At 66.4% G+C, this 230,686-nt stretch carries 208 protein-coding genes, 3 tRNA genes and 2 pseudogenes (2 of these 213 running past the window's edge); 110 read left to right on the top strand and 103 right to left on the bottom strand.

The window, feature by feature from the left end:
• Positions 1-239 carry the 5' portion of a MarR family winged helix-turn-helix transcriptional regulator gene (locus G6N57_RS08460; RefSeq protein WP_077740058.1) on the bottom strand. Its footprint begins 268 nt before the window's first position, so the window shows 239 of its 507 coding nt (coding positions 1-239); the start codon lies at positions 237-239; its stop codon lies off the left edge, out of view.
• A 156-nt stretch (positions 240-395) separates the two neighbouring features.
• Here G6N57_RS08460 and G6N57_RS08455 point away from each other — a divergent pair, with 156 nt between their 5' ends.
• Together G6N57_RS08455 and G6N57_RS08450 are read left to right on the top strand one after the other, a co-directional pair.
• A complete protein-coding gene (locus tag G6N57_RS08455) occupies positions 396-2,285 on the top strand; it encodes an acyl-CoA dehydrogenase family protein (RefSeq protein WP_077740057.1) in 1,890 nt (629 codons plus the stop codon).
• A gap of 175 nt (positions 2,286-2,460) precedes the next feature.
• Positions 2,461-2,742 (top strand): hypothetical protein, encoded by a 282-nt coding sequence (locus G6N57_RS08450; RefSeq protein WP_234815618.1) that lies wholly within the window; start codon positions 2,461-2,463, stop codon positions 2,740-2,742.
• A gap of 9 nt (positions 2,743-2,751) precedes the next feature.
• Here the strand turns inward: G6N57_RS08450 and G6N57_RS08445 are convergent, their stop codons facing one another.
• The gene (locus G6N57_RS08445) at positions 2,752-3,432 is read right to left on the bottom strand and encodes an aldehyde dehydrogenase family protein (RefSeq protein ID WP_235680586.1); all 681 of its coding nucleotides are present in this window, start codon (positions 3,430-3,432) and stop codon (positions 2,752-2,754) included.
• 313 nt (positions 3,433-3,745) lie between these two features.
• Positions 3,746-5,092, bottom strand: a complete 1,347-nt coding sequence (gabT, locus tag G6N57_RS08440; protein WP_077740054.1) for a 4-aminobutyrate--2-oxoglutarate transaminase — start codon at positions 5,090-5,092, stop codon at positions 3,746-3,748.
• Between the two features lie 111 nt (positions 5,093-5,203).
• Here gabT and G6N57_RS08435 point away from each other — a divergent pair, with 111 nt between their 5' ends.
• Positions 5,204-6,688 carry a PucR family transcriptional regulator gene (locus G6N57_RS08435; protein ID WP_077740053.1) on the top strand — a complete coding sequence of 495 codons (1,485 nt, stop codon included), beginning with the start codon at positions 5,204-5,206 and terminating at the stop codon, positions 6,686-6,688.
• On the opposite strand, the gene G6N57_RS08430 is transcribed toward G6N57_RS08435, so the two are convergent.
• The 3 genes from G6N57_RS08430 to G6N57_RS08420 all read right to left on the bottom strand — a co-directional run bounded on the left by G6N57_RS08430 (position 6,673) and on the right by G6N57_RS08420 (position 9,927).
• A complete protein-coding gene (locus G6N57_RS08430; protein ID WP_077740052.1) occupies positions 6,673-7,470 on the bottom strand; it encodes an acyl-CoA thioesterase in 798 nt (265 codons plus the stop codon). The two genes, G6N57_RS08435 and G6N57_RS08430, sit on opposite strands and share 16 nt — an antisense overlap.
• A 27-nt stretch (positions 7,471-7,497) precedes the next feature.
• Entirely contained in the window at positions 7,498-8,649 is a 1,152-nt protein-coding gene (locus G6N57_RS08425; RefSeq protein ID WP_077741844.1) for an acyl-CoA dehydrogenase family protein, read from the bottom strand.
• A 63-nt stretch (positions 8,650-8,712) separates the two neighbouring features.
• A complete protein-coding gene (locus tag G6N57_RS08420; RefSeq protein ID WP_077740051.1) occupies positions 8,713-9,927 on the bottom strand; it encodes a cytochrome P450 in 1,215 nt (404 codons plus the stop codon).
• 105 nt (positions 9,928-10,032) lie between these two features.
• Between G6N57_RS08420 and G6N57_RS08415 the strand changes: the two genes are divergently transcribed.
• From G6N57_RS08415 to G6N57_RS08395, 5 genes are read left to right on the top strand one after another with little or no spacing between them, the layout of a single operon-like run.
• A complete protein-coding gene (locus tag G6N57_RS08415; protein WP_077740050.1) occupies positions 10,033-10,668 on the top strand; it encodes a TetR/AcrR family transcriptional regulator in 636 nt (211 codons plus the stop codon).
• A 24-nt stretch (positions 10,669-10,692) separates the two neighbouring features.
• Positions 10,693-11,223 (top strand): RNA polymerase sigma factor, encoded by a 531-nt coding sequence (locus G6N57_RS08410; RefSeq protein WP_077740049.1) that lies wholly within the window; start codon positions 10,693-10,695, stop codon positions 11,221-11,223.
• Positions 11,216-11,827, top strand: a complete 612-nt coding sequence (locus G6N57_RS08405; protein ID WP_077740048.1) for a methylated-DNA--[protein]-cysteine S-methyltransferase — start codon at positions 11,216-11,218, stop codon at positions 11,825-11,827. The genes G6N57_RS08410 and G6N57_RS08405 overlap by 8 nt, the downstream gene beginning before the upstream one ends.
• Entirely contained in the window at positions 11,824-12,543 is a 720-nt protein-coding gene (locus G6N57_RS08400; protein WP_077740047.1) for a 2OG-Fe(II) oxygenase, read from the top strand. Before G6N57_RS08405 ends, G6N57_RS08400 begins: the two co-directional genes overlap by 4 nt.
• Entirely contained in the window at positions 12,540-12,794 is a 255-nt protein-coding gene (locus tag G6N57_RS08395; protein WP_097925834.1) for an Ada metal-binding domain-containing protein, read from the top strand. Before G6N57_RS08400 ends, G6N57_RS08395 begins: the two co-directional genes overlap by 4 nt.
• A gap of 130 nt (positions 12,795-12,924) precedes the next feature.
• Here G6N57_RS08395 and G6N57_RS08390 read toward each other — a convergent pair whose 3' ends face one another.
• The 3 genes from G6N57_RS08390 to G6N57_RS08380 form a co-directional block, all read right to left on the bottom strand.
• A complete protein-coding gene (locus tag G6N57_RS08390) occupies positions 12,925-15,837 on the bottom strand; it encodes an MMPL/RND family transporter (RefSeq protein WP_077740046.1) in 2,913 nt (970 codons plus the stop codon).
• Positions 15,834-16,262 carry an MmpS family transport accessory protein gene (locus G6N57_RS08385; protein WP_077740045.1) on the bottom strand — a complete coding sequence of 143 codons (429 nt, stop codon included), beginning with the start codon at positions 16,260-16,262 and terminating at the stop codon, positions 15,834-15,836. The genes G6N57_RS08390 and G6N57_RS08385 overlap by 4 nt, the downstream gene beginning before the upstream one ends.
• 221 nt (positions 16,263-16,483) lie before the next feature.
• Complete coding sequence (locus G6N57_RS08380) at positions 16,484-17,083, bottom strand: sigma-70 family RNA polymerase sigma factor (protein WP_174814548.1); 600 nt, start codon at positions 17,081-17,083, stop codon at positions 16,484-16,486.
• A 321-nt stretch (positions 17,084-17,404) separates the two neighbouring features.
• Here G6N57_RS08380 and G6N57_RS08375 point away from each other — a divergent pair, with 321 nt between their 5' ends.
• The 3 genes from G6N57_RS08375 (at position 17,405) to G6N57_RS08365 (ending at position 20,276) form a co-directional block, all read left to right on the top strand.
• Entirely contained in the window at positions 17,405-18,817 is a 1,413-nt protein-coding gene (locus G6N57_RS08375) for an NCS2 family permease (protein WP_077740044.1), read from the top strand.
• A gap of 68 nt (positions 18,818-18,885) precedes the next feature.
• Complete coding sequence (locus G6N57_RS08370; protein WP_077740043.1) at positions 18,886-19,848, top strand: DUF808 domain-containing protein; 963 nt, start codon at positions 18,886-18,888, stop codon at positions 19,846-19,848.
• A gap of 224 nt (positions 19,849-20,072) precedes the next feature.
• A complete protein-coding gene (locus G6N57_RS08365) occupies positions 20,073-20,276 on the top strand; it encodes a cold-shock protein (RefSeq protein ID WP_029106149.1) in 204 nt (67 codons plus the stop codon).
• 63 nt (positions 20,277-20,339) lie between these two features.
• On the opposite strand, the gene G6N57_RS08360 is transcribed toward G6N57_RS08365, so the two are convergent.
• The 5 genes from G6N57_RS08360 to G6N57_RS08340 all read right to left on the bottom strand — a co-directional run bounded on the left by G6N57_RS08360 (position 20,340) and on the right by G6N57_RS08340 (position 25,854).
• Entirely contained in the window at positions 20,340-20,840 is a 501-nt protein-coding gene (locus tag G6N57_RS08360; protein ID WP_077740042.1) for a DUF5994 family protein, read from the bottom strand.
• A gap of 298 nt (positions 20,841-21,138) precedes the next feature.
• A complete protein-coding gene (locus G6N57_RS08355; RefSeq protein WP_077740041.1) occupies positions 21,139-21,774 on the bottom strand; it encodes a TetR/AcrR family transcriptional regulator in 636 nt (211 codons plus the stop codon).
• Positions 21,771-24,650 carry an MMPL/RND family transporter gene (locus tag G6N57_RS08350; protein ID WP_077740040.1) on the bottom strand — a complete coding sequence of 960 codons (2,880 nt, stop codon included), beginning with the start codon at positions 24,648-24,650 and terminating at the stop codon, positions 21,771-21,773. Before G6N57_RS08350 ends, G6N57_RS08355 begins: the two co-directional genes overlap by 4 nt.
• Positions 24,647-25,075, bottom strand: coding sequence for an MmpS family transport accessory protein (locus tag G6N57_RS08345; protein ID WP_077740039.1), 429 nt, complete (start codon positions 25,073-25,075; stop codon positions 24,647-24,649). Before G6N57_RS08345 ends, G6N57_RS08350 begins: the two co-directional genes overlap by 4 nt.
• Positions 25,076-25,185: 110 nt before the next feature.
• A complete protein-coding gene (locus G6N57_RS08340) occupies positions 25,186-25,854 on the bottom strand; it encodes a TetR/AcrR family transcriptional regulator C-terminal domain-containing protein (protein ID WP_077740038.1) in 669 nt (222 codons plus the stop codon).
• A 101-nt stretch (positions 25,855-25,955) separates the two neighbouring features.
• Here G6N57_RS08340 and G6N57_RS08335 point away from each other — a divergent pair, with 101 nt between their 5' ends.
• From G6N57_RS08335 to G6N57_RS08325, 3 genes are all read left to right on the top strand, one after another.
• Positions 25,956-27,020: an NAD(P)H-dependent amine dehydrogenase family protein gene (locus tag G6N57_RS08335; protein ID WP_077741841.1), complete on the top strand. Its 1,065-nt coding sequence runs from the start codon at positions 25,956-25,958 to the stop codon at positions 27,018-27,020.
• Between the two features lie 10 nt (positions 27,021-27,030).
• On the top strand, positions 27,031-27,729 hold the full coding sequence (locus G6N57_RS08330; RefSeq protein ID WP_077740037.1) for an alpha/beta hydrolase family protein: 699 nt from the start codon (positions 27,031-27,033) through the stop codon (positions 27,727-27,729).
• 223 nt (positions 27,730-27,952) lie between these two features.
• Entirely contained in the window at positions 27,953-31,228 is a 3,276-nt protein-coding gene (locus G6N57_RS08325; protein WP_407665978.1) for an NAD-glutamate dehydrogenase domain-containing protein, read from the top strand.
• Between the two features lie 6 nt (positions 31,229-31,234).
• On the opposite strand, the gene G6N57_RS08320 is transcribed toward G6N57_RS08325, so the two are convergent.
• Positions 31,235-31,717, bottom strand: a complete 483-nt coding sequence (locus G6N57_RS08320) for an OsmC family protein (RefSeq protein ID WP_077740036.1) — start codon at positions 31,715-31,717, stop codon at positions 31,235-31,237.
• An 80-nt stretch (positions 31,718-31,797) separates the two neighbouring features.
• On the opposite strand from G6N57_RS08320, the gene G6N57_RS08315 reads away from it, so the two are divergent.
• Together G6N57_RS08315 and G6N57_RS08310 are read left to right on the top strand one after the other, a co-directional pair.
• A complete protein-coding gene (locus G6N57_RS08315) occupies positions 31,798-32,742 on the top strand; it encodes an oxygenase MpaB family protein (protein ID WP_077740035.1) in 945 nt (314 codons plus the stop codon).
• Positions 32,743-32,755: 13 nt separating this feature from the next.
• Positions 32,756-33,337, top strand: a complete 582-nt coding sequence (locus tag G6N57_RS08310; RefSeq protein ID WP_077740034.1) for a TetR/AcrR family transcriptional regulator — start codon at positions 32,756-32,758, stop codon at positions 33,335-33,337.
• A 7-nt stretch (positions 33,338-33,344) separates the two neighbouring features.
• Here the strand turns inward: G6N57_RS08310 and G6N57_RS08305 are convergent, their stop codons facing one another.
• Complete coding sequence (locus tag G6N57_RS08305) at positions 33,345-34,214, bottom strand: LysR family transcriptional regulator ArgP (protein WP_077740033.1); 870 nt, start codon at positions 34,212-34,214, stop codon at positions 33,345-33,347.
• Positions 34,215-34,223: 9 nt separating this feature from the next.
• Positions 34,224-34,910 carry a TetR/AcrR family transcriptional regulator gene (locus G6N57_RS08300; RefSeq protein ID WP_133118305.1) on the bottom strand — a complete coding sequence of 229 codons (687 nt, stop codon included), beginning with the start codon at positions 34,908-34,910 and terminating at the stop codon, positions 34,224-34,226.
• A 204-nt stretch (positions 34,911-35,114) separates the two neighbouring features.
• On the opposite strand from G6N57_RS08300, the gene G6N57_RS08295 reads away from it, so the two are divergent.
• The 3 genes from G6N57_RS08295 to G6N57_RS08285 all read left to right on the top strand — a co-directional run bounded on the left by G6N57_RS08295 (position 35,115) and on the right by G6N57_RS08285 (position 37,252).
• Entirely contained in the window at positions 35,115-35,285 is a 171-nt protein-coding gene (locus tag G6N57_RS08295; protein ID WP_162563935.1) for a hypothetical protein, read from the top strand.
• Positions 35,286-35,375: 90 nt separating this feature from the next.
• Positions 35,376-36,593, top strand: a complete 1,218-nt coding sequence (locus tag G6N57_RS08290; protein ID WP_077740031.1) for a sensor histidine kinase — start codon at positions 35,376-35,378, stop codon at positions 36,591-36,593.
• Entirely contained in the window at positions 36,590-37,252 is a 663-nt protein-coding gene (locus tag G6N57_RS08285; protein WP_077740030.1) for a response regulator transcription factor, read from the top strand. The genes G6N57_RS08290 and G6N57_RS08285 overlap by 4 nt, the downstream gene beginning before the upstream one ends.
• 68 nt (positions 37,253-37,320) lie before the next feature.
• On the opposite strand, the gene ctaD is transcribed toward G6N57_RS08285, so the two are convergent.
• On the bottom strand, positions 37,321-39,054 hold the full coding sequence (ctaD, locus tag G6N57_RS08280; RefSeq protein ID WP_077740029.1) for an aa3-type cytochrome oxidase subunit I: 1,734 nt from the start codon (positions 39,052-39,054) through the stop codon (positions 37,321-37,323).
• Positions 39,055-39,325: 271 nt separating this feature from the next.
• On the opposite strand from ctaD, the gene G6N57_RS08275 reads away from it, so the two are divergent.
• From G6N57_RS08275 to G6N57_RS08235, 9 genes are all read left to right on the top strand, one after another.
• Positions 39,326-40,783, top strand: a complete 1,458-nt coding sequence (locus G6N57_RS08275; protein WP_077740028.1) for a bifunctional aminoglycoside phosphotransferase/ATP-binding protein — start codon at positions 39,326-39,328, stop codon at positions 40,781-40,783.
• A 161-nt stretch (positions 40,784-40,944) separates the two neighbouring features.
• Positions 40,945-41,619 carry a cAMP-activated global transcriptional regulator CRP gene (crp, locus tag G6N57_RS08270; protein ID WP_077740027.1) on the top strand — a complete coding sequence of 225 codons (675 nt, stop codon included), beginning with the start codon at positions 40,945-40,947 and terminating at the stop codon, positions 41,617-41,619.
• Between the two features lie 61 nt (positions 41,620-41,680).
• The gene (locus G6N57_RS08265; RefSeq protein ID WP_077740026.1) at positions 41,681-42,181 is read left to right on the top strand and encodes a MarR family winged helix-turn-helix transcriptional regulator; all 501 of its coding nucleotides are present in this window, start codon (positions 41,681-41,683) and stop codon (positions 42,179-42,181) included.
• Between the two features lie 14 nt (positions 42,182-42,195).
• Positions 42,196-42,624, top strand: a complete 429-nt coding sequence (locus G6N57_RS08260; protein WP_075919764.1) for a DUF5313 domain-containing protein — start codon at positions 42,196-42,198, stop codon at positions 42,622-42,624.
• 62 nt (positions 42,625-42,686) lie between these two features.
• Positions 42,687-43,334, top strand: a complete 648-nt coding sequence (locus tag G6N57_RS08255; protein WP_234815616.1) for a GntR family transcriptional regulator — start codon at positions 42,687-42,689, stop codon at positions 43,332-43,334.
• Entirely contained in the window at positions 43,331-44,596 is a 1,266-nt protein-coding gene (locus G6N57_RS08250; RefSeq protein WP_077740024.1) for an MFS transporter, read from the top strand. Before G6N57_RS08255 ends, G6N57_RS08250 begins: the two co-directional genes overlap by 4 nt.
• A gap of 128 nt (positions 44,597-44,724) precedes the next feature.
• A complete protein-coding gene (locus G6N57_RS08245) occupies positions 44,725-45,309 on the top strand; it encodes a hypothetical protein (protein WP_162563934.1) in 585 nt (194 codons plus the stop codon).
• A gap of 136 nt (positions 45,310-45,445) precedes the next feature.
• Positions 45,446-46,969 (top strand): serine hydrolase domain-containing protein, encoded by a 1,524-nt coding sequence (locus G6N57_RS08240; protein ID WP_174814465.1) that lies wholly within the window; start codon positions 45,446-45,448, stop codon positions 46,967-46,969.
• Between the two features lie 101 nt (positions 46,970-47,070).
• A complete protein-coding gene (locus tag G6N57_RS08235) occupies positions 47,071-48,093 on the top strand; it encodes a coiled-coil domain-containing protein (protein WP_077740022.1) in 1,023 nt (340 codons plus the stop codon).
• A gap of 10 nt (positions 48,094-48,103) precedes the next feature.
• On the opposite strand, the gene G6N57_RS08230 is transcribed toward G6N57_RS08235, so the two are convergent.
• The gene (locus G6N57_RS08230; RefSeq protein ID WP_234815615.1) at positions 48,104-48,466 is read right to left on the bottom strand and encodes a DUF2834 domain-containing protein; all 363 of its coding nucleotides are present in this window, start codon (positions 48,464-48,466) and stop codon (positions 48,104-48,106) included.
• A gap of 112 nt (positions 48,467-48,578) precedes the next feature.
• Here G6N57_RS08230 and G6N57_RS08225 point away from each other — a divergent pair, with 112 nt between their 5' ends.
• Complete coding sequence (locus G6N57_RS08225) at positions 48,579-49,184, top strand: TetR/AcrR family transcriptional regulator (RefSeq protein ID WP_077741838.1); 606 nt, start codon at positions 48,579-48,581, stop codon at positions 49,182-49,184.
• A 26-nt stretch (positions 49,185-49,210) separates the two neighbouring features.
• A complete protein-coding gene (locus tag G6N57_RS08220) occupies positions 49,211-50,422 on the top strand; it encodes an acyl-CoA dehydrogenase family protein (protein ID WP_077740021.1) in 1,212 nt (403 codons plus the stop codon).
• A gap of 12 nt (positions 50,423-50,434) precedes the next feature.
• Here G6N57_RS08220 and G6N57_RS08215 read toward each other — a convergent pair whose 3' ends face one another.
• On the bottom strand, positions 50,435-50,701 hold the full coding sequence (locus G6N57_RS08215) for a YdeI/OmpD-associated family protein (protein ID WP_077740020.1): 267 nt from the start codon (positions 50,699-50,701) through the stop codon (positions 50,435-50,437).
• A 153-nt stretch (positions 50,702-50,854) separates the two neighbouring features.
• Between G6N57_RS08215 and G6N57_RS08210 the strand changes: the two genes are divergently transcribed.
• Complete coding sequence (locus G6N57_RS08210; protein WP_077740019.1) at positions 50,855-51,523, top strand: SDR family oxidoreductase; 669 nt, start codon at positions 50,855-50,857, stop codon at positions 51,521-51,523.
• Between the two features lie 12 nt (positions 51,524-51,535).
• Here the strand turns inward: G6N57_RS08210 and G6N57_RS08205 are convergent, their stop codons facing one another.
• Positions 51,536-52,630 carry a tartrate dehydrogenase gene (locus tag G6N57_RS08205; RefSeq protein ID WP_077740018.1) on the bottom strand — a complete coding sequence of 365 codons (1,095 nt, stop codon included), beginning with the start codon at positions 52,628-52,630 and terminating at the stop codon, positions 51,536-51,538.
• A gap of 83 nt (positions 52,631-52,713) precedes the next feature.
• Complete coding sequence (locus G6N57_RS31640) at positions 52,714-52,881, bottom strand: hypothetical protein (RefSeq protein ID WP_097925833.1); 168 nt, start codon at positions 52,879-52,881, stop codon at positions 52,714-52,716.
• A 208-nt stretch (positions 52,882-53,089) separates the two neighbouring features.
• On the opposite strand from G6N57_RS31640, the gene G6N57_RS08200 reads away from it, so the two are divergent.
• The gene (locus G6N57_RS08200; protein ID WP_077740017.1) at positions 53,090-54,253 is read left to right on the top strand and encodes an LLM class flavin-dependent oxidoreductase; all 1,164 of its coding nucleotides are present in this window, start codon (positions 53,090-53,092) and stop codon (positions 54,251-54,253) included.
• Between the two features lie 124 nt (positions 54,254-54,377).
• Here G6N57_RS08200 and G6N57_RS08195 read toward each other — a convergent pair whose 3' ends face one another.
• From G6N57_RS08195 to G6N57_RS08185, 3 genes are all read right to left on the bottom strand, one after another.
• The gene (locus G6N57_RS08195) at positions 54,378-55,154 is read right to left on the bottom strand and encodes a hypothetical protein (protein WP_077740016.1); all 777 of its coding nucleotides are present in this window, start codon (positions 55,152-55,154) and stop codon (positions 54,378-54,380) included.
• A complete protein-coding gene (locus tag G6N57_RS08190; RefSeq protein ID WP_197908789.1) occupies positions 55,151-55,711 on the bottom strand; it encodes a TetR/AcrR family transcriptional regulator in 561 nt (186 codons plus the stop codon). Before G6N57_RS08190 ends, G6N57_RS08195 begins: the two co-directional genes overlap by 4 nt.
• 150 nt (positions 55,712-55,861) lie before the next feature.
• Positions 55,862-57,025, bottom strand: coding sequence for an aromatic ring-hydroxylating oxygenase subunit alpha (locus G6N57_RS08185; RefSeq protein WP_077740014.1), 1,164 nt, complete (start codon positions 57,023-57,025; stop codon positions 55,862-55,864).
• Between the two features lie 69 nt (positions 57,026-57,094).
• On the opposite strand from G6N57_RS08185, the gene G6N57_RS08180 reads away from it, so the two are divergent.
• On the top strand, positions 57,095-57,694 hold the full coding sequence (locus G6N57_RS08180; protein WP_077740013.1) for a TetR/AcrR family transcriptional regulator: 600 nt from the start codon (positions 57,095-57,097) through the stop codon (positions 57,692-57,694).
• On the opposite strand, the gene G6N57_RS08175 is transcribed toward G6N57_RS08180, so the two are convergent.
• Positions 57,691-58,533: a PhzF family protein gene (locus G6N57_RS08175; protein WP_077740012.1), complete on the bottom strand. Its 843-nt coding sequence runs from the start codon at positions 58,531-58,533 to the stop codon at positions 57,691-57,693. The two genes, G6N57_RS08180 and G6N57_RS08175, sit on opposite strands and share 4 nt — an antisense overlap.
• A 91-nt stretch (positions 58,534-58,624) precedes the next feature.
• On the opposite strand from G6N57_RS08175, the gene thiD reads away from it, so the two are divergent.
• Positions 58,625-59,422, top strand: coding sequence for a bifunctional hydroxymethylpyrimidine kinase/phosphomethylpyrimidine kinase (gene thiD, locus G6N57_RS08170; protein WP_077740011.1), 798 nt, complete (start codon positions 58,625-58,627; stop codon positions 59,420-59,422).
• A gap of 12 nt (positions 59,423-59,434) precedes the next feature.
• Here the strand turns inward: thiD and G6N57_RS08165 are convergent, their stop codons facing one another.
• Positions 59,435-61,480 carry a DNA/RNA non-specific endonuclease gene (locus G6N57_RS08165; protein WP_162563933.1) on the bottom strand — a complete coding sequence of 682 codons (2,046 nt, stop codon included), beginning with the start codon at positions 61,478-61,480 and terminating at the stop codon, positions 59,435-59,437.
• A gap of 153 nt (positions 61,481-61,633) precedes the next feature.
• On the opposite strand from G6N57_RS08165, the gene G6N57_RS08160 reads away from it, so the two are divergent.
• Positions 61,634-62,233 (top strand): helix-turn-helix domain-containing protein, encoded by a 600-nt coding sequence (locus G6N57_RS08160; protein ID WP_077740009.1) that lies wholly within the window; start codon positions 61,634-61,636, stop codon positions 62,231-62,233.
• 1 nt (position 62,234) lies between these two features.
• Positions 62,235-62,906, top strand: coding sequence for an FMN-binding negative transcriptional regulator (locus tag G6N57_RS08155; protein WP_077740008.1), 672 nt, complete (start codon positions 62,235-62,237; stop codon positions 62,904-62,906).
• On the opposite strand, the gene G6N57_RS08150 is transcribed toward G6N57_RS08155, so the two are convergent.
• Both G6N57_RS08150 and G6N57_RS08145 read right to left on the bottom strand, forming a co-directional pair.
• The gene (locus G6N57_RS08150; protein WP_133118302.1) at positions 62,881-63,165 is read right to left on the bottom strand and encodes a hypothetical protein; all 285 of its coding nucleotides are present in this window, start codon (positions 63,163-63,165) and stop codon (positions 62,881-62,883) included. The genes G6N57_RS08155 and G6N57_RS08150 overlap by 26 nt on opposite strands.
• Before the next feature lie 96 nt (positions 63,166-63,261).
• Positions 63,262-63,876: a TetR/AcrR family transcriptional regulator gene (locus tag G6N57_RS08145; RefSeq protein ID WP_234815614.1), complete on the bottom strand. Its 615-nt coding sequence runs from the start codon at positions 63,874-63,876 to the stop codon at positions 63,262-63,264.
• 75 nt (positions 63,877-63,951) lie between these two features.
• Between G6N57_RS08145 and G6N57_RS08140 the strand changes: the two genes are divergently transcribed.
• From G6N57_RS08140 to G6N57_RS08130, 3 genes are all read left to right on the top strand, one after another.
• Positions 63,952-64,890, top strand: coding sequence for an SMP-30/gluconolactonase/LRE family protein (locus G6N57_RS08140; RefSeq protein WP_077740006.1), 939 nt, complete (start codon positions 63,952-63,954; stop codon positions 64,888-64,890).
• Positions 64,891-65,069: 179 nt separating this feature from the next.
• Positions 65,070-65,849 carry an SDR family NAD(P)-dependent oxidoreductase gene (locus G6N57_RS08135; protein ID WP_077740005.1) on the top strand — a complete coding sequence of 260 codons (780 nt, stop codon included), beginning with the start codon at positions 65,070-65,072 and terminating at the stop codon, positions 65,847-65,849.
• Between the two features lie 85 nt (positions 65,850-65,934).
• Positions 65,935-66,570: a hypothetical protein gene (locus G6N57_RS08130; protein WP_077740004.1), complete on the top strand. Its 636-nt coding sequence runs from the start codon at positions 65,935-65,937 to the stop codon at positions 66,568-66,570.
• Between the two features lie 12 nt (positions 66,571-66,582).
• On the opposite strand, the gene G6N57_RS08125 is transcribed toward G6N57_RS08130, so the two are convergent.
• Genes G6N57_RS08125 through G6N57_RS08115 form a run of 3 tightly spaced genes read right to left on the bottom strand, consistent with a single transcriptional unit; the run spans position 66,583 to position 69,939 of the window.
• Entirely contained in the window at positions 66,583-67,560 is a 978-nt protein-coding gene (locus G6N57_RS08125) for a glycoside hydrolase family 6 protein (protein ID WP_077741836.1), read from the bottom strand.
• A gap of 40 nt (positions 67,561-67,600) precedes the next feature.
• Complete coding sequence (locus G6N57_RS08120) at positions 67,601-68,842, bottom strand: sulfotransferase family protein (RefSeq protein WP_077740003.1); 1,242 nt, start codon at positions 68,840-68,842, stop codon at positions 67,601-67,603.
• Complete coding sequence (locus G6N57_RS08115; RefSeq protein ID WP_234815613.1) at positions 68,839-69,939, bottom strand: DUF1214 domain-containing protein; 1,101 nt, start codon at positions 69,937-69,939, stop codon at positions 68,839-68,841. Before G6N57_RS08115 ends, G6N57_RS08120 begins: the two co-directional genes overlap by 4 nt.
• A gap of 68 nt (positions 69,940-70,007) precedes the next feature.
• On the opposite strand from G6N57_RS08115, the gene G6N57_RS08110 reads away from it, so the two are divergent.
• Positions 70,008-70,634: a TetR/AcrR family transcriptional regulator gene (locus G6N57_RS08110; RefSeq protein WP_162563932.1), complete on the top strand. Its 627-nt coding sequence runs from the start codon at positions 70,008-70,010 to the stop codon at positions 70,632-70,634.
• Here G6N57_RS08110 and G6N57_RS08105 read toward each other — a convergent pair.
• Positions 70,626-72,230 (bottom strand): FAD-binding protein, encoded by a 1,605-nt coding sequence (locus G6N57_RS08105; protein ID WP_077740000.1) that lies wholly within the window; start codon positions 72,228-72,230, stop codon positions 70,626-70,628. The genes G6N57_RS08110 and G6N57_RS08105 overlap by 9 nt on opposite strands.
• A gap of 86 nt (positions 72,231-72,316) precedes the next feature.
• Between G6N57_RS08105 and G6N57_RS08100 the strand changes: the two genes are divergently transcribed.
• Positions 72,317-72,916: a TetR/AcrR family transcriptional regulator gene (locus G6N57_RS08100; RefSeq protein ID WP_234815612.1), complete on the top strand. Its 600-nt coding sequence runs from the start codon at positions 72,317-72,319 to the stop codon at positions 72,914-72,916.
• A 23-nt stretch (positions 72,917-72,939) separates the two neighbouring features.
• A complete protein-coding gene (locus tag G6N57_RS08095; RefSeq protein ID WP_407665966.1) occupies positions 72,940-73,626 on the top strand; it encodes a DsbA family protein in 687 nt (228 codons plus the stop codon).
• Here the strand turns inward: G6N57_RS08095 and G6N57_RS08090 are convergent, their stop codons facing one another.
• Positions 73,627-74,004 (bottom strand): ArsR/SmtB family transcription factor, encoded by a 378-nt coding sequence (locus tag G6N57_RS08090; RefSeq protein ID WP_075919923.1) that lies wholly within the window; start codon positions 74,002-74,004, stop codon positions 73,627-73,629.
• A 67-nt stretch (positions 74,005-74,071) separates the two neighbouring features.
• Between G6N57_RS08090 and G6N57_RS08085 the strand changes: the two genes are divergently transcribed.
• Positions 74,072-74,491: a DUF5313 domain-containing protein gene (locus G6N57_RS08085; protein ID WP_077739997.1), complete on the top strand. Its 420-nt coding sequence runs from the start codon at positions 74,072-74,074 to the stop codon at positions 74,489-74,491.
• 11 nt (positions 74,492-74,502) lie between these two features.
• Here G6N57_RS08085 and G6N57_RS08080 read toward each other — a convergent pair whose 3' ends face one another.
• The 4 genes from G6N57_RS08080 to G6N57_RS08065 all read right to left on the bottom strand — a co-directional run bounded on the left by G6N57_RS08080 (position 74,503) and on the right by G6N57_RS08065 (position 77,534).
• Positions 74,503-75,441, bottom strand: a complete 939-nt coding sequence (locus G6N57_RS08080; protein WP_077739996.1) for a M56 family metallopeptidase — start codon at positions 75,439-75,441, stop codon at positions 74,503-74,505.
• The gene (locus tag G6N57_RS08075; RefSeq protein WP_234815611.1) at positions 75,438-75,773 is read right to left on the bottom strand and encodes a BlaI/MecI/CopY family transcriptional regulator; all 336 of its coding nucleotides are present in this window, start codon (positions 75,771-75,773) and stop codon (positions 75,438-75,440) included. The genes G6N57_RS08080 and G6N57_RS08075 overlap by 4 nt, the downstream gene beginning before the upstream one ends.
• A 124-nt stretch (positions 75,774-75,897) precedes the next feature.
• Entirely contained in the window at positions 75,898-76,794 is an 897-nt protein-coding gene (locus G6N57_RS08070) for a cytochrome c biogenesis CcdA family protein (RefSeq protein WP_077739995.1), read from the bottom strand.
• A complete protein-coding gene (locus tag G6N57_RS08065; RefSeq protein WP_077739994.1) occupies positions 76,791-77,534 on the bottom strand; it encodes a DsbA family protein in 744 nt (247 codons plus the stop codon). Before G6N57_RS08065 ends, G6N57_RS08070 begins: the two co-directional genes overlap by 4 nt.
• 107 nt (positions 77,535-77,641) lie before the next feature.
• Here G6N57_RS08065 and G6N57_RS08060 point away from each other — a divergent pair, with 107 nt between their 5' ends.
• Entirely contained in the window at positions 77,642-78,580 is a 939-nt protein-coding gene (locus tag G6N57_RS08060) for a L,D-transpeptidase (protein ID WP_077741835.1), read from the top strand.
• A gap of 34 nt (positions 78,581-78,614) precedes the next feature.
• Here the strand turns inward: G6N57_RS08060 and G6N57_RS08055 are convergent, their stop codons facing one another.
• The gene (locus G6N57_RS08055) at positions 78,615-79,802 is read right to left on the bottom strand and encodes a phage tail sheath family protein (RefSeq protein WP_077739993.1); all 1,188 of its coding nucleotides are present in this window, start codon (positions 79,800-79,802) and stop codon (positions 78,615-78,617) included.
• Between the two features lie 218 nt (positions 79,803-80,020).
• On the opposite strand from G6N57_RS08055, the gene G6N57_RS08050 reads away from it, so the two are divergent.
• Positions 80,021-81,436 carry a glyceraldehyde-3-phosphate dehydrogenase gene (locus G6N57_RS08050; RefSeq protein WP_407665977.1) on the top strand — a complete coding sequence of 472 codons (1,416 nt, stop codon included), beginning with the start codon at positions 80,021-80,023 and terminating at the stop codon, positions 81,434-81,436.
• Here the strand turns inward: G6N57_RS08050 and G6N57_RS32000 are convergent.
• The 9 genes and pseudogenes from G6N57_RS32000 to G6N57_RS08010 all read right to left on the bottom strand — a co-directional run.
• Positions 81,418-81,522 (bottom strand): annotated as a pseudogene (locus G6N57_RS32000) (MspA family porin); the annotation flags it as partial. The gene G6N57_RS08050 and the pseudogene G6N57_RS32000 overlap by 19 nt on opposite strands.
• A gap of 104 nt (positions 81,523-81,626) precedes the next feature.
• Positions 81,627-83,105, bottom strand: coding sequence for an amino acid permease (locus tag G6N57_RS08045; protein WP_234815610.1), 1,479 nt, complete (start codon positions 83,103-83,105; stop codon positions 81,627-81,629).
• Positions 83,106-83,599: 494 nt separating this feature from the next.
• A complete protein-coding gene (locus G6N57_RS08040) occupies positions 83,600-84,139 on the bottom strand; it encodes a lipoprotein LppJ family protein (protein ID WP_234815609.1) in 540 nt (179 codons plus the stop codon).
• Positions 84,136-85,887 carry an alpha/beta fold hydrolase gene (locus G6N57_RS08035; protein WP_234815608.1) on the bottom strand — a complete coding sequence of 584 codons (1,752 nt, stop codon included), beginning with the start codon at positions 85,885-85,887 and terminating at the stop codon, positions 84,136-84,138. The genes G6N57_RS08040 and G6N57_RS08035 overlap by 4 nt, the downstream gene beginning before the upstream one ends.
• Positions 85,880-86,179 carry a DUF6317 family protein gene (locus tag G6N57_RS08030; RefSeq protein ID WP_077739990.1) on the bottom strand — a complete coding sequence of 100 codons (300 nt, stop codon included), beginning with the start codon at positions 86,177-86,179 and terminating at the stop codon, positions 85,880-85,882. Before G6N57_RS08030 ends, G6N57_RS08035 begins: the two co-directional genes overlap by 8 nt.
• Positions 86,180-86,236: 57 nt before the next feature.
• A tRNA-Arg gene (locus tag G6N57_RS08025) sits at positions 86,237-86,310 on the bottom strand.
• Positions 86,311-86,321: 11 nt separating this feature from the next.
• Positions 86,322-86,395 (bottom strand) — tRNA-Arg (locus G6N57_RS08020).
• Positions 86,396-86,461: 66 nt separating this feature from the next.
• Positions 86,462-86,545 (bottom strand) — tRNA-Leu (locus G6N57_RS08015).
• A 464-nt stretch (positions 86,546-87,009) separates the two neighbouring features.
• Positions 87,010-87,534, bottom strand: a complete 525-nt coding sequence (locus tag G6N57_RS08010) for a hypothetical protein (RefSeq protein ID WP_077739989.1) — start codon at positions 87,532-87,534, stop codon at positions 87,010-87,012.
• A gap of 88 nt (positions 87,535-87,622) precedes the next feature.
• Between G6N57_RS08010 and G6N57_RS08005 the strand changes: the two genes are divergently transcribed.
• Together G6N57_RS08005 and G6N57_RS08000 are read left to right on the top strand one after the other, a co-directional pair.
• A complete protein-coding gene (locus tag G6N57_RS08005; protein ID WP_077741831.1) occupies positions 87,623-88,318 on the top strand; it encodes a response regulator transcription factor in 696 nt (231 codons plus the stop codon).
• Between the two features lie 10 nt (positions 88,319-88,328).
• Positions 88,329-89,414 (top strand): sensor histidine kinase, encoded by a 1,086-nt coding sequence (locus tag G6N57_RS08000; RefSeq protein WP_272936932.1) that lies wholly within the window; start codon positions 88,329-88,331, stop codon positions 89,412-89,414.
• Between the two features lie 22 nt (positions 89,415-89,436).
• Here G6N57_RS08000 and G6N57_RS07995 read toward each other — a convergent pair whose 3' ends face one another.
• Positions 89,437-91,362, bottom strand: a complete 1,926-nt coding sequence (locus G6N57_RS07995; protein WP_077739987.1) for an amidohydrolase family protein — start codon at positions 91,360-91,362, stop codon at positions 89,437-89,439.
• A 965-nt stretch (positions 91,363-92,327) separates the two neighbouring features.
• Here G6N57_RS07995 and lysE point away from each other — a divergent pair.
• A complete protein-coding gene (gene lysE / locus G6N57_RS07990; RefSeq protein ID WP_077739986.1) occupies positions 92,328-92,927 on the top strand; it encodes an L-lysine exporter in 600 nt (199 codons plus the stop codon).
• A gap of 93 nt (positions 92,928-93,020) precedes the next feature.
• Positions 93,021-93,938 (top strand): alpha/beta fold hydrolase, encoded by a 918-nt coding sequence (locus G6N57_RS07985; protein WP_077741830.1) that lies wholly within the window; start codon positions 93,021-93,023, stop codon positions 93,936-93,938.
• Here G6N57_RS07985 and G6N57_RS07980 read toward each other — a convergent pair.
• Positions 93,931-94,359, bottom strand: coding sequence for a hypothetical protein (locus G6N57_RS07980; RefSeq protein WP_077739985.1), 429 nt, complete (start codon positions 94,357-94,359; stop codon positions 93,931-93,933). The genes G6N57_RS07985 and G6N57_RS07980 overlap by 8 nt on opposite strands.
• Positions 94,360-94,722: 363 nt before the next feature.
• Between G6N57_RS07980 and G6N57_RS07975 the strand changes: the two genes are divergently transcribed.
• Complete coding sequence (locus G6N57_RS07975; protein WP_077739984.1) at positions 94,723-95,049, top strand: MmcQ/YjbR family DNA-binding protein; 327 nt, start codon at positions 94,723-94,725, stop codon at positions 95,047-95,049.
• Between the two features lie 47 nt (positions 95,050-95,096).
• Here the strand turns inward: G6N57_RS07975 and G6N57_RS07970 are convergent, their stop codons facing one another.
• A complete protein-coding gene (locus tag G6N57_RS07970; RefSeq protein WP_077739983.1) occupies positions 95,097-96,566 on the bottom strand; it encodes an amidase in 1,470 nt (489 codons plus the stop codon).
• 128 nt (positions 96,567-96,694) lie between these two features.
• Between G6N57_RS07970 and G6N57_RS07965 the strand changes: the two genes are divergently transcribed.
• Entirely contained in the window at positions 96,695-97,585 is an 891-nt protein-coding gene (locus G6N57_RS07965) for a crotonase/enoyl-CoA hydratase family protein (RefSeq protein WP_077739982.1), read from the top strand.
• Here the strand turns inward: G6N57_RS07965 and G6N57_RS07960 are convergent.
• Positions 97,579-98,097 carry an FBP domain-containing protein gene (locus tag G6N57_RS07960; RefSeq protein WP_077739981.1) on the bottom strand — a complete coding sequence of 173 codons (519 nt, stop codon included), beginning with the start codon at positions 98,095-98,097 and terminating at the stop codon, positions 97,579-97,581. The genes G6N57_RS07965 and G6N57_RS07960 overlap by 7 nt on opposite strands.
• Positions 98,098-98,482: 385 nt before the next feature.
• Between G6N57_RS07960 and G6N57_RS07955 the strand changes: the two genes are divergently transcribed.
• From G6N57_RS07955 to G6N57_RS07945, 3 genes are all read left to right on the top strand, one after another.
• Positions 98,483-100,399: a flavin-containing monooxygenase gene (locus G6N57_RS07955; RefSeq protein ID WP_077739980.1), complete on the top strand. Its 1,917-nt coding sequence runs from the start codon at positions 98,483-98,485 to the stop codon at positions 100,397-100,399.
• A 2-nt stretch (positions 100,400-100,401) separates the two neighbouring features.
• On the top strand, positions 100,402-101,427 hold the full coding sequence (locus tag G6N57_RS07950) for an alcohol dehydrogenase catalytic domain-containing protein (protein ID WP_077739979.1): 1,026 nt from the start codon (positions 100,402-100,404) through the stop codon (positions 101,425-101,427).
• A 209-nt stretch (positions 101,428-101,636) separates the two neighbouring features.
• Positions 101,637-103,619 (top strand): universal stress protein, encoded by a 1,983-nt coding sequence (locus tag G6N57_RS07945; RefSeq protein ID WP_097925830.1) that lies wholly within the window; start codon positions 101,637-101,639, stop codon positions 103,617-103,619.
• On the opposite strand, the gene G6N57_RS07940 is transcribed toward G6N57_RS07945, so the two are convergent.
• Entirely contained in the window at positions 103,598-104,041 is a 444-nt protein-coding gene (locus G6N57_RS07940) for a MarR family winged helix-turn-helix transcriptional regulator (RefSeq protein ID WP_077739978.1), read from the bottom strand. The two genes, G6N57_RS07945 and G6N57_RS07940, sit on opposite strands and share 22 nt — an antisense overlap.
• Before the next feature lie 110 nt (positions 104,042-104,151).
• Between G6N57_RS07940 and G6N57_RS07935 the strand changes: the two genes are divergently transcribed.
• On the top strand, positions 104,152-104,574 hold the full coding sequence (locus G6N57_RS07935) for an organic hydroperoxide resistance protein (RefSeq protein WP_077739977.1): 423 nt from the start codon (positions 104,152-104,154) through the stop codon (positions 104,572-104,574).
• Positions 104,575-104,665: 91 nt separating this feature from the next.
• Here G6N57_RS07935 and G6N57_RS07930 read toward each other — a convergent pair whose 3' ends face one another.
• Together G6N57_RS07930 and G6N57_RS07925 are read right to left on the bottom strand one after the other, a co-directional pair.
• Positions 104,666-106,009: an APC family permease gene (locus G6N57_RS07930; protein WP_077739976.1), complete on the bottom strand. Its 1,344-nt coding sequence runs from the start codon at positions 106,007-106,009 to the stop codon at positions 104,666-104,668.
• An 11-nt stretch (positions 106,010-106,020) separates the two neighbouring features.
• Positions 106,021-107,622, bottom strand: coding sequence for an amidohydrolase (locus tag G6N57_RS07925; RefSeq protein ID WP_077739975.1), 1,602 nt, complete (start codon positions 107,620-107,622; stop codon positions 106,021-106,023).
• A 90-nt stretch (positions 107,623-107,712) separates the two neighbouring features.
• On the opposite strand from G6N57_RS07925, the gene G6N57_RS07920 reads away from it, so the two are divergent.
• A complete protein-coding gene (locus G6N57_RS07920) occupies positions 107,713-108,315 on the top strand; it encodes a TetR/AcrR family transcriptional regulator (RefSeq protein ID WP_077739974.1) in 603 nt (200 codons plus the stop codon).
• Between the two features lie 23 nt (positions 108,316-108,338).
• Here G6N57_RS07920 and G6N57_RS07915 read toward each other — a convergent pair whose 3' ends face one another.
• Both G6N57_RS07915 and G6N57_RS07910 read right to left on the bottom strand, forming a co-directional pair.
• A complete protein-coding gene (locus G6N57_RS07915; RefSeq protein ID WP_077739973.1) occupies positions 108,339-108,656 on the bottom strand; it encodes a heme-binding protein in 318 nt (105 codons plus the stop codon).
• A gap of 38 nt (positions 108,657-108,694) precedes the next feature.
• Complete coding sequence (locus tag G6N57_RS07910) at positions 108,695-108,985, bottom strand: hypothetical protein (protein WP_097925848.1); 291 nt, start codon at positions 108,983-108,985, stop codon at positions 108,695-108,697.
• Between the two features lie 266 nt (positions 108,986-109,251).
• Between G6N57_RS07910 and G6N57_RS07905 the strand changes: the two genes are divergently transcribed.
• The 10 genes from G6N57_RS07905 (at position 109,252) to G6N57_RS07860 (ending at position 118,811) form a co-directional block, all read left to right on the top strand.
• Positions 109,252-110,385 carry a YeiH family protein gene (locus tag G6N57_RS07905; RefSeq protein ID WP_077739972.1) on the top strand — a complete coding sequence of 378 codons (1,134 nt, stop codon included), beginning with the start codon at positions 109,252-109,254 and terminating at the stop codon, positions 110,383-110,385.
• A 16-nt stretch (positions 110,386-110,401) separates the two neighbouring features.
• Positions 110,402-111,352 (top strand): ABC transporter substrate-binding protein, encoded by a 951-nt coding sequence (locus tag G6N57_RS07900; protein WP_077739971.1) that lies wholly within the window; start codon positions 110,402-110,404, stop codon positions 111,350-111,352.
• A 12-nt stretch (positions 111,353-111,364) separates the two neighbouring features.
• Positions 111,365-112,069, top strand: a complete 705-nt coding sequence (locus G6N57_RS07895; RefSeq protein WP_077739970.1) for a queuosine precursor transporter — start codon at positions 111,365-111,367, stop codon at positions 112,067-112,069.
• Positions 112,070-112,143: 74 nt separating this feature from the next.
• A complete protein-coding gene (locus G6N57_RS07890; RefSeq protein ID WP_077739969.1) occupies positions 112,144-112,812 on the top strand; it encodes a 5-oxoprolinase subunit B family protein in 669 nt (222 codons plus the stop codon).
• A 17-nt stretch (positions 112,813-112,829) separates the two neighbouring features.
• Positions 112,830-113,714, top strand: a complete 885-nt coding sequence (locus G6N57_RS07885; protein WP_077739968.1) for a 5-oxoprolinase/urea amidolyase family protein — start codon at positions 112,830-112,832, stop codon at positions 113,712-113,714.
• A 183-nt stretch (positions 113,715-113,897) separates the two neighbouring features.
• Positions 113,898-114,485, top strand: a complete 588-nt coding sequence (aac(2')-Ib, locus tag G6N57_RS07880) for an aminoglycoside N-acetyltransferase AAC(2')-Ib (RefSeq protein WP_077739967.1) — start codon at positions 113,898-113,900, stop codon at positions 114,483-114,485.
• Positions 114,486-114,594: 109 nt separating this feature from the next.
• Entirely contained in the window at positions 114,595-116,010 is a 1,416-nt protein-coding gene (locus tag G6N57_RS07875) for a nitrate/nitrite transporter (RefSeq protein ID WP_077739966.1), read from the top strand.
• A 34-nt stretch (positions 116,011-116,044) separates the two neighbouring features.
• On the top strand, positions 116,045-117,196 hold the full coding sequence (locus tag G6N57_RS07870; protein ID WP_077739965.1) for a uroporphyrinogen-III synthase: 1,152 nt from the start codon (positions 116,045-116,047) through the stop codon (positions 117,194-117,196).
• On the top strand, positions 117,193-117,888 hold the full coding sequence (locus tag G6N57_RS07865; protein ID WP_077739964.1) for a sirohydrochlorin chelatase: 696 nt from the start codon (positions 117,193-117,195) through the stop codon (positions 117,886-117,888). The genes G6N57_RS07870 and G6N57_RS07865 overlap by 4 nt, the downstream gene beginning before the upstream one ends.
• A gap of 749 nt (positions 117,889-118,637) precedes the next feature.
• Entirely contained in the window at positions 118,638-118,811 is a 174-nt protein-coding gene (locus G6N57_RS07860) for a hypothetical protein (protein ID WP_234815607.1), read from the top strand.
• On the opposite strand, the gene nirD is transcribed toward G6N57_RS07860, so the two are convergent.
• The 3 genes from nirD to G6N57_RS07845 all read right to left on the bottom strand — a co-directional run bounded on the left by nirD (position 118,796) and on the right by G6N57_RS07845 (position 123,265).
• Complete coding sequence (gene nirD / locus G6N57_RS07855; RefSeq protein WP_077739962.1) at positions 118,796-119,167, bottom strand: nitrite reductase small subunit NirD; 372 nt, start codon at positions 119,165-119,167, stop codon at positions 118,796-118,798. The two genes, G6N57_RS07860 and nirD, sit on opposite strands and share 16 nt — an antisense overlap.
• Positions 119,164-121,737, bottom strand: coding sequence for a nitrite reductase large subunit NirB (gene nirB, locus G6N57_RS07850; RefSeq protein WP_077739961.1), 2,574 nt, complete (start codon positions 121,735-121,737; stop codon positions 119,164-119,166). The genes nirD and nirB overlap by 4 nt, the downstream gene beginning before the upstream one ends.
• A 115-nt stretch (positions 121,738-121,852) precedes the next feature.
• Positions 121,853-123,265 (bottom strand): aminotransferase-like domain-containing protein, encoded by a 1,413-nt coding sequence (locus tag G6N57_RS07845; protein ID WP_077739960.1) that lies wholly within the window; start codon positions 123,263-123,265, stop codon positions 121,853-121,855.
• Here G6N57_RS07845 and G6N57_RS07840 point away from each other — a divergent pair.
• A complete protein-coding gene (locus G6N57_RS07840; protein ID WP_077739959.1) occupies positions 123,264-124,172 on the top strand; it encodes a DMT family transporter in 909 nt (302 codons plus the stop codon). The genes G6N57_RS07845 and G6N57_RS07840 overlap by 2 nt on opposite strands.
• Before the next feature lie 56 nt (positions 124,173-124,228).
• Here G6N57_RS07840 and G6N57_RS07835 read toward each other — a convergent pair whose 3' ends face one another.
• Positions 124,229-124,705 (bottom strand): hypothetical protein, encoded by a 477-nt coding sequence (locus tag G6N57_RS07835; protein WP_234815606.1) that lies wholly within the window; start codon positions 124,703-124,705, stop codon positions 124,229-124,231.
• 102 nt (positions 124,706-124,807) lie between these two features.
• Positions 124,808-125,566 carry an isocitrate lyase/PEP mutase family protein gene (locus G6N57_RS07830; RefSeq protein ID WP_077739958.1) on the bottom strand — a complete coding sequence of 253 codons (759 nt, stop codon included), beginning with the start codon at positions 125,564-125,566 and terminating at the stop codon, positions 124,808-124,810.
• A 211-nt stretch (positions 125,567-125,777) separates the two neighbouring features.
• Between G6N57_RS07830 and G6N57_RS07825 the strand changes: the two genes are divergently transcribed.
• The 5 genes from G6N57_RS07825 (at position 125,778) to G6N57_RS07805 (ending at position 129,988) form a co-directional block, all read left to right on the top strand.
• Positions 125,778-126,074, top strand: a complete 297-nt coding sequence (locus tag G6N57_RS07825; RefSeq protein ID WP_077739957.1) for an Rv0250c family protein — start codon at positions 125,778-125,780, stop codon at positions 126,072-126,074.
• 51 nt (positions 126,075-126,125) lie between these two features.
• Positions 126,126-126,947, top strand: coding sequence for a succinate dehydrogenase subunit SdhC (locus G6N57_RS07820; protein WP_077739956.1), 822 nt, complete (start codon positions 126,126-126,128; stop codon positions 126,945-126,947).
• A 63-nt stretch (positions 126,948-127,010) separates the two neighbouring features.
• The gene (locus tag G6N57_RS07815; RefSeq protein WP_077739955.1) at positions 127,011-128,918 is read left to right on the top strand and encodes a fumarate reductase/succinate dehydrogenase flavoprotein subunit; all 1,908 of its coding nucleotides are present in this window, start codon (positions 127,011-127,013) and stop codon (positions 128,916-128,918) included.
• A gap of 2 nt (positions 128,919-128,920) precedes the next feature.
• Positions 128,921-129,670, top strand: a complete 750-nt coding sequence (locus G6N57_RS07810; RefSeq protein ID WP_036446517.1) for a succinate dehydrogenase/fumarate reductase iron-sulfur subunit — start codon at positions 128,921-128,923, stop codon at positions 129,668-129,670.
• Positions 129,671-129,832: 162 nt separating this feature from the next.
• A complete protein-coding gene (locus G6N57_RS07805) occupies positions 129,833-129,988 on the top strand; it encodes a hypothetical protein (protein WP_162563886.1) in 156 nt (51 codons plus the stop codon).
• Between the two features lie 31 nt (positions 129,989-130,019).
• Here G6N57_RS07805 and G6N57_RS07800 read toward each other — a convergent pair whose 3' ends face one another.
• A complete protein-coding gene (locus tag G6N57_RS07800; protein WP_036446516.1) occupies positions 130,020-130,505 on the bottom strand; it encodes a flavin reductase family protein in 486 nt (161 codons plus the stop codon).
• A gap of 132 nt (positions 130,506-130,637) precedes the next feature.
• Between G6N57_RS07800 and G6N57_RS07795 the strand changes: the two genes are divergently transcribed.
• Positions 130,638-131,300 (top strand): GAP family protein, encoded by a 663-nt coding sequence (locus G6N57_RS07795; RefSeq protein ID WP_077739954.1) that lies wholly within the window; start codon positions 130,638-130,640, stop codon positions 131,298-131,300.
• Positions 131,301-131,304: 4 nt separating this feature from the next.
• On the opposite strand, the gene G6N57_RS07790 is transcribed toward G6N57_RS07795, so the two are convergent.
• From G6N57_RS07790 to G6N57_RS07765, 6 genes are all read right to left on the bottom strand, one after another.
• Positions 131,305-132,624, bottom strand: a complete 1,320-nt coding sequence (locus G6N57_RS07790) for an acyltransferase (protein ID WP_077739953.1) — start codon at positions 132,622-132,624, stop codon at positions 131,305-131,307.
• A complete protein-coding gene (locus G6N57_RS07785) occupies positions 132,624-133,964 on the bottom strand; it encodes a cytochrome P450 (protein ID WP_077739952.1) in 1,341 nt (446 codons plus the stop codon). The genes G6N57_RS07790 and G6N57_RS07785 overlap by 1 nt, the downstream gene beginning before the upstream one ends.
• A 122-nt stretch (positions 133,965-134,086) precedes the next feature.
• Positions 134,087-135,838: an AMP-binding protein gene (locus G6N57_RS07780; protein ID WP_077739951.1), complete on the bottom strand. Its 1,752-nt coding sequence runs from the start codon at positions 135,836-135,838 to the stop codon at positions 134,087-134,089.
• A gap of 46 nt (positions 135,839-135,884) precedes the next feature.
• Positions 135,885-137,024 carry an acyltransferase PE gene (gene pe, locus G6N57_RS07775; protein ID WP_077741828.1) on the bottom strand — a complete coding sequence of 380 codons (1,140 nt, stop codon included), beginning with the start codon at positions 137,022-137,024 and terminating at the stop codon, positions 135,885-135,887.
• Positions 137,025-137,147: 123 nt separating this feature from the next.
• Positions 137,148-140,123 carry an MMPL/RND family transporter gene (locus G6N57_RS07770; protein ID WP_077739950.1) on the bottom strand — a complete coding sequence of 992 codons (2,976 nt, stop codon included), beginning with the start codon at positions 140,121-140,123 and terminating at the stop codon, positions 137,148-137,150.
• 51 nt (positions 140,124-140,174) lie between these two features.
• Positions 140,175-141,596 (bottom strand): condensation domain-containing protein, encoded by a 1,422-nt coding sequence (locus tag G6N57_RS07765; protein WP_077739949.1) that lies wholly within the window; start codon positions 141,594-141,596, stop codon positions 140,175-140,177.
• Between the two features lie 230 nt (positions 141,597-141,826).
• Here G6N57_RS07765 and G6N57_RS07760 point away from each other — a divergent pair, with 230 nt between their 5' ends.
• Positions 141,827-152,923: a type I polyketide synthase gene (locus G6N57_RS07760; RefSeq protein ID WP_077739948.1), complete on the top strand. Its 11,097-nt coding sequence runs from the start codon at positions 141,827-141,829 to the stop codon at positions 152,921-152,923.
• A gap of 83 nt (positions 152,924-153,006) precedes the next feature.
• Here G6N57_RS07760 and G6N57_RS07755 read toward each other — a convergent pair whose 3' ends face one another.
• Positions 153,007-154,086 carry an NAD(P)H-dependent amine dehydrogenase family protein gene (locus tag G6N57_RS07755; RefSeq protein ID WP_077741827.1) on the bottom strand — a complete coding sequence of 360 codons (1,080 nt, stop codon included), beginning with the start codon at positions 154,084-154,086 and terminating at the stop codon, positions 153,007-153,009.
• A 235-nt stretch (positions 154,087-154,321) separates the two neighbouring features.
• Between G6N57_RS07755 and G6N57_RS07750 the strand changes: the two genes are divergently transcribed.
• Both G6N57_RS07750 and G6N57_RS07745 read left to right on the top strand, forming a co-directional pair.
• Entirely contained in the window at positions 154,322-156,157 is a 1,836-nt protein-coding gene (locus G6N57_RS07750) for an acyl-CoA dehydrogenase (RefSeq protein WP_036446511.1), read from the top strand.
• Between the two features lie 99 nt (positions 156,158-156,256).
• Positions 156,257-156,889: a DUF1361 domain-containing protein gene (locus G6N57_RS07745; protein WP_077739947.1), complete on the top strand. Its 633-nt coding sequence runs from the start codon at positions 156,257-156,259 to the stop codon at positions 156,887-156,889.
• 43 nt (positions 156,890-156,932) lie between these two features.
• Here the strand turns inward: G6N57_RS07745 and G6N57_RS07740 are convergent, their stop codons facing one another.
• On the bottom strand, positions 156,933-157,205 hold the full coding sequence (locus G6N57_RS07740; RefSeq protein WP_174814463.1) for a DUF4235 domain-containing protein: 273 nt from the start codon (positions 157,203-157,205) through the stop codon (positions 156,933-156,935).
• Positions 157,206-157,372: 167 nt separating this feature from the next.
• Between G6N57_RS07740 and G6N57_RS07735 the strand changes: the two genes are divergently transcribed.
• Complete coding sequence (locus tag G6N57_RS07735) at positions 157,373-157,783, top strand: phage holin family protein (RefSeq protein ID WP_064882151.1); 411 nt, start codon at positions 157,373-157,375, stop codon at positions 157,781-157,783.
• Positions 157,770-158,063, top strand: coding sequence for a DUF3618 domain-containing protein (locus tag G6N57_RS07730; RefSeq protein ID WP_077739946.1), 294 nt, complete (start codon positions 157,770-157,772; stop codon positions 158,061-158,063). Before G6N57_RS07735 ends, G6N57_RS07730 begins: the two co-directional genes overlap by 14 nt.
• A 15-nt stretch (positions 158,064-158,078) precedes the next feature.
• Here the strand turns inward: G6N57_RS07730 and G6N57_RS07725 are convergent, their stop codons facing one another.
• The gene (locus G6N57_RS07725) at positions 158,079-158,681 is read right to left on the bottom strand and encodes a TetR/AcrR family transcriptional regulator (RefSeq protein WP_077739945.1); all 603 of its coding nucleotides are present in this window, start codon (positions 158,679-158,681) and stop codon (positions 158,079-158,081) included.
• Positions 158,682-158,830: 149 nt separating this feature from the next.
• On the opposite strand from G6N57_RS07725, the gene G6N57_RS07720 reads away from it, so the two are divergent.
• Complete coding sequence (locus G6N57_RS07720; protein ID WP_077739944.1) at positions 158,831-159,277, top strand: MmpS family transport accessory protein; 447 nt, start codon at positions 158,831-158,833, stop codon at positions 159,275-159,277.
• Positions 159,274-162,171, top strand: coding sequence for an MMPL/RND family transporter (locus tag G6N57_RS07715; RefSeq protein ID WP_077739943.1), 2,898 nt, complete (start codon positions 159,274-159,276; stop codon positions 162,169-162,171). The genes G6N57_RS07720 and G6N57_RS07715 overlap by 4 nt, the downstream gene beginning before the upstream one ends.
• 19 nt (positions 162,172-162,190) lie before the next feature.
• Here G6N57_RS07715 and G6N57_RS07710 read toward each other — a convergent pair whose 3' ends face one another.
• From G6N57_RS07710 to G6N57_RS07690, 5 genes are all read right to left on the bottom strand, one after another.
• Positions 162,191-163,129, bottom strand: a complete 939-nt coding sequence (locus G6N57_RS07710; RefSeq protein ID WP_077739942.1) for an aromatic alcohol reductase — start codon at positions 163,127-163,129, stop codon at positions 162,191-162,193.
• A gap of 69 nt (positions 163,130-163,198) precedes the next feature.
• Positions 163,199-163,846 (bottom strand): LuxR C-terminal-related transcriptional regulator, encoded by a 648-nt coding sequence (locus G6N57_RS07705; protein ID WP_077739941.1) that lies wholly within the window; start codon positions 163,844-163,846, stop codon positions 163,199-163,201.
• Positions 163,843-165,135: a sensor histidine kinase gene (locus G6N57_RS07700; RefSeq protein ID WP_234815626.1), complete on the bottom strand. Its 1,293-nt coding sequence runs from the start codon at positions 165,133-165,135 to the stop codon at positions 163,843-163,845. Before G6N57_RS07700 ends, G6N57_RS07705 begins: the two co-directional genes overlap by 4 nt.
• 71 nt (positions 165,136-165,206) lie before the next feature.
• Entirely contained in the window at positions 165,207-166,118 is a 912-nt protein-coding gene (locus G6N57_RS07695) for a TIGR03564 family F420-dependent LLM class oxidoreductase (RefSeq protein WP_077739939.1), read from the bottom strand.
• A gap of 414 nt (positions 166,119-166,532) precedes the next feature.
• Complete coding sequence (locus G6N57_RS07690; RefSeq protein ID WP_077741825.1) at positions 166,533-167,834, bottom strand: acetyl-CoA C-acetyltransferase; 1,302 nt, start codon at positions 167,832-167,834, stop codon at positions 166,533-166,535.
• Between the two features lie 109 nt (positions 167,835-167,943).
• Here G6N57_RS07690 and G6N57_RS07685 point away from each other — a divergent pair, with 109 nt between their 5' ends.
• Together G6N57_RS07685 and G6N57_RS07680 are read left to right on the top strand one after the other, a co-directional pair.
• Positions 167,944-169,296 (top strand): 3-oxoacyl-ACP reductase, encoded by a 1,353-nt coding sequence (locus tag G6N57_RS07685; RefSeq protein WP_077739938.1) that lies wholly within the window; start codon positions 167,944-167,946, stop codon positions 169,294-169,296.
• A gap of 13 nt (positions 169,297-169,309) precedes the next feature.
• The gene (locus tag G6N57_RS07680) at positions 169,310-170,125 is read left to right on the top strand and encodes a MaoC/PaaZ C-terminal domain-containing protein (RefSeq protein ID WP_077741824.1); all 816 of its coding nucleotides are present in this window, start codon (positions 169,310-169,312) and stop codon (positions 170,123-170,125) included.
• Positions 170,126-170,194: 69 nt separating this feature from the next.
• On the opposite strand, the gene G6N57_RS07675 is transcribed toward G6N57_RS07680, so the two are convergent.
• From G6N57_RS07675 to G6N57_RS07660, 4 genes are all read right to left on the bottom strand, one after another.
• Positions 170,195-173,557: an ATP-binding protein gene (locus tag G6N57_RS07675; protein ID WP_077739937.1), complete on the bottom strand. Its 3,363-nt coding sequence runs from the start codon at positions 173,555-173,557 to the stop codon at positions 170,195-170,197.
• A complete protein-coding gene (locus G6N57_RS07670; RefSeq protein ID WP_077739936.1) occupies positions 173,550-174,299 on the bottom strand; it encodes a DUF4194 domain-containing protein in 750 nt (249 codons plus the stop codon). The genes G6N57_RS07675 and G6N57_RS07670 overlap by 8 nt, the downstream gene beginning before the upstream one ends.
• Complete coding sequence (locus G6N57_RS07665; protein WP_077739935.1) at positions 174,296-175,762, bottom strand: DUF3375 domain-containing protein; 1,467 nt, start codon at positions 175,760-175,762, stop codon at positions 174,296-174,298. The genes G6N57_RS07670 and G6N57_RS07665 overlap by 4 nt, the downstream gene beginning before the upstream one ends.
• A 166-nt stretch (positions 175,763-175,928) precedes the next feature.
• On the bottom strand, positions 175,929-177,287 hold the full coding sequence (locus G6N57_RS07660) for a CoA transferase (RefSeq protein ID WP_077739934.1): 1,359 nt from the start codon (positions 177,285-177,287) through the stop codon (positions 175,929-175,931).
• 140 nt (positions 177,288-177,427) lie between these two features.
• Between G6N57_RS07660 and G6N57_RS07655 the strand changes: the two genes are divergently transcribed.
• Entirely contained in the window at positions 177,428-178,516 is a 1,089-nt protein-coding gene (locus tag G6N57_RS07655; RefSeq protein ID WP_162563931.1) for a methyltransferase, read from the top strand.
• Here the strand turns inward: G6N57_RS07655 and G6N57_RS07650 are convergent.
• Genes G6N57_RS07650 through G6N57_RS07640 form a run of 3 tightly spaced genes read right to left on the bottom strand, consistent with a single transcriptional unit; the run spans position 178,513 to position 180,858 of the window.
• Positions 178,513-179,136: a TetR/AcrR family transcriptional regulator gene (locus G6N57_RS07650; RefSeq protein WP_064933861.1), complete on the bottom strand. Its 624-nt coding sequence runs from the start codon at positions 179,134-179,136 to the stop codon at positions 178,513-178,515. The two genes, G6N57_RS07655 and G6N57_RS07650, sit on opposite strands and share 4 nt — an antisense overlap.
• A 28-nt stretch (positions 179,137-179,164) precedes the next feature.
• Positions 179,165-180,055, bottom strand: a complete 891-nt coding sequence (locus tag G6N57_RS07645; protein WP_077741822.1) for a MurR/RpiR family transcriptional regulator — start codon at positions 180,053-180,055, stop codon at positions 179,165-179,167.
• 5 nt (positions 180,056-180,060) lie between these two features.
• Complete coding sequence (locus G6N57_RS07640; RefSeq protein WP_077739933.1) at positions 180,061-180,858, bottom strand: class II glutamine amidotransferase; 798 nt, start codon at positions 180,856-180,858, stop codon at positions 180,061-180,063.
• A gap of 128 nt (positions 180,859-180,986) precedes the next feature.
• On the opposite strand from G6N57_RS07640, the gene G6N57_RS07635 reads away from it, so the two are divergent.
• The 5 genes from G6N57_RS07635 to G6N57_RS07615 are packed head-to-tail and all read left to right on the top strand — an operon-like array spanning position 180,987 to position 187,739.
• A complete protein-coding gene (locus G6N57_RS07635; RefSeq protein ID WP_077739932.1) occupies positions 180,987-182,306 on the top strand; it encodes a type I glutamate--ammonia ligase in 1,320 nt (439 codons plus the stop codon).
• A 25-nt stretch (positions 182,307-182,331) separates the two neighbouring features.
• Complete coding sequence (locus tag G6N57_RS07630; RefSeq protein WP_077739931.1) at positions 182,332-183,825, top strand: APC family permease; 1,494 nt, start codon at positions 182,332-182,334, stop codon at positions 183,823-183,825.
• A complete protein-coding gene (locus G6N57_RS07625) occupies positions 183,822-185,117 on the top strand; it encodes an aspartate aminotransferase family protein (RefSeq protein ID WP_077739930.1) in 1,296 nt (431 codons plus the stop codon). The genes G6N57_RS07630 and G6N57_RS07625 overlap by 4 nt, the downstream gene beginning before the upstream one ends.
• Positions 185,104-186,288: an amidohydrolase family protein gene (locus G6N57_RS07620; protein WP_077739929.1), complete on the top strand. Its 1,185-nt coding sequence runs from the start codon at positions 185,104-185,106 to the stop codon at positions 186,286-186,288. The genes G6N57_RS07625 and G6N57_RS07620 overlap by 14 nt, the downstream gene beginning before the upstream one ends.
• The gene (locus G6N57_RS07615) at positions 186,285-187,739 is read left to right on the top strand and encodes an aminotransferase class I/II-fold pyridoxal phosphate-dependent enzyme (RefSeq protein WP_077739928.1); all 1,455 of its coding nucleotides are present in this window, start codon (positions 186,285-186,287) and stop codon (positions 187,737-187,739) included. Before G6N57_RS07620 ends, G6N57_RS07615 begins: the two co-directional genes overlap by 4 nt.
• Positions 187,740-187,754: 15 nt before the next feature.
• Here G6N57_RS07615 and G6N57_RS07610 read toward each other — a convergent pair whose 3' ends face one another.
• Positions 187,755-188,894: a glycoside hydrolase family 3 N-terminal domain-containing protein gene (locus G6N57_RS07610; protein ID WP_077739927.1), complete on the bottom strand. Its 1,140-nt coding sequence runs from the start codon at positions 188,892-188,894 to the stop codon at positions 187,755-187,757.
• A gap of 103 nt (positions 188,895-188,997) precedes the next feature.
• On the opposite strand from G6N57_RS07610, the gene G6N57_RS07605 reads away from it, so the two are divergent.
• A complete protein-coding gene (locus G6N57_RS07605; protein WP_003881739.1) occupies positions 188,998-189,171 on the top strand; it encodes a DUF2613 domain-containing protein in 174 nt (57 codons plus the stop codon).
• A gap of 1 nt (position 189,172) precedes the next feature.
• Entirely contained in the window at positions 189,173-193,399 is a 4,227-nt protein-coding gene (locus G6N57_RS07600; RefSeq protein ID WP_179968388.1) for an alpha-(1->3)-arabinofuranosyltransferase, read from the top strand.
• A 245-nt stretch (positions 193,400-193,644) separates the two neighbouring features.
• Here G6N57_RS07600 and G6N57_RS07595 read toward each other — a convergent pair whose 3' ends face one another.
• The 3 genes and pseudogenes from G6N57_RS07595 to G6N57_RS07585 form a co-directional block, all read right to left on the bottom strand.
• Positions 193,645-194,586 carry a R2-like ligand-binding oxidase gene (locus tag G6N57_RS07595; protein WP_077739926.1) on the bottom strand — a complete coding sequence of 314 codons (942 nt, stop codon included), beginning with the start codon at positions 194,584-194,586 and terminating at the stop codon, positions 193,645-193,647.
• Positions 194,587-194,590: 4 nt separating this feature from the next.
• Positions 194,591-195,281: pseudogene (locus G6N57_RS07590) on the bottom strand (TetR/AcrR family transcriptional regulator); the annotation flags it as partial.
• 54 nt (positions 195,282-195,335) lie between these two features.
• On the bottom strand, positions 195,336-196,922 hold the full coding sequence (locus G6N57_RS07585; RefSeq protein ID WP_077739924.1) for an MFS transporter: 1,587 nt from the start codon (positions 196,920-196,922) through the stop codon (positions 195,336-195,338).
• 40 nt (positions 196,923-196,962) lie between these two features.
• On the opposite strand from G6N57_RS07585, the gene G6N57_RS07580 reads away from it, so the two are divergent.
• The gene (locus G6N57_RS07580; protein WP_077739923.1) at positions 196,963-197,280 is read left to right on the top strand and encodes a GNAT family N-acetyltransferase; all 318 of its coding nucleotides are present in this window, start codon (positions 196,963-196,965) and stop codon (positions 197,278-197,280) included.
• Here the strand turns inward: G6N57_RS07580 and G6N57_RS07575 are convergent.
• A complete protein-coding gene (locus tag G6N57_RS07575) occupies positions 197,277-197,891 on the bottom strand; it encodes a class I SAM-dependent methyltransferase (protein ID WP_077741820.1) in 615 nt (204 codons plus the stop codon). The genes G6N57_RS07580 and G6N57_RS07575 overlap by 4 nt on opposite strands.
• 121 nt (positions 197,892-198,012) lie before the next feature.
• Here G6N57_RS07575 and G6N57_RS07570 point away from each other — a divergent pair, with 121 nt between their 5' ends.
• Genes G6N57_RS07570 through G6N57_RS07555 form a run of 4 tightly spaced genes read left to right on the top strand, consistent with a single transcriptional unit; the run spans position 198,013 to position 201,388 of the window.
• Positions 198,013-198,498, top strand: a complete 486-nt coding sequence (locus G6N57_RS07570; protein WP_077739922.1) for a MarR family winged helix-turn-helix transcriptional regulator — start codon at positions 198,013-198,015, stop codon at positions 198,496-198,498.
• Positions 198,495-198,911: a PPOX class F420-dependent oxidoreductase gene (locus G6N57_RS07565; RefSeq protein WP_077739921.1), complete on the top strand. Its 417-nt coding sequence runs from the start codon at positions 198,495-198,497 to the stop codon at positions 198,909-198,911. The genes G6N57_RS07570 and G6N57_RS07565 overlap by 4 nt, the downstream gene beginning before the upstream one ends.
• A gap of 19 nt (positions 198,912-198,930) precedes the next feature.
• Positions 198,931-199,902: a phosphotriesterase family protein gene (locus tag G6N57_RS07560; RefSeq protein ID WP_077739920.1), complete on the top strand. Its 972-nt coding sequence runs from the start codon at positions 198,931-198,933 to the stop codon at positions 199,900-199,902.
• A gap of 1 nt (position 199,903) precedes the next feature.
• Complete coding sequence (locus tag G6N57_RS07555; RefSeq protein WP_077739919.1) at positions 199,904-201,388, top strand: AMP-binding protein; 1,485 nt, start codon at positions 199,904-199,906, stop codon at positions 201,386-201,388.
• Here G6N57_RS07555 and G6N57_RS07550 read toward each other — a convergent pair.
• Entirely contained in the window at positions 201,351-202,469 is a 1,119-nt protein-coding gene (locus G6N57_RS07550) for an acyltransferase family protein (RefSeq protein ID WP_077741819.1), read from the bottom strand. The two genes, G6N57_RS07555 and G6N57_RS07550, sit on opposite strands and share 38 nt — an antisense overlap.
• A 235-nt stretch (positions 202,470-202,704) precedes the next feature.
• On the opposite strand from G6N57_RS07550, the gene G6N57_RS07545 reads away from it, so the two are divergent.
• Together G6N57_RS07545 and G6N57_RS07540 are read left to right on the top strand one after the other, a co-directional pair.
• Positions 202,705-203,895: a cell envelope lipid trafficking protein PgfA gene (locus G6N57_RS07545; protein WP_077739918.1), complete on the top strand. Its 1,191-nt coding sequence runs from the start codon at positions 202,705-202,707 to the stop codon at positions 203,893-203,895.
• Between the two features lie 20 nt (positions 203,896-203,915).
• Entirely contained in the window at positions 203,916-205,577 is a 1,662-nt protein-coding gene (locus G6N57_RS07540; RefSeq protein ID WP_234815625.1) for an MmpA family trehalose lipid delivery protein, read from the top strand.
• Positions 205,578-205,683: 106 nt separating this feature from the next.
• Here G6N57_RS07540 and G6N57_RS07535 read toward each other — a convergent pair whose 3' ends face one another.
• Complete coding sequence (locus G6N57_RS07535) at positions 205,684-206,853, bottom strand: glycosyltransferase family 4 protein (protein WP_077739917.1); 1,170 nt, start codon at positions 206,851-206,853, stop codon at positions 205,684-205,686.
• A 48-nt stretch (positions 206,854-206,901) separates the two neighbouring features.
• Between G6N57_RS07535 and G6N57_RS07530 the strand changes: the two genes are divergently transcribed.
• Both G6N57_RS07530 and G6N57_RS07525 read left to right on the top strand, forming a co-directional pair.
• Entirely contained in the window at positions 206,902-207,660 is a 759-nt protein-coding gene (locus G6N57_RS07530; RefSeq protein WP_407665976.1) for a class I SAM-dependent methyltransferase, read from the top strand.
• 56 nt (positions 207,661-207,716) lie between these two features.
• A complete protein-coding gene (locus G6N57_RS07525) occupies positions 207,717-209,192 on the top strand; it encodes an aldehyde dehydrogenase (RefSeq protein WP_077739915.1) in 1,476 nt (491 codons plus the stop codon).
• A gap of 88 nt (positions 209,193-209,280) precedes the next feature.
• On the opposite strand, the gene G6N57_RS31995 is transcribed toward G6N57_RS07525, so the two are convergent.
• Together G6N57_RS31995 and G6N57_RS31990 are read right to left on the bottom strand one after the other, a co-directional pair.
• Positions 209,281-210,135 (bottom strand): IS3 family transposase, encoded by an 855-nt coding sequence (locus G6N57_RS31995; protein ID WP_077739914.1) that lies wholly within the window; start codon positions 210,133-210,135, stop codon positions 209,281-209,283.
• Positions 210,132-210,461, bottom strand: a complete 330-nt coding sequence (locus G6N57_RS31990; protein WP_235652663.1) for a helix-turn-helix domain-containing protein — start codon at positions 210,459-210,461, stop codon at positions 210,132-210,134. Before G6N57_RS31990 ends, G6N57_RS31995 begins: the two co-directional genes overlap by 4 nt.
• 325 nt (positions 210,462-210,786) lie before the next feature.
• Here G6N57_RS31990 and G6N57_RS07515 point away from each other — a divergent pair, with 325 nt between their 5' ends.
• On the top strand, positions 210,787-211,008 hold the full coding sequence (locus G6N57_RS07515; protein ID WP_036446466.1) for a hypothetical protein: 222 nt from the start codon (positions 210,787-210,789) through the stop codon (positions 211,006-211,008).
• Positions 211,009-211,010: 2 nt separating this feature from the next.
• Here the strand turns inward: G6N57_RS07515 and G6N57_RS07510 are convergent, their stop codons facing one another.
• The gene (locus tag G6N57_RS07510) at positions 211,011-211,808 is read right to left on the bottom strand and encodes a crotonase/enoyl-CoA hydratase family protein (protein ID WP_077739913.1); all 798 of its coding nucleotides are present in this window, start codon (positions 211,806-211,808) and stop codon (positions 211,011-211,013) included.
• 318 nt (positions 211,809-212,126) lie between these two features.
• Here G6N57_RS07510 and G6N57_RS07505 point away from each other — a divergent pair, with 318 nt between their 5' ends.
• Positions 212,127-212,774 carry a TetR/AcrR family transcriptional regulator gene (locus G6N57_RS07505; protein ID WP_077739912.1) on the top strand — a complete coding sequence of 216 codons (648 nt, stop codon included), beginning with the start codon at positions 212,127-212,129 and terminating at the stop codon, positions 212,772-212,774.
• Here G6N57_RS07505 and G6N57_RS07500 read toward each other — a convergent pair.
• The 3 genes from G6N57_RS07500 to G6N57_RS07490 all read right to left on the bottom strand — a co-directional run bounded on the left by G6N57_RS07500 (position 212,755) and on the right by G6N57_RS07490 (position 215,136).
• On the bottom strand, positions 212,755-213,285 hold the full coding sequence (locus G6N57_RS07500; protein ID WP_077739911.1) for a dihydrofolate reductase family protein: 531 nt from the start codon (positions 213,283-213,285) through the stop codon (positions 212,755-212,757). The genes G6N57_RS07505 and G6N57_RS07500 overlap by 20 nt on opposite strands.
• 3 nt (positions 213,286-213,288) lie before the next feature.
• Complete coding sequence (locus tag G6N57_RS07495; RefSeq protein ID WP_077739910.1) at positions 213,289-214,212, bottom strand: helix-turn-helix domain-containing protein; 924 nt, start codon at positions 214,210-214,212, stop codon at positions 213,289-213,291.
• A gap of 63 nt (positions 214,213-214,275) precedes the next feature.
• On the bottom strand, positions 214,276-215,136 hold the full coding sequence (locus G6N57_RS07490; RefSeq protein WP_077739909.1) for an arylamine N-acetyltransferase family protein: 861 nt from the start codon (positions 215,134-215,136) through the stop codon (positions 214,276-214,278).
• A gap of 217 nt (positions 215,137-215,353) precedes the next feature.
• Between G6N57_RS07490 and G6N57_RS07485 the strand changes: the two genes are divergently transcribed.
• The 4 genes from G6N57_RS07485 to G6N57_RS07470 all read left to right on the top strand — a co-directional run bounded on the left by G6N57_RS07485 (position 215,354) and on the right by G6N57_RS07470 (position 220,440).
• Positions 215,354-216,163 (top strand): 1-acyl-sn-glycerol-3-phosphate acyltransferase, encoded by an 810-nt coding sequence (locus G6N57_RS07485; protein WP_077739908.1) that lies wholly within the window; start codon positions 215,354-215,356, stop codon positions 216,161-216,163.
• A gap of 75 nt (positions 216,164-216,238) precedes the next feature.
• A complete protein-coding gene (gene fadD12, locus G6N57_RS07480) occupies positions 216,239-217,807 on the top strand; it encodes an acyl-CoA ligase FadD12 (RefSeq protein ID WP_234815890.1) in 1,569 nt (522 codons plus the stop codon).
• Positions 217,800-219,056 (top strand): alpha/beta hydrolase, encoded by a 1,257-nt coding sequence (locus G6N57_RS07475; RefSeq protein ID WP_077739906.1) that lies wholly within the window; start codon positions 217,800-217,802, stop codon positions 219,054-219,056. The genes fadD12 and G6N57_RS07475 overlap by 8 nt, the downstream gene beginning before the upstream one ends.
• A gap of 10 nt (positions 219,057-219,066) precedes the next feature.
• On the top strand, positions 219,067-220,440 hold the full coding sequence (locus G6N57_RS07470; RefSeq protein ID WP_077739905.1) for an FAD-binding oxidoreductase: 1,374 nt from the start codon (positions 219,067-219,069) through the stop codon (positions 220,438-220,440).
• An 83-nt stretch (positions 220,441-220,523) separates the two neighbouring features.
• Here G6N57_RS07470 and G6N57_RS07465 read toward each other — a convergent pair whose 3' ends face one another.
• The gene (locus G6N57_RS07465) at positions 220,524-221,135 is read right to left on the bottom strand and encodes a hypothetical protein (protein ID WP_077739904.1); all 612 of its coding nucleotides are present in this window, start codon (positions 221,133-221,135) and stop codon (positions 220,524-220,526) included.
• A 189-nt stretch (positions 221,136-221,324) separates the two neighbouring features.
• On the opposite strand from G6N57_RS07465, the gene G6N57_RS07460 reads away from it, so the two are divergent.
• Positions 221,325-221,771 carry a MarR family winged helix-turn-helix transcriptional regulator gene (locus G6N57_RS07460; protein WP_077739903.1) on the top strand — a complete coding sequence of 149 codons (447 nt, stop codon included), beginning with the start codon at positions 221,325-221,327 and terminating at the stop codon, positions 221,769-221,771.
• A gap of 6 nt (positions 221,772-221,777) precedes the next feature.
• On the opposite strand, the gene G6N57_RS07455 is transcribed toward G6N57_RS07460, so the two are convergent.
• The 3 genes from G6N57_RS07455 to G6N57_RS07445 are packed head-to-tail and all read right to left on the bottom strand — an operon-like array spanning position 221,778 to position 225,447.
• Complete coding sequence (locus G6N57_RS07455) at positions 221,778-223,463, bottom strand: nitric oxide reductase activation protein NorD (protein ID WP_077739902.1); 1,686 nt, start codon at positions 223,461-223,463, stop codon at positions 221,778-221,780.
• A complete protein-coding gene (locus tag G6N57_RS07450) occupies positions 223,460-224,281 on the bottom strand; it encodes a CbbQ/NirQ/NorQ/GpvN family protein (protein ID WP_077739901.1) in 822 nt (273 codons plus the stop codon). Before G6N57_RS07450 ends, G6N57_RS07455 begins: the two co-directional genes overlap by 4 nt.
• The gene (locus G6N57_RS07445) at positions 224,278-225,447 is read right to left on the bottom strand and encodes a spirocyclase AveC family protein (RefSeq protein WP_077739900.1); all 1,170 of its coding nucleotides are present in this window, start codon (positions 225,445-225,447) and stop codon (positions 224,278-224,280) included. The genes G6N57_RS07450 and G6N57_RS07445 overlap by 4 nt, the downstream gene beginning before the upstream one ends.
• 125 nt (positions 225,448-225,572) lie before the next feature.
• Here G6N57_RS07445 and G6N57_RS07440 point away from each other — a divergent pair, with 125 nt between their 5' ends.
• A complete protein-coding gene (locus G6N57_RS07440) occupies positions 225,573-226,175 on the top strand; it encodes a TetR/AcrR family transcriptional regulator (protein ID WP_077739899.1) in 603 nt (200 codons plus the stop codon).
• Between the two features lie 98 nt (positions 226,176-226,273).
• Here G6N57_RS07440 and G6N57_RS07435 read toward each other — a convergent pair whose 3' ends face one another.
• Together G6N57_RS07435 and G6N57_RS07430 are read right to left on the bottom strand one after the other, a co-directional pair.
• Positions 226,274-227,416: an amidohydrolase family protein gene (locus G6N57_RS07435; RefSeq protein WP_077739898.1), complete on the bottom strand. Its 1,143-nt coding sequence runs from the start codon at positions 227,414-227,416 to the stop codon at positions 226,274-226,276.
• A 10-nt stretch (positions 227,417-227,426) separates the two neighbouring features.
• Entirely contained in the window at positions 227,427-228,887 is a 1,461-nt protein-coding gene (locus tag G6N57_RS07430; RefSeq protein WP_097926504.1) for an aldehyde dehydrogenase, read from the bottom strand.
• A gap of 144 nt (positions 228,888-229,031) precedes the next feature.
• On the opposite strand from G6N57_RS07430, the gene G6N57_RS07425 reads away from it, so the two are divergent.
• The 3 genes in view from G6N57_RS07425 to G6N57_RS07415 are tightly spaced (at most 4 nt apart) and all read left to right on the top strand, a layout consistent with a single transcriptional unit that may run on beyond the window.
• Positions 229,032-230,297 carry an aromatic ring-hydroxylating oxygenase subunit alpha gene (locus G6N57_RS07425; RefSeq protein WP_077739896.1) on the top strand — a complete coding sequence of 422 codons (1,266 nt, stop codon included), beginning with the start codon at positions 229,032-229,034 and terminating at the stop codon, positions 230,295-230,297.
• Between the two features lie 4 nt (positions 230,298-230,301).
• Positions 230,302-230,631: a hypothetical protein gene (locus G6N57_RS07420; protein ID WP_077739895.1), complete on the top strand. Its 330-nt coding sequence runs from the start codon at positions 230,302-230,304 to the stop codon at positions 230,629-230,631.
• Positions 230,628-230,686, top strand: the start of a protein-coding gene (locus G6N57_RS07415) for a metal-dependent hydrolase family protein (protein ID WP_077739894.1). The gene runs 1,207 nt beyond the window's last position; only the first 59 of its 1,266 coding nucleotides appear in the window; its start codon is at positions 230,628-230,630; the stop codon falls past the right edge of the window. Before G6N57_RS07420 ends, G6N57_RS07415 begins: the two co-directional genes overlap by 4 nt.

The raw sequence follows: 230,686 nt of genomic DNA, 5'->3' as shown, positions 1-230,686 counted from the left end.
CTGCGCTCCCAGCCGATGTGCGCGGCGAGATCGCCGACACGCATGCCCTCATCACGCGCACTCAACGCCACCAGCACGTCATAGTCGGCTAGCGACAATCCCGAGTCGGCCTGCAGTTGGCGGTTCATCTCGTAGTTCATCCGCAGTTGCACACGCATATAGGCGATCCAGGCGCGTTGCTGCTTCGGCGTCAGCCATCCCTGCTTCGGTGATGTGTCCCGCACTTTTCTCGGCGCCATTTCGCCAGTATGACGGTCCGTGCCGCGGTCGAACCCTGCGAAGGGGCGGTTCACCGCGTCGTCGCCTCCACCCCACGCGTGACCTGACCGAATGCCGGGTACCCCAGCCCCGAATGGAGTTACCGTCGGGTAGGGCCCAATCCATGGAGGCCGGCTATGACCGCTACCGGAGAAGTCAACGAACGACAGGCCAGGCAGGTCGCCGAGCAGGCGCGGGAAGCGCAGTGGCACCAGCCCAGCTTCGGCAAAGAACTGTTCCTCGGCAGATTGCGGTTGGATCTGGTCCATCCGCACCCGCGAGGTCCGGCCGAGTCGACAGAGCGGGGCGAGGCATTCCTATCCAGGCTTCGGGAGTTCTGCGAGACGCAGATCGACGCCGCAGTCATCGAACGTGACGCCCAGATCCCGGACAAGGTGATCCAGGGATTGAAGGAACTCGGTGCGTTCGGCATGAAGATCTCCACCGAATACGACGGGCTCGGGCTGTCGCAGGTCTCCTACAACAAGGCGCTCGCCCTGGTCGGCTCCGTGCACCCAGCGCTCGGGGCATTGCTGTCCGCTCACCAGTCGATCGGCGTACCGCAGCCGGTATCGATGTTCGGGACCGCCGAGCAGAAGCGCACCTGGTTGCCGCGGTGCACCCGGGAGATCAGCGCGTTCCTGCTCACCGAGCCGGATGTCGGCAGCGACCCGGCCCGCCTGCACGCAACCGCCACCCCCGACGGCGACGACTACCTGCTCAACGGCGTCAAACTGTGGACCACCAACGGCGTCATCGCCGACCTGCTGGTGGTGATGGCCCAGGTCCCCGCGAGCGAAGGACACAAGGGCGGCATCACCGCATTCGTCGTCGAGGCGGATACGCCCGGCATCGTCGTCACCAACCGCAACGCGTTCATGGGACTCCGCGGAATCGAGAACGGCCTGACCAAGCTGACCGACGTGCGAGTGCCCGCCGCGAACCGGATCGGCCGGGAAGGAGAAGGCCTGAAGATCGCGCTGACCACACTCAACGTGGGACGCCTCTCGCTTCCGGCCGTGTGCACCGGAACGTCGAAGTGGTGCTTGAAGATCGCCCGGGAGTGGTCCCGGGAACGCGTGCAATGGGGCCGGCCGGTCGGTGAGCACGATGCGGTGGCCGGCAAGGTGGCGTTCATCGCCGCCACCGCTTACGGCATCGAGTCGATGGTCGAGCTGGCCGGCGAGCTCGCTGACGCGGGCCGCACCGACATCCGGATCGAGGCCGCCCTGGCCAAGCTCTACGGCTCGGAGATGACGTGGCTGATCGCCGACGAGCTGGTGCAGATTCGTGGCGGCCGTGGCTTCGAGACCGCACAGTCACTGGCCGCCCGCGGGGAACGCGGGGTACCCGTCGAGCAGATCCTGCGCGACATGCGGATCAACCGGATCTTCGAAGGCTCCACCGAGATCATGCATCTGATGCTGGCCCGCGAGGCGGTGGACGCTCATCTCTCGGTGGCAGGAGACATCATCGACCCCGACACCGACCTCAAACACAAGGCCAAGGCGGCCGCCCAGGCCGGCAAGTTCTATGCGCGATGGCTGCCCACCCTGGTCACCGGAAAAGGCCAGTTGCCAACGTCCTTCACCGAATTCGGCCCGCTGGCCGAACACCTGCGTTATGTCGAACGGGCCAGCCGCAAGCTTGCCCGCAGCACCTTCTACGCGATGTCGCGCTGGCAGGGCAGGTTGGAGTACAAGCAACGTTTCCTCGGCCGGATCGTCGACATCGGGGCGGAGTTGTTCGCGATGACGGCGGCCTGCGTCCGGGCCCGCAGCGACGCACCCGACTCCGCCGTGGGCCTCGCCGACGCGTTCTGCCGTCAGGCCCGAGTGCGGGCCGAGGAGTTGTTCACCCAACTCTGGGACAACAGCGATGACTCCGACCGCACCCTGGCACACGACGTTCTCGCCGGCCGCTACACATGGCTGGAGGACGGGATCATCGATCCCTCCATCGAAGGACCGTGGATCGCCCAGGAGGGCGGTGACGTGACACGCGACGTGCACCGCGTCATTCGGTGAGCAATGTTGCTTGCGCACGTGAACAATCCACTGGCACAGGCTTCCTCAGGACCGGGCACGCCCGTAAACTGAATGGGTTATGACGACCCCGTCGAACGCTCATAGCGGATGGGGACAGTGGCCGCATTCGATGGATGCGTTCGATCACCGTCTCACCCGCAGACAGGCGCGTAACATGAGCCGGCGGTTCGCCGGGGTCGGGGTGGGCATCGCCGCGGCGCGCCTTCGTGAAATCTCTTCCGGCGCACCTGCCGACGATGCTGAACTGGCCCGTGTCGAGTTCGCCTTCGTCGCAGACGAACTCATGCACGACGAGCGACTCGCGAAACTTGCCCGGGGTAAGCAGCGCTGCACAATGTGGCTCGTGGTCACCGTGATGGGCCTGATCATGTTCAGTTCGTTGCTGTGCATGATCGTGCTGATGTTGAGCCTGATGCAGCACTCGGCACCGTTCTGAGCGCGCAGCTCAGTCGAATGCCACGCTGAAGTACTGCGTCTCCTGGAACTCGTGCAAGCCTTCCCGGGCGCCTTCGCGACCGAGCCCGCTCTGCTTCATCCCACCGAACGGGGTCGACGGGTCCGACACGATGCCCCGGTTGATACCGACCATGCCCGCGTCGAACGACTCTGCGAGCCGCACCGCATCCTGCAGGCGACCGGCGTAAACGTAAGCCGCCAAACCGTACTCGGTGTCGTTGACCCAACGCAGGAGATCGTCCTCGTCCTCCCACACCACGACCGGCGCGACGGGCCCGAAGATTTCGTCGGCAAGGATCGCAGCGTCGGGGGCGACCCCGGTGAGCAGGGTCGGGGCGACGAACCAACCCTCGGCCGGCGCCTGCGCCTGCGCGGCGATCACCGCACCGTCGGCCACCGCGGCATCGATCGCGGCCGCCACTCGCTGTGCCGCGCGCTCGCTGACCAGGGGGCCGACCTGTGAGGCAGGATCCGATGCCGGGCCCACCCGCAGAGCCGCCACCTCGGCGGCGAAACCTGCGACGAACTCGTCGGCGACCGACGCATGGACGTAGAACCGGTTGGCCGCGGTGCAGGCCTGACCGCCACCCGGAACGTTGGCGATGCTCGCCGATCGGCGCCGCCACGACGCCGGTGGGCCGCTTCGACGGTCGAGCAGTCGGCCGTGCACCAGCCATCGAACACGGGGCGATTGCCGCCGAGGTTCCCGATCGCCTCGCGGCCGTTGACGACGGTCCGGGTCCGGGGCCGTGCCGTCGGTGCGAGCAGGATGTCGGCGACGCCGGTGGCCAATCCAGATGGCGCAGATGTCGTGTGCGGACGGCGTGGGCCGGTGGCGTCGGCGACACCGGGTCGTACACCTCGAACGTCGAGGCGGCACCGCGGGGTTGTCCGCCGATCAGGATGCCGTGCTTGGCGTCGAGTTCGGCGATCGCATTCTGCGTGTTCACTCAGGTCTCCCAGGGATGGAACCGGACGAGCGGTCAGCGGGTCTCGGCGAAGATGGCGGCCAAGATGTCCAGCCCCTCCTCGAGGAGGTGATCCGGCATCGACAGCGGCGGCAGGAACCGCAGCACGTTGCCGTAGGTGCCACAGGTCAGGACCAGCAGGCCCTGGGCGTGGGCGGCGGCCGAGACCTGCTTGGCCAGGTCGGCGTCGGGCTCGGTGGTGCCCGCCTTGACGAGTTCGAGGGCGATCATCGCGCCGCGGCCGCGGACCTCGCCGATCCGGGAGTCCTCGGCGGCGATCGCCTTGAGGCGGCCGATCATGGTCTTCTCGATCTCCACCGCCCGGGCGAGCAGTCCCTCACGCTCGATGGTGTCGATCACCGCGAGTGCGGCGGCGCAGGCGATCGGGTTGCCGCCGTAGGTGCCGCCGAGCCCACCGGCATGCGGCGCGTCCATGATCTCGGCGCGGCCGGTGACCGCCGACAGCGGCAGGCCACCCGCGATGCCCTTGGCGGTGACGATGAGATCCGGCACGACGCCGTCATGCTCGACGGCGAACATGGCGCCGGTGCGGGCGAAGCCCGACTGCACCTCGTCGGCGACGAAGACCGCACCGTTGTCGGTGCACCAGTTCTGCAGCGCGCGCAGGAATCCCGGTGCGGGGACGATGAATCCGCCCTCGCCCTGAATGGGCTCGATCACCACGGCGGCGACGTTGTCGGCGCCGACCTGCTTGTCGATCAGGTCGAGGGCGCGGGCGGCCGCGGCCGCGCCGTCGGTCTCGCCGTCACGGAACGGGAACGAGGTGGGCACCCGGTAGACCTCACCGGCGAACGGTCCGAACCCGTTCTTGTACGGCTGATTCTTGGCGGTCATCGCCATGGTGAGGTTGGTGCGACCGTGATAGGCGTGGTCGAACACCACGACGGCCTGCCTACGGGTGTGGGCGCGGGCGATCTTGACGGCGTTCTCGACGGCCTCGGCGCCGGAGTTGAACAGCACGCTGCGCTTCTCGTGGTCGCCGGGGGTGAGCCGGTTGAGCTCCTCGGCGACCCGCACATAACCCTCGTAGGGCGTGACCATGAAACACGTGTGGGTGAACGCGGCGACCTGCTGGCTGACCGCCTCGACAACGGCGGGCGCGCTGTTGCCGACCGTGGTCACGGCGATGCCGGAGCCGAAGTCGATGAGCTGGTTTCCGTCGGCGTCGACGAGGATTCCGCCGCCCGCCGCGACCACGTAGACGGGCAGGGTGGTCCCGACACCGCCGGCCACGGCCGCGGTCTTACGTGCCTGCATCTCCTGCGAGATCGGGCCCGGAATGGCGGTGACGAGCCGGCGTTCCTGGGTGACGGCCGCACCCGCGATCTCAGCGATGGTCACGTGTTCCTCCTGATGCTGGCGGTTGATTGTCCTCACGCTAGGCATCCGCAGGCACCGCCGTCAGGTCTTAACTGCACAAATCGGCAGACCAGATTGTGCGAAACTGTCACTATGGTTCTGGTCGGCGATGTCCTGGATGTGAGCGCCCTCGGGTTGCACGCCGTCGAGGTGTCCCACCGCGACACACCGGTCCGCTGGGTCGCGACGAGCGAACTCGCGGATCCTGGGCCATTCCTCGAAGGCGGCGAGATCCTGCTGACCACCGGCCTGGAAACGGGCCAGTGGCACGACCAGTGGGACGGGTACGTGCGCAGGCTGGCCGACGCCGGTGTGGCCGCGGTCGGCTTCGGCGTCGGCCTCACCCACGCCGAGACGCCGACCCCGCTCGCCGATGCGTGCCAGAGGCACCAGGTGAACCTGTTCGAGGTGCCGCGCCGCACCACCTTCGTGGCGATCAGCCGACACGTCGCGCATCTGCTCGAGGAACAGGAATCCACCGCGACGCGCGAATCGCTGCAGACGCAGCGCAAGCTCATCTCGGCCGCGGCCAAACCCGATCCTGCCGTTGCGGTGATCAGCGCACTGGCCACAGCGATCGACGGCGCGACCTGCCTGATGAATCCCGACGGCCGGGTGGTGACGGGTCCGGTCGGCGCCCGCCGCAGGGAGTTCCCGTTGGACGAGGTCGCCGATGACGTCAAGCGGTTGCAGGCGCACGGATTGCGTTCGGCTGCAGGGCAGTCCAATCCGACGCACTCGGTATCGGTACACCCGATCGGACTGCGCGGCCGGGCATCGGCCTACCTCGCGGCGCTGGTGCCGGCCCGGGCATCGGAAGCACAGCGCCAGGCGGTGACGACCGCGGTCGCCCTGCTGGGGCTCATCGACGAGCAGGACCGCAGCCGCGCCACGACCCGCCAGCACCTGCGCAGCCGTGCCTTGGAACTGCTCGCCGAAAGCGATGACCGCACAGCACAATTGGTTCTGGAGGTGGACCAGCCGACGGCCGAACTGCCGAAGCACGTCCGCTTCCTGCGGGCCACCGGAGACGAATCCGCCATCGAGAATGCGGCGGCATCCCTGGACCGGCGCGGAATCCTTGCCGGGGTGTACGCCGGCGAGTTGTGCGCGGTCATCGAACCCGCACAGGCCGAGCCGACCGGGGCCGGACTGGCCGACCACGGATTACAGGTCGGAGTCGGCAACGCGGTGGCGCCCAGCGAGGGCGCAGCCGGCTACCGCACGGCCGGCCTGGCGCTTGCCCAGGCCACCGATGTGTCCGGGGTGGTGGTCTGGGACCGGGTGATCGACAACGGCCCGCTCGGTCTGATCGATCCCGAGAAAGCCGGCGCCTTCGCCGAATCCTGGCTGCGCGGGCTCGATTCCGAGCAGCTGGAGATTCTGCGTTGCTTCCTGCGCCACCACGGATCCCGGCTCAAGGTCGCCGAGGAGCTCGGGCTGCACCGCAACACCGTGCGCAACCGCCTCGCGGCCATCGAGGCAGTGCTGCCCGGCAAGCTCGACGATCCACAGACCCGGGTCAGCGCGTGGATCGCCCTGCAGTCGGCCCCCGAAAACCCTCAGCCTTTGAAGTAGACGATCTGGTGGCTGGTGGCGAGCAGGGCGGAGTCGCGGCCCCACAGGTGCGCGGTCTGATCGAAGTAGCCACGCGAAAACCGTTGTGCCCGCGCGGTGGCGAGCACGAAGTCGTCCCCCTGGGCCGCAAGTTGCTCGTCATCGGCATGGAAGTACGTCGTGATCGACACCGTCCCGGCGGGCACGAATTGTCCCCTGCGCAGGAACACCCGCGGGTAGAAGATGTCGCTCACCGAGGCCAGCGCCGCGAAGTCCATTGCTCGGGAAGGAGTGTTGCGCACCCACAGCGTGGTGGTCGACGAGCCGGATTCCTCGCCGCCGTCAGGCATGGCACCGTCGACGAAACGCATCTCGTAGTTGTCGAACCACACCACGCCGAACGGCGGTGCCGAAGCCACGATGTCGTCGGGAGCCGGAACCCGCGGTGGCGCCACCTCGGTGTCGGCCCAGGTGTCGCGACGCAGCCCGAAGATGGCCGTAGCGGTGGTCTTCACGTCGCCGTCCTGGCCGAGTTCGACGATCCAGTGCTGATTCGACCGGTTGGTCTTGACGGCCCGCGTCACGATCTCGAACTCACCATCGGCGATCGGCGCCAGGTAATTCACGGTCAGGGCGATGGGCTGGCCGTGCCGTTGCGGATGCAACTCGATCGCGCGCACCAGGGTCGCGGCGGTGATGCCGCCGAACGGACCCACCATGTTGGCCCATTCGGGGATCGTGCGACCACGCCACCGGTTGTCACCGGCAGGCTCGAGCTCAAGGGCCTTGTCGAAGGGATGCACCCGGCCAGCGTACTGACGCAGTAACGCTCACTTTGCCGGTGAGTAGTTCGGCCGGCCCAAACCGAGCGCCTGCTGCGCGATCATGTTGCGGAACACCTCTAGGGTGCCGCCATAGATGCCGGTGGGCCCGGCCAGCCGGAAGATGTACTCGGCGGCGCCGTCACCGGCCGCACCCGGCGCCCCGACGGGCAATGCCCCCGCCGATCCGACGATGTCCATGAGATCCGGGGATACCTCGCGCATGGTCTGGGCGATCGCCACGCGACCGTACATGTCGGGACTGCTCATCGCGGCTTCCAGCCGCGCGATGCCCCGGCCCAGCCGATAGCGCGACGCGGCGTCGTCGGGGGCAACGGCCGCCACACGGTCGACCGCTTCGGCCATCAGGTTGATGTGCTCGGTCATGGTGGCGAGCTTCTGCAGACCGCGCGTCTCGCGTTCGAACGTGCCGTGCTCCAGTTCGAGGGCACCGCGCAACACCGTCCAGCCGCCGTTGACCTCACCGATCCGGTACCGATCGCTGACCCGGACGTCGCTGTAGTAGGTGATGTTGGTGCGATCGCCGTCGACGGTGCGGATCGGCTGGATCTCGACGCCATCGGAGTCCAGCGGCACCAGGAACATGGTGAGGCTCTTGTGCTTCGGGGCGGCCGGATCGGTGTTGGTCAACAGGAACACGTACTGGGCGTTGTGCGCATTCGAGGTGAACATCTTGGAGCCATTGATGACCCAGCTGTCGCCGTCCCGTACCGCACGGGTCTTACAGGTCGCGACGTCGGACCCACCTTCGGGTTCGGTGTACCCCAGGCACAGCCGCAGGCTTCCGTCCAGAACACCCGGCAGCACCTCGTCGAGAAGCTCGGCCGAGGCGAACTTCTCCACTGTGTGGGCGACCATCGCGGTGGTACCCCAGTGGAACCACGGAGTATGGGCACGGGCAATCTCCAGCTCCCAGATCCTGCGCCGCACCGCGCTGAATCCCCCGTCGGCCTCGGCCCGGTAGTCGCCGGCCAGGTACCCGGCCTTACCCAGGGCCAGATGCACTGTCTCGTCGAAGTTCTCGCCGGTCTGGCGGTCGCGCTCGATCACCTCGTCGGTGACGACCCGGGCCAGGAACGCCCGCAACTCATCGCGGAAGGCCCGGTCTTCCTCGGAGAGTTCGACGTGGGAGAAGTCCATCAGCACACCGTGACAGTTTGTAGCCTGTTTGTAAAGTTGATGTCGCGCCTGCGGTGACGCCGCTCACCAGGTGACCGGCAGCTCCGCCACACCGTAGATCTCCTTGTCGTTCAGGAATCTCAATTCGTCCGGCTCGACCGCCAATCGCAAGCCCGGCAGTCTGCGCACCAACGCGGTCAAGGCGATCTGCAGTTCGGCCCGGGCCAGGTTCTGACCGAGGCACTGATGCACGCCGTAACCGAAGCCGAGGTGCCCTCGGCTGTTGCGATTCACGTCGAAGGCATCGCGCTGATCGGTGAAGCCAGGGTCGAAGTTGCCCGCAGGCAGGTTCATCAGAACCGTCTCGCCGGCCCGGACGAGCTGCCCGCCGATGACGACGTCCTCCAGGGCGACGCGGTCGACGAGGCTGTGCACTATCGACAGATAACGCATCAACTCCTCGACGATGCCGGCCACCACGGCCGGGTCATCGGTCTCCCGCAGGCGCGCGGCGGCGTCGGGATCCTGCAACAGGGCCAGCGCACCCAGAGCGATCATGCTCGCGGTGGTTTCGTGGCCGGCGGCCAACAACATCTGGCCGTTCATGGCGGCGGTTTCGCGGTTGAGTTCACCCGCGGCGACGTGGTCGGCGATCAGCCGACTCATCACGTCGTCACCCGGTTCCCGCTCCTTGCGGGCGACCAGGTCGAACATGTAGCTGAACAACGACACCTGGGCTTGGAGGCACTCCTCCTCGGATGCGTTCGAGTCGAGCCCGGCCGCACTCTGCTTCTGGAAGAACTCGTGATCCTCGTACGGCACCCCCAGCAGCAGGCAGATGACCATCGACGGCACCGGCAGCGCGAACTTGCTCACGAGGTCTGCCGGCGGACCGGACGCGATCATCTCGTCGAGGAAGCCGTCGACCAATTCCTGAATCTGCGGACGCATCGCCTCGGCCCGGCGAAAAGTGAAGTCCCTGGTCAACATTCGACGCAGCCGCTGATGCTCGGGATCATCCAGGCGCGGGAAGATCATGGCAATCTCGCCGCTCTCGGTCGGCACGCCGTACAGCCCCGTGTTGGCACTGAGCCGTTCGTCGACAAGGGCCGCCCGGATGTCCTGGTAGCGGCTGATCATCCAGACCGGTTTCCCTTTCCAGACCGCCGCCTGAAGCCCTTCGGCCTCCCGCCATCGGGCGAACACAGGGGCCGGCGCCAACGGGCATCCGCGGGCGCGTGGCGCAGGGATCGCGGGAAGGTCAGTACCAACCGAAACGTCGTCAAGTGGCGTGGTCATCGGCGATCCTCGCAGACTCGGGGGTAGCTACTGGCAGTCAGCTGCCAGTTTCTGCGAGATTAGAACGAGCAGATCTGACAGTCAACTGTCAGTTACTCTGATGTCATGTCCGATACCGCGTCGATGGCCGAACGCCCGCTGCGCACCGATGCGGCACGCAATGCCGACCGCATCCTGCGGGCCGCCCGCGAGGTGTTCGCCGAAGTCGGCCCCGATGCGCAGATCGACACGATCGCCCAACGCGCGGGCGTGGGTGAACGAACCCTGTACCGCAGGTTCCCGACGAAGGCCGATCTCCTGCGGGCTGCGGTCGATCAAAGCATCGATGAAAACCTCTCGCCCGCAATCGAAAAGGCGCTCGTTCAAAAGGATCCGCTACGCGGGCTGACCGATCTGATCGAGGCGGCCACCGCGCTCGGCGCCGCAGAGCACAACATTCTCGCTGCGGCCAGACGTGCCGACGCGCTGGCCAACATCGCGGATCGCCTCGAAGCCGCCATGCAGGAACTGACGAGCCGAGCCCAGAAGGGCGGCCTGGTTCGCACCGACCTGGTTGCCGAGGATCTGCCGAGGATCATCGCGATGCTCAACAGCGTCCTCTGGACGATGCAGGTGGGCAGCGACGGCTGGCGTCGTTACGTCGCCCTGGTCCTGGATGCCATCACCACCGAATCCCCACGGCCGCTTCCCGCTGCTGTCCCGCTCAATCACCCACGTTCCCTGGATAATTGGCCGATGTGACGCGGACGGCGGAAATCACCGACGATGGACACCTCACAAAACTCGATCGGGGAGCGTCTACAGGGTGTGAATGCCAAACCGCCGTTCGAGACCGTGGTCCGCGACCACGGCCCCACCGTCTTTCGGGTCTGCCGTGCCATCGTCGGCGCACACGACGCCGATGACGCCTGGTCGGAAACATTCCTGGCGGCGCTGAAGGCCTACCCCGACCTGCCCGCCGATGCCAATTTCGAGGCCTGGCTGGTCACCGTCGCGCACCGCAAAGCCATCGACATCACCCGGACCCGGACGCGCCAACCCATTCCGACCGACGTCGTCCCGGAGCCGCCGGGCACCCACGTCACCGAGAACTTCGCCGACCTGGCCACCGCGGTGGACCAGCTTCCGCACAAACAGAAACACGCCGTCGCCTACCACTACCTGGCCGGCCTGCCCTACGACGAAATCGCCGAAATCCTCGGCGGCAGCGCTGCGGCCGCACGCCGCGCCTCCAGCGACGGCATCGCCACGCTTCGACGCACATACGCGTCCAGGAAGGAAGAGAACCATGAGTAACCACGGCATCGTCGGCGACCTCGCGCTCGCCACCCAACCCGGCCCCGGCAAGCTGGCCGAACTGCACGACCGACTCGCGGCCGCGGCCCAGCGGGATGGTCTCCTCGACATCGCGTACCGCGTCGTCGACAGCCCGGTCGGACCGCTGCTGCTGGCGGCCACCGAGCAGGGCCTGGTTCGCGTCGCCTATGCCCGCGAAGACCACGACACCGTTCTGCAGCACCTCGCCGATCAGGTCAGCCCGCGCATCCTGCACGCCCCCGCCCGCCTCGACTCGGCGGCCCGGGAGCTCGCCGAGTACTTCGCCGGGACGCGACGCAGTTTCGACCTGCCGCTGGACTGGCGACTCTCTGCCGGGTTCCGCAGCACGGTGCTGCATCACCTGCCCGAGATCGACTATGGACAGACCGCCAGCTACGCGACGGTCGCGGCCCTGGCCGGCAGCCCCAAGGCAGTCCGAGCCGTGGGGACCGCCTGCGCGAAAAACCCTCTACCCGTTGTCATTCCCTGCCATCGCGTGGTCCGCAGCGACGGGGCGATGGGTGGCTACCTCGGCGGCGCGGAAGCGAAGCGGCTGTTGCTCGACCTGGAGGCCGCGGCATGAGCGGCACGAATCCCTGGCGGCGTCGGGTGGACGCCACCGACTGGAGTGGTGTCGGCGACGAACTCGACAACACGGGATGCGCGTTGACCGGGCCGCTCGTGACTCCCGAGGAAGCCGCCGGCATCGTCGCGCTCTACCCCGACGTGGCCCGCTTCCGGTCGACCATCGACATGAGCCGCTACCGGTTCGGCGAAGGTGAATATCGCTACTTCCGGCAGCCCTACCCGCCGGCCGTGACCGCACTGAAGCAGGCGCTGTACCCGCACCTGCTGCCGATCGCCCGCACGTGGTGGGACCGACTCGGCCGGGAGGCCCCGTGGCCCGACGAATTCGACGACTGGCTGCAGATGTGCCACGCGGCGGGGCAGACCAAGACGACGGCGATCCTGCTGAAATATGGTGCCGGGGACTGGAATGCGCTGCACCGCGACCTCTACGGCGAGCTGATCTTCCCGCTGCAGGTGGTGGTCAACCTGACCCAGCCCAACGTGGACTACACCGGCGGCGAGTTCCTGCTCTACGAACAACGGCCCCGCGCGCAATCACGCGGCACCGCCACCGTGATCCCCCACGGGCACGGATTGGTGTTCACCACCCGCGACCGCCCGACCAAGTCCGTACGCGGTTGGTCGGCGGCCCCCATCCGGCACGGCGTCTCCACCGTCCGTTCCGGGACCAGATTCACGCTGGGCCTGGTGTTCCACGACGCGGCATGAAGCGCTACCTCCTGATCGGCGCCGACGGTCGCCCCTACCCCAGCAGCACCCCGGGAACCGTTGGGGGACATCGGGCGAGCAAGATCTACGGTCGCCTCGACTGCCCATCGGCGCTGCGCGCCATCGCCGCCGGCGGCTACGTCCGCCACCGGGTCTTCTTCCCCGACGTGCCGACCGCCATAGCAGCGGGCTACCGCCCGTGCGCCGCCTGTCTACCCGACGCTTACCGGCAGTGGAAGGCGCGCCGGTAGCGCATGCCCGCTATTACGGCCTGCCACAACATCTTCCCATTGACCAGCCATGCTCTATAGCTAGGATTCCAGCCACATATTGGCAGTAATCCTCGGCGTAAGTGGCTCCAGGGTCGCAGACCTGCCGGATCTAGCTCGTCGGCACCGGGATGGCCGCTGTGTCGTCGTCGTCATCCTCGCGAGGTGTCCGCCGCGGCGCCGGTTTGCGGAAGTGGTTGTCCCCGCGGGGATAAACCACCTGCGGCCACCAGAACCACCGTCCCAGCAGCGTGGCGATGGACGGCATCAGCAATGACCGCACGATGAAGGTGTCGATCAGCAGGCCGATCGCGATGGTCGAGCCCATCTGGGCCAGCACGATCAAGTTGCTCGCCATCATGCCGGCCATCGTGGCCGCGAACACCAGCCCGGCCGAGGTGACCACGCCACCGGTGCCGGCCATGGACCGGATGATGCCGGTTTTGAGGCCCGCGTGGATCTCGTCCTGGAATCGGGATACCAGCAGCAGGTTGTAGTCGGATCCGACGGCCAGCAGGATGATCACCGACATCAGCATCACCAGCCAGTGCACGGGCATCCCGAACAGGTCCTGCCAGAGCAACACCGAGATACCGAACGACGCGGCGATCGAACTGCCGGCCGTGAGCACGATGGTCAACGCGGCCACCGCACTGCGCGTCAGAATCAGCATGATCATGAAAATCAGCGTCAGCGCCGATACCACCGCGATCATCAGGTCGTAGCGGGCGCCGTCGGACATGTCCTTGTATGTCGCCGCCACACCGCCGAGATAGATCTTGGCGTCCGACAGGGACGACATCTTCAGGGCCTCCTGCGCGGCCTTGCGCTCGGACTCGACTCGTGCGATCCCGTCCACCGTCGCCGGGTCGGTCTGGTGCGTGATGAACATGCGGGCGGACTTACCGTCCGGCGAGAGGAACATCTTGAGGCCACGTTCGAAGTCGGGGTTCGTGAAGGCTTCCGGGGGCAGATAGAACAGGTCGTCGTTCTTCGCGTCGTCGAAGGCAGCACCCATGGACAGTGCAGTGTCGTTCATCGCCTGCATCTGGTCGATCAGTGCTTTCTGCGAGTTGTACGACGCCAGCGAGAGGTCCCGGCTGGTTTCCATCGACGCGATCGTCTGCGGCAGGAGCGCAGTCAATTTCGGTGCGAGGTCAGCCAGTTCGTCGGTGTTGACCTGAACCGCCGAGGTCTTGTCGGTCAGCTCATCGATACCGTCGAGAGCATCGAAGACCGAACGTGCCGCGGAGCACATCGGGATGTCGAAGCAGTGCGGTTCCCAGTAGAAGTAGTTACGCATGGGCCGGAACTGATCGTCGAAGTTCGCGATGTTGTCGCGCATCTTCTTGGTGACCTCGAGCAGTTCCTGCGACTTGGCCGCGGAGTCCTGGGTGAGCTGGGTCTGTTCTAGCGAGAGCTGATATTGCCTCTTCATGATGTCGATCGAGGTGTTGGTCGCGTCGATCATCCGAAGCTGGTCTTCGAGTTGCTTGCGCTGGAAGGGCAGGTTCATATTGCTGGTCTGCCCCGAGATACTGGTCTGGAACGGAATCGAGCTGTGCTGGATGGGGATTCCGAGCGGCCGGGTGATGCTCTGCACCATCGCGATGCCTTCGGCGTGCATCACATTGCTCGAGATCTTGTTCAGCACAAGCATGTCGGCAGGATTGCGCATGTCATGGGTGGACTCGACCATCAGGATGTCGGGGTTCATCCTGGCCTGGGAGAAGTGCCGGTCGGCAGCGGCGAAGCCGACGTTCACCGGGGCATCCTCGGGCAGGTAGTACCGGTCGTTGTAGGCCGGCTTGTACCCCGGGATGGCCACCACCCCGATCAGCACGACGAACAGGCTGGTTACGAAAATCGGTGCGGGCCAACGCACCACCGCGGTGCCGACTTTGCGCCAGAACTTGCTCTGCGGGGGCCGCTTGGATTCGTACAGCCCGACACGGCTGCCGAGGTACAGCACCGCCGGGCCGAGCGTGACCGAGATGACCACGACCACGACCATGCCGATCGCGACGGGGGCACCCATGGTGGAGAAGTAGGGCAGTCGCGCGAAGCTGAGGCAATAGGTCGCTCCGGCGATGGTCAGACCGGAACCCACGATGACGGGCGCAACTGATTTGAAGGTTGCGTAGTAGGAGTCATCCCGGTCCAGGCCCATGCCGCGGTCTTCGCGATACCGGCCGAAGATGAAGATGCCGTAGTCGGTGGCAGCGGCGATCGCCAGCATGGTCAGGATGTTGCCCGCGAAGGTGGTCAACCCGAACACGTCGTGCATTGCCAGCACGGACACCACGCCGCGGGCAGTCAGCAGCGCCAGGAACGTGAGGAACAACTGGATCAGCGTGGTCCTGATCGAGCGATAGACCACCAGCAGCATGGCCGCGATGGCGATCAAGGTGATCAGGGTGATCTCGGCCAGGCTCGCGTTGCCGATGACGTGCATGTCGTTGGTCAGTGCGGCAGGCCCGGCCACGTAGGCCTGCACTCCCGGGGGAGCCTTCGTCTCCTCGATGACCTTGCGGACGGCTTCGACGCCCTCGTTGGCGAGCGTCATGCCTTGCTCGCCGGCGAGGTTGATCATCACGTACGACGCTTTCCCGTCGGCGCTCTGCGCACCGGCCGCGGTCAGCGTGTCACCCCAGAAGTCCTGGATGTGCTGGATGTGCTCGGGATCCTGCTGCAGTTTGTGGATGATCTCGTCGTAGTACCGGTGCGCGTCCGGGCCCAACGGCTCCTGGCCCTCGACAACGACCATGATCGTGCTGTTGGAGTTGAACTCCTTGAAGTTGGCGCCCATCAACTTCATCGCCTGCATCGACGGCGCATCCTCGGGCGCCATCGGCGCGGCGTGCAATTCGCCGACGACCTCCAGTTGCGGCGAGATCACGTTCACCACAACCGCGATCGCGACCCAGATCAGGATGATCGGCCACGCCAGGATGCGGAGCAGGTGCGGGAAGACAGGACGCTTCGGCCTGCCGGTGGACTGGGGCGGGGTGGCGGATGCGGTCATGCGGACTTCACCAAGCAGTAGGTCTGGGCGTTGACGCCATCGGCGGATTGCTCCTCGCGGACAGTCCCGTTGACGGTGACGCGACAGCCGATGTGGCCGCCGCTACCTTCACTGTCGCTGCGCGCCATCAGGTTCGCGCTGACTGTGGGCAACGTGGTGGACAAGGTGACGGACCAGGGCAGCGGGGCGTTGACCGAGTGCACATTGGCGTCCGGATCGAAATAGCTGATCTCGGCGGAAGTTCCGGGCGGTCCGTACACCTCGTACAAGACCACCTTCGGATTGAACTGGACGATCTCGATACCGGCACCGGCATTCGCGTTGAGGTCTTCCGAGCCGAACATCCGGTGCAGACGCGAGACCACCAGGCCCGACACCGCGAGTACGACCACCAGAACCACTGGAATCCACGCGTGTTTCAACACACGACGAGCACCCCGACCAGGACTCACCGGAACCTCCCGACGATTACCCGAACCCGCCTCAAGCGATGACGCCCTGGCGATCGGCGAATTAGTTCGAATAACTATGTACAGCGGGGAGGAACATTACACCGCTGTGACCAGGAACGCAGCCGCGGCTCCCTTTCTGGGAGCTTGCTGTCCGATCCCTGTCAACCCTCGGCTTCCGCGGCGGGGTTCAGCAACTAGGCCGCAGTGCCGTCGTGCGACGGACGGTCCAGATAGCCTCGGGCGACCGCCATTTCGACGAGCCGCGAACGCAACGCGCGGCGGCCCCGGTGCAGCCGGGACATCACCGTCCCCACCGGAATCTGCAGGATCTCGGCAATCTCCTTGTACCGGAATCCCGCAACGTCGGCGTAGTACACGACGACGCCCTGTGATTCCGGCAATGCCCGCATGGCATCCCGCACGTCGTCATCACCCATCGATTCCAGCGCCGCCAGTTCGGCGGAAACCACACCGAGCGGGAACCGCAGCGCCACCTCGGCCAGTTGCGCATCCGAGAGTTCGTCGGCGAAGACCTCCTGCGGGCGGCGCTGTGCAGTGCGGTACGAGTTGATCCACGTATTGGTCAGGATCCGGAACAACCAGGCGCGAATGTTGGTTCCGTCTCGGTACGTGTGAAAACTGCTGTACGCCTTGACCATTGTCTCCTGGACCAGGTCTTCGGCGTCGGCCACATTGCGCGTGTAGCGGCGCGCCGCTGCGAAGAGTTGGTCTACCAGCGGCAACGCGTCACGCTCGAACCGTTCCGCGCGACAATCGTCACTACTCACGTGCATACCCGTGCTCATCGGCATGGCCCCCGCTCCTGCCACTGCTCATATCGCTTGCCTCAGACGCTCGCCATTCGAAGCTATCCGGCGACGCACCGGCCCCCCAGGGGGATTACCCCCAGGATCGAGGCGGTTTTCCACACCGCACCGGTCGCGTCGAACTGTCATGCACGCAGCATGACACCTCAACCCAAGTTGAGGTCAAACCATTTTCCGGCAGCCAATCCCCTTGCGGCTGTTGCCGTTCGACAACCGGATATTGACTCCGCGGCAAACATCGCCGATACGCCGGGAAACTGGGCCAATCCCGCCTTAGGCTCATCGGTTATGAATCGACTCGATCGCTTCTTCGAGATCTCGACCCGTGGTTCGACGGTCCTCTCCGAGATCCGCGGAGGCGTGGTCACCTTCATCGCGATGGCCTACATCATCGTGCTGAACCCCGTCGTCCTGTCCGGGTCCGCCGACGTCGCGGGCAACAAGCTGCAGTTCGCACAAGTCTCGGCCACCACATGCCTGGCGGCCGGCGTGATGACCATCCTGTTCGGGATCATCGCCCGGTTGCCGTTCGCGTTCGCCGCGGGCCTGGGCATCAACTCGTTTCTGGCCACCACCGTGGTGGGCACGGTCACCTGGCCCGAGGCCATGGGTCTGGTGGTCATCGACGGCCTCATCATCGTGGCGCTGGCGGCCAGCGGATTCCGCCGCCTGGTGTTCGACGCCGTCCCCATGCAACTCAAACTGGCGATCACCGCGGGCATCGGGCTGTTCATTCTCTTCATCGGACTGGTCGACGCCGGATTCGTCGGCTCGACCGGCCTGCCCTCCCCACCGGTCGGGCTCGGCACTGGCGGCGTCGGCTCGATCAATACCGTGCCCACCGTCGTGTTCGTGTTCACCCTGCTGGTCACCGGCATCCTGGTGGCCCGCAAGGTCCGCGGCGGCATCCTGATAGGCCTCGTCACCGGCACCGTGGTGGCCGTGATCGTCGAGGCGATCTGGCACCTCGGCTCAGCACAGGAGAAGCACGGCGGTTGGGGTCTGTCGGTGCCGACCCTGTCCGGCTCACCGTTCGCACTGCCGGACCTTTCGCTCGTCGGCGACGTCAGCCTGGGCGCCTTCAGCCGGATCGGCGCACTGGCCGCGATCATGCTCGTGTTCACGTTGGTGTTCGCCAATTTCTTCGACGCCATGGGCACCATGACCGGGCTGTCCCGGGAGGCCGGGCTGTCCGACTCCCAAGGCAACTTCCCGCGCCTGAAATCGGCTCTGATCGTCGAAGGCGCCGGCGCCGTCGTCGGTGGATCCTCGTCGGCATCGTCGAACACCGTGTTCATCGAGTCCGGGGCAGGCATCGAGGAAGGCTCCCGTACCGGGTTCGCCAACCTCATCACCGGCGCGCTGTTCCTGGCGGCCATGTTCGTCGCCCCGCTCGCCTCGATCGTGCCCACCGAGGTCGCCGCCGCAGCCCTGGTGATCGTCGGCGCCATGATGGTCTCGCAGCTGCGTCACATCGACCTGTCGGAGTTCTCGGTGGCGCTGCCCGTGGTGCTCACCGTGGCCACGATGGCGTTCAGCTATTCGATTGCCAACGGCATCGGCGTCGGGTTCGTGGCCTGGGCCGTGCTGCGGTCGGCCGCGGGCAAGGCCCGCGAGGTCAGCCCGCTGCTGTGGATCGTGGCCGCCGGCTTCATCCTCTACTTCGCCCGCGGCTGGATCGAGTCACTCATCGGCATGTGAGGGCCGGTAGCCTTCTCGCTCATGGGGATGACTACTCCGATGAGCTGCTTGGGTGAAGAGGGACAGCCGTGAGCGCTGGCCTGTTCGGTTTGCTCGACGACATTGCCGCGCTGGCACGGCTCGCGGCGGCGTCGATCGATGACATCGGTGCCGCGACCGGCAAGGCGACCGCCAAGGCCGCCGGTGTGGTGATCGACGACACCGCGGTAACGCCGCAGTACGTCCACGGCATCACCGCGGATCGTGAGCTACCGGTGATCAAGCGCATCGCGATCGGCTCGCTGCGCAACAAGATCCTGTTCATCCTGCCCGCGGCGTTGCTGCTCAGCCAGTTCGCGCCGTTCCTGCTGACGCCGATCCTGATGCTGGGCGCCACCTATCTCTGCTTCGAAGGCGCCGAGAAGGTCTGGGGACGGTTCATGGGCCACGGTGGACATGACGCCGACGATCAGCCCACCACTGCGACCGGCGGCGAGGCCGAGAAGTACATGATCACCGGCGCGATCCGGACGGACTTCATCCTGTCCGCCGAGATCATGGTGATCGCGCTCAACGAAGTGGCCGATCAGTCTTTCTGGCCGCGGCTCATCATTCTGGTGATCGTCGCGCTGGTGATCACCGCCGCTGTCTACGGCGTGGTCGCCGGCATCGTGAAGATGGACGACATCGGTCTGCTGCTGGCCCAGCGCTCGTCCAAGCTGGCGCAGAAGATCGGCCGCGGCCTGGTCGCCGGAATGCCGAAGCTGCTCGCCGCACTGTCGACGATCGGCACCGTGGCCATGCTGTGGGTCGGTGGACACATCCTCCTGGTCGGCACCGACACGCTCGGCTGGCACACGCTCTACGGCCTGGTCCACCACGCCGAGGAGGCCGTCCGTCACGCCGTGGGCAGCACATTCGGTGGTGTGCTGGCCTGGCTGACCAACACCGCCGCCTCAGCGGTTATCGGTCTGGTCGTCGGCACCGTGGTCGTGGGGATCATGCACGTGCTGCCGTTCGGCAAGAAGGACAAGCACGACGCCGCTGCATGACAGTTGGCCGCGCGCCGATTTCCCCTGCGGGGCTGCAATTCTCAGGAGACCAGCAGCCCTCGAGTCGAAAGTGCCTGCGCGCAGATTCTGCCGCCGAAATGATTCGGCGGACCCTCCAGAAAATTCGCCGGCGCAAATATTTTTTAGGTCAACGCGTTTCGGCGTGCCATACTGTTCGTGGACGTGTTTCGTACGTCCGGTTTGAACAATGAGAGAAGCAAAATATGGCACAGGGAACTGTGAAATGGTTCAACGGCGAAAAGGGCTTCGGCTTCATCGCCCCTGACGGTGGCGCTCCTGACGTCTTCGTCCACTATTCCGAGATCACCGGCGGCGGTTTTCGTTCACTCGAAGAGAACCAGCGCGTCGAGTTCGAGATCACCCAGGGAGCCAAGGGCCCCCAGGCAGTAGGAGTTACTGCGGTCTAAACCGCTCTAAAACCTGATCATGGGCTGGTACGGATAATTTCCGTACCAGCCCATTTGTGCAATTCAGACCCGTATTCCCGTCGGGTCCGGCAGATGCCCCAACCACCGCGCGGATTCGAGTTGGGCCACGCGCAGCACGCGATCAGCCGTCTCGTATGCCGGTGTGCGGCGCTCCATTTCCTCCACAGGCATCGCCGCAGCGCAGCGCATCACCAGGGCGCCGAGTGATTGCGACGTCTTGCACGGGACGACAAGGAGTTTCACGCAGGTGTCGCGCCCCGCGACCATCATCAAGCGGGGCCGGCTCAGCTTCATCCCGGTTGGCCCCCGGGTCCCGGTCACGATCGAATCCAGGTCGAGCTGGCCCTCGGCAGACGACCAATTGACCCGAATATCAACAACTTCCCCGAGTGATCGATGCAGAACGCCGACCAGCTCGGGTAGTTCGTTGGCCACCGATCCGGTGTGCGGCCACCACGCTCCGTCGATATCCGTGCCCAGCTGCCGCGCGAGGGCCAGCCGAACCGGGCTGGCCAGCCGCCGGGTGCCGTTGAGGCCATTCACGACGGGTGCGCTTTTGCACGAGGGTGAGGTCGATCCGAAGGCCGATCCGAGAAAACCGGCGCGGCGGCCGGTTCGAACGAACGCTCGGCCTCCTGCGCGGGTTCTTGCTGCTCGCAGTGTGAAAACAGTTCGGACGATTCCATGAAGAGTGTCCTTGAGAGGTGCGGGACTACCGCACTGGCATTGGATGGCAGGCGATCGTTAATCGCCGACTGACGGTTCAACGTCAGGCCTAACCACAAACCTACACCGATCAACGGTGTCGCGACCACTGACGGTCAGGTTCTCGGCACCACCGTCACCGGTCGCGCACCGCAGGCAGGATCAACGTGTCGATGACGTCGCGGATGAACTTCGCGTCAATGCTCTGCCCGCTGATCACCCGCATCAGACACATCCCGGTCATCACGTCGGCAACCAGTGACCAGTCCCGGTCGGCTGCCACCTCACCCCGGGCAGCGGCCCGCTCCAGGATCGCGGTCACCACGCGCCTGCCCTTGAGGAGCATGAGATCGTCGAGGGCCGAAGCGAGATGCGGATCGTGAGTGGCCTCGACCGCGGCCCTCAGCACCAGGTCGTAGGAGAAGTGCTCCTCGTCGTTGCGCACCGCCCGACGCACGATTTCGTCGAAATCGCCTTCCAGGCTGCCGGTGTCAGGCGCATCGTCGTCCAGCAGGTCAGGCCGCCAGTACACGAGTGCATCGGTGATCAGCGCGGCCTTCGACGACCAGCGGCGGTAGATCGCCGCCTTGCCGACACCGGCTCGCGCGGCGATGTCGTTCATGTTGGTGTTGACGTAACCGTTCTCCGCCAAGGCTGCCAATGCCGCGTTGAGGATGGCCGCGTCACGCGACCGGTCGAGTCGACCGTCGGTGCGCCTGCGCAGCTTCGACTCTGCGTCCGGCGGATCGTCGCGGCCCGTCATCACGGTCATGCCGTCGTCGTCGGAATGGGAGCGGTTGCGTCGTCGAGCTTCTTCCGTTCCCGATCGAGGCGGCCCTGCCTGGTGATCTCAAAGGTGTTGAGCGGCCACCAGAACCAGCGGCCCAGCGCCGCGGCGATCGACGGCGTCATGAACGAACGCACGATCAGCGTGTCGACGATCAGGCCGATACCGATGGTGGTGCCCAGCTGGCCGATCACCCGCAGGTCACTGACGATCATCGACGCCATCGTGAACGCGAACACCAGCCCGGCCGCGGTGACGACGCGTCCGGTGGCACCCACGGCGCGGATGATGCCCGTGTTGAGTCCGGCATGGATCTCCTCCCGAAGACGGGAGACCACCAGCAGGTTGTAGTCCGAGCCCACCGCGAGCAGGATCACCATCGACAACGGGATCACGATCCATTGCACGCCGAGCCCGAGAATGTCCTGCCACAACAGCACCGACAAACCGCATGCGGTGCCCAGTGACGCGGCCACGGTGCCGACGATCACCAAGGCGGCCACCACACTTCGGGTGATGATCAACATGATCGCGAAGATCAGGATCATCGACGCGATGATCGCGATCATCAGATCGGTCTTGACTCCGTCCTGCATATCGGCATACATCGATGCGGTACCGGCCAGGGACACCTTCGCGTTGGCCAGCGGTGTGCCTTTGACCGCGTCGGCGACAACGTCTTTGAGGTCACGCACGTGGGCGATGCCCTCGACCGAGGCCGGGTCGCCCTGGTGGGTGATGATGTAGCGAACCGCGTGACCGTCCGGTGAGACGAACATCTTCAGGCCCCGTTCGAAGTCGGGGTTCTGGAACACATCCGGTGGTAGGTAGAAGAAGTCGTCGTTCTTGGCCTGATCGAAGTACAGGCCGATCTCGGTGGCGCCCTTGGCTAGTTCCTGTTGCTGAGCCTGGGTGCCGGCCATGACGCTGTGGGTCGAGATCATGAAGTCCTTCATGCGCGACATCGAGTCAATCGTCGAGCGCAGCACCGGCAGCATCTGCGGCATCAGCTGATCCATACGGTCCATATCGATTGTCAGCCCCTGCATTTCGTCAGTGAGCTTGTCGATGCCGTCCAACGTGTCGAAGATCGACCGCATCGACTGACAGATCGGGATGTCGAAGCAGTGCGGCTCCCAGTACAGGTAGTTGCGCAGCGGCCGGAAGAAATCGTCGAAGTCGGCCAGGTTGTCGCGCATCTCCTTGGTGGCTTCGACCATGTCGTGCGTGCGGCCCACCATGCTGTGCGTGGTGGCCGTCAGCTCGGTCATCAGCGTGTACATACGTTCCATGCTCGCGACGGTGCGGGCCATCTCGTCGGCCTGCTCCAGCATCTGCGCCGAGTTGTCGTTGTTGAACTTCGCGCCCTGCAGCGTGCCGGCGTTCTGCGCGCCGAGCAGGAACGGGATGGAGCTGTGCTCGATGGGCGAGCCCAGCGGACGAGTGATGGTCTGTACCCGTTCGATACCGCGCATATGCACCACGCCCTTGGCGACGCGATCGATGACCAGCATGTCGGCAGGATTGCGCAGATCGTGGTCGGCCTCGAGCATCAACAGTTCGGGGTTCATGCGTGCCTGGGAGAAGTGCCGGTCGGCCACCCCCATGGCCAGGTTGGCCGGCATGTCGGCGGGGGTGAACTTCTGGTCGTTGTACTGCGGCACATACGTCAGCAGGCTGACGAAGCCGATGATGGCGATCAGGCTGGTCACAAAAATGATCGGAATCGGCCAGCGCACCACGGACGTGCCGACCTTGCGCCAGCCCCTGGTGGAGAGCTCCCGTTTGGGATCGAGCAGGCCGAACTTCGAGGCGACGGTCAGCACTGCCGGGGCCAGCGTCAAGGCGGCGGCGATGATCACCAGGATCGCGATCGCGCACGGCAGACCCATGGTCTGGAAGTACGGCAGCGTCGTCATCGTCAAGCACATGCACGCACCCGCGATGGTCAAGCCGGAGCCCAGGATGACATGGGAGACACCGTGATACGCGACGTAGAACGCGTCCTCTTTCTCCAGGCCCTTCGATCTCTCCTCGTGATACCGGCCGAGGAGGAAGATCACGTAATCGGTTCCCGCGGCCAGGGAGAGCATGGTCACCATGCTGACCGCGTACGGGGTGAGGCCGATGATGTTCACATAGCCCGCTGCTGCCGTGACACCTTGTGCGGCAAACAGTTCCAGGCCGATGATGACCATCGACACCAGCATCGTCACGATGGACCGGTAGATGAACAGCAGCATCACGATGATGACGGCGACCGACACCAACTCCATCGTCGCCATGCTTTGATGCCCGGCGACCTGGGTGTCGGCGTTGAGCACGGTGTTGCCGGCGACATGGGCCTTGATGCCCGGCGGCGCGGGCACTGAGGCCACGATGTCGCGCACCGCGGCCACCGATTCGTGGCTGGCACTGGTGCCCTGCGAGCCGTTGAGGAAGATCTGCACATACGCGGACTTGCCGTCCACGCTCTGCGAACCGGCCGCGGTCAGCGGATCGCTCCAGAAGTCCTGAACGTTCTGTACGTGCTCGCGGTCGGCCTCGAGCTTGTCGACGATCTGGTCGTAGAACTTGTGGGCTTCATCGCCGAGTTTGTCGTCACCCTCCAGCACCACCATTGCCGACGAGTCCGAGTCGTACTGCTGAAACACCTTGCCGATGTTCAGCATCCCCTGGTACGAAGCCGAATTCGTCGGGCTGAGCGGGACTTGCCGGGCCTCGGCGACTTTGTCGAGCGAGGGCACCAGGGTGCCCAGGGCAACCACCACGAGCACCCAGAACACGATGATCGGCAGCGAGAAGATCCGGACCATGTGGCCGATGAACGGCCGGTGGGGCTTCGAATGCGCGTTGCTCATACGGATTTCACCAAGCAGTAGATGAACGGTTTGACGGTGTCGGTACTCGCCCGGTCGTCGCGGACCTCGCCGTCGACGGTCACCCGGCACCGGAGGTCGCTGACGTCACGATCGCCCTGGGCCATGATGTTCGCCGACATCGAGGGCAGCGTGGTCACGATCGTGAACGACCAAGGCAACGGGGTGTTTTCGATGAGATGGGGTTGACCGTTCTCGTCGAGATAGTTCAGATTCGCGGTTCCGCCGGACCCGCTGACCTCGTACGTGATGTGCTTCGGATTGAAATTCGCGGTAATTCCGGAGCCGTCCGCGGCCCTCGGTACGTGATGGTTGGACTCACGAATTCGAAGGATCGCGTACGCGCCCAAAGCGACGACCACCACCAGCACCAGCGGTATCCACGCTTTTTTGAGCAACCGGACCACAGTTGCGCCTCCCCGACCTGCTATTCACAATTTACCCAGACGGAACTCGAGTTCCGCCTAAGAGGATGCTGAGCACTGTACTCGAGACACGCCCCGACCACGACCCGGCCCTATTCGGCCAGGAATCGCTCCAGGCCGGCAATCACGATGTCGAGGTTGAATTCGAAGTCCTGGGCGGCGGTCGCGTCGACACCCCGACCGGCCACCACGCCGCTCAGCAGCGGGAAGTCACCGGACGGCAGGTCTTTGAGGGCGCGCACCACCTCGGGCGTCTGATGATGCAACCGAGACTCCGCCGAGCCGAGCACATCGTGCGCCGCTGACATGGCGAGCCCGGACACCAGGGTGAGGACCCGCCCCGCGTCTTCGGACCGGAATCCACCGTTGGTCAAGGCGCGCAACACCTGCTCGGCCAACGCAAGGCTGGCGGCTCCGCTGGTCCCGCGCAACCGGAAGCTCGTGGCCGTCACGCCGAGTTTGAGCACGCCCTGGCGGATGGCGTTGCCATAGGCCCGCAGGATCTCCTGCCAGCTCGCACCCTCGGGCAGCTTGATCGAACGCAACTCGGTCTCGAACAGGTCGGCCACCACCAGTTCGAGCAGACCGTCACGGTCACCCACGTAGTAGTGCAGCGTGGTGCGGTCCACCCCGAGCGCATCGGCCACCGCCTGCATCGTCAGCGCACCCGGCGCAAGGGCGCGGGCCGCGGCGACGATCTTGTCCTGATCGATACGCGGCGGACGTCCCCGCCCGCGTCGCGGCGCGTTTTCGGTGGTCACACCACAAATCCTAGTTGCTCCGGCAGTTCCGGTCGGTCCACTCTTCCTTTTTTCTCACGGTCGTGGAAAACTGCCCGAAACCGAGCAAGGGAGCCGCCGCGATGTCACAAACTTCTCCGTACCGGGTTGTCCAGTGGACGACGGGAAACGTCGGCAAGAGTTCGGTGGCAGCCATAGCCCGCAACCCGAATCTGGAGCTGATCGGCTGTTACGCATGGTCTCCGGACAAGGCCGGTAAGGACGTCGGTGAGCTCGTCGGCATCGAGCATCTCGGGGTCACCGCCACCAACGACGTGCAGGCACTGCTGGCCCTGAAGCCGGATGCTGTTGTCTACAACCCGATGTGGATCAACGTCGATGAGCTCGTCGAAATTCTTTCCGCCGGAGTCAATGTCGTCGCGACCGCCTCATTCATCACCGGACACAACCAGGGTGAGGGCCGCGACCGGATCACCGAGGCCTGCCGCAAGGGCGGAGCGACCATGTTCGGATCGGGCATCAGCCCGGGCTACGTCAACCAACTGGCGATCGTGGCGGCAGGCATCTGCGACCGCGTCGACAAGGTCACCGTCAACGAGGCCGCCGACACCACGTTCTACGATTCGCCGGAAACCGAGAAGCCGGTCGGGTTCGGCCAGCCCATCGATCACCCCGACCTGCAGGCCATGACGGCCCACGGCACCGGAGTGTTCGGCGAGGCGGTACGGATGATCGGCGACGCGCTGGGCATCGAGTTCGACGAGGTCCGCTGCGACGCCGAGTATGCCCAGACCACGGAGGATCTCGACCTCGGCTCGTGGACCATCCCGGCGGGTGGAGTCGCGGGCGTGTTCGTCAGCTGGAAGGGGATCGTGGGCGACAAGACCCGCGTCGAACTCACCCTGCGGTGGCGCAAAGGCCAGACCCTGCAACCGGATTGGCAGATAGACCAGGATGGCTGGGTGATCGAGGTGGCCGGCCGGCCGACCGTGACGATGAAGGTCGGCTTCTTGCCGCCGCCGGACTTCGAGGCCACCACCCTGGAGGAGTTCATGGTGTTGGGGCACATCATGACCGCGACTCCCCCGATCAACGCGATCCCCGCGGTGGTAAACGCCGCGCCCGGCATCGTCACCTACAACGATCTCCCGTTGGTCCTGCCGCGGGGAGTCGTGCCGATGAGCTAGAACCGACTGCATGAGACATGCGTACGGCTCCCACCCCGAGCAATACGTCGATCGATGGGCGCCCTCGTCGCCATGCATCGGCCTCGCAGTGCTGATCCATGGCGGCTACTGGCGCGGGACCTTCGGCGCCGATCTGATGGATCCGCTCGCCGCCGACCTGGCGGCGCGCGGATGGGACGTCGCCAACATCGAGTACCGGCGTGTCGGCCGGGACGGCGGATACCCGGAGACCCTCGAAGATGCCACAGCCGCAGTCTCATTCGCAGTGCGCGAGACGTCCGCAAGGAAGCGCATCGTGCTGATCGGTCATTCCGTGGGTGGGGAGCTGGCATTGCTCAACGCCCGGCAGGCCCACCTCGTCTTGGCTCTGTCGCCGGTGACGGACGTGCGACGCACCTTCGACGAAGGCCTCGGTGAGGACGCCGCGATCGAGTTCATCGGCGCCACGCCCGAGGAGAACCCCGATGCTTACTGCATGGCATCCCCGCGATACCAGCTTCCCGTCGGCCGCCCCGTCCTCATCACCCACGGGCTCGACGACGTCCGGGTGCCCGCCGCACATTCCCGCGACTATCGCGATGCCGCGCTCCGCGACGGTGACAGCGTCGAGTTACGCGAGTACCACAGGCTGCCTCACGGCGAGCAGATCAACCCCGCGGCCGAACACTGGGCGGCCGCGGTCGAATGGCTTACCAGTCAGCCGATCTGACCGGCCTCTCGCCAGGCAGGTCGGTTGCCTCGACGCTGCTGCCGGCTTCGGCCGACACAATGTAACGACCAGCACCATTTCGCTGACACTTTGCAACCCTCGAACGCGTGCTCCACACCACAGGATTGGTCCAACCGTCGAACGCAACCGACGGCATCGATCAACGACGATTGAGGAGATTGCAACCGTGGACTCGTTGCGCGCCAACCCCATTGCGCCCGTCATGCAGGATCAGCAGGCCGGGGTTGTGGTACCCAGCCGGCTGCTCGCGGCCGCTGCGCTCAACGATCTGATGGGCGATGCCGTCGAGGTGAACCTCGACTGGACCGGCAGCGCTGACGGACGGCTGAACTTCGCGCTCGCCGCGCTCGATCCGGTTCCGTTGCGCCGGATGCTGCCCGCACTGCAAAGCATGGACCTGGAGGTCCTCGAGGAACAGGCGGGTACCTGGACCAGGCCGGACGGGCGGGTCTGCCACGTCTACCACCTGCTCTTGCAGCCCGGTTCCGACGTCGTCGACGCGGTCGCTCAGCCGCAGGACGACACCGTCGATCGCATCCGCGAGACCTTCCGGGCGATGTGGGCCGGCCGGGTCGAATCGGACGGATTCAACGCGCTGCTCCTGCGAGCCGCCCTGAGCTGGCGGCAGGTCACCGTGCTGCGCAGCTACAGCCGATACCTCCGGCAGCTGCCGTTGCCCTACGGCCAGACCCGCATTCAACGAGTCCTGCTGGACAACCCGGCGGCCACGCGTGCACTGCTCGACCTGTTCGAGGCCCGGTTCGACCGCACCGAGCAGCCCGCCGACAGCCCCCACCGCATCGCCCGCATCGCCGAGGCCGAGCAGCGGGTGGCCACCGAGATCGATCACGTGCTGCACATCGATGCCGACCGGATCCTGCGCACGTACCACAACCTGATCAACGCCACCGTACGCACCAACGCATTCGCGCCTGACGCACTCACGGTCTGGGCGCCCTATCTGGTTCACAAATTCGACGCTCAGTCCATCGACGAGCTGCCACAGCCTCGACCTCTTTCCGAAATCTTCGTCTATTCACCGGAATTCGAAGGTCTGCACCTTCGCTTCGGACTGGTGGCCCGCGGCGGGCTGCGCTGGTCGGACCGCCACGACGACTACCGCACCGAGGTCCTCGGACTGGTGAAGGCGCAGGCGGTCAAGAACGCGATGATCGTGCCGGTCGGCGCCAAGGGTGTCTTCGTCGTCAAAGCCCGGCCGAAAGCGGACCAATCACCCCGCGTGCAGGGGTTACGGAGCTACCGGCAGTTCATCGCCGCACTGCTCGACGTGGTCGACAAGACCGCCCCGTCAGATTCCGAAGATCGGCCCCGCTTCGGCGGAGTGGTGTGCCACGACGGACCCGACCCCTACCTCGTGGTGGCCGCGGACAAGGGCACCGCCACATTCTCCGATTCCGCCAATGCGGTGGCGCTCAACCGCGGTTACTGGATGGGCGATGCCTTCGCCTCCGGCGGCTCGGCCGGCTACGACCACAAGGCGATGGGCATCACCGCTCGCGGCGCCTGGGTCAGCGGCGACACCCACCTGGCCGAACTCGGTATCGATTCGGCGACCGACGAGTTCACTGCTGTCGGCGTCGGCGATATGAGCGGGGACGTCTTCGGCAACGGCATGCTGTTGCGTCCCGGCCTGCAGCTGGTGGCCGCATTCGATCACCGGCACATCTTCGTCGACCCGCAGCCCGACACCATGCTCGCCCGCAAGGAACGCCAACGGCTGTTCGAGCTGCCTCAGTCTTGCTGGGACGACTATGACCGTTCGGTGATCAGCGCGGGTGGCGGGGTATGGCCGCGAACCGCGAAGACCATTGCCACCACACCGGAGATGCGCGCCGCCCTCGGCCTCGACGACGACCAGACCCGGCTCACTCCCACCGAACTGATCAGCCACATCCTGCGTGCGCCGGTGGACCTGTTGTTCAACGGCGGAATCGGCACCTACATCAAGGCCGGCGACGAACAGCACTCCGACATCGCCGACAAGGTCAACGATCCGGTGCGAGTGGACGCCGAGGAGGTCCGGGCGCGGGTGATCGTCGAGGGCGGCAACCTCGGGCTGTCCCAACGCGCCCGCATCCAATACGCCCGGCGCGGCGGCCTCGTCAATACCGATGCCATCGACAACGCCGCCGGAGTGGACTGCTCCGACCACGAGGTCAACATCAAGATCTTGCTGGACTCCGCCGCACGGTCCGGCCTGCTCACCGGCAACGCCCGCAACCGGCTCTTGGCCGAGATGACAGGCGAAGTGGCGCAGCTCGTCGTGGCCAACAACCAGGCACACAATCGTCTGCTCAGCGATGCCCGGTCCAACTCCGCCCAGATGGTCGATGTGCACGCCCGGATGACGGCTGACCTGGAAGCTCGCCGCGGGCTGCACCGCTCCCGCGAGAACATGCCCACCCCAGCCGAATTCGCCGATCTCGCCAAGGACGGCCGTGGCCTTACCTCTCCGCAACTGGCCACATTGTTGGCGCACGTGAAGCTCGACCTCAAGGAACAATTGCTTCGCGACGAGACGTTCGACGACCCATATTTCGTCTCGCTGCTGACCCGGTACTTCCCGCCGACGCTACGGCGTCAGCTCGGCGAGCCGCTCCCGGAGCATCCGCTGCGCCGGGAGATCACCGCCACCTCGGTCGTCAACGGCGTGCTGGCCACCTCGGGGCTGACCTTCGCATTCCGGCTCTCCGAGGAAACCGGTGCTGCCCCAGCCGATATCGTTCGGGCGCACGCAGTGGTGTCAGAGGTCTTCGATCTCGACACGCTCTGGTCGGATATCTATGCCGCCGACCTTTCGCCCGCGCTGACAAACGCGATGATCATCGAAGGCCGGCGCCTACTCGACCGGGCTGCCCGATGGTTTGTGCTCAACCGACCGCAACCGCTCGAAATCGACAGCGAGATCACGCGATTCAGCAACCAGGTGGCGAGGCTGCGCGGGCAGTTGGGATCGATGCTGCGGGGCCAAGAGCGAGACACCGTCTTGGCGGCGCACGACGATCTGGTGACTCGCGGCGTGCCGGACAACATCGCCCACCGGATCAGCGAATCGCTCTATGCGTTCAGCCTTCTGGACATCATCGAGGTGGCTCATGTCCACAAGGAGGACTCGGCTCCACTGGCCAGGATCTACTTCGAGCTGTCGGACCGGCTGGGGGTGGATCGGCTGCTACTGGCCGTGTCCTCGCTTCCCCGAGGTGGCCGCTGGCACGCCCAGGCCCGACTTGCCCTTCGAGAGGACCTGTACCGCTCATTGCGTGATCTCACGATCGACGTCACCAGGCACGGGATCGACGGCGCCCACGCCACAAGCACCATCCGTGACTTCGAGGCCTACAACCGGCCACGCCTAGACCGGGCCAAGCGCACACTCGACGAGTTCCTCGATTCCGCCGAACCTGATTTGGCGGTGCTGTCGGTGGCCTCAGCCCAGCTGCGCCGTCTCCATCGGTGAGCCGGCTCAGCTCACCTTGATGGTGGGCTCGGCAGTCACCGGGAAGTTGACCGAATTGGCGATGAAGCACATGCGGTGGGCTTCGTGATGTAACCCGGTGGCCTCACCGACCCGCTCCGGGTCGGTGATGGCCACCTGCGGTCGGAGCGTGACATTGGTGAAAACTCCAGTGCCCTCGGCATTCTCGCTCATCGTGCCATCCGGCCGATCGCTATAGGCAGTGACCACGATGCCCGCTTTGGCGCACAACGCCAGGTACCACAGCATGTGGCACTGCGACAGGCTGACCACGAGCAGCTCCTCGGGGTTCCAGCGCTGGGGGTCCCCTCGGAAAGCCGGATCGGCGCTACCCGGGATCGGCGGCTTCCCCGACATGTCGACGCCGGTCACGTCATGGTCGCGGGCGTAGTCGCGGTAGCCGCTGGTCCCCGAACCGGTATTGCCGGTCCAGGTCACCTCGACCTCGTATCGATGTGTCCGGTTGGCCATGCGCGTGACGGTACCAATCACGTTGGGTCAGGAGCAGATCGACTATTGACACATTGGCACACATTGCTAGCCTTTGTGTCATGTCGATTGGCAGTGTGGCCGAAGCAGACGTAGTACGACCGGAAGTGCTCGCGGATTTCCGCAGGCACTCGGGCAGCATCCTGGGAGGTGCGTTCGGGGCTGCCGCCTTCGACGAGGTGGCATTGGTTCCCGTGGCCGCTGCTGTCGACCGCAGCGGCCGGTTCGAACGCAATTTCCTCGATCGCGGGGTGCGCAGCGGATTCTCCGCGTTGCTGGCGATCTGGGGTGACGCCGAGGACCGGGAGGCCGAGGGCCGCCGCCTGCAAACGATGCACCGAGACGTCCGTGGACACGGCAAGGACGACTTCGCCGAGGTCCGCTACAGCGCTCTGAACCCACAGCTGTGGAACTGGATCGCCATCAGCGGGATCTTCGTGGTCCTGCACTCGTTCACTCCGGCGACCGGTATCACGATGAACGCGGCCGAGCAGGAGGCGGCCTACGCCCAGCTACTCAAGGCTTTTCGTTCGATCGAGCTACCGGGCGCGTCGGCGAAACTGCCGGAAACCTATGCCGAGGCGGCCGGCTACTACGACGAGGTGGTGGAAAAACACCTGCGGGGCAACGAATTTCTGAGCCGAGTGACCGACGGGCTGACCCGGTTGCCGCTGCCCACGCTGCTGCTGCCCGGCCCGGTCCGGTTGGCGCTGACCCCGCCGTGGCTGGCGGTTCGGCCGATCGCGGGCCGGGTGATCAAGGTGTGCTCGTTCGGCATCATGCATCCGGGGGTCCGGGAGCTGACCGGGTTCCGCTGGCAGTCCCGGCACGACCGTGAGTTCGCGGTGTACACCCGGTTGCTGCAGGTGGCGTGGCGGGTGCTGCCGGACCGGCTGCTGCTGATCCCCCTGGCCTACAACCGGCTGCAGTACGAGAAGTTGGTGCGCCTGCACCGGTCGGTGGCACTGGATTCGTTCGCCCCAGTGGGCTGTCCGGCGGCAGGCTGACACACTGGTATCGATGCCGCGCAGCAACGCCAGCCAATCCGAGCAGGAAGACGCCATCCTCAAGGCCGCCGCCGAGGAGGTGGCGCTCGTCGGGCTGGGTCGGGCCAGCCTGGACGTCATCGCCAAGCAGGCCGGTGTCAGCCGCCGGACGCTGTACCGCCGCTTCCCCACCCGCGACGCGTTGATCACCGAACTAGGCCGGCGCACCTTCGATCTCGCCATGCACCGATTACGCACCGTCGCAATCGATTCGGGGCCCGACGAGGCCGCGGTGGCGGCGTTCCGCGAAGGGCTGCGATTGCTGACGACCGAACCGGTGATGCGCCGGTTCCTGCGACTGGACACCGACTTCACCGCGGTGGCCGGCGCCTACGACCAGGCCCCGGCCTTTCTCCACCACGCCTCGTCGGCCATGGCGAAGGCACTGCGCGCGGCCGGCGCCACCATGCCCGAAGCCGACCTGCTGGCGGTGTCGGAACTGCACATCCGGCTCGCGGTATCGCTGGCCCAGATGCCCACGCCGATACTGGACGTCAACGACGACGACGCGATCCGCGATTACGCCCGCAAGCACCTGGCGCCGCTGGTGCGCTAGCGGAATCTCAGTCCCGCGCCGACCCGCGCAAACTCCCCGCCGCGTTGCGGACCGCCGCCGTGATGGCCTCGACGGTGGAACTGTCGAGCTTCCAGCATTGCCAGTACAGCGGCACGTCCAGGTACTGCTCGGTGATTCGGACGAAGTCGTCGTCCACCAACTCTTCGGGGTACATTCCCCAACCCAACCCGGCGCGCACCGCGGCACCGAACCCTTCGGCGGTCGGGATGTAGTGAATCGGCCTGACAATGTCTTTACGGAATGCTTTACGCACCAATTGATCCTGCAACGCATCGTCGCGGTTCCAGGCCAGGGACGGAGCCGCCTGCGCCGCGTCGCGCGTGAATCCGTCTGGCAGGTAGCGCTGCACATATTCAGCGCCGGCCACCGGCACGTAGCGCATCGCCCCCAGCGGGTGCACCCGGCAGCCTGGGACCGGGCGGCGTTCGGTGGTCACCGCGCCCATCACCACCCCCTCACGCAGCAGCCGCGCCGAGAGGTCCTGGTCCTCGATCCTGATGTCGAACAAGAACTCGGACGCCTGGGCGAATACACCGGTGAACCACGTCGCCATCGAATCGGCATTCACCGCCAGCGCGATCCTGGTGCGGTGCGCCGCGCCACCACCCATCTCCGCCAGGGTCTCGGATTCCAGCAGCGCCGTCTGCGCCGCCAGCCGCAGCAGCGGAACGCCGGCAGATGTTGCAGTGCAGGGCTTTTCGCGAACGACGAGAACCTGACCGACGCGTTGTTCAAGCGATTTGATGCGCTGACTGACCGCCGACGGGGTCACATGCAGGCGCTGCGCGGCGGCGTCGAAGCTTCCCAGCTCGACCACCGCGGCGAAGGCAGCTAGCTGCTGGCCGTCGATCTGCACGCAACGATCCTAGTCGGGCGGGTTCTCGGCGCCGCGTAATCCGCTGCCGGTGAATCGGACGAGCTGGTCGACCCACCCGCGGTCCAGGCCTTCAGGCCCCAGCGGCCGACCATAGAGCGACAAGTCGGAACTGGCCAGCGCGCCGATCATCCCGAGGATCGCAATTGTGCTGCGCTGCTGGCCTTCTCTGGTCTGAATGTCCGGCACCGCACGCCCTGCCGCGGCGAAGAACAACTCCGACAGGCTCGGTGTGCCTGCCAGCTGGTCGAGCCAGATCTCGTCTTCGTCCAGCGCCAGCTGATTCATCACCTTGAGCCAGCGCAATCCACCAACCGGATCTTCATCGAGCAACCGCACGTAGGGCGCGATCAAGGCCTCCACGACGTCGAAAACACCAATCTCGTTTCCCGACTGCGCCACCCGCACGAGTTCGGAGACGACAGCCGCGAATACGGTCGGGGCGCGCCGCCGGGCCACCTCCAGCACCAGGTCCCGCTTGGCCGGGAAATGGTAGGCCACTGCGCGGCTGGCCACACCGGCCTCGCGGGCCACCGCGCGCGAGGCCACCGCACCGATCGATGTCTCGGCGAACATTCGCTCGGCGGTGTCGACGATGAGGGCTCGGGTGTCGACATCCCGCCGGGGACCACGTCTGCGGGTCGAACTCTGGACCACAGCACGAGCGTAATCACTCACGTCCGGATCGTCCTGTGGTCGGTGCAGATCTCCTACCACGGTCGTAGGTCAAGATCGGACAGCAGCGCGATGTGGGCTGACCTGCATTCTTCGTAGCGTCGAGCCATGACACGAGCACAGCGTTCCCCAGCTATCTCGATAGCGAATTCAGTGACAGGCGTCGCCCGTGGATGGACGGCGAAAGACGCCGTTTTCACCCCTGAGGTGACAACTCCAGCGATCCCCAGGGATGGTTTCTGGCGGCGCACCCTGGCCGCGGTGCGGGCGGGCTTGGCCGCCCTACCCCGACCCGATCTGAAGCAGCCCTACTATCCGCCGCTGCGTGAGGGCTTCGTCGAAGACGCCGCGATGGCGCGCGAAATGTGGCGACTCTGAGGTGCTGAGATCCGACCCCAGAAAATCTGGCCCCAAAAATCCGACCGCAGTAGGAGGCCCGACCACGACCTCGCCTTCTACCATCAGAACATGCTCGGTGGCATCGCGCGCGGCATACGGGCGCACGTGCGCCGGCGGGGCTACGCCCTCCCGGTGGGTTACAACTGGGCCATCGTGCTGGCGTTCGACACCACGGTGATCGGTGCCGGCGTGGTCGCCATGTGGCAACGCCCGACGACGGACCTGCCGGCGAGCCTGCTGGCAGTCGTCGTCTGCATCGCCCCGTTCGCGTTGTTCTACCTTTCCGGCATCGATTTCAAGGCACCGATCGTCTGGGCCACCTGGACCACCGCCACCGCCGTGTTGCTGTTCGCAACAGCAACACCGGTCTCCAACGATTTCGCTCCGCTGATCGCGGTGCTGATGGTCGGCGAGGTCGCCTCACTCGCCGGGGTGTGGGGCGGATTCCTGGCCTCGCTGACCGCGGCCACTCTGCTGCTGACGGCGGCTTCGCAACACCGCCTCGACGCCCTGCCGCTCTATATGGGGATCCTCGGAATGGGCTGGCTGGTCGGGTATCTCGTGCATACCCAGCAGCAACTCATGCGGCAGCAACAGGAGGCACAAGCCGCACAGGCCCGGCACGCCGCAGCCGATGAACGGCGCCGGATCGCCCGCGAGGTCCATGACGTGATCGCCCATTCGCTGAGCGTCACCCTGTTGCACGTGACCGGAGCGCGTCGCGGGCTGCAGCAGGACCGCGACGTCGACGACGCCGTCGAGGCATTGGAGCAGGCCGAACGCCTGGGCCGGCAGGCCATGGCAGATATTCGCCGCACGGTCGGACTACTCGACGGCGCCCCGATGAGCATGGCACCTGAACCCGGTGTCGACGACATCAGTTGCCTGGTGGACGATTTCGTCCGGGCCGGGCTCAATGTACGTTTCGACGCGACCGGCCGGACCGATGTGGTCTCCGGCGCGGTGGGCTTGGCGCTGTATCGCATCGCCCAGGAGTCCCTGGCCAACATCGCCAAACACGCACCTGACGCTGAAGCGACAGTGCTGCTGAGGATCTCGCGCACTTCGGCGACGCTGACGGTCGCCAACAGACTGCCCGTCCCCGCATTGGCCGTGAGGAACGGCCACGACGTGGAGGGGCGCGGTGTGCGCGGCATGCGCCAACGCGTCGAGCAGCTCGGCGGGATCATCAGCGTGGGCCCTGCCGACGACGGATGGTCGGTGCGCACGAACATTCCGTTGGACGACACCGGCCGGGCGCCGCGCTGGTGCCCCGTGGTGTCATGACGGACCCCGTGACCGAGGTGGCGGTCCTCCTGGTCGACGATCAGGATCTGGTGCGCTCCGGCCTGCGACGCATCCTGCGACGCAAGGACGGTTTCGTGATCGTCGCCGAGTGCGCCGACGGCGATGAGGTGCCCGACGCTGTCACCCAGTACCGCCCCGACGTCGTGGTGATGGACCTGCGGATGAAGCGCGTCGACGGCATCGAAGCCACCCGGCAGGTGACCTCGGCCGACGGACCGCCGGTGCTGGCGCTGACCACGTTCAACGACGACGAATTGCTCTCCGGCGCGCTGCGCGCCGGAGCCAGCGGATTCGTGCTCAAGGACTCCTCGGCCGAGGAACTGATCCGGGCCGTGCGCGCAGTGGCGCAGGGCGACAGCTATCTGGACCCGGCGGTGACCTCACGGGTGCTCACCACATACCGCAAGTCCGCCGAGCCGCGTCGCGCCGCTGCCGTCGGCGACCTCACGGCCCGCGAACTCGATGTGCTGACGCTGATCGCCAAAGGGCATTCCAACGCCGAGATCGCCGACGAGCTCAGCATCTCCGGCCTCACCGTCAAGAGCCACATCGGCCACATCTTCATCAAGCTCGACCTGCGTGACCGTGCCGCCGCGATCATCCACGCCTACGACACGGGGCTGGTCAGTCCTCAGTAATTCCCTCAAGCGTGCCCCGCCTCAGGGGGATGGGAGGAGACGGGGCACGCAGCTTTGCGGTCAACGGTTCACCCGCCGTGAGTCGCCGCATGACTCTCCGGATCTGGATGCCGGCTGCGACCCACGTGGGCCTCGGCACGCATCCGCTCGACCATGTGCGGATAGTGCAGCTCGAACGCCGGGCGCTCCGAACGGATCCGGGGCAGCTCGGTGAAGTTGTGCCGCGGCGGCGGGCACGAGGTCGCCCACTCCAGCGAGTTGCCGTAACCCCACGGGTCATCGACGGTGACGGGCTCGCCGTAACGCCAGCTCTTGAACACGTTCCACACGAACGGCAGCGTCGAGATGCCCAGAATGAACGATCCGATCGTGGAGACCACGTTGAGCGTGGTGAAGCCGTCGCTGGGCAGATAGTCGGCGTAGCGACGAGGCATGCCCTCGTCACCCACCCAGTGCTGCACCAGGAAGGTGAGGTGGAAGCCGATGAAGGTCAGCCAGAAGTGCACCTTGCCCAGGCGCTCGTCGAGCAGACGTCCGGTCATCTTCGGGAACCAGAAGTACACACCGGCATAGGTGGCGAACACGATGGTGCCGAACAACGTGTAGTGGAAATGTGCGACCACGAAATAGCTTTCGGTGACGTGGAAGTCGATCGGCGGGCTGGCCAGCAGCACGCCGGACAGACCACCCAGCAGGAACGTCACCAGGAAGCCGACCGAGAACAGCATCGGCGTCTCGAAGGTCAACTGGCCCTTCCACATCGTTCCGATCCAGTTGAAGAACTTGATGCCCGTCGGGACGGCGATCAGGAACGTCATGAAGGAGAAGAACGGCAGCAGCACCGCGCCGGTGGCATACATGTGGTGCGCCCACACCGCGACCGACAGGGCCGCGATGCTGATGGTCGCGTAGACCAGCGTGGTGTAACCGAAGATCGGCTTGCGGCTGAACACCGGAATGATCTCGGACACCACACCGAAGAACGGCAGCGCGAGCACATATACCTCGGGGTGACCGAAGAACCAGAACAGGTGCTGAAAGAGCAACACACCACCGTTGGCCGGATCATAGATGTGCGCGCCGAGTCGCCGGTCGGCGGCCAGACCGAACATGGCCGCGGTGAGCAGCGGGAACACGATCACCACCAACATCGAGGTCACCAGGATGTTCCAGGTGAAGATCGGCATCCGGAACATCGTCATGCCCGGCGCACGCATGCACACGACCGTGGTGATCATGTTGACCGCGCCGAGGATCGTGCCCAGACCGCCCACGGCGATGCCCAAGATCCACAGGTCCGCTCCCACTCCCGGCGAGTGGATGGCATCGCTGAGCGGCGTATAGGCCGTCCAGCCGAAATCAGCTGCGCCGCCGGGGGTGATGAAGCCGCCAAGGGCGATCAGCGCGCCGAACAGGAACAGCCAATAGGAGAGGGCATTGAGCCGTGGGAAGGCGACGTCGGGCGCGCCGATCTGCAGCGGGAGCACCAGGTTGGCGAACCCGAACACGATCGGGGTGGCGTAGAACAGCAGCATCACCGTCCCGTGCATGGTGAACAGCTGGTTGAACTGCTCGTTGGAGACGAACTGCATCCCGGGTTCGGCCAGTTCGGTACGCATGAACAGCGCCATCACGCCGCCGATACCGAAGAACGTGAAACACGTGACGCAGTACATGATGCCGATCAGCTTGTGATCGGTCGTCGTGATGAGCTGGTAAATCAGGTTGCCTTTGGGGCCCACCCGTTCCGGAAACGGACGGCCTGCCTCGAGTTCGTCGATTGGCGGGGCTTCGGCAGTCACGACAGAACTCCTCTTCTATCCCCCTGGGTAAACACGATCAAGATCACCAGGAAAAGACTCGTGGGCGCACGCTCAGAGAAGAAGGGTCTTTGGTCCTCAATATCGGATCTGGCATGTCGGTGGAGCCCATCCGAAATTGACTGCGCTGCAATATAAAACACACAGCTGCCGCATTCCCCGGCACACCAGCGCCAAGAAAGGTGACCGTCGGACCCGAGAAAGGGACCAATGGCCACTGCCGCCACGCGCCCGCGGGCAGCCATCATGAGGTATGGACGCTTCAGCTTCGCCGGCCGCAGAGATCCATGAGACGCACACCGGGATCGTCGCGTTGGTTGGCGAGAAGGCGTACAAGGTGAAGAAGGCGATCACCACGGACTTTCTCGATTTCAGCTCCGTCGAGCTCCGCGAACAGGTGTGCATACGCGAGGTTCGCTTGAATCAGCGACTGGCACCCGACAGCTACCTCGGGGTCGCCCATTTCGCCGATCCGCAAGGTGGTCCGCCCGAGCCGGTGATCGTGATGCGCAGGTACCCCGATTCGCGCCGGTTGACGTCGATCGTCGTCAGCGGTGAACCTGTGGCCGAGCAGCTGTCGGCGATCGCCGAGGTGATCGCACGGTTTCACGCCGGCGCCGAACGATCGGAAGACATCGACCGCGCAGCGACGGTGCCCGCGATTGCCGGCCGCTGGCGGGACAACCTCGCCGAATTGCGCCGGTTTGCGGGAACAGTCGTGCCCGCGGAATGGCTGGCCGAGGTCGATCGACTGTACGACCAGTTCATGGCGGGTCGGACCGCACTGTTCAGCGACCGCATCGCCGGCCGCCGCATCGTCGACGGCCACGCCGACCTGTTGACCGGCGACATCTTCTGCATGCCGGAAGGTCCGGCCATCCTCGACTGTCTCGAGTTCGACGACGGCCTGCGCCATGTCGACTGCATCGACGACGCGGCGTTCCTGGCCATGGACCTGGAGTTCCTCGGCCGCAAAGACCTGGCCGACTACTTCATCGCCGAGTACCAGCGGATCTCCGGGGACACGCCACCACCAGCGCTGCTGGACTTCTACATCGCATACCGTGCCGTGGTCCGCGCCAAGGTGGACTGCATCCGGGTTCAGCAGGGCAACCCAAGTGCCGCCGACGATGCGAAACGCCATCTCGACATCGCTCTCGATCACCTCCGCCGAGGCACCGTGCGACTGGTCATCGTCGGCGGTGGCCCCGGCACCGGCAAGACCACGCTCGCGCACGCGCTCGCCGAACAGGTGGCTGCGCGGGTCGTCTCCACCGACGATGTGCGTCGCGAGTTGCAGGAGCGTGGAGTCGTCGACGGCGCGGCGGGGATATTGAACGAGGGGCTGTACAGCAGCGAGAACGTGTCCGCCGTTTATGAGGCCGTGCTCGAGAAGGCCCGGCAGACATTGGGCATGGGGCAGTCGGTGATCCTCGACGGCACCTGGCGAGATCCGGGCCTTCGGCAACGAGCCCGGGATATCGCCGCTGAGCAGCATTGCCCAACAGTGGAATTGGCGTGCACGATGCCTCTCGACGAAGCCAAGCAGCGCATCGTCCAGCGACAGGGCACCAACTCGGATGCCACCCCGCAGATCGCAGAGGGCTTGGCGACCGACGCCGAATGGCCGGACGCCCATCCCATCAACACGCGCCGCCCGCTCGCGGACTCCGTCGCCGAAGCCCAACGGATCTGTTGCTCGGCGATCTGAATCCGACTGTCATTGCCATTACGAAATACGGCTCCGGTGTAAACCCGAAGCCGAAAGCCGCCTGACAGCCCTAGTAAAGTAAAACGGCGGCCTTCCTTCCGGCCGCGACCTGTACAAACATTCCGAGCAGCCGGTTCGGCGCACCCATCCAAGGGGGAAATATGAATGAAGTGCTGGCCCGCGCCGGCATCTTCCAGGGTGTGTCACCAGACGCCGTGGCTGCACTGGTTCGGCAGCTGGAGCCCGTGACCTTCCGTCGGACCGAGGTCGTGTTCTCCGAAGGCGAGCCCGGCGACACGCTCTACATCATCACCGCAGGCAAGGTGAAGATCGGCCGCAAGTCAGTGGACGGCCGCGACAGCCTGATCACACTGATGGGCCCGTCGGACATGTTCGGCGAGCTCGCCATCTTCGATCCAGGGCCGCGGACTTCAACCGTGACCGCCCTGACCGAGGTGAAGGCCGTCGTGATGAGCCGCAGCGTGCTGCGCGGCTGGATCGCCGATCGGCCCGAGATCGCCGAGCAACTCCTACGCGTGCTGGCCCGCCGGTTGCGCCGCACCAACGACAACCTGTCCGACTTGATCTTCACCGATGTGCCGGGCCGGGTCGCCAAACAACTGCTCTACCTGGCACAACGTTTCGGCAGCCGCGACGGCAGCGCACTGCGCGTCGACCACGAGCTGACCCAGGAAGAGATCGCCCAGCTGGTCGGGTCCTCGCGGGAGACGGTCAACAAGGCGTTGTCGGACTTCGCGCAACGCGGCTGGATCCGGGTTCAGGGCCGCAGCATCCTGATCGACAACGCCGAACGGCTGGCCAAGCGCGCGCATTGATCCCGGTCATGTGACCACCGAGACATTGTTAGTACCCTAACTATTAGGGTACGTTCAGTTTGTGTCCGCAGTATCGGAAGCGCCGGAGCTCAGCTCCGATCCATTGGCCCTCGAACGGCAGGTCTGTTTCGCGCTGGCCGTCAGCAACCGCGCCGTGCTCGCGGTGTACCGCCCGCTGCTGGAGCCGCTGGGCTTGACCCATCCGCAGTACCTCGTGATGCTGGTGCTATGGGACCACCAACGGTCCAACTCGGGCGGCACACCCCCGCTGTCGGTCAAGGAGATCGCCGCAGCGCTGCAACTCGACTCGGCGACCCTCTCGCCGATGCTCAAGCGACTGGAAGCACTCGGCCTGCTGACCCGTACCCGCCGGGCCGGCGACGAACGTGCGACCGACGTGGAGCTCACCGATGCCGGGATCGCCCTGCGTGAGCGGGCACTCGCCATCCCACCCGCCGTGGTGGAACGCCTGGGCGTCGACATCGCCGAACTCGAAGAGCTGCATCGGGTGTTGACCCGCATCAACGTGGCTGCGCTGGCGGCCAATTCACTCACCGATTGACACCAGGAGCCCTCATGGCCGGCCAGAAAACCAAAGACCGTCCCAACTTCTTTCAGTACGTCGCCTACTGCTACGGCAAGCGGTTGCCCGATTCCATGCGCGACTGGGTGGCCCATGACCTGGCCGACCACGGGGCCGTCCGCCGGCATCTGATCCGGATGGCGATCCCACCGCTGTTCGTACTGGCACCACTCTGGCTGCTACCCGCGTCGCTGTATGTGCACATCGAGATGACGGTGCCGATCTACATCTGGGCCATCCTGATGGCGCTTGCGCTGAACAAGATCTGGCGCCGGCACCGGTTGGCGCAGCACGGGCTCGATCCCAACCTGGTCGACGAGATCCAGTACAAGAAGGACCAGCGCAAGCACGAGGAGTACATCCGGCGGTTCGGACCGCGTCCGGAATCCTCCAAGTACCAGGCCAACAGCAGCCCGTTCTGAGCATTTCCCCTGGATAGCCCCCTTGCATGCAAGCTTGCATGCAAGGGGTACCCTGGTTTCCCGTGGAGACCGACGAGAAGTCGAGCAACAGCCAACGCGTCTACCGGATGACCAAGGACCAGATCCTCTCCGGTGAGTTTCGAGGCGGGCAGCTGCTCAGCGAGGTAGAGGTGGCGACGCAGCTCGGCGTCAGCCGCACACCTGTGCACGAGGCGTTTCTGCGTCTGGCCGCCGAGGATTTCCTGGACCTGGTGCCCCGGCGCGGCGCCGTCGTCGTCCCGGTCTCTGCGCAGGAGGCCACCGATCTGCTCGAGATGCGCCTGGCCCTCGAGACCGCGGCGGTGCGCCGACTGTGCCGGTCAGCGGACTCCATCGACACCTTGTTCGGCGAGCTGACCGAGTTGGTCGAGCGACAGCGCCACGGCGCGGCGATCGGCGATGCCGATCAGTTCGCGGCCGCCGACGACGCCTTTCACCGGCGGATCGTCGAGGTCGCCGGGAACACGATCGCCGGCCGTTTCTACGGGTCGCTCAGCGACCGCCAGCGCCGCATGATGGCCGACGCCGCCCGCTCGGACTCCGCCCGGTTGACCGAATTGATCGGTGAGCATGCGGCATTGGCCGATGCCATCGGCCGGCGCGATGTGCCCGGTTTCGAAGGCGCGTTGCTGGCGCACCTGGAGGCGACGTACCGGGTGGTGCTGGCATGACCGCTGTCGCCATCGAGTCCTCTGAGGCGCCTGAGCAGGTTCGGCACCGTCTCCAGCCGTGGCTGGCGGTGGCCATCGCGGTGTTCTGCATCGGTTGGGGCGGAAACCAATTCACCCCGCTGCTGATCGCCTACGCCCAGCACTCCGGATACACCCGGGTGGACGTGGACATCCTGCTGGGCGCCTACGTGCTCGGCCTGATCCCTGGCCTCCTGATCGCCTCGACGCTGTCGGACCGCCACGGTCGACGCAATGTCATGGCCGCCGGTGTCATCAGTGCGGCGCTGGGCAGCCTCATCCTGGCCGTCGGTGACTACTGGGGTTTTCCGGCCCTGTTCGTCGGTCGGGTGTTCAGCGGGGTCGCCGTCGGGATCGCCATGGCGGTCGGCTCGGCATGGATCACCGAGCTGTCTCGGCCGCCGTTCGACGACGCCTCCGCCGGCGCCGGTGCGCGCCGCGCTTCGATCTGCTTGTCGTTGGGCTTCGGCGTCGGACCGCTGTCCGCCGGGCTGCTGACCGTGTACGCACCGCTGCCGCTGGTGTTGACCTACCTGGTTCACGCGGCGCTCTGCGTGCCGGTGTTGTGGGCGGTGTGGACTCGGACCGTCGAGACCCGCTCCCGCACAACGTCTCGGCCCTTCCTGGACGGATTGAAGGTGCCCGCGGCCGGACACCGCCGATTCCTGCATGTCGTTGTTCCGATGGCGCCGTGGATCTTTGGTTCGGCAGCCATCGCCTACGCGGTGGTGCCCGCACTCGTCGCCGACCAGCTCGGCTCCTGGGCCCTGCTCTATACGGTCGGGCTGACCGTGCTGACGCTGGGCTGCGGTGTGGCGATCCAACCCGTGGCGCGGCGCCTCGATGACGTGTCCAGCTCACGTGCCGTCGTGGTGTCGATGGCACTGATGGCGTTGGGCATCTTCGCCGCCGTGGCCACCGCCGTGACCCGCTCGGCGCTGGTCGCCCCGCTGGTCGCGATGCTGCTCGGCAGCGCGTACGGGATCGCGATCGTGTCGGGTCTGCTTGAGATCCAGCGCATCGCGCCGCCCGACGAGCTCGCCGGCATCTCCGGGGTCTACTACTCGCTGGCCTACCTGGGATTCCTGCTGCCTGCCGTGCTGGCCGCGCTGGCGCACTGGTTCAGCTATCCGGTGATGCTGACTTTTGTCGGTGTACTGGCGATTGTCTGCACCGTGGTGTGTGCGTCAGGGTGGGCGAAGCACCTGGAGCCGCGGACGCCTGTTCCTCTGCGAGAGAACTAGCCTCGCGGCCATCGCCGGTGTGATGAAGGCCCCCAACCTTCCACAGGTTTTGCCGGGAACATGCGAAGCAGCTTCAGTACGCCGATTGGCGCCCCTCGCATGTCAGAGCCCAATGGGACGGTATGTCTATGAACCTTGCCGCAGTAGGCGTAATTACGGGCGCGCTTTCGGTTGTCGTCTCAGGATGGTCTCTGTTCTACAGTGCGAGCGAACGTCGTTGGATTCGTGTCGACCGGCTATTAACCCTGGCGGACAGACTTGACGATGAGGATCTCAAGACGGAGTTACGAAAGGATGCAGTGCATTTGGCGCGCTGCCTCTACCTGCGCGAGCGCAGAGTGGAAGTACGAATGATGCGCACTTTTACCCACAGATCCCACATGTTGAATCTCGGCGCGCCGTCATTGATACGGATGATCCCTGGCCGACGCTCGCACCGAGAAACAGCGGCGATCTGGACGGGGTTCGTGGCCATTGGCCTGGTCCTCGTCGTAGCCGCCGCGTGGCCCGGAAGTTCAAACCCGCACCTCGCACCGTGGTTCGGCGTGGCAACGCTTACCGTCGCAGGTCTGCAGTTCTATTTCACTGTGGCTAGAGGATTCCGCTTTCCACGACGAGTTGTACAACCAGAGGCACTCTTCGGCATGGAAGCAAGTATCCGTAGCGAGGCTGCCAAGGCATGGCCACCGCATTACATCGAGGCCACCGACTAACAACGAGCAGCATCCGCCCCCGGAGCCCCAACTTTTCGGGGGAACCGCTCCTGAATCAACAGGAGTGCACATCGAGAGTGCAGTTGACCCCACATCCATCGCTCCGTGCAGTGCACGGTCCCGTACCGTCGATTTCGTGACGGTGTCGCGATCACGTCTGACCCGGCTCTGCGCCGTAGGAACTGTCCTGTTCACGGTTGCCGCGACCACCTCATGCGGACAGCCGGCGCCCCCGCCGGCGGCCAGTTCCACGCCCACAACGACCGCGCCGGCACCGGCCGTCCCGATGCCCACCCTGGCTGCCGTCGTTCCCGCGGGTGACTTCACTGCGGTCTCGAAGCTCGTCGACGACTCCATCGCGGCACATCGCCTGCCGGGTGCGGTGGTCCAGGTCGGCCACGGCGGCAACGTCGTCTTCCGCCAGGCTTACGGTTCGCGCAAGCTCGACGGTGAGCCCGGACTCGACGGGGTGCCCGCGCCCGCCGAGCCGATGACCGAGGACACGATCTTCGATCTGGCCTCGCTGTCGAAGAGCATCGCGACGACGACGGCGTTCATGCAGCTCTACGAACAGGGCAAGGTCGAGTTCGACGATCCGGTGCAGAAATATCTGCCGGACTTCAACCCCACCAATGACCCACGGCGCGCGCAGGTGACGGTCCGCATGCTGCTCACCCACACGTCGGGCATCGCGGGGGATCTGAGCCTGGACGGTCCGTGGGGGCTCGACAAAGCCGACACGGCCGAAGGCATTCACCGCGCGCTCGGCGCGTGGGTGGTGTACGGGCCCGGCGAGCTGTTCCACTACTCCGACATCAACTTCATTCTGGTCGGCACGATCATCGAGCGGATCACCGGCCAGCCCCTGGATCGATATGTGCAGGACAATGTCTTTGCGCCGCTTGGGTTGTCAGAGACCCACTACCTCCCGGCAGCCAAAGCGTGTGGTCCGCACCAGATCCGGGGAACAGCGGTTGCCCTCGACCCGAGTGCGGCCAAGGTGACCGACTGTCCGGAAGGAACGTGGAGCACCGACCTCTTGCCCCGCATCGCACCGACGGCGCTCGACGAAGACACCCCTGGCCTCAACCCCGACTACGGCCACCCGCTGCGCGGCACCGTGCACGACCCGACCGCACGCCGCATGGGCGGGGTGGCCGGGAGCGCCGGGGTGTTCTCGACAGTCAACGACGTCGGCCGATTCGCACAAGCCCTGCTCGATCGCCTCGCGGGCCGGCCGAGCACGTTTCCACTGAAGCAATCGACCGTGGAGTTGATGGCGACTCCGCAGCAGCCCGGGAACAGTGCCGAACAAGTCGAGGCGGCCAACAACGCCGTCCGCAGCGCCGTCGCAAACACCCCGAACACAACCGATCCCCTTCTCGCCCCGCAGTATCCGGCCATCGACGGACAAGACCTTCGCGGGTTCGGCTGGGATATCGACACCGCCCACTCCAGGCCGCGCGGGCTGGTCTTTCCCGTCGGCAGCTTCGGCCACACCGGATTCACGGGCGTGACGCTGTGGATGGATCCCGGGTCAAACACCTACGTCGCCGTCCTGGCGAACGTGATCCATCAACGCGGCGGACCGCCGATCGCCAAGCTGAGCGGGGACGTGGCCACCGAAACCGCCCGGGCGCTGCATCTCTACGGGAACTAACCAGCACGGGTGGACATCGTCTGGACCAGTTCGTAGCCTGTCCGGGAGATATACAGCCGGGCCAGGATCGGTCCTTGCAGCGAAGGATCGTGACTATCCGAATGACCGGGGTGCGCCATCTGGTTCGGCGAACGGTGTGCGCTGCGGCCGCGGTCCTGGTTCTGACGCCGATCGGCGCCGCGACGGCTGACCCTGCAGCCGACGGGGTGGCCAAGCTCAACGAGTTGTCCCGCCAGGCCGTTGAGAGTCGCAAGGCCGTCACCGCTGCTCAACGCGATGTCGATGCCACGCAGGCCGAAGAGGCGGCGGCCGCCGACCGCCACCGCGCCGACCTGGAGGCCCTCGAGGTCGCGAACGCCCAGTTGCAGCCCTTTCAGGCGGCAGTCGACCGGGTGGCGGCGATGACGTACATGAGTAGAAGCACCGGCCGGGTAGCGGCAGTGCTCACCGCGGGCTCCCCGCAGGAGCTGATCGATCAATTGACCGTGCAGCGGGCAGTCGTCGATGGGGCGGCCGACAAGATGGAAGCCTATCGATCAGCGCGTGAACGCGCGGCCGAGGCCGCCGGCGCATCGGAGAGATCGGCCGCTGATGCGCGCACCGCTGCCGAGCGGGCGTCCGCGGTACGCGAAGACCTGCAGACCAAGTTGCGTGCACTGCTGCGTCAGATTGCCGAAGCGGAGGCGCAGTACGGGGCATTGACCCCGCAGCAGCAGGCCGTGGTGAACAACGCGGCGGCGGTGATGCCCGGCGCCACTGCGGACATCCCGGAGTCGTTGCCCGTCGGCGTCGCCAACGAGGTCGGGCTACAGCCGAACACCATCCTGGCTGCCCGAGCCGTCAGCGCACAGTTTCCGCAGATCGCCGAGATCGGTGGGGTCCGGCCCGACTCTTTGCCGTGGCATCCCAGCGGTCTGGCCATCGACATCATGATCCCGAATTCCGGGAGCGCCGAGGGCATCGCGCTCGGCAACGAGATCATGGCGTTCGCGCTGAGCAACGCAGCCCGATTTGGGCTGCAGGACGTCATCTGGCGGGGCACCTATTACACGCCGTCCGGACCGCAGGGGTCCGGCTACGGCCACTTCGACCACGTGCACATCACCACGACCCCCCGTCACTGAGGGCCTGCGGCTACGTTGCCGGCGCCCCGGACACTCGCCCGTCCGCCAGCACCAGCTGCCGCCGGATCAGGAACAGCGGAAACGCCACACTCACCGCGACGAGGAAACTGAGCACGAGGTAGATCCACACCGTCGGGATGCCGATCCGGCGCGCCTCGACAACCATGAACACGAACGCCGCCAACCCGAGCAGCAGCAGATCGTTGGTGAGTGAGGACGACGCATAGTTGGCGTAGCCGCTCTGGACGAAGTCGATCAGGCTGGTGCTCTCGGTGGTGATGTAGCGGATGTTGTTCCACCAGGTGCCGACGAGCGCTACCAGTGCGATCACCGCATAGGTGCCGCACAAAATCTTGTCGTTTCGTGTCAGCATTGCCATCGTCCTGCCTCCCCGTCAGACCGACACAGTCCAGGTCAACCTATCGATCCGAGGTCCACGAGGGGGCCGATTGCACACCAATTTGGTGAGTGAGTACTCTCTCACCATGTCATCCGGACGGGACCGACTTCTGGCCACAGCTCTCAAGCTGTTCTCGGCCAAGGGGTACGCCGCGACGTCGGTGGCCCATATCCAGCAGGCCGCCGGCCTGGCGCCGGGTTCGGGTGCGCTATACAAGCACTTCGGCTCGAAACGCGAACTGCTGGAGGCCGCGGTCTCGCACCGCATCGATGCCATCGTGAGCGCCCGTGAGCAGTACGACGCCGGCAATCCCAAGTCCGTCGAAGAGGCGGTACGCAGCGCCGGACAGTTGATCTGGACCAACCTGACCCAGAGCGAGGAGCTGCTGCGGGTCATGCTGCGCGAGCCGGATGAGCTCGGCGAACTCGACGAGAAGACCTGGCAGGTCATCACCGACAATGCCTATCAACGGTTCGCCGACGAGCTGGCTGCCTCCAACCGCTCGGGGCGGACCCAGATCCCCGACCCCGAGGCCACCGCGGCGGTCGCGATCGCCGGGCTGTCCTATGCCGCGACGCTGCAGGCGCTGACCGGACGGTTGCCGGGCAACGTCGACCACGAACGCTTCTTCGAGGCCTGGGTCGTCCAGACCGTCAGCATGATCAAGCAGCACCGCTCTCAAACCAACTGATCCCCAACCTATTTCAGGAGTAGTCCGTGACGTTCTCAATGCAACTGAGCGACGACGTGATCGAAGTCCGCGACTGGGTCCACCAGTTCGCCGCCGAGGTGGTGCGTCCCGCCGCCGCGGAATGGGACGAGCGCGAGGAAACCCCCTGGCCCGTCATCCAGGAAGCGGCCAAGGTCGGGCTGTACTCCCCCGAGTTGTTCGCCCAACAGGCCGCCGAACCCACCGGGCTCGGCATGCTGACCGTGTTCGAGGAACTGTTCTGGGGCGACGCGGGCATCGCGCTGTCGATCCTGGGCACCGGCCTGGCCGCAGCGGCGTTGGCGGGCAACGGAACTCCCGAGCAGATCGGCCAGTGGCTGCCCGCCATGTTCGGCACGCCCGGCGAGCCGCACCTGGGTGCGTTCTGCTCCTCCGAACCCGACGCCGGATCGGACGTCGGCGCCATCCGCACCCGCGCCCGCTTCGACGAGGCAACCCGCGAATGGGTACTCAACGGCACCAAGACCTGGGCCACGAACGGCGGTATCGCCAACGTCCACATCGTCGTCGCCTCGGTCTACCCCGAACTCGGCTCACGCGGCCAGGCCACGTTCATCATCCCGCCCGACACCCACGGCTTCACCCAGGGCCAGAAGTTCAAGAAGCACGGCATCCGCGCCTCGCACACCGCCGAGGTGGTGCTCGACAACGTCCGACTGCCCGAGGATCTGATCCTGGGCGGGCGAGAGAAGTTCGAGGAGCGCATCGCACGGGTCAAGTCCGGCGCCTCGGCCGGCGGTCAGGCCGCGATGAAGACCTTCGAGCGCACCCGGCCCACCGTGGGCGCGATGGCGGTCGGCGTGGCCCGCGCCGCCTATGAGTACGCGCTCGACTACGCCTGCCAACGTGAGCAGTTCGGACGCAAGATCGGCGAGTTCCAGGCCGTCGCGTTCAAGCTCGCCGACATGAAGAGCCGGATCGACGCCGCCCGCTTGCTCGTGTGGCGGGCCGGTTGGATGGCGCGCAACAACCAGGCGTTCGACAACGCCGAGGGCTCGATGGCCAAGCTCGTGGCCAGTGAGACCGCGGTGTACGTGACCGATGAGGCGATCCAGATCCTCGGTGGCAACGGCTACACCCGCGACTACCCGGTCGAGCGGATGCATCGCGACGCCAAGATCTTCACCATCTTCGAGGGCACCAGCGAGATTCAGCGGCTGGTGATCTCGCGGGCGATCACCGGTCTGTCCATTCGATAGCGGACGGGGCGGCTACTTGCCGGTGCGTTCGCGGTGCTTGCACCCGGGCCAGCAGCATGGCCGCCGCTGACCTTCCTCCAGCTCTTCCTGAGTCCGGCGGATCCGCCGCTCGCGTGTCACCTGCTGCTTGGCGTCCTCGACCCAGCAGATGAACTCGTTGCGCGCGAGCGGCGTGATGTCGCGCCAGGCGGACAGCGCCGTGTCATTGCCGATCAGGGCTTCGCGCAGGTCCGCCGGCAACTTGTGCACCACTCCTCCGGGCACCCGTTGGCCAGTCATGAAGCCAGGTTAAAGGCGGCAGCGCAGCAACACACTTGCGACACGACATTGCCCTTACCGTGACCTTAAAAGAGTCTTATTTTTCTTAGAGTTGGTGTACGGTGAGTGCTTAGGGACGGTTATCCGCCTCAGCAGTGACGGAAGGAACCCGACATGCAGCCTGCAGCAGCCACCCGGATCGCTCTCGTTACCGGCGCATCGCGGGGTATCGGCGCCGACGTCGCCCAGCAGCTCGCCGGTCCGGACACCCACGTCGTCGTGAACTACCGCGAGAAGGCCAAACGCGCCAACACGGTCGTCGACGCCATCCGCCGTGCGGGTGGCCGCGCCTCCAGCCTCGGTGCCGACATTTCCGATGAAGCCGCTGCTGCCGCCATGATCGAGCGGATCGGCAGGGAGTTTGGCCGACTCGATGTCCTGGTGCTCAACGCATCCACCGGGCTGGAGCTCGGCACTGATCCGGGCTATGCGATGCGGCTGAACCGCGATGCCCAGCGCCGCCTGGCCAAGCTGGCCCTGCCGTTGATGCCGGTGGGCGGTCAGATCGTGTTCGTCACCAGCCACCAGGCGCACTTCTTCCCCAACAAGGCCGTGCCGAAGGGTTACGCGGCGATCGCCGCGAGCAAGCGCGCCGGTGAGACCGCGCTCTATGCCATGCGTTCCGAATTCGACCGGCGTGGCATCGATTTCACTGTGGTTTCCGGAGAGGTGATGTCCGACCGGGAGTTGGCGACGACGATCGCCCGCGCCGCGTCTGCACCGTACCCGTCTGGGATCGTCTACGCCGGCGGGCCTGACTTTCTCTGCCAGATGTCGGCCTGAACTGCAATAGAACTACTGCGCCCCAGCAAGATTCGCCTGTAGCTGGTCGCGGACCGCGGTCCCGAGCACACTCGTCGTCGCGGAACCGCCCATGTCGGGGGTCAGGACATCCCCTCCGCGAGCGAGCACATCCTCGACGGCCGTCAGGATCGCAGCGGCCGCGGCGTGCTCACCAAGGTGGTCGAGCATCAACGACGCGCTCCAAATCTGCCCGATGGGATTGGCTATTCCACGTCCGGCGATGTCGGGCGCAGACCCGTGAACCGGCTCGAACAGACTCGGAAATCGCCGCTCCGGGTTGATGTTTCCGCTCGGGGCGATACCGATGGTGCCGGTGCACGCGGGACCCAGGTCCGACAGGATGTCACCGAAGAGGTTGCTCGCGACAACGACGTCGAACCAGTCCGGGTGCAGCACGAAATTCGCCGCGAGGATATCGATGTGGAACTTGTCCACCTCGATATCCGGGAACCGCGCGCTCATCTGCTCGACACGTTCGTCCCAGTACGGCATCGTGATGGAGATACCGTTACTTTTCGTCGCCGAGGTCAGATGCTTGTCAGGCCGACGTTGGGCAAGTTCGAACGCGTACTTCAGAATCCGGTCGACACCGACCCGCGTCATCACAGTCTCTTGCAGCACCGTCTCGCGGTCGGTGCCCTCGAACATCCTGCCGCCGATACTCGAGTACTCGCCTTCGGTGTTCTCCCGGACGACGACGAAGTCCACCTCGCCGGGCTCACGGCCGGCGAGCGGACTTCTCACTCCGGGCATCAGTTTGACGGGGCGCAGGTTGACGTACTGATCGAAGTGCCTGCGGAACTGCAGGAGACTTCCCCACAGCGAAATGTGGTCGGGCACAACGTCCGGCCAGCCGACCGCACCGAAGAACACCGCGTCGAACCGGTTCAACTCGTCGAACCACCCGTCGGGCAGCATGGCGCCGGTGTCGGTGTAGTACTCCGCGCACGCGTAATCGAACTGCTCATAGTCGATGGCGAAACCGAAGGCGGCCGCCGCCGACTCCAACACCTTGAGACCTTCGGGCACCACTTCCTTGCCGATGCCGTCGCCCGGGATCACTGCGAGCCGATGGGTGGTGGTCATGCCGCCACCCTACGTTCCGGCGATTCGGCGCCAACGAAAAGCGAGGGGCACCCGGTATGGGCGCCCCTCGCTGGTGTCGTACGTCAGCGGCCGTTGCCGAACACCGGTGTGACGGCGCCGGTGCTGGCATGCTGCTGGATGTCGTGCACCCACTGGTGGTGAGAGATGTCGGCTTGCGCCGGGGCGGCCAGGCCGACGATAGCGGCGGCGAACCCGGTGACGATCATTCCGGCAAAACCAAACTTCTTCATTTCGAAGCCCTTCGTTCTGGGCGTTCGAGCCGTGGCGTGTGTGTCGCGGTTCGGACGTCTTGTCCTCCGGTTCGGGGGATTCCTACCCGGTCTGACTTCCACAACATGCAGGTCAGCGCAGTTAATTCCGATGGCAGAAATTGAGCGGCGGCTGGCAGGAACGGACTAGTTTTTGTGACAAGCACACACTTCGCGGCAAGGAGGCCTCGTGTCCCGACTCCGGTTCGGCTACTTCATCGCCCCGTTCCACCGCCCGGGCACCAACCCGACGTTGGCGCTGCACCGGGACCTGGAGTTCGTCGAGCACCTCGACGCCCTCGGGTACGACGAAGTCTGGATCGGTGAGCACCACTCGGCGGGCAGCGAGATCATCAGCTCGCCCGAGGTGTTCATCGCCGCGGCGGCCGCCCGGGCCAAGCGGATCAAGTTCGGCACCGGGGTGATCTCGCTGTCGTACCACAACCCGCTGTGGGCGGCCGACCGGTTGATGCTGCTCGACCACCTCACCCACGGCCGCATCATCGGCGGCGTCGGGCCCGGCTCGCTGCCCACCGACTCGGCCATGATCGGGCTGACCCCGACCGATACCCGGGAACTGCTCGAAACCAACCTCGACATCATGGTGCGGCTGCTCGCAGGCGAAACGGTGAGCGCCAAGACCGCCACGCACGAGTTGTTCGACGCGAAACTGCAATTGGCGCCGTACTCCGAAGGAGGGATCCCGTTGTCGGTCGCCGCCGTCGCCTCCCCGACCGGTGCCCGGTTGGCCGGTAAGCACGGCATCGGGTTGCTGTCGATCGGCGCCACACTGAGCGAGGCCGGATTCGATGCGCTGGCCCATCACTGGAACATCGCCGAGGAGCGGGCGGCGGCGTTCGGCACCACGATCGACCGGAGCAACTGGTCACTGGTCGGACCGTTCCACATCGCCGAGACCGATGCCCAGGCGCGCGCCGAGGTCCGGTACGGCATCGAGGCCTGGTTCAACTACTTCCAGAAGGTCGCGGCATTCCCGCAGATGACCATGCCGGGAGACACCATCGAGGCAATGATCGACGCGGTCAACGATCGCGGCGCCGGCGTGATCGGAACGCCGGAACGGGCACGTGCCCAGGTGCAGCGACTGTGGGATCAGTCCGGCGGTTTCGGATCGATGCTGCAGATGGCCGCGGACTGGGCCAATCCCGCTGCCACCCGACGCTCGGCAGAACTGTTCGCCGAAGAGGTCATGCCGCATTTTCAGGGTCAGGCCCAGCCGACCCTGGACGCCGCGGCGCGCGCCGGGCAGGTACGCGACGGGCTGGCCCAGTCTCAGATCGACGCGATCGCCCACATGTCGCAGAAGTACGAGGCCGAAAAGGCCGACTCGTAACAGGATTTGGTGGCTGTGGCGCCGCTTTCTACACCTGGGCTGCTCTGCCGCGCCGTTTTCTACACCTGGGCGGCTCTTCGGCAAGGACCACGACCCAGCGGTAGAAATCGGCGCACGTCGAAGGCTAGGCGGCCGTTGAAGCGATGATCCAGTTGCTGAATTCGACGGCGAGGTGCCAGCAGTGCGCGGCGACCATGCGGGCGGGGAACAACCCGGGGAACTCGACGGTCAGGAGTGCCTCCATAGCACCGTCAAGGTCTCGGAACTGGTGGCGGACCCCGCCGATGACCAGGCCGTCGTCAAGGACCGCCCGCCCGGCGATCTGCACCGGGTATTCGGGCTTCACCGGTACGGAAACCGACTCGCCCGCAGCGTAATCGACCAGGAACCGCGTCGGGGTCGGTGATCCTCCCGTGGTCTCGACGACTTCCTGCCGCCCATCGGGCAGTCCCCGCAGCAGGTAATGGTCGGGGCAGGCCCGGACCATCGCACTCTCGTCGTTCGTCGCGGTGAGCCCGTCGAACCAGGCGCCGAACTCCTCGGCGGATACTCCGCCGGCAACGAGTCTGGTTGTGCTGTAGACATTTCTGCCGCGACTGCCGGCCACCGCCAGGCGTGCGACACGTTCGGACATCGCCAGTTCACGACGCAGCATTGCGTAGATGCCGGCATGACCGAGCCCCGACTTCAATGCGCACAGCACTTCCCGCTGCGCGTCCAGGCCCCGGCCGGTCACGATGTTGAGGTCGACGCCGGGAAGGATTTCGCCGACCGCGCGCCGCCCCAGTCGTGAACCCAGCTTGGCCAGAACCGCCTTGGCACGCCGCGCTTCCCAGTGCTCGACATCGGCGCGGCTGACAGCCCGCCCGTCGATGAACGTCTGGATCGCAATCTCGGTCATTGTTTCCCACCTGCTGCGCTGGCAATCGGGTCGCGCGGCAGGATGCCGGCGAGCACGAGCTCGACGAGACGTGTGCACAGACCGTCGTCGATCGGCTGGCGCGTGACGAGGGTTCTGAAACTCAGTGGGGCGACGAGGGTTTCCAGGACCAGACGCGGATCGGTGCCGGCCGGCAACTCCCCGCGATCGACGGCCCGGTCGATGATGGCTCTGACCAACTCCAACCGTCCGCTCCAGAACTCCCGCCGCACCGCAGCCCAGCGCGACTCCTCACCGCTGAACGCCAATGCTTGCGCCAGCGCTCGCCCGACGGGGCCGCTCAGATACGTCGCGATCCCCTCGAGCAATCCGCGCAGGTCGGTGTCGAGCGCCCCGGTGTCGGGCACCGGAATCACCTGCTCGCTGTATCCGAGCAGGGTCTCGGTGATCAGATTCTCGCGATTGCCCCACCGCCGGTAGATCGACGTTTCGTGGACGCCGGATCGTGCCGCGACGTCGCTGACCGTGAAGTCGGCGATGCCCTTCTCGGCGATGACCCCGAGTGTCGCTTCAGCCACAGCTCGACGGACCCGCTCGGAACGGCCACCGGGCCTCCGTCGAATGTCGTCAATCATCGCCAAACCCCTAACGCCAGTACCGCATGCGTTAAGGATGACAGCTGATGGCTCTTAACGCAAGAAGTACTTGCATTAAGAGTGCCGGCCCAGTCAAGCCAGCGCGACCCCCAACTCCTGGGCGAACACCTTGATCATGTGCTGAACGGCAATCTCGTTGCGGCCGATGATCATATGGTCGTGCTGACCGTGGCGAACGCCCTCACCGCATTGCGGGAGCATGGCGAAGTCCTCGTCGCGCACTGCGGCATGAACGCCTTCATAGACCGCGTCGTAAGCCGCCCGCATCTCGTCTGTCGTCGCCGGGATACGACCCATCCAGCTGTGCCGCACCGTGCAGCGGGTGGGTTCGCCCTCGGGGAGCATGTCGATGATCTCCACGCCGACCGGGCTGTTGGCCAGGATCAGATTCGGGTAGACCCAGTAGATGACACCCATGTTGGCCGACGGGTCGAATGAGGCGCTCGGGTCATCGGCGAGATTCTTGATCCAGTTGAACGGGAAGCCGATGCGGTGATGCCGGCCGAATTCGTCGTAGATCGCGGTGTTGGGCAGGGTGTTCTGCCCAATCAGGCTCTCGCCGTGGACGAAGGGGAAGTGGTAGCCCTCGGCAAACGCCTCGAGCGCACCCTTCCACGACACGTCTGAGGAGAACTCGCGGTCGGTGTGGTAGCCGTAGCTCTCGTAATTCCATTGCGCCAGTTCGTTTCCGAGCGGCCCCAGGTGGGTGCCAAGGTCGATGGTCGCGCCCGCGGTCAGCACGGCCCAGACGAAGCCGTAGCGTTCCTCGGACGGCAACTCCACCAGGCCGTACTCCGCGGGGTCCATCGTGTCGAAGCCCGCTTTGCCCGGGACCATGAACAGCTCACCTGTGTTGCGGTAGGTCCACGCGTGGTACGGACAGACGAAACGGGACGCATTTCCGGAGCCGCAGGCCGGCATCGCCCCGCGGTGGCGGCAGTAGTTGAGGAAGACGTGGCTGGCGCCGGTGCGGTCCCGGGTCACCAGCAGCGAGTCCCCGAGCACCGAACGGACGACGAAGTCGTTCTTCTCCGCGATCTGAGCCGACGGCACGATCGCCAGCGGAACCCGGCGCAGGATCTGGGATTCCTCGATCTCGGTGATCTTCGGGTCGCGGTAGTAGTGCAGCGGCACCTTCAGCACCGCCTCGGCCATATCCGTCGTCCCCTCGACGGCATGCCGCAGCGCACGGCGGGTCAGTTGTTCATCGGTGCTGCTGACTGGGCTGACGGTCATGACCTGACCATACAATGACTATCAACTGTATTGTCAAGATCGGACCGTCGTTCATGCGACGATCAACGGATGCGCAGGCACGGCTGGTCGGGCGACATTCCCGCCGACGACGACGAAGCCGTCGGACGCATCATCGGCGCGGCCCGGCAGGCGATCGACGCGCGCGGCACGGTGAGCGTGTCGGAGGTAGCGCAGGCCCTGGGAGTGACCCGCCAGACCGTGTACCGCTATTTCCCGACCCTCGAGAGCCTCATGGTCGCCACCGCCGTCTCCTCGGTGGACGGCTTTCTCGATCGATTGGCAGCAGAGCTCGGTTCGATCACCGACCCCAGTGAAGCCGTCGTGGAGGGCATCGCCTACACCGCCGAACAGATCCCACACGACCGGTACCTCAGCCTGGTCCTGCAGCCCGGCAAGGCCAGCGCCTTCACCGCCGGCGTAACGTCGGACCTGGCCATCGAGTTCGGCAAGTCGATCCTGCAGCGATTCGACATCGACTGGGCCGCAGTCGGATTCGAAGGTGAAGTGTTCGACCAGCTGGTCGAGTTCATGCTGCGGACGCTGCAGTCGTTCATCGTCGATCCGGGAGGGCCGTCCCGCCACAACACCGGACTGCGGACCTACCTGCGGGATTGGGTGGCGCCGGCGGTGGCCGCGCACGCGCGTTAGAGCGTGGCGACACCTTCGAGGCAGGTGGTGGTGGCACCACCGACCCAGACCGACCCATCGGATTCAGCCACCACGCTGATCTCGCCGGACCGGCCGAGCCGCGCCCCCTGGGACACCCGATACTGAGCCGGAGCCGTGCCGGTACTCGTCAACCATTGCCCCACTGAGGCATTCATGCTGCCGCACACCGGATCTTCGGGAACACCTACACCGGGCGCGAAAGTACGCATCTCGTAGTCGTGCGCCGACCCGGCCGGATACGGCCCGACGACGCCGACCATGGCCGTGGGAATGCGGGCCAAATCGGGTTCCAGTTCGAGCACTCGTTGCGCACTACCCAGCAGCAGGACAGCCCAACCAGGACCGTTGTCCGCCCACTGGTGCGCGACGACGTCGGTGTGTGCCAGTCCGAGGCCGTCGACGATCTGATCCAGATACTCCTCGGCGAGCGGTCCGGACCGCAGCGTCGGCGGAGCCTGGAAGTACAGTTCGCCGTCGCGTTGCCGGATCTCCACGAGTCCGGCAACGCATTCCTGCACGACGCGGCCCCCCCGGCGGGGTTGGCCGCCGTGTCCCAGCCAGGCGTGGGCGGAGCCGAGGGTGGGATGCCCGGCAAACGGAAGTTCGCTGCCCGGGGTGAAGATGCGCAGCCGGTAGTCGGCCTCGGGGTGCGTCGGGGGCAGCACGAAGGTCGTCTCCGACAGATTGGTCCAGCGTGCAAGTCGTTGCATGGCAACGTCATCGAGGCCTTCACTGTCGAGCACGACCGCGACGGGGTTGCCGAGGTACGGGGTGCGCGAGAACACGTCGACCTGGGCGAATGCACGATGACGGGCCATGGTCCTCCCAATTCTGCAGAGCGTGGCTACGTGGGCCAGTATCCGCCGAGTTCACTTTGGGCGCTCGTAGCTCAGGCGTACGCTCACCCACGTGGTCGACCTCTCGTATGTCATCGCCGGATCCGAAGCCACCGGCGGCGCCGGTCTGCAAGCTGATCTGCGCACCTTCCAGGAGTTCGGGACCTACGGCGTGGGTACGGTGACGTGCATCGTGTCGTTCGACCCCAAGGCCAACTGGGGCCACCGGTTCGTGCCCGTCGACCCACAAGTCATCGCCGATCAGATCGAGGCGGCGACGTCGGCCTACGACCTCGACGTCGTCAAGATCGGCATGCTCGGCACCCCGGCGACCATCGACGTCGTCGCGGAGGCCCTCGCCGGCCAAACCTGGCGGCACATCGTCGTCGACCCAGTGCTGATCTGCAAAGGACAGGAGCCCGGCGCCGCGCTCGACACCGACACCGCACTGCGCCGCCAGATCCTGCAGCTGGCCACCGTCGTCACTCCGAACCTGTTCGAGGCCCGCACGCTCGCAGGGATGGATGCCCTCTCTTCGATCGACGACCTGGTCGAAGCGGCCCGACGCATTGCCGATCTGGGACCGGGCTACGTCGTGGTGAAGGGCGGGGTGGAGTTTCCCGGTGACGACGCGGTCGACGTCCTCTTCGACGGCAAGGACGCCGAGATCCTGCGCGCACCGAAGGTCGGGCATGCGCGCGTCGCCGGAGCGGGATGCACTCTGGCGGCAGCGATCACCGCCGCCCTGGCCAAGGGATCCAGTGTCCCGGAGGCCGTGCGTCAGGCCAAGGACTTCACCACCGCCGGCATCGTCGACCGGATCAATGGCAATGCGCCGTTCGACACCGTATGGCAGGGCGCGACGCGCTGAGTGGGGTCTGCTCTACCAGCCGGCGTCATCCAGCGAATCCAGCACGGGGGCAATGCCCTCAAGCCCCACCGTCATCGTGTCGTGGTCACGAAGCGCTCCGAATGAGAGCCCGGCGAGGCGTTCGATGTCGGAAACGGATTTCTGGAACATCACCACTTTGTCTGTGTCGGTGAAGGATTCGTTATCGGAGCCGAAAGCCGCGTCCAGCGCCGCGTTCTGATCGGCCAAGAATGCGGTGGCACGCAGATCGCCGTCCTCGGGGCTGACCCGTACGACGATCTTCCAGAACTGCCGTGGCACATTGACACCCCGGTACAGCGGATCATTCTCACCGAATACCGGCCCGGTGATGACGGTGATCTGGCGTTTCTCGGCACCGGCGTTGTCGAGGGCATAGTTCTCGATGCCCGCCCACAGGTGTTGGTTGAATGCCGAGATCTGCGGGCAGCAGTTGGCGAAGTGGAAGGTGTCGTCGGCGGCCTGTTTCGCGGCGACCGGACTGCCCCATGCCGGATCGAGGCGGCGCACCATGTGTCCGCGGTCGAACAGTCGTGGTTTCTGCCGTTCGAACACATCCTGGTCGAGCTGCTGTTCGGGTCGTAGGCGCGGATCCGTGTACCAGGTTTCGACCGCTTCGACCTCCCCCGTCTCGCGGTTGATCTTGCGCAGTCGGCGGCCGTCGATGTTGACGATGGTGAACAGCGGCATGCGCCGATCGGCGCGGATGACCAGGCTGAAGTGGTGGTAGCGCAGCACCACGTTGGCCGACGACCGTTTGAGGCCCTTCGGCACCGCGCACCGCGCCAGCAGTTTCGCCGGGATCGACGGAACCGCAACAGCTTTGGGCAGGAAGTCCGGGTCGTAGCCGGAACGGTTGCTGTAATCCGGGTTGGGTGCGTCATTTCGCTCGAGGACCGCTGGCTGTACGGCGCTCGCGTCGTCGGTGGTGATGGCGATGGCCGGTGGCGCCGAGTTGAGATCGGCCACGTTGCCGGTAATGGTCAGCCGGGGCAACGACAAGTCGGCGGTCACCACCGCCGGGGCCGTCCTGACGACCGGGGCCCCGTTCGACGCATTGACAACGACGGCGGTCCCCTCCAGCGCAGTGGCGGCGGCCGGTGGGTTGAGCGCTTCGGCGAGCAGATCCCTTAACCCAGCCGGCAATTGGTCGTGGCGGGCGCGGAGGGCGTCGACGATCGCGCTGATCCTGATGCCCTCATTGCAGTCGTCGGGCACGGGCTGGCCGTCTTCGAGCTCGGTGTCGTTGTGGCCACCGCCGGCGTGGTGCAAGGCGACGAGATTGAACTGGTCGTTGAACACCGGGCTGCCGCTTGAGCCGTGCAGGGTGTCGGCGGCGTAGTAGAGCGTGACCCCCTTCTTGCCGCGGCCGATCACCCGGTTCTCCCGCAAGGCGATCTGTTTGTAGTCGGCGTCGGGATGTTCGATGATCGTGACGTGGTCACCTTCGGCGTGTTTGTCCTGCGCCGATGACATTGCACTCCAACCGAAGTCGGGCAATTTGCCGTCGCCCGCGGTGCGCGGTCCGACGGCGATCAGCGACACGTCGAGTTCGTTCTCGTCGCTGGTCCAGAAGAAGGTGGCCGGGTCGAGCCGAAACTCCGTGACCGCTGCGGGCACGTCGTCGAGGTCGAGTTGGTAGTTGAACTGGATCGAGGTCGAGGCGGCGCTCTGCGCGTCGGCGATGACGTGATTGTTGGTCATGAACAACCGCGGCGACACCATCACCCCGGTGCCGAGCGGCCGCCGCTTTCCGTCGATGACGCGCGCCACCGCCTGCGCGGACACCCTCGCCATCTCGACGTAATAGATCGGCACGAAATCGGTCGTCGGACCGATGATCTTCTCCAGCTCTCCCCGCATCTGCGGCTTGACCAGAGCGGCCACCTTGTCCTTACCCGACTGCGGGAGGGCCTTGAGCAGGTCCAGGTCGCCGTCCACGACCTTGCTGATCTGCGTCGAGGTCAGGTCGCCTGCGGTGATCGCGGCGACGCGGCGAACCAACCGGCAGTGGTCCGGATCCATGAAGACGTTCGACATGACGGCTACCTCGTGTGCGTCGGGATATCGCTGCATCAAGTCTTTTCCCCGCACCTGGTCCGCACACGCGTAGGCGACTACTCGTTTCCGCTGGATAGAGGTAGCCGATAGCCCATCACCATGAATGCACTCATAGTGCGTTATATTGCACCAATGGATGAGGCCGCCGCCAAACTGGCCATCGCGATCGGCGCCCGCGTGAAACAGGAGCGCGCGGCCCGAGGCTGGACGCTGGATCAGCTTGCGGCCGCGGCATCGGTCAGCCGGCGAATGGTGATCAGTGTCGAACACGGCGAGGTGAACCCCAGTGTCGGGACGCTGCTGCGACTCAGCGATGCGCTGGGCGTCGGGCTGCCCGCCCTGGTCGAGCCGCCAGAGGCACGTCCGGTCAAGGTCGTCCGCGCCGGGGACGGCGCACAGCTGTGGACCGGCGGGGCCGGGGGCCGCGGCGTCCTGGTTGCCGGCACCACCCCGCCGGATGTCGTCGAACTGTGGGACTGGTGGCTCGGCCCCGGTGATCGCCACGCCAGCGAGGCTCACGCCGCCGGGACCGAGGAGCTGATCCACGTGCTTGAGGGGACGATCGCCGTCGAGGTCGACGGCCAGGTCATCACCTTGGAAGCCGGGGACGCGGTGTCCTTCCCGGGCGACGTCGACCACGCATACGCCAATCCACGTGACATTCGCGCCCGGTTCGCGCTGACGGTGTTCGAGCCCGGCGTCGGCACCGCCCAGCGACGGCAAGGAGAGTGACATGTTGATCCACCCGTGGGATGCCGCCCTCGACGAGGCCGAATGGCGGAACTGGCTGGCCGGCACCGAGCGATTCGGCATCCTCGCGGTCAACAACGTCGACCCGGCCGCCGCACCGCTGATGGTGCCGACCCACTTCACCCACGCCGGAGCCCACCTGTTGCTGCATCTGGCCCGGCCCAACCCGATCTGGCCGCACCTGGAAGCAGCAGCCGAAGTGCGTCTGACGGTGATCGGTGACTATGCCTACATCCCCACCTACTGGCGCGCCAAGGCCGGCGGTCCCGATGAGGACGGCGTCCCGACGAGCTACTACTCGTCGGTTCAGTTTGTCTGCCGCCCAACGATTCTGGACGATCCGGAGGAGAAGGCCCGCATCCTGGCCGCTCAACTCGCAGACTGCCAGCCCGAAGGGCGTCACGCCGCTGTTTCCGACGGCGAAGACCCGTACGGACGCATGCTGCCCGGCATCCGCGGCATACGCCTCGAGGTACTGCGAGTGGAGGCCAAATTCAAATACGACGACGCGAATCCGGTCGAGCACCGCGAGCGGGTGATCGACCACCTTGAACAGCGGGGCCACCGCCTGGACTCCGCGGCCGCAGCCCAGCAGCGCCGCCGCCTGGCGGCGATCGGCGACTGGAAGCTCAGGCGGAAGGAAAGCGGAAGATGAGGGCGTCGAGGAGGCGCCGGACCTCAAGGACTCGCGTACGCACCGCGCTCTGGTGATGATGCGCTCCCGGGCGCCCGGCTCTGACACGATCGTCGATCCGCGCCAACTGCGACTGGAGGTCGGCCATTTCAGCCTCGAGGAGGGCGATGAACGCCTGCGCCTGACGCACATCTGCGCTGGCCCGTGGGGCCAGGTTCACCACCGGCGCAGGCACGGCCACCGGCCGAAGCCAGAGTGGATCAACAGGGTCTGCCGTCATCGTCACACGGTCGCAGCGCCGCTCGGCGATCCAGTTTCCCGGCCGTATCCGTCCGGTAAGGAGCTGTTCACACTGATGCCCACCGGAGTGTGAGTTCTACCGGAACAGCGCGCTGGCGATGTCCGCGAAGTGCTTGCGCACCGCCTGTTCGTCCATGTCGAGGATCAGCTGCGAGATGGCACCGTCGTAGACGGTGACCAGTGCCCGGGCCATATCGTCCGGCGTCGGCAGCGACTGTGGGAGCTCCGCCACCCGATCACCGATGTGGCCGGCCAGCATGCGAGCGAAATCCTCGCGCATCTGCGAACGCTCTGCCGCAAGCTCCAGCTGAACATCGGGTCGGCGAGCCGCATACAGGACGAAGTCGGTGTTGATCAGCAACCAATCCCGATCGATGGGCAGATCCTGCGCCCAGGCCTCGATCGTGGCCTCGACCGAGTCGAACGGTTCGGCAGCCAGGAATCTCACCGTGTGCTCGGCGAATTCACGTGATTGTTCGCGATACAGCGCCAAGAACAGTTCATCGAGAGTGCCGAAGTTCGAGTAGAACGCACCCTTGGTGTACCCCGAAGCCTGGCAGATGTCATCAATCCTGGTGCGCCCGAATCCTTTTGCGGCGAAGACCGAAAAGGCCGCGTCAAGTAGCCGCTGCCGGGTCTCGACCCGTCGCCGCGTCATCGGCCGCGCCGGTTGGCCCTCGTCCTTGGTCACCGATCCATGATACCTTTTGGCATTCGATACTAAAAGGTATCAAATTGGGACAGGGGACGACCGAGGGGTGAGTTGATGCGGCAGAAGACAATTGGGGCTGTGGCGTGCGCCATCGCGACACTGTTCGTGACGGCGACGCCGGCCGCACGCGCAACGCCTGGCGCCGACGCACGGACGGGCGCGTGCCGACCCTGGGAGATGACCACGGTGGCCGGCGGTCTGGGCGCCCTGGAGAACCTCGAACCCGACGGCCGCGGAGGTTTCTATCTGAGCGCGATCAATGACGGCCGGTTACTCCATGTCGACGACGGCGGATCCAGCACCACGGTGCTGTCGGGCCTCGATCATCCTGCGGGCCTGCGACTTTCGGGAGACAGCCTGTACTTCCTCACCGGCAACAGCCCCGGCACCTCGCGCGGCACACTGCAGCGCCTGGACCTGACCACCGGACAGGCCACGACATTGCTCAGCGGGCTGCCCTCACCGAATGGACTGCTGTTCCTACCGGACGGCGATCTGATCTTCTCGCAACTCACCGTCCCGCCGCGAGGGATCGGCCGGTACAACCCCAGCACCGGGCAGCACACGAAAACCTGGTCATCCACGCCGCTGCCCAACGGTCTCGCACTGACTCCCGACGGCAGCGCACTCTTCACCGAGAACTCGGCCCTGTCAACGGTTATACGCCTCCCGCTCGACAAGCCGAACGCAACCTCGACCGTGGCACGGCTGCCCGGGCTGATCGCCGGCTCCGACGATATGCAAGCCACCCGCGACGGGACGTTGTACGTGGCCGGGGATACCTCCGGCGAGGTCTACGCAGTCAACACCGACACCGGTCGGGTGTGCGCGATCGCCACAGGACTCAGCCAGCTCGCCTTGCCACCCAACGGGCCGACGTCGGTGCGGGTAGCCCCCGGACCTGACGGCAACGCCCTGTATGTCACGGCCATCGACGGCAAGCTGCGGCGCCTCCAGCCCCCGGCCGGCACCGACCTGGTGCCGGTCACTTGAGCGGCGCTACCGCGATCGCGGCGTACGCATAGGGCACTCCTGCCTTCTCGATCCAGGCGGGGACGACGTGGCGAGGCTGAGCAGTTCGAGTGACGCCGCCCGTTTCTCGACTTCCTCGCCAGCGCTTGAGCTTATGGGCTAGCGTGCCAAATCTGGTCGACTCCAGAAAGGCAACTGCCATGTCCTCCTACAGCCATCCGCACTCGCTGGACGGCCACGCCGTGATCGTCACCGGGGCCGCGCGAGGTGTCGGCAAAGGCATCGCCACCGCATTGCTGTCCCGCGGGGCCCGCGTACTGGTAACCGACATCCTCGGTGACGTATTGGCAAACACCACAGCCGAATTCACCGAGTCCGGATTCGAGGTCGCATCCGTGGTGGCGGACCTGCGTGACGCCGACAGTGCGCAACGCATCGTCGACGCCGCCCTCGACGCATTCGGAACGGTGGACGGACTGGTCAACAACGCCGTCGCCAGCGCCGGGCCCATCCCCTTCGTCGACATCCCCGCCGAGGAGTACGAGCGGGTCCACGACACCGGACCGGGCGCCAGCTTCCGTCTCATGCAGGCGATTCACCCCGTCATGGTCAAGGCCGGGGGCGGATCCATCGTCAACCTCGGCTCGGCAGCGGGCACGGTGGGCACCCACTCATTCGGCGCGTATGCCGGCGCCAAGGAAGCCATTCGCGGCATGTCCAAGGTGGCCGCACTGGAATGGGGCGTCGACCGGATCCGCGTCAACGTGGTCTGCCCGCTCGCCGAAACCGACGGGCTGAAAGTGTTGCGGGACATGGCACCAAAACAGTACGAAGCGGTGGTCAGAAGCACCTCGCTCAAGCGAATCGGCGATCCCACCAACGACATCGGCGCCGTCGTGGCCTTCCTGATCGGCGACGATTCCACCTATCTCACCGGGCAGACGCTCCTCGTCGACGGCGGTGCCGGTTCGTTCCGCTAGTCGCCAATCCCCGCCAAATCGCTGGTCACCCTTGTAGCTTCGAAGTGGAGGCAAACAGAACACGAGCGAACAAGGAGGAAGACCAATGACGAATCGTTCAGGAAGTGCGTTCTCCCGACGCACGTTCATCCGCGGCGCTGCCGTCACCGTGCCGGTCATCGGAGCCGCCGTGGTGGCACCCGCTGCGCTGGCGGCACCTCAAGAGTGTGGTGACCCAGCAGGCAAGGTCGGCAATTGCGCGGCACAACTGCCGCAGGAGTTCACCTCGACGAGTTTCAGCACGACAGCGATCGTCGGCGGCACGAACTACTCAATCCTGTTCAGCACGAACATCAGACGCGGCCCGCTCATCCCATCGGGCACCACCGGTTATCGCATCCGAAGTGTCAGCGTGTCCGGCACGAAGCTCGACGGTGCCCCGTTCTATCTGACACCGGGGATCGGCGAGGCCGGCCCGCGGCTGCTCAACGCCCTGTCCGCATCGTCATTGGGCTTCGCCCTCGACGTGCCGTGGGACGCCAACCAGCTGGTGCGTTCGTTCCTCTACACCTACGACGTCGAGTTCCTCACCGGCCTGACGGTCAACCAGACCTGCCGCTACACGACCACGATGACGCTGCGCGACAACGGCATGACGCTCGGTGGCGTCGGATCGGTCGATTTCTCCACACCGATGCTCGCCGAATGCGAGACGGCGCCTCCCCCTCCGCCGCCGCAGTAGCCGCCGCTTCGCTTACCCGTGCGCCTTGCGGACGAGATCGATGGCGTACTGGTTGACGAAGGTGCCCGCCGACGCCTCGCCCGTGCCGCACGAGCCGTCGGACTCGCCGGGCCGCTTGACCCAGAGGAACGCGTCGACGTTTCCGTTTCCGGTCGCCGTGGTCGGCGCGGCGCCGAGGGCCCGGCCGCTGGGGTTGCACCAGTACATCTCGCCTTCGGCCGGTCCGGCACCGTTGCGCGAGGTGTCGATGACGTACGGCTTGCCGCCGGTCTGGCCCGAAATGGCGTCGCCGTACCCGATTTCCTCTTCAGTGGTGAAGAAGTTGGCGGTGTTGAGGCTGAAGCCGCGTGCCTTGGCCACGCCGACCCGGTTGAGCCGGTTGGCCATTTCTCCGGCGGCCGTCCACCGGGAGTGGCCCGCGTCGACGTAGAGCGCGGTGCCCGGATTGCGGGTCAGCGTGTCGACGGCGTAGCTCATCAGGTTGTAGCGTTCCTCGCGCTGATCGCCCGACAGGCAGTCCGCCATGGCGAGCGCATCGGGTTCGAGGATGACCGCGGCCGGCCCGCCACCGATGGCGGCCGCGACGCCGTCGATCCAGCCCTTGTAGGCCGCCGCCGAGCCGAAGCCGCCGGCCGCGTAGCTCCCGCAGTCGCGATGCGGGATGCCGTAGAGCGCGAGGATCGGCATGGTGCCTGCGGCCTGCGCCGTGGCGATGTACTTGGCGTCCACCCCGGGGTTGGAGACGTTGTCCATCCAGTAGGCGGTGGGCGTGTTGGCGATCGCCTGCAGCTCGGGGCTCGGGTCCCCCTGCGCGGCGCGCGCGGCCTTCGACGACGGGTTGACGTAGAACGAGTGGCCCTCGAGCGGGTTGCCGTCACTGGCCAGGCGCACCGTCGGCCCCGGCCCGGCGGCGAGACCCGCGCCGACCACGGAGGCAACTGTCAGAAAAGGGAAGATCAACCGCGCGACTGCGCCAGCAGCTGAGGACATCACCTCAGGGAAAGTAATGGGAGGACGCGAGAAGCGCCAGTCACTCCCCCGCCGGCGTCCGGGTGTAGAAGCTCATCCGCTCGCGCAATTCGTCCGGGTCGAGGCCGAACTCCTCGGGCTGATAGCGGTGCCTGCCCCTGCCGTCACGCGGTTGGGCGCGGTGATGCTCGGCGAGCATGCCTGCGATGTCCGGGGCCGCCATCTGGGCCCCGGCATAGATCCGGCGCACCGTAGCCTCGGGGTCGGCGACCAGGTCGGTGTACTGGATATCGAGCCAGGTGACGGTCGACGCCGCGGCCCGGGCGGCCATCGCGCGGCGTAGCCACAGTGCGGTCTGCTCGGTTTGAAACCGACCCACGTCTGCCCCGTCGACGTGGTCGCTGTAAGTGGATCGGTACGTCGCGAACAGGCTCGCGCCGGAGGCGACGGTCTCCACGATGTCGCGGTGCAGTTGGACAACGCAGGCACCCGGATAGGTCGCTATCACGTGGCGGAGCTCTGCGGTGTGCGCCGGTGCCTTGAGAACCCAGCGGCGTCCGTCGGCTGCGTCGAGGATCTGCAGCATCCGGCGGTGCTGCGCATACTCGGCCGCGAAGTCCTGTCCGGCGAGCCACGTGGCGTAGCTGTCCAGCCGGGTGGTGGCCGCGAATCCCCAGTTGCGCAGCGTGGTGCCCATGCCTAGCACACACTCCTCGGGCAGGTTGGGGCCGGAATCGTGCACGGCCGCCATCGTGGGGTTGAGCACGTGCAGCAGGTATTGGCCAGCCGCCGCAGCGTCGAGGCGCCGGGCGCGTTCGTCGGGGTCGAGGTCGCCGGGCAGCCGCCAGGGAGCACCGAGCTCGGCGGGCAGGGGTGCGCGCAACCGGGGGTCGCGGTCGAGTAGCCGGTACAGGTAAGTGGTGCCCGTGCGCCAGCCGCCGGTGATGATGATCGGGGGCAGGACAGGGCGGTGTTCGGTGGCGGGGTGCTCCTGGAGATATCGCGTGATCGCGACGCGGGCGGCCAGCCGGCCCGCCGCCGTCCGCTGGGCGGTCAGCGCGCCGAGTGCGTTGAGCCGGCCGTCCTCCTCGGCCGACGCGAGGTACTGTTCCAGGCCCGGACGCCACTGGTCGGGGTCGCCGAGCACGCCGGCGCCCGCACCGCGGGTGCCGCGGTCGATGACGATGTCGACGGCGTCGGCACCAAGCCGGTAGCGGTCAGGGCGGACGGCCCGATCCTCCTCGGCCGCGGCGTAGGCCTTGCGCGCCTCCGGGGTGCGCGCGGGCGCGGTCCAGGTGGTCATGCGCGCTCGACCAGGTCGGCGAGGCGCACGACGCGTGTCGCAGGGACGACGGGCTGGTGTTCGGGTTGCAGGAACCGCATGACGACGATGCCGAATGCGCGCCCTTCGGTGTCGATCCAGTCGCCGGCCGCCGGGCCGGGATCGGTCGCCGAGAGAACGAACCGGTAGCGCCCGCCCTGGAGGTGGGCGGTGGCCCCGGTGTAGGACACCCGCCGATGCCGGTAGTCCAGCGAGTTGAGAAATCTGCTGTACGCCAAGATGTTCCAATACCGGCACGGCACCAGATCTCCGTCGATGATCAGGGCTTCATCAGCACCCAACTGCCAGCCGCCGCGCACGTAGTGGATGGCTGGTTCGGTGAACACCGCACCGCCGGTCATCTCGGTCCAGTGCCGCAGCTGGTTCGGGGACTTGTGATCGGCTGCCGAGGCGGCAGCCCAGATGCGTGGCAGGTGCGTGATGGCCGCCGACGCCTTCGACAGATGCTTTCTGAACCGCGCCGGGTCGATCGGCGCCGGGACCGGAGGCGGCTCGACCGGTTCGATGGCACACCACCCGAGGCGGTTCGTCTGCACCTCGTCGTGAAAGTGCCGCACCCAGATCACGGTGGCACGCGCGGGCAAGCTCAGCCAGTCACCGGTCTGCGGCCGATCATCACCGACCATTACCTCGTAGCCGCCGTCGGCGTCGAAAGTGATTGCATCACTGTCGGTCCGGGAGATCGCCTGGGCGTCGCCGTCAGCGGCGCCGTAGGCCGTGATCGAGACGTAGGCTGCGTCTCCTCGATTACCGCGGATCCGGTATCGGCCGTCGGGGCGGACATCGGCGACCCAGTACTGGAAGTCGGGGTTGTCCATCAGGAACTTCTGTCGCCAGCCGTTGAACGCGATGAACTCCGGCTTGTCGCGGTCGACTTCGAAGCGGCCCAGTTGATTGGACACCGCGCGCAGCAGTGCCCGGAACCCGTCGGCGCGTTCGCTTTCCGGCAGGTCCGCGGTGTCGGCCGCGAGTTGCTCACCCGCAGTGCGTAATCCGTCGACGAACGAATTCCACGCGGCGACTTCGGCGCGGGGTTCATCTCCACTTGGCGCAGCCACGGGCATCCCTCCCCCAATTCCGGAAGCAGATGCTTCCGAAATTGGATGCTGCCCGCTATGCTCGCGGCATGTCAAGGCCGTACCGCGGCCTGGCCGCCGACGCCCGATCGGCGGATCGCCGCGCCCGACTGCTGCAGGCAGCCGTCGACCTGGTCGGCACCCAAGGGGTGGCCGCGATGACCATGCGCGCCGTCTGCCGGGAGGCCTCGCTCAGCCAGAAGTTCTTCTACGAAAGCTTCACCGACACCGACGATCTGCTCCACGAGGTCTACCGCAGCACGTTCGAACACGCGCGCCGCGCCATCAACGCCGCAGATGACCCGGCAGCCGATCTGCCCACGCGCACCCTGGCAGGCGTACGGGCGGCAGCACAACTCGTCACCGACGATCCCCGGATCTGCCGAATCTTGTTGGTGGAGCCCATCGCCGACCTGAGACTGCGCAAGTTTGTGCGCGATTCCATCGGCTCGATGACGCCGGCGGGCGTGAGAGTCCCGATCGGCGGGGCCGACGGGAAGTCCTCGGCACGGGCAAAGATGCAGTACGCCACCGTGTTCGGCGCGATCATCTCGCTTTTCATCGAATGGACCGAGGGCAACCTCGGTTCCGACCGGGAAGCCTTCGCCGAGCATGTGACCACCATGTTGCTGTCGTCAACGCTGTTCAACGAGGCATCGCTGAAGGCCTCACGGTGACGGCACCGGTTCCAGTGCGACGGCATGTTCTGCGGCTCGCCGCCCCGAGAACACGCAGTCGGCCAGCGACAGCCCACTAACGTACGAGTTGGCACAGATGCCTATCGCCGTGCGTCCCGCCGCATACAGCCCCGGAATCGACTGACCTGCAGGCGTTTTCACCGAACCGGTGTCCTCGTCGACGATCAGGCCGCCGAGGGTGAACATCGGGCACGGGTTGATCAGGCTGCGCTTGATGGATATCGCGATCAGAGAGAACGGCCCCTGCTCGACAGGCCGCACGAATTCGGCGGGCTTACCGAGCGGATCCGGCAGCCCCGCCGCGGCCGCGGCATTGTGGGCCTCCACGGTGGTACGCAGCCCTGCCGGATCGACACCGGCCTTGGCCGCCACCTCCTCCAGCGTGTCCCCGACGACCCGGTCGGTGCGCAACATGGCCTCCATCTGCAAGCGCTGAAACCAGATGGCCTGCTTGGGAAGTTGCGCTCGCGCCTCGTCGAGCAGGCGCCGATCAGCCAGAATCCAGCCGCGGCCGCCATGGTCTTGAATCATGGCGTGCCCGACGGCGGCGCCATAGCGGGTCTCGTCGATGAATCGTTGCCCCGCTTCGTCGACGACGAGTGCGCCCAGGAACGCGCTCGGTGGGGTGATGAATCGCCAGGCCGATACGTTGTCGAGGCGATCGACGGCGGCACCGACATCGGCGGCGAGAACGATTCCGCTGCCGTCGTCGGCGCTGGTGCCGAGCTGAAGTCCGTCGCGATACTCAGGGGCGTGCTCGGCGATCCATTCGCGATTGGCGATGTAGCCGCCAGCGCTGAGGATAACCGCTTGGCGCACATGAATATCGACAGTGCGGGCATACCTGCGCTCCAGACGGTCTAGGAGCTTTTCCATCGCGGCCCGCAGCGGCGGGTAGTAGATGCCCGGTTTGATCGCGAGTTCGGCGTATGCGCGATAGCGGCGGCGAACCCTGGCAGGCGCTCCGTCGAGCGTGCTGGCCCGGACACCGACCACTCGCCCCTCCGAGTTGGTCAACAGCGCGACGGCCCGGGTGTGGAACTGCGTGCGCACCCCGAGGGCCGCCGCCGATTCGGCCATGGGCTGATAGATCTTCTTGCCCGAGGCTCCCGGGCCTTTGGCCCGGTGGCCACGTTGCGCCGGCGGCGTGATGGCGCGGAAGCGGCCGGAATTCTCGCTGCCCGAGTAGTACAGGTAGTACTTGTTGTTCGGGTAGGACGTCTTGTACGGGCACACCGATGCTTCGAACGGCACGCCGTGTCCGGTGAGCCAGTCGATCATCGCCGGGCTGGTGTCGACGAATCGACGCAGCGTTTCAGGGCGCACGGCATCGCCGATCTCGGCCTTCAGGTAGGCGTACATTGCATCGGCGGTGTCGTCGACACCGGCTTGACGTTGTACCCAGGTCCCGCCGCCGGCGTAGATGATCCCGCCCGACACCTGCGTCGCACCGCCGCCGTTGAAGCGGTCGATCGCCAACACGTCGGCGCCTCTCGCCCGCGCTTCCAGGGCAGCAGAAACGCCGGCCGCCCCGTATCCGACCACGAGGACATCGACTGTGCGCGTTTCTGCCATGGCTCTCCCTGATCGACCGCCCCATTGAACTCCTAGTTTGTACTCAAAGTACAAACTCTGCGCAAGGACCCTCGTAGACTGCGCTCGTGGCTGAACAGACCGGGCGAACAGTGCCCCCTGCGGTGGCCGAGAAGCTCTACAGCGCGACCGACCTCATCGCCGCCCGCGGGCTGGAGAAAACGAAGATCGAGGACATCGCCAAGTCATCGGGCGTCCCGAAGGCAACGCTGTACTACTACTTCAAGGGCAAGGACGACATCCTGGCCTTCCTCTTCCGGGATTCCCTCGATGCGCTCGCCCGCGACGTCGCCACGGCTGCCGACGGCCCCGGACCGGGCAGAGACCGCCTGGCCGCCGTGATCCAGGTCCAGGTCGCACACACCATGCACCGACCGGCAACCGCGCAGGCGCTGGTCGGCGATCTGAGCCGCGCGATTCGACTGCCCGAACTCGCGACGGCCGTTCAAGAGGCGTTCTACGAACCCATCGCCCGAGTGCTCCACGCCGGGGCCGCCGACGGCTCGCTGCGGAAACTCGCGGACCCCGAGAGTGCTGCGATCAGCGTTTTCGGCGCCATCATGATGACCGCGATGCTGCACAACGTCATCGACTCGCAGAAGACGCAAGACCAAGTCGCCGAGGAGGTCATGCACCTCATCGAGAACGGGCTCGCGCCGTCAAGCTGATCCGTTCAGACATCATGGAGCCCATGAGCCACACACGAACCAGATCCGCGCACCGGCCGACGAGTACCTCGATTGCCATCGCGGTGATGTTGGGCCTGCTGGCGTCGGTTCTGGTGTGGGGGCCCGGCGCCGGACGCGCGTACGCGGCGGAGGCGTCACCGGCCGGGGATGCGCTCTCCCTCGGCGACCCGGCCGCCCCGGGACAGATCGACCTGTACCTGGATCCGCTCTGCCCATACAGCGGGAAGATGGTCCGCGAGCAGGGCGCCGAGATCGGCCGCCGCATCGAGGCAGGACAGCTCCACATCAACCTGCGGCTGGTCAATTTTCTCGAAAAGTACTCGGCCAGTGGAACTTACGACAGCCGCGCGATCTACGCCGCGTTCATCGTCGCTGATCACTCGAAATCGAGCGACGTCACCTGGCAGTTCATCGAGCAGATCTTCTCCGCCGATCAGCAGCCGAAGGAGAAAGGCTCGACCGATCTGAGCAACGATCAACTCGCCGGGCTGGCCGATCGCGCAGGCGCGCCGCCGTCAGCGCAGGACATGATCAAGCTGGGGCTGCCCGTCCCCTTCGACGGGCATGCCATCGCCGCCAACAACCTGCCGCTGCTGCGGGCCCTCCCCGACTCCGGGGTGCCGATGGTGGTCATCGATGGCGAATCGGTCGACGGAAACTCCGATTGGCTCGATCGCCTGCCGCGCTGACTATCGAGCGGTTCCGATCGGCGGCAGCGAGCCGACGGCCTCGAGCTGATCGTGCTGGGCCGCGAGGGTGTCGGCCAGGAAGGTGCGGGCGATGCGGAGCAGTTCGGCGATCTTCGGGTGTGCGAGCGTGTAGTACACCGCATTGCCGACGCGATGCCCACTGACCACGTGATGACGCTTGAGGACCGCGAGATGCTGGGACAGCAGGGTCGGCTCGATATCGGTGGCAGCCAGGATCGCACTGACCGGAGTGGGTTCCTGGCTCACGGACAAGATCTCCAGCACCCGGATCCGCGCCGGGTGCGCCAACGCCTTGAACAGATTGGCCTTGATCTCGTACAACGGCCGCTCGGGACCATCCAGGACGCTGTCGGTCACCACTGCCCCAATGATTGACGGATTGATGAAATTCGCAATCCATCATAGCGACCGTTACCCTTCAGCAATGCCCACCGGCCAAGCCCCACGCACCAAACCGGGCCCACTGCAGTACATCGGGTACTGCTACGGCAAGCGGCTACCCGACTCGATGCGCGACTGGGTGGCCAACGACCTGGCGGGTCCGGGCGCCACCATCCGGATGATGGTTCGCGTCGCGATCCCGGCGATCCTCGTCCTGGCACCGATCTGGTTCATCCCGATGTCGCTCTACCTGCACGCCAGCATGACGGTGCCCATCTTCATCCCGTTCGTGTACTTCTCCCACGCGCTGAACAAGGTGTGGCGTCGTCACATGCTCGTCAAGCACGGCCTGAACCCGGCCCTGCTCGACGAGCTGTCACGCAAGAAGAACGCGCATATCCACCAGGCGTATGCCGAACGCTACGGCCCCCGCACCGGGCCGAGCAGCAGCGGCGATATCTGACCGCGATCCGATTACGGCTGGAGCGCGCACAACGTGAGCGCGAAGGCCGGGGCAGCGGCAGTCCCGGCGATGATGAGCAACATCGTCAGCGACTGCGGATGCCACCGAATCGACCGCCGGGGTTGCATGAGGCGGGTGACCCGATCGGTCACCGCGGTACCGGCGGCGGCGAGCACACCGTCGGGCAGGCGCAGCCGGGTGCTCAACGTGACGAGACCGGCCAGCAGCGGCTCACGGCCGTGCCTGCGGCTGGCCGCATCGTCGGCACACATCTCTAGTAGGACCGGTACAGACCGCGCAGCCGCCCGCATCAGGGGAAGCCGCGGCAACGCCGCGGCGAGGGTACCCAGGATCGCGATGACATGGTGATGACGGCCGCGCAGGTGTGCCCGCTCGTGGGCCAGGACCGCGGCCAGCTCCGGTGGATTCAGCAACTCCAGGGCGGCGGTCGTGACGACGATCGCGCGCTGCCGGCCACCGGATACGCAGTAGGCCGTCGGTTGGCCGGCGGTGATGGCGACGACGCCGGGGTGGTCGGTGGGCCTGCCGATGATCCGGACCGCTTCCACGTGTCGGCGATTGGCGCGCCGCGTCTTGTACAACGTGACGATCACACGGCGGGTGGTGTTGGTCGCCACCGCGGCAGTGACTGCGAGCAGTGCGACGACCAAAACCGTGGCCACGGTGGGCGGTAGCGTCACCGCGCTGGCGATCCCCAATGTCTCGACGCAGAACGTCGGTGCGCTGCGCGTGATCAGGCTGTGGGCGGCACCCACGATCAGGATCACCAGCGCCGCCACCCAGGCGAATGACGCGGTCGCCACGACCACCAACCAGCTTGCCACCGAAAGCCTCGGATGAATGCCGGCCGAGATCCGGCCGGTGAACAACACCGGAGCCAACCAGCTCAACGCCATCGCATAGCCGAGGAGAAACGTGACCGCGTTCATCGTGACCGCCCCTCGGTGAACCGCTTGAGCGCCTGCCGCAGCTTGGTCGAGTCGTCGTCGACGATCTGCTCGAGAAAGAAGTTGAGGATCAGCTCGCTGTCACCACCGGACTCGAACACGGTGCGCATGAGCTGCGCGGAGTGTTCCTCGCGGCTCATCACCGGCCGATAGCTGTAGGCCAGACCGACCTTCTCCCGCTGCAGCCAGCCCTTGCGAAACAGGTTGTCCATCGTCGACATGACCGTGGTGTAGGCGATCTGACGTTTGGTGACGAGCTCATCGTGCACGCTGCGTACCGTGGACGGCTCGGTACGTGACCAGAGCACTTCCATCACCACAGCTTCGAGATCGCCAAATCCCGTTATTCCCATAACCATTACCGCCCGCCAAGGTATGCCGGCACCGTGTTCCGGCCTCGCGCGTCAAACCTATGTAGCGCGATAGTAGCTGCTCCGCTCATTGCGTCGTGCTCCCGATCCCGGTGGCCCGGGAACCGACGCCCACGTCGTCAGACTCCGCAACGCCGGTTCGCGTACGGGTACGCCGCCGCCACAATCGAATTGACCGCCACAGGATGAGTGCCACCACCACGCCCAAGATCAGCCAGGCGTCGCCGACGCTGGACGACAGTCGCCCCAGCCACACCTGCAGGTCGTACTGCGCGTCGACGGAAAGCACGCCACCGAGATTCGCGGTGCCGTCGGTGAACAGGAACATCCCACCGAGCACGATGAACGCCGCCCCGGTGAGCAGGGAGGTGGTGTGTGTCTGCAGCGGGCCGAGACGCACCGGTCGCCCCCGGAGCCAGGTCCGCTTCGACAGGTTGAAGCGGTCCCACAACCATGCGAGCAGGAACAACGGCGCCGCCATCCCCAGTGCGTAGACGGCCATCAGCAGTGCCCCATAGGCCGGGTCCGCACCCATGGCCGACATGGTCAGGACCGCGCCGAGCAGTGGACCGGCGCAGAAGCCGGCCAGTCCGTACACAGCTCCCAGCACGAATACCGAGACGGAGCCGGAAATGTTGATCCGCCCCATCGCCCGTTGCACGAATGAGAGACCGAATCCCTTGCCCAGCAACGTCATCAACCCGAACGCGATCAGCACCAGCCCACCGATCACGGTCATTTCACTCCGATAACGCGTGACCGCGCTGCCCAGCATCCCAACACCGGCCCCCAGGGGCACCAACACCGCGCAGAGTCCCACCCAGAACACGAGCGTGCGGCGGATCAACAGGTGCGCCCGATCGAAGGCGTAGGCGAAGAACGACGGCAGGAGCAGGGCCGAACAGGGACTGAGCAGGGAAGCCAACCCACCGAGGAAGGCTCCCAGTAGACCGATGCCGCTCATCGGGCGGCCAGGGCACCGTCGATGGCGCGGACGAAATCTTCGGTGGGCTGCGCGCCGAGCATCGGCACATCGTTGATCAGGAACGCCGGTGTGCTGGGCACGCCGATCGCCGTGCCCCGCGCCAGATCGGCGTTGATGGCGGAGTCAAAGGTGTTTCCGCGCATGCCGGCGGTGAATCTGCCGATATCGGGAACGCCTGCCTTCCTTGCGAACTCGATCAGGGCCTCGTCTGTCAGGTCTGCCTTCGACCGCTCCGGCGCGGCGGCGTAGACGGCTCGGTTGAACTCCCAGAACTTGCCCTGTTCGGCTGCCGCACGTCCGGCACGTGCCGCTGACATCGACTGCGGGCCGAAGATCGGGAAGTCGCGCCACTCGATGCGGAGTCGACCCGCATCGACGTAGCGCTTGACGAGCTCGGGCTCGATGTCACGGCTGAACTTGGCGCAGAACGGGCATCGATAGTCGGAGAACACCACCAGTGCCACTGGCGCGTCGGGTGCGCCCAACGCAAGGGGGTCACCCGCCTGGCGACGCTCCACGGGAGGCCGTCGTCCATCGACGCTGCCGCCAGACGCATCGGCGTCGGACAGAGATGTCACCGAAGTGCCTGCGGCGGGTGCGGCGGAGACCGCGTCGTTGTCCGGACGTATCAGCAGGTAGGCAATCAGCGCAGCCGCAATGACAACGAGTCCTCCGATGAAGATGAGGTCCCTGTTGACATTCTCTCGCCGTCCACCCACTGCGCACCTCCATGCTAGCCTCAAACCTACGTAGCTACGCCGTAGCTACGTATTCCGTTCTAGCACACCGCGTCACCAGCGCGCAGGAACAGATGGGAGACCCCGGCATGTCGGCGAGTTCACCCCACAAGAGGGCAGCACCAATCCTCTCGGTACTCGCCCTGATCCTTGTCGCCACCTTCGGCGCGAGCGCGTGGCCCTCCCAGGCCCCCTCCGCCCACCGCGCCGCCTACACATTGGCCACTTCAAGCGAGAAGGCGCAGGTCAACTTCACCACGACGTCAGGCGCCAAGCTGGTCGACGGCGGGACCTACGGTGTCGGCACCGTCATCGTGGCCCACTTCGACGGACCGGTTGCCGACCGCGCTGCCGCAGAGAAACAGCTGTCCGTCAAGACCGTTCCGCCGGTTGATGGCTCCTGGTACTGGATGGACAACCAGCGCGCCCACTGGCGACCGCAGAGCTACTACCGCCCGGGCACCGAGGTCGTCGCGTCCGGGAGCAGCCAAAGCACGGATGGCGCCGTTACTTTCCGCATCGGAGAATCCCACGTCTCCATCGCCGACGACGCGACCAAGCAGATCCGCGTCTACCGCAATGACGAGCTGGTCCGCACCATTCCGACATCCATGGGTATGGGCGGATCAGAAACCGTTGCAGGTAAGACGATTTCGTTCTGGACCCAGCCCGGCGTCTACACGGTGATGGACAAAGCCGACACCGTCGTCATGGACTCCTCCACCTACGGGCTTCCTGTCGATTCACGACTCGGGTACAAGGTGACCGTCAACAATGCGGTACGGCTCACCAACAGCGGGATCTACGTCCACCAACTCGACAGCACGATCTGGGCGCAAGGCAAGACGAACACGTCGCACGGCTGCCTCAACGTCAACGCCGACAACAGCCGGTGGTTCTACGAATTCTCCCAACCCGGAGATGTCTTCGAAGTACGCAACACCGGCGGGGAGCCATTGCCGATCTGGCAGAACGGCGACTGGAGCGTCACGTGGGAAAAGTGGCTCGAGGGCAGCGCCCTGCGATGACGGTGTACGCGCGAGACGAACGCACGCGTGCGGCCTAACCTGTCGGGTCCCCTGCCCGATGTTGAATCCTGATCATCACAAACTCCGAGGGCCTCAGCGGCGCGAAAGCCACCGTGATGCTGACCAGGCCGTGGTCGATGTCGTCTTGCGTCATGGTGTCGCGGCCGCAGCTCACGAAGTAGGCGTCGCGGTCGGTGGGCGCCGAAAACGCGCCTTGCCTGTACAAGTCGCGCAGAAATGCGCCGACACTCAATCGGATCTGTGCCCACAGCGGTTCGTCGTTGGGCTCGAACACCACCCATTGGGTTCCGCGGTACACCGACTCTTCGAGGTAGAGCGCCAGCCGTCGCACCGGGACGAACTTGAACTGGTCAACCACGGCGTCGGTGCCCCGCAGCGTGCGGGCACCCCATACCACCGGGCCCGCACCGGGCAACGTCCGCAGGCAGTTGACCCCCGCGGCGTTGAGGGTGCCGTTCTGTACGTCACTGACGGCCACGGTCAATCCGGTGACCCCGGCCAGCGCGACATTGGCCGGCGCTTTCCAGACCCCTCGGTCGGCATCGGTCCGGGCGATCGCCCCGGCCACCGCGCCGCAGGCCGCGAAGTCCCCGACCGCGCCGTTGCGCAGCGGATCGGGCCGTCGAATCCGCGGGAAGTAGATCGCGCCGTTGCGGGCTGCGTCGCCCGTCAGTCCCCGGGCGGCCGGCCAGCCCGCGACGGTGCTCACCGTCGCCGCGGCCGGCGGATCCACGAGCAGGAAGGCTCGGCGTTGAACGCAATAGGTGAGCGCGGCCGCCCAGACGTTCGCCGGCAGGTCGCCGTCCGGGGTTGCCGGCGGCAGGCACAGCAGATTGAAGAGGTCAGCCTTGTCCAATGCGTAGATGCCTTTTGCGGCATCGTGAAATCCAGCCCCGACATAGTCGTGCTCCGCGAGGGCGCTGCCGTCCAAGCCGCCCGCGACCAGGCGGACGATGATCGCGGATTCGCCGCCGTTGAAGAAGAAATCCCGCACGGCATATCCCAGACCGCTGCGGTCGGACAGTCCCCCGAAAACGCCGTCGAACTCGGCAAACGAGGTGACCCGCACCGGTTCTTCGACCGGGCCCTGCGGCGCGCTCCCCACGAATGCGCAGATCGATGTCGGCACCCCGGTGACCCCGCGAGCCCCACCTCCGGTCTCCCCGATATCGGTACCGGGAGGTTGCTGCAACCCTGGCATGAGAATCCCCTTCGGCCCCTCCGCACCCGATCATTCCACCTGTGACCTGCGCCACTGCCGATCTCACCGCACTACCAGGGCGTTTTGTGAAATCCGACAATCGTTACCATCGATGCGCTACTCATCCGAGGGGCCAGCCCACACCGACCCACAGGACGCTTGATTTGAACTCGCCAGAACTCGCCCACTGGAATGCCCAAGAAGCACTCGCGGAGGCGATGATCCCGATCATCGGAACCCTGTACCGGGCGAAGGGCGTGACAGTCCTGCTGCACAGCCGCTCGCTGGTGAACAAGTCTGTCATCAGCATCCTGCGGACCCACCGGTTCGCCCGCCAGGTGGGCGGTGACGAACTGTCGGTCGAGGAGACCTTCCCCTTCCTGCAGGCGCTGGCCGACCTGGACCTGGGTCCGTCGAAGATCGACCTCGGGCTGCTGATCATGGCCTACCGCGCCAGCGATGAGGGATTGTCGGTGCCCGAGTTCACCGCGCAGGTGCTCAGCGACGTGACCGGCGAACACAAGAGCGAACCCCAGGGGCCGCGGGATGTGGTGCTCTACGGCTTCGGCCGCATCGGCCGGCTCGTCGCGCGCCTGCTCATCGAGAAGGCCGGCTCCGGGAACGGCCTGAACCTGCGCGCCGTGGTGATCCGCAGCAACGGCGAGGGCGACCTGGCCAAGCGGGCGTCGCTGCTGCGCCGCGACTCGGTACACGGCCAGTTCAACGGCACGATCAAGGTCGACACCGAGACCAACAGCCTCATCGCCAACGGCAACGTCATCAAGTTCATCCACAGTGACGACCCGGCAAGCGTCGACTACACCGAGTACGGCATCGACAACGCGATCCTGATCGACAACACCGGCAAGTGGCGCGATCGCGACGGCCTGTCCAAGCACCTTCGCCCCGGCATCGCGAAGGTCCTGCTGACCGCCCCGGGCAAGGGCGACGTGCCGAACATCGTGCACGGGGTCAATCACCGCACCCTCGACCTCGAACAGCAGATCTTCTCGTGTGCGTCCTGCACCACCAATGCGATCGTTCCGCCGCTCAAGGCGATGGACGACGAGTACGGCATCGCCCGCTGCCACGTGGAGACCGTGCACTCGTTCACCAACGACCAGAACCTGCTGGACAACTACCACAACGCCGACCGCCGCGGCCGGTCGGCGCCGTTCAACCTGGTCCTGACCGAAACCGGTGCGGCCTCCGCGGTCGCCAAGGCCATGCCGGACCTGAAGGCCAAGATCAGCGGCAGCTCGATCCGAGTGCCCACCCCGGACGTTTCGGTGGCGATCCTGAACATGCAGCTGCACCGCCCGACCACCAAGGAAGAGGCCCTGGAGTACCTGCGCCAGGCGTCCCTGTCGGGACCGTTGAGCCGCAACCTCGACTACACCGCGGCGACCGACGCCGTCTCTAGCGACTTCATCGGTTCCCGCGCGGCCAGCATCATCGACGCCAACGCGACGATCGTCGACGAAGACAACGTGATCCTCTACGTCTGGTACGACAACGAATTCGGCTACTCGTCCCAGGTCGTGCGCACGGTGCAGTACCTGTCGGGCATCGAGTACCCGACGTACCCGCAGATTCGAGCGGACGTGGACCAGACGGTCTTGGTCACTCCGTAGTAGGCGACGACATCTTGGGACGGGGCTGCGCTGGTCGGCTCTGCGAATGACCGCAGACACTGGCCAACGCAGCCATCGACCTTGATACCGAACGCGCCGTGCTGCGGACACTCAACACGACGCAATCGTCATGCGAACAACGCCCCAGCGGGTTGCCCGCCAGGGCGTCGTCAGTCAACCTCCGGTCCCGTCAGGGCTCCGGGTTGTCAGTGGCCTCGATCCGTTCGCCGACGGGCACGGTGATCCGGTCCCGGCATTTCGTGTAGACGACTGCCCCCAAGATGCCGAGGCTCACCAGTGAGATGACCATGCTCCAATTGACGAACCACGGTTGCCCGGGCTGCGTGCGCGGCCACAGCACATTGACGACCTCGAAGGCCAGCCAAGCCGCCGCCGCGTAGGTGACCGGTGCACCCCAACGCCCCAGGGTGAAGGCGCCGGGAACCCAGTGCCCGGCCAACCGGGTCAGCGCTGCGGCGAAGACGGGTACCGCGAACGCGATGTATGGACCCATCACCGAGAAGTTGACCAGAACGTTGTAGAGATCCGAGCCGGCGAACAGCAGGAACGCCGCGGCGACCACCGCCGTCAGACCGATCGCCCGGACCGGCATCCGCTCGGGACCGGCGAGCTTCGACAGCACCGCGGCACCTGGCAGGGCACGGTCGCGGGCCATCCCGTAGACGGCACGGGACACCGCCGACTGCACCGCCAGGCAGGCCGACATGAAGCCGATGACGAACATCAGCAGCAGCGGCTTGGCAATCGACGCCCCGAGCTGCGCGGTCAGGGTCGCAGACACCGGGTCACCACTCTGCTCGGTGAGTACCGCCGACATGTCAGGGATGGCGAGGATGACCGCGGCCGCGGAGTACATCACGATGACGCCGACCAGCAGCAGCGCGAAGACGATCGCCTTGGGCACATTGCGCTCCGGGTTCTCCACTTCCTCGGCGATCGAACCGGCCGACTCGAAGCCCAGGAACGCCCAGCCCACGAAGGCCACCGCGACCAGCATCGTGCTCAACATGCTTTCGTGGTCGCCCGGGAGACCCTCGAAGAGCGTCGAGACCGGGTTGACGCGGTGGAAGAGCAGCAGCACGGTGCCCAGCACGACAGAGCCGACGATCTCGCAGATGATGCTCGCGACGATCATGACCTTGAGGACCTGCCGGCCGATCATATTGGCGGCCGTGGTGAAGCTGATGACGCCGATCGCCACCGCACTGAGCAACCACCGGTCGGGTGAGCTGACACCGAACACCTCGAGAATGAATCCCGCTGCGGCATAGGCCATCGTGGACAGCGTCAGCATCAGGCCCCAGATGTAGGCCCACGCCGCCGTCCAGCCCCAGGTCGTGCCTTTGGCGTGCCGTGCCCACTGGTAGACACTGCCGGCGTAGGGGAATCGGGACGCCAGCTCGCCGAAGACCAACGCGACAAGCAACTGTCCGCACAGCACGATGGGGAAGGCCCAGAAGAATCGTGGCCCGGCTGCGAACAGGCCAAGCGCGAAGATCGCATACAGGGCGACGATCGGGGAGATGTCGGCGAACGCCAGCGACAGAGCAGCCCGGAAGCTGAAGCCGCGATTGAGGATGTCGTCGTTATTCGCGCGGGGCGGAGTCCCCGCACCGTCGGCAATGCGCTCCGGGCTGCCAAGTACCACCGGTTCCTCCTTGAGGCTGAAGTGGACTCATCCTGACGAGCGCCAAGACTCACCAACAGCCGCACTGAGGCACATCCTGCTTCGGTGATTTTGTGCGAATGTCTAACGTCGCGCCGGCGACCGACGGCGTGACCCGTTACAGATCACGCTGGTTTGTAGATCAACGCCAAGAACTCAAGAGCTTGAGAGGGGCGGCCGCGATAAGGACCGCGATGAGAGCCGAGAACGCCAAACCTAAAAACGCTGCCGTCATCGCTATGTACATGGCAGTTGCCAGCCGCTCGAAAACACCACTCATGAAGCAACCTCTGCAGACGAACTGAGACACTCTTGCGGTGCGCGGTCCCTTACGTCATCGCGCACAGCGCAGACTCTAGGCCGCTCGGCGGTCCGGCCCGGATTACGCAATGTAACGAATCCGGTGAAATCGTTGACACTCTGCCATCGTGACCCGCGCACCCAACGTCACAGGGTGTAGGCACCTTGCAGCGTGGCTAGTTGAGGTCGATCTGCTCCGTCGTGCCGGCGGTGTCCTTCGTCGTGGTGACGTCGCGGCACTCACCGTAGAGTTCGATCGATCGATTCACGGTCCCCTTGGCTTGGGGGTTGAAGACCGCGACCACCTTGTTCTTGGCAAGGCTACTGGCGTGCGTCTTGAAGTCCGTGTCCTCACCCCACCCGTTGGACTTCAACTGCTGCACCATCTGTTCGACCTCGCTGCCAGAGGCTTCGAAACTGGGCGCCAACGGGTATTTGATCCTGACCACGCCACGGAACGGCGCTTCATGTTGGTCATTGCACGAGGAGCGCCGGAACACCACCGCCGAGGCATCGAGTTTCAGGGTCTGCACGATCTCGCGAGCAGCGTCGACCACCTGGGCCTTGGACTGCTCGGGCGTGAGCGGGTCCGAAACCCCGTTGCTCTTGGAACTCACGGCATCACATCCTGAGGTGAGAGCGGCGACCGCCAGGCCCACCGCGATGAACAGATTCGCTCGCACGCTGACCTTTTCCCTGCGTTCATTGGCGCTCATTGGTGACGGTGACCGCCCGTCGGGATCCGCCAGGACTCCGGGTCGATCTCCACTCCGAGAACTTGCCTTCTATGACCAGCCGTCATCCCATCATGCTCCAGCGCATCGCCATGCCCCGAGGCGATATCGGAGATACTGAACAGTGATTCGCTCCCCGGGACCAGATAGCCGCTGTGGTCCTTCCACGGCAAGGTCCAGCCTTCCACCTCGGCCTTGAACCGGGTTGACCCGAAGTCGTCGTCGGCCGGGTCGGTGCCCAGCCCGATGGTGACGCCGGTGCCGGGGATGTGCACCTGGTTGTTGTCGCCACCCAGATGGGTGATCGGATCGGTGGAGGCCGCGCCCACGTACACGTGCCCGTTCTCGGGCAAGTGGAAATCGGCGGCACTCTTGGCCAAATCAGTTCCGGGAGAACCGATCAGCACCACATCGTCGACGCGCATGCCGTAGCCGGCAGCGGCGTCGGCCACGGTGGTCGAGCCGTAGGAATGACCGATCACCGTGACATGGGAGTCACCGTGGTTGGTCACCGAGAGCGCGTTGACGTCCGAGGACAACAACGCCCCACCCTCGCGGGCGTTGCCGACCTGTCCGACCTGCAGGTCGGTCAGGCTGTCGGGAGCGTTGTAACCCATCCAGGCCACCACGGCGTTGCTCTTGGTCGGATCGGCGCGCTGAGTTTCGGTGTACACGTTGGCGGCGTCGTCGCTGCTCAACCATCCCTCTGAAACACTGTGGCTGGTTCCGGGCACCACCACCGTGGTGTTGTCGGCCGAATCGGGATCGCCGATCGAAATCGCCGCTCTGCCTTGGCCGTTGAAGGCCTCCGGTTCGTACACGTAGAGATAGGTGGGCGCATCGGTGCTGTCGGCGTTGTGGGCGAGCCCCTCACGCACTTTCAGCGCGTTGTAGTAACGGGTCATCTCCTGCTGCGACAGAGCCTCCGTGGCATTTTCCACGCGGGCGATGTCGGCGTCCATCACTGCCTTGTTGGCGGTGCTGCGGTCGGCGACTGGGATGCCGTTGAGGTTGCCGAGCTTCTCGGGCTGCTCACGCAGCAGCCGCTCCCGGTCATCCTTGCTCAGCGCGTCCCACCACTTCTTGACTTCCTTGGGGTCCTTGCCTTCCGGGATCTGAGGGCCGGCATCTTTCGGGCTCTCCGGTGCGGGAATTCCACCGGGACCGAAGGTTTGCATCGGCGAATCCAGGGCGCTGACGGCGCCGCGCAGATTCTGGCCCAGCTGCCGATCCGCGGTGTCGAAGTTGGCCAGCATGGTCTTCACGTTCGCCGCGTTGCTGGCCGCCAACGCCTGCAACTGCGCGGAGTTGGCCGGGCTGATCTTTCCGTACTGCTCCAGCGTCGAGCCCGGGCGGACCGAGACGGAACCGTCAGGACCGACCTGCCAGCCCTGTGCCGTCAGGCTGCTGACGGTCTGCAGAAGGCTGGTGCGGGTCTGGGCGAGCTGACTGCCGCCCTCCTGCATGATCGTCTGCGTCCGGGTGAGGGCTTGCTGCAGTTGTCGCATCCGCTGCACCGTCGCCGTCGACTTGGACTGCGCGGCGTCAGATGCGGACCCCTGCCACCCGGCGTGCAATGTCTGCAGACCCTTTTGATGCTGCTCGATCTGGGTACCGAGCGCCGTGGCTTTCTGCCCCATCTCCGCACCTGCCTGCACCAGGTTGCCGGGCTGCGACGCCTCGACCTGCGGAATCGTGACCGGCGCTCCCGCCGGCGCGGCGTCAGCCACCGATCCGCCGGATGCGGCGGCCGAACTCCTCGTCGCCTTGTCGGTACCGCTCGGCCGCGGCCATCAACCGGTCCTTGTGCATGGTCAACTCGTCGTTCACCGTTGTGGTGGCTTTGTCGAGCGCCGACGCCACAAAACTGCAGGCGGCGCCGGTGGCCAGGTCGGAAACGCCGCTGCTTGCGCTGGCCATCGATTGCCCGGCACCGAGCGATGAGACCGCGGCAGCGACTTCAGCCTGCGCCGTCGCCGCTGTGGACAGCTGGGCGGGGGCCACTCGCAGGTTTGCCGACATAGATAGAGCGTAAAGCCACTCCAGAGGGCCACGATGCACTAATTCTGGGGCGCGTTGCACCCGCGGCTGGACTCGAACCAGCAACCTCCTGCTTCGTAAACAGGCGCTCTCTCCATTTGAGCTACGCGGGCTTCGCGTGCCGCGCCCCTGGACGGATTCGAACCGCCAACCTTCGCCGTCGGAGGACGGTGCTCTGTCCGATTGAGCTACAGGGGCATGGACATGATCGAGAGTCTGGTGCTATCCCAACTCAGCTAGCGGCGCCGCATGTACTACGTTTCGTGCGCTCGGCAGGAGTCGAACCTGCATGCCCATGTGGGCACCCGGGTTTGAGCCAGGCGCGTCTTCCAGTTCCGCCACGAGCGCGGATGTCACATCGTTCAATTTTCAAAGTGCACGCACGACAGGCGATTTCACCTGGCACGTCGGGCGGCGCAAGTGCGCTGGAGCGCGTTGCCGAGAACAGCATGCGTTGCGGCAGATGCGAATGTCGAGCGCATCTTTCTCGCTAATCCGTTGCACACCAAGGTAATTGGGCGCAACGAACTACAGCAACGTCAGGCGACGTTCCTGCCAGGGACAACAGCGAAGTTGAGAGATTTGTGAGATTGTTCCTCGGGCCTTTGCTTCTGGCCGGGGCATACACCCACTCGTCGGCGCCACAAACTCGCCGCGGATGCGTCGCGCATCCCGGCGAGCGGCTCATAGCCGTGGCAGCACCTGTTCACGCCGTCACGGTAACACCGCATTTCCACAGGTCCCAGCGAATTTTCAGGACGAAAGGATCGCTGAGCCTTTTGGGCTCAGCGATCCTTTCAACGACTTCGTTGTCAGCCCGGCCGGCCAGTCCCCTCAGGAGGAAGCGCGGCGGAAATGAAGGAGTGGCAAGCCTCCACCGCCGGCTTCAGCTCGGGAATGCTGCTCGCGCTCACGTCGCCACGCATCTTCGAGGTGTCGATGAGCGGATCACGTGCAGAAGCCGGGTCGGGGAAGTCGGGCACGCCGTGGTCGCGCACGCACTGGGCGAATTTGAGTGCCGCGTCTTGCTGTGCGGGAGTGCGGCCTGCGTCGGTCGACCAGCCGGCCGGCTGCAGGTTCGCACATGCGTCGACTGCGTTCTGCCACGTGGCCTTCGATACGGAGATTCCTCCGTATCGAATTTGTCCTTCCGCGTTCGGATCAGGGAAGTCTGCGACACCGTTGGCTCGCATGCACTCGGAGTACTTCGTCGCCTGTTCCTGACCGGCCGGGTCTGCGACAGCTTGGCCGGCGGCGGCCAAACCGGCCGAGCCGATGAATACGGCGAGCGTGAGAGTGACGAGCGGGCGTCGGGTATGTGCTGAGTTGTTTGTCATGGCCGCCAGTCAAGGCCCGGTGGTGTTGTCAGCGCGTATGCGAATTTCGATATGCCGACGATATGTCCGAGCTCGTAGCTTGGAGAGCATGCGTGTGTTGGTCGTTGAAGATGAGCCCTACATGGCAACGGCGATCCGCGACGGCCTGCGCTTGGAGGCGATCGCCGCCGACATCGCCGGGGACGGGAATACCGCGCTGGAGTTGTTGAGCATCAACGCCTACGACATCGCCGTACTCGACCGCGACATTCCAGGTCCCTCGGGCGACGAGATCGCCGAACGGATCGTCGCCTCAGCCAGCGGTACACCGATACTGATGCTGACCGCTGCAGATCGGCTCGATGACTTGGCCTCGGGATTTGAACTCGGTGCGGACGACTATCTGACCAAGCCATTCGAACTGCGCGAACTCGTGCTGCGCTTGCGGGCGCTCGACCGCAGGCGCGTCCAGAGCAGACCGCCGGTGCGCGAGATCGCGGGCCTGCGGGTCGACCCGTTCCGCCGTGAGGTGTACCGCGACAGCCGCTATGTCGCCCTCACCCGGAAGCAGTTCGCGGTACTCGAGGTTCTCGTCGCCGCCGAAGGTGGTGTCGTCAGTGCCGAAGAGCTTCTCGAACGGGCGTGGGATGAGAACGCCGACCCGTTCACCAACGCGGTACGGATCACGGTTTCCGCGCTGCGCAAACGTCTCGGCGAACCGTGGATCATCGCGACGGTGCCCGGCGTCGGCTACCGCATCGTCACTGCCGCCGGCCCCGGACACGAGGAACGAAACGATGGTTAGAACACCGGGATTGAGCCTCCGTCTGAAACTCACCCTGAGCTACGCCGGGTTTCTGATGCTGGCCGGTGCCCTGCTGCTCGCCGCCGTGTGGGTGTTTCTGCTGCGGTACGTGCCAGACCGGATGATGATCATCCCGGGCAGCACTGACATCGCCTTCCCCAATGACGTCTTTCCCATCCGGTCCAGACTCCTGCACGTTTTCGCTCCCAGAGCGGCCGTCGTGATGGCGTTCCTGTTGGTGTTCGGCCTTGTGGGAGGGTGGCTGCTGGCCGGCCGGATGCTCGCGCCCCTCACTCGCATCACGGCCGCCACCCGGATGGCCTCGAAAGGGTCACTGTCGCACCGAATCCGATTGCCGGGTCGGCGAGATGAGCTCCGAGAGCTCGCCGACGCCTTCGACACCATGCTCGAACGGCTCGAGGCACACGTCGCAGAACAACAGAGATTCGCCGCCAACGCCTCCCACGAACTACGCACGCCCTTGGCCATCACGCAGACACTGCTCGACGTGGCCCGCCAAGATCGCGACCGCGACACCGATGAACTGCTCGAACGCCTGCACGCCGTCAATGCGCGGGCGATCGACCTCACCGAGGCGCTACTCCTGCTCGGCCGGGCCGATCAACGCTCCTTCGCTCAAGAGCACGTCGACCTGTCCCTCGTCGCCGAAGAAGCCACGGAAACGCTGCTGCCGCTGGCGGAGACACATGGCATCGTCATCAAGACCACCGGCGACGTGGCCCCCACCACCGGCTCTGCCGCGCTGTTGCTGCAGATGGCCACGAACCTGGTGCACAACGCGATCGTGCACAACCAGCCCGCACACGGCACCGTGTGGGTCACGACCGCTGTTCACCCCACCTCAGTGGTTCTCTCTGTCGAGAACACCGGCGACAAGCTCACCCCGCCAATGGTTTCCACACTTGTAGAGCCATTTCAACGCGGCAGCGAACGGGTGCGCTCCCACCACGAAGGTGTCGGCCTGGGCCTGGCAATCGTCAACAGCATCGTCCGAGCCCACGACGGGACTCTCACCCTCACTCCGCGTCCGGCCGGCGGGCTGTGCGTCACGGTGCGACTCCCGCGAGACGACTGACGCACCCGGCAAGGACTCACGTTCAGCTGCCTCGCACGCGCGCCCACAATCGCAGGTACACCTCTGCGCCGTGGAACATGTCGGTCATCATCTGGGGACCGGCGAGCACCCGGATCGCTTCGAGCCAGTCTGCGTAGCTGCCGTAGGTCGCAGTGCCGTCGGTGTTGATGTCGAAAGTGCGCTCGCCCCAGCGTTCTCGGTCGAAGGTCACCTGTCCGTCATGCGAAGTGAAGGGGTAGGTGACGACGCCTGGGCCGAGTGGCCCACCCTGCGGTGCGAGGCCATTCATATCGGAACCGAAGCCGAAACCGAACTCGGGGTTCGGCCGGTACATGGCCCGAGCCTGGCGCCATGTACCGATTGTGCTGCTGGGCCCGCCGGCATACGGCGTCGCGAAACCGCCAACCGCGTAGACACGTTGGATGGTGCGAGCAGAACCCCAACTGTGCGAGGACACCACACCCGGGTACTGGCGTTGTTCGATGATGGTCATGACCTGGTCTGCCGTGACCTCGTCCATGTGATCGATCTCGATGAGGAAGCCGCGGTCGATCATGGCGTTGACCAGGTATCTCCCCAGTTCGGTGAGGCCGCGGACATTGCAATGGGGTCCGTCGGCGTAGAGCGGCAGCGTCGCGCCGCCGATGAATGGGCCGACGAGGCGCGCCAGGAACTGATTGACATTGCCCGCCAGGGGAACCGAAAGCTGCGTGCTGTCGGCTTCGGACCCGGTGCAGGACTGAACGTTCCAGAATGTGCCGGTCTGCATGAAGTTGCCTGCGTTGACCAGCAGCCCGGTTGCCGCTGGGTCCATCTTGGTGCCGCCGAAGGCATTGTCGAACTTGTGGATGGGGAAGAAGCTGGTGACACCGAGGTTCCGGAGCTCGGTGAGCCAGCCATCGACGTCGGCGCGACCGCATTTCGGCTGACCCAGGATCACGCCGCAGCCCATCGGGTCGGACAACTCCATCCCGAGGACCACTGCCAGCTTGCCGGATGCGGCGACCTGACGCGCCGACACCGGATCGGTGACGATGCGGAAGAAACCTTGTCCTGGGCCGCCGGCCTGGGCGTCGACGTAGTCCTGCAAGGCACGCAGACTCGCCGCCTGGGTGCGCACGGAAGCCATGTCGTTACAACTGTTTCGGCGATCGGTCATCAGCATGCACAGTGACTCGTTGTCGACCAGGTCGACCGTCATCATGCGCAGACCGGCCTTCCAGGTCCGCTGGAGACTGGTCCAGTAGGTGTTCTCCGTGGTGAGCACGGACGGCGCGGGCCAGTCCCGGAACGTCGGCCAGCCGTGGGTATCGGAGGCGTGAAACGGCTCGCCGTAATCGAGAAAGCTGGCTACCAGACCGTTGGTCCCGGTGCGATACCGCGAGCAGTCGGGCAGCGCGTATGGGGCGCCGAGGGGATGGAAGGGACGTCCGCAGTGGAAGTTACCGCCCATGAATTCGTAGGCGGTGACGTGTACGTGCGGGTCGATGGTGCCGACGATCGATCCGTCCGGGCCGACGCTCGATCCGGGGGTGCCGGTGGTCCCGTCATCCGCTTCGGGATAGTCAGCACAACCAGCCGCCGGCACGAAGGTGACCGACCCACTCAGCTTCGTCGCGGCATTGGTGAGCGTGAATCCGGTTGCACCCGAACCATCTACGCGCCAGACCGACGTCAGTGATGGCGTCGCGGTGGTATCGACCGACCGTGCCGAGGCATTGAGCACCTGCTGGTTCCGGCCGTACAGCAGATACTCTCCGAGTGCCGTTGCCTGCATCCGGTACGGGCCGGCGGCGGGGAGTAGCGGTCCGGTCGGAGTGTCGATCGTGTAGCAGCCGTGCACCAGGGAGTAGCGAGTCTGCGTCGGATCGGCGGCCGCTGAACTCATCGCGGGCCCGGCCGCCACGGCTGTCAGCACAACGGCAAGCAGCACTGACAGATACTTCAAAGGTGTTCTCCTGGTTGCGATTCCCCGAGTAGACCCAAACGCGAACAAGGCAGCTGCATACCACACCGACCCCCTTGGTGGACGCAGCAGATGAAGCCGAAAGCCGTTGTCGCTGAGGGCGAATTGATCACCCGGTCGCAGAGACTACCCACAAAGGCGGGAGCCGAGAGTCGTCGTCAGCATTTTGTGACCCACCCGTTAAATATCCCGGCTCCGCCGCTGAACCTGATCCAACACCGGTTTGCAGCTCAATTTGTTCTTCGCTAGGGGCAGACCTTCAGACCACCAGCCGTTTTCCCGTGACTGCACCCGGGCGTAAGCGCCTTGGTCCCCATCCCCGGCGGGGTGCGGCCCAAGGACGGAAGTCCCAATGGCGGGGCGATGTACTTATCTACCCATTGCCCATAGGCATCGGGAGTACTGCCCGAAAACTCATCCTTGGCGTCGTTGAATGTCGCGCCCGGAGTTTCCGGGGCACCCGGGTTCGGATTCACACCCACAGCCGTCGTTACGTCGCCGACCTTCCGTGGGATGCCCCCGGAACCCAGTCCGTTGCCGTCGGAGCTTGGATCGGTCGGTGGATCTGCCCATGCGACTCCAGCGAGCGGCACTGAGATGGCTGCCGCTGCGGCCGCGGTGACAAACAGTTTCTTGATCATCGCTCCTCCTATCGATGACGTGAGCCCGGCGCTCACCTGTCCGATCTTCACGGCCAGTCGGCGAGCTGCACTCAGTAGTCGGCTACTGCACCTCAGTGGGGACGACCGAGAAGATGACGAGCGCCCTTCTCTGACGCTGATCTAGGTTGCTGAGAGGTCCGCGTAGCGTCGAACCATCATTCAATGACGTCTGGTGGCGGCGGGGGCGGACAAGCCCGGGAGGCGCAATCGCCGATTAAGCCATGCTTATGCATCTGAAGAATCATTAGCTGTACTTGATCCCCGCACGTCCATAGCCTCGAACACATGGCTTCACCCGTCCTCGTCGGATTCCTCACCACCATGGCGTTGATCGCCGCGATCGGCGCCCAGAACGCGTTCGTGCTGCACCAAGGCATCCGTGGGGAACACATCGTCGCCGTCATCGCGCTGTGCACGGTCTCCGACCTGATCCTGATCGCCGCGGGGATCGCCGGCGTCGGCGCCGTGATCACCGCGCATCCCGACGCGATGACGGTGGCGAAGTTCGGCGGGGCGGCGTTCTTGATCGGCTACGGCGCCCTGGCCGCGCGGCGCGCCTTCCGGCCCTCGACACTCAACCCGTCCGAGCGCACCCCGGCCCGCCTGGCCGAGGTGCTGGTCACCTGCCTGGCGCTGACCTGGCTGAACCCGCACGTGTATCTGGACACCGTGGTGCTGCTCGGCTCGCTGGCCAACGAACATCAGGAGCAGCGGTGGCTGTTCGGCGCCGGCGCGGTGGCTGCCAGTGCGGTGTGGTTCACCGGCCTCGGTCTGGGCGCGCGTCGGCTGGCCGGACTGTTCGCGACCCCGATGACCTGGCGCATTCTCGATGGCGTCATCGCGGTGATGATGGTGGCGCTCGGCGTAAGCCTCGCAGTGTCCTGAGCCCCGGTCGCCGCCACCTGGGCGCGGTCAGAAATTCGTCAGGCAAGTGTCGAGCGGGTTCCGGGCATGAGACAGAATTACGAGGTGAGTCCCATGTTCCGCCGTGAACCGGCGCCGGCCCCGCATCCGATGGCGGATGCTCCGGCCTGGTTCACCTCCGCTCTGGAGCAGACGCCAGAGCACTCCACCATCGACGTCGACGGATGTCCGATCCGTGTGCGCAGCTGGGGTGACCCGGACAAGCCTCCGCTCGTGTTCGTCCACGGCGGCGGAGCCCACTCGGGATGGTGGGATCACATCGCCCCGTTCTTCGCCCGCACCCATCGGGTCATCGCACCCGACCTGAGTGGGCACGGCGACAGCGGAACCCGCACCGAGTACGCCCTGTCGATCTGGGCCCGGGAGGTTCTCGCGGCATCGGAAGCCTCGGGGTCCACGGCGCGGCCCACCATCGTCGGGCACAGCATGGGGGGCTGGGTGGGCGCCTCGGCCGCCACCCGCTACGGCGCGCAGATCGACAGCATCCTGGTCATCGATTCGCCGCTGCGCGAGCGCGCCCCCGAGGAAGTCCGGCTGCGCAACCGGCGCCGGGACACGGCGGGATACCAGTCCGAGGAAGAGATCCTTGCCCGGTTCCGGGCCGTCCCGAAGCAGGACGTGACGCTGCCCTACATCGGCCATCACATCGCCGTGGAGTCGATCCGCAAGACCGACGACGGATGGGTGTGGAAGTTCGACCCCGATATCTTCGGCGGTCACCTGCTCGACGAAACAGCGGCCGACGAAGAGATCTTGGAGAACACCTTCGCCCGAATCCCTTGCCGGGTCGGGTATTTGCGGTGCGAAGACGGGGTGGTTCCCCCTCCGATGGCCGACCAGATTCGCTCGATGCTGCAACTGCGCGGTCCGTTCGTGGAACTCGCCGAGGCCGGCCACCACCCGATGCTGGATCAGCCGCTGCCGCTGGTGGCGACCATCCGCACTCTGCTGGAGTTCTGGTCGATCACCTAGCCTGCAGCGGCCCCGCGAAAGACTTCTTCAGCGCCCGCGGGGCGACGACGGACAACAGCGCGGCGAGCAGTTTGCGCCTGAATCCCTGGGGATCGCGGACCAATTCGATGTCGACCTGCGTACCGGCTGCCTGCGGGGTGAGCTGGAAAGTCCACCCGCCACCCGGGCCAAAGACCTTCGAATCGCGAGTGGTCACGGTCACGCGCCCACGCTGAACATCCCAGTCGTAGCGGGCGCGCTCCCACGCCGCCGCAGTGCCTTCGGTCACCTCGGCCCAGGTATCGCCGAGTGAGTGCACCTGGAAGTGGTCCGCGTCGATCGTCGGCCACTGCTGCGGGCGCGTCGGCCCAAAGTCGGTCAGTACGTCCATCAGGCCGGCGGGGTCCAGCGCTGACGTCATCTGGAAGCGGACGGTGGGCATGTTGGAACTCCTCATCGTGACCAATCAATCTGGGACGTAACGACATTCATCAGCTCTCGCCAGCGATGCCGCCGGGTGAATGCCATACGTACATCTGACCCGTCGGGAGCGATCAAGTCCAACGATTGCTTTTGATGTTGACCATCTCCCATCTAGATGACAGCCCGCAGCAGAGTCGATTCCCCCGGTCGAATGCCCAACTCATACCTGGGCTGGATCGCCTGATGCCCGAATAGGCTTGTGTCGCCGCGTCGGCGATGCGGGTCCCGAAGCCGTCCGTGACTGTCCGAGGTGGTCGTGACGTCATGGCTCCCCGGTAGGCTGCCGGAGCGGATACCCATGCGCGATCGGAGGCCTGTACCCGTGCTCGACGCTGACGACGTGCGCAGCACCGCACTCTCGTTCCCGGAGACCTCCGAGAAGGAACGCTGGGGTCATCCGACCTTCGATGTGGCGGGCAAGATGTTCGTCACCGTGCCCGACGACGAGACCTCATTTGCGGTGCGCTGCCCCAGGTTTGACCGTGAGGAACTGATCGCCGCCGAACCCCACAAGTTCTGGGTCACCCAACACGAGGCCGCCTCGGCCTGGGTACGGGTCCGGTTGGCTGAGCTGGAGGATCGGCGAGAGCTCCGCGATATCCTGCTCGACTCCTGGCGGCAGGCCGCGCCGAGCCAACTGACGGAGTAGCCACGTACTGCCGTGCGGTATGGCGAGTCGCCGGATGGTGCACCCGCTCAGACCGGGGCGAACCGATCCGCCCAGGGCATCGCCTGCTCGAGCTGAGCCCCCAGCTTGAGCAGTAGCGCTTCACCGGCCAGCGGTGCGACGAACTGGACGCCGAGCGGCAGACCGTCGGCGGTCCAGTGCACAGGTAGCGAGATCGCCGGGCGGCCAGTGATATTCGCCAGTTGCGTGTAGGGCACCCAGCCCAGGTTCTTGTCCACCATGTCGTCGACGATCTTGGTGTAGCGCAGCATGCTCGCGGTGCGGGTCTTGATCAGCGCGTCGGCAGCACGCTGCAGCCCCACCGGCAGATCGAACTCGCCGATCCGCGGAGGCAGGGTCGCCAGGCTGGGCGTCAACAGCAAGTCATACGACTCGAAGAACGTGGTGAGCCGCCGCGTGTGTTCGTGGCGCCGCTGCACCGCGTCCAGATAGTCGACACTGCTGGTGGCGCGACCGATCGCCGCCATGATGCGTGTGTCCCGTTCGAAAGCGTCGTCGCCCGCACCGGTCAGCCGCTTGGCCTCGGCGAGTTCCCATGCGCTGTAGACGAACCAGGTCAGCAGGAAGTCGCGGGCAAGCGCGGCGTCGTCGAACGGTGCTCGCGGCAATTCCTCGACGTGGTGACCGAGTTCGGTGAGCGCGGCCGCCGTGGCCTCAACAGCCGCGAACGCCTCGGGGTGCGGCGCCGGGTTGATCGACGTCGGCACCCGCAGCCCGATCCGCAGCTTTCCGGGATCCGCCCCCACACATGAGGCGAACGACTCGTCGGGCAACCCCGGCACGTACGGGCCCCAGGGTTCGCCGCCGCTGAGGACATCGAGCATCCCCGCCGTGTCGCGCACTGTCCGGGAGACGACACCTTGGACGGCCGCGCCGTGCATGGATTCCGCGGTCGCCGGACCCGACGGAGTCAGACCGCGGCCCGGCTTGAGCCCGACCAGTCCACAGCTGGCCGCCGGGATGCGAATCGATCCGCCGCCGTCATTGGCACCCGCGCAGGGCACGATGCCCGCGGCCACGGCGGCCGCGGATCCTCCCGAGCTCCCACCCGGCGACCTCGCCAGATCCCAGGGGTTGCGGGCCGGCCCCCAGGCGTCCGGTTCGGTGATTCCCTTGGCGCCGAACTCCGGGGTGTTCGTCTTCCCGAAGATGACCAGGCCCGCGTCGAGCCAGCGTTGGACGACCGTGGCGTGCTCGGGGATGATCAGCGACATCAGCGCACGTGAGCCGGCCGAGGTGGGCAGACCCGCGTAGTCCTGCGCGAGATCCTTGATCAGGAACGGCACCCCGGCGAACGGACCGGTCAGATCATCCGACGGCGACGCCGGAACATCGCGGACGATGGCATTGATCTGCGGGTTCACCTTCGCCGCCCGTTCGCGGGCGGTCGCGAGCAACTCAGCCGCCGAAACCTGCTTGTCAGCAACCAGTTTCGCCAGGGCTGTGGCGTCGTGCGCACGGTACTCGTCGAACTCCATCCCACGAACCTAGTCCGCGCCGGCGTTGCGCGGTGGGCTACCGCCGACGCGGAACGTGGGGGGGTTGCTGTCGCCGGGGAATCGGGCTTGGGCAAGCTGATTACCACCCGAACAGAGGAGGAGCACCCGTGGACTTCACGACGATCCGGCACGAGCTCAATGATGGGATCCTCACCGTCGTCCTCGATCGCCCGGACAACCTCAATGCCTTCACCGTCGAGATGGCCGACGAGTTGGAGCGCACCTTCGTGGCGGTCAACGACGACGACGCGGTGCGTGCGGTCATCGTGACCGGCGAGGGCCGGGCGTTCTGCGCCGGCATGGACCTGTCCAGCGAGGGCAATGTGTTCGGCCTCGACGAGTCGAAGTCGCCGAGCCTGGCCGACATGGCCGACCTGGACAACCCCGAGTTGCAACGGGTCAGGGACACCGGCGGCCGAGTCACGCTGGCGATTTACGCCTGCCGCAAGCCCGTCATCGCCGCCATCAACGGCGCAGCGGTCGGGATCGGCGCGACGATGACTCTGGCCATGGATGCCCGGCTCATGTCGACGAAGGCCCGCTTCGGGCTGGTCTTCGGGAAGCTCGGGATCACCCCGGAAGCCTGCTCGACCTGGTTCCTTCCCCGGATCGTCGGTATGCCAACGGCTTTGGACCTGGTGTACCGCTCCGACATCCTCACCGCCGACGATGCGCGCGAGATCGGGCTGGCACAGGCCGTCCACGAACCGGACGCCCTGATCGCCGAGGCACGGGCGCTGGCCGATGCGTGGACCCGCGACCGTTCACCGGTCTCGGTCGCGCTCATGCGTCAAATGCTCTACCGGAACGCGGCCGAGCCGCATCCGGTCGACGCGCACCGGGTGGACTCACTGGCGATGTTCTACACGAGCATCGGCGACGGCCACGACGGTGTGCGGGCCTTCCTCGACAAGCGTGCCCCCGACTTCACCGGGCGAGCTTCCGAGATGCCGCCGTTCTACGAGGAATGGGTCGCCGGCGACGAAGCCCGTCACTGATCAGACGCACACCAGGCTCTGTCCTCCGTTTCGAGCACCTTGTCGACAAATCCGTGCACCTTGCGTAGCAACTGTTCAACCTGCTGTTCGCGTAGCCGCTGGAGGTCGGTGTCCTTGTGATAGGCCGGCGGCAGTTGCCGTACGTTGCGGGAACAGCCGAAATTCGCGCAAATCATCGTGCCAATGGTGTCGCCCTTGCGGCCTGCTGCCCCACCTCGGCGAACGGTATAGAGCACCGCTTCATCGGTGAGGTTGACGTCATTGCACCACGTGCACATGGCTCGACCCCGTGGCTTGACCGCGGCTCGGTTGAGTAACAGCGTGAGCGGTCCGTCTGGCCGCTCGACCAGGAGGTAGGCCCGGCGTGGGATCTTGGGGTCGGCCCAGCCGTAATACTCCAATGTTGTGAAGTCGACGGCATCAAAGTTCGCGGCGAAGGTGACCCTTTTGACCTCGCTACGAGTAGCGCCGCGGAAGGCTTTGAGAATCTGGGCAGGGGTATAGGCGTCCATTGGTGAATCCATCCTGAAAAAAGGGGAGCGCACGCCTGTGCGGTTCCCTGGGAGTGAGGGTACGACTGCGCCGCCGGCCCAAAACGGGTCGGCGACGGGGCGCGGTCATCTGTTGTCGGCGCGCGCGCCGACGACCTCCTCAAACCGGATGTTCACGCCGACAACGGTAGCGAGCGACGCCAATCTGAACCAACTTGTTTTTGACGACGCGAGCCATCAGGCGCAACCGCCGCATTCGCGGCGAGTTCACAGCCACACGGTAGCGCCATCGATGGTCCCGGAATCGCAAGCGGTGCAGCGGAACACGCACCAGCAAGCGCGAGCTCTTCACCCGATGAAAATCACCCCTTGTCACATAACGCTACGGCGCGTAGCGTAACGCCGCGTGACCCGGAGTTTCCACGTCGGCCAGCCGTTCACCACGCCCGATGCCGACATCGCGGCGGCGTTAGAGCAGGTCAGCATCCCGACGCTGCTGCTCTCGCTCGTGCACATCACCGGCGACCCGCGCTTCATCCGCGAGTTCAAACAGGCCGGCCTGTTCCTCAACGAGGTCCAGGGCTTCATGAGCGACGAGGACAAGGCGCGGGCCCGTGAGGTCGCGCTGCCGGTGATCGCGGACTACCGCGACCGCGGCTGCCCGGTCCCCGATCCGCTGCCCGCCGAGTTGGTCCGGGAGATGCTGGACTGGGCCGCCTGCGAGCCGGTCGACGACGACAACCTGCCGCTGGTCCTCGAAGAACTCGACCTCGAGGGCATCGATCCGCGCCGGCCGACCACACTGGAAGACACCGGCGGCTTCCGCGTCGTCGTGATCGGCTGCGGGGAATCCGGCGTGCTGGCCGGGGTACGCCTCAAGCAGGCCGACATCGACTTCACGATCGTGGAGAAGAACGCCGGCCCGGGCGGAACCTGGTGGGAGAACAGCTATCCCGGCGCCCGCGTCGACGTGGCCAACCACTTCTACTGTTACAGCTTCGAACCCAGCAACCACTGGGACCACTTCTTCGCCGAGCAGCCCGAGCTGCGCCGGTACTTCCAAGACGTGGTGGACCGCCACCAACTCGAACCGCACATCCGGTGGAACACGGAAGTGGTCTCGGCGGCGTGGGACGGCGCGATGTGGAACGTCACGGTGCGCTCGGCGAACGGGACCGAGACCCTCAAGGCCAACGCCGTCATCACCGCGGTCGGCCAGCTCAACCGCCCTCAGATCCCCGACTTCCCCGGCGCGGAAACCTTTGCGGGACCGGCATTTCACTCGGCGGCGTGGGACCACAGCGTCGACGTCACCGGCAAGCGGGTCGCACTCGTCGGGGCCGGCGCCAGCGGCTTTCAGATCGCCCCGGCCATCGCTGACAAGGTCGAGCACCTCACCGTCTTCCAGCGCACCGCGCAGTGGATGTTCCCCAACCCGATGTACCACGAGCCCGTCGCCGACGGGGTGCGCTGGGCGATGCAGCATCTGCCGTATTACGGCCGGTGGTACCGCTTCCTGCTGTTGTGGCCCGGAGCAGACAAGGGACTGGACGCAGCTCGGGTGGACCCGGACTATGACGACCAGGGCAACGCGGTCAGCGAGATCAACGCGATCGCCCGCATCATGTTCACCGACTGGATCACCACCCAGGTAGGTGACGATGCCGAGCTGCTGGCCAAGGCACTGCCCGACTATCCGGCCACCGGCAAGCGCACGCTGCAGGACAACGGCAGCTGGCTGGGCACCCTCAAACGCGACAATGTGGATCTGATCCGCACGCCGATCGAACGCATCACCCCGACCGGCATCGTCACGGCCGACGGCAAAACGTACGACGTGGATATCATCGTGTACGCCACCGGTTTTCGGGCCACCGATGTGCTGTTCCCGATGACCATCACCGGGCGCGACGGTATTGACCTGCACGACGTCTGGGGCCAGCGCCCGTACGCGTATCGCGGCATCACGGTGCCGGGCTTCCCCAACTTCTTCATGACCTACGGCCCCGGCACGCACCTGGCCCACGGCGGCAGCCTGATCCTCAACTCCGAACTGCAGATGCGCTACATCAACAAGTGCCTGGAGCATCTCATCACCGAGGGCCTGCGGACCATGGAGCCGCGACCGGAGCCGACGAAGGAGTGGCACCGCCGCTCGCAGGAGGCAATCCGCCAAACCGTGTGGGCCCAGCCCTCGATCAAGCACTCGTACTTCAAGAATGCCGACGGTGAGATCCACACCGTCAGTCCGTGGCGGTTGAGCGAATACCGTTCCGCCATCAACGAACCCGTCTGGTCAGACTTCACAGTGCAGGAGGCATGAGCATGCGCGCAGTCGTCGTCGATAGCGCCGGAAAGATCCACGTCGAAACCCGGCCCGACCCGGTGTTGCCCGGGCCCGACGGGGCAATCGTCCGGGTCGAGGCCGCGTCGATCTGCGGATCGGATCTGCACTTTCTGGAGGGCCACTACCCGATCGCCGACCCGGTGTCCGTCGGGCACGAGGCCGTCGGCACGATCGTCGAAATCGGTCCGGAGGTAACCGGATTCGCCGTCGGCGACCGGGTGCTGGTGTCGTCGGTGGCCGGCTGCGGACACTGCAACGGCTGCGCCACCCACGACCCGATCCGCTGCGTACAGGGCCCGCAGATCTTCGGCACCGGGTTCCTCGGCGGGGCGCAGGCCGAACTGCTGGCGGTGCCGGGCGCGAACTTCCAGCTGCTGAAGATGCCCGACGGCATCAGCACCGAGCAGGCCCTGCTGCTGACCGACAACCTGGCCACCGGCTGGGCCGCGGCCAAACGCGCCGACATCCCGGTCGGCGGCTCGGTCGCGGTGATCGGCCTGGGCGCGGTCGGCATGTGCGCCCTGCGTAGTGCCATCACCCTCGGTGCGGCAAAGGTTTTCGCGGTGGACCCGGTGGAGGCCCGGCGCGAGCGCGCGGCGGCCTCGGGCGCGATCACGTTCGCCCCGCCATCAGCCCAGGCGATCCGGGAGGCCACCGGCGGCCTCGGCGTGGACTCGGTCATCGACGCGGTGGGCATGGACGCCTCGATCAACGACGCCATCGACGCCGCCCGCGCCGGCGGCACGGTGTCCATCGTCGGCGTGCACGATCTGCAGCCCTACCCGATGCCGGCACTGGGCTGCCTGCTGCGCAGCCTGACCATCCGTTTCACCACCGCGCCGGTCCAGCAGACCTGGCCCGAGCTGATCCCGCTGCTGCAGGCCGGCCGACTCGATGTCGACGGGATCTTCACCACGACGATGTCGCTGAACGACGCCGCCGAGGGTTACGCCAAGGCGTTCTCCCGCTCGGGTGAAGACCTGAAGGTTCAGCTCAAGCCGTAGCTGTCGCGGGTGGCTGTACAACACATCGTTGCTCTATGCAAATTTTCGTGAGTCGGTTCACAATCCGGAATTAACTCGCCGACAACGGAATAACAGCTGCGCTGCGGTCAGTTAAACGGACACGTGCGCCAATCGAACTCGCTAGTTGACTGTCCGAACGCGGCGCCGCAGCGCCAGGCCCTGCCCACAGCCCTCACCGGGCGGCGCTGATGCGCCAGGGTCCGCTCGCCGGCCGGTATCCCGCGGTGGCCACCATGGTCACCCTGGCGCTGATTCCTTACCTGGCACTCTCCGCCGCGGTCGATCCGCTGGTGCCGATCATCTCCGAGCAGCTGAACCTGTCGGCGCAGACCATGAGCCTCGGCTTCGGTCTGGGCAACGCCGCCTATGCGGTAGGCACAGTCCTGGCCGTGCAGTTCGCCCAGCATCTGCCTCAACGCAGGATGCTGCTGGCCTATGCGGTCGTCCTGGTGGTGGGGTCGGTGCTCGCCGCGGCGGCGGTCAACGGGGCGATGTTCATCGGCGGCCACATCCTGCAAGGCCTGGCCACCAGCATGCTGTTGATCGCCGCGGCGCCGCCGCTGACCATCGGCTTCCCGAGGGACAAGCTGCGGCATACGGCCGTGATCATGAACATGTGCGTGTTCGGCGCCGTCGCCCTCGGCCCGTTCATCGGCGGCGCGCAGGCCGAAGCCCTGGCGTGGCGGCCACTGTTCTGGATCATCGCGGCGATCGCCGTCGGAGCCCTCGTGATGGCCGCTTTGACGTTCGAGGACGCACCGCCCGCCGACCTCGATGCTCCCCGGGACCTGCGGGCCATCGGCTTGGCGTCCGTCGGCTGCGCCGCCGCGTTCATCGGTGCCGCACAACTCACCAGCCACGAATTCACCGACCCGGTGGCGATCGTGCCGATGTTGGGCGGGCTGGCCCTGATCGTGGTGCTCATCGTCTACCAGTTCCGGTCCCGCCGGCCATTGCTGACCGTCCGCACCATGCTGACCAGTTCGATCCCCGTCGCCGGTGTCGGCCTGGCATTGTTCGCCGCGGCCGCCTCGGTGGCAGCGACGGCCCTGACGGCCCAAGTGTTCATGCAGACCTACAGCCCGGTGCAGGTGGGCCTGCTGTACCTGCCCGAACTCGGCGGAGCTGTGGTGATGGCCTTCGTGTTCGGGTTCGTCATCTCCCGGCGGGCCATGCACTACCTGCCCCTGGTCGGCATGGCGCTGCTGGCGGCAGGCATCGTGGTGTTCCGGTTCGCCATCCCCGCCAATCAACCGTTGGCACTACTGGCCTCGGCGCTGACCGGGCTGGCATTGGGCGCCACGGTGGCCCCCGCATTGTTCGTCGCCGGTTTCTCGCTGCAGTCCAACAGCCTTCAACGCGTGTTCGCGATCATCGAGTTGTTGCGAGCCGTGGCCGCCTTCATGGTCGCGCCGATCTTCGCGCATTTCGCTGCCAGAGCGGCCGGCGGTCTGACCGCAGGCGCGGGCGACGCCCTGTGGATCGGATTCGGACTGGCGGTCGGCGGCGCCGTCTTCGGGGTGGCCGTCTATGCGCTCAGTGGCGCTCGGCCCCAGACGCCCGATCTCGACCAGTTCCTCGATGGTGAGTCGCCGGCCTGGTACTCGCCGCCGCTGTTGGCCCGGTTGCGGCCCGGCCTGACTGCGCCGGCCGTGACGCCCGACCTGGCCCGTCCCGTCGCGCGGCCCGAAGCCGCCGCTGCTGCGTCCCCCGGGCCGGTGCTGTTCGCCTACGACGGGTCGACGCGCGCCGCCTCGGCCATCGAGCAGGCGGCAACCGAGCTGTCGACCGAGCGCGACGCCCTGGTGGTGTGCGTGTGGCAACCCGTCGACGTCGGATTCACCCCCGTCGAGGCGACCCATTTCGACGCCGACCAGGCCACCGAGGTTCGCCGCGCGGCTGCGCAGACGGCGGCGCACGGCGCGTCGCTGGCCACCCGCGCCGGCTTCCGGGCCCGCAGCGTGGCCGTCGAGGCGGCACCGATCTGGAAAGGCATCGTCGAGACCGCCCGCGACCACAACGCGAGCCTCATCGTGGTCGGCCCGCACCGGCGCAGTGGACTGCTGGGACACCTGGAAGGAAGTGTGGCCGGCGCCGTCGTCGCGCATGCCTGCACACCGGTCCTGGTCGTCCCGGAGCAGCACAGCGATCAGGCGTTGTCCCGCAGGTAGTTCCGCAGGTTGTCCCGGAGCGTGGAGACCCCGCGCTGCATGGTCTTGAGTTCATCCAACGAGAGCCCGGTCGCCGCCACGAGGTCCATCTCGAAGGCCTCCTCGCGGAGTTCGCGGCCGGCGTCGGTGAGGCTCACGATGACCTGGCGCTCATCGCCGGGGTCGCGTTGCCGGGTGACGTAGCCGAGAGCCTCGAGCTTCTTGAGGATGGGCGTCAGCGTGTTGGACTCCAGGAACAGCTTCTCCCCCAGGCTGCCGACGGTCTGGTGGTCCTGCTCCGAGAGCGCCACGATGGCGATGTACTGCGTGTACGTGATGCCCTTGGCGTCCAGGATCGGCTTGTAGGCCTTGCCGTACGCCAGATTGGCCGAGTAGACGGCAAAGCACAGGAAGTCCGAGAGCTGCGGGGGACGAGGTGCCATGCCGAAATTATATCGGATCCGATTCAATCGGATGGGATGGAATTCGGAACATCCGGCGTTCATCTCTAACGCATCCACTTGGATCCAGACATCCACCTAAGGAGATCGACGTGACCACCAGCCAGACCGACAACGTCCTCTACACCGCCCAGACCCACACCACCGGCGGGCGCCAGGGCGAGTCCTACAGCTCCGACGGCAACCTCGACATCCAGCTCACCCCGCCCGGCGGCACCGGCACCGGCACCAACCCCGAGCAGCTGTTCGCGGCAGGCTGGTCGGCGTGCTTTCTGAGCGCCATGGGCCTCACCGCGGGCAAGCACAACGTGAAGCTGCCCGCCGAGACCGCAGTCGACGCCGAGGTAGACCTGCTCAACACCGACGGAGCGTTCTCCCTGCGGGCGCGGCTCAACGTCACCATCCCGGGTGTCGACCGGGAGACCGCACAAGCCATCGCCGACGACGCGCACCAGGTCTGCCCGTACTCGAAGGCGACCCGCGGCAACATCGACGTCACCATCAGCGTGGGCTGACGCTGGTAGCGCGTCGAATGGCCACTTGTTGCACACTTTTCGGGCAATCGCGTGACACAAGTGGCCACTCGGCGGCCATCACCGGCCGGGGTTACTCCTTCATGTCCAGCACCGGCGTCGGCCGCTGGAATCCGCGGGTAACTCCGGCCAACCACACGAATCCCACCGCCAGCCAGCACAACCCGACGATCAGCGTGACCCCGGACAGACTCGTCCACAGCCACACGGTCAGCAGGAAGCCGATCAGCGGCAGGACGAGGTTGCTGACCACCTGAATGCCCTCGCGCTCTCGTAGGTCGACGAAATAATGCTTGATGACCGACAGGTTGACCACCGAAAATGCCACCAGCGCACCGAAACTGATGAGCGAGGCCAGCGTGGCCAAAGAGATCGTGGTGGCCAGCAGCGACACGACCGACACGGCCAGGATCGCGTACACCGGGGTGGCGAACCGCGGCGAGACGTAGCCGAAGATCGGGCGCGGCAGGATGCCGTCGCGTCCCATCGCGTACAGGATTCGGGCCACCGAAGCCTGTGACGTGATGGCGGATCCGAGCGCACCGGCGACGTAGGCCGCGGTGAAGAAGGTCTGCAGGAACTGTCCGCCCGCGGTCAGCATCAGGTCAAGCGATCCCGACTCGACGTCGCCGAACTGATTGGACGGGAACACCAACTGTCCGAGATACGACAGCACGACGAAGATCACGCCGGAAACCAGTGTGGCGATCATGATCGCCTGCGGCACAGACCGTCTGGGCTCCTTGGCCTCCTCCGACAGGGTGGACACCGCGTCGAAACCGAGGAACGACAGGCACAGGATCGCCGCGCCGGCCAGCACGGGGCTGAATCCGGTCGCGGTACCGTCGCCACGGAGCGGCGCCATCAGGTCGAGCATGCCCAGGCTGAACACCTTGGAGGTGGCCAGCACCAGGAACGTCACGATGAAGATCGCCTGCACCGCGATGATGACGAAGTTCGCCCTGGCCACCGACACGATGCCGACAATGTTGAGCACCGTCACGATGGCGATGGCCAGCACGACGAACACCCAGGACGGAATCGCGGGCAATGCTGCATGCAGATAGATCCCGATCACCAGGTAGTTGATCATCGGCAGGAACAGGTAATCCAGTAGCAGGGACCAGCCGGCGAGGAATCCGACCGGGGCGCCGAAAGTCTTCTGCGTGTAGGTGTATGCCGACCCCGCGACCGGGAAGGCGACCGCCATCACCGCGTAGGACCGGGCGGTGAACACCATGGCCGCCAGCGTCACCAGATAGGCGACCGACAGCCGGCCACCGGTGGTCTGGGTGACGATGCCGTACGTGGTGAACACCGTGAGCGGCACCATGTAGACCAGACCGAACAGCACCAACGACGGCAGCCCCAGGGCGCGCCGTAGCCGGCCCTCGGTCTCTTCAGCCACATCGGACATGACAGTTCCTCTCATTCCGCGGCCGAATAGACCTGCGTGCCCTGCAGATAGGTGGCGCGCACCTTCAGTGCCGGGAGTTCCGACGGCGGCAGATACCGCGGATCGCGGTCCAGCCAGACCAGGTCAGCACTCGCGCCGGGGACGATGCGGCCCCAATTCTCTTCCGCGAAAGCCTGATACGCGACGGCCGTGGTGTACGACGTCAGCGCGTGCTCGATGGGGAGGACCTCCTGCGGGGTCCAGCCGCCCACCGGCTCACCCTCGGAAGTGCACCGCGACACCGCGACCGCGATACCGTCCAGCGGCGCCCCCGAAGACACCGGCCAGTCCGATCCGAACGCCAGTGCCGCACCGGAACTCTCCAGCGTGCGCATCCGGTACTGGCGGTCGGCCCGTTGGGTTCCGAGCCGGGGAATCGTGAGCACCGTCATCAGGGCGTCCATCTGCGCCCACAGCGGCTGCATGTTCGGGATGACACCCAGCTCCGCGAACCGGCCCAGATCGTCGTCGTCCACCAGCTGGGCATGGGCGATCACGGGCCGGCGGTCCCGCGGACCGTTGTGCCGCGCAACGTATTCGATGGCGTCCAGGGCCTGGCGGACCGCGGCATCGCCGATGGCGTGGATGTGGATCTGCAGACCCAGCTCGTCCACCCTCCTGGCCGCCTCGGCCAGGGTGTCGCCCTCCCACAACTGCATGCCGTGCGAGTGCAGGCCCGAGCAATACGGCTCCAGCAGCGCGCCGGTCTCGTTCTCCACCACGCCGTCGGCGAAGAACTTCACGGTCTGCGCGGTCAGCAGCGGCGAGCCCGCGGCCTGAACCCGGTCCCTGGCCGCTGCGTATTGCGTTACCTGCGTGTCGAAGTGGCGCGGATCGGCATAGAACGCCAGATTGAACCGCATCCGCAGGGCGCCCTGCCGGACGGCCGCGAGGTAGGTGTCGAGCTCGGCCGGTTCGACCCAGGCGTCCTGAACCCACGTCACGCCGCGGGCCAGGTAGTAGTCGGCGGCCGTACCCAACGCCGCGACCCGGACGGCCTCGTCACGGGCCGGCATGACGGCGGTGATCAGATCGGTGGCGCCCCACTCGCGCAATGTGCCCAGCGGCGTGCCGTCCTCACGGCGCGGAATCTCACCGAGCACCGGCTCAGGCGTGTCAGCGGTGATGCCCGCGCGCTGCAACGCAGCCGAATTGACCCAGAAAGTGTGGTAGTCCCAGGCGCGCAACACCACCGGCCGGTCCGGGACCGCCGCGTCGAGCCATCGCGCGTCGAACAAGCCATCGGGGGCGAGGCTGCCGTCGTACGACGCGCCCACGATCCACTCCTGATCAGGATTCGCGTCGGCGAACTCCTTGACCGCCGACACGATCTGCTCGATCGACCGGCAGGGCCGAACCGCGGGGCCTGCCGACTCCAGACCGCCGAACAGCGGGTGGGCATGACCGTCGCCGAACGACGGCATCAGGAAGCCGCCTTCGAGGTCGATCTTCCGATCGGCCGTCGACGCCGATGCGTCGTCACCCACTGCCTGCACCACGCCATCGCCGACCAGCAGCGCATCGGTGGTCATCGTGGGTGTCCAGATGACACCGCCATGGAACAGAGTGGTCATGCGACTCCTAAAGCGAATGGAATTCGTTTATTCTGTGACCCAGACCACCAAGTTGGCAAGCGGTGGGACGAAATCAAGGGGGAACAGGTCATGGGGCGACCATCGACACCGATCCTGTCAATGGACCGGATCACCAGTGCGGCAATGAATCTCGTCAACACAACCGGTGGATTCACCATCCCCGAACTGGCCCGCAGGCTCAAGGTCAGCCCGTCGTCGCTGTACAACCACGTGTCCGGACGCGAGCAGATCGTCGAACTGCTCCGCGAACGGGCCATGTCGGAAGTCGAGTTGCCCGACGTCGACGCCGACCGGCCGTGGGCCGAGATCCTGGCCGACATCATGCGCTCGTACCGCAACAGCTTCGCCCGCTATCCGCGGCTGATTCCCCTGCTCACCGCCCACGCCGTCAACAGCCGCCAGGCGCTGACGATGTACAACGCGTTGGCCGTCACCCTGACCCGCGCCGGGTTCAGCCCCACCGACACGCTGCGGACCATCACCCTGGTCGACAACTACGTGCTGGGGTCGGCCCTCGACCTCACTGCCCCCGACAAACCGTGGGAGTCCGGGGATCCGGTCGGTCCGGAGTTGACCGCCGCGCTGGCCACCGGCGCGCCCCGGCCGGCGCGTGCCGACGATGCCTTCGAATACGGTCTGGCGGTGCTCCTGCGCGGACTGGTCCGGACCTGACCTACCTGACCGCGAAAAGGCGACTATCCGCCGCAGCGGTTGCGGAAATCAGTCGCCGGTTGCCGGATACCCGTCAGCTCTGCCTTGATCTCCGGCTTGTCCTGGAGGTAGACCCGCACCGAATCGGCCATCTGCTCGTTGGACTGCCCCTTGAGGCTGGTGAAGAACGCGTTGACGTCCGGATGGCTGAACAGATATGCCGAGGTGGCCGCGCGGACCCCGGCCATCACACCGGCCAGGTCGGCAGCGGTGCAGTTCGGCCCTTCCGCTGCGGCGACGGGCGCACCAACGGCCAAGAGCGACAAGCTGATTGCGCCGGCGGCGATCACACGGGAGAACATCGTGGCTCCTAAGTCGACTCGGATAACTGAGCTGAGGCTCACGGACGCCCGGGGCGCCAACCGCCGCCACCGCCGCCGCCACCGTTGTCAGGTCGGCCGGGGTCGAGGTTGATCTCGAGGCCCCAGTCACCGCAATACCAGTCGTTGGCACACGGATACGGGTAGTAGGGACCGGCCTTCGGCGGGGTCGGACCCCCGCCGCGGACGTTGCCCTGCGCGCACACCGTCGAACCGCCGGCATCGACACAATCAGCGGCGGCCGGCGGTGCGGAGGCGACGGCGATCGGTACAGTCAAACTGGCCAGGCCGAGTAACACTGGACGCCACATGCTCCGCATGACCACTCCTCAGTAGGTCCCCGTGAGTCGAGAATAATTCCCGGGGGACGCCCTATATGCGGGATCGACAATAACCGGTCCCCTGCCAGGATGCACCTCGTTCGTAACCGGTTGTATTCGCACAGATCGCAAGGCTCCCCGGCGGTTTTGGAGCTCTCTAGCCTGACGCGCGTGAACGAAGACTGGCTGGCCGTGATCGTCGGCCTCACCCTACTGACCCTCGTGCTCGTCGGTGCCATCCCCGGCAGCGTGATCCCATGACCAGCACCGAGGAACGCTCCGAAGAGCGCTCATCGAAGCTCGGTTACGCCGTCGCCGGCGTGCTGGTGGTCATCGCACTGGGCGCAGCGACCCGATTCCTGGAGACCCAGGTGCCCCACTGGGCCGCCGGAACCCCGTTGGCCAAAGTCGCCAAGTCAGTCGAATTCCCGGTCTACGCAATCGCTCTCGGCCTGATCGGCAATGCCGTCTTGGCGAGGTTCGCGCTCCGTGACGTGCTGTCGCAGGGCTTTCGCACCGAGTTCTTCATCAAGACCGGCCTGGTCCTGCTCGGCGCCTCGATCAATCTCAAGGTGCTCGCCACCGCCGCGGGGCCCGCGATCATCCAAGCCCTGCTGCTGATCTCGATCGTCTTCGGGTTCACCTGGTGGCTGGGCGGACGACTCGGACTCGACGACAAACTGCGGGCACTGCTCGCCTCGGCGGTGTCGATCTGCGGGGTGAGTGCGGCCATCGCGGCCGCAGGTGCCGTCCAGGCTCGCAAGGAGCAACTGGCCTACGCGGCGTCGCTCGTCATCGTGTTCGCCCTGCCCTCGATCTTCCTGCTGCCGTGGCTGGCCGACGTGTTCGGGCTGTCCGACGCGGTCGCCGGGGCCTGGATCGGCGGCAACATCGACACCACCGCGGCCGTGGCCGCGGCAGGCACGATCGCCGGTGAGCACGCGCTGCAAATCGCCACCATCGTCAAGACCACACAGAACGCGTTGATCGGCATCGTCGCCATCGCCCTCACCGCCTACTTCGCCTTGAAGGTCGAGCGCCAGTCCGACACGCCCGACCCGACGGTGGCACGTCCGTCGCTGCGCGAATTCTGGGACCGGTTCCCGAAATTCGTCCTCGGCTTCATCGCCGCCTCGGTCGTCGGCACGCTGTATCTGCAGTTCGCGGCCGACGGCAAGGCGGCCATCGCGACGGTCAACGACCTGCGGACCTGGTTCCTGATCTTTGCCTTCGTCGCGATCGGCCTGGAGTTCTCGCTGCGCGGCCTCAAGGAGGCAGGCTGGCGGCCCATCGTGCTGTTCGCGGCGGCGACCGTGGTCAACATCGTGGTGGCGCTCGGGTTGGCCTCCCTGCTCTTCGGCGGTTTGTTCGGCAGCTTCGGCACGGGGTAGCCGTTACCCTGGCTAAGTGCCGACAACCTGGTCACGGCGAGGGTTTTTCACGGTCACCGCTGCGATGGCCCTGGTCGCCGCATGTAGCACGCAAAAGCCCGGCGAAGTCAGAAAAGACGGTTCGGTAACCGTCCGCCACCTCTTCGGCGACACCAACATCCCCGGACCGCCGAAACGCGTGGTGAGCGCAGGGTTCACCGAACAGGACGACCTGCTGGCCCTCGGTGTCGTCCCGGTCGCCACGACCGAGTGGTTCGGGGGCGAGCCGCACGCGGTGTGGCCCTGGGCGCAACCGAAACTCGGGGGCGCCCAGCCCGCCGTGCTCAGCCTGACCGACGGCATCCAGGTCGACGAGATCAAAGCGCTCAATCCGGACCTGATCGTGGCCACCAACGCCGGACTCGACGCCGACACCTACGCCAAGCTGTCCGAGATCGCGCCGACCATCGCGCAGTCCGGCCCCGACGCGTTCTTCGAACCGTGGCGCGACCAGGCCACCCTGATCGGTCAGGCGCTGTTCCAGAACGACGCGATGACTGGGCTGATCGCCGGGGTGGACGACAGGTTCAAGACGGTGGCCACCAACAACCCGGGATTCGCCGGCAAGAAGGCCATGCTGCTGGCCGGCACCTTGTTCCGCGACGGCGTGCAAACCCAGACGGGGTGGCGCACCGAGTTCCTCACTCAGATGGGCTTCGTCATTCCCCCGACACCGGAGCTGATCCCGCGCTCAGACTTCGCCTCGGTGCTCGACGCCGCCGACGTGCTGATCTGGACCACCGAGAGCGATCAGGAGCGCGACGCCCTGCTCGCCGACCCAACGATCGCCGAGTTGCGGGCAACCACCCGCAAGCGGCACGTTTTCACCCCCAAAGACCTGGCCGGCGCCATCGCGTTCGCCTCTCCGCTGTCCTACCCCGTGGTGGCCGACCAACTGCCGCCACTGCTCAACCAGGCACTGACCTGACAAGATGACCGGGTGACAAGCACCAAGGAACACTCCGAGCACCGCGGCACCGCCATCGTCGGCTCGGCCTACTATCCGGTGCTCGTCGCGGTCTTCACGGCACTGGTGATCATCTCCAACGTCACCGCCACCAAGGGCGTCGCCTTCGGCCCGATCATCGGCAACTGGTCGATCATCACCGACGGCGGCTTCATCGTCTTCCCGCTCACCTACGTGATCGGCGACGTGCTCTCCGAGGTGTACGGGTTCAAGGCCGCGCGCCGCGCCATCTTCCTCGGATTCTCGATGAATGCTCTTGCCGCACTGGCATTCTGGATCACCATCTATCTCCCAGCGGCGGACTTCTACACCAATCAGGAGCACTTCGAGAACATCGTCCACGCCTACACGCAGCTGATCGTGGCGGGCCTGGCCGGGTTCATCGTCGGGCAGACCATCAACGCCTGGGTCGTCGTTGCCATCAAGGAACGAACCAAGGAGAAGCACCTGTGGGCCCGCCTGGTCGGATCCACCTTCGCCGGCCAGCTCGGTGACACCCTGGTGTTCTGCGGCATCGCGGCCAGTGCGATCGGGATCAGCACCTTCGGCGACTTCGTCACCTACACCGCGCTGGGCTGGGTCTACAAGACCGCCGTCGAGGTGATCATGCTGCCGATCACCTACCGCGTGATCGCCGCGATCAAGCGCCGCGAGCCCACTTATCAGGCCGCCGTTTGAGGCTTCGATAAGGCACCTCTGGCAAGGTTCATAGAGCGGGCGCTTTCTTAGCTACTCGCGGGTAGCTTCAGGTCATGAGTGTGACATCAGAGGTGATGGACGCGGGACCGAGCCTGAACCCAGGCACCGCCCGCGACTATGGCGATCAGGCTCTGCTGCTCGAGTTCGACAGCACTGCCGATGTTTTGGTGTGGACCGCCACGCTCACGGCGGCCCAATTGCTCGGTGTGGTCGATATCGTGCCGGCCTCCCGCACGATCTTGATCAAGCTGGCCGATCCCCGCTATCAGGCACCCACCCGCCAACGCCTGGGTACGTTGCGGCTGCAGCCCGGAGCGGCACCGGTCCGGCCCACCGGCCAGGCTGACGTGACCATCGACGTGGTCTATGACGGCGACGACCTGAACGACGTCGCGACACTGACCGGGCTGACCCCGGACGAGGTGATCGCGGCGCACACCGGCACCCCGTGGCAGGTGGGCTTCATGGGCTTCGCCCCCGGATTCGCCTATCTCGTCGGCGGCGACACGCGACTACAGGTGCCGCGCCGGGCCGAGCCCCGCACCAGCGTCCCCGCCGGCGCGGTGGCACTGGCCGGCGAGTTCAGCGGCATCTACCCGCGGCAGTCGCCCGGCGGCTGGCAGTTGATCGGACGCACCGACGCGGTGATGTTCGACGTACATCGGGACCAACCCGCGCTGCTCACCCCCGGTACGTGGGTGCAGTTCCGGGCCATCGGCTAGTCGGCGAGGAGGACATCATGACCACCAGATTGGAAGTGCTGCGCACCGGACCTCTCGCACTGGTCGAGGATCTGGGCCGCCCCGGAATGGCCCACCTCGGCGTCACCCGCTCGGGTGCCGCCGACCGTCGGGCCCACACCCTGGCCAACCGGCTCGTCGCCAACCCCGGTGAACACGCCACCGTCGAGGTGATGTTCGGCGGCTTCTCGGCCCGGGTGGTCGGCGGGGACGTCACCATCGCGGTCACCGGCGCGGACACCGACCCGGCCGTCAACGGAATCCCGTTTGGCACCAACAGTATTCACCACGTGCACGACGGTCAGGTGATCTCGCTGGGCGCCCCGCACTCGGGGCTGCGCAGCTACCTGGCGGTACGTGGCGGCATCGCCGTCGAACCGGTGCTGGGTTCGCGGAGCTACGACGTGATGTCGGCGATCGGGCCGGCCCCGCTGCAGCCCGGCGACATCCTGCCGGTCGGCGAACACACCGCCGATCTGCCCGAGACCGACCAGGCACCGGTCGCCTCGATCACCGACGACGTGCTGGAACTGAATGTGGTGCCCGGCCCGCGGGACGACTGGTTCGTCGACCCCGACGTCCTGGTGCGCACCAACTGGCTGGTGACCACCCACAGTGACCGGGTCGGGATGCGTCTGGTCGGCATGCCGCTGGACTACCGCTGGCCCGACCGCCAGCTGCCCAGCGAAGGCGCGACGCGCGGGGCAATCCAGATCCCGCCCAACGGTTTTCCGGTGATCCTCGGGCCCGACCACCCCGTCACGGGCGGCTATCCGGTGATCGGCGTGGTGACCGACGAGGACATCGACAAGCTGGGTCAGGTCCGGCCAGGGCAGACCGTCCGGTTGCACTGGGCGCACCCTCGGCGACCGTTCGAGGGCTAGACGTCTGGACCATTCCGGTCGTCGTTTTCCACGTCAGGGTCGCGATCCCGGCGATCAGTGACCCAGGTGTGGAAAACGGCGCCCGGGGAGCTCGGGCTGTCCGCTGGACGGCCCGCGACGTAGCGCCCGCGACGTGGGGACCGACGTAGAGACACCGGCGCGCCGCGCTGGTAGAACAAGGGTGTGCCTTTCCAGGATGTCAGCACGCCCGTCCGAGGCGGGATCCTGCATACCGCTCGACTCGTTCACACCGCCGATCTCGACCACGAGACCCGCGAGGGCGCCCGGCGCATGGTCATCGAGGCGTTCGAGGGCGATTTCACCGACGCCGACTGGGAGCACTCGCTCGGCGGCATGCACGCCTTCATCTGCCACCACGGCGCCCTGATCGCGCATGCCGCCGTGGTGCAGCGGCGGCTGATCTACCGCGACACCGCGCTGCGCTGCGGCTATGTGGAAGCCGTGGCGGTGCGCGAGGATTGGCGCGGTCAAGGCCTTGCCAGCGCCGTCATGGACGGCGTCGAGCAGGTGCTGCGCGGCGCCTACCAACTCGGCGCACTCAGCTCGTCGGAGACCGCCAGGGACATCTACATCGCCCGCGGCTGGGTGCCCTGGCAGGGGCCGACGTCGGTGCTGAAGCCGGCCGGGGTGACGCGCACGCCCGAGGACGACCGTTCGTTGTTCGTGCTCCCGGTGGACCTGCCCTCCGGGATGGAACTCGACACCACCGCGGAGATCACCTGCGACTGGCGCGACGGGGACGTCTGGTAACCACCCGAAGCACAGGCTCACACCGCTGCCGTGCGGCGGGTGAGCGGAATTTCACGGCCGGGTCACCGCGGGGAGCGCCTGCGCAATAATCGCTTCCTACTTTTGCGCCATGCCCACTCTGCTGAAGTCGAATCGCATCACCAACTGGGATCCCGAGGACACATTGGCCTGGGAAGCCGGAAACAAATACATCGCGCGACGGAATCTGATCTGGTCGGTGTTCGCCGAGCATGTCGGCTTCTCCATCTGGTCGATCTGGTCGGTCATGGTGCTGTTCATGCCCGAGGCCGTGTACGGCTTCTCGGCCGGGGACAAGTTCCTGCTGGGCGCCACCGCCACCCTGGTGGGCGCCTGCCTGCGCATCCCCTACACGCTGGCCACCGCCACCTTCGGCGGCCGCAACTGGACAGTGTTCTCCGCCTTCGTCCTGCTGATCCCCACGGTGGGAACCATGCTGTTGTTGGCCCATCCGGGCCTACCGCTGTGGCCCTACCTGCTGTGCGCGGCCCTGGCCGGCTTCGGCGGCGGCAACTTCGCCTCATCGATGACCAACATCAACGCCTTCTATCCGCAACGGCTCAAAGGCTGGGCACTGGGGCTCAATGCCGGCGGCGGCAACATCGGTGTCCCGATGATCCAGCTGGTCGGCCTGCTGGTGATCGCCACCGCGGGTAACCGCTCGCCGTACTGGGTATGCGCCGTGTACCTGGTGGCGCTGGCCGTGGCCGGAATCGGCGCAGCGCTCTACATGGACAACCTCGAGCAGCACAACATCGACCTGGGTGCGATGAAAGCCATTCTGACAGAACGGGATACCTGGGTGATCTCGCTGCTCTACATCGGCACCTTCGGATCCTTCATCGGCTTCGCCTTCGCGTTCGGCCAGGTGCTGCAGATCAACTTCGCCGCCGGCGGCCAGACCGCCGCCCAGGCCTCTCTGCACGCCGCGCAGATCGCCTTCGTCGGCCCGCTGCTCGGCTCGCTGTCCCGGGTGTACGGCGGCAAGCTGGCCGACCGGGTCGGTGGCGGCCGGGTGACCCTGGCGGTGTTCGGCGGCATGATCCTGGCGGCCGGCCTGCTGGTCGCGATCAGCATGGTCGACGATCACACCACGGGGGCGGCCAACGGCCTGATGATGGCCGGTTATGTCGTCGGGTTCATCGCCCTGTTCCTGCTCTCCGGCCTGGGCAACGGCTCGGTCTACAAGATGATCCCGTCCATCTTCGAGGCCCGCAGCCACTCGCTGCAGGTCAGCGAAGAGCAGCGGCAGCGGTGGTCGCTGTCGATGTCGGGGGCACTGATCGGGTTCGCCGGCGCCGTCGGCGCACTGGGTGGCGTGGGTATCAACCTGGCGCTGCGACAGTCCTACCTGTCCAGCGGGTCGGCGACCGCCGCGTTCTGGATCTTCCTGGTCTTCTACATCGTGGCCTCGGCGTTCACCTGGTTCCGTTACGTCCGGCGGCCGGCTGCGACGGCCGTCACAGCAACCCCGGCGGAGCGACATGCCGAGGCAATGGCCGGGTAATCACTTGGAAACACGAGATGCCTTCACTGGATCCATGAACGAGCCCGACTGGGCACCGCTCACAGGTTTTCGTGTGGCGGTGACCTCCGCCCGACGTGCCGACGAGCTGAGCGCGCTGCTGACCAGACGTGGCGCGACGGTGACCAGCGCGGCCGCCATCACGATGGTTCCGCTGCCCGACGACGAGGAGCTGCGCGCCCACACCGCGTCGCTCATCGACGTCCCACCGGACATCGTGGTGGCGACCACCGGGATCGGGTTCCGCGGCTGGTTCGCCGCGGCCGACGGCTGGGGCCTGGCCACCGAGCTCACCGACGCGTTGAGCAACGCCCGCATCGTGTCCCGTGGCCCCAAAGCCACGGGCGCGCTGCGCGCCGCGGGCCTGCCCGAGGAGTGGTCGCCGGAATCGGAATCCTCCCGAGAGGTGCTGCGCTACCTGCTCGAACAGGGCGTCGAAGGAAAACGCATCGCCGTGCAGCTGCACGGGGCCACCGATGAGTGGGATCCGTTTCCCGAGTTTCTCGATGAGCTGCGGGCCGGGGGCGCCGAGGTGGTGCCCATCCGGGTGTACCGCTGGCATCCCGCGCCGCGGGGCGGCGAGTTCGACCAGATGGTCACCGGGATCGCCGAAAGGCGCTTTGATGCAGTCAGTTTCACCTCAGCCATGGCGGTGGCGTCGGTACTGATGCGCGCCACCGAGATGGATATCGCCGACCGGGTGCTGGCGGCGCTGCGTACCGATGTCCACGCCATGTGCGTGGGCCCGGTGACCGCTCGGCCACTGGTCCGGCTCGGTGTTCCGACCTCGGCACCCGAACGAATGCGGCTGGGCGCCTTGGCCCGCCACATCACCGACGAACTGCCGCTGCTGCAGGCGCGCACCGTCCGGGTCGCCGGTCACACGCTCGAGATCCGGGGTACCTGCGTTCTGGTCGACGGCACGGTCAAGTCGCTGTCCCCCGCCGGGATGGCGACCATCCGCGCGTTGGCACACCGTCCGGGCGCGGTGGTGTCTCGGTTCGACCTGCTCAGCGCACTGCCCGGCACCGGAACCGATACCCACGCGGTCGAGACCGCCGTGCTGCGGCTGCGTACTGCCTTGGGAGACAAGAACATCGTGTCAACGGTGGTGAAGCGGGGTTACCGGCTCGCCGTCGATGACCCCGAGATGGCCCCGGCGCAATGAGCCTGGTCCTCGTCGCCCACGGCACCCGCAAGCCGGGAGGCGTCGCGATGATCGGCGACCTCGCCGCGCGGGTGTCCGACCTGCTGGGCCGGCCCGTGCACGTCTCCTTCGTCGACGTCGTGGGCCCGACCCCGAGCGAGGTTCTCGCAACGCTACCGACAGACTGCCCGGCGGTGGTGGTGCCCGCATTCCTGGCCGCCGGATATCACGTCCGGGTCGACGTACCCACCCACGTTGCGGCCAGCGGACACCCGGCCGTCACCGTCACCCAACCCTTGGGCCCGTGTCAGGGAACGGTCCGGGTCCTCGCCGATCGGCTCATCGAATCAGGATGGCGGCCAGGTGATTCGGTGATCCTGGCGGCAGCAGGAACATCCGACAGAGGGGCCCAGTCCGACTTGCGGCGCACCGCGGCCCTGCTGTCAGCGATGACCGGCGACCGCGTAGAAATGGCCTTCGCCGCGACCGGTGCGCCCACCGTTGCCGAAGCCGTCGCCGCGCAGCGCCGCCGCGGCCATCGCCGCATAGCTGTGGCGTCCTACCTGCTCGCCGACGGGCTTTTCCAGGACCGGCTGCGTGAATCCGGCGCCGACCTCGTGAGTGCCCCACTGGGCACCCACCCCGGGATGGTTCGGCTGATTGCCAACCGGTTCCGCCGAGCAGGGGTACTGAGCCTGCCTGCCGCGGCGTGAACGGATCGACCGCGCGATGAGCGGGCCGGCCGTGCCCGCCAGCAGGAGTACACCACCGGCGCCCGCCACCGCGAAGAACGCCGACCGCCGGGTGCCGACCAACGCCGAACATTGCTCGACGTAATCACTGGCCATGAATCCCGGCCCGGCGAGCGTGTGCTGGTCCAGGTTGAGCTGGTCCTGTTGTGCGGCCACGCTGTAGTCCGGCCGCGCTCCGTTACCGCATGGGATGGGTTGACCGGCGCGATCCACGGCATTCAAGGCCAGGGGTATGAAAGTTGCCCCGAGTGCGCCCAGCATCGCCGCCGCCCCCACCAGATTTATTACCGAACGCGCAAACATCCCTTGTCAGCCCCTCTGACGCCGCTTCCTTGAGAGGGAGTCTAAACACACCCAGCGAACTATTCTAGTTAGCCAGAGAGAGGCTCACCACAACTTTGGAAACTCTCCCGGGGGTGCAAATCTGGCAAATTTCTGCGCGAAACCACCTCTGTACAGGTGTTTGCCTGAGTAACCAGCCCGCGAACGTTTGCCGGCGGATCAGCGCGTCAGATAAGGCCCGAAAACTCAGCTATCGTTATCGCGATCATCGAGCGATTAGGTAGGAGCAGAGACAAAGGTGCAGGTGACAACACCGGCGGGCGCAGCCCGTCGAGACGACGCGCGCGGCAGTGCGACCCGGTAACCGGGTCCCGGCCGAACGTCTGCGTGAACACCTGCTGAACACTCTGGAACGCACGTCTCGGCCGATGACCACTGCCCAGCTACGTGACGACATGCACGAGCACTTCCGTGCACCGGTCGTAATCGAGTCGGTGTACCGCAATCTGACCGTGCTCGAGCGCCGCGGCGCAGTGGAACGCCGCAAGCTCCAGGGGCGCGACGCCCACTGGAGCCGGGCGACCGATCAGGCGGAGATCTGAACAAGCCCGCCAGGGGTGATGCGGGTCCGGTAGACCGGAATCGACACCGCATCGTCGTCGAGGCAACTGCCGTCGTCGAGCGCGAATGCCTGCTTCTTGATCGGCGACTGCACCGTCGCACGGCCGGCACGATCGCCCACGATCCCGCGGGAGAGCACGGCTGCGCCGGAGAACGGGTCGATGTTGCCCACCGCGTGCAGGGAACCGTCGTCAAGCCGGAAGAGCGCCGCCTGCGAACCGTCCGGAAGCAGCACCGCGACGCCTCGGCACGGCATCAGGAAGTCGTACCGGCAGGCTGTCGTCCACTCCCACGGCGCGGCGGCGTTGACGTCTTGGTGGTCGTCGAGCAGTGTCATTTCGCCTCCTGGAATCCGCGGACCTTGGGCATACCGATATCAGTGGCGCCTGGCACCTTGCGGCCGCCGCGCTCGGTGAACGTGATGGTCGGGTCGTCCACGTCGGGTGCATTGACGAACGACACGAAGCGCGACAGCTTCTCCGGATCGTCCAGGACGCCTTTCCACTCGCAGGCATAGCCGGCGACGTGTCGTTCCATGGCCGCCTCGAATTCGGCTGCCAGACCGAGGGAGTCGTGGCACACGACATCACGCAGATGGTCGAGCCCGCCATCCATGGCCTCCAGCCAGGGAGCGGTGCGCTGCAGCCGGTCGGCGGTGCGGATGTAGAACATCAGGAAGCGGTCGATGTAGCGGATCAGCGTCTCGTCATCGAGGTCGCCGGCCAGCAACTGGGCGTGCCGTGGCGACATGCCGCCGTTGCCGCACACGTAGAGGTTCCAGCCCTGTTCGGTGGCGATGACGCCGACGTCCTTGCTCTGCGCCTCGGCGCATTCGCGGGCGCATCCCGAGACCGCCATCTTGATCTTGTGCGGTGACCGCAGACCTCGGTACCGCTTCTCGATCTCGACGGCCATGTTCACCGAATCCTGTTGGCCGTAACGGCACCAGGTGCTGCCGACGCAGCTCTTCACGGTGCGCAGCGACTTGCCGTAGGCGTGCCCGGACTCCATGCCGCCTTCGACCAGACGCGCCCAGATCTGCGGCAACTGTTCGACGCGGGCGCCGAACATGTCGATCCGCTGACCGCCGGTGATCTTGGTGTAGAGGTCGAAATCCCTTGCGATCTCACCGATCAGGATCAACTGCTCAGGAGTGATCTCGCCGCCCGGCGACCGCGGCACCACCGAATAGCTGCCGTTCTTCTGGATGTTGGCCAGGAAGTGGTCGTTCGAATCCTGAAGCGAGGCCTGCTCACCGTCGAGCACGTGGTCGGAGCTGGTGGATGCCAGGATCGACGCGACGGTGGGTTTGCAGATGTCGCAACCCTTTCCGGTGCCGAACTTCTCGATCAGGCCGGAGAAGGTGCGGATCTCGGTGGCGCTGATGATCTCGAAGAGCTCGGCGCGGGACTGGGTGAAGTGCTCGCACAACGCCTTGGACTGCTCGACCCCCTCGGCCTCCAGCAGCTGCTTGAGCAGCGGCACGCAGGAGCCGCACGAGGTGCCGGCCAGCGTGCACTTCTTGAGACTGGGCACGTCATCGCAGCCGCCGCAGATGGCGTCCTTCAGATCTCCCTTGGTGACGTTGTTGCACGAGCAGATCTGCGCGATGTCGGGCAGCGCGGCCACGCCCAGCGCCGGTGCGTTGCCGTCACTCACCGGAGCGATCAATGACAGCGGGTCTCCGGGAAGTTCGCTCGCGACCATCGGGCGCAGCACTCCGTAGGCCGATGCGTCACCGACCAGGATGCCGCCGAGCAGCGTCTTGGCGTCATCGGAGAGCACCAGCTTGGCGTACGTCTGCTTGACCGGGTCGTTGACCACGACCTCCAGGCAGTTCGGCGTAAGCCCTTTGGCATCACCGAAACTGGCGACGTCGACGCCGAGCAGCTTGAGCTTGGTGGACATGTCGGCGCCCGGGAACTCCGCCTCGCCGCCGAGTAGGCGGTCGGCCACCACCTCGGCGGTGGTGTAACCCGGCGCGACCAGACCGTAGCAGCGGCCATCGATGGCGGCCACCTCACCGATCGCGTAGATGCTGGGATCACTTGTGACGCAGGACAGGTCGGTGAGAACGCCACCGCGCTGCGCCATGTCCAGGCCCGCAGCCCGGGCCAACTCGTCGCGCGGGCGCACACCCGCGGCGAAGACGACCAGGCCGGCGTCGATCGTGGTGCCGTCGTTGAGCGACAGCCGCATCGAATCATCGACGTCGGACTTGCGCAGCGGCTTGTGCCGCTGTGCCGGCTGGATACTGTCGGTGCCGACCGCGGTGTGCACCTCGATGTCCAGGCCACGCATCATGCGGTTCAGCAGTGTGCCTCCGGCCTCGTCGAGCTGGGCCGACATCAGGTGCGGCGACATCTCCAGGACGTGGGTCCGCAGACCGAACTGGCGCAACGCGTTCGCCGCTTCCAGGCCCAGCAGACCGCCGCCGATCACCACCCCGACCGGTGACTTCGAGTCCATGGCGCGCTTCGCGCTGGCACGGATCGCGTCGAGGTCATCGAGCGTGCGGTAGACGTGCACGCCCGGCAGGTCGCGCCCCGGCACCGGCGGCACGAAGGCGTACGACCCGGTGGCGAGCACCAGCGCGTCGTACGCGAAGCTCTCGCCGGTGACGGTGCGCACCGTGCGGGTCTGTCGGTCGATCTCGGCGACCGCGCATCCGAGGCGCAGGTCAACCAGGTCGTCACCGGCGTAGTCGTTACCCGGCAGGGCGAGCTTGGCCCGGTCCCAGTGCTCGGTGTATCCGGTCAGCCCGACCCGGTCATAGGCGGCGTCAGCTTCCTCGGACAGGACGGTGATCCGCCAGGCACCTGCGGCGTCACGCGACCGCAACGCCTCGACGAAGCGGTGGCCCACCATGCCGTGTCCGACGACCACGACGTTCTGTGTTGACGACATATGGCGAGGTTAGGAATCCGAAGTTGCCGAAATGTCGCCCTGTGTGAAGCGCCCGTCACGGTGTGCTCACGGTCTGCGCGCCGCACATGTGAGGACGTGCTGCCGTGAGATCGAGCTAATCCAACTGGCGGGCAAGCGCCTGGCCGATGGCCCGAGCGGCCTCGGCGAAACGTTGCGGATCCGGCCCGGAAAAGTTGAGCCGCAGGTACGGCCCGGACGGCTCGGCCGGAAACCATTCGTTGCCCGCCGCGACCAGCACCGACTCGGCCTCACACTCTCGCACCAGGCGCTGCAGGTTGATCGCGTCGGGCAGTCGCAGCCAGAGATGCAGCCCGCCGCGGGGCACATGGTCCAACTGGGCACCGGGGGCGTGCGCGGCCAAGGCGGCGATGAGCAGGTCCCGCCGGGCCCGCAACTGCTGGCGCAAGTCCCGCAGGTGCGTGCGCCAGGCCGGCTGGGTGACCACGTCGAGTGCCGCGTCCTGCAGCAGACCACTGACATACATCGACTCCGCACCGCGGTCGGCCAGGATCCGGTCCCGGGCCGGACCCCTGGCCACCATCGCCGCCACCCGGATCGACGGCGACACGCTCTTGGTCAGCGACCGCAGATAGATGACATGGCCGGCGTCATCGGAGGCGGCGACCGGCCTGGAGGTGCTGTCGATGCCGAAATCGTGTGCCCAATCATCCTCGATCAGGAACGCACCGTGGCCGCGCACCACCTCGAGCACCCCGCCGGTGAGCTCCGGATCCCATTGGGCACCAGTCGGATTGGCGTAATTCGGCTGTGCGTAGAACACCCTGGCCCCGGTCTGCGCGAAGGCGCGGGAAAGCTCCTCCGGGTCAGGACCCTGCGGTCCGCTGGGTACCGGCACCAGCCGGACACCGCACTGGGCCGCGGCCAGGATGGCTCCCCAGTAGCTGGGCGATTCGATCAACATCGGCTGCCCGAACCCGACCAGCGCCCGGAAGATCGAACTCAGACCGCTCTGGCTGCCCGGCAGCACGATGACCTCACGGGCGGTCGGTGGTGTCACACCCGCACCGAAGGCCTCGGCCAGTTCCTGGGCGAACCAGGCCTGCAGGTCGGGCCGGCCGGGAGCGGGCGCGGCAGTCACCGCGGCATCGCCGCGGGCCGCCCGCGCGAATGCCGTGCGGACCAACCGCTGCGGGAGGAGTTCTCGGACGGGATAACCGGAGTGCAAGGCGATCACGTCGGGCGCGACGCTGCGCAACGGCGTCGACAGTGCGGGGATGCGCGCCTGCGGGGACCCCAGTGCGGCGGTCTGCCAGCCGTAATCGGGCAGGCGCGCGCTGCGCACCGCCCGCACGAAGGTCCCCACCCCCGGTCTGCTCTCCACCAGGCCCAGGCTGCGCAGCGTGCGCATGGCCTTGGCCACCGTCACCGGGCTGGCCGCATATTCCGCCACCAGGGCCCGGTTGGACGGTAGCTGCGCCCCCGGTGGCGCCGTGCTGATCCACTTGCGCAGGCCGGAAACGATCCGCTCGGTGCTATCGTTATCCATGTTGATACAGAGTAGCGCTACTGGTCAAAGCTCGTCGGCGCTATCCCGCTCCGGACTGTGGTGGGGGCTGCTGGGTGTCACCGCGTTCTCGTTCACGATCGTGTTCACCAAGGTGGCCACCGGCGGGCTGTCCCCGCTGTTCATCGGCGCCGGGCGGGCCGTGGTCGCCGCAGCGATCGCGGCTGCGGCTCTGACGCTGACCCGGCAGGCGCTGCCCTCCGCCCGGCAGTGGGCCCGGCTGGCCGTCGTGGCGGCCGGTGTCGTCGCGGGCTTTCCGCTACTGACCTCCTACGCACTCACGGTCGCGCCCGCCAGCCACGGCGCCATCGTGGTCGCGCTGCTGCCTGCCGCCACCGCGGTGTGTGCGGTGCTGCGCGGTCACGAGCGCCCGCCGACCGCGTTCTGGGTGATGGCGGCGGCCGGAGCCCTGGCCGCAGTGGTGTTCGCCATGGTGCATGGCTCCGGGTTGGGGCATCTGAGCTGGCCGGACCTACTGTTGTTCGGCGCGGTGCTGGCGGCGGCGGTCGGGTACGCCGAGGGCGGGTTGCTGGCTCGCGAGCTGGGCGCCTGGCAGACGGTGTCCTGGGCCTTGGTGGTGGCAGCGCCGGTGATGCTGGCCTTGACGGCGCTGGCCATCGTGCAGCAACCGCCGCACGCGACATCTGTGCAGTGGGCCGCGTTCGGCTACCTGGCCGTGGTCAGCATGTATCTGGGCTTCTTCGCCTGGTACCGCGGCCTGGCCATCGGTCCGATGACCCAGGTGAGTCAGGTCCAGTTGGTCCAGCCTGTGATGACCATCGGGTGGGCCGCCCTGTTACTGCACGAGCGGCTGACCTGGTCGACGGTTCTCGGGGGCACCGTCGTCATCGCGTGCGCCGCCCTGGCCGTCCGCATCCGCCTGAGGTAGGGCGGTGACACCGAAGCCGGTGGAATCCACTGGGTTCCACCGGCTTTCGGCATCGATCACAGGTTTACCGGATAGTCCGAGGTGTAGACGTCACCACGAATGCGCCCCGGCGGGGGTGGCCCCTCGACCACCACCCAGGCCTGCGTGGCGCCCGAACTCAGCGGCCCGGCGACCGTCACTGTTCCCGTCCCACTGGCATCGGTGTGCAGCACTGCGCCGGACACTCCGGGATCTCCGACGTTGCACGTCGCCACCGACGACCGCGGCAGCTGGATGAGCCGGACCCGGTAGTCGATGTCGGGCGTGGCCGACTGCAGCGAGACCTCGGCACCTACGTGCGAGCCGTCGGCACCGATGCTGGCCCGGCCGGAACCGGAACCCGAGCCCATGCCGCCGAGAAACAACGCCTTCGTGAAATCACACCCTCGGATGGAATTCGACAACGGCACCATCGTCGCCGCCCCGGCCGGTGCCGCACCGATCCCACTGAGCACCACACCACCCGCCGCAACCAGCGTCACCACACTTCTCATGCGCCAACCCATCGCTGCATCCCGCCCGCTCGACGTATCAGTGCGCAATTATTGGCACAATTCGCACGTCGAGAAGCGGTAGTTCGCGCAAATCGCTGATGGCTAACGCCAGCGGCCGAGCACTTCCTTGGCCCGCGCGCTCAGCACGGCCTGCAGGAACGGACCGAAGGTGATGCGCCCGACGCCGAGTTCCGTCAGCGCAGTCAGATCGGCGGAATCGGGTGGAACGGTCACGCTGACCGGCAGCGGCACCTCAGAGACGAAGCGCCCCAACCCTTCCGGGTCGGCCAACCCGGCCGGGAACAACGAATCGGCACCCGCCGCAGCGGCCTCGGACAACCGGGCGATCGCCCGGTCCACCCGATCAGCGGCATCGCCGTCCTTGCGCAGGAACAGATCGGTGCGCGCGTTGATCACCACGTGCACGCCTGCGGCATCCGCCGCCGCGCGCAGCTGTCTCACCAGCTCGGCGTGCTCGGACGAGCTTCGCAGCCGCTTGTCCTCCTTGTGCACGGTGTCCTCGATGTTCAGCCCGACCGCACCGACCTCGAGCAGGCCCTCGATCAGCCGCTCGGGCCGCTCGCCGTAGCCGGACTCGATATCCACCGAGACCGGCACGTCGACCGCGTCGGTGATTTGCCGCACCCGGGTCAGCAGATCGTCATACGACATCACCTCGCCGTCGGCCTTCCCGATCGAATCGGCCAGCGGGTGGCTACCCACGCTCAGCCCGGCGAAGCCCTCGCCGACCGCCAGCCGCGCCGACCAGGCGTCCCACACCGTGGGCAACACGACGGGGTTGCCGGGTTGGTGCAGCGCCAGCAACGCCGCCGCCCGCTCCTGCAACGTGGTCTCGGTCATAGCTCCTCCAGGTGCTCAGATGTCCTGCTCAGATGTCATTCGGCGAGGCGCGAAGCCAGCGGAACCAACACTACGACCCGGGTTCCGGCGGCTCCTGACGAGCAGTCCACGACACCTCCGAGGACGTGATGCGCATCACGTCTCGATCGTGATGTGGCTAGCATTGGTTGTCGTACTGTGAGCCCTGACACCTTCAGCCCGAGGAGGTCACTTGTCCACCACCACTGAGTTCTCTGAACTGCACAACTTGATCGGCGACATGCGTCGCTGTGTCACCACACTGGCGTCGAAGTACGGGGATTCCCCCGCCATGCGCCGCGTGGTGAACGACGCCGAGCGGATCCTCAACGATATCGAGCGGTTGGACATCGACGCCGAAGAGTTGGAGATGCGTCACGGCGTGACACGCCAAAAACCAGCCCGCGAGAAAATCGGCATCCCCGACACCCAATACGGAAGCGAGTTCTGGCAGGACGTCGCCGACGAGGGTCTGGGCGGATACCGCTGAGCTCACGGGCGTTCGACGCCCGACGAATAACTGAACCTCAGAAAGGGAACCGTGAGCGCACCCACCGCTGACCGTCGCGCGACCGGGGTCTTCTCGCCCACACGAGCGCAGATCCCCCAACGCACCCTACGGACCGACCGGTGGTGGCAGGCACCACTATTGACCAATCTGGGGCTCGCGACATTCGTCATCTATGCGACGGTCCGGGCGTTCTGGGGAAGCGCGTACTGGGTAGAGGACTACCACTACCTGACGCCCTTCTACTCACCGTGCGTCAGCACGGCGTGCGCGCCCGGATCGAGCCACTTCGGACAATGGGTCGGCGAGCTGCCCTGGTTCATCCCGATGGCGTTCATCTCATTGCCGTTCCTGTTGGCCTTCCGGCTGACCTGTTACTACTACCGCAAGGCGTACTACCGGTCGGTGTGGCAGTCACCCACCGCCTGCGCGGTCGCCGAACCGCACGCGAAATACACTGGGGAAACCCGGCTTCCGCTGATCATGCAGAACCTGCACCGGTACTTCTTCTACGCCGCGGTGCTCATCTCACTGGTCAACACCTACGACGCGATCACCGCGTTCCACTCGCCGTCCGGCTTCGGGTTCGGCCTGGGCAACATCATCCTGACCGGCAACGTCATCCTGCTCTGGGTCTACACGGTGTCCTGCCATTCATGCCGCCACGTCACCGGCGGCCGGCTCAAGCACTTCTCCAAACACCCTGTGCGCTACTGGATGTGGACACAGGTGAGCAAACTCAACACCCGCCACATGCTCTTCGCCTGGATCACGCTGGGCACCCTGGTCCTCACCGACTTCTACATCATGTTGGTAGCCAGCGGCACCATCTCGGATCTCAGGTTCATCGGCTGAGTCGGCCAGCTGAATTCATTGGCCGACAAGTAGATACACGCGAAAGGCGAGTGGGGAATTTCTATGGGCGAGTTGGAACGGCACTCCTACGACGTTGTCGTGATCGGTGCCGGCGGGGCAGGTCTGCGCGCGGTGATCGAGGCCCGCGAACGCGGTCTGCGGGTGGCGGTGGTGACCAAGTCGTTGTTCGGCAAGGCCCACACCGTGATGGCCGAGGGCGGCTGCGCGGCGGCCATGCGCAACGTCAACACCAAGGACTCCTGGCAGGTGCACTTCGGCGACACCATGCGCGGCGGCAAGTTCCTCAACAACTGGCGCATGGCCGAACTGCACGCGCAGGAGGCTCCCGACCGGGTCTGGGAGCTGGAAACCTATGGCGCCCTGTTCGACCGGACCAAGGACGGCCGGATCAGCCAGCGCAACTTCGGCGGGCACACCTACCCGCGGCTGGCCCACGTCGGTGACCGCACCGGCCTGGAGATCATCCGCACGCTGCAGCAGAAGATCGTCTCGCTGCAGCAGGAGGACAAGAAGGAACTCGGCGATTACGAGGCCCGGATCAAGGTCTTCCACGAGTGCTCCATCACCGACCTGATCAAGGACGGCGACCGCATCGCCGGCGCCTTCGGCTACTACCGCGAGACCGGCGACTTCGTGCTGTTCGAAGCGCCTGCGATCGTGCTGGCCACCGGCGGCATCGGTAAGTCGTTCAAGGTGTCGTCGAACTCCTGGGAGTACACCGGCGACGGCCACGCCCTGGCCCTGCGCGCCGGGTCGGGCCTGATCAACATGGAGTTCATCCAGTTCCACCCGACCGGCATGGTCTGGCCGCTGTCGGTGAAGGGCATCCTGGTCACCGAGGGTGTCCGTGGTGACGGCGGGGTGCTCAAGAACTCCGAGGGCAAGCGCTTCATGTTCGACTACATCCCCGCGGTGTTCAAGGGCCAGTACGCCGAGACCGAGGAAGAAGCCGACCAGTGGCTCAAGGACAACGACTCCGCACGCCGCACCCCTGACCTGCTGCCTCGCGACGAGGTAGCCCGCGCCATCAACTCCGAGGTGAAAGCGGGTCGCGGCTCGCCGCACGGCGGCGTGTACCTCGACATCGCCTCCCGCATGCCGACCGAGGAGATCAAGCGCCGGCTGCCGTCGATGTACCACCAGTTCATGGAGCTGGCCGAGGTCGACATCACCAAGGACGAGATGGAAGTCGGCCCCACCTGTCACTACGTGATGGGCGGCATCGAGGTGGATCCCGACACCGGTGGCGCGGCCACGCCCGGCTTGTTCGCGGCGGGCGAGTGCTCTGGCGGCATGCACGGCTCCAATCGCCTTGGCGGCAATTCACTTTCGGATCTGCTGGTGTTCGGCCGACGGGCCGGCCTCGGCGCCGCCGACTATGTGGCGGCGCTGCCGGAGCGGCCCAAGGTCAGCGAAGCAGCTCTCATCGAGGCCACCGAGTTGGCACTGGCACCGTTCGAATCTCACGCCAATCCGGAGAATCCGTACACGCTGCACGCCGAGCTGCAGCAGTGCATGAACGACCTGGTCGGCATCATCCGCAAGGCCGAGGAGATCGAGGAAGCCCTGACCAAGCTCGCCGAACTGCGCACCCGGGTGCACAACGTCAGCGTCGAGGGCGGTCGCGTCTTCAACCCGGGCTGGCACCTGGCCATCGACATGCGCAACATGCTGCTGGTCAGCGAGTGCGTGGCCAAGGCCGCGCTGGCCCGGACCGAGAGCCGCGGCGGGCACACCCGCGACGACTATCCGGAGATGGACGCCAACTGGCGCAACACCCTGCTGGTATGCCGCGCGGTCGGCGAGGATCAGGTGGTGCCGGATGTGACGGTGACGCCCGAGTCGCAGCTGCCGATGAGGGAGGACCTGCTGGCCACGTTCGAGCTGTCCGAACTCGAAAAGTATTACACCGCGCAAGAACTGGCCGAACACCCCGATCGGAAGGGATGAGCATGAGTGCCTACAACGCGAACCTGCGCGTCTGGCGCGGCGATGAGTCCGGCGGTGGGCTGCAGGACTACACCGTCGAGGTGAACGACGGTGAGGTGGTGCTCGACATCATCCACCGGCTGCAGGCCACCCAGGCCGGCGATCTGGCAGTGCGGTGGAACTGCAAAGCCGGCAAGTGCGGATCCTGTTCGGCCGAGATCAACGGCCGCCCGCGGCTCATGTGCATGACCCGGATGTCGACCTTCGACCCGTCCGAGACGGTGACCATCACGCCGCTGCGCACCTTCCCGGTGATGCGCGACCTGGTGACCGACGTGTCGTTCAACTACGAAAAGGCCCGCCAGATCCCGTCATTCACCCCGCCCAAGGAGCTGCAGCCCGGCGAGTACCGGATGCAGCAGGAGGATGTGAACCGCAGCCAGGAGTTCCGGAAGTGCATCGAGTGCTTCCTGTGCCAGAACGTCTGTCACGTGGTCCGCGACCATGAGGAGAACAAGGAAGCCTTCGCCGGACCGCGGTTCCACATGCGGATCGCCGAGCTGGACATGCATCCCCTCGATGTCCTCGACCGCAAGGACATGGCGCAGGACGAGTTCGGGCTGGGCTACTGCAACATCACCAAGTGCTGCACCGAGGTGTGCCCCGAGAACATCAAGATCACCGACAACGCGCTGATCCCGATGAAGGAACGGGTTGCCGACCGGAAGTATGACCCGATCGTGTGGTTGGGCAACAAGCTGTTCCGCCGATGAGCGCTTGCGCGAAGAGGAAACAGCCCAGCTAGCTCGCACCGTCGAGTCTGCGTTCAGATCGCCGGACCGCTGCAGAATGCGATCTGAGCGCGGACTCGGCGTTGCCTCGGCGCGTAGGCTCGAAGGGGCAGCCAATCAGCGTCGAAAGGCAGCTTCATGAGCATGGGACAGACTCACAGCATCAACGAGATCCGGACCGCGATCCGGGAACTGTCGGTCCGGGCCGAACTGGCCCGCAAAGAGGGCCGCCCGGGCGATGCAGGCGAGATCGAGGAGCGCATCGCCAAGTACCGCGACGAGCTCGCCGCGCGGCCCTGATCGGGCCGATCCTGAGCCGTAGCCGCCGGAGTCAGGCTCCGAGCTTGCGGAACGTGCTGCGGTGGAAAACGATCGGTGCCACGTCGGCGTTCACCGTGATGTCGCTGACCCGCAGCACCACGATGGTGTGATCGCCGGCCTCCACCAACTGCTCGATGGCACTTTCCAGCCACACGCTGGTGCCGTGAATGAACACCGCGCCGGACTCACGTGACTCGGTTTCCAGGCCGGCGAACCGGTCCCCGGTCTTGGCCGCCAGCGTGCGGGCCGCCTCGTCATGCGATTCGCCGAGCACGCTGATCCCCAGCGACGGCAGGTCCTTGAGCTTCGGCCAGGTGGTCGACGAGTTCTGCACGCAGAACGACACCAGCGGCGGATCGAGCGACACCGGCACGAAGGTGCTGGCAGCCAAGCCGACCAGGGTGCCGTCCACCTCGGCCGCAATCGCGATGACGCCTGACGGAAAGTGGCCGAACGCTTCGCGCAGCGACGTCGGGCTCAGTTCTGTTGCACTCATAGCACCTCCATCTTCACACAGCTCTCTCTCGTCGCTGCCCCGCGCTCCATCATCGTCTCGACCAGCGGCATCAGCCAGGGTGGCGATCGCGGTGAACCCAACCCCGGCGACGGCCGGTAGGTTGGCCCCATCATGTGGATTCCGCTTCTGGTGATGGCCGCAGCCGTCAGCCTGGAGCCGTTCCGCATCGGTATGACCATCCTGATGCTCAACCGGCCGCGCCCCCTACTCCAACTGCTGGCGTTCCTCATCGGCGGCTTCGCGATGGGCACCACGGTCGGTCTGATCGTGTTGTTCCTGCTGCGGCCCGCCCTGGGATCGGCGCATTTCACCCTGCCCAGGGTCCAGTTGGCGGTGGGGGCGCTGGCGCTGCTGGCCGCCGCCCTCCTCGCCATCGGAAGGCCCTCCCGCTGGTTGGCGCCCAAGCCCGAGCGGCAACCCGGACCACTCGTGACGCGTCTCAAGGAACTGCTGGGCGGTCATTCCCTGTGGACCGCGAGCGCCGCGGGGCTCGGCATCGCCCTGCCGTCGGTCGACTATCTCGCCGCGCTGGCGCTCATCGTGGCCTCCGGCGCTGCCGCAGCCACCCAAGTGGGGGCTCTGCTGCTGTTCAACGTGGTGGCGTTCGGCCTCGTGGAGATCCCGCTGATCTCGTACCTGGTGGCCCCGGAGCGCACCCGCGCCGGCCTGGCCGCGCTGCACGATTGGCTGCAGACACAACGCCATCGCAAGGTCGCCGCCGTGGTCGCCATCGTCGGCTGCGTGCTGCTCGTCGTCGGGCTCATCGGCCTCTGACACCTCAGCCGTGGACCTCACGGTGCAAGCGGGGAATATCGTCGTCGGCCCGCCGGAACCGGTGCAGGTGCGCCGATACCGTGGGCTTCGACATGGCCTCGAATTCCTTTGCCGGCAAGGCCATCTGAAAGACCAATCCGGTTCCGCCCGCTCCCTCCAGCAGCGCGCCGGCTCCGGCGATGGGCAACGTCATCAACAGCACGCAGTAGGCCGTGGCAGTGTCCTCGAACCGGAGCCGATACACCCCGAAACCGCTCAGGTTGGTGACGAGCGGGTTCCACCTCATCGGGTTGAAGGCATTTGTGACACAACGGACCGCCCGCACGGCACCAATGGCGTCGAGGAACCGTTGATTGATGCGCATGTCGCAGTGTTCGTCCGCGAAGTGATCCACGTGGTGACGGATGCGTTCGGCGATCGCACGTGCGGGCTCTCCGCGTCGTACGTCGACTTTCAGCGTCGTGACGATGTTGCCGATCAGCATCGGATCGAGGTCGCACCTATTGCGGACGTTGACGACGATCGCCAGCGCGCGGCTGTCCACCGCGGGGTCCGCCCACATGAGCGCCTCCGTTACGTGCGCGCACACCGCATCGTTGGCGGACAACCGGATTCGATCGCCGTAGGCGCTACGCATGCGGGCGATTTCGTCCTCCCCGAAGTACAGGTTCAGGGTCCGCTGCCCGCGAGCCCCGTTGACCAGGTACCACGCCCCGCTCGCGATCTCCGTGGGGCTCAGACAGCGCACCCCGGGCTCTCGTGCGCCATCGGCGGGCAGATGCTCATCGAGGTAGGCCGCGCGGTCTTCGACGATCAACGGCTCGGCCGGAGGCTTGCCGGCAGCCGCGGCTGCCCACGCGTCCATGAAATGCATCAGTGTCCGCATGTCGCCGACGGCGTGGTGCCATGACACCCCGATGGCGGTCGCCTCGTCGGCGAGGTGGGTGACCCTGATCTGACACAGCGGACCCCATCCCCATCGCGCCAAGGGACCGTTCACCGGATCGACGAGCCAGCTTCCGTTGTCCTGCAATGTGGAACGGATCGCCTCATCGAGCGTGTGGCTCGACGACTCCGCGGTGAACGGCACGCCCTGCCCGTCACAGCGGATCGTCATCGCCGTCCTGGCCCGGGCCATGCGCCCCGCGAAGACCGGAAAACTGTCGAGCGCGCGGACCAGGGCCCCCGCGAGCGCATCAGGGTCGAGATGTCGCTCGAAGAAGAACACGATGTGCATCGCCAGATTCGCGACGACGACATCTCCGACGTTGCACCGGACGTCGAATCGTTGCGCCCGTGAGGGTTTGATCATCTTGGTCGGCACTAGGGCCGACCTTCGCCAGGGCGGTATCGGCGCCTGACGACGACGCGGCCGCCGCGCTTCGGGGTATGGGCGACGCCGTGGAACCGCGCCTTCTCATCCGGGGCGGTGTCGGTCTGGATCGAGAAATCACGCAGCACCGTCCGCAACACGACGTCCATCTCGGTCAACGCGAAATCCGCGCCGGGGCAACGCCGTACGCCGCCACCGAAGGCCAGCCATTCCGGTGGCGCCGGCCGGGTGTGCAGGAAGCGGCAGGGCTCGAAACGTTCGGCGTGAGTGAAGTTGTCCGAATTCTCGTGCAGGTCGGCGATACGCACGAGCACTGTGCGCCCCTGCGGAATCCGCCATCGGCCGAGGCGGTAACTCGGCGCCCGCACCCGGCGGCCGGCCACATCGATGACGGTCCGGACGCGCAGCAGTTCCAGAATCGTGGCCCGACGGAAGTCGCTGCCGCCGTCGTCGACCTCCCTCACCAACGCGGCCAGCACGTCCGGATGGCGCCGCAACCGCTCGAACGTCCAACTCAGCGCCGATGCGGTGGTTTCGTGACCGGCAGCGATCAACGCCAGTAGCTCATCACAGATGTCCTGCCGCGACATCCCGGTTCCGCCGGCCCGCCGGCTGCGGAGCACCACCGCCAGGACGTCGTCGCGTTCGTCGAGGCGCGGGTCGGCTTCCGCCCGGTCGATGAGCGTGAGCACGATCCGGTCGTATGCCCGGCGATACGCGTTCAAGACACCCCACGGACTCCAGCGTCCCGTCGGGAATGACGGCGTCGACACGAACGCCATGTAGGACCCGAGTCCCTTGAACGGCGGGATGATCTCGCGAAGCCCCGCCAGCTCGGCACTGTCAGCTTCGTCCGCCCCGAACATGAGCCGCAGGATCACGTTCAACGTGATCCTGCTCATCGGCTCCAGGGTCCGGAATTCCTTGCCCTCAGGCCAATTCGCAGATTCCCGGACCGTCTCCTCCTCGATGGCCGTGTCGTGGTTCCTGAGGCTCTGCCCGTGGAACATCGGGACGAGCAGCCGCCGCCGGTCCCGATGCCGGTCACCGTCGAGCGCGAAAATCGACCCCGGCCCGAACAGGTTGCTGAGGTTCGGCTGCACATTGACCAACTGGTCGACGCTCGCGGTACACACCGACCGCACCAGGGCCGGATCGGAGACGATGACGGAGCGTCCGAAGAGGGGAGCCTTGATCTCGAAGATGTGTCCGTGTCGCTTGATCCAACTCCGCATCGCCTTGCGGCGGAACGCGACGAATCCCACCGCTTGCACAAGCCTGGGTGAGCGCACTTGCGGCGGGTGCACCCCGGCGACGGCCTGATCGGTCATGCGGTCCCCCAAGCGGCGACGTTCCCTGGAATCCCCTGGGAATCATCGCGCGCCCGCGGCCGGCCGCACTCGGTAGTGCACTACTGCAATCTCGCGCGGTACCGCGCTGCGGTACCGCGCGCTCAGGCGTCCAAGCGGGTGAATTCGTCCTGCCGGTACTGCTCGACGCAGGCGGCGCGGCGGACCTTGCCACTCGTCGTCGTGGGAATCGACCCCGGCGGTACGAGAACGAGATCCCCGACATTCAGTCCGTGCGCATTGGATATCGCGGAGGTGACGTCGCTCTTGATCTCCTTGAGCCAGTGCACCGCTTCGACCGGGGACTCTCCCCGCTTCTTGACCTCGATCACCGTCACCAGCTTCTCGGTGCTGTTCACCGGAACCGAGATCGCCGCCACCCGTCCACCGGTGATCTGTTGGACCGTCGCTTCGATGTCCTCGGGATAGTGGTTACGCCCGCGGATGATCAGCAGATCCTTGATCCGCCCGACGATGAAGAGATCGCCGTTCGAGATGAAGCCCAGGTCACCGGTTTTCAACCAGGGGCCGTCCGGGGTACCCGGTGTCGGGTCGACGATTGTGGCACCGAAGCACTGCTGCTCCTCGGGCGACCGGCTCCAGTACCCGGCCGCGACATTGTCGCCGTGCACCCAGATCTCGCCGACCACATCCGGCCCGCATTCCCGGCTCGTCTCGGCATCGACGATCCGCACCGCGGGCGACTGCGGCACGTCGTATCTGACCAGCGCAGAACCCTTTCCGGCCGCACAGCGCCGGACCCGGCCCTCAGACAGTTCGTCGACATCGAACGCGTCCGGCTCCGACGACTCGCTCCACTTGCCGGTCGCCACGAACACGGTCGCCTCCGCCAACCCATACGAGGGACGCAGCATGTGGTCGCGAAAACCGAAGTGGGCGAACCGGTCTGCGAAACGTTCCAGGGTTGCCGGCTCGACCCGCTCGGCGCCGTTGATGATGCCCACCACGCCACCGAGGTCCAGCCCGGCGAGGTCGGCATCCTTGGTCTTGCGGGCGGCCAGCTCGAAGGCGAAGTTGGGCGCCGCGGAAAAGGCCCGAGGATTCTCGGCGAGCGCCCGCACCCACCTGGCAGGGCTCTCCAAGAACGCGAGCGGGCTCGTCAGCGCCGCCCGGTAGCCGCTCAGGATGGGTGCGCAGACACCCAGTACCAGCCCCATGTCGTGGTAGAAGGGCAGCCACGACACGATCGTCGCATCCTTGATGGAACCCTGCGTATCCGCGAAGAACCCCCGCATGAGCTGCTCGAAGTTCGCCTGGACGTTGCGGTGCGAGATCATCACCCCGGTGGGCAGCCGGGTCGAACCCGAGCTGTACTGCAGATACGCCGTGGTCGGGAATTCAACTGCGCCGCTGTCGAATCCGTCCGGCCCGTCGTCAGTGTCCAAATCCAGCGAATCGATCGCGACGATCTTCGGCGCGGTGCTCATCCGTGATTGATCCACGTAATCACCGACGTCCTCGGCGACGGCGGACGTGGTCAGGACCACCGACGGCTTCGTATCGATGAACACCGCGCTCACGCGGTCGTGGCTCGAGCCGCGGTGAGGCATCGGCAGCGGCACCGCCACGAAGCCGGCCTGCATGGAACCCAGGAACGCCAGGATGTACTCGAGACCCTGCGGGGCCAGGATCACCGCGCGGTCACCGACCGACCCGTGCAGGCTGATCTCGCGTGCCGCGTTCATCGTCCGGCGTGACAGCTGCGACCACGTCAGAGACTCGGTGACACCCGCCGGGTTCGCCGTGTAGTCGGTGAAGGTGAAGGCAACGTCGTCGGGGCGAAGACTGGCACGTCCGTGCAGCATCGACAGAATTGATGATTGGGGACCAGGCATCACATCACGTCCGTAACTCGTCGAATCAATCTGTTCGGAAACAGCGTCAGCCCGCACCGTTGGGGTTCAGCACTGACAACGCAGCGTTGGCAAGCTCCGACATCGGATCGGTGTTGCCGCCGAAGGTTGCCTCGTTGGCGGGAGCGGTCACTTCCGCGGGGTCGAAACCGTGCACCGGGTCCACCGTGATCGGAGCGGTCGCCGGGTCGTCGTTGCGCGAGTAACCGGCGTCCACCATGGGCAACAGCACCCGGTCCAGCTCGTTGAGCGTGTTCTTGTCGTATCCGAGGTACTTGAAGGGCAACACCAGCGGAAGGTGCTCTTCGGGAACCATGTACGTCGTGGTGGTCCCGCCCTTGGAGTTGACCGTCGTCCTGATGTTCTGCGCCGGGACATTGCTCGGATTGGTGAACGCGATCGCGGTGTGACCGGTGGCCAGGCCGGCGATCGCGTTGATCACGCTCATCCAGTTGTCGGGCCGGTCCGGCCAGTCCGCGATGCTGTCGTAGGCGGAGATGTACTGGTCGGTGTGGTACTGGCTCTCCACCGGAGCCGGTATCCGGTAGTCCATGAACGGCACGACGCTGCCGACGGGAAAGTTCTGGGTCAGGAAGCTCTCACCGAAGGGATGCTTGGCAATCGGGTCGCCGAATGTCGCGAAGCTCAGTTGGTCGGGTGGCGGAGCAGTGGGGTCATTGGCCAGCCGCGCCTTCACGGCATTGAGTACGAGCGCTCCCTCGGACAGCCCCATCGCTGTTCCCTTGCCACCGTTGCGGATCGCCGCGTCGAGGTTTCCTTCTCCCTCATCGACCGACTCGCCGATGCTGGGACCGTCGAGACCGATGCCGGGATAGAACTTCTCTCCGAGCGCGCCGATACCCGGGAAGAAACGCTCCAGGGTGTGCCCCTGAACCTGGCCGGCCGGGTAGTCGACCTTCGTCCGCTTCATGCCGGGGAACCACTTCTCACCGGTCATCCGGATGTACTCGTCGTAGGGGATCCCGAGGACGTGGGCGCCGCCGAGGGCGTAGGCGGTTCCAGGGTTGGACGGTGTCCCGGCGGCGGGCCCGCCCGGCGGCGGCGTCGGGGCCGGCGTGTCATCGGCCCAGGCACTACCGAGGACGCCAGAGGACCCGGTGACGCTGGTGGCCATCAACAATGCAAGTCCTGCAAGGAGTTTCTTCATCTCCACTCCCTATCGCCCCGCTTCGTTTCGTAGTCTCACACACATCACACGTGCGTGCTCACCCACAGTTGTGCGCGCAACTTCAAGATCGCCTCTCACGTGCGCACCCTTCCGAATCGCTCCTCACGTGCGCAGCCGCCCTGTCACGCGCGACGGCCACCAGTTCGCCTTACCGACCAGCGCGGCAATGGCAGGCACCGTGATGGTGCGCACCACGAAGGTATCCAGCAGGATGCCCACGCCGATCATGAAGCCGCCCTGTACCACTATGCCGATCGAGGAGAACATCAGGCCGGCCACCGAGGCGGCGAAGATCAGACCCGCTGCGGTGATCACGCCGCCTGTGGAACTCAGGGTACGGATCACGCCGTACCGCGTACTGCGCGGCGACTCGTCGCGCAGTCGCGAGACCATCAGCATGTTGTAGTCCGCACCCACCGCGATCAGCACCACGAAGGCCAGTGGTGGCACGCTCCAATGCAATTGCTGGCCCAGGAGGTTCTGGAACACCAGGACACTGATGCCGAGTGCCGCGAAGTACGAGACCACCACGGATCCGACCAGGTAGAGCGGCGCGATGATCGAGCGCAGCAGCAACATCAGGATCAGCAGCACCACGATCAGAGTCGCGGTCATGATGAACCGGATGTCCTGCTGGTAGTAGTCACGGGTGTCCCGCAGAGATGCCGGGAATCCGCCCATCGATATCGAGGCATCGGCCAGCGTGGTGTTCGGCTGGGCACCCCGGGCGATGTCCTGGATCTGATTGACCTGGTCCATCGCCTCGGAGCTGAACGGGTTCAGCTTGGTCTGAACCAGATACCGCACCGACCGGCCGTCGGGCGAGACGTACGCCGAGGACGCCTTCTTGAACTCCGGCATGTTCAGCACCTCTGGCGGAATGTTGAACCCCGCCTGTGCCGGATCTGCGGCGTCGTTGCGCATCGTCAACAGGAACGCCGAGGCCTGGTCCAGTCCGGCCGAGATCACCTTGATCTGCTTGACGAGTTCGTCGACGCCACCCGCCACTTCCCGGCTTCCGCCGGCCAGGCGGTTGGCGCCTGATTGCAGATCCTTCAAGCCGGACTGCGGACCGCCGGGCTTGTTCAACCCCATGGCGTTGACCGCCTTGTTGACGCTGGCCAGCGCCGCGTTCAGCTTCGCGACCGAGGAGTTGAGGGACTGCTTGTCGTCGCCCGCGCCGTTCAGCTGATGCGCGAGATCGTTGATCTCGTTGAGGCTGCCTGCGTTGTTCTCGTCGACCAGGCGCTGAAACTGGATGCGGGTCTCGGCACACGACGGGTTGTTGTCGCAGACGGCGTTGTTCTGCAGCGCCGCCAGGACCGGCTCGATCCAGCCGAAGATGTTCTTGACCGCCGACACGTTGTAGCCCATGGCGTTGGAGAGCGCGTTGATGCTCTGCACGAGCTTGGCCGCGGTTGCGACGTCCTTCACCAGTTTGTCGCCGCCGTATTCGCTGCGCGCCGAGGAGAACGTGTCGACCACACTCTGCAGGCTGGGCGCGATCTGGTTGATCTGGGCGCGCACGTCAGCGAGGCTGCCCGCCAACGTGTTGGCCCCGGCCGCCAGTCGGTTGAGATCTCCGGAGCGCTGATCGATCTGCTGGGAGCCGTCGGCCAGCCGGGTCCCGACGATGCCCGCCTGGAACGTGGCCCGGAACTCCGCGGGCACCTCGCCCAAGGGGCGGGAGATGCCGCTGACCAGGCCGACGTCGGGCAACTGTGCGACACGCGAAGCCATCTGCTCCAGGTCCGCCATGCCTCGCGGCGTCCGCAGGTCATGCGGCGACTGGATCAGGATGTATTCGGGAATCGACTGGCTGATCGGGAAATGACGTTCGACCGCGGCATACCCGATCGAACTCGGTGCCGACGCCGCCACGACCTTGCGGTCGTCGTAGTTGTAGCTGGCGAAGATCGCGGCACCGGCCAGCAAGGCCAGCACGAGAAGACTGGCAACGAGATGCGGCACCGGACGTCGCACGATGCGGATTCCGGAACGCCGCCAGAACCGGGCGGTCAGTTCACGCCGCGGCTTCACCCAGCCGCGCGGACCGACCAGCACCAGGATGGCCGGCAGCAGGGTCAGTCCGGCCAGGTAGGCGACGGCGATACCGATCGCCGCGGCCACGCCCACCGTCTTGAACACGCCCATCTTGGTGAAGCTCAACAGCAGGAAGGTCAGGCCCACCGTCGCGGCCGACGCGGTGATCACTTTTCCGATCGACGACATCGCCGCCCGGACCGCTTCGTCGAAGTTCTTGCCCGACCGCAAATAGTCGTGATAGCGGCTGATCAGGAACACCGCATAGTCCGTGCCGGCGCCGGCCATGATCGCGCTCAGAAATACGACGGATTGGTTGGAGACACCGGCCCCGGTGAGCTCGGAGAAGCCCGCCACCAGTGCCTGCGCGATCAATAGCGAGGACCCGATCGTCACCAGCGGCAACAGCATCGTCACCGGACTTCGGTAGACCACCAGCAACACCGCCAGGACCAGCACCGCGATCGCGAGCTCGATCGGAAGCCGATCGTTCTCTCCCGCCACGGTGAGGTCGGCGGCGGTGGCCGCCGGACCGGTGAGGTGGACGGCCATCGGGCTGCCGGCCGTACTGAGTTTGACGATGTCGGAAACGCGATTGAACGAGTCGATCGCGCGCGGCGTGCCCAACTCTCCCACCAGGCCCACCGGCAACACCCAGGTGGTCTTGTCCTTACTGGTCAGGAACTGACGCAGTTGAGGGGTGGCGACGAAATCCTGCACGCTCTCGACGTCTGTGACGTCGTCGCGCAACGCGTCCACCAGCTTGCGGTAGGTCGCCTCGTCCGAAGGCCCCAGCCCGTTCTCGTTGATCAGGGCCACCAACAGCAGGTCGTTGTTGCCCGACTCGTGAAAGGCCTCGGTCATCTTCTTCGCGGTGACACTCGACGGTGCATCGCCGGGCAGGATGGCGAGTGGATGCTTCTGGGCCATGTCGCTCAGCGACGGACACGCCAGGGGCAGGGCCACCAACAGCGCCGCCCAGATCCCGATCACCGCCCAGGGCCACCGAACCACGAAATCGGCTAGCCGTCGCATCTCGTCCTCACCCTCGCGCCCAAGTTGCGCATCGCATCCATTTGCTCGCCGCTACGCGACGCGCCCCCAGTGCCCGCTGTCAGCAACCCGAGATGACACCGATCTCATCGCATCCATGTACCGCGTGACCGATTTCTTGGCAACGGCATTGTCGGGATGCATGATCGCCATCACCGTGCCCTCGCCGTACCTGAAAATGTAGATCGTCAACTGGTACGAGAACCGATTGTCCGGGTACATCCCGATGTTGTTCGCAAGGCCCAGATCCCCCGCCGCAAGGATAGCGTTGAGCGGAGCCGCGCCGCCGTGCAGGAAATTCGAAACCGGGAAGTTCGGCTGCGGCCAGTTCAACCACGGCGCCAACTCCAACACGCGGTAGTACGGCACTCGCGCCATGTCCAGGCCCGAATCGAATGACGCCTGCGCCGCGCCTGCCGCGTCACTGAAAGAGGTCGCGGCGACGGGCACAATAATCGGGATCAAGCCGGTAAACCAGCCCTGCGTCATGAAATTGTCGCTGGCGGTGCGCGAATCTCTCGGCGTGAGTCCGTAATAGGTGAGCGCACCGGTGAACTCATGCTCGACCAGCCCCAGACAGGCGAACAGACCGCCGACAAATCGGGCGCCGGCCGCCGCGCACGCGGCGTCGAAGCGTTCCGTCTGCGCGTTGTCCATCAGAACCTGAGAGCTCCAGGCACTGCTCATCGACTTGTCCGGGTTGCCAAGCGGCAGTGGGAATTCCGGAAAACCGTCGCGGTTGTTCTCGGCGAACTCGATCCACGCGCGCACGCCGGGCGAATCCAGGGTGAGGGCCGAGGTGTACTCACGTTCACGGATGCAGAAATCGTCGAAGCTGCCGGCTTCCGGGAGCTGAAGGGCCTGGCCGCTTCCGCTCATCGCGGAATACATGCCATTGGCTTCCATCATCGTCGTACCGATCAGCGTTGCGTCACCGTGCACGTGATCCATGGCCGCGAAGAATGTGAAATGATTCTCGTTCTGAATGATGCCGAAAGTGAAGCAGCCCCATTCCAGCGGATTCGGGATGCCCACGACGTGCGCGTGAATTTCGTCGACGGTCATATGACCTTGATCGACCGGCATGAACTCGATATCCGCCGGATCTTCGATCGCATGCCTAACGAATTTGCCGTCCTCAGCCTGTTTGAACCAGCTGCGGAATGTGTCGTGCCGGCGCAGGTAGGAGTTGACCGCGTGATCCATGGCCGCGATATCACACTGCCCAGGCACTTCACAACTGGCGATGATCTGCCGCGAGAAGTTCAGGCCCGCAGCGTTTCTCTCGCAGTAATTTCTAAGATGTTGACTCTGCATGTAGCTAACTGGAACCGAGCTCAGCGGAGCTTGGCGCGCAGTTTCCTGAGCCGCGGGCGTCGGATGCCAGGAAGTTACCGAGCCCGGACTCAACGTCCATTCCTCAAGTGCCCCAACAGTTATCTTGCCGATGCGCAAAACGTCGCCCTCCCAGTTTGGCCGCTGTGGCCGTGGTCACCCCGTGGATGCCCAACATACCCTCGGTCCGCTGGCAACCGCCCACCCCACCTCAGGGGACGAGTTGCGTCCCACACGCCACAGGTTCATCTGCAATAGTGCGTAATGCCGTCGGGGGGCGGACAATTTTCGCGTGCGACAAACGTCCCGCGTAGTCACCGTGTGACAGCCGATGCAAGGAGGACAGCGGCATGGGAACCGCCGAACATCCGACCAAATCGACCCCTCGCTTTGCCATAATCGGCTACGCAGCGCGTTTTCCCGGAGCACCGGACGCTGAAGCGTTCTGGGATGTGTTGCGCGAAGGCCGGGACGCGGTATCGGAGATACCCGAAGATCGCTGGGACGTCGACGAGTTCTTCGACCCCGAACCGGGCTCGCCCGGCAAGGTCGTGACTCGCCGCGCCGGGTTCGTCGACGACGTGACCGGCTTCGACGCACCGTTCTTCGGGATGTCGACCCGCGAGGTCCGCTTGATGGACCCTCAACATCGACTTCTGCTTGAGACTGCGTGGCGCGCGGTTGAGCATTCAGGCACTGCACCAACGGCTTTGGCCGACACCAACACCGGTGTGTTCGTGGGTCTGGCCACCCACGACTACCTGGGAATGGCCTCTGACGAGCTGACGTATCCCGAGATCGAGGCCTACATGGCCATCGGGACCTCGAACGCCGCGGCAGCGGGCCGGATCAGCTATCGGCTGGGGCTGCAGGGCCCCTCGGTCGCCGTCGACACAGCCTGCAGCTCGTCACTGGTGGCGATCCACCAGGCTTGCCAGGCGCTGAGCCTGGGCGAGTGCGACCTCGCACTGGCCGGCGGGGCGAACGTCCTGCTCACACCGGCCACCATGATCACCTTCTCCAGCGCTCACATGCTGGCTCCCGACGGCCGCTGCAAGACGTTCGACGCCGCCGCCGACGGCTACGTGCGCGGTGAGGGCTGCGGCGTCATCGTCATCAAGCGCCTCGAGGACGCGATCCGCGACGGCGACCAGATTCGCGCCGTGATCCGCGGCAGCGCAATCAACCAAGACGGCGCCTCAGGTGGGTTGACCGTGCCGAATGGCGTAGCGCAGCAACGGGTTATCACCGCTGCGCTGAACCGCGCGGGCGTCCAGCCCAGCGAAGTCGGATACCTGGAAGCACACGGCACCGGAACTTCGCTGGGTGATCCGATCGAGGCACAGGCCGCGGGCGCGGTGCTCGGCGCCGGTCGGGAAGCCGACCGGCCTCTGTTGATCGGCTCGGCGAAGACGAACATCGGGCACCTGGAAGCGGCCGCCGGGATCGCGGGCGTCATCAAGGTCGTCCTGTCGCTCGAGAACGAGACGCTGCCGAAGCACCTGCACTTCGAGAACCCCTCGCCCCACATTCCGTGGGACCGGCTCGCAGTCGAGGTCGTCAAAGAAGCAACTCCCTGGGAACGCAATGGTCAGCCCCGTATCGCGGGCGTCAGCTCATTCGGATTCGCCGGGACCAACGCACACGTCATCCTCGAAGAGGCACCCGAACCGACGGCCCAGCCGGTGGCGGCACCCGAGGCGGGGCCGTCCGAGAACAAGCGATTCAGCCTGCTTCCGCTGTCAGCCCGGACGCCCGCTGCCCTCGTGCAGCTCGCCGGCCAGTACCGCACCTGGTTGACCGCACACCCGGAGGCCACCTTGGCCGATGTGTGTCTCACGGCCGGAGTCGGGCGAGCACACCTGGAACACCGCGCCGCGCTGGTGGTCAATTCCCGAGAAGCCGCCGTGGAACTCCTGGGCGCCCTTGCCGACGACCGTCCGGCCCCCGGCCTGGTTCGCGGGGAATCCCATGACACCCCGAAGACGGCCTGGCTGTTCACCGGCCAGGGCAGCCAGTACCCCGGCATGGCCCGCGAGCTGTACGACACCGAACCGGTGTTCGCCCAGACGCTGGACCGGTGTGCCGCCGCGGTCGCGAACGTTCTCGAAAAGCCGCTGCTGGACGTCATTTTCGACCTGGACGGCCCAAATGCCGAAGAAACGCTGCGGCAGACGTCCTACGCCCAGCCCGCACTGTTCGCGCTGGAGATGGGCCTGGCCCAGCTGTGGCAGTCGTGGGGAATCGAACCCGACGTGGTGCTCGGTCACAGCGTCGGCCAGTACTCGGCGGCCTGCGTCGCGGGAGTGTTCAGCCTCGAAGACGGCGTACAGCTGATGGCCGAACGCGGCCGCCTCTTCGGCAGTCTGCCTGCCGGCGGCCGGATGGTGGCGGTGTTCGCGGCGGCCGAGCGAGTCGAAAGCCTCACCGACGAGTACCCCACGCTGTCCGTCGCCGCGTACAACGGCGCCAACACCGTGCTGTCGGGACCGGCAGCGGACCTGGAGCAGGCGGTGGCCAGGTTGGCCGCCGACAACATCCGGTGTGACTGGCTGGAGACCAGCCACGCGTTCCACTCGGCGTTGCTGGAGCCGATCCTCGACGAGTTCGAGGCATCCGCGAACCGGTTCACTTTCAATGCGCCGCAACGGATTCTGATCGACAACCGCACCGGCGCGGCACTGGGCCGCAGCGTCAAGATGGACGGTGCCTACTGGCGTCGTCACGCACGGCAACCGGTCGAGTTCGCCAAGAGCGTGCGCACTCTCGCCGACCTGAACTGCAAGGTGTTGCTCGAGATCGGCCCGCGCCCCGTGCTCACCGCGACGGCGCTGGGCGCGTGGCCCGACCCGGCCACCGCACCGCGGGTGATCGCCTCGCTGCGGCCGAACACCGCTGACCACCGGCAGATCACCGAAGCCGTGGCCGACGCATACGTGCTGGGCCACCTGCCCGACTTCAGTGCCTTCCGGCAGGCACACGCGCGCAAGCTCGACCTGCCGACCTACCCGTTCGAGCACCGCCAGTACTGGTACCGCGACAATCGGGAAGAACCGAACCAGCAGCAGCACGTGGCCGCACGAACCCAGGCGGTCCGGCTTCTCGAGGACGGCCGGATCGAGGAGCTCGCGGCCCTGCTCGGCGGCGCGGGCGACGACGACCAGACGCTGGCGGTGCTGACCAAGCTTGCGGCGCAACACAACCAGCAACGCTCGACCCAGTCCATCGCGGACGATCGCTACGAGTTCCGCTGGGACAAGGCCGTCACTCCGCTGTCCGCTGCGGACTCCGGGGAAAGCTCCTGGATCCTCATCGGCGACGAATCCGAGGCCGTCAAGCCCCTGGTGGATGCGCTCACCGCGCGCGGGCAACAGCATCAGATCCTCGGATTGCCCGCGTCCGACGCCGACGAGGCGCAACTCGCAGAAGCGTTGCGCGCCGCGGCAACCGGAGATGGGACGCTGCGGATCATTCACGTCGCGGGCCTGGATTCCGGCGGCGCGCCTTCGATGCGATCACTGTTGCGCATGCAGCACCAGGTCCTGGCCGGAACGCGACGGCTGTTCCGTGCCGCGGTCGCCGCTGATCTCAGGGCACCCATCTGGCTCGTCACCCGCGGAGCACAGCACGTGACCGACGCGGACACCGTGACGCCCGAGCAGAGTGCGCTGTGGGGATTCGGCCGCGCCGCGGCCCTCGAGCTGCCTCAGCTGTGGGGCGGCCTGGCCGATCTCTCGGAGGCCACGAGCGACGAATGGTCCGGCCTGCTCAACCGGGTCACGACCGGATCCGACGCGGCAGCCAAGGAAGACCAGATCGCGCTGCGCGGTCAAGAGGTCTACGTGCCGCGGCTGGTGCGTCCGGAGGATCTGCCGAGCGGCAATCCGCTCGAATTGCGCGACAACGCAACGTATCTGGTGACCGGCGGACTCGGCTCCATCGGACTCGAGGTGGCCGGGTACCTGGCCGCGCACGGGGCCAAGCAGTTGGTGCTGACCAGCCGCCGCCAGCCCAGCGACGCCGCGCAGAAGCGCATCGACGCGCTGCGCGCCCAGCACGGCTGCGAGATCCGGGTCGCCACGGCCGATGTCGCCGACGCGCACGACGTCGCACGTCTCCTGGCCGGTGTGCGGGCGGAACTACCGCCGCTGGCCGGCATCGTGCACGCCGCGGGCGAGAACGGCACGACACCGCTGAGCGAGCTCGACGACGCCGAGGTGGACCGGGTCTTCGCCGGGAAAGTCTGGGGTGCCTGGCATCTCAGCGAGGCGGTGGCCGACGAGAACCTCGACTTCTTCATCAGCACGTCGTCGATCGCCTCGGTATGGGGCGGGTTCGGCCAGACCGCATACAGTGCGGCGAACGCATTCCTGGACGGTCTGGCCTGGCGCCTGCGCAAGCAGGGCATCGCCGGGACCAGCGTCAACTTCGGCCCGTGGTCGGCGGGCATGGCGGACGCGGAATCCCGTGCACGGCTGGAGCAGCGCGGGATCAAGACGTTGTCACCGTCCGACGCGCTGGCCGGTCTGGCTGACGTCGTGGCGACTTCTTCCGCGCACGGCTCGGCCCAGGGAGTGATCGCCCGGATCGACTGGTCCCGGTTCCTGCCGCTCTACCAACAGGCCGGCAGGCGGGCATTCCTGGCAGAGCTGGAACGCGAAGTGCCTGCCCAGCTGGGTGTGACGTCACCGGTCACGGCATCCGGGAAGACCAAACTGGTCGAGCAGCTCACGAACGCCCCGGTGCAGCAGCGCAAGAAGCTGCTGACCGATTACCTGCGCGATTCCGTGGCGGAGGTGACCCGAGTCGATACCGCGGAGATCCGCGAAGACGCGGGCTTCTTCGACCTGGGCATGGACTCGCTGATGGCCGTCGAACTGCGTCGCCGCATGGAACAGGGTGTGGGCAAGGAAATTCCGGTCACCGTGGTGATGGATCACCCCCGGATCTCCGATGTGGCCGACTACCTGCTCGGCGAGGTGCTCGGACTCAGCGAGCAGAAGTCCGCCCCTGCCGCGGCATCGGTGGCCGCGACGCGCACCGACGACCCGATCGCCGTCGTGGCGGTGTCCTGCCGGTTCCCCGGCGCCCCGAACCCCGAGGCGTTCTGGGAGGTGCTGTCCGGCGGTGTCGACGCCATCCGGGAAGTGCCCGAGGAGCGATTCGACATCGACGAGTTCTTCGACGAGGACCCGGATGCTCCAGGGAAGACCTATACGCGCTACGGCGGATTCCTCGAAGGCATCGACGGATTCGATCCCGAGTTCTTCGGCATCTCGCCCCGCGAGGCGGTCTGGATCGAGCCTCAGCAGCGCCTCGTGCTCGAAACGGTGTGGGAAGGACTCGAAAGAGCCGGTCAATCCCCCGAGGCGCTGCGCGGCAGCCGTACCGGTGTGTTCGTCGGTGTGGCGGCCAACGAGTACGCACACCTGTTGTCCTCGGAGCCGATCGAGAAGATCGAGCCGCACTTCATCACCGGTAATGCGCTCAACGCCATCTCGGGCCGCGTTGCCTTCGCGCTCGGGCTCGAGGGCCCCGCGGTGGCGGTCGACACTGCATGCAGCTCGGCGTTGGTCGCCGTCCATCAGGCTTGCCAAGCGCTGCAATCCGGTGATTGCGACATGGCAGTGGCCGGCGGCGTCAATGTCCTGCTTTCCCCGGTGACCGTCGTCGCAGCATCCCGCGCCAGGATGCTGTCCCCGGTCGGGCGGTGCAAGACGTTCGACGCCTCGGCTGACGGCTATGTGCGCAGCGAGGGCTGCGGAATCCTGGTGCTCAAGCGATTGAGCGACGCGCAACGCGACGGCGATCGGATCTGTGCCGTCATCCCCGGCAGCGGGGTGAACCAGGACGGCGCTTCGAGCGGCCTGACCGTGCCCAATGGTGGTGCACAGCAACGCCTTATCGGGTCGGTGCTGGCCCGCGCCGGCCTCAACGGCGGCGATGTGGATTACCTGGAGGCCCACGGCACCGGAACCCCGCTGGGTGATCCGATCGAGGTGCAGGCGGCGGCAGCCGCGTACGGCGGCTCGCGTGATGCCGATCGGCCACTGCTGATGGGCTCGGTGAAAACCAACATCGGCCACACCGAGTCGGCCTCCGGAGCGGCCGGCCTGATCAAGGTCGTGCTGTCGCTGCAACACGAAACTCTGCCGCAGAGCCTGCATTTCGAGAACCCGTCACCGCACATCCCGTGGGACTCGCTGCCGGTGCGGGTGGTGGACGAAGCGATACCGTGGCAGCCCAACGGCAGGCCGCGGCGCGCGGGCGTGAGCTCCTTCGGATTCACCGGAACCAACGCCCACGTGCTGGTCGAGGAGGCGCCGTCGCAGCCCGCGCCCGCCGATGAGCCCGGCACCGACACGGATCCCGCCGACGACGTACAGACGGAGTCGGCAGCGGAAACGCAGCCGGCGCAGGTCGAGGTGTTGACACTGTCGGCACGGTCACCGGAAGCACTGGCGGCATTGGCGCAGCGGTACGAGACCTGGCTCGGGGCTCACCCCGAGGCGGACCTCGCCGACCTGTGCCTCACCGCCGGGACCGGCCGTTCGCACTTCGAACATCGCGCCGCCCTGGTGGTGGATTCGGTCGCGGATGCCCGCGCGGGTCTGGCCGAGCTGGCCGAGAACCGGCTACGGCACGGCGTCGTACGTGGCGAGCGCCCGCATCATCCGATGACGGCATGGCTGTTCACCGGTCAGGGCAGCCAGTACGCCGGCATGGCGCGTGAGTTGTTCGACACCGAGCCGGTTTTCGCCGAAACGGTGCGCCGTTGCGCGGACGCGGTCAAGGACATCCTGCCGCAGCCGCTGCTCGAGGTGCTGTTCGCCGACAATCGCGAAACCGGAGGCAAGGCCGCCGAGACCCTGCGGCACACCTCATTTGCCCAGCCGGCGATCTTCGCCGTGGAAATGGGTCTGGCCCGGCTGTGGCAGTCGTGGGGCATCGAGCCCGACGTGGTGCTCGGACACAGCGTCGGCCAGTACGCCGCGGCCTGCGTGGCCGGGGTGTTCAGCCTCGAAGACGGCGCCCGGCTGATGGCCGAGCGCGGACGGTTGTTCGGCAGCCTGCCCGAGGGCGGGCGCATGGTGGCGGTGTTCGCCGACCCCAAGCACGTCGAGCAGGTCGCAGGTGAGTTCCCCCGGGTCTCGGTGGGCGCCTACAACGGCCCCAACACCGTGCTCTCGGGCCCGGGCGACGATCTCGAGCAGATCGTCGAGAAGCTCGAGGAAGAAGAGGGGATCCGGTGCACCTGGCTGGAGACCAGCCACGCATTCCACTCCGAGCTGCTGGATCCGGTGCTCGACGAATTCGAGGCCTACGCAGCACAGTTGGAGTTCGCGAAGCCGACGATGCCCCTGGTCTGCAACCGCACCGGCGCGGTGCTGACCGCCCAGACTCCGCTCGACGCCCATTACTGGCGGCGACATTCCCGCCAGCCCGTGCAGTTCGCCGAGAGCGTGCGCACAGTGGCCGCACTGGGCTGCTCGATTCTGATGGAGATCGGTCCGCAACCGGTGCTGACCGGAGCAGCGGTGCAGGTCTGGCCGGAGCACCTCGCGGCGCCGCGCGCGATCGTCTCGATGCGCAAGGGTGTCTCTGATCGGCGCCAGATCGCCGACGCACTGGCCTCGGCCTACGTCGGCGGGCACCGGCCCGATTTCAGCGCCTTGCATCGCGGGACCAGGCGGCGGCTGGAGTTGCCGACCTACCCGTTCCAGCGGCGTCGCTTCTGGCCCAAGGGCAGCGGAATCACCGCCGATGTCAACGGTCCCGTGGGTTCCGGAATCCTGGGCAGCGGCAAGGATCTCGCCTCCGGCGATTCGGTCTACACCAGCCGGTTGTCGGTCAAATCGCAGCCCTGGCTTTCCGACCACGTCATCTACGGCACCGTCGTCGTTCCCGGAGCGACGTACGCCGCGATGGCGCTGGCCGCGGTCGGTACACCCGCGCATGCCAAGGACGTCTTCTTCTACGAGCCGATCATCCTGCCCGAGAAGAGTTCCCGCGAGGTGCAGCTGACGTTGCACCCGCTGGACGGCGGCGACGGCTGGAAGTTCCAGGTGCACAGCCGCCCCTACGGCGAACGCGGTGCCGACTGGTCGTTGAATGCCGAAGGCACTGTGGTCGCGGGACTCTCCGATGACGAGGCCCCCGATGAGTCGGATCCGGTCGACGAGGCCATCGAGCGCCTCGAGCGCATGCGTCCGCAGGAGTTGTTCGAGACCTTCGCCGATCTGGAACTGGCCTGGGGCCCGACGTGGTCGGGTTCGCTGAAGTCCTTGTGGCTCGGCGAAGGCGAGGCGATCGGCGACATCCTGGTCGGTGAGGAACTCGCCGAACAACTCGGAACCGAGCCGATGCACCCGGTGTTGATGGACTTGTGCACCGGTGTCGCCTTCCCCGCCTTCCCGGCACTGCTCGCGGCCGAACAGGGGGTGAACGACCTGTTCCTGCCGCTTCGGTACGGGCAGGTGACGCTGAAGCAGAAGATGCCGCGGCGTTTCTACTGCCGTGCGCGGTGGCACGAGAGCGCCCTCGACAGCGAGACCCAGGTCTTCGATCTCGATTACCTCGACCGGGACGGCAGTTATCTCGGCGGCGTTCGCGACTTCACGGTCAAACGCGCACCTCGTGAGGCGCTGCTCCGTGGCCTCGGCGGCGATGCCACCCGTCTGATGTACACGCTCGGCTGGCACGAGGTTCCGGTGCCGCCGGCTGCCGAGGACGCGGCCGAGAACACCAGCGGCACATGGCTGATCGCCGGCTTCGACGACCTTGCCACCAAGGTGCCGGGCTGCATCCCGTTCGACCGGAGCACCGATTCGGAGCTCCTCGGGCAGGTGCTGGCACAGGCCAAGGAACGCGGCCTGCCGTTCGCCGGTGTCGTCTGGCGCGCCGCAGCGCCGGGCGCAGGGGAATCGAGCGTGGACAGCCAGGCCCGGCTCGAGACCGAGATCGCCAACCTGCTCAGTGCCGTACACACCGTGCAGGGCGGCGAGATCAAACTGCCCGGCGGGCTCTGGATCGTCACCGAACGGGCCGTCGCCACAGAATCCGGTGAGCCGGTCGATCCGGTGCAGGCGGCGCTGTGGGGATTCGGGCGCACCACGATCAACGAGGAGCCGGCGCTGCGCGCCAAACTCATCGACACCGACGGGTCCCCGGAGGCCGTCCAAGCACTGGCGAATCTGTTGATCACACCGGTTGAAGAGCCGGAAATCGCAGTGCGGCAAGGCAAGCTGTTGGCTTCCCGCCTGCTTCCGTGGGCGCGTAGCGGGAACCTGAACGTGCCCCGCGGGAGCGACTACGTCCTTGCACCCACCGAGCGCGGCGCGATCGACAACCTTCGGATCACCGAGAAGGAGGTGACCGCGCCGGACGAGGGTTACGTGCAGGTGCGGGTGGAGGCCGCCGGCCTCAACTTCCGCGACGTGCTCAACGTGCTGGGGTTGTACCCGGGTGATCCCGGGCCGATCGGCGGTGACTTCGCCGGCATCGTCACGCAATTGGGTGAGGGCGTCACCGGGGTCGAGGTCGGTCAGCGGGTCTACGGCTCGATGCAGGGCGCCTTCTCCAGCCGGTTCAACGTGCCGGCTCAGTTCCTCGCGCCGATCCCCGACGGGATCAGCGGGGTCGAGGCCGCCACGATTCCCGCCGCGGCACTGACGGTCCGGCTGTCGTTCGACTGGGCGCAGCTCAAGCCGGGCGACAAGGTGCTCATCCACGCCGCCAGCGGCGGTGTCGGCCTGGCCGCCATCCAGATGGCTCAGCAGTGTGGCGCGGAGGTCTACGCGACAGCGAGCACCTTCAAGCGCGCGACGCTGCGCAAGCTGGGTGTCAAGTACGTCTACGATTCGCGGACAACGGATTTCGCCGATCAGATCCTGGCGGACACCGGCGGCGCCGGCGTGGACGTGGTGCTCAACTCGCTGACCAGCGAAGGGTTCATCGAGGCGACCCTGAAGGCCACCGCCAAGAACGGCCGGTTCGCCGAGATCGCCAAGCGCGACATCTGGTCAGCTGAGCAGATGGCCGAGGCCCGGCCCGACGTCGCCTACGAGATCGTCGCGTTGGACACGGTGATGTTCACCGAACCCGACCGCATTCGCGACCTGCTCGTTGAAATTTCGGAAGGCCTCGCCAAGGGCGACTGGAAACCGCTACCCGCCGAGATCTACCCGCTGACGGAGGCCAGGACCGCGTTCCGGCGCATGCAGCAGGCCCGGCACATCGGCAAGATCGTGTGCCAGCTGCCGAATCCGCTTGCCCCGCGCCCGGACCGGACTTACCTGATCACGGGTGGGCTCGGTGCCATCGGTCTGCACACCGCCTCGTACCTGGCACAGCTGGGTGCCGGGGACATCGTGTTGACCAGCCGGCGTGAGCCCGATGCGGACGCACAACGGTTGATCGGGGAGATCACCGAGCGCAACAAGACCCGCATCCACGTCTTCACCGCCGATGTCGGTGAAGAGGCCGGGGTGGCGAAGCTCCTGGAGCGGATCCGTGCGGAGCTACCTCCGCTCGCGGGCGTCGCCCATCTGGCCGGTGTGCTCGACGATGCGCTGCTCGGTCAGCAGAGTGTGGAGCGGTTCCGGACGACGTTGGCCCCCAAGGCCTTCGGCGCCGAGTATCTGGACAGGTTGACGAAGGACGACGATCTGGACTTCTTCATCGTGTCCTCGTCGGTGTCGAGCTTGTTCGGTTCACCGGGGCAGTCCAACTACGCGACGGCCAATGCGCTGCTCGACGGTCTGATCGCACAACGCAGGGCGCAGGGCCTGCCCGCCACGGGGATCAACTTCGGTCCGTGGGGTCAGGGCGGCATGGCGTCCTCAGAGGCGGCGACCGCGAACATCAGTGCCCAGGGCCTGATTCCGCTCGACCCCGGGGCGGCACTTGCCGCACTTTCCGAGGTCATCGCCAACGGCACCGGCCAGGCCACCGTCCTCAAGGCGAACTGGCAGCGGGCCGCGAAGGTATTGGGCAGTCAACGGCCGCCGATTCTCGACCTGGTGCTGCCGAGTGCCGTCGGTGAGGTCGTCGGTGACAGTGAGGTTCTCAAGCAGTTGCTCGAGATCCCGGTGCCGCAGCGTGCCGGGTTCGTCACCGAGTTCCTGCAGAAGGAGGTGCAGAACTTCCTACGGCTCGCCTCACCGCCGGCCGCGACCAGCCGCTTCCTGGATCTCGGCACGGACTCGCTGATGGCGATCGAACTCCGCAACCGGCTGCACAGTCAGTTCGGCGGCAAGTTCACGCTCAACGCGACCGCGGTGTTCGACTACCCGACGATCGGCGGACTCGCCGAGTATCTGGTGGCGCAGCTGCCCGACGCGGAACCGACGGAGGCGCCGAAGGAGTCAACGCCGGATTCGGCGGAGGCGCCGAAGGAGTCAGCACCCGAGCCAGAAGAGTCAGAAGAGGCAGGACCCAAGGACTAACCCGTCGAGTGGCCAGTTGTGACACACCTTTTCGCGCTTCGCGTGTGATAACTGGCCACTCGGCTTTCTTGGCCGTAAGAACGTCAGATCCAGCGGGTGGCCTCGACCTCGGGCGGCAGCGGCGGGTGCAGCGGCACGTCGAGCCCGTCGTAGATGCCGGGCTTCTGGGTGGCCAGCCAGTCGATCGCGCCGAGCAGGCGGTTGGCCGCGGTGGTGTTGCCGCCGTCTGCGCGGGTCCCGCCGGGAACGTCGGCGCGCACCACGATGCTCAGCTGCGGATCGCCGTCGATGATCACCCGGTGGTCGCCGACGCCCTCGTCGGGCTGGGGCCAGTCCGGCGCGCAGGCCGGATCGATACGGGTGATGTGTTCGATGATGACCCGCTCGACGCCGTCGGCCCATCCGATGACCTGGAGGCGGAACGCACCCTGCGTGCCGGCCTCGAACCGGCCCATGACGTTGTCGACCGCCTCGGTCAGCGGCAGCCGTTCCACGGTCTCGGTGATGTCGTCGATCTCCAGGCCGAGACCGCGGCCGATCAGCCGCACGTTGCCGCCCCACACCATGCTGGGGATGGACGGCAGCAACATCATCGGGGTCTCGTCCATCGACCCGCCGAACCCACACAGCACTCGCACCGAATGCGGCTGGTTGTAAGTGGAGTAATCGAAGATCTCCTGACACCGGATGCTGCGGATGCGGGTACACAGTCCGGCCGCGATCACCGCCAGGGCGTCATTGCCCCACCCCGGGTCGACGCCGCTGACCAGAAGTGCGGAGTTGCCGGCGACCGCGGCGTCGGTGAGCCGTTCGACCCACTCGGCCGGAGCCGACGCCGGGTCGTAGAGGGAATACAGCGACGGCGTCACCACCTGTTTGCCCGCGCGCAGGCACCGCTCGATCTCGGCGAGCGCCTCCTCCGGTCGGATATCGCCGGAGGACATGTAGGCGACGGCATCGCACCGGGCGAGCGCCGCGTCCACGTCTGTGGTGGCGCTGACCCCGGTGAGGCCGTCGAGCTTGGCAAACGTCGCGGCATCGCGACCAGCCTTGTCCTCGGATGACGTGATGACTGCAACCAGTTCCAGGCCCGGGAACGCGGTGGCCGACCTGATGGCCGTCGCACCCATGTTCCCCGTACCCCACACCGCAATTCGACGCATCCGCATACCCTAATGGCGTATTCGTGAGGATCGTCACATAATGACTAAACTGCTGGTCAGAACGGTTTCCGCAGCGAAGTACAAAGCTCGATCAACCGCTGGGTTGGTTAGCTATCAGAAATTGCTCAGAGTTTCTTTGCGTTGAAGTTACTGAACGGTATAGTTGGCCGCAGTTACTGGTGGGTAACTTATCCGGAGTACCCAACCTCAGGTGGCATTCTCACAAGGAGGAAAAGTGAGCCACTACAAGAGCAATGTCCGTGACCAGGTCTTTAACCTGTTCGACGTCTTCGGGCTGGACAAGGCCCTCGGGGCAGGCGACTACGCCGACCTGGACGCCGATACGGCCCGCGAGATGCTCAACGAGATGGCTCGCCTGGCCGAGGGACCCATCGCCGAGTCGTTCGCCGACGGCGACCGCAACCCGCCGGTGTTCGATCCCAAGACCCACACCGTCGCGCTGCCCGAGTCCTTCAAGAAGTCGGTGCGCGCTGCGATCGACGGCGGCTGGGACAAGGTCGGCCTCTACGAGGAGCTCGGCGGCGTGCCCGCCCCCAAGGCGCTGCTGTGGGCCCTCAACGAGCACATCCTCGGCGCCAACCCCGCCGTGTGGATGTACGCCGGCGGTGCCGCCTTCGCGCAGATCTTCTACGACAACGCCACTGAAGAGCAGAAGAAGTGGGCTGTCCTCGCCTCCGAGCGCGGCTGGGGCGCCACCATGGTGCTCACCGAGCCCGATGCCGGTTCGGACGTCGGCGCCGGCCGCACCAAGGCCGTCAAGCAGGAGGACGGCTCCTGGCACATCGACGGCGTGAAGCGGTTCATCACCTCCGCCGACTCCGATGACCTGTTCGAGAACATCTTCCACCTGGTGCTGGCCCGCCCCGAGGGCGCAGGCCCGGGCACCAAGGGTCTGTCGCTGTTCTTCGTACCGAAGTTCCTCTTCGACTTCGAGACCGGCGAGCTGGGCGAGCGCAACGGCGTGTACGTCACCAACGTCGAGCACAAGATGGGCCTGAAGGTTTCGGCCACCTGTGAGCTGACCTTCGGCCAGCACGACAAGCCTGCCGTCGGCTGGCTGGTCGGCGAGGTGCACAACGGCATCGCGCAGATGTTCGACGTCATCGAGCAGGCCCGAATGATGGTGGGCACCAAGGCCATCGCGACCCTGTCGACCGGCTACCTCAACGCTCTCGAGTACGCCAAGGAGCGCGTGCAGGGTGCCGACCTGACCCAGATGATGGACAAGACCGCCCCGCGCGTCACCATCACGCACCACCCCGATGTGCGTCGCAGCCTGATGACCCAGAAGTCCTACGCCGAGGGCATGCGCGCGCTGTACCTGTACACCGCGACCTTCCAGGACAAGGACGTCGCCAAGGCTCTGCACGGTGTCGAGCCCGAGCTCGCGCACAAGGTCAACGACCTGCTGCTGCCGGTGGTCAAGGGCTTCGGCTCGGAGCAGGCCTACGCCAAGCTGACCGAGAGCCTGCAGACCCTGGGCGGTTCCGGCTTCCTGCAGGACTACCCGATCGAGCAGTACATCCGCGACGCCAAGATCGACTCGCTGTACGAGGGCACCACCGCCATCCAGGCGCAGGACTTCTTCTTCCGCAAGATCGTCCGCGACAAGGGCCAGGCGCTGGCGTTCGTGGCCGGTGAGATCGAGCAGTTCATCAAGAACGAGACCGGCAACGGCCGCCTGAAGACCGAGCGTGAGCTGCTCGGCACCGCGCTGGCCGATGTCCAGGGCATGGCCGCCAGCCTGACCGGCTACCTGATGGCCGCGCAGGAAGATGCCGCCAGCATCTACAAGGTGGGTCTGGGTTCGGTCCGCTTCCTGCTGTCGGTCGGCGACCTGCTGCTCGGCTGGCTGCTGGCCCGCCAGGCCGCGGTTGCGATCGAGAAGCTCGACGCCGGCGCCACCGGCGAGGACCGCACCTACCTCGAGGGCAAGATCGCTGCCGCATCGTTCTTCGCGAAGAACATGCTGCCGCTGCTCACCAGCACCCGTCAGGTCATCGAGACCATCGACAACGAGGTGATGGAGCTCGACGAGGCCGCGTTCTAAACCTGCGCGAGCAGACGCAAAACCCCCTTTTCCGAATGGAATTGGGGGTTTTTGCGTCTGCTCGTCGGGATTCGGTGAGGGACAGGCAGACTGGACCCCATGACCGAAGCCCGCGGCATCCTGCTGGTCGTCTCGCTGATGGCGACGACAGCGCTGACCCTCGCACTGGGGATCACCGATCCGGCCGCCCCGATGTCGTACCCGACCAAGTTCCTGGTGTGGAACCTGGTGCTGGCCTGGATTCCGATGGTCTTCGCGATCGCGTTCGATCTGGTCGAGCGCCGGCTGTGGCTCTTGCCGCTGGGCGCAGGCTGGCTGGCGTTCCTGCCGAACGCCCCGTATCTGGTGACCGACCTGGTTCACCTCGGCGAAGGCTACGAGCTGTGGCGCCACGTGCTGCAGTACGGGTTCGCCGCCTGGACCGGGATTCTGCTGGGCGTGGTGTCGCTGCTGCTGGTGCATCAGCGGCTGGACGACGAGTTCGGCGCCTTCTGGGGCTGGCTCGCCGTCGTGCTGTCCGTTGCGCTGTGCGCGGTCGGGGTCGTCATCGGCCGGTTCCAGCGCTGGAACTCCTGGGACCTGGTCACCCGGCCCGACGCTGTGGTCGCGGCGACGTTCGACTGGATGCGCTCACCGCTGTCCTATGTGCAATCGACAGGCGTGGCGATAGCGGTCGCGGCGTTCTTCGGGCTCGCCTATCTGACGATCTGGGCGATACGCGGATTGCGTTGATACACATCAGTTTCTGACTGCCACGCAGGTTTGGCGGTGCGGCTCAGACCGGCGATTCATGGGCCAGGGCCCGGTAGCCCTTGGCCCCCGCCCGGTCGACGGCAGCTCGGACCAGGCCGAATACCAAGCCCTGAAGGGCTGCAGCCGTCAGCGCCTTTGCGGTGGACCGTTCGAGATCCTTGGGGTCGGGCGGTTCCAGGTTGGGCTGGTCGATGCGCTTCCAGATCTGGGTGAACAACGCGCCGGCCAACAGGCCCCCGCTCACACTCGTCGCCATCGACAGCGGCATGTACAGCACCTTCGAGAGTCGGCTCACGGTTCTCCTCGCATCCTCCACTGCCCGAATGGACGGCTTCCGGGCTGACAGTGCGGATACCCCGAACCGACCGGTTCTAACGACCTCTGCCGGCATATGAGGTTTTGCCCGGTCCCGCGTCGGGCACAGCCATGGGAGAAGTAGTACGCCTGGGGAAAGGCCCAACGATGACTACCGAACCCAAAACCATCAACGAAGCGTCCACGGCCGAGCTCCTCGGTCAATTACAGCAGCAGACGACGCGGCTGGTACGCGACGAGTTGCGATTGGCGCAACGCGAATTCCAGGAGTCCGCGCGGCACGCCGGACTTGGCGCCGGGCTGATCAGCGCTGCCGGCCTGCTTGCGGTGCTGGGTCTGATGACGGTCGTCGCTGCCGCAGTGGCGGCGATCGCGCTGGCCCTGCCGGTATGGGCGGCCGCGCTCATCGTCGCCGCGGTGCTGTTCCTCGGCGCCGGGGTGGCCGCACTGGTCAGCCGCAGCCAAGCCAAACAGGTACCGCCGCCGGCGAGCCAATCGGTCGACAGCGTCAAGCAGGATCTCGACGAACTCAAGGAGGCACGACATGGCCACCGCTGATCGCCTTCCGCCCGAACCAGGGCCGGACGCCGGCATCGACGAACTGCAGTCCGATATCGACAAGACGCGCGGCGAGCTGGGCGAGACAGTGGCTGCACTGTCGGACAAACTCGACGTCAAAGGCCGGGTACAGGACAAGGCAGTCGAGACCAAGGAAGCCGTCGTCGACCGGACCCACGCGGCGACCGAGGCCGCGAGGTCCAAACCGGCGGTTCCGGTAGCCGTTGTGCTCGCCGTCCTCACGGCAGTGGGACTGCTCGTGTGGTGGCGCCGGCGCTGACCGTGTCCCCGCGGTTCAGAACCGGGTCAGACTCGGCATCAGGACGTCGTCGACGAGGGCGCGAACCGTCGCCTCAGTAGGCGGGCGGCCCGGTATCAAGGACCGGAACACCAGATATCCCGGCATCACGTCCCACAGCTCGTCGTGGATCGCAGCGGCATCGATCTCGCCGCGCTCCACCGCCTCCGCGAGAACGTCAGCCATCAGTTTCTTGCGCTGCAGCACGAATTGGCTCTGCAGGGCGGCACTCAGCTCCGGACTGTGCGCCACCTCGGACATGATCGCGCTCATGGTGCTGCCGTGCTCGCGCGCCTGGGCACACACCGAAGCCCCGATACTCAGCAGATCGGTACGCAACGAGCCGGTGCGTGGCGGCACCAGCTGAACCCGAGTGCCCTCGATGAAAGCCGCCAGCACGAGCTCGGTCTTCGACGGCCAGCGCCGGTAGATCGTGGCCTTGCTGGACTTCGCCTCGGTCGCCACGGCTTCCACTGTCAGCCGGTCGTACCCATGCTGCTGCAACAGGCGCAGGGTCACCGCCAACAACTCAGCCTCGCGCTCGGTCCACTGCGACGCCGGGGCCGGCGGTGAAACATCGTGCGTCGAAGCGGGAACCACGCGGGAAAACCTTTCCGTGAGCGGGGCGGCGAACTGTCCGTAGGCCTTGCCCCGTCCAGGATAGTACCGTACGGTACCGTTCAGAAGCTGTAGACGGCCGAAGACTCTCGCCTCCCGGTGGGCGTGCGCCGTTGTCGAAAGGCTCTGAGATGCAGGGGATCTCGGTAGGAAGCCTGGTCAGGCGACGCTGGACGGTGATCGTGGCCGTACTCGTGGTGGCCGTCGTCGCCTTCACCGTCAGCCGGCTGCACGGGATATTCGGTTCCGACAACGAAGTCTCCCGGCCCAGCGCCGACACCCTGGAGAACACCGGATACAACCCCAAACGGGTTCTGTTCGAAGTGTTCGGATCGCCGGGGTCGGTCGCCACCATCAACTATCTGGACATCAACGCCCAGCCCCAGCGGGTCGAGGACACGACCTTGCCCTGGTCACAAACCCTGGTCACGGACGACCCGACCATGTTCGCCGATCTCCGGGCACAAGGAGACGGCGAATCCATCGGGTGCCGCATCACCGTCAACGGCGTGGTCAAGGACGAAAGGACCACCAGCAACGTGAACGGTTACATCGCCTGCTTGGACAAGTCAGCATGAGCGGGCAGCACACCGAGGACACAGTGGACGGATCCAGGACGGCGCGCACCATCCGCGCACTCGCCGTACCCATCGTGCTCGTGTGGGTCGCCATCGCCGCGCTGACGAACATCCTTGTGCCACAGCTCGAAGTCGTCGGTGCGGCCCGCTCGGTAGGGCTCAACGCCCCCGACGCGCCGTCGACCATGGCAATGCGACACATCGGACAGGTCTTCGACGAGTTCAACTCCGACAGCGCCGCCATGATCGTGCTCGAAGGCGATCAGCCTCTCGGCGACGATGCCCACCGCTACTACGACACCCTGGTGAAGCGGCTCGCCGAGGACACCAAGCACGTCGAGCACATTCAGGACTTCTGGGGTGATCCGCTCACCGCCGGCGGGTCGCAGAGCAAGGACGGCAAAGCCGCTCTGGTGCAGGTGTATCTGGCCGGCAACCAGGGTGAGGCGTTGTCCAACCAATCCGTCGACGCCATCCGCGACATCGTGGCGAGCGTCCCGCCGCCGCCCGGGGTCAAGGCCTACGTCACCGGCGCCGCTCCGCTCATCACCGACAACTTCGAGGTCGGCAGCGAGGGCACCGAAAAGGTCACGCTCCTCACGTTCTTGGTCATCGCGGTGATGCTGCTGGTCGTCTACCGATCCTTCATCACGATGCTGCTCATGCTCGTCACCGTCCTCATCGAGCTGGCGGCCGCTCGAGGTGTCGTCGCCGCCCTCGCGCACTCCGGGGTCATCGGTCTGTCCACGTATTCGACGAATCTGCTGACGCTGTTGGCGATCGCCGCGGGCACGGACTACGGCATCTTCATCGTCGGCCGCTATCACGAAGCACGTAGCCGTGGCATGGACCGAGAAGCCGCCTATCACGACATGTTTCGTGGCACCGTGCACGTCATCGTCGGCTCGGGGCTGACCATCGCCGGAGCCGTGGCGTGCCTGCATTTCACCCGGCTGCCCTACTTCCAGACCCTGGGTGTACCCGCCGCCATCGGTGTGCTCGTGACGCTGGTGGCCGCGCTGACACTGGGTCCCGCGGTGCTGACCATCGGCAGCCGGTTCGGACTCTTCGAGCCCAAACGCAACCCACGAGCACCGCGCTGGCGCCGTATCGGTACCGCGATCGTGCGGTGGCCCGGCCCCATCCTGGTGGTGTCGTGCCTGATCGCGCTCGTCGGCCTGCTCGCCCTGCCTGGCTACAAGACCAGCTACGACGGCCGTCCCTACCTACCGGAATCGGCCCCGGCCAACATCGGCTACACCGCCGCCACCCGCCACTTCTCGGAAGCCCGGCTGAACCCCGAGCTGCTGATGATCGAAACCGATCACGACATGCGCAACCCCGCGGACATGCTGGTGCTCGAACGCGTCGCCAAGGCCGTTCTGCACACCCGAGGCATCGCCCTGGTCCAGTCGATCACCCGACCCCTTGGCACGCCGATCAAGCACAGCTCCATCCCATTTCAGATCAGCGCACAAAGCGCCAGCCAGATCATGAACCTGGGCTATCAGCAGGACCGCGCGGCCGATCTGCTCAAGCAGGCCAACGAGCTCTCGAACACGATCAACATCCTGAAAAAGCAAGTGGCGCTGCAGCAGGCGAGCGCTGCGGCCACGCATGAGCAGACCCAGGCCTTCCACGACACCGTCGCGATCGTGAACGACCTTCGCGACAAGATCGCCAACTTCGACGATCAGTTCCGCCCGCTGCGCAACTACTTCTACTGGGAACCGCACTGTTTCGACATCCCCATGTGCGCGGCGCTGAGGTCGGTGTTCGACGCTCTCGACGGCATCGACAAGCTCAGCGATCAGTTCGGGGAGATCACCGCGAGCTTGGACAAACTCGATGCGCTGCAGCCTCAACTCGTGGCGCTGCTCCCACCGCAGATCGCCATCCAGGAGCGCAACCGCGACCTCACCCTGTCCAACTACGCCACCACCGCCGGAACCAACTCGCAATCCCAGGAAGCCCTGGAGAATTCGACCGCGATGGGGCAGGCGTTCGACTCGGCCAAGAACGACGACTCGTTCTATCTGCCGCCAGAGGCCTTCGACAACCCCGACTTCAAACGTGGCCTCAAGCTGTTCCTGTCGCCCGACGGCAAGGCCGCCCGCATGATCATCACGCATGAGGGCACTCCCGCTACGCCCGAGGGCATCTCACATATCGACGCGATCAAGGACTCCGCGTTCGACGCGATCAAGGCCACTCCCCTGTCAGACGCCAAGATCTACGTGGCCGGAACCGCCTCGGCGTACAAGGACATCCAGGACGGCGCCAAATACGACCTGCTCATCGCCGCACTGGCCGCGATCAGCCTCATCCTGCTCATCATGATGTTCATCACCCGCAGCCTGGTCGCGGCGATGGTCATCGTCGGGACCGTCGTGCTCTCGCTGGGAGCATCGTTCGGCCTGTCGGTCCTGGTGTGGCAGTACATCTTCGGCATCCAGCTGTACTGGATCGTGCTGGCACTGGCCATCATCCTGCTGCTGGCGGTGGGCGCCGACTACAACCTGCTGTTGATATCCCGGTTCCAGGAAGAGATCGGTGCCGGACTCAAGACCGGTGTCATCCGCGCCATGGCAGGCACCGGCCGCGTGGTGACCGCAGCCGGCCTGGTGTTCGCGGCCACCATGTCCTCGTTCATCTTCAGCGACCTCATCGTCCTGGGACAGATCGGCACCACGATCGGCCTCGGCCTGCTCTTCGACACCTTGATCGTGCGGTCGTTCATGACACCGTCCATCGCGGCGCTGCTCGGCCGGTGGTTCTGGTGGCCTCAGATCGTGCGGCCCCGTCCGGCCAGTCGCATGTTGCGCCCGTACGGAACCCGCACCTCGGTTCGCGAACTGCTCGACAAGGAGCCGGAGCCGACAACGTCGAATTAGTCTCCGGGGTGTGCCGGTGTCACCCGAGGTTCGCTCGCGCCCATTCCTCGGCGGTCGTGGTCCTGATACCGCGAACAGCGTTGTACGACTGGTTCTTCGGCCAGGCAACACCCTTGGTACGGGCGAACACTGCCCGGTACCTCCTCATCGTGTCCTCGGGATCCTGCCGTAGTTCGTCGGCCAGGAAGTCGGTGGTCCACAGGGTGCGAGTGGTCGAGGTTGCCCGCACCCGGTCGACGATGTCGGCGAGCTCCCGGTAGCTGATGGTGTCCCCCGCGAGATAGACGACAGTGTCGCGAATACGGGGTTCGGCGAAGACGATGTCGGCGGTGAGCACACCGATGTCCTCGGGCGTGGTGAGGGTGACTTGGTTGTCCCAACTTCCCAGCGCATGCACGGTGTTGGCAGCCAGGTCCACGACGGCGAACTCGGGTTCGAACAGGAAACTGGTGAACATGCCGGTGGAGATGATGACCCACTCCGTGGCGTGCTGGCCGCGCAGCAGGTCGCGCACATCGAGCTGCTCGTCGAACAGCGGCTGTGCGCTACCGCGGCCTATCTCGTCGTAGTCGACCCCGAACTGCCATGGGAAGAACCGCGATACCCCTGCCGCGAGCGCCGACTCCGCGAGTTTGCGTTGTGTGCCCGGCCCGGCCGCGAAACCAACACAGCTGATGACGGTGTGGTAGCGGCCCATGATGGCCGCGAGCTGGACCACCGGCGCAGTCGCGACATCGGCATACTCGATGGAGATGCCGGCCTTGCTGAGTTCTCTGCTGCGAGCGTCGCCGCTCTCGCCGGCACCTGCTGCCGGTGGCCGCAGCAGGACCGCGATGCTTGCGACGCCGGGATGACTCGTGAGATGAGAGGTGAGGGCGGCCAACACACTGGCACCGAGTTCGCCGGTACCGATGACGAGAATGCTCGGACCGTCTGCCGTTGATGGTGCTGCAGGCACTGCGGACTCCGTTTCTGTGGTGATGCATGGATTGCAACCCACTGATCGACGACTATCATCCCGGTCCGCTCAGGAGTTCAGATACGTGACGACTGCCAGCACGCGCCGATGGTGAGCCGTCGACGGCGGCAGGTCCAGTTTGGTGAAGATGCTGCCGATGTGTTTCTCCACCGCCCGTTCGGAGACCGAAAGATGCTCCGCCAGGCCACTGTTCGAGTGGCCCTCGGCCATCAGGGCGAGAACCTCGCGTTCGCGGGGAGTAAGCCGCGCCAGTGCGTCGCCGCCACTTCTGGTCCCCATCAGCTGGCGCACCACCTCCGGGTCCAGTGCGGTACCTCCGGCGGCGACGCGTCGCACGGCGGCGTCGAACTCACCGATGTCGGCCACCCGGTCCTTGAGCAGATAGCCCACCCCTTCCGGATTGCCGGCCAGCAGCTCGGCGGCATAGCGGGTCTCGACCCACTGTGAGAACACCAGAACTCCGACGTCCGGGTGCGAACGCCGCAGCGAGACCGCCGCGACAAGCCCCTCGTCGGTGAAGGTCGGCGGCATGCGGATGTCGATGACGAACACTTCCGGCCGCAGCGTCTGCGCGATCTCCCTGATCTGGTCGGCGGTGCCCGCCTTGGCCACGACGTCGTGGCCGCGTTCGACGAGCAACTGGGTCAGCCCGTCGCGCAGGATCGCGTTGTCCTCGGCGATCGCCAGCCGGGTCATCGTTGCGCTCCCGAAGGAACGACGGCGGTGATCGTGGTGGGCCCGCCTGCGGGACTCTCGATGTCGAGACGCCCGTCGACCATCCGAAGTCGATCGGCCAATCCCGTCAGACCCGAACCGTTGGCCGGTTCGACTCCTCCGGAACCATTGTCCGCCACAGTGATCCGCAGCTCTTCGGTGTCACTGTGCAGCCGTACGGTGGCCTGGGTGGCGCCCGAATGCCGAGACACGTTGGCAAGCAGTTCGGCCACGCAGAAGTAGGCCAGGGTCTCCACACCCATCGACGGGCGCACCGTGACGTCATCGACAAGTTCGACGGGGATGGGATTGCGTGCCACCAACGTCTGCACCGCCGGAACCAGTCCGAGATCCAATGCGGGCGGGCGGATTCCGCGGACCAGGTCACGCAGTTCGGTCAGGGTGTCCTTGGTGTTCGCCAATGCATCGGAGACCAGTTGGCGGGCCCGCTCGGCCTTGTCGGGATCGGCCAGCTGTTCCTCGGCCCGCGCCAGCGTCATGGCCACCGCGATGAGCCGGGCCTGGGTGCCGTCGTGCAGGTCACGCTCGACGCGACGCAGGGTCGCCGCCGAATCGTCGACCACATCGGCACGGGCCCGCTCCAGTTCACCGACCCGGCGTTCGCGTTCGGTCGGCGCGAGCAGTGCGGCGGCCAACCAGACGTGGGCACGCACGACACCGATCATGACCCAGGCCAACAGGTACAGCGCGAGCAGTCCACCCGCCGACAGCAGCAGGTACGTGCCGAGCGAGTCGACGGGTTCACCGAAGCTGACGATCGATTCACCGGTGATCGCCCAGATCGCCGGCGACACCACCAGGACCCCCGATATCACGACACCCAGCACGACCCCGTATCCGAGCGGAGTCATCACGATGCTGTGCAGGAGAAGGAAACCCAGACTGCGCCAGCCGACACCGTCGGTCAGCGCGGCGGCCAAGGTGTGCGGCCAACTCGCCTGCCGGGTGAAGGGCGCCGGAGCATCGATCGTGACACCGACCAGCCGGACCAACAACCGGTACAACGCATTCCACTGTCGGCCCGACAGCACCACGAGCGCCACCAGCGGTATGCCGACCAGGGTGACGAGCAACAGCCCCGAGGCCAACCCGGTCACGAACAGGTAGACCACGCCGACCACGGCCAGGACGGTGATCAGCAGGAAATACAGATAGCCACGCCAGGCTGCCGCGGTGAACGGAGTTCGCAGCGTCGGGCGCCAGTCATCGGTTGCGGAGGCGGAGGCGATTGCGGTGGTAGTCACGGTCATCATCGTTGCCGGATACGTTGGCCCGGGGCGATGGTGCTGCCCGCCAATATGGGGTGTGGCCAGCCACACCGTCAGTTGTCGAGCGAGCGCAGCAGTGCCCTTGTACGGGCCCGGGTTTCGGGCGACGCATCGAACACCACCCCGACGTACTCGTCCACACCGATCGTTCCGAGCGCCCGAATACGCTCTGCCACAGTGTTTTCGTCTCCGATGATGGCGGCGTCCTCGGGACCGGCGTAGCCCTCACGGTCGAGCATGGCCCGATAGGACGGTAGGTGTCCGTACATCGCGAACTGTTTGGCGGCCTGGGCGCGGGCCCCGTCGACGTCGTCGGTGACGCTGACCGGGAGTGCCGCCACCACCCTGACCGGACGGTCCCCGGCGGCCTCGCGCAGCGTCGGGGCGACATGTTCGGCCAATGTGGTCGGCCCTGTCATCCAGGTGACAGTGCCCGCGGTGCGACGGCCGGCGAGCTTGAGCAGTTGCGGCCCCAACGCGGCGATGTAGACATCGGGTGCCGACGCCCCCGGGATCTGCAGTGCGCCGCGCGTGGTGACGGTCTCCCCCGGCGCGTCGGCGGGCTCACCGGCCAGCAGGGGTTGCAGCCCGTCCAGGTACTCGCGGAGGCGGCGGACCGGCTTGTCCCATGGAATACCCCACATGCCCTCGGTCACGGCCGCGTGCGTCATACCGAGGCCGAGCAGGAACCGGCCGCCACTGATCAGGCTGAGCGTCAGCGCGCGCTGGGCCAGCAGCATCGGGTGCTGATTCTGGATCGGGATGACGCCCGTGCCCACCTCGATGCCGTCGACCTCTCGGAACGCGACCGCGAGAACGGTCAGCAGGTCTGGTTCGTACGGCATCTGAGTCATCCAGACCCGCCGGAATCCCTCGTCGCGCAGTTGTGCGAGGTTCTCGACGGTGGCGTCGACCGGCGAACGGCCGCCGGTGTCACTCAGGGAGGCGATGAGGCTGATCTGCATGGCACCACGCTATGCGAGAGCGGACCGCGTGGGATCAGAAGAGGCAGGGATTCAAACAAAAAGGGGCGGGTTCGGGAGGACACCTGGGGGCGTTTCAATTCGTCTCACGCAGCCGGTCTTTCACCCCTGTACCGACTCTTTGGATCAGTCACTCCCGAACCCGTCGTAGGCTCGATCGTACGCCTCGGGTACCCCTCAAACCAGAGAAAAGTACGGCCGAATTTTGCCGAGAATCAGAAGCTAGGTCGCCCCGTGTTGCCGTCGGGTCGGGGGGTCAGACGGCAACACGGAGCTACCCGTGTATCGACCCTTAAGCCGCGGCCGTTACACATCCCCAAAAGAAACTTTTCGGATGTTTTTCGGCCTGCGGTTTCTGGAGGTCACGCCGCATTCCCCGATGGTCGGCTCCGCAAGCTACGCCTCCAAGATCGCCGTGACGCCCTGCCCACCCGCCGCACACACGGAGATCAGGCCGCGCACCGGCTTGCCGGTTTCCTTCTTCTTCTCCGCCAGCTGCTTGGCCAGCTGCGCCACGATCCGGCCGCCGGTCGCCGCGAACGGATGGCCCGCCGCCAACGAGGAGCCGTTGACGTTGAGCTTGGCGCGGTCGATGCTGCCCAGCGCCTTGTCCAGGCCGAGGCGTTCCTTGCAGTACTCGTCGGAGTCCCAGGCCCCCAGCGTGGCCAGCACCACCGAGGCGAACGCCTCGTGGATCTCGTAGAAATCGAAGTCCTGCAGGGTCAGGCCGTTGCGGGCGAGCAGCCGGGGTACCGCATAGGTCGGGGCCATCAGCAGGCCGTCGGGCCCGTTGACGTAATCGACCGCCGCGGTCTCGCCGTCGACGAAGTAGGCCAGCGGTTCGTGTCCGTGCGCCTGGGCCCATTCCTCGCTGGACAACAGCGCCACCGAGGCGCCGTCGGTCAGCGGGGTCGAGTTGCCCGCGGTCATGGTCGCGTCACCGGCCTTGACCCCGAACACCGGCTTGAGCTTGGCCAGCTTCTCCACCGAGGAATCCGCCCGGAGATTGTTGTCGCGGTACAGCCCGAGGAACGGGGTGACCAGATCGTCGAAGAAGCCCCGGTCGTAGGCGGCGGCCATGTTGCGGTGGCTGGCGGCGGCCAGTTCGTCCTGGTCGACGCGCTTGATGCCCATCTTCTTGGCAGTGACGGCCGCGTGCTCGCCCATCGACATGCCGGTGCGCGGCTCGCTGTTGACCGGGATCTCCACGCCGAGGGCGGCCGGCAGCTTGCCGACCAGCTTGAGCCGGTCCAGGTTGGACTTCGCCCGGCGCAGGCCCAGCAGGACCTGGCGCAGGTCGTTGCCGAACGCGATCGGGGCATCCGATGCGGTGTCCACCCCACCGGTGGCCGCGGACTCGTATTGGCCCAGCGCAATGGCGTTGGCAGCGACGATCGCGGCCTGCAGGCCGGTACCGCAGGCCTGCTGAAGATCGAAGGCCGGGGTGTACGGCGACAACGAGCTGCCCAGCACGCATTCGCGCATCAGGTTGAAGTCGCGGCTGTGTTTGAGCACCGCGCCGCCGATCACCGCACCGAGCTGCTCACCGGCCAGATCGAAGCGCTCGATGAGCCCGTCCAGCGCGGCGGTGAACATGTCCTGGTTGGAGGCGTTGGCATAGGCGCCGTCGGACCGTGCGAACGGAATCCTGTTGCCACCCAAAACGGCAACGCGTCGCCGGGTCGTGTTGTTGGCCATTTGTTTGCCCTCCACTGTCGGGTTGTCCGGGGCCATATTACCCACTGTTCTTACTCTGGAGTAAGTTCGGTATTGACAACGCAGTACTGCGAAGCGAAAGGCAGCTGAAGTGGCTTCCGACCTGTTCTCCCAAGTGGTCAACTCCGGGCCGGGATCGTTCCTGGCCAAGCAGCTGGGCGTGCCGCAGCCTGAGACGCTGCGCCGCTACCGCGCAGGCGATCCGCCCTTGAACGGGTCCCTGCTGATCGGCGGCGAAGGCCGCGTCGTAGAACCCCTGCGCGCCGCCCTGGCCGACGACTACGACGTCGTCTCCAACAACATCGGCGGACGCTGGGCCGACTCGTTCGGCGGCGTGGTGCTCGACGCCACCGGCATCTCCGACGCCGCCGGGCTCAAGGAGCTCTACCAGTTCTTCACCCCGGTCCTGCGCAACCTCGCCTCGTGCGCCCGCGTGGTGGTCATCGGCACCACCCCGGATCAGGCCGGCAGTGTCAATGCCCAGATCGCGCAGCGCGCGCTGGAAGGCTTCACCCGCTCGCTCGGCAAGGAGTTGCAGCGCGGTGCCACCGCGTCGCTGGTGTACCTGGCTGCCGACGCCAAGCCCGCCGCCACCGGCCTGGAGTCCACGCTGCGGTTCATCCTCTCCGCCAAGTCGGCCTACGTCGACGGGCAGGTGTACCGCGTGGGTGCCGCCGACTCGACGCCGCCGGCCGACTGGGACAAGCCGCTGGCCGGCAAGGTCGCCGTGGTGACAGGTGCCGCCCGCGGTATCGGCGCGACCATCGCCGAGGTGTTCGCGCGTGACGGCGCGACCGTGGTGGCCGTCGACGTTCCGCAGGCCGCCGAAGACCTGGGCAAGGTCGCCGAGAAGGTCGGCGGCAGTGCCCTGACGCTGGACGTCACCGCCGACGATGCCGTCGAGCAGATCGTCGCGCACGTCACCGCACAGCACGGCGGCAAGGTCGACGTGCTGGTCAACAACGCCGGCATCACCCGCGACAAGCTGCTCGCCAACATGGACGAGAGCCGCTGGGATTCGGTGATCGCGGTGAATCTGCTTGCCCCGCAGCGGCTCACCGAGGGCCTGGTGGCCAGCGGTACCCTCGGCGAGGGCGGCCGGGTGATCGGGCTGTCCTCGATGGCCGGTATCGCCGGTAACCGCGGGCAGACCAACTACGCCACCACCAAGGCCGGGATGATCGGGCTGGCCGAGGCGCTGGCCCCGGTACTGGCCGAGAAGAACATCACCATCAACGCCGTGGCCCCCGGCTTCATCGAGACCAAGATGACCGACGCCATCCCGCTGGCCACCCGTGAGGTCGGCCGCCGGCTGAACTCGCTGTTCCAGGGCGGGAAGCCGGTGGATGTGGCCGAGCTGATCGCCTACTTCGCCAATCCGGCGTCGAACGCGGTCACCGGCAACACCATCCGGGTCTGCGGCCAGGCCATGCTGGGGGCGTGAGCACGTGAACAACATGCTGCGTGCCGTCGTCGGCGCCCTGCCGTTCATCCCGCGCGACGAGTCCCTGCCCGCACGCACCGTCACGGTCGACAACCTGCCCATCGACCCGGCCAATGTGGCCGCCTATGCGCAGGTGACCGGGCTGCGGTTCGGCGACACGCTGCCGCTGACCTACCCGTTCGCGCTGACCTTCCCCACGGTGATGTCGCTGGTCACCGGATTCGATTTCCCGTTCGCCGCAATGGGTTCGGTACACATCGAAAACCACATCACCCAGTACCGGCCGATCAAGGTGACCGATTCGGTCAGCGCGGCCGTCCACGCGGAGAACCTGCGGGAACACCGCAAGGGACTGCTGGTCGACATCGTCACCGAACTCAAGGTCGGCAACGACACGGCGTGGCACCAGGTGACCACCTTCCTGCACCAGCAGAAGACCAGCCTGTCCGGTGAACCCAAGCCGGAACCGCAGAAGCAGCCGAAACTGCCGCCGCCCAACGCGGTTCTGAACATCACCGCGGGCCAGATCCGGAACTACGCGTCCATCGGCGGGGACCACAACCCGATCCACACCAACGCGATCGCCGCCAAGCTGTTCGGCTTCCCGACCGTCATCGCACACGGAATGTTCAGTGCGGCAGCCGTGCTGGCCAACATCGAGGGACAGCTTCCCGATGCGGTCAAGTACTCGGTGCGGTTCGCCAAGCCCGTGGTACTGCCGGCCAAGGCCGGGCTCTACGTCGAGCGCGACGCCGACGGCTGGGAGTTGACCCTGCGGAACCTGAAGAAGGGTTACCCGCACCTGACCGCAACGGTCACCGGCCTCTGACGTATCGAGTGTGCGTACAGATCGCACTTTCGCGCGAAATCGCGATCTGTACGCACACTCGGCGAAAACTCAGGCGCTCGGAACCGCGTCCCCCGAAGCCTTTCGCAGATCGGCGAACTCGGAGATCGACGCCGAGGTGACCGACGCGACCGGCCGGGCATTGGGCGCCGACGCGTCCGACTTGGACACCATCACCACGTTGTCGATGTAGGGCTGGATGGTCGTGCTGTTCTGCACGGTCGACACGATCACCAACTGGAAACCGAACTTGCGGAACGCCGACAGCGCCTGCTGGGCGAACTGCGGATCCGACTTGGAGAACGCCTCGTCCAGCATCAACTGGGCGAACAGCGGCCGAGTGTCATTGCTGTCGGGGCTGGCCAGGTTGAAGCTCAGCGCCCCGGCCAGGCAGAACGCCATCAGCTTCTCCTGCTCACCACCGGAGTTGTCACCGGAGTTGCTGTAGGTCCGGATCACCTCACCGGTCTCGGCGTCGCGCTCCTCGCAGTACAGCACGAACCGGTTGCGGACATCCAGCGCATCGCGGGTCCACTGACGGTCCTCGGGTGTGTTGCCGGCCAACAACTTCCGCAGTTGCAGAATGTCGGTGTACTGCTCGAACATCGCGGTCTCGTCACCGAAGCTGACCAGTGAGACGCGCGCCGAGATGCGCTGGGCCTTCTCGTTGAGTTCGTCGACGGCCGCCAGGTGCCGGGTCCCGGCGTGCAGGGTCAGCCGGGTGCCGCGGTTGAACTCCACCGCACCCAGACCCGTGTTGACCCGGGCGATCTGCTCGGTGATCCGGCGGGCCTCGTTGTCGGCGATCATGTGCAGGTTCAGAATCGCGCCAGGGGCCTGCTCGGTGATCAGCCGTTGCATGCGCTCGTAGGCATCGGGCAACTCACGCTCGTCGATGCGACGGCACAACGCCACGTAGTCGTGCACCCGCTCGTCGAACACGTCGCTGTCATTGGGGATCGCGTCGGGGAACGAGCTGTCGTAGGCGGCCATGATGCCGGCCAATTCGTCGTGCGAGCGGTTGCGGTCCGCCCGCAGCCGGTCCCGCTCACGGCTGATTACGCGGATCAGTTCGTTCCGGTAGGGCTCTGGTTCGAGCAACTCCAGGCTCAGGGCGATATCGGCGGCGTAGCCGTCGATCGTGTCGCGGGCATGCGACGGGAACTCGCTGGACCCGATCCGCTCGGTCAAGGTCTCGCTCAGCTCCAGCAGCGCGGTCCGCCTGCGGTCCAGCGTGGTCTCCCGCTCGTTGAGCGAGCCGATCTGCTGGATGACCTTCTCGACGCGCTCCCAGCAATCGTCGGCCCGCTGTTGCAGCCGTTCGGCGTCGGGATTGTCGGAAACCAGCAGATCGTGTTCGCCCTGCAGCCGCTCGAGCATCTCGTCCACCGAATCGGTGTCGATGTCACTCCACTGCATGTACTGGTCGCACAGTGCGCGGCAGGCCCGTTCCCGGGATTGCAGCTGGCCGCGGTGCTCGTCGAGGCGCTCACGGGCCGTGCGCGCCACCTGGTAGACATCCTGTGCGGCGGTCAGATCATCTTGCAACGCTTCGACTTTGGCTGCCGTTCCGCCCAGGAAGATGTAGTCCGAGGGCCGCAGCCGGGACCGGTCGTCCTTGATGGATAGCCGGCCGCTGTCCTTGCGCAGGCCCTGGTCGGTGACCGCGCGGGACTGCTCGGTGAACTCCCCCGGACCGTCGACACACACGTAATCGCCGACCGCCGCGATCACGTTGAGCGCCTCCACGGCACTGTCGTGCGTCGGGTCGGCCAGCTGGAGTTTGGTGGCCAGCGTGCCCGCAGGCGGGGTCCGCAACTGCGAACCGTGCTGGACGTGCTGCAACTGGATCCGGCCGCGCATGTCGTTCTCGTTGACGAAACGCAGCGCCCGCTCCATGTACGCATCGGGGACCAGCAAGCGTAATCCGGCCCCGCGCAACACCTTTTCGACCGCGAGCCGCCACCGCGACTCATCGGGCTTGAGCTCCATCAGCTCGGCCACGTAAACCAGATCGCGTTCGGAGATGTCGAGGGCGCGGGCGATGCGGGCTCGCATCTCGTATTCGGTCCTCGGCAGTGGGGAGCCCAGCCGCTGAACGCGTTCCAGCTCGGCTTCCACGCTCTCGCGTGCCTCACGGGCCCGGACTTCCTTCGCCGAGGCCTCGACGTAGGGCTGGTTGCCGGTGAACAGTTCGCGGTGCAGCCGGTCGGCTTCCTCCATCAAAGTCTCACGCAGCGACCAGAATTCCTCACCGTTGTCCGGCGGGGTCAGCCCCAGCGAGGTGACCTTCTCCTCGTAGGTACTGCGCCTACGCGACACTTCTTCGCTGATCCGCTCGGCCTCGGTCAGCCGTTGCTGCAGGGGCACCAGATCCACCGTCACGGTGTTGATCTGGGCCATCAGCGAGTTGTGCTCGTTCTTGAGCTGGCGCTGCTGGGTACCGAACTCATCGCGCTGAGCCCCGAGCTGGGTGATCTGATCGTCGAGATTGGCGATCTCCGGACCGGCTTGGGCCAACCGCACATGGTCGACGTAATCGCGGATCATGGCGTTGTCGATGGTGTCGATCACCCCGAACTTGGCCGCCTCGTCGGCGTACCGCGCCTGCACCGCGGCGATGTTGCCGAGGGTGTTGCGCTTGCGCCGGGCCACGTCGAGCAGGCCGCGGGCCTCCACCAGCGGGTTGATCTGCTCGAGCGCCTCCTCCACACCGCTGAGGCTGGCGGGCTCGTCGAGCATGAACTCGCGCACGAACTGCTCAAGGCCACCAACGCTTTTGAGTGATTTGGCCTTGCCGAGCAGCTGCTGGGCGGCTTCGGAGGCACGGATGCCGATGCTCGAGTACAGCTGGGCCAGATACTGGCTCTCACTGCGACCGCCGGTCCAGCCGTCGTCGCGGAACACCGCGGCGTCGTAGCCGTTGGCCGCCCACCGGTTGCACAGGCCGAAGATGTCGCGGTCGTCGTCGATCAGGTAGTAACGGCTGCCCGGGTCCGAAGTCTTCTCGGCGGCAAGCCATTTGAGTACGAGCCCGGTGACCGAGCGCCCGGTGCGGTCGCTGTAGGTGACCGCGACGGCCGACCAGGCCGGGCCGGTCCCCCGCAGGTACATGATCTGGCGGCTGGTGCCCTCGCGTCGCTCGCCCCAGGCACCGCGGACGTACTTGTCGACGGTGCGTTTGCCGGTGCCCGAACCCGCGGCGGTGGTGTCACCGGAGGCGTTGAAGTTGCGGCGGTGCGACGGCAGGAAGGCCAGCGAAATCGCATCCAGCAGTGAGGATTTACCGCTGCCCGAGGATCCGGTGATCAGGGTGCCGTGCCGGCTGAACGGGATCGAGTGATACCCGTCGAACACGCCCCAGTTGATGACCTGCAGGCGCGACAGCGAGAACTGGTTGGTCGGTTCAGCCACGGGCGTCCACCTCGTCCTCGAGCCGTGCGGCTACCTCGTCGGAATCATCGACGGTCCCGTTGGCGGCCCGCTTGAGCTGCTCGAACTGCTGCTGCAGCTCGGTGATCATCGAGGCCGTCATGATCGCGTTGACCACCGGGCTGATGGTGAAACTGTCCTCGTCCTCCCGGTTGCGGGCGAGCATGTCGATGTCGGTGAGCCGCTCGATCGCGTTGTCGATCCGCTTGTCGAACGAGGCGGTGTCGCGGTCGGTGTCGTTGTTCACCCCGGCGAACAGCTCGTGGATCTCGTCCCGGCTGATCAGCACGTTCTCGTCGCGCGCCGCGGCCCGCATGAGCTTGGCCAGGTGCAGGGCCAGGATCGAATCGTAGGTGTTGAGGGTCTCGCGGCGCAGCAAGCGCCGCCGCCACTGCGACTCGTAGTCGGCCTGCTCGACGTAGGCGATGTCGTGATCGTCCGAGATGCACAGTCGCATATCGAGTTCCGACAGCCGCACGGTGAGTTCGGTGCGATAGCGCGTGACCCACGACCACAGCTCGGAGTGGTTGTCCTTGCTGACGTAGCGGCGCGACAGCAGGTGTTGCAGGGCCCAGCACGCGCGGTCGGGCAGTTCGCTGACATCCCCGTCGAAGCGGGGTGCACGACGCTGGTCGGTGGACCGTTCGACGGCGTCGATGCTCGGCAGGGCATCGAAATCGATCGCGCCGTCCTTGACGGGCGAGGTATCCGGGGTGTCGGTCATAGCATGCTCTCGCTGACGGTAGGGATCGGCTCGGTGAAAACCAGTCGGGGGATCTCGATTTCGCGGTCGGCGCCCTCCAGCGACCGGAAGCGCACCCGAACGGATTCGGCACCGTCGGCAGTCTGCTGCTTGAGCGCCCAGGACCACAGCACGATCACGTGCCCGAGGTAGGCCGAGTCCAGCATGCCGATCGCGTCGGGCAGCGACAACGGACCGGCCGCCACCGCGCCGTTGATCAACTCGGCCAGTTCGGCGGCGTCCACCTGAGAGGCCAGCGCCGAGAACGCCGACAGGTTCACCTCGCCCTCCGACGACTCGGCCTGCGACGGTGGGATGGCGTCACGGATCTTGAACGCCACGGCGCCAATCGAATTGAAGTCCGTCCGGACCAGCGGCACCTCGACGCCGATGCGGCTGTCGGCCAGCGAGACGCTCAGCAGTTCGTGCGCGCTGGTCAACGCATCGTTGAGCTGACGGGTGACGCCGCGGCTGTGCTCAAGGGTCCCGGAGGCGACGAAGCGCTTGATCCGGCGGGCACAGCGCTGCCGGGTCCGGCCGACCTCGGCAGTCTGGGCGGACACCAGGCTGAAGAACCCGGTCATCACCTCGCGCAGGCCCGGGTCGAGGTGTGGGAGCTCACGGGTCACCGCCTCGATGTCGGCCACCAGCGCGGCGCGCTGTTCGGGGTCCTGGATCATCCGGGTGAAGGCCGTGTAGGACGCGCTCTCGCGGGACGCGAACAGCGACTCGTAGTCGTCGAACAACTGGCGCTGGCGCTCGCGGTACCCGAGATCGGTGTCGGCCGAGGCATCCAGCAGCCGGGTGGTGATCCGGTTGAGCATGCTGCCGTACTGGCCGATGTCGGAGACGATCTGCTCCATCTGCAGGGCGATGGCGCGGGCCTCGTCCTCGACGTCGACCAGATCCGGTTCGGGCCGCTGCCCTTGCTCCAGCGCATCCAATTCGTCACGCAGCTTGGCGATCTCGGCTTCGATGTCGGCGCGGATGCGCTCGGGATCGTTGCTGACCTGCCCGGCCACCCGTCGGAGTCCGGCCGCGATGCCCGTGATCGAGCCCCCGGTGGCGATAGTGTCCTCGCGGCGCATCCGGCGGGCGAAATCCAGCACGGCCCGCGCCTCGTAGGTGAGGTAGCAGACATTGCGTTCGGTGTCGCCGGACTGCTCGGTGATCCGGTGCAACCAACCTTGGCTGGCCCAGTACTTGATCAGGGCCAGGCCCGACTGGTCCGTCTCCGAGCCGAGGTCGGCCAGGTCGCGTTCCAGCCGCACGACCAGTTCGATCTCGGTGAGCTTGGCGCCGCGGTCCAGGTGGCGTTCCATCAGCGTGAGGTAGGTGGCCAGGTTGTTGGTCACCAGCAGCCGCGCCGACCGCGAGTCGGCGACCTCGCGATTGAGCTGGTAGAGCTGGTCCAGCGACGGGCCGCTCATGCCCGCCTCAGGCATGGTTGGGCGCTTCCGTCGCGGTGAACATTCGCACCACTTTAGGCGGCAGCCGCGACAGGGCCCGACTCCAGTTCGGTTTGCTGCTCACATGTCGTGTCAGGCCTCGCCTGCTCGCCGCCGTCGCGGTCGCGATGCCGTGCGCTGCGGTGTGACGACGACCACGTCGTTACTCGTCGGCCGCCCACTCGAGCGGATCGGCACCGTATGGGCCGGGAGCCCCGCGGTAGCCGATGCGGCTACCGCGGGCGAAGACCGGTGGTGACGCCAAAGACAAATGCCCGAAGATTGATTCGGTCTCCTCGCGAGGCACATCCAGCTCTCGTCGGTCACCACCACTCGCTGGTAGATCCATGAGGAGATGCGCCGTCCGTGCCAGGCTCAGGTGTGCCCAGCCGGCTCCGTCGGTAGACCGTCGGGCGAGGAGCGCCAGAGCTGCGGCTGCGACGCCATAGCCGGTGGAATGGTCCAGGGCCTGGACGGGCAGGGCACCGGGCCGCCAACCGGCTGCATTCAACTGCCCATACAGCCTGCCGATACCGACGGCGGCCTGAACCAGTGAATCGAACCCTCGACGACGGCCCCACGGTCCCTGGTCACCCCACGCGTCCAGGGTGACGACCACCAGGCTCGGATAGCGCTCTCGTAACGTATGCGGGTCCAACCCGAACTTTTCCAACGCGCCAGGTCGATAACCCGTAATCAGGACGTCTGCGCGTTGCAGGAGTGCTGTCAGCTTCTCGCGCTGGGCGGGGTCGGCGAAGTCCGATTCGGCGCTGCGCTTACCGAACCCACTGTCGATATACTGATCGATCAGTTCCGGGACCGCGGGCGGGTCGATCCGCAACACATCTGCGCCGAGCAGGGCGAGAAACCGCGTGGCGACGGGACCGGCGATCACCCGGGTGAGGTCGAGAATCCGCACGCCGGCAAGGCGACGGCCGGCCTCCAGGGCAGGCCCGAGGGCCTCGACGAGATCGAACCGGATCCATGGTTGCGTGTCGACGGAACAGCCTTCCGGGCTTTCCCGCCAGTCCTGGGGCGTCCTGACAGCGACGGCAAGTCCGCCGGCATCGGTAACCCGATGCGCGACATCGACCGCTGACAGCGACGCGATCGCATCGCCGAGGCCCTCCTTGCTGTCGGAGCCGAGGACGCTCGACAGGACTCGGGCATGGTGCGGATAGTTCGCATGGACCCGCACCCAGCCGTCTCGGGCCGGAAAGTAGCCAGATAACGGCGCGAATCCCGCCGGTCTGCGGCCGTCGATGCGCAGATGATCCAGAGAGGCGAAAGCCGCGGCAACCGAACTACTTTCGGTGTGGAACTGCTCCTGCGGTCCGCATACCAGTCCCGCGGCGGTGAGCGCCGCCTGAACACTGCCGAGGGCGAGCCCTTCCACATCGAGCGGCCCTCCCCACCAGGAACGTGGACCCGTCACCCGTGCCACGGCTGGGTCGTCGATCGCCCCCGTACCGGGCGCAAGCCATCGATACAGCTCTGGGATGTCAGGCGTTCCAGTCTGCATGGTTTGCACATTATCGGGAATCGCCACAAACGATGAGACTGCGCCCGACTGACGGTTACTTGCCACCCAAAGTGGTTGGCGTGCAGGAAATCACAACGTTCCGTTGCGACGCCTAAGCAAACACGCCATAGAGTCATCCGGTGACTCCCGCCAAGGTGCCTCCCGCCGGATTGGTTCGCGCGGTCGAACGCGTCCGCCACCACCTGCGTCGCCTGCATCAACGCGCCGTTCCGGCGCCGGCCGCGATGTTGGAGATGATCCTGAGCGCATGGCTCTCCCAGGGCATCACAGTCGTCGCACAGCTCGGGGTGGCCGACGCGCTGGCCGCAGGCCCCCTGCACCCCGAGGAGCTGGCGCGCCGGGTCGGGGCCGACCCTGATGCGCTGAACCGGCTGATGCGCGCCCTGGTCGGCGAGGGCGTCTTTCGCCGCACCCGTGACGGGCGCTATGCGCTCAACCCGCTGGGTGACACCCTGCGCAAGGATGCGCCCGTCTCGATCGCCGGCATGGCGAAATTCATCGGCTCACCGCAGCACCGGGAGCACTGGAGCCACCTGGGTGACGCGGTCCGCACCGGCGAAGCCGTCATCCCCAAGCTGCGGGGCAAGAGCGCATTCGACTACTTCGCCTCCGTGCCCGAATTGGCGGCGATCTTCAACGACGCCATGACCAGCGTCTCCGAGCTCGCGATCGCACCGGTGGCGGCGGCCTACGACTTCCGCCCGTTCGGCACCATCGCCGACGTCGGCGGCGGTCACGGCCGGCTGCTCGCCGCGATCCTGCAGGCCACCCCCACGGCCCAGGGCGTGCTGTACGACCTGGCGCATGTGGTGGACGGCGCTCCGGAGCTGCTCACCAAATACGGAGTGGCCGACCGGGTACAGGTGATTCCCGGGTCCTTCTTCGACAGTGTTCCCACCGGCGCCGACGCCTACGTCATGAAGAACATCATTCACGACTGGCCCGACGACGAGGCGCTGGCGATCCTGCGCAATGTGCGGGCCGCCGCGACCCCCGGGACCACGCTGCTGTTGATCGAAGGAGTGATTCCCGACCACGACCGCGAGTTCCTCGCCAAGTGGACCGATATGGAGATGCTGGTCGGTATCGCCGCGCGAGAACGCACCGAGGACGACTACCGAAAGCTGTACCAGGAGGCCGGGTTCCGGCTGACCCGCGTCGTGGACACGGCGTCCCCGTTCAGCCTCGTGGAGGGTGTGGCCGTCTAGCCCGCCGTGACGGACTGCGTGCCCGCGTCCGACGGCGTGCCCTTGAGGCCGCGCCAGAACAGGTTGATCATCAACTCGGCGGCCTCGTTGACGTCGGCGTCGCCCGTGCTGACCCGGCTGGCGATCGCCTCACCGGCGCCCACCAGTGCGACCGCCATCATCTCGAAGTCGCTGTCGGGCTGAGGATTACGCGTACCGGTGCTGAGCAGCCGGGCCACCAGGTCGATGATCCGGTCGCGACCCTCGCGGACGGTGTGCGCAAACGCCTGGGAGCTGGTGGCCTGGGTGTAGAGCACCATCCACGACGCCCGGTTGGCATCGATGTACGTCAGGAACGCCAGCACGGCGCTGCGCAGCAGGTCCTTGGGGCTCTGGGTGAAGTCGATCTCCCCGCGCACCACATCCACGAAACGTGTCAGCTCGCGGTCCAGGCAGGCGCCGAACAGCTCCTCCTTGGAGCCGTAGTAGAGGTACAGCATCGGCTTCGAGATCTCGGCCTCCGCGGCGATCGCGTCCATCGAGGTCTCGTGATAGCCGTTCACCGAGAAAATCTGCACAGCAGCGTCGAGCATCTGCTGTTCACGCACGGCCCTCGGCAGCCGCTTCGTTCCACCTGCCATCCGAACAGGATAAGCGTCCGGTTGACGGTCAGGGCAGCAGCTCAGTGCGCCGCTGCTCCTCCCACAGCGCCATCCGGGTCCGCGCGGACTCCCCGATCGCATCCATCACCAACGGGATCAGCAGTTCGGTGATCAGAAATCCGGCCGCCATGCTCTGGTACACGGTGCCGACGGTGCTCGATGCAGCCAGCACCACCTCGGCCTCCGGCGCCACCGGACAGGCCAGATCGTCGGTGATGAGCAGCACGGTGGCCCCGGCGCGATGTACCCGCTGCGCCAGCTCCGCCGCACTGCGCTGGTAACGGTGGTAGTCGAACAGCACCACCACGTCGCTGCGAGACAGCTCGAGCAGCGCGCCGAGATCACCTCCGGTGGGGTCGCCGAGCGCCCGCACCCTGGGTCGCAATTGTTCGAGATGCGCCGCCAGGTGCAGGGCCAGCAGATGCGAGAAGCGGCCGCCGTGCAGGTACACGGTGCGGCTGGTGTCGGCCAACAGCGCGACAGCAGCCTCGAGGGCGGATTCGGGAAGCATCGCCAGCGTCTGGGCGGCCTGGTCGGTCTGCGCCTGGGCCTGCTGCAGCAGACGCTCCAAGAGGCCGCCGGCAGGCGGTGCGTCCGGCAACCGATTGATCGGTCCGCTGGATCGGCTCGACAGCTCGGCACGCAACGTGACCTGCAGATCGGCGAAGCCGTCGAATCCCAGAGACTGCGCGAAGCGCAGCACGGTCGGGGGGCTCACCTCGGCCCGCTCCGCGAGCCGGGCCGCACTCGCCAACCCGGCGCTCGGATAGTCGGCGAGCAACGCCCGTCCGACCCGGCGTTCGGCTTTGCTCAGCGTCGGGAGCGCCGCGGTGGTGCGGGCCTCCACCGTCTGCGCGCCCGACGCCGCCTGTGCGGCTGGTGCGGGTTCGTGGGCCACGATGCTCAATGTGCCATGACCGGTACCGAAGTCATCGACAAGTCGCTCATGGAAATCGCGGTGACGCTCTCCGGCGGTAACGGCTGCCAGTCCAGGTCGCCGAAGCCGGTCGAACCGATGACGAGCGTGCCGTCCGCAGGTCTGGCCCACCGCAGGGCGAAGTAGTCCTCAAGGTGTTCGGTGGGCAGATCGGCCGCGGTGATCTCCTCGACGTCCTCGTCCGGCAGATAACTGTGCGCGTGGGCGTGTACGGCGATCAACTGCCCCTCGCCGAGGATCAGCGCGTTGAGACTGGCTTCCGGGTAGAGCGGCCGCAGTTGCGCCACCGCCCGGCGGACCGCTTCCGCCAGATCCGGCGCGGTGCGGCGGTGCCTGCGGATGATGCCGAAGTAGCGCTCACTGTCCGTGGTGCCGCGCAGCGACATCGCGATGTCCGGATCCAGCAGCTCGTCGAGCGGGCCGGCGGGTTTGATGGAACCGTTGTGCGCCATGGCAATTCCGTCGGCCACGAACGGGTGCGAGTTCTGCGGCCGGACCGCCAGGCCGTTGGTGGCCCAGCGCAGGTGGACCACGCTGGCCAGCGCGGCCGGGCCGGACACCGCGGCCGCGAAGGCCGGGTCGTCGAGTGCGCTGCCGGGGGACACCTCGGCGGTCGGAGCCTGCCCGGCCTGCTCGATCCGGGCAATGCCCCAGCCGTCGCCGTGCACCTTGGTCAGGGCCACGAAATCCTTCAGGACGTGCGCCCCGACCGCGTCGGAGACGGTTATCGGCTGTGCTGACACCACACCCAGCAGTCGGCACATGGATTCCGCCCTCCGTCTCGGGACCTGCAGCCAAAATCTAACAAATCGATCTTAGATCGACGATATTAAAGATTCTGAAACATTCATGACATAGCGTACGCGGAGAGTCAGCACATCAGGAGGGACTTATGCCGGGAGCCAACACGTCACGCACCGAGGATCTGCGCGCACACGGTGTCGAGATCGTGGCTGGATCACTGACCGACCTGGCCGGCGTAACTCGGGCCAAATATGTTCCTCTGCAGCGACTTTCCGCGTTCGAGAAGTCAGGCATGGGCGTGTCGCCGTCATGGAGCGTGTTCTGTGTGGACAGCGGCATCGCCTTCACCCCCGACATCGGCGTGGTGGGCGACCTGCGGATCCGCATCAATCCCGACGATCTGCGCCTGATCGACGACGGCGTGGCCTGGGCACCCGCCAGCCTGCACGACCAGCACGGCAACCCGGCGCCGCTGTGCACCCGGTCCCTGCTGAGCGACATCGAACGCTCCGCGGCCGATCGCGGGCTGACCGCGCTGGCCGGGGCCGAGCTGGAGTTCACCCTGCTCTCGGACGAGGGTGGCCACGCCAGCACCGATCCCTGGTCGCCGTACGGCATGCGGACCTCGCTCGACCGCTCCGGATTCCTGGTCGACCTCGCGCTCGCGGCCGAGATGGCCGGACTCGAGATCGAGCAGCTGCACACCGAATACGGCCATGACCAGGTCGAGGTGTCACTGGCCCCGGCCACGCCCGTGGCCGTCGCCGACAGCGTCATCCTGGCCCGGATCGTGATCGGCCGGGTGGCCACCCGGCACGGACTGAAGGTCTCGTTCTCCCCGGTCCCGTTCGAAGGCGAGGCCGGCAACGGTTCCCACCTGCACCTGTCCCTGGCCGATGTCGACGGCCCACTGCTGTCCGGCGGCACCGGCCCGCACGGCATGCGCGACACGGGACAATCCGCCATCGCCGGAGTACTCGACGGACTGCCGGATCTGCTCGGGGTGTACGCTGGCTCGACGCTCTCGGCGGCCCGCCTCAAACCCGGCAACTGGGCCGGCGCCACCAAATGCTGGGGCCTGGAGAATCGCGAAGCCGCGGTGCGCTTCGTCGCCGCGACACCGGGGAATCCACACGGCGCCAACGTCGAACTGAAGATCATCGACCCGAGCGCCAACCCGTACCTGGCGGCCGCGGCACTTCTCGGCAGCGCGTTGCGTGGGATCGACAAGGCCCTCCCGTTGCCGTCCGAGGTCACCGACGATCCCGCCGCCACCGCCTCGCAACCCCTGCCCACCGATCACCGCGCGGTGATCGAAACGCTCGAATCCTCCTCGCTGGCCGCGGATCTGCTAACACCGGCCGTCATCCAGGGACTCGTGGCCGTGCGCCGCCACGAGCTCACCACCTACGGCGACCGCCCGCTCGCCGAAGCCTGCCAGGCACTGCGCCTGGCCTGGAGTTGCTGACCGCTCATTCCCGAAGGGAGCATCGATGACAACCAGTGCCGCTGCCGACCCCGATCAACTACCCCACCGACGCCTACCGTTCTGGGTGGCGCTGGCGTTGTCGGTCGCGACGGTCGGCCCCACGCTGGCGATGTCCGGGAACGGGCAGGGCCTGATCGGCACTGTGGGCAAGGCCATCCCGTTGGTCTTCCTGATCGGCCTGATCGGCGTCTCGCTGGTCGGCTACAGCTTCGTCCGGCTCACCCGTCACCTCAACCACGCCGGTTCCGCCTACGCGCTCGTCGGCGGCACCGTGGGCCCACGCACCGGGTTCTTCTCCGGCTTCGCGATGCTCGGCGCCTACGTCGGGTTCTCGATCGGAACCCTCGCGCTGACAGCGGCCTTCACCAACGCGTTCATCGCACAGCTGCAACCGGGCAACGACAACCCCTACCAGGTGCCGTGGCTCGTCATCGTGGTGATCGGCGCGGCCATCTCGTTCGCCCTGGCGGGTCGCGACATCAGGGTGCTGGCCAAGATCCTGCTCGGCATCGAAGGCATCGGCATCGTGGCCATGATCGTGCTGGTCGTCGCGATCTTCGCGAAAGGCGGTGCCCCGACGACCGGATTCGACTTCAGCGTGTTCTCCTTCTCCGGCAGTGGCGTATCGCCTTCGGCAGTCCTCAGCGGTGTGGTCGCGGCGTTCCTGTCGTGGGCCGGCTTCGAGGCATGCGCGTCGATGGGCGAAGAGACCGACAACCCCGGCCGCAACATCCCGCGGGCGCTGGGCGGAACGTTGATCCTCACCGGCGTGCTGTTCGTCGTCGTGATGTTCGCCCAGGTGATCGGCTTCGGCACCGACGAGGCCGGCCTGGCCGCATTCCAGGGTTCGGGAAACACCTTGGGAGACTTGGGCAGCAGCTACATCGGCCAGTGGTTCTCGCTGCTCATCATCTTCACCGCGACCGTCGCCGCGTTCGGCTGCCACATGGCGACCGCGGCGACCTCGGGCCGCATGCTGTTCGCGTTCGGTCGTGACGGCTTCGGTCCGAAGTCGCTGGCGCACATCCATGAGGCCACCGGCGGTCCGCGCCGCGCCACCTGGCTGGTGGTCGGACTGGCTCTGGTGGTGGACGTGATCTGTGGCCTGCTCGACTGGCCGGACATGGGTACCGGCAACGACGCGATCGACACGTACTTCCTGTTCGCGGTGGCCGGTTCGGTCTGCCTGATGGTGTGCTACCTGCTGGTCGAGATCGCCGCCGCGTGGTTCGTCGGCGCACCCAGGTTCGTCGGGGTGCACGGCGGCCAGGGCAAGGTGCTCGGCCTCGCGTTGCCGCTACTGGGCGCCGTGGTGATCGCCGTGGTCTTGTGGTTCAACGTGAAGGACGCCCAAACCTGGACCGCAGCACCGTTGTTGGGGCTGTACTGGTGCGCGGTCGGCCTGGTGATCGCGCTGGCCGCCTCGGGTATCGCCAAGCGGGTGGGTGAATCGCTGACCGCCGAGCTGGCGCTGACGCCACCCGTGGAGGTCCGGTGAACACGCTCTACGCCCGCGACGCGGCCGCCGTCGCCGGGATCGAGAAGCTCCGGTTCTTCCCGCTGGAGGTCGTCTCCGGCCACGGCTGCACACTGGTCGCACCCGACGGCCGGGAACTGCTCGACCTGTCGGCCACCTGGACGGCATCCGGTCTCGGACACGGGCATCCCGCGGTCGTCGAGGCCGTCAGCCGGGCCGTGCGCAACGCGCCGGGTTCCGGCGGTCTGTCGGCGGTGCATCCTGACTCGGTGGGGCTGGCCGAGGATCTGCTGGAGCTGGTCCCCGGATCCGGTGAGCGCAGGGTCTACCTCGGCCATGCCGGATCCGACGCCAACGACGTCGCGTTGCGCGCCTGCCGTCACGCCAGCGGGCGGTGGACGGTGCTGGCGTTCGAGCACAGCTATCACGGTGGCGTTGGCGTCGCGATGGGAGTCTCCGGAGTCCACGTCGACGCCGGCGTCGCACCGGATCCCGACGCAGTTTTCCTGCCGTACCCCAACCCATTCCGGCCCGCATCAGGTGATGTCGCCGCCGACGTCGCGGCCTGCCTGAAGCTGGCCGACCATCACCTGGCCACGGGCGCGATCGCGTGTCTGATCGTCGAACCGATCCTGTCCGACGGTGGCCTCGTGGTCCCGCCGGACGGCTTCCTGGCCGAGCTCCATGCCCTGTGCCGGCGCCACGCTGTGCCGATGATCTGCGATGAGGTCAAGATGGGCCTGGGCAGGCCGGGCACCCTGCACGCGTTCGAGCACGACGGTGTGGTGCCCGACATCGTCACGTTCGGCAAGGTGCTGGGTGGGGGTCTGCCGCTGTCGGCAGCGGTCGGCCCGGCCGACCTGCTCGACGAACCGGCCGCCTCGGCCTTGCTGACCACCGCGGGCAATCCGATCTGCACCGCGGCCGGCCGGGCGGTGCTGGCGACCATCACGGGCGAGCAGCTGCCCGAGCGGGCCGCCAAAGTCGGTGCGGTACTGCAGGATGCACTGCGGGCCGTGGATACCGAACAAGTCGGTGACGTGCGGGGCCGCGGTCTGGCGATCGGCCTGGAACTCGTCGACCCGGCGACCGGCGAACCCGACTCCCGACTCGCGGCACAGGTGAGTTACCGGGCCTGGCAACTCGGTGCGGTGGTGTACTACGTCGGCGGCAACGTTCTGGAGATCACCCCGCCACTCGTGCTGTCCGAGGACGAGGCGCACCGCGCCGCCGAGATCATCGGCGCGGCCATCGCAGACGCCATGACAGGGAAGGTCGATGCCGAGGAGGTTGCGCGCTATGCCGGATGGTGACATCACCGGCCCGATGATCTACGTGTTCGACGGGGTCCACCACCTGGTGCCCGACGCGCTCGCCGAGCATCTGCACACGATCCGGTTGATCGACCACCACGTGCACGGAACGTTCCACAAGCCCGTCGACCGGGCCGGCTTCGAAGCATCGATCAACGAAGGGTCCACCGACCCGATACCGGATTTCATGACGCAGTTCGACTCACCGCTCGGCTTGTCGATCCGGCGTTGGTGCGCACCGGTTCTCGGCCTGCCCACCCACGCCGACGCCGACACCTACTGGCAACGCCGCAACGAACACACCCCGGACGAGCTGGCGGCGCTGATGCTGCCACCGGCCGGGGTCCAACGCTGGATCGTCGACACCGGATTCCAGGGCGATCTCATCACCACCCCGCAACGACTGACCGAACTCAGCGGCCGTCCGTCCTCGGAAATCTTGCGTCTGGAGCAGCTGGCGCAGGACCTCCTCGAGTCCGGCACCAGTCCGGAGGCGTTTCCCGGCGCATTCCGGTCCGCGCTGGCGGACGCCGTGGGCTCCCGGGACATCGTGGGTACCAAGACGATTGCGGCCTATCGCACGTCGTTCGACATCGACTGGTCCCGTCCCACCGAGCAGCAGGTGATCGAGCATGCCCGGGACCTGAGCGCCAGGGACTCACAACGGGTGGACAGCCCCGTGCTGATCGCGTTCGGTGTGCACGAGGCCGCCGACCATGGGCTGCCCATCCAGGTCCACGTCGGGTTCGGCGACCGCGATCTGGATCTGCACCGCACCGACCCGATGCTGCTGCTGCCGTTGCTGCGCACCATGGCGCCGGTGCCGGTGCTGCTGCTGCACTGCTATCCGTTCCACCGCCAGGCCGGTTACCTGGCCCAGGCCTTCGACCACGTGAATTTCGATGTCGGCCTTGCCATCAACTACCTCGGGGCCCGCTCGAACGCGGTGGTCGCCGAGGCACTCGAGACCGCTCCGTTCGCCAAACAGCTGTACTCCTCGGACGCCTTCGGCCCACCCGAGCTGCACCTGCTGGGTTCGGTGTTGTGGCGCCGCACGATGGGGCTGACGCTGGGCGAGTGGGTCCGGGCCGGGGACTGCAGCGAGGCCGACGCGATCCGCATCGTCGACATGATCGGCGTGCGCAACGCCGAACGGGTCTACTCGCTGTGAACCATGACGCCGCACCGCTTTTGGAGGCACTGCGGGCATTCGTCGAACGCGACCAGGCGCCGCTGTACAGTCCCGGCCACAAGGGTGGGCGCACCCTCGATCCCTGGTTTCGCGATCACATCGCGGCTATCGACCTGAACAACCTGCCCGACACCGACACCCTGCACTGCCCCGAGGGTCCGATCCTCGCCGCCGAGCAGCTGATCGCCGACGCCTGGGGCGTCGGGCAGAGCTTCATCCTGGTGCAGGGATCGACCGGTGGGAACATCGCCGTCGCACTCTCGGCACTGCGCCCGGGTGAACCCGTGCTGGTTCAGCGCAATGCGCACAAGTCGGTGCTCGCCGGACTCGTGCAGGTGGGTGCGCGCCCGGTCTGGCTCGAGCCCCGCTGGGATCCTCGGTTCGGCATCGCACACGGACTGGATGCCGACGTGGTCGAAAAGGCTTTGGCCGCAAGCCGGGCCAAGGCCTTGTGGGCGCTGCACCCGACGTATTACGGCACCACCGCCGACATCGCGGCGCTGGCCGAGATGTGCCGCCGCGCCGGGGCGCGCCTGCTGGTCGACGGCGCGCACTCCCCGCATTTCGCGTTCCACCCCGAACTTCCGGTGGCCGCCGAACAGTCCGGCGCGGTGGCCACCGTGCAATCGGTGCACAAGGTCCTGTCGGGCCTGAGCCAGGCCGCCGTCCTGCACGTCGACCCGGCCGCCCTGGACCCGGTGACGGTCCGGCGGTCGCTGCAGCTCATCCAGACCACGAGCCCGCATTTCGCGATCATGGCCTCGATCGACCTGGCCCGCCGGCAGATGATGACCCAGGGCAACGAGCTCCTCGGTGCCGCACTGGACCGGGCTCGCCGGGCGGCGGCCAGGTTGGCGACCATCAGGGGCCTGCGGGTGCTGCGGCCTGCGGATGCCATCGGACCCGGCACGGGGTTCCATCAGCTCGACGAGACCAAGTTGCTGATCGGGACGCGTGATCTGGCGGCCGACGCCCGCGACATCGTCGCCCGCCTCAACAAACTGCACGGCGTGCAGCCCGAACTCAGCGGCGCCGGCCATGTGTTGTGCATCAGCACCATCGGCAACACCGACGCCGACATGGATAGGTTGGTCGACGGATTCGCCGAGGTGGCCGCCTGGGCCGGGGAGGCGACCGCGAAATCGGCCCACGACGGCACCCTGATCGCCGACCTGCTCGCACATCGCGCCGAGACGGTGCTGACCCCGCGGGAAGCCTTCTTCGCCGACACCGAGACCGTGCCGTCAGTCCGGGCCACCGACCGCATCGCGGCCGAAGCCATCACGCCCTACCCACCGGGAATCCCCTTGGTGATGCCCGGCGAACGGCTCACCGCCGACGTCATCACGCTGTTGCAGGCGCTGCGCGAGGCAGGCAACCCGATCAGTGCGTCGGATCCGCGGCTCGACGTCGTCACCGTGGTGCGGTGACCGCACCACTGACTACTAGCAGTGCACCCCGCCCTTGGCGTCGATGTTCCGCTGCACCGCGGCATCCACGGCGGCCTGGTTCAGCTGGCCGTCGGCCAGGGCCTTCTCGAGACCGTCCAGCACCGCGGGCACCTCATCGGTGGTGATCCACAGCGCGTTGTCGGCCCCGGCCTGCAGTGCCTTGAGCACCGCCGCGGCCACGCCGTAGCGCTGGTTGATCGCGGCCATGCTGGACAGGTCGTCGGTGTAGATGACGCCGTTGAAGGCCGGCCCGCCGTAGTTGCCAGAGCGCAGCAGGTCATATGCCGCGGGGCTGAGGCTCGCCGGATCCGCTCCGGTCAGGCCGGGCACCTCCAGGTGTCCGACCATCACGGCGACCGGGGCCTGGGTGGTCAGGGTCCGGTACGGCACGAGGTCGTTGTTCTGCAGCTCCGCCAGCGGCGGTGTGGTGACGACACCGGCGGTGTGCGAGTCGCCCGAGCCATGGCCGTGGCCGGGGAAGTGCTTGAGCACCGGCAGCACCCCCGCGTCGCGCAGGCCGCGGGCGAAGGCTCCGGCGTACTCGGTGACCTTGGCCGGGTCGTCGCCGAAGGACCGGTCACCGATGACGGTGTCGTCGGCGTCCGAGGTGACGTCGACGACGGGCGCGAAGTCGACGGTGATCCCGAGGTCGCGCATCTTCTTCCCGCGATCCAGCGCGATGCCGTACACCTCGTCGACGGATTTGGTCTGGGCCAGCACCCGCGCGGACGGCTGCTCACCGATCAACGAAGCGAGCCGCGACACCCGGCCGCCCTCCTCGTCCACGGTGACCGCGAGCGGCAGCGGGCCGGCCGCCGAGATATCGGGCAGGGAGCCGTCGCTGAGCATCGACAGGTCGGTCCAGCTGCCGATCATGATGCCGCCGACATGCTGCTCGGACACCACGGAACGGGCATCGGCCGCATCTTTGATGCCGACGGTCAGCAGCTGGGCCAGCTTGTCGCGGGGCGAGAGAGCGGCCAGATCGCACACCGGCGCGGCCGGCATCGGCGCGTGAGTCGACAGTGGCTTCGTCTCCGAGGATTGAGACTCTGGCGCCGGGGTGCTCGGAGAGCACGCCAGCAACAGTCCGGACAACGCTGCGAAAGTTGCGACGAGACGCGGTGAAGCCATGGGCCCCGACCTTAGCCGCTGAATAGGCGGTAATCGATTCTCTGCGTGTCGCCCCAGGTCCTCCTCACACGGATTCGGGGTATCGCCGTGCTAGGTTGGCCGGGTGAACCGGTTCGTCATTCCCTCCGCGGCCAGCATTGTCGTCGGCCTGCTGTTGGGGGCGGCAGCCGTCTTCGGTGTGACGCTGATGGTGCAGCAGGACACTAAGCCTCCGCTGCAAGCGGGCGACCCGGCGTCATCGGTGCTCAACCGGGTCGAGTACGGCGACCGGTCCTGACTTGGCCGTGCCGCTGTCGCGGCGCTGGCTGTGGGTGGTCGCGGCTGCGACTCTGCTCCTGACTTTCGCCCAGTCACCCGGAGAGATATCACCCGATACAAAGCTCGACCTGACCGCGAATCCGGTGCGGTTCCTGGCGCGGGCGTTCAATCTGTGGAACAGCGATCTGCCGTTCGGGCAGGCGCAGAACCAGGCCTACGGCTACCTGTTTCCGCATGGCGCCTTCTTCCTGGCCGGTGATCTGCTCGGAGTCCCCGGCTGGGTCACCCAGCGGGTGTGGTGGGCCCTGCTGCTGACGGTCGGGTTCTGGGGTGTGCTGCGGGTCGCTGAAGCACTGGGCATCGGCAGTACCAGCTCCCGCGTGCTCGGTGCGCTGGCGTTCACGTTGTCGCCACGGGTGCTGACCACTCTCGGCGCGATCTCGTCGGAGACCCTGCCGATGATGCTGGCGCCGTGGGTGTTGTTGCCGGTCATCCTGGCGTTCCGCGGGAATCGGAATCTCCGGCTCATGGCCGCGAGGTCCGCGGGCGCGGTGGCCCTGATGGGTGCGGTGAACGCGTTCGCCACGCTGACCGGCTGCCTGGCCGCGCTCATCTGGTGGGCCTGCCACCGGCCGAACCGGTTGTGGTGGCGATTCACCGCGTGGTGGTTCGGCTGCACGGCACTGGCCGTCACCTGGTGGATAGTGGCGCTGGTCATGCTGGGCCGCATCAGCCCGCCGTTCCTCGACTTCATCGAATCATCCGGCGTGACCACGCAGTGGATGTCGCTGACCGAGATGCTGCGCGGCACCCATACCTGGACCCCGTTCGTTGCGTCGACCGCCACCGCGGCGGCGTCGCTGGTGACGAGCACGGTCGCGGTGCTGGCCACCACGCTGATCGCCGCAGCCGGGCTGGCGGGCCTCGCGTTGCGCTCGATGCCGGCGCGGGGCCGGTTGATCACCATGCTGTTGATCGGCGTGGTGCTGTTGGCCCTGGGCTACTCCGGGGGGCTGGGCTCCCCGGTGGGGGCGGCCGTTCAGGACTTCCTGGACGGAACGGGCACGCCGCTGCGCAACCTGGCCAAGCTCGATCCGGTGTTGCGGCTGCCGCTGGCGCTGGGCCTGGCGCATCTGTTGGGCCGGATCCCGTTGCCGGGCACCGTGCCGAGGCCTGTGTGGGTGCGAGCGTTCGCCCGGCCCGAGCGCGACAAGCGGATCGCGGTGGCGATCGTGATCCTCGCCGCCATGGCCGCCGGAACCTCGCTGGCCTGGACGGGTCGCATCGCCCCGGCCGGGACGTTCACCGCGATCCCGCAGTACTGGCACGATACCGCGGACTGGCTCGACGAGCACAACACCGAGCGGGGCCGGGTGCTGGTGGCCCCCGGCGCGCCGTTCGCGACGCAGACGTGGGGTAACAGCCACGACGAGCCGTTGCAGGTGCTCGGCTCCAGCCCGTGGGGCGTGCGGGATTCGATCCCGCTGACCCCACCGGAGACGATCCGCGCCCTGGACTCGGTGCAGCGATTGTTCGCCGCCGGACGGCCCTCGGCGGGACTGGCCGACAGCCTGGCCCGCCAAGGCATTTCCTACGTCGTGTTACGCAACGATCTGGATCCGGACGTGTCCCGGTCGGCCCGCCCCGTGCTGGTGCACCGGTCGATCGAGGGATCACCCGGACTGACGAAGGTGGCGGAGTTCGGCGATCCGATCGGCCCGGGCACGCTCGAAGGCTTCGTCGCGGACAGCGGGCTGCGGCCGCGGTACCCGGCCGTCGAGATCTACCGGGTCGACACCGGCGGGAAGAACCCGGCCGCGCCGTATCTCGTCGGCGCCGACGCGATGACGCGGGTGGCCGGTGCGCCCGAAGCACTGCTGCGACTGGACGAGCGACGCCGCCTGGCCGGACTGCCCCCGCTGGGCCCGATGCTGCTGTCTGCCGACGCCGAGCGGGCCGGCCTGCGGGTCCAACCGCGCGGATCCGCCGGCGTCATCGTCACCGACACCCCTACTGCGCGGGAGATCGACTACGGTCGCGTCGACGACCACGCCTCTGCGATCCGCGGCCCAGACGACGCCCGGCACACCCACAACCGGGTCCCGGATTATCCGTCGAACGGGGCCGCGCCGGTGTACGGCAAGTGGAACGGCGGACGGATCTCCGTGTCGAGCTCGGCGGCGGACTCCACGGCACTGCCCAACGTGGCACCGGCCACCGGGCCCGCCGCGGCCATCGACAACGACGGCTCGACATCGTGGGTGTCCAACGCACTGCAAGCTGCCGTCGGCCAGTGGCTCCAGGTCGATTTCGACCATCCGGTCACCAATGCCACGCTGACCATCACCCCCAGCGCGACCGCCGTCGGCGCGCAGGTGCGCCGCATCGAGGTGGCCACCGCGACCGGCACCAGCAGCCTGCGTTTCGACACCGCAGGCCAGCAGTTGACCGTGCCGCTGCCGGTCGGCGAGACCCCGTGGGTGCGGATCACCGCGGTCGCCACCGACGACGGCTCCGCCGGTGTGCAGTTCGGCATCACCGACCTGTCGGTGACCCAGTACGACGCGTCGGGCTTCGCCCACCCCATCAACCTGCGGCACACCGTCGAGGTTCCCGCTCCCCCGGCCGATTCCGTTGTCGCTCAATGGGATCTGGGGACCGAACTGCTCGGCCGGTCAGGGTGTGCGGACAGTCCGGTCGGGGTGCGGTGCGCGGCGGCGTTGGCGCTGGCCTCCGAGGAGCCCGTCAACCTGAGCCGCACGCTGACGGTGCCGACCGCCACCGATGTCGAGCCGACGGTGTGGATCCGGGCGCGGCAGGGGCCTCAACTGGCCGACCTGGTCGCTCAACCGGGGACCATCCGCGCCACCGGTGACGCCGACCCGATCGACGTCCTCGGGTCGTCCTACGCCGCCACCGACGGTGACCCGCGGACGTCCTGGACCGCACCGCAACGCGTCGTCCAGTTCAAGGCGCCGCCCACGCTGACGCTGAAATTGCCGGCTCCGACCGAGGTCGGCGCGCTGCGGATCGATCCCGGTGCCACCGAACCGCCGGCGCACCCGACACAGGTGGCGATCGACCTCGGCGACGGTCCACAGATGCACAAACTGGCAGGCAACAGCGAAGTCCAGACTGCGAAGCTCAAACCGCGGGTGACGGACACCATCACGGTGTCGTTGTTGGGGTGGAACGACATCATCGACCGCACCTCGCTGGGCTTCGATCAGCTCAAGCCGCCCGGATTGGCCGAGCTGACCGTGCTCGATGTCCACGGCAAGCCCATCGCCGCGGCCGACGCCGCCGCCAATCGCAAACGGACAGTGTCACTTCCATGCGGGCAGGGCCCGATCATCGGTGTGGCCGGGCAGTTCGTCCAGACGTCGGTGCGCACCACCGTCGGCGCCCTGCTCGACGGCGATCCGATTGCGGCCCGCCCCTGCCGGACCGGACCGATCGCCCTGCCTGCCGGTCAGCAGGAACTGCTGGTCAGCCCCGGCGCGGCGTTCGTCGTCGACGGCGTCGTCCTGAACACCCCCGTGTCCGGCCAACTACGCACGGCGACAACAACTCCCGTCGAAACTCCGGTGTGGTCACCGGATCATCGGCAGGTTCAGGTGCCGGCCGGCGCCGACACCAGGGTCCTGGTGGTGCCCGAAAGCGTCAACCCGGGCTGGATCGCCCGCACCGCCGACGGTGCCGTGCTGACCCCGGTGAAGATCAACGGCTGGCAGCAGGGCTGGGTGCTCCCCGCCGGTGGCGCCGACACCGTGACGCTGTCGTTCCCCTCGAACCGGCCGTACCGCATCGGGTTGATCGGCGGCCTCGCGTTGCTGCCGATACTGGCCCTGCTGGCTCTGTGGCCGGCCCGCCGCCGCACTCCGGTTCTCGATCCGGTGCGGCCGTGGCAACCGTCCCCGTTGCTCGCCGGGGCGGGCGTACTCGCGGCGGGGACGGCGATCTCCGGCCTGCCGGGATTACTGGTCGCCGGTGGCGCGCTGGGGTTGCGCTATCTGCTGCGCGATCGCGACAGCTGGCGCGAGAAGTTGACCGTGGGGGTGTCGGCGGGCGGACTGATCCTGGCCGGGGCGACGTTGAGCCAGTACCCGTGGCGGTCGGTCGACGGCTACGTCGGGCACTCACCGTGGGTGCAGCTGCTCGCACTCTTGTCGGTGGTATTCGTCGCGGCGTCCGCGATCACGCCTGAACTGGGCTTGCGCCGAAGGATTCCGACGGATTCCGCGTAGCTGTTGACAACATGGGTATGCGGTACTTACGGTACCGGCACGCGTGGCGCAGTCCCGGAAACACTTTGCTGTGTGGGGGATCGCAGGTTGCGGACCTGGATTGCGCCGGACTGGATGCAGTAACTACGCAGTCAGTTGACGGCTGAGCTGAAACTTAGCTGTGTTCGCGTGGCTGCGCACTAATCAGTGCGCACGGCGCGCGGTGTCGGCGACGGAGGGGTTCGCCGACACCGCACGCTCGGGGCCTACGCGGTGGCCGCCAGAGCCTTGGCATCCTCGTCGGCGAACGTGTCCTCCAGGGTCAGCGGCGAGTAGTCGAGATCGATTTCTTCGAGCGGGCGGCCTCGCGCGCTGCTGATGGTGCCGAATCGGCGCATGCCCTTGTCGGCGGAGTACTGCATGAACTCGTCTTGCACCAGCCCGAACGGGATGTCGGGTGCGTAGAGGGCGAACCCCTCTTCGGTCAGACGCAGCGCCAGCGGGATCAGCTCGTTCATCTGGTTCTCGAAGACTTCCCAGTTGGCATCGTCGGCGGCGACGTGACGACGGCAGGTGAAGGTGCCCCACGCCATGTGGCGACGCTCGTCGTCCCCGATCCGCCGGACCAGTTCCTGCATCCCCGGCAGGATCCCGCGATCGACGCAAATCTTGTGCCACGCATAGTATCCCGTGAGCGCCAGCATGCCCTCGACGATGTGGTTGTAGGTGACCGACGCCCGGACCTGGGCGGCCGGTGACGGGTCGGTGTACAGCGCATCGAGCGACGCCGGCAGCTCCTCGTAGAACACCTGCCGGTATGCCGGGAGTTCGTCGAAGTAGTTGTGCAGATCGTCGGTGATCCCGACGGCATCGAGCCACATGCGGAACACCTGCGTGTGTTTGGCCTCCTCGAAGGCGAACTGCGTCAGGTACATCTCGTCACCCAGCCGCCCTTCGGATCGCATCGCGCTCATGAACGGCTGGATGTCCTTGGTGACGGCCTCCTCACCCGCGATGAACTGGGCACACAGCCGGGTGGCGTACTCGCGTTCCCGGTCCGTCAGCGCCTCCCAGTCCGCCCGGTCGCGGGAGAAGTCGATATCGGCCGGATTCCAGAACTTCGCATTCCCACCGGCGAACAACCGCAACGGCACACTGTCCCAATTGAGACCGCCCTTGGACAGCGAACCGAACTTCGTGTGTGACATGGGAATTGACCTCCTCAGGTCTGGTGGGCTGCTTCGGTGGCCGCCGGGGTCTTGGGTACCGCGAAGGCGGCCGCCAGCACCGCGACGAGTCTGCGCACGGCCAGTGCCGGCTGCTCGGGACTGGGCTCGTCCAAGCCCAGGATCGGGTCCATCCCACGCACGTACGGCGCGAGCGCCAGGTGCGGAAAGATCATCAACAGCAGCGACAACAGCGCGCCGGCGTCGGCGTCGGCCCGTAGGTCACCGCGGGCCTGGGCCTCCTGCACGAGAGGGCGCAGCACCTCGAGATAGTGGCGATGGATGACGGTCCGGACGCTGACCCGGGCGTCGGTGTCCACCTCGAAGCTCGCCGCGGCGTGCAGCGAACGGTCTTGGGGATGGTCGGCGAAGTAGGCCACCCAGTCGTCGAGCAGATCGGTCAGGAAATCGAAGAACGGGCGGTCCGGGTCCAGCGTGCGGATGCGCTCTTCCATGTACGCCCGCACCCGCTGGCTGCCGATGTCGGCGATGAACGCGTAGAGGTCGCGCTTGTCCGCAAAGTATTGGAACAGACTGCCTTTCGCCACACCCGCACGCCGGGCGATGACGTTGAGGCTGCCACGGGAGTATCCGTGCGCCCCGAATTCCGCCTCGGCGGCGTCCACCACCGCGGCTCGGCGAACGGGGTCCAAACGTGCCCAGGTGACCGTCGGCATGTGACTCTCCAGCCTGTATGACCACTGGTCATATTACTGTGATCGCCCTCACAGTCAAGGAGTCTTCACCGCGATCAGATGGTGCGAGATGGGCTCACCCTCGACCCAGCGCTCAACCGCCTGCTCGATGGCCAGGTCGTTGCCCGTCAGGCGGGTGCGGTGCTGACGCAGATGCTCATCCCAGGACCGCACCACGAACGCCTCGACGAACACGCGCTCGCGCTCCACGTCCCGGAACAATCGCCATTGCGTGGCGCCGGTGCGCTGACGTGACCGGCCCAGTACACCCATGGCAGCGAAGAACTCGGCCTCATGCTCGGGTTCCACCCGGTAGGACGTCAGCACCAGGACCGGGCCGTCCGGTGGCTCCGGCTCGAACACCAGCGCCGGTTCGGGCCAGTGCGCCGACGGAGTCAGATCGAGATCACCGGTCCGCGCGTGCAACGGCCACCACCACGTCGATACCGCGCAGAACACCAGCAGACCTGCGCTGATCAGCAGCGCCGTGACCGTGCTCGCGGCGCCGGCGACCAGGCCCCACACCAGCGAGCCGATGGCCTGACCACCCATGAACGTCAGCTGATAGACCGACAACCCGCGGGCCCGGACCCACGCCGGCAGGCTCAACTGCATCGACGCGTTGAGCGTGGACAGGGCCAGCAACCAGGACGTACCGCCGACGACGAGTGCCACGAGCACGATGCCGAAGTTGTGGACCAGCGCCAGAACCGCAGTGGCTCCGGCGAATCCGAGAGCCGCGACGATCAACAAGGTGTTCAGTCCGAAGGCGAACTGCAGGCGGCCCAGGACGAGCGCGCCGAGCACCGCCCCCACCCCCAGCGCACCCAGCAGCAGCCCGTAGCCGGACGAGGACAACCCCAGCTGCCTCTCGGCGACGACCGCGAGCAGGCCCCACAGTGCGCTGCCCGGCGCGATGAACAGCACCGCCCGCAGCAGAATTCGCCTGATGATCGGTGACCTTCGGATGAACCGGCCACCCGCGCCGAGCGCGGCCAACGGCCGTTCAGCGGGCAGTATGTGCTCGGCGGCGGGGCGGCGCCAGAGCAACAGAACCACCACGATGCCTGCGAACGAGACCGCGTTGAGCGCGAACACCAGCGTCGGACCCGACAGCGACACCAACGCCCCGGCGATCGCCGGACCGATCGCCCTGGCACCGTTCATGCTCATGCTGCCGAGCGCCGCCGCAGCCGGAATCTGTTCGCGGGGAACGAGGTCCGGCTGGATCGCCTGCCAGGCCGGAGCGGTCAGCGCCTGCCCGCAGCCGATCAGGAACAGCAGGATCAGCAACACCGTCGGGGTGGCCAACCCGGCACCGGTCAGGGTCGCAAGCGTGGCCACCCCGGCCGCCATCGCCCCCTGGGTGGCCAGCAGCAGCCGACGCCGGTCGACCAGATCGGCCAGCACGCCGGACGGCAGGGCCAGCAGCATCACCGGCAGCGTGGTGGCGGTCTGCACCAACGGCACCAGGACCGGGGCGCGCGGATCCCCGACCAGCATCCACTGGGCACCCACCGTCTGCATCCAGGTCCCAAGGTTGGAGACGAACTGGGCTATCCACAGCGCCCGGTAGATCGGCGACGCCAACGGCGCCCACGTCGACGTTGCTCGGTCCGCCATCTCACTGATCGTGCCAGTGCCGCTGCGGCATAGTGGGGTCATGGCTGAAGTCCGCAACATTCCCGAAGCGCGCCACTACGAGATCACCGTCGACGGTGAGCATGCCGGCCTCGAAGCCTATGTCGACTCCGGCGACCAGCGAATCTTCTACCACACCGAAATTGACGACAAGTTCGGCGGGCGCGGCCTGGCCGGCGAACTGGTGTCGGCCGCCCTGACCGACGCCCGGGCGGCAGGCAAGCGCATCGTGGCGGTCTGCCCGTACGTGAAGAAGTACGTGCAGGAACACCACGACTTCGACGACCTGCTCGACCCGATCACTCCCGAGGTGCTGGCCGCGGTCGAGGCCGCCAACTAGACCTTGGTGGCGGTCACCAGGAAGCCGGGCATCTGCGCGGGGCCTTCCGGCAGGGCGGCGTGCAGCTGCGCCGGGCGGATCTCGTCGACCTGCCAGTACCGCGAAACCTCGTCGCGCAATTGGTCTTCGGTGAACTGGGTGGGCCCGGGCCCGTCGTGCTCGCCGAACGCACCGGCGCCGAACGCCAGAATGTAGAACCGCGCGCCGGGAGCGGCAGCATGGTGCATCGACTTCAGATAGCCGTCACGCAGCTCGTCGGGCAGCGCGTGCAGCAGCCCGCTGTCGAAGATCGTGCCGAACCGCCCGTCGTACCCGGTGAGCGTGGAGATGTCGGCGGCCGCGAACGTCGCGTTGCCCAGGTTGCGTTCCTCGGCCGCCGTGGCCGCGGCAGCCACGGCCGTCGGGCTCAGGTCGATGCCGACGACGGCATGGCCTCGCGCCGCCAACGCCAGCGCCAGCTCGGCGTGGCCGCAGCCGGCATCGAGCACCTCACCCTGGACCGCGCCTTCAGCGTCGATGATCACGGCATATTCCGGTTGTGGCGCGCCGATGCTCCACGCGGGTGTGCCCTCGGCCTGGTACGCCTGGTCCCAGTCGATTCGATGGGTCATGTCGACCATCCCTTCAGTTAGTTAAAATTTGTACTATATTGACTGTAGGTCGACATTCACTGCATGACAAGGCGATACTTCACACTGTTCAAAACTGAACCAGTTTGCCGATTGGAGGAAGATGGCACGCAAGCTGTCCCCAGCCGAGGAGCAGGCCTGGCGGCCCTACATCGAGTCCAGCCTGCGTCTGGAGACGCTGCTCGACGAGCGTCTACGGGAGGCCGCGAACCTCACGCTGATCGACTACCACCTGCTGATGATGCTGGCGAACGCCACCGATCACCGCCTGCGGATGAGCGAACTCGCCGAGAAGATGGTGTTCTCCCGCAGCCGGATCACCTATCAGATCAACTCGATGGCGAAGCGGGGCCTGGTACTGCGCGAACCGGTCCCCGAGGATCGCCGGGGCTATCGCGCGGTGCTCACCGCCACCGGCGCCGAAGCGCTGCGACTCGCCGTGCCGCTGCACAGCGAGTCGGTACGCGAACTGTTCTTCGACCACATCCGGCCCGATGAACTCGACTGTGTCGAAAGAGTATTCACCAGGCTGCACGAGAACCTGGCACAAGCCGACCGGCAACACGACGACCGAGAGCAGACCTCATGACATTCACCCCCGCCGAACTGGCATACCTACGCGAGCAGCCGATCGGGCGGTTGGGCACCGTCGGCCCTGACGGCGATCCGCAAATCCGCCCGGTCGGCGTCCACCTCAGTCCCGACGAAGACGGCATCGACATCGTCGGCCACGCCCTCGCGTCGACACAGAAGTGGCGCAACGTTGTTCGCAACCCACAGGTGGCGTTCATCGTCGACACCGTGCTCTCGGTACGGCCGCCGGACGCGCGCGGTATCGAAATCCGAGGTACGGCAACCCCGTTGCGGCAGGCCGGCACCACCGACGGGGGGCTGTCCGGCGACATCATCCGCATCGTGCCGCGCCGCGTCATCAGCTGGGGGCTCGACGGCGCGGGCACCTCCGCCCGCGACTGGGCCGAATCCCCACGCGCGGCGGACTGACGCACCTAGCATCGGGCTCGTGCCGACTGTCAACACCGCCCACGGAGCCATCGATACCGCCGACCTCGGCGTCACGCTCATGCACGAGCACGTCTTCATCATGAGCACCGAGCTCACCCAGAACTATCCCGAGTCCTGGGGAGACGACGCCTCCCGGGAAGCCGATGCGATCGCGCGGCTCACCGAACTCAAATCCCGCGGCGTCGACACGATCGTCGACCTCACGGTGATCGGCCTCGGCCGCTACATTCCGCGTATCGCCCGCATCGCCGAGGCCACCGACCTCAACATCGTCGTCGCCACCGGCTTCTACACCTACAACGACCTGCCGCTGACCTTCCACTTCAGCGGCCCCGCGGTGGGTCTGCCCGAACCGATGACCGAGATGTTCGTCCGCGACATCGAACACGGCATCGCCGACACCGGGATCAAAGCGGCGATCCTCAAGTGCGCCACCGACGAGCCCGGCGTCACGCCCGGCGTCGAACGGGTCCTGCGGGCCGTGGCGCAGGCGCACCGGCAGACCGGGGTGCCGATCTCCACCCACACCCACGCAGCCAGCCGGCGCGGCCTCGAACAGCAGCGCGTCTTCGCGGAAGAGGGCGTCGACCTGTCCCGGGTGATCATCGGGCACTGCGGCGACACCACCGACATCGGCTACCTCGAGGAGTTGATCGCCAACGGTTCCTACCTCGGCATGGACCGCTTCGGTGTCGATGTCTTCCTACCGTTCGAGGAGCGGGTCGCCACGGTCGCGACCATGTGCGAGCGCGGCCACGCCGAGCAGATGGTGCTCTCGCACGACACCTGGTGTTACTTCGACGCGCTGCCCGGCGAACTGACCGCACAGGCCCTTCCGAACAGCCACTACCTGCACATCCACAACGACGTGCTGCCCGCACTGCGAGAGCGCGGCGTCACCGAGGACCAGATCACCACCATGTTGGTGGACAATCCGCGACGGATCTTCGACCGCAAGGGCGGCTACTGAGATGACCGCAGCCATCCCAACCATCCCGACCCAGTTCTCCCAGCTGGCCGCGGCCGACCCCGACCGGCCCGCGGTGACCTGCCAGGGGGTCACACTCAGCCGGGCGGAGCTGGACCGCTCCGCCAATCGACTCGCCCGCGCCTACGCCGAACGCGGTGTGCGACAGGGCGATTACGTCACCATAAGTCTGCCCAACTCGATCGAATGGGTGCGGGCCGTGCTGGCCACCTGGAAACTCGGCGCGGTGCCGCAACCCCTGTCACCCCGGTTGCCGGACGCCGAATTCGCCGGGATCCTGGCGCTCCGGCCCCGGGCGCTGGTGGTCGGTCGTGATGCCGGTGAAACACCCTGGGTCCCAGCCGGATTCGCCCCCGATGCCGGGCTGTCGGACACCCCACTACCCGAGGCCGTCGCGCCGACCTGGAAATCGATGGCCTCGGGCGGCAGCACCGGACGGCCGAAGCTGATCGAGGCCGGCGGCGACAGCCGGGTGCCTGCCCTGATCGGCGTTCCCCTTGGTGCCGAGCCCGGTGACGTCACGCTGATGTCGGTACCGATGAGCCACAACACCGGCTTCACCACGTTCGCCATCGCCTTGTTGCAGGGCCACCACCTGGTGCTGATGCCGCGCTTCGACCCGGCCGAGTTCCTGCGACTGGTCACCGAGCATCGCGTGACATTCCTGACCACGGTGCCCACCATCATGCAGCGACTGCTGCCGGTCTACCGCGCCGACCCGAATGGCTTTGACCTGTCGAGCATTCGGCGGTTCTGGCACGTCGGAGCACCCTGCCCGCCCGCGGTCAAACAGGCCTGGATCGACCTGCTCGGCCCCGACGCACTGTGGGAACTGTACGGGGGCACCGAACTGCAGGCCCTGACCTTCATCTCCGGCGAACAGTGGCTGAGACATCCCGGATCGGTCGGGGTGGCGGTGGCCGGTGAGATGAAGGTGCTCGACGACGACGGCGCGGAGTGCCCACCTGGAGTGACCGGCGAGATCTACATGCGACCCGGCCCCGGCAGCGCACCCACCTACCGCTACGTGGGCAGCACGGCCAAGAGCCGCGACGGCTGGGATTCACTCGGAGATCTCGGGTATTACGTCGACGACGGGGACGAGCGCTTCTTCTATCTCAACGACCGCCGGGTGGACATGTTCACCGTGGGCGGCAAGAACGTGTACCCGGCCGAGATCGAAGCGGCGCTCGCCGAGCATCCCGACGTGCTGTCCTGCCTCGTCGTCGGCATCCCACACGAAGACCTGGGCCAGGTGCCGTACGCGCTGGTGCAGGCAGCCGCGGACTCAGCTCTGAACGCCACGGCGGTGCAAGACTTCCTGAGCGAGCGCCTCTCGGGCTACAAGGTGCCGGTTGACGTCGAGTTCGTCGACACCCCGCTGCGCGACGACGCGGGCAAGGCGCGCCGCACCGCGGTGCGCGACGAGGTCATCGCGCGGCTGGCGCAGGCTCAGGCTCGTCGGTGATCGAGCTGTCCAGGGGAGGCACCGGTTTCTGGTTCCGGTACTCCCAGCGCCGCAACGCCTCCCGGCACGGGGATTCCACCAGCGCGTAGCTCACCGCGGCCAGCGCGAAGCCGAACACCAGCGTCAGCACCAACACCACCAGCATCTGCCCGTTGAACAGGAACTCCCCGATCATCGGGAACACCATCGCCAACGCCGCCAGGTGCCAGACGAACAGCCCATAAGACCAGCGGCCCAGCGTGACCATCACCTTGTTGCCAAGGATCGGATGCCCGGTGTCGGGGTGGTCGAGGACCAGCGGAGCCAACAGCGCTCCCGCGACGATCGCGCCCATCGCGGTCTTCAGCGTCACCTGGCCGACCGAACCGGGACGCAACCCTTCCAGGCCCGCCAGCGGCGAGGCGGCGATCGCGAAGGCCACCGCGGCGATGACGCCCATCAGGACGCGACGCCGGGCCAGCCGGTGTACCCAGCCGAATGGGCTCACCGTGAGTTCAGCGAGCACCATGCCCGCGGCGAACCACGAGAAGAACGCCGGCGGCCAGTTCCACGGGTTGAGCCCGGTGGTACCGGAGAAGGGGATGCGCACCCACAACAGGCTCAGCGCCGCCAACGCGATGATCACGCCGATGCGGGCCCGCACGGGCAGCCGGCGCGCCAACAGCGCCAGTATCGGCAATGCCAGATAGAAACTGACCTCGACCGACAAGCTCCACATCTGGGTCAGCCCCGCGGTCAACGTCAGCGGGACATAGATCTGGGTCAGGGTCAGGTTCGCCAGCCACACCGTCAGATCGGCCTTGGCCTCCGGGAGCAGCAGGATGATCACCACGACGGCGACCACATATCCGGGCATGATGCGCACGACGCGGGAGCGCAGGTAATGACCGGTGCGCGGACGAGGACGCAAACCCCGGGCGGCCGCGGCATGACCCCGCCACAGCAGGAACCCCGAGAGCGCGAAGAACACCGCGACCGCGAGGTCGAACCGGCCGAAGAACCGGCCGCTCACCCCGGTGGTGTGTCCCGTCTGGAAGGCAACGTGGGTGAGCACCACACCCATGGCCGCGCAGGCACGCATGCCTTCGACGGCCGGCAGGAAGCTGCGAGTTCCGCCGACCGGCTCCGAACCCGTTTCCGGCTCCGCTACTCGGGTGGCCACGGCGACCAGTGTGCCGCGCCATGGCAACCCCGCCAAACTGCGGGTTAATGCACCCGCGGCGTGCCGCCGGAGTAAGTGATGGCCTTAAATAGTGCTGTTAGGGTCGAACGGGTTTGCCTCACGACGAGTTGGCCCACACTGAAGGAGGCCCGGTTTGAACCGCGCAGTTGCGCTGCGTATCGCGGCATGTGGACTGATGGGGCTGGGTGCAGCCCTGCTCATCGCCGCACTGTTGCTGACCACCTACACCAAGGGCAAGATCGCCAAGATCCCGCTCAATCTGGATACCAGCCTGGTCAGCGATGGAACCGCGACCGCTTTCGATCCGGAATCGCTGGTGGCCGAGAAGTTCTCTGTCGACCGCAACGTGCCGGTCGCCCTCCAGCAACAGGTCAGCGTGGAATCGCCGTCCAACGCCGAGGTGGTGACTCTGCAGGTGGGCAGCACGCTGCGGCGTACCGACCGGCAGAAGGACTCCGGCCTGCTGCTGGCGATGGTGGACACCGTCACCATGAACCGCAGCACGGCGCTGGCCGTGTCCAGCGACAACAACCCGGGCGGGGCGCTGCAGAAGCCGCGGGCCATCGAGGACGAGAAGCCGCCGACGAACGTCGCGCTGCCGCACGAGGGTCTGACCTACCGGTTCCCGTTCGACACCGAGAAGAAGACCTACCCGTTCTTCGACCCGATCGCGCAGAAGGCGTTCGACGCGAACTACGACGGCGAAGAGGACGTCAACGGGCTGACCACCTACCGGTTCATCCAGAACGTCGGCTACGACTCCAACGGCAAGCTGGCCGATCCGATCAAGTACTCCTCGCTCTACGAGGACGACGCCGACAGCTCGGTCACCGCGAGTCCCGCGATGTGGGGTGTGCCCGGCGAACCCGACGAGCGGATCACGATGGACCGCTTCTACGCCGCGCAGCGCACCTTCTGGGTCGATCCGGTGTCCGGCACCATCGTCAAGACGCAGGACCACGGCTACCAGTACTACGCGCGTGACGCACTCAAGCCCGAGGTGACCTACGTCGACTACAAGGTCACCTACAACGAGGAGACCGTGGAGTCTCAGGTCGCGGCCGCTCAGGACGAGCGGGACCGGGTGTCGCTGTGGACCCGCGTCCTGCCGATCACCTTCGCCGCGCTTGGCCTGCTGGCGCTGGTCGGCGGCGCCGTCGTCGGCTCGTTCGCGGTGCGCGCCGAGTCGACTCTGATCGATCCCGGACTGGACACCGCCGATCACGGGTTCTTCAACACCCAAGGTTTCCAGGTCCCCGGCGCCGAGGCCAAGACCGAGAAGCTGCCCGCACAACGTCCGTCCGATCTACCGCCGGACCGATAGACCTGCGTCTGCGGTCCGCGCTGCTGCCGGCCTATGCGCTGGCACTGTCGTTACTGATAACCGGGCCCCTGCTGGGGCCCGGTTATCTGCTTTTGCGCGACGCCGTCTCCACTCCCCGGTCATATCTGACCGACGCGGCGCTCGGACTGACCGAGGCCGCACCCCGGGCACTGCCCCAGGATTTCTTCGTCGCTCTGGCCTCTGCCGTCCTCGACGGCGGAGTGGTGGTCAAGGTGTTGCTGGTGGCCGCCCTGTGGCTGGCCGGCTGGGGCGCCGCGCGGCTCGCCTCGACCGTCCTTGGATCCGCTTCACCCGGACAGTTCCTCGCGGCGACTCTGGCCATCTGGAATCCGTATGTGGCCGAACGGTTGCTGCAGGGGCACTGGAGCCTGCTGGTCGGTTACGGCTGCCTGCCCTGGGTCGCGGTGTGCGTGCTGCGCCTACGAACGGCGCCGGGCGCTGCGGCGACGGCGGGCCTGCTGTTCTGGATCGCACTCGCCGGGCTGACGCCGACGGGTCTGATGCTGGCCGCCACGATTGCGCTCGTGAGCCTCGCGGCCCCCGGCACTGGGTGGGGGCGGCTGCGGGTCGGTGCCCTCGCATTGGGGACGGCCGTACTCGCCGCGATGCCGTGGCTGGTGTCCGCAGCGGTCGGTGGAACGGTGTCCGCTCCGGAGTCGGCAGCGGGGGTTCACGCCTTCGCCGCCAGGGCCGAACCCGGCCTGGCCACCCTGGGCAGTCTGGCCGGCCTGGGCGGCATCTGGAACGGTGAGGCGGTACCCGTTTCGCGCACAACACTTTTCGCGGTGGTGGCGACCGCCGTACTGCTCGGCCTGGTGGCACTGGGGCTACCGGTGGCGGTGCGCAATCGCTCAGCAGTGCCGCTGCTGGGGCTGGCCGCGGTGGCGGTGCTGATCCCCGCGGCGATGGCCACCGGTCCCGGGCTCGCGTTCGTCGATGCGACGATCCGCGCCGTTCCCGGCCTGGGTGTGCTGCGCGACGGACAGAAATGGGTGGCCCTGGCCATGCCCGGCTATGTGGTGGCCGCCGCCGCTGCTCCGGTGACACTGGCGCGGCTGCGCGTGCCGTTGGCGGCTTCGGCCGCGGTGGGCTGCGCGGCGCTGATCGCGGTGCTACCCGACTTGGCCTGGGGTGTGGGCAATCAGATGCGCCCGGTGCAGTACCCGGCGGGTTGGACGGCCGCGGCCGCCCACATCAACGCCGATCCGCGACCGGTGGTGGCACTGCCACCGGACAGCATGCGGATGTTCTACTGGGCCGGTGCCTCACCGGTGCTCGATCCGCTGCCCCGGTGGCTGCGCGCCGAGGTGCTCTCGACCGGCGATCTGGTGATCGGCGGTCAGGTGGTGCCCGGCGAGGGAACACGGGCCCGCGAAGTCCAGGATCTGCTGCGCTCGGGCGCCGATCGCCGAACAATGGCCGACGCCGGTGTCGGCTGGTTGGTGGTCGAAACCAATGGTGTGCCCGCCGAACTGGATCTTCCGGTGGCTTACCGGGATGGCGATATCGCGCTGTACCGGATCGGCGGCGACCACCCGGCCTCACCTCACCGAGGTGTGTTGATCGCCGCGCATCTGGTCTGGCTGGGAGTGCTGGCCGGCGGCGCGATCGGGATGGTGGTCAGCTTGTGGCGAGGGCGCCGGCAGCCGGAGTCGCGCTAGCCAGAACTTCTTGTTGACTTTGAGCTGACGCTGCATTTTTGCGGGTAGCAGTGTGCGTGGTTTCAAAGTCAACGGCACCGCCCCGGCTCTGAGTGGCGCCTGAGGGCTACACCAGCCCGCTGACGTACTGCCGCTCGTGTACGGAACCCAGCACGGTGCGCATCGCGTCCGCGCTGAGCCGCCAGGAGAATTCGTCGCTGCGGGTCTGCGCCTTGCTTCCCAGCTGCACGCGCATCACCGGGTCGCTCAACAGCTGGCGGATCCCCGCGACCAGGGTTTCGCGATCCTCGACCAACAGCCCGGTGACCCCGTCGACGATCGAGTCGGTCAACCCACCGGATGCGCGATAGCCGATGGTCGGCACCCCGTGCTGGGCGGCCTCGGTGACGGCCAGTCCCCAGCCTTCTTTGCGAGACGGCAGGACGTGCACCCAACTCTGCTGCAGCACACGGTGTTTGGTGTCCTCGTCGACGTGACCGTGGAACGTCACCGAATCGGTGATACCGAGCAGCTCCGCGTGCTCGACCAGCCGCTGCCGCCACCAGCCACCGCCGAGAATGTCCAGATGCAGCCCCGGCACCTCGGTGCGCAAGGCGGCGACCGCCTCCAGGGCGTCCTCGATCTGCTTGTGCGGCACCAATCGCGAGAGCACCACGAGCCGCGGGGTGGTCGACCGGGGCAGCTCCAGCGTCGGGCCAGGAGCCTCGTCGAGCCCGTTGCGCACCACGGCAATCCGGCCCGAGTCGACCCCGAGCTCGTTGAGATCGCGGGCTGAGGGCAGCGACACGGTGACGTACTGGTTGCGGCGGTGCAGCCGCGGCGACAGCTTGGACTCGACGAACCAGCCGATGCGGCCCTTCATCGGGCCGGCGACCGGCCACAGCTCCCGGTGGCAGTGGTGCACGAGTACCGCGACCCGGCGGCCGAACGCCAGCCGCGCCAGGAACGGCAGCCCGTTCTGGGTGTCGACGACCACGTCGGGCCGGACCTTGCGCAGCGGCCCGAGACCGACGCGGGACGCCACCATGGCCAGGCCGGCCCAGATGTACACGCTGTAGGGCCCGCCGGCCCGATTGATCTGTACGCCGTCGACCACTTCGCGCCGGGGCGCTCCGGGGTAGCGGGCGGTGCGCAGCGTGACGTCGACGCCGTCGTCGGCCAGGCACGCGCCGATCCGCTGCAGATAAGCCTCGCTACCACCGCCCTGGGGGTGCCCCGTGTCACGCCAGCACAGGAGCAGGACGCTCCGCAGGCGTGGGTCAGGACGGGCAGACATCGTGTTGAGGGTACCGGTCAGTAAGTTGGGCGGGTGCAGCCCAGCGACATCTCGGCGCGCTTTGCCCGCCGGGCGAGCCTCAGCCGGTCGGTGCGCCTACTGGCGCAATTCCGGTTCGAGCAGACCGAACCGGCCCGTTTTTACGGGGCCCTGGCCACCGACACCGTCGCCATGACCACCGATCTGTGGACGGCGGCCACCGGTGAATCAGCTGCCGGACGCACGGTGCTCGACGTGGGCGGCGGCCCCGGCTACTTCGCGTCGGCGTTCGATCGGGCCGGCCTGCGCTATATCGGGGTGGAGCCGGATCCTCGCGAAATGCATGCGGGACCAGCCGCGGACGCGACGGAAGGGACGTTCGTCCGGGCCTCCGGAATGGCCCTGCCGTTCGCCGACGACAGCGTCGACATCTGCCTGTCGTCCAACGTCGCCGAACATGTGCCGCATCCGTGGCGGCTGGGCAACGAGATGCTGCGGGTGACGAAACCCGGCGGGCTGGCGATCTTGTCCTACACCGTCTGGCTCGGCCCGTTCGGCGGCCACGAGATGGGACTGACGCACTATTTGGGCGGCGCCCGAGCCGCCGAGCGGTACACCCGCAAACACGGACATCGACCCAAGAACGACTACGGCTCGTCGTTGTTCGCGGTGTCCGCGGCCGGCGGTCTGGAGTGGGCGCGATCCACAGGCGCGCTCGTCGCCGCATTTCCCCGCTACCACCCACGATGGGCGTGGTGGATGACCTCGGTGCCTGGGGTGCGGGAGTTCCTGGTGAGCAATCTGGTGCTGGTTCTTCGACCCTCCTAACCCATTCACTGGAACAGGTTCTCGTTTTTCTAGGAAATCTAGGTAATGTGACGCTCATGACACAGAGCGCAACTGTCGCCAAGACCGAATTCGACAAGCTGTTCATCGGTGGCCAGTGGGTCGAGCCCTCGACCTCCGAGGTCATCGAGGTCTTCTCCCCCGCGACCGGCGAGAAGGTCGGCCAGGTCCCGCTGGCCGCCGAAGCCGACGTCAACGCCGCATGCGCCGCAGCCCGCAAGGCGTTCGACGAGGGCCCGTGGCCCCACAAGACGCCAGAAGAGCGTCAGGCCGTGCTGGCCAAGGCCGTCGAGCTCATCAACGAGCGGGCCGAGGAGTTCAAGCACCTGCTGAAGCTGGAGACCGGCCAGCCGCCGACCATCGTCGACATGATGCAGTTCGGCGCGGGCGTGTCGAGCCTGCAGTACTACGCCGGCGCTGCCGACAAGTACGACTGGAAGGACATCCGCGACGGCATCTACGGCCAGACCCTGGTCATCAAGGAGCCCATCGGCGTCGTCGGCGCCGTCATCGCCTGGAACGTGCCGTTCTTCCTGGCCTGCAACAAGCTGGGCCCGGCCCTGCTCGCCGGCTGCACCGTCGTGCTCAAGCCGGCCGGTGAGACCCCGCTGACCACCAACCTGTTCGCCGAGGTGCTCACCGAGGCCGGCCTGCCCGAGGGCGTGCTCTCGGTGGTGCCCGGCGGTCCGGAGACCGGTCGCGCCCTGACCGCCAACCCCGAGCTGGACAAGTTCACGTTCACCGGCTCCAGTGGCGTCGGCAAGGAGATCGGCAAGATCGCTGCCGAGAAGCTCAAGCCCTGCACCCTGGAACTCGGCGGCAAGTCCGCGGCGATCATCCTCGAGGACGCCGACGTGGACTCCACGCTGCCCATGCTGGTGTTCTCCGGCCTGATGAACTGCGGCCAGGCCTGTGTCGGCCAGACCCGCATCCTGGCTCCGCGGTCGCGGTACGACGAGGTCGTCGAGAAACTCTCGGCCGCCGTCGCCGCCATGCCCGTCGGTCTGCCCGACGATCCGGCCTCGATGATCGGCCCGCTGATCTCCGAGAAGCAGCGCGACCGGGTCGAGGGCTACATCAAGAAGGGTGTCGAGGAGGGTGCGCGCGTCGTCACCGGTGGCGGCCGCCCCGAGGGCCTGGATTCGGGCTGGTTCGTGCAGCCCACCGTCTTCGCCGATGTCGACAACTCGATGACCATCGCCCAGGAGGAGATCTTCGGGCCGGTGCTCGTGGTCATCCCGTTCGACACCGAGGAGGACGCGGTCCGCATCGCCAACGACTCGCCGTACGGACTGGCAGGCAGCGTGTACACCCAGGACTTCCCGAAGGCCGTCGAGATCGCCTCGAAGATCCGTACCGGCACCTACGCGGTGAACATGTACGCCTTCGATCCGGGCGCCCCGTTCGGCGGGTTCAAGAACTCGGGCATCGGCCGCGAGAACGGTCCGGAGGGCATTGACGCCTACACCCAGGCCAAGAGCGTGCTGCTGCCGTTCGGCTACACCCCGGAGTAACACGCCGGGCGAGTAATACTCGCGAACAGACGCAAAACTGCCCCAGAACTGAGGTGGTCCCCAGAAGTTGGACACTGACGTTTGGAGCCTAGGCGGCAAGGGCCTGGGCCCGGTATTGGGCCGGGCTCAGGCCCTTGAGCGTTGTTGAGATTCGTTCGGTGTTGTACCAGTGGATGTAGGTGTCAAGGGCAGCGGTGAAGTCCTCGACAGTGTCGAACCGGTTGTGGTGGAACATTTCTGCCTTGAGGTGTCCGAAAAAGTTCTCCATGACCGCGTTGTCATAGCAGTTGCCTTTGCGCGACATCGACTGCAGCGCCTCAGCGTCGTCGAGCAACTTGCGCCAGGACCAATGCCGGTATTGGAAGCCCTGATCGGAATGCACCAGCGGACATTCACCCGGTTGCAAGGTCGCGATCGCCGCGGCCAGTGACGTGTTGGTCAACTCCACATTCGGGCTCATCGACCACGCGTAAGCCAGCACCGACCGATCGAACAAATCGAGCACCGGCGACAGATAGACCTTGCGCTCACCGATGCGGAACTCGGTCACATCGGTGACCCACTTCTGATTCGGCGCGCTCGCGCTGAAGTCGCGGTTGAGAAGATTTTCGGCGATCTGACCGGCTTCGCCGGTGTAGGAGTTGTACCGGCGGCGCCGCCGCACCCGGCAGATCAGCGCCAGTTCACGCATCACCGCCAGCACGGTCTTTTTGGCCACCACAAAACCCCGCTTGATCAGCACGGTGTGGATCCGGCGGTGCCCGTAACGGCCGTGGGTATCCGTGAATGCCTCGGTGATCGCGGACTTGAGGTCCGCCCGCGGGTCGGGGACCTGCGGTTTGGCGTGGTGGTAGTAAAATGTTGAACGGGCCAGCCCCGCCACCTGCAGCAGCACCGGTAACCGATGATCAGCCTTGAGGGCAGCGACAGCAGCGACTTTCACCGCTGTTCGTGCACCATCAAGGCTCGCAATTTTTTTAGGTAGGCGTTCTCCGCCCGCAACCGCTCATTCTCCTGCTCCAACCGCGCCAGGTCTGTCAACTCCTGCGACGAGGAACCAGCGTCTTGAGGTTGGCGCCCTTTAGGTTTGGGTTTCAACCCTTCCTCACCGAGCCGGCGGTAGGCCCGCACCCAGGTCTGCACCAGCGAGGCCGACGACAGCCCGTACTCCTGAGCTACCTGCTGCGCAGTCGCACCCTCGTCGATCACCTTGCGCACCACCTCGAGCTTGAACTCGAACGAGTACTGCGTTTTGGTCGGTTTAGCCACCAGCACCTTCCTGCCATGCAGGACCCAACGGCGATGTATCTCGCGAACCGGCCCCCGGCTCACTCCCAAATACCTCGCCGTGGCGCTAAAGCCCCGACCCTGCTCGAACAACGCTACCGCCGCACCACGTTGGGCCTCACTCAACGAACTAGAAGGATGCAAAAAAGTACTCCCCAGAAGAAGAAACTAAATTTCTCAGTCCAACTTCCGGGGAGCACTTCAAACACCGGTTTTGGGGCAGTTTTGCGTCTTCTCGGCCAGGGAATGGACAGCCTGCATTCAGGTTGGGCAACTACGGTGGGCGGCCCAACAACAAGGAGGCACCGTGGCAGTTTCCGTTGATCTGGCCAAGTCGCTCGACAAGGCCTACGAGGACAAGTCGCTCAAGGAGATCCTGGATGCCTCGCCGGCAGCGCTGGCAGGCGTCACCGATGCCGACGCCGAGCACCTCGCCGCGGCCTTCAACATCAAGACCGTGCGCCAGCTCGGATCGAACAAGTTCTTCGCGGTGGCCGCTGCCCTCGTGGCGCTGGAGTCCGCGGGCTGATCTCAGCGGCCCTGGAAGTTGGCGGCGCGGCGTTCGACGAACGACTGCACACCTTCGGCGGCGTCGGCGGTGGCGAACAGTTCGGCGATCACCGGCCGCAGCCGCGCGATCGCCGCGGCGTCCCCTTCGCGGTGCGCGGTGTGCGCCGAGGCCAGGGTGGCCCGGACCCCGAGCGGTGCCGCGCGATCGGCGATGGTGTGCGCGATCTCGCGGGCCCGGGTGACGGCCGCATCCGCATCCGGTGCGACTTCCTGGACCAGCCCGATGCGGTGCGCCTCGGCGGCGTCGAACTCGTCACCCGTGAGCAACCACCGCATGGCATTGCCCCAGCCCGTTTGGCGCGGTAGCCGTAGGGTCGCACCGCCGAACGGATAGATGCCGCGCAGCACCTCGATCTGGGCGAACCTGGTGTCCTGTGCTGCGACCCGGATGTCTGCGGCCAGCAGCAGCTCGATACCGAGCGTCAGGCATCGCCCCTGGGCCGCGGCGATGACGGGCTTGGTCCAGTCCCCGTCGAGGCGCCACGGGTCACGCCCGCCCTCGGGTACGGGCAGTTCGCCACTGGTCAGGTGTGGCGCCACATCGACCAGGTCGAGACCGGCGGTGAAGTGCTGACCGTGCGCGAACAGCACACCGGCCCGCAGCTCGTCGTCGGACTCGAGCAATCCGTACGCGAGGGCAAGCTCGGTGAGCATCGCGACGTTGAACGCGTTGCGTTTCTCGGGGCGGTTCAAACCGATCAGCAGGACATGACCCTCCCGCTGCAACGTGAGGGTGTCGAAAGCCGGGTCTGTCGTCATGGTGGCAGTCAACGCTCAGCCACAGAATTATGCAAGTCATCATAATTTGACCGCGGCTCACCGGCACGGGGCTGAACCTGTTCATAAGCAGTTCACCTGCTAGTCTCTTGTCCACAAGCATGCTCGTTGGATACTCGACACCATGCGAGGATTCCATCATTTCTATGGTGGATGACATAGAAGGGCGGTGCGCGATGTGGGTCGTTGAGCTCAACCTCGCCGGTCACCGGTTCACCCGTCGGGTTCGCACACCACACACCCCGGCCGTGCGCACCCTCACCCCGCGGATGCTGCTTCGCTGTTCCTCGCAATTCCTGCATGACCGGGTCGCCTGACACCGCCGCGAAGCCGCGGAACAAGCGCGGCTCCACTCGTGCCCGCATGCTCGGCAGCGCGGTCGAAGTGCTGCGCGAGCGCGGCGCCGCCGGTGTCACGATCGACGAGGTACTGACCCGTAGCGGCGCACCACGCGGATCGGTGTACCACCACTTCCCCGGCGGCCGCCGTCAGATCCTGACCGAGGCGCTCCAGTTCGCCGCGAACACCATCGGCGGCATCATCGGTGCCGAGTCTTCCGACAGCGCATGGGATCTGGTACATCGATTCATCGAGTTCTGGGAACGTGTGCTCACCGGAAGCGATTTCACGGCAGGCTGTCCGGTGGTCGCGGTCGCGATCGCCGCGCCGGACGAAGAACCTGAACTCGCCGCTGCCGCCGCGGCCATCTTCGACCGCTGGCGTGCAGCGCTGACCGCGGCCTTCAGCGCCGACGGTTTCGACGAATCCGACGCATCCTCCCTGGCGGTGATGTGCATCGCCACCCTGGAAGGCGCTGTGGTGCTGTGCCGCTCGTCCCGGTCGGTCGACCCGTTGCACGACGTCGCCCGGCAACTCGAATTCCTGATCAAGTCAAGGGAATTCGTCCGACGGAACGGGGTACCCGGGGTCAGCCGCCCGGTGCCCTGACCCAGCGCGCACAGACAAAGTCACCATTGGGCGCAGACTCGGCCAGCGCCCACTCCGAACGGACCGGCAGAACCGGTGCGCCCGCCCCCAGCGTGCAGGGTGCGTAGCTGACGATCAGCTCGTCGATCAGTCCCGTCGTGACGAACTGCGCGGCGACGTCTCCCCCGCCGACCACCCAGACATCCCGGCCCGCTGCCGCCGTCACCAGCTGCGGATGCAGTTCGGTGACCTCGCCGGAGAAAACCTGCACCGGATACTCGGCGGAGATGATCTCTGGTCGATGAGTCAGCACCCACGTCGGCTGGTCGTACCCCCACTCGTCGGGGTGGTTCTTCACGATCCACTCGTACGTCGTCGATCCCATCACCAGCGCACCAATGGTTTTGATGAACTCGTCGTACCCGAACGGGCCGCCCTGGTCGATGTTCCGCGTGATCAGCCAGTCCAAGCTGCCTTCGGTGTCCACGATGAACCCGTCCAGGCTCGACGCGGTGTAATAAACGGTCTTCACCAGTCAGTCCCTCCTCATCCATTCCAGCGGGTCTCCCCGGTCTACTTCCACGCCATGCCGGGCCAACATGCCCCGAACGAGGGCACGCCGATGCGCCGAATAGGTCAGCACGTGCGCGATGATCCCGTACAGCTGAAAGGATTCCGGCGGATCGCACAGTGCGTCGATCACCGTGTCCCCCAGCCGTCCCGCTGCCGAGTACTCCGATATCAGTGTGGTCCAGCGTTTTCCGATGGCGCGGTGATGTGCGGCGAGTTGCTCGGCGGTTGCCTTGCTGGTCGTGTCACGCGAGGGAAAATCCCGGCCCTCGATTGTCGCCAGCCAGACTTCCTTGGTCCATACGATCGCGCCGAGTACCGCCGCGACGCTGGGTTCGGGCCCGTCCCAGTCCAGTACTACCTGTCCCGGCGAAATCTCCTGGGCCCACAGCTGTTCCGAGAGTGTGGCGGCGACACCGATCAGGTACTCGGTGTCGGCGACGTCGTGCACGAGCATGAACTGGGCGATATCCGGACCGCCGGATTCACGTGGGTCGGCATCGCACCACAACGACTGCGGCGGGTGGAAGTGCACCCCGTTGGGCGCGGTCAGCCGGAACCCGACATCGTCGGCGCGAGAGGGGGGCACACCGAACGCGCGGCGAAATGCCCGCGAGAACACCTCGGCAGACGACCAGCCTTCGGTTTCGGCGACCTCCGCCACCCCGGCCCCCTGCTGCAACCGCCAGGCCGCGCGCTCGAGCATGACCCGCCGGCGCAGTGCGGCAGGCGGCTCTCCCGTGAGTCTCCTTACTTCCCGGGAGAAGTGGAATTCCGACGCGTAACTGCTGCGCGCCATGTCGCCTACGCCCGAGTTCTCGTCGTCGACGACGGCGTCGAGCAGCTCGCGCAGCCGGTCGCGTCCGTTCGGTTGGTCCTCCACGGTCACCGAGTATGGTCGGCCGTCCGCCCTCAGAACATGACATTTCCTGCTGTGGTCGTCCCGACCGGCTCAGCTGTCCAGCACCTGCGCCACCCGGGCCTCGACATCGACACCGTCGAGATCGGACAGGTTGAGCCCGAACCGTTCGGTGAGCGCGTCGAGCACCTGGGCGGCGGTATCGAAGCGGATGCGCTCGGTCTCACCGTGGCTGTGGATCGCCAGGTTCCGGCCGCGCAGGTTGATCCTGGCGTCGTCGGTGACCAGCGCCACGGACAGCCCGACGACGAAAACTCCACCGGGATGTGTTGACACATACCAACTTCCGACTTCCAGATCGATACGCGGCTGCGGCACTGTGGTGAACCGATACAGCGGCTGCCACGCACCGCGGACCTGTGCGGCCAACTCGTACTCCGGCTCGTGGCGGGTCGGCAATTCGAGCAGCCGGTACGGCTCATGGCGGGTCGGCTGCACCGCGCCGGTCTGCAACCGGATCGGCGACGACAGCGTCTGTCCGCCGAAACCGGCGTCCACCAGGTAGCGCCCGGCCTCCCCGGGCACCGTCACGGCCAGCACGTTGTGGGTGAGCGCAGGCAACGGGGCGTCGGGCTCCTTCATCCAGACCACGCGCCCGGCGAGACGGTCGACGCCGTAGCCCAGTTCATCGAGGGCGTACCCGAGCAGTCCGTTGTGCTCGTAGCAGTAGCCGCCGCGGCGCCGGGTGACGAGCTTGTCCGACAACGCCGCCGCACTGAGATCAGCGACCGGGATGCCCAGCAGCGGGTCCAGGTTCTCGAACGGGATGGAGCGACCGTGTGCGGCGACGATGTCCCGCAAGGTGTCGACGCTCGGTTCCGTCGAACCGCGATAGCCGATCCGGTCGAGGTAGCCGTGCAGATCGAATCCCGAGTCAGGTGGCAATGGGCCCATGACGGCCAATGATGGTGCCTCAACCACGGTTCAGGTCAAGTTGCCCGGCTTATCCGGTGATCCCATTGCCACGGCGCGCGACCTGTGGTTTTGAGAGGATTGTCCGCAGCTACTCGGCGGTAGGTTGAGGGGCTCACATAGCAAATGGGTTTTTCCGCCTCGACCTGGGTACACTAGCAAAACTAGAACACGTTCCAATCCACATCAGGGGGACCCTGTGGCTGCGACCGACATCGACCCGTCCGAAATCACCAAGTGGGATCCGGGCCTGACCGAGAAGGTCATGGGCTTCCTGCGGCCGCTCATCAAGGGCTACCACCGGGCCGAGGTGCGCGGGCTGGACAGCTTCCCCAACGGCGGCGCACTGGTGGTGTCGAACCATTCCGGCGGCCTGTTCGCACTCGACGTGCCGGTGTTCGCGACGGGCTTCTACGAGAAGTTCGGATTCGAGCGCCCGGTCTACACCCTCAGCCACGACATGCTGATGACCGGCCCGACCGCGGCCTTCTTCAAGAAGACCGGCTTCATCCGGGCCAACCACGAGAATGCCGACGAGGCCCTGCGGTCAGGCGGCGTGGTCGTGGTGTTCCCCGGTGGCGACTACGACGTGTACCGACCGACCCTGTCGGCCAACAAGATCGACTTCGCCGGTCGCACCGGGTACATCAAGGCCGCGATCAACGCCGGCGTGCCGATCGTGCCCATGGTCGGCATCGGCGGTCAGGAGACGCAACTCTTCCTGTCCCGCGGAACCGAGATCGCCAAGGCGCTCGGCCCGATCGCGCGGATGGCCCGCACCAAGATCGTGCCGGTGTCGTTCGGCTTCCCGTTCGGCCTTTCGGCAGTGCTGCCACTCAATGTGCCGTTGCCGTCCAAGATCGTGATGAAGACGCTGCCGCCGATCGACATCGAGGCCGAATTCGGCGAGAACCCCGACATCGACGAGGTCGACGCGCACGTCCGCCGGGTCATGCAGCGCGCGCTGGACGAGCTGGCCGAAGAACGCCGCTTCCCGGTGATCGGCTGAGCCCCGGTGAATCCGCTCGATCTGCTGACGGGACCGCTGGACCGGGTCACCGACACCGCCGGCCTGGTCGCGACCATGCGCCGGGCCGGCATCCTCGCGGTGATGCGCCCGGACAAGTACCTGCGCATCGCCGCCGCGATGGCGCGCGAGAACATGAGTGTCACTTCGGGTTTCGCGGCCTCGGCGCAGCGCTGCCCGAACCGGCCCGGTTTGGTCGACGAACTCGGCACGCTGACCTGGCAGCAGGTGGACCAGCAGGCCGACGCCCTGGCCGCCGGACTTCAGGCGCTGCCCAGTGGTGAACCGAAAGTGCTCGGCATCATGGCCCGCAATCACCGCGGCTTCGTGCTGTCGCTGATCGCTGCCAACCGGATCGGCGCCGATGTGCTGTTGCTCAACACCTCGTTCGCCGGGCCCGCACTGGCCGAGGTGGTCGACCGTGAAGCGGTCGATGCCGTGATCTACGACGAAGAGTTCACCGGCACCCTTGATCAGGCGCTTGCCGCGCGTCCGAACACCGCACGGATCGTGGCGTGGACCGATACCCACGCCCACGACGTCACCGTCGCGAAACTCGTCGAGCAGCACCGGGGTGAGGAGCCCCGGCGGGCCGATGAAAAAAGTAAGGTGATCCTGCTGACCTCGGGGACCACCGGAACCCCCAAGGGCGCCAAGCATTCCGGCGGCGGCCCCGAGGTGCTCAAGTCGATCCTGGATCGCACCCCGTGGCACACCGAAGAGCGGGTCGTGATCGTGGCACCCATGTTCCACGCCTGGGGGTTCTCGCAACTGGCCTTCGCGGCGTCGATGGCGTGCACCATCGTCACCCGGCGCAAGTTCGATCCCGAGGCCACGCTCGAGCTGGTCGACCGGCACCGGGCCAAGGGGCTGTGCGTGGTGCCGGTGATGTTCGACCGGATCATGGAACTGCCGGACAACGTGCTGAACCGCTACGACGGACGCACGCTGCGGTTCGCCGCGGCATCCGGATCGCGCATGCGTCCCGACGTCGTCATCGCGTTCATGGACCGGTTCGGCGACATCATCTACAACAACTACAACGCCACCGAAGCCGGCATGATCGCCACCGCGACACCGGCCGATCTGCGCGCCGCACCCGACACCGCGGGTAAACCCGCTGAGGGCACCGAGATTCGCATCCTCGACAGCGAGTTCCGGCAGGTTCCGACCGGGGACGTAGGCACCATCTACGTGCGCAACTCCACCCAGTTCGACGGCTACACCTCCGGCACGACGAAGGATTTCCACGAGGGCTTCATGTCCTCGGGCGATGTCGGCTACCTGGATGACGCGGGCCGGTTGTTCGTGGTGGGCCGTGACGACGAGATGATCGTCTCCGGCGGCGAGAACGTGTACCCGATCGAGGTGGAGAAGGTCCTGGCCGGCCATCCCGAGGTGGCCGAGGCCGCGGTGATCGGTGTCGACGACACGCAGTACGGGCAACGCCTGGTCGCCTTCGTGGTGCTCTCCGGCTCCGCCACCCCCGATGACCTCAAGGCGTATGTTCGGGAGAACCTCGCCAATTACAAAGTGCCGCGGGAGATCACTGTGCTCGACGAGTTGCCGCGCAACAGCACCGGCAAGATCGACCGTCGCCAACTCCAGGAGAAGGTGAATGGCTGACCGCCACCCTGAACCAAGAAGGCGGCTGCTCCTTGCCGCTGTCGAGCTGCTCAACGCGGCCAACGCAGTGAAGCCGATCGGACGCAAGGGCTACAGCACCATCCTGGCCTTCGCTTTCGGCTGGCCGACCTCCGAGAACGCACCACTGGTGATCACCGGGTCGGCCCTCGACGCGCTGCGCCGCGGCATCCGTGGCGACTACCGGTCCGCAAGTGGCCGAATCTCCCTGCTGTTCAAGGCGATTTCCTGGGCGCTGCTGGTGCTGGTACACCGTCGTGGGGTGCAGTCGCGGCACTATTTCGAGGACCCGGTGCGCGAGGCACTGGCCGACGAGTACCCGTCCGCGCTGCGGCCGCTGCGTCGCGGCGAGGTCTACTCGACGTCGATGAGCCGGCGCCGCTATGTCCGCAAAACGGTGCACTACGGCCCGCACCGGGCCAACCTGGCCGACATCTGGATGCGTCCTGACCTGCCGCTGGACGGCAAGGCGCCGGTGCTGCTGCAGGTCCCGGGCGGGGCCTGGATGATCGGCATGCGCCGGCCGCAGTCGTATCCGCTGATGAGCCACCTGGCCGAGCAGGGCTGGATCTGCGTGTCCATCGGCTACCGGATCAGCCCGCGCCACCCCTGGCCCAACCACATCATCGACGTGAAGCAGGCGCTGGCCTGGGTGAAGGCCAACATCGCCGAATACGGCGGCGACCCAGACGCGGTGTGCATCACCGGCGGATCGGCGGGCGGGCACCTGACCGCGCTGGCTGCGCTGACCCCGAATGATCCCAAGTGGCAGCCGGGTTTCGAGGACGCCGACACCTCCGTCGCGGCGGCGGTGCCCGTCTACGGCCGCTACGACTGGTTCAGCACCACCGGCACCGGCCGGCAGGAATTCATCGAGGCGCTGGAACGGCTCATCGTCAAGCTGCCGCTGGCCGCCAATGACCAGGTGTACAAAGATGCCTCACCGATCTTGCTGGTGCGTCCCGATGCTCCACCGTTTTTCGTGCTGCACGGAACCAACGATTCCCTCATCCCGGTCGGCGAAGGCCGGGAGTTCGTCGCCGCACTGCGCAAGGTCTCCCACTCGCCGGTGATCTACGCCGAGATCCCGCACGCCCAGCACGCATTCGACATCTTCGGCTCACCGCGCGGGCACTACACCGCCGATGCCGTCGCGGAGTTCTTGAACTGGGCCAGGGCCAGGGCACAGGCCGAAGCGCAGAACACCTCGGTCGTCGCGTCCGGTTACTAGACTTTCAGAGATGTCCACTCCGGACGCCGAGCTCGCCGCACTCGCGGCCCAGCTGCCCGACCATGCGGTGATCACCGACCCCGCCGTGATCGAGGGCTATCGCCGCGACGCCGCGCTCGACCCGGAGGCCGGCCGAGCCTTGGCCGTGGTGCGGGCCCGCAGCACCGAGGACGTGCAGGCCGTGCTGCGCTGGGCGAGCGCACACCGGGTCCCCGTGGTGCCCCGAGGTGCGGGATCCGGTCTCGCCGGTGGCGCCAACGGGGTCGACGGCGGCATCATCCTCAGCACCGAACGGATGCGGGACATCCGCATCGACACCGCGAGCCGCACCGCCGTGGTGCAACCCGGCCTGATGAACTCCGAGGTGAAGAAGGCTGCCGCTGAGCACGGGCTGTGGTATCCGCCCGACCCCGGCTCCGTCGAGATCTCCTCGATCGGCGGAAACGCGGCGACCAACGCCGGCGGGTTGTGCTGTGTGAAGTACGGGGTCACCAGCGACTACGTGCTCGGCATGCAGGTGGTACTCGCCGACGGCACCGCGGTCCGGTTGGGCGGCCCACGCTTGAAAGATGTTGCCGGGCTGTCCTTGACGAAGCTGTTCGTCGGTTCCGAAGGCATCCTCGGCGTGATCACCGAGCTCACCCTGCGGCTGATCCCGGCTCAGCCCCCGGCGTCGACAGCGGTCGCGCTGTTCGGCTCGGTGCAGGACGCCGCCGACGCGGTGGTGGCCATCACCGAGAAGGTGCGGCCGGCCATGCTGGAACTCATGGACCACGCCACCATCAACGCGGTCGAGGACTACCGGCGGATGGGTCTGGACCGCTCGGCAGAGGCGATGCTGCTGGTGCAATCCGATGCACCGGGCGCTGCCGCCGAGGAGATCGCCCACATCGTCGAGGCCTGCGAGAAGTCCGGGGCCACCGAGGTTTACGCAACGGACGACCCCGAAGAGGGCGCAGCGTTCACCGCGGCCCGGCGCCTGGTGGGCCTGGCCCTGATGCAACTGGGCACGTTCTACCTCGAGGACGTCACCGTGCCCATCCCCGACCTGCCCGAGCTGGTGGCCGGCATCAAGCGCATCGCCGAGGACTGCGACGTGTTGATCTGCGTCGTCGCCCACGCCGGCGACGGAAACACGCACCCGGTGGTGATATTCGATGCCGACGATCCGGACATGAGCGAGCGGGCCCGGGTGGCGTTCGCCCGGGTCATGGAACTGGCGATTGCCATGGGTGGCACCATCACCGGCGAGCACGGCATCGGCCGGCTCAAAAGAGATTGGCTGCCACTACAACTCGGTGACGACGTGATCGCGCTGACCCGCCGGATCAAGGACGCCCTGGACCCACAGGGCATCCTCAATCCGGGTGCGGTGCTGCGCTAGCCGCCTGGCGCCGAGACTACGGTTTCTGATGTGATTTACCGGATTTCGGGCCACAAACCGTAGTCTCGGCGGGGGTTTGAGCCTCAGCTCTCGGCGAGCACCCCGTGCAGGGCCTTCTTCGCCTCGGTGATCGCCGCGAGCAGATTGGTCCGTACCTCGGTGAGCTTGGCCTTCTGCTCGTCCGTGCCGGTGAACGCGATGGTGCGGGCCAACCCCGCGACCTCGTGCAGTCCGGTGCGGATCTTGATGACGTCGGCGAACTTGCCCGCCTTGCCCAAGAAGGCATGCGCGGTCTCGCTGGTGACACCGCGCCAGGCCAGCAGCTGGGTGCCGAATTCGGTCAGCGTGGCGACGCCGTCGGAGACGGTGACCACGCCGCGGCCGGCAAGTGCTGCGATGGCGAGTTCGACGATGTCCTGCGGCGGCGTGAAAGCACCGCCGGTGGCCTCCGTGGTGCGCTCCACGATCTGTTCCGCCGTGGCCGGCCCGTCGAGCAACAGTGCCGCGGTCCCGACGGCGGCACGCTTGAGTGCGAAGCCCGGCCCGAAGCCCTTACCGAATCCGGGGCCGCCGAAACCTCCGCCGAAGCCGCCACCGAACGCACCAGAACCGAAACCGCCCTGACCCTCGGGACCGCAGTTACCGCCGCCGAACCCCGCCGGACCGAAGCCGCCGAAGAATCCTCCAAAACCCATGTCACACATCCTTTTTCCAGGTTTCAACCGGACCGCAGGAGCACGGCCCGACAGGTGTATCAAGTTCCTTGATACGCTCGAGTCGGGGCCAATTCAATGAGATCTGGCTGAGAACTGGTTGAGCTGTGGGCGAAACGGTGCGGCTCATCTGGATGGTCGACGGCGGCGGCGCATGTGAAGATGCCAGCTATGACTGCCCCCGACAGTGAGCCGCTGGGATACCTGCTGCACCGGGTGGCTGCGACGTTGCGCCCCGAGGTGGCGGCGGTGCTCACCCCGCTCGGACTCGGACTGCCGGAGTTCGTCTGTTTACGGATCATCTCGCTGAATCCCGGGCTCACCAGTGCCGAGCTGGCACGCGTCACCAACGTCAGTGCGCAGGCCACCAATCAGCTGCTGCACCGGCTGGAGGCCGCGGGTGCCGTGCGCCGCCCCGATACTGCGGCCGCGGGTAAAGCACTGCCTGCCGAACTCACCGCGACGGGCCGAACCTTGCTCACCCGCGCCGAGGACGCCGTCCACATCGCCGATCAGCGGGTACTGGACCGTCTCACGCCCAGCGAACAACGGCAACTCAAGGCGCTGTTGCGTAAGGCCGGCCGCGTCGACGCCACGTGCGGCCCGGCCAGCCCCTGACAGACCTCACCGTGGCTTCGGAGCCGCCAACTCGGCCAGCGCGGACAAGAACAACTCATCCATTCTTGGGCTCAGCTCGGACAGCTTCGCGGCGCCGGCGTGACTGGCCGGTCCGAAAACGCGGTCGAGTGCGTCGGCATCACGGTCGGTACCGATCGACAGGCACAGACATGCCACGCCGTCTGCGCGCAATTCTTCGAGGGCCTTGGCGGTGTCCGCCTGGGCGTAGCGACCTTCATAACCGTCGTCGTACGGGTAGCCGTCGGAGAGCACGATCAACAGCCGATGTGGTGTTCCCGCTTGACTTTTGAGGATCGCACCGGCGCCGCGGATCCCGGCGCCCAGGCGGGTATAGCCGAAGGGCTGCAGCTGACTGAGCCGCGCCCGTTCGCGAGCGCCGAATCCCTGCCCGAACGTCTTGACAGCGAGCAGGTGCACCGCGCGGCGGCCCTGGGAACGAAAGCCGTAGACAGCCACGCGGTCACCGAGCTCCTCGAGCGTCACAGCGAGCGTCGCTGCCGCGCGGCGTTGGTGATCATGGACGGCGTGCCCTTCGCCGTCGGCGTCGGTCACCGATCCCGATGCGTCGACGAGGATGAGCACACCGAGATTGCGCGCCAGCCGGCGGCGCTCGGTGTACACGTGCTCGGGCGGTGAGTGGCCTGAGCGCAAATCGACGAACAGGTCGATCATGGCCTCGATATCCACGTCGTCACCGTCGGCGCGGGCGCGTAACACTTTGGGTCCGAGACCGACTCGTGCCAGCCTGCGGCGCAGCACCGCATCGCGGGCTACGCCAACCGTTGAGACATCCGCAGGGGCAGTGATCGGATAGTCGACCACGCGACACCAATTCTCCCGATACCGGCCGCCGAAGACGTCCCACTCCGGATACAGAGCCCCACCGACCGTAAGTGCCGCACCAGGTCTGTCGGCACCGACGAAGCGGATCGGGGTCGGCATCGGCCGCGCGTTCACTCCGGCGCGCAACGTCCGTCGCATCGAGCCCACCCCCACCTCGCCGCCGGCGCCCTCGCTTCGAGAGGAGCGGGAGCTGCTGAAGAGGGTGCGTAAGAATCTCGCGGGCGCCTGCACACCGATCGGAGCCTCGAACAGTTTGAGGATCCGGCTCTTCTCTGCCGGTCCGTCGTCGTCCTCGTCCTCATCCCCGTCGGGCGGGTCGGTGTGCTCGACGTTCATCCGGACGTCGGCTTCGGTCGCCCGTGAACCAGATTCACCGCGGGTGTGGATCAGTTTGGCCGGTTTGATCGTGCCGAACCAATCCGGCGGCGCGTCGAGTTCGGTTCGGCCCAGAGCGATCTGCAACGATTCCTCGCAACTGGCCGACGGCGCCGCCGAGGTGGGGGCGACCGATGCCGCCAGGGCAATCCGCGGGCCGAGTTCGGCCAGAACCCGATGGCCTTCGAGCCCCAGATAGCGGCGCGCAAGCGAGGGCCGCGCCCGCAGCCGCTTGACGTACTGACTGTCCAGGCTTCCGGCTCCGAGGAGTGCGCTCTGGACCAGTACCTCGCGACGCTGCCGGTCCCGATCGGCATTCGCCGAAACGAAGACGACCCGCCCGTCGGTGTAGGCGGGCTCGTCCGCGGGTGCTACAACCACCTCGACCGGGCGCCCGGCGAGGAAACCCGCCAGCAGACCGAAGTGGTGCGGTTCGGGGAGCCCGGTGCTCACGGCGGCGGCAGGACTGCGTCGACCAGTTCTCCGAGGCTCCGGATGATGTCGGGATCGTCCGACAGCACCTCCACCACGGCGGACTGCACAGCGTCGCGCAAGCCGAGCCCCTCGCCTACGAGACCGCCGGCGAGAATCAGCATGCGGGTCGAGGCCACCTCGCTCAGTGCGGAGCCGTCGAGCCGCCGGATCGCGTTGCCGAGCGTGACCAGCGTTTCAGCGATAGCCGGGTCGATACCCGCCTCCCAGGCGACGATCTCAGTCTCGATCTCGGCAGTCGGGAAGTCGAGACTGATCGCGACGAACCGCTGACGGGTCGAGTCTTTGAGGCTCTTCAGAATGCTTTGGTAGCCGGGGTTGTACGAGATCACCAGTTGAAAGCCGGGCGCCGCGGACAAGCTGGTGCCCAGGCGGTCGATGGGCAACTCACGCCGGTGGTCGGCGAGCGGGTGGATGACCACCGTCGTGTCCTGACGTGCCTCCACGATCTCGTCGAGATAGCAGATGGCGCCGTCGCGCACCGCTCTGGTCAACGGGCCGTCCACCCATACGGTTTCGCCGCCCTTCAGCAGGAACCGGCCCACCAGATCCGCCGATGTCATGTCTTCATGGCCGGCGACGGTGATGAGCTCGCGACCGAGTTCGTGAGCCATCGCCTCGACGAAACGGGTCTTGCCACACCCGGTGGGGCCTTTCAGGAGCACTGGTGCGCCGCGGCGGGCGGCCGCCCGGAAGGTCTCGACCTCCCGGCCCGCGGGCCGATAGAACGGCGGTTGTGTTCCCGATTCGACGGTTGGCCGAAACTTACTGACCGTCATGGCTTTTCCGGCCTCTGGATCGGCACCACCGGCGGGATGCTCACCCCATCCGGCAGAACCAGTTCACCGTCGTGGTTGACATACCCAGAATGCTTGGTCGGTAGCGGCAGATCAGGATTCGGACATGGCCGGTCAGTTCCCTCGCCGCAGATGCCCGGGTTGAAGTACGAGCGCTTCTGGACATCTTCGGGCCACGCATCTCCGTGCATGCCCAGCCAGGTCGCGGGGACGTTGTAGAAGAGGAAGAAGCACGCGCTGACACCGCCGAAGATCGCGAGAAAGCGGACGAACTGCTGCTTGACGAAACCGCCGCGGAGCCGTTCGATTCCACGTTCGACCACGGTGTGTCCGCGGTCATCGGTGAAGAAGCGCAAGCAGCACAGCGCCGCCTGGACGCCGCCCCACATGAAGCCTTCGTAGATGGGCCACTGGTAATAGGTCCCGGCGTTGAACGAGAGCGATTGGATGGCACCGGGGTAGGAGTAGAAGCCGATCGGCAGCATCACCAGGGCCTCCATCACGAAGTCGAAGACGAAGGCGATGCCGTAGGTGACCAGGATCAGGCGCAGGTTGCTGATGCCGGGCCACCGGTTCTTGATCTTGCGCATGAGCGCGCATCCGACGATGGTGATCAGCAAGACGCCGTACGCGTAGCCGGGGATGTTGGTCAGCAGCGGCTCGGGCACGGTATGCCCCGGCTCCTCGTGCGCCACCCAACCCGGAATGTATGGCGCCCACGAACCCTGGTTGAACAGCCAGGCGTTGTACGTGCACCAGGTGCTGTAGTAGTTGAGCATCGGATCCTGGAACATCATCAGAGCCATCGACACCAGCAGCATGCCGTCCAGGGTGATCCGCCGCTCCCGTACCCACGGCCGAATGATGAAGAACCACAAGGCAACCGGTAAGCCGATCCAGAGCACGACGGCGTTGGCGATCAGTGGGATCTTCATGTACAACGGCGGCTCGCTCGGGCCACCCGACACGGGCTCGAAATAGGGGCCGCTGACCCATCGGACGAACAGATACAAGGTCAGCGCGAGCACCAAACCGCCGACAGTCGCCCAGATCTTGAACGCGTTGGATGACGACGGACTCTGCTTTCCGAGGTCGGCGATCCCGCCGACGTCTTCGGTGATGACGGGCTTCTTCGACAGATCACTCATGATCGGTTTCCCCTTGACGATCGTGGATGCAGTCGGCGGTGCGAGGCAGGCCGACCGCTGCAAATATACTCACTGGTATCTGAGATTCCAATAGGTTACTCAGATTCTGTGGCAGACTTTTGGCCATGGCGGAGCGCTGGACCCGGGAACGCAGGCTTGAGCACACACGCTCAGTGCTGCTCGATGCCGCTGAGGAGGTGTTCGCCGAGAAAGGTTTCGCACCAGCCACTCTCGACGACATCGCCCGCGCCGCTGGTTACACCAAGGGCGCCATCTACAAGCATTTCGCTACCAAGGACGATCTCTTCCTGGCCGTCAGCGACCGGTACTGGCGGCGGTATTTCGACAACTTCGCCGAGGTGATGTCCGGCGCGACCCAGGTCGGGCCGGCCGAGCTCGACGAGATCGCCAAACGCTGGCGCGAGCTGAGCCGAGACCGAGGTGCCGACCACGCTGCCCTCGGCCACGAATTCACGCTCTACCTGCGTCGCAATCCAGAGGCTCGGGAGCGGGTGGCGGCCAAACGCGCCGAAGTCGTCGAGGCGCTGGGCAAGTTCATCGCCTCCGGGATGGAGCGCTGGGGAGCCACGTTACGCATTCCGGCCTCGACCTTCGCCCAGGTACTCATTGCCACCAGCGACGCCGTCGTACTGGGCAGCGAGCTAGATGACGTCGACCTCTACCGGCCGATCGTCGAAATGTATGTGTCGGCCATCGAGCTGCCCTGATTTGGCTGCACGCCCTCTCAACCCCGAAACTACGGTTTCTGGTGCGATCCGCCGGAAGTTTCGCAATAGACCGTAGTTTCGCGCAAGAGTTGGGCGGCTTAGAACACGCGTACCTGGCCCTCGAGGACCGGCACGGTCTCGGGCAGCTTGTAGGTCTCGATGCCGTTGCGGAACATGATGGCCTCGCGCGCATGCTCGGGCAGGTGCTTGACCAGCCAGCGGGGGTCATCGAAGGTCCAGTGCGGGTAGTCCGACGAGAACAGCAGAATCTTCTCGCACTCCATCCACTCGAACGCCCGGGACAGTTCCGTCTTGTCCTCGGGATAGTCCAACGGCTGGGTGGTGAACTTGATGTGGTCCTTGACGTATTCCGATGGCTTGCGCTTGATGTCCATCCAGCTCTTGCGCTTCTCGTAGATGGCGTCCATGCGCCACATCAGCGGCAGGATCCAGGTGAAGGCATGCTCGACGAACACCACCCGCAGCGTCGGGAACCGGTCGAAGACCCCGTCGAAGATCAGGCTCATCACCTGGTTGGCCGCCAACAGGGAGTACGTGACCATGAAATCGTGGTTGTAGCTGGGCAACCCGACCGGGGGCAGCGGCAACTCGTCGTATTCGCCGCGAGACAGATGGCAGCTCACCGTGATGTCGTGCTTGGTGGCCGCGGCCCAGATCGGGTCGTACTTCGGATCACCCCACGACGGCCGCGGCTCGGCCTTGATCAGGATCTGCGCCATGTAAGGATGGCCGGCCCACCGCTCGATCTCCTGCGCCCCGAGCTCCGGCGCCTCGACAGCCAGGCAGATGGAGCCACGCCACCGCTCGTGCCAGTTGTTGTGACTGTCCAGCCAGTGGTTGGCCTGCCAGTCGTTCAACGCACAGTTCATGGCGTGGTTGGCCTCGGGGATGTGCGCCGAGTATGCCGCCGGTTCCAGGATCGCGATGTCGGCTCCGGCCTCCATGATCAACTGCCGGAACGCCAGATCGGGATCGCTGCCTGCGAATTCACCGTCGGAGGGGAAGGTGTCGGTGCGCATGGCATAGGCGTGCGCATAGTCGGGCGCGTCGTAGTAGATCAGCTCACCGACGTCGTGCGTCCCGAAGTACCGGCTGCGCCACGGCTCGGGGATGTACTCCCCCAGCACGCCGCGGCGCGGCACCGGATGGACATCGGAGTCGACGCAGCGCACGGCGATGCGTTCGGCGGCGGGAACCCTCTGTGAGGCGGTTACGGTCATCTTCGTCCCCTCAACGTGCGGTTGCGACGGCGATGGATTTGGTCTCTAGATAGCCTTCGAGCCCTTCACGGCCCAGCTCCCGGCCGTATCCACTGTCCTTGACGCCGCCGAACGGTGCGAACGGATCCATTGTGTACCCCTGGTTTACCCCGAAAGTGCCCGTTTGTACACGTTCGGCGACGCTGACGCCGCGGTCGGAATCGGCGGTCCAGACCGAACCGGCCAGGCCGTAGTCGGAGTCGTTGGCGATCGCGACCGCTTCGTCCTCGTCCCGGTACCCGATCACCGTCAGCACCGGACCGAAGATCTCCTCGCGGGCGATGCGCATCGTGTTGTTCGCGCCGTCGAACAAGGTGGGCCGGACATACCAGCCGGTGTCCACCCCGTCAGGTAGCGCAGTCCCGCCGCAGACCAGCCGGGCCCCCTCACGTTGTCCGAGGTCGATGTAGCCGCGGACGCGCTGCTGCTGTCGTCGCGAAACGAGGGGTCCCAACTCGGTCGCGGGATCGGCAGGGTCGCCCACGACGAGCGCGCTCATCCGCGCGGCCAGGGCGTCGACGAATTCGCGCTCACGCGCGGCGGGCACCAGGATGCGGGTCAGCGCGTTGCAGATCTGGCCGCTGTTGGACAGGCTGGCCGAACGAACGCCGGCCGCAACGGTTTCGGGGTCGGCATCGTCCAGCACGACGGCCGCCGACTTCCCGCCGAGCTCGAGACTCACCTTGGTCAGGTTGGCCGCGGCCGCGGCCGCGACGGCCCGGCCCGCGGCGCTGGACCCGGTGAACGAGACCTTGTCGACACCGGGGTGACCGACCAGGTGGGCGCCGACCTCGGCATCACCTGGCACCACCGTGACGACGCCCTCGGGCAGACCCACCTCCTTGAGGATCTCGGCCAAAAGCAGGGCATCCAAGGGTGATTCGGGTGCGGGTTTGAGTATCACCGCACAGCCGGCCAACAAGGCGGGCACCAGTTTGGCGATGATGAGGAACTGCGGCATGTTCCACGGCACGACGGCGGCGACGACGCCGACCGGCTCCTTACGAACGTGGACGTCGGAGCCGAAGAACCCAGAACGGACCTCACGCCAGGGGTAGCCCTCGGCGAGGTCGCAGAACGCGGGAATCATCATCGCCGGCAGCCCGACCTGTGCGCGCTGGGCAAAACTGATCGGCGCACCCATCTCGGCCGAGATCAGCTGGGCCATCTCACCGCGGCGCCGTGAGTACAACTCGGCGAGACCGCGTACCGCCGCGATCCGCTCCGCCGGATCGAGCCGTGGCCACGGTCCGTGGTCGGCGGCCGTGCGTGCGGCCGCGACCGCCGCGTCGACGTCCGCCGGCCGGCTCGCCACCACGCGGGCAATGGGCTGTTCGGTGTGCGGCGAGATGACCTCGATCGTGTCACGGTGGTCGCCCTCCAGCGACCAGTCCGCCTCGACTCCGAGGTACTCCCCAAGATGCTGATCCATTCGGATCCTTCCGCCTCAGTCCTCCGAGAGTATCAACTACTTGTCATTGATGGAACCGCCGTCTACCGTCGAGCTTGAAGCCCTGGCCGGCGTCCGCAGCCCATGTCGGCATCGTCGGCCGAATCACATCGCAGAGGAGCGGGCATGGCTCGGTTTCCCAAGCCGGCTGAAGGCAGCTGGACCCAGCACTATCCCGACCTGGGCACCGGCCCGGTCTCGTACGAAGATTCGATCAGTCCGGAGATCTACGAACTGGAACGCCGGGCGATCTTCAAGCGCGCCTGGCTGAATGTCGGTCGGGTCGAACAGCTTTCACGCACAGGCAGCTATTTCACCAGGGAGATGAAGGCCGCCAACACCTCGATCATCGTGGTTCGCGGCAAATCCGGGCAGATCAAGGCTTTCCACAACGTCTGCCGACACCGCGGCAACAAGCTGGTCTGGGATGACATGCCGCTCGAGGAGACCAGCGGGGTGTGCCGGCAGTTCACCTGCAAGTACCACGCCTGGCGCTACGACCTGGACGGTCAGCTGACCTTCGTCCAGCAGGAAGGCGAGTTCTTCGACCTCGACAAGAGCCGCTACGGCCTGGTTCCCGTGCACTGCGAAGTGTGGGAAGGATTCATCTTCGTCAACTTCGCGAAAGTCCCCGAACAGTCACTGCGCGAGTTCCTGGGACCCATGATCACCGATCTGGAGGGTTACCCCTTCGACAAGATGACCTCGCGGTTCACCTATCGCTCTGAGGTGAAAGCGAATTGGAAGCTCTACATGGACGCCTTCCAGGAGTTCTACCACGCACCCATCCTGCACGCGAACCAGTCCCCCACCGCCTACTCGAAGGCCGCCGCAGAGTCCGGTTTCGAGGCACCGCACTACCGGATCGAAGGGCCACACCGGCTGGTGAGCACGTCGGGCGTGCGTGCGTGGGAGATGCCCGACGAGATGCGCAAGCCCATCGAAGACATCTGCCAGAGCGGGCTTTTCGGCCCGTGGGAGAAGCCGGATCTCGGCGAGATGCCGGCTGGGCTGAACCCCGCCAAGTGCGACCCGTGGGGCCTGGATTCGTTCCAGCTGTTCCCCAACTTCGTCCTGTTGTTCTGGGGCCAGGGCTGGTATCTGACGTACCACTACTGGCCGACGTCGTTCAACACGCACACCTTCGAGTGCACGCTGTACTTCCCGCAGCCGCGCACGCCGCGGGAACGGTTGGGCCAGGAGTTGGCCGCCGTCTCGTTCAAGGAGTACGGCCTGCAGGATGCCAACACCCTGGAGGCGACGCAGAGCTCCATCGAGACCCGGGTGGTCGACGAGTTCCTGCTCTGCGACCAGGAGATCCTGCTGCGTCACCTGCACAAGGAGACGGCGGCCTGGATCGACGACTACCAGCGCAAGACCGCAGGAGTGTGAACCGATGAGCACCCGACTGCCCGCTGAATTCGCTGATCTGGAACCGTTTTCGGGCTGGTGCCTGTCCAGTGAACCGCAGCGCTACGCCAAGCGACTGGCTTCCACCATGACCGAGATGCAGGCCTTCTACGACGCGATCACGCCGAGGGCCGAGGAGGCGATCAGCTTCTGCGACAAGTTCAGTCTCGATGACCTACCCGAGGACGTGCTGAACCTGATGCACCTGCTGTACTCGATGATCACGGTGTCGTTCCCGGTGGAGTGCTGGAAGCAGCCGCGGGTACCCGATTCCGGTGCGACATCGTTGGACTGCGTCGCTGAGCCGGTGCCGTGACCCAAGCCGAAACCTCGACGACGGTTCTGCGCGCCGACCGTTGGGTGGACGTGGC

This window comes from Mycolicibacterium boenickei (assembly GCF_010731295.1).
Taxonomy (GTDB): domain Bacteria; phylum Actinomycetota; class Actinomycetes; order Mycobacteriales; family Mycobacteriaceae; genus Mycobacterium; species Mycobacterium boenickei.
Note: the sequence above shows the minus strand (reverse complement) of the source record. Positions and strands in the feature narration are given on the sequence as shown.

Excerpts from the sequence above, each read along its gene's own strand:
- G6N57_RS08455 (WP_077740057.1), top strand. The coding sequence starts at position 396 with ATGACCGCTACCGGAGAAGTCAACGAACGACAGGCCAGGCAGGTCGCC.
- G6N57_RS08450 (WP_234815618.1), top strand. The coding sequence starts at position 2,461 with ATGAGCCGGCGGTTCGCCGGGGTCGGGGTGGGCATCGCCGCGGCGCGC.
- G6N57_RS08435 (WP_077740053.1), top strand. The coding sequence starts at position 5,204 with ATGGTTCTGGTCGGCGATGTCCTGGATGTGAGCGCCCTCGGGTTGCAC.
- G6N57_RS08425 (WP_077741844.1), bottom strand. The coding sequence starts at position 8,649 with ATGGACTTCTCCCACGTCGAACTCTCCGAGGAAGACCGGGCCTTCCGC.
- G6N57_RS08420 (WP_077740051.1), bottom strand. The coding sequence starts at position 9,927 with ATGACCACGCCACTTGACGACGTTTCGGTTGGTACTGACCTTCCCGCG.
- G6N57_RS08415 (WP_077740050.1), top strand. The coding sequence starts at position 10,033 with ATGTCCGATACCGCGTCGATGGCCGAACGCCCGCTGCGCACCGATGCG.
- G6N57_RS08410 (WP_077740049.1), top strand. The coding sequence starts at position 10,693 with ATGGACACCTCACAAAACTCGATCGGGGAGCGTCTACAGGGTGTGAAT.
- G6N57_RS08405 (WP_077740048.1), top strand. The coding sequence starts at position 11,216 with ATGAGTAACCACGGCATCGTCGGCGACCTCGCGCTCGCCACCCAACCC.
- G6N57_RS08400 (WP_077740047.1), top strand. The coding sequence starts at position 11,824 with ATGAGCGGCACGAATCCCTGGCGGCGTCGGGTGGACGCCACCGACTGG.
- G6N57_RS08395 (WP_097925834.1), top strand. The coding sequence starts at position 12,540 with ATGAAGCGCTACCTCCTGATCGGCGCCGACGGTCGCCCCTACCCCAGC.
- G6N57_RS08390 (WP_077740046.1), bottom strand. The coding sequence starts at position 15,837 with ATGACCGCATCCGCCACCCCGCCCCAGTCCACCGGCAGGCCGAAGCGT.
- G6N57_RS08380 (WP_174814548.1), bottom strand. The coding sequence starts at position 17,083 with ATGCACGTGAGTAGTGACGATTGTCGCGCGGAACGGTTCGAGCGTGAC.
- G6N57_RS08375 (WP_077740044.1), top strand. The coding sequence starts at position 17,405 with ATGAATCGACTCGATCGCTTCTTCGAGATCTCGACCCGTGGTTCGACG.
- G6N57_RS08365 (WP_029106149.1), top strand. The coding sequence starts at position 20,073 with ATGGCACAGGGAACTGTGAAATGGTTCAACGGCGAAAAGGGCTTCGGC.
- G6N57_RS08355 (WP_077740041.1), bottom strand. The coding sequence starts at position 21,774 with ATGACCGTGATGACGGGCCGCGACGATCCGCCGGACGCAGAGTCGAAG.
- G6N57_RS08350 (WP_077740040.1), bottom strand. The coding sequence starts at position 24,650 with ATGAGCAACGCGCATTCGAAGCCCCACCGGCCGTTCATCGGCCACATG.
- G6N57_RS08335 (WP_077741841.1), top strand. The coding sequence starts at position 25,956 with ATGTCACAAACTTCTCCGTACCGGGTTGTCCAGTGGACGACGGGAAAC.
- G6N57_RS08330 (WP_077740037.1), top strand. The coding sequence starts at position 27,031 with ATGAGACATGCGTACGGCTCCCACCCCGAGCAATACGTCGATCGATGG.
- G6N57_RS08325 (WP_407665978.1), top strand. The coding sequence starts at position 27,953 with ATGCAGGATCAGCAGGCCGGGGTTGTGGTACCCAGCCGGCTGCTCGCG.
- G6N57_RS08320 (WP_077740036.1), bottom strand. The coding sequence starts at position 31,717 with ATGGCCAACCGGACACATCGATACGAGGTCGAGGTGACCTGGACCGGC.
- G6N57_RS08315 (WP_077740035.1), top strand. The coding sequence starts at position 31,798 with ATGTCGATTGGCAGTGTGGCCGAAGCAGACGTAGTACGACCGGAAGTG.
- G6N57_RS08310 (WP_077740034.1), top strand. The coding sequence starts at position 32,756 with ATGCCGCGCAGCAACGCCAGCCAATCCGAGCAGGAAGACGCCATCCTC.
- G6N57_RS08290 (WP_077740031.1), top strand. The coding sequence starts at position 35,376 with ATGCTCGGTGGCATCGCGCGCGGCATACGGGCGCACGTGCGCCGGCGG.
- G6N57_RS08285 (WP_077740030.1), top strand. The coding sequence starts at position 36,590 with ATGACGGACCCCGTGACCGAGGTGGCGGTCCTCCTGGTCGACGATCAG.
- G6N57_RS08275 (WP_077740028.1), top strand. The coding sequence starts at position 39,326 with ATGGACGCTTCAGCTTCGCCGGCCGCAGAGATCCATGAGACGCACACC.
- crp (WP_077740027.1), top strand. The coding sequence starts at position 40,945 with ATGAATGAAGTGCTGGCCCGCGCCGGCATCTTCCAGGGTGTGTCACCA.
- G6N57_RS08260 (WP_075919764.1), top strand. The coding sequence starts at position 42,196 with ATGGCCGGCCAGAAAACCAAAGACCGTCCCAACTTCTTTCAGTACGTC.
- G6N57_RS08250 (WP_077740024.1), top strand. The coding sequence starts at position 43,331 with ATGACCGCTGTCGCCATCGAGTCCTCTGAGGCGCCTGAGCAGGTTCGG.
- G6N57_RS08245 (WP_162563934.1), top strand. The coding sequence starts at position 44,725 with ATGAACCTTGCCGCAGTAGGCGTAATTACGGGCGCGCTTTCGGTTGTC.
- G6N57_RS08235 (WP_077740022.1), top strand. The coding sequence starts at position 47,071 with ATGACCGGGGTGCGCCATCTGGTTCGGCGAACGGTGTGCGCTGCGGCC.
- G6N57_RS08230 (WP_234815615.1), bottom strand. The coding sequence starts at position 48,466 with ATGCTGACACGAAACGACAAGATTTTGTGCGGCACCTATGCGGTGATC.
- G6N57_RS08225 (WP_077741838.1), top strand. The coding sequence starts at position 48,579 with ATGTCATCCGGACGGGACCGACTTCTGGCCACAGCTCTCAAGCTGTTC.
- G6N57_RS08215 (WP_077740020.1), bottom strand. The coding sequence starts at position 50,701 with ATGACTGGCCAACGGGTGCCCGGAGGAGTGGTGCACAAGTTGCCGGCG.
- G6N57_RS08210 (WP_077740019.1), top strand. The coding sequence starts at position 50,855 with ATGCAGCCTGCAGCAGCCACCCGGATCGCTCTCGTTACCGGCGCATCG.
- G6N57_RS08205 (WP_077740018.1), bottom strand. The coding sequence starts at position 52,630 with ATGACCACCACCCATCGGCTCGCAGTGATCCCGGGCGACGGCATCGGC.
- G6N57_RS31640 (WP_097925833.1), bottom strand. The coding sequence starts at position 52,881 with ATGAAGAAGTTTGGTTTTGCCGGAATGATCGTCACCGGGTTCGCCGCC.
- G6N57_RS08195 (WP_077740016.1), bottom strand. The coding sequence starts at position 55,154 with ATGACCGAGATTGCGATCCAGACGTTCATCGACGGGCGGGCTGTCAGC.
- G6N57_RS08185 (WP_077740014.1), bottom strand. The coding sequence starts at position 57,025 with ATGACCGTCAGCCCAGTCAGCAGCACCGATGAACAACTGACCCGCCGT.
- G6N57_RS08180 (WP_077740013.1), top strand. The coding sequence starts at position 57,095 with ATGCGCAGGCACGGCTGGTCGGGCGACATTCCCGCCGACGACGACGAA.
- G6N57_RS08175 (WP_077740012.1), bottom strand. The coding sequence starts at position 58,533 with ATGGCCCGTCATCGTGCATTCGCCCAGGTCGACGTGTTCTCGCGCACC.
- G6N57_RS08165 (WP_162563933.1), bottom strand. The coding sequence starts at position 61,480 with ATGTCGAACGTCTTCATGGATCCGGACCACTGCCGGTTGGTTCGCCGC.
- G6N57_RS08160 (WP_077740009.1), top strand. The coding sequence starts at position 61,634 with ATGGATGAGGCCGCCGCCAAACTGGCCATCGCGATCGGCGCCCGCGTG.
- G6N57_RS08155 (WP_077740008.1), top strand. The coding sequence starts at position 62,235 with ATGTTGATCCACCCGTGGGATGCCGCCCTCGACGAGGCCGAATGGCGG.
- G6N57_RS08150 (WP_133118302.1), bottom strand. The coding sequence starts at position 63,165 with ATGACGGCAGACCCTGTTGATCCACTCTGGCTTCGGCCGGTGGCCGTG.
- G6N57_RS08140 (WP_077740006.1), top strand. The coding sequence starts at position 63,952 with ATGCGGCAGAAGACAATTGGGGCTGTGGCGTGCGCCATCGCGACACTG.
- G6N57_RS08135 (WP_077740005.1), top strand. The coding sequence starts at position 65,070 with ATGTCCTCCTACAGCCATCCGCACTCGCTGGACGGCCACGCCGTGATC.
- G6N57_RS08130 (WP_077740004.1), top strand. The coding sequence starts at position 65,935 with ATGACGAATCGTTCAGGAAGTGCGTTCTCCCGACGCACGTTCATCCGC.
- G6N57_RS08125 (WP_077741836.1), bottom strand. The coding sequence starts at position 67,560 with ATGTCCTCAGCTGCTGGCGCAGTCGCGCGGTTGATCTTCCCTTTTCTG.
- G6N57_RS08120 (WP_077740003.1), bottom strand. The coding sequence starts at position 68,842 with ATGACCACCTGGACCGCGCCCGCGCGCACCCCGGAGGCGCGCAAGGCC.
- G6N57_RS08110 (WP_162563932.1), top strand. The coding sequence starts at position 70,008 with ATGTCAAGGCCGTACCGCGGCCTGGCCGCCGACGCCCGATCGGCGGAT.
- G6N57_RS08105 (WP_077740000.1), bottom strand. The coding sequence starts at position 72,230 with ATGGCAGAAACGCGCACAGTCGATGTCCTCGTGGTCGGATACGGGGCG.
- G6N57_RS08095 (WP_407665966.1), top strand. The coding sequence starts at position 72,940 with ATGAGCCACACACGAACCAGATCCGCGCACCGGCCGACGAGTACCTCG.
- G6N57_RS08085 (WP_077739997.1), top strand. The coding sequence starts at position 74,072 with ATGCCCACCGGCCAAGCCCCACGCACCAAACCGGGCCCACTGCAGTAC.
- G6N57_RS08080 (WP_077739996.1), bottom strand. The coding sequence starts at position 75,441 with ATGAACGCGGTCACGTTTCTCCTCGGCTATGCGATGGCGTTGAGCTGG.
- G6N57_RS08075 (WP_234815611.1), bottom strand. The coding sequence starts at position 75,773 with ATGGAAGTGCTCTGGTCACGTACCGAGCCGTCCACGGTACGCAGCGTG.
- G6N57_RS08070 (WP_077739995.1), bottom strand. The coding sequence starts at position 76,794 with ATGAGCGGCATCGGTCTACTGGGAGCCTTCCTCGGTGGGTTGGCTTCC.
- G6N57_RS08060 (WP_077741835.1), top strand. The coding sequence starts at position 77,642 with ATGTCGGCGAGTTCACCCCACAAGAGGGCAGCACCAATCCTCTCGGTA.
- G6N57_RS08055 (WP_077739993.1), bottom strand. The coding sequence starts at position 79,802 with ATGCCAGGGTTGCAGCAACCTCCCGGTACCGATATCGGGGAGACCGGA.
- G6N57_RS08050 (WP_407665977.1), top strand. The coding sequence starts at position 80,021 with ATGATCCCGATCATCGGAACCCTGTACCGGGCGAAGGGCGTGACAGTC.
- G6N57_RS08040 (WP_234815609.1), bottom strand. The coding sequence starts at position 84,139 with ATGAGCGCCAATGAACGCAGGGAAAAGGTCAGCGTGCGAGCGAATCTG.
- G6N57_RS08030 (WP_077739990.1), bottom strand. The coding sequence starts at position 86,179 with ATGTCGGCAAACCTGCGAGTGGCCCCCGCCCAGCTGTCCACAGCGGCG.
- G6N57_RS08010 (WP_077739989.1), bottom strand. The coding sequence starts at position 87,534 with ATGACAAACAACTCAGCACATACCCGACGCCCGCTCGTCACTCTCACG.
- G6N57_RS08005 (WP_077741831.1), top strand. The coding sequence starts at position 87,623 with ATGCGTGTGTTGGTCGTTGAAGATGAGCCCTACATGGCAACGGCGATC.
- lysE (WP_077739986.1), top strand. The coding sequence starts at position 92,328 with ATGGCTTCACCCGTCCTCGTCGGATTCCTCACCACCATGGCGTTGATC.
- G6N57_RS07985 (WP_077741830.1), top strand. The coding sequence starts at position 93,021 with ATGTTCCGCCGTGAACCGGCGCCGGCCCCGCATCCGATGGCGGATGCT.
- G6N57_RS07980 (WP_077739985.1), bottom strand. The coding sequence starts at position 94,359 with ATGCCCACCGTCCGCTTCCAGATGACGTCAGCGCTGGACCCCGCCGGC.
- G6N57_RS07970 (WP_077739983.1), bottom strand. The coding sequence starts at position 96,566 with ATGGAGTTCGACGAGTACCGTGCGCACGACGCCACAGCCCTGGCGAAA.
- G6N57_RS07960 (WP_077739981.1), bottom strand. The coding sequence starts at position 98,097 with ATGGACGCCTATACCCCTGCCCAGATTCTCAAAGCCTTCCGCGGCGCT.
- G6N57_RS07950 (WP_077739979.1), top strand. The coding sequence starts at position 100,402 with ATGCGCGCAGTCGTCGTCGATAGCGCCGGAAAGATCCACGTCGAAACC.
- G6N57_RS07945 (WP_097925830.1), top strand. The coding sequence starts at position 101,637 with ATGCGCCAGGGTCCGCTCGCCGGCCGGTATCCCGCGGTGGCCACCATG.
- G6N57_RS07940 (WP_077739978.1), bottom strand. The coding sequence starts at position 104,041 with ATGGCACCTCGTCCCCCGCAGCTCTCGGACTTCCTGTGCTTTGCCGTC.
- G6N57_RS07930 (WP_077739976.1), bottom strand. The coding sequence starts at position 106,009 with ATGTCCGATGTGGCTGAAGAGACCGAGGGCCGGCTACGGCGCGCCCTG.
- G6N57_RS07925 (WP_077739975.1), bottom strand. The coding sequence starts at position 107,622 with ATGACCACTCTGTTCCATGGCGGTGTCATCTGGACACCCACGATGACC.
- G6N57_RS07920 (WP_077739974.1), top strand. The coding sequence starts at position 107,713 with ATGGGGCGACCATCGACACCGATCCTGTCAATGGACCGGATCACCAGT.
- G6N57_RS07915 (WP_077739973.1), bottom strand. The coding sequence starts at position 108,656 with ATGTTCTCCCGTGTGATCGCCGCCGGCGCAATCAGCTTGTCGCTCTTG.
- G6N57_RS07910 (WP_097925848.1), bottom strand. The coding sequence starts at position 108,985 with ATGTGGCGTCCAGTGTTACTCGGCCTGGCCAGTTTGACTGTACCGATC.
- G6N57_RS07905 (WP_077739972.1), top strand. The coding sequence starts at position 109,252 with ATGACCAGCACCGAGGAACGCTCCGAAGAGCGCTCATCGAAGCTCGGT.
- G6N57_RS07890 (WP_077739969.1), top strand. The coding sequence starts at position 112,144 with ATGAGTGTGACATCAGAGGTGATGGACGCGGGACCGAGCCTGAACCCA.
- G6N57_RS07885 (WP_077739968.1), top strand. The coding sequence starts at position 112,830 with ATGACCACCAGATTGGAAGTGCTGCGCACCGGACCTCTCGCACTGGTC.
- G6N57_RS07875 (WP_077739966.1), top strand. The coding sequence starts at position 114,595 with ATGCCCACTCTGCTGAAGTCGAATCGCATCACCAACTGGGATCCCGAG.
- G6N57_RS07870 (WP_077739965.1), top strand. The coding sequence starts at position 116,045 with ATGAACGAGCCCGACTGGGCACCGCTCACAGGTTTTCGTGTGGCGGTG.
- G6N57_RS07865 (WP_077739964.1), top strand. The coding sequence starts at position 117,193 with ATGAGCCTGGTCCTCGTCGCCCACGGCACCCGCAAGCCGGGAGGCGTC.
- G6N57_RS07860 (WP_234815607.1), top strand. The coding sequence starts at position 118,638 with ATGACCACTGCCCAGCTACGTGACGACATGCACGAGCACTTCCGTGCA.
- nirD (WP_077739962.1), bottom strand. The coding sequence starts at position 119,167 with ATGACACTGCTCGACGACCACCAAGACGTCAACGCCGCCGCGCCGTGG.
- nirB (WP_077739961.1), bottom strand. The coding sequence starts at position 121,737 with ATGTCGTCAACACAGAACGTCGTGGTCGTCGGACACGGCATGGTGGGC.
- G6N57_RS07840 (WP_077739959.1), top strand. The coding sequence starts at position 123,264 with ATGTTGATACAGAGTAGCGCTACTGGTCAAAGCTCGTCGGCGCTATCC.
- G6N57_RS07845 (WP_077739960.1), bottom strand. The coding sequence starts at position 123,265 with ATGGATAACGATAGCACCGAGCGGATCGTTTCCGGCCTGCGCAAGTGG.
- G6N57_RS07835 (WP_234815606.1), bottom strand. The coding sequence starts at position 124,705 with ATGAGAAGTGTGGTGACGCTGGTTGCGGCGGGTGGTGTGGTGCTCAGT.
- G6N57_RS07830 (WP_077739958.1), bottom strand. The coding sequence starts at position 125,566 with ATGACCGAGACCACGTTGCAGGAGCGGGCGGCGGCGTTGCTGGCGCTG.
- G6N57_RS07815 (WP_077739955.1), top strand. The coding sequence starts at position 127,011 with ATGGGCGAGTTGGAACGGCACTCCTACGACGTTGTCGTGATCGGTGCC.
- G6N57_RS07810 (WP_036446517.1), top strand. The coding sequence starts at position 128,921 with ATGAGTGCCTACAACGCGAACCTGCGCGTCTGGCGCGGCGATGAGTCC.
- G6N57_RS07805 (WP_162563886.1), top strand. The coding sequence starts at position 129,833 with ATGGGACAGACTCACAGCATCAACGAGATCCGGACCGCGATCCGGGAA.
- G6N57_RS07800 (WP_036446516.1), bottom strand. The coding sequence starts at position 130,505 with ATGAGTGCAACAGAACTGAGCCCGACGTCGCTGCGCGAAGCGTTCGGC.
- G6N57_RS07795 (WP_077739954.1), top strand. The coding sequence starts at position 130,638 with ATGTGGATTCCGCTTCTGGTGATGGCCGCAGCCGTCAGCCTGGAGCCG.
- G6N57_RS07785 (WP_077739952.1), bottom strand. The coding sequence starts at position 133,964 with ATGACCGATCAGGCCGTCGCCGGGGTGCACCCGCCGCAAGTGCGCTCA.
- G6N57_RS07780 (WP_077739951.1), bottom strand. The coding sequence starts at position 135,838 with ATGCCTGGTCCCCAATCATCAATTCTGTCGATGCTGCACGGACGTGCC.
- pe (WP_077741828.1), bottom strand. The coding sequence starts at position 137,024 with ATGAAGAAACTCCTTGCAGGACTTGCATTGTTGATGGCCACCAGCGTC.
- G6N57_RS07770 (WP_077739950.1), bottom strand. The coding sequence starts at position 140,123 with ATGCGACGGCTAGCCGATTTCGTGGTTCGGTGGCCCTGGGCGGTGATC.
- G6N57_RS07760 (WP_077739948.1), top strand. The coding sequence starts at position 141,827 with ATGGGAACCGCCGAACATCCGACCAAATCGACCCCTCGCTTTGCCATA.
- G6N57_RS07755 (WP_077741827.1), bottom strand. The coding sequence starts at position 154,086 with ATGCGTCGAATTGCGGTGTGGGGTACGGGGAACATGGGTGCGACGGCC.
- G6N57_RS07745 (WP_077739947.1), top strand. The coding sequence starts at position 156,257 with ATGACCGAAGCCCGCGGCATCCTGCTGGTCGTCTCGCTGATGGCGACG.
- G6N57_RS07735 (WP_064882151.1), top strand. The coding sequence starts at position 157,373 with ATGACTACCGAACCCAAAACCATCAACGAAGCGTCCACGGCCGAGCTC.
- G6N57_RS07730 (WP_077739946.1), top strand. The coding sequence starts at position 157,770 with ATGGCCACCGCTGATCGCCTTCCGCCCGAACCAGGGCCGGACGCCGGC.
- G6N57_RS07720 (WP_077739944.1), top strand. The coding sequence starts at position 158,831 with ATGCAGGGGATCTCGGTAGGAAGCCTGGTCAGGCGACGCTGGACGGTG.
- G6N57_RS07715 (WP_077739943.1), top strand. The coding sequence starts at position 159,274 with ATGAGCGGGCAGCACACCGAGGACACAGTGGACGGATCCAGGACGGCG.
- G6N57_RS07705 (WP_077739941.1), bottom strand. The coding sequence starts at position 163,846 with ATGACCCGGCTGGCGATCGCCGAGGACAACGCGATCCTGCGCGACGGG.
- G6N57_RS07700 (WP_234815626.1), bottom strand. The coding sequence starts at position 165,135 with ATGACCGTGACTACCACCGCAATCGCCTCCGCCTCCGCAACCGATGAC.
- G6N57_RS07695 (WP_077739939.1), bottom strand. The coding sequence starts at position 166,118 with ATGCAGATCAGCCTCATCGCCTCCCTGAGTGACACCGGCGGCCGTTCG.
- G6N57_RS07690 (WP_077741825.1), bottom strand. The coding sequence starts at position 167,834 with ATGGCCAACAACACGACCCGGCGACGCGTTGCCGTTTTGGGTGGCAAC.
- G6N57_RS07680 (WP_077741824.1), top strand. The coding sequence starts at position 169,310 with ATGCTGCGTGCCGTCGTCGGCGCCCTGCCGTTCATCCCGCGCGACGAG.
- G6N57_RS07670 (WP_077739936.1), bottom strand. The coding sequence starts at position 174,299 with ATGACCGACACCCCGGATACCTCGCCCGTCAAGGACGGCGCGATCGAT.
- G6N57_RS07665 (WP_077739935.1), bottom strand. The coding sequence starts at position 175,762 with ATGCCTGAGGCGGGCATGAGCGGCCCGTCGCTGGACCAGCTCTACCAG.
- G6N57_RS07660 (WP_077739934.1), bottom strand. The coding sequence starts at position 177,287 with ATGCAGACTGGAACGCCTGACATCCCAGAGCTGTATCGATGGCTTGCG.
- G6N57_RS07650 (WP_064933861.1), bottom strand. The coding sequence starts at position 179,136 with ATGGCAGGTGGAACGAAGCGGCTGCCGAGGGCCGTGCGTGAACAGCAG.
- G6N57_RS07640 (WP_077739933.1), bottom strand. The coding sequence starts at position 180,858 with ATGTGCCGACTGCTGGGTGTGGTGTCAGCACAGCCGATAACCGTCTCC.
- G6N57_RS07635 (WP_077739932.1), top strand. The coding sequence starts at position 180,987 with ATGCCGGGAGCCAACACGTCACGCACCGAGGATCTGCGCGCACACGGT.
- G6N57_RS07630 (WP_077739931.1), top strand. The coding sequence starts at position 182,332 with ATGACAACCAGTGCCGCTGCCGACCCCGATCAACTACCCCACCGACGC.
- G6N57_RS07620 (WP_077739929.1), top strand. The coding sequence starts at position 185,104 with ATGCCGGATGGTGACATCACCGGCCCGATGATCTACGTGTTCGACGGG.
- G6N57_RS07610 (WP_077739927.1), bottom strand. The coding sequence starts at position 188,894 with ATGGCTTCACCGCGTCTCGTCGCAACTTTCGCAGCGTTGTCCGGACTG.
- G6N57_RS07595 (WP_077739926.1), bottom strand. The coding sequence starts at position 194,586 with ATGTCACACACGAAGTTCGGTTCGCTGTCCAAGGGCGGTCTCAATTGG.
- G6N57_RS07585 (WP_077739924.1), bottom strand. The coding sequence starts at position 196,922 with ATGGCGGACCGAGCAACGTCGACGTGGGCGCCGTTGGCGTCGCCGATC.
- G6N57_RS07580 (WP_077739923.1), top strand. The coding sequence starts at position 196,963 with ATGGCTGAAGTCCGCAACATTCCCGAAGCGCGCCACTACGAGATCACC.
- G6N57_RS07575 (WP_077741820.1), bottom strand. The coding sequence starts at position 197,891 with ATGACCCATCGAATCGACTGGGACCAGGCGTACCAGGCCGAGGGCACA.
- G6N57_RS07570 (WP_077739922.1), top strand. The coding sequence starts at position 198,013 with ATGGCACGCAAGCTGTCCCCAGCCGAGGAGCAGGCCTGGCGGCCCTAC.
- G6N57_RS07565 (WP_077739921.1), top strand. The coding sequence starts at position 198,495 with ATGACATTCACCCCCGCCGAACTGGCATACCTACGCGAGCAGCCGATC.
- G6N57_RS07555 (WP_077739919.1), top strand. The coding sequence starts at position 199,904 with ATGACCGCAGCCATCCCAACCATCCCGACCCAGTTCTCCCAGCTGGCC.
- G6N57_RS07550 (WP_077741819.1), bottom strand. The coding sequence starts at position 202,469 with ATGCGTGCCTGCGCGGCCATGGGTGTGGTGCTCACCCACGTTGCCTTC.
- G6N57_RS07535 (WP_077739917.1), bottom strand. The coding sequence starts at position 206,853 with ATGTCTGCCCGTCCTGACCCACGCCTGCGGAGCGTCCTGCTCCTGTGC.
- G6N57_RS07525 (WP_077739915.1), top strand. The coding sequence starts at position 207,717 with ATGACACAGAGCGCAACTGTCGCCAAGACCGAATTCGACAAGCTGTTC.
- G6N57_RS07510 (WP_077739913.1), bottom strand. The coding sequence starts at position 211,808 with ATGACGACAGACCCGGCTTTCGACACCCTCACGTTGCAGCGGGAGGGT.
- G6N57_RS07505 (WP_077739912.1), top strand. The coding sequence starts at position 212,127 with ATGACCGGGTCGCCTGACACCGCCGCGAAGCCGCGGAACAAGCGCGGC.
- G6N57_RS07490 (WP_077739909.1), bottom strand. The coding sequence starts at position 215,136 with ATGGGCCCATTGCCACCTGACTCGGGATTCGATCTGCACGGCTACCTC.
- fadD12 (WP_234815890.1), top strand. The coding sequence starts at position 216,239 with ATGCGCCGGGCCGGCATCCTCGCGGTGATGCGCCCGGACAAGTACCTG.
- G6N57_RS07475 (WP_077739906.1), top strand. The coding sequence starts at position 217,800 with ATGGCTGACCGCCACCCTGAACCAAGAAGGCGGCTGCTCCTTGCCGCT.
- G6N57_RS07470 (WP_077739905.1), top strand. The coding sequence starts at position 219,067 with ATGTCCACTCCGGACGCCGAGCTCGCCGCACTCGCGGCCCAGCTGCCC.
- G6N57_RS07465 (WP_077739904.1), bottom strand. The coding sequence starts at position 221,135 with ATGGGTTTTGGAGGATTCTTCGGCGGCTTCGGTCCGGCGGGGTTCGGC.
- G6N57_RS07460 (WP_077739903.1), top strand. The coding sequence starts at position 221,325 with ATGACTGCCCCCGACAGTGAGCCGCTGGGATACCTGCTGCACCGGGTG.
- G6N57_RS07450 (WP_077739901.1), bottom strand. The coding sequence starts at position 224,281 with ATGACGGTCAGTAAGTTTCGGCCAACCGTCGAATCGGGAACACAACCG.
- G6N57_RS07445 (WP_077739900.1), bottom strand. The coding sequence starts at position 225,447 with ATGAGTGATCTGTCGAAGAAGCCCGTCATCACCGAAGACGTCGGCGGG.
- G6N57_RS07440 (WP_077739899.1), top strand. The coding sequence starts at position 225,573 with ATGGCGGAGCGCTGGACCCGGGAACGCAGGCTTGAGCACACACGCTCA.
- G6N57_RS07435 (WP_077739898.1), bottom strand. The coding sequence starts at position 227,416 with ATGACCGTAACCGCCTCACAGAGGGTTCCCGCCGCCGAACGCATCGCC.
- G6N57_RS07430 (WP_097926504.1), bottom strand. The coding sequence starts at position 228,887 with ATGGATCAGCATCTTGGGGAGTACCTCGGAGTCGAGGCGGACTGGTCG.
- G6N57_RS07425 (WP_077739896.1), top strand. The coding sequence starts at position 229,032 with ATGGCTCGGTTTCCCAAGCCGGCTGAAGGCAGCTGGACCCAGCACTAT.
- G6N57_RS07420 (WP_077739895.1), top strand. The coding sequence starts at position 230,302 with ATGAGCACCCGACTGCCCGCTGAATTCGCTGATCTGGAACCGTTTTCG.